Below are 226642 nucleotides of genomic sequence, written 5' to 3'. Positions count from 1 at the left end.
TGGACCTCGTTCCTGATCCGCATTTATGCCTGGATCGCGATCCTGAAGCCGGAAGGGTTTCTCACCATGTTCCTGATGAAGCTCGGCATCATCAGTGAGCCGCTGCAGATCATGAACACGACGACGGCGGTCTACATCGGCATCGTCTATTCGTATCTGCCGTTCATGATCCTGCCGCTCTATGCGAGCCTCGAAAAAATCAATCCGGCATTGCTCGAAGCGGCTCAGGATCTCGGCTCGCGACCGTGGCGCGCCTTCTGGCAAATCACCTTTCCGCTATCGCTGCCCGGCGTCTTCGCGGGCTGCCTTCTCGTTTTCATTCCAGCCGTCGGCGAGTTCGTGATCCCGGATCTGTTGGGCGGATCCGACACCTTGATGATCGGCAAGACGCTGTGGAACGAATTCTTCAACAACCGTGACTGGCCCCTTGCGTCGGCTGTGGCGGTCATCCTGTTGCTGGTGTTGACGATCCCGATTGTACTCTTCCAGCGCCAGCAGCAGATCGAGCGGGAGAGCGGGCGATGAATAAGAACTTCTCCTGGTTCAATCTGACGTCAATCACGTTCGGCTTCGCGTTCCTTTACATTCCGATCCTCCTCCTGGTGATATTCAGCTTCAACGAGTCGAAGCTCGTCACGGTATGGGCGGGCTGGTCGACGAAGTGGTATAGCGCGCTTCTCGAAAATCAGGCTTTGAAGGATGCCGCCTGGGTGACGATCCGCGTCGGGCTCGTGTCTGCGACCGTCTCGACGGTTCTTGGCACGCTCGCTGCGATCACTCTGGTGCGGATGGGGCGTTTCCCCGGCCGCACGCTTTTCTCGGGCATGATTTTCGCCCCTCTCGTCATGCCGGAAGTCATCATCGGTCTGTCGCTGCTTCTGTTGTTCGTCGCCATGGGATTCGACCGTGGTTTTTGGACCATTACGATGGCGCATATCACCTTCACGATGTGCTATGCGGCAGTCGTCGTGCAGGCGCGCCTTCAGGACTTCGACAAATCCGTCGAAGAGGCGGCGATGGATCTCGGCGCAACGCCGATCAACACCTTCTTCCAGGTGACGTTGCCGATCATCGCGCCCTCCGTGATCTCGGCATGGCTGCTGTCGTTCACGCTATCACTCGATGATCTCGTGATCTCGAGCTTCGCGACAGGGCCCGGCGCGACGACGCTGCCTATGAAGATCTACAGTCAGGTTCGACTGGGCGTGACGCCGGAAATCAACGCCATTTCGACAATCCTGATCGGCATTGTCACAATCGGCTTGCTGCTGGCAGCGTACGTTACGAAGCGGCAGACGGAACGCTCGGAACGAGAACGGCGCAAAGCCTTCGGAGCTGCGGGCTGAGGATGTCACGCGGGATTTGTGTTTCGCCGCCCGGCGCGCTAAGCAGCGGCTTATCGTGACCGATCCAGATTACATACGCTCGTACTATGCCGCGACGGCGAACGACCAGACGCGCTATCCGGCGCTCGAAGGTACGGTCAAGGCGGACGTGTGCGTTATCGGCGGCGGCTTCTCGGGCGTCGCCACGGCGCTGACGTTGGCTGAGCGCGGCCGGTCCGTGGTGCTGCTCGAAGCCAAGCGCATCGGCTGGGGCGCTTCTGGGCGCAACGGCGGCCAGATGATCGGCGGCATCAGCGGCGAAGCGACGATCAAGCAACAGCTTGGCGAAGCGGGTGCAAAACTCGTTCGCGACATTCGTTACCGCGGTCACGAGATCATCGAGGGCCGGATCGCGAAGTATGGCATCGCCTGTGATCTGAAGTACGGCTGGATGGAAGTTGCAGCGCGTCCCCGCCATATGAATCACATGCGGGACTACGTCGAGGATCGCATCAAGGACGGCGACGGCGGCGGACTCGAGATCGTCGAAGCGGACGCGATGCCGGGTGTGCTCGGGACGACGTCGTATTACGGCGGCTACATCGACCGGCGCAGCGGCCACTTGCATCCGCTCAATCTCTGCCGCGGCGAAGCGAACGCTGCCGCTTCGCTCGGGGTCAAAATTTTCGAGAACTCACCTGCCGTCAATCTTTCGGGCGGAGCGAAGCCCTGGGTTCAGACGGATCGCGGCCGGGTCGAAGCGCAGACGATCGTCATCGGCGGCGAGATTTTCAATCGTTTCGGGCAGCGGGGACTCAAAGGACTGATGCTGCCGGCGGGCAGCTATATCATCGCAACCGAGCCTTTGACGGGAGCCGAGACGGCGACGGTCGATCCGCAAAATCTCGCGGTCGCCGACAGTAACGTCGTGCTCGATTATTACCGGATGTCGGCCGACCGGCGCATGCTGTTCGGCGGCCGCTGCAACTATACCAATCGCGATCCGCCGGATATTGCCGCCGTCATGCGTCCGCGTATGGTCGAGGTTTTTCCGCAGTTGAAAGACGTGCGCGTCGAGTTCGCGTGGGGCGGAACGATTGCCATCGTCGTCAACCGCGTGCCGGCCATCGGGCGGCTTCAGCCGAACCTTTACTATCTTCAGGGATATTCGGGGCATGGCGTGAACGCGACGCACATTGCAGCGGAAATCGTTTCTGATGCAATTTGTGGGCAGACGGAGCAGTTCGATCTGTTCGAGCGGATCAGACACGTTCGGCTGCCGCTCAGCGAGGTCGCGGGCAATTACATGCTGGCGCTCGGTATGCTGTATTACCGCATTCGCGATCTGCTTTAGGCCGCGTGGGCTACCAGCGTAAAATGCGCGATCCGATCAGCGCGCCGATGGCGGTCATCAAAACGATGCCAATCGGGTACCAAGCTGCGAGAAACAGCGGGCTGTCGTCAGGGCGGTGGCTGGCATAAAGCGTCGCTCCAATGCCGGCCGAAAGCAATCCGCCCACGGCGCCTCCAATTGCCGGGTTCGACGGCGCGCCGCGGCGCAGCGCGTAAAGAACAGCGGCCAGCGGCGCCAACGACAGGAGCGGGATGACGATCATGCATGCCACGGAATTGTGGCCCATCATCCGCGCGTGCCATTCGTCCTGCGGCACCGAGAGAAGCTCGAGCCCAATGCCAATCAGAAGCAGCGCCGGAGCGAGCGCCAGAAACCACAGTTTCTTTCCGGGCTGGAAGTCCGGTCGCGACAATCCGCGAACGAGGACGTAGGCCGGAATCGCCAAGCTCAGCGTGAGCACGAACTTGAATACAAAGCGAAGCGAAGACACCATCGATTCCGCGAAATTGTCCCGTATGCCGATCGTCCAGAGAAAGAGAACGGCCGAGATCAATGCGCCCACGCCGACCGCTATCGCGACGGTCTGCGCAATTGGCGGCTCGACGCTTTTGGCGTCGGCGGCAATGGCATTGATGAGGTCGTCTGTCTTCATAATTTCTTCTCTTGATAGGTATCCGCCAGCGCCTTCAGACTTCGATGCAGGGCAACGCGAACGGCCACTTCACTCATCCCAAGGCGCTCCGCAACGTCCCGCGCCGATTGCCCGTCGATGCTGATCGACTGAACGATATCGCGGTTCTTGTCGGACAGGCGGCTGAGGACGCGCCCGACGTCATGGGCATCGATGGAGGCCTGCTGGTCTTCGCCTTCGAAGTCGAACTCGCTCAGATCCACGGGGACTTCGGGCCGCCGGCCGCGGCGACGCAGATCGTCGATCATCTTGTTGCGCGCGATGGCGATCACCCAAGGGCCGAGCGGCAACGTCTGGTCCCATGTATGTCTTTTTAAATGGATTGCCAGCAGTACGTCCTGCACCACGTCCTCCACCTCGCTCGCCGGCACGCCGACACCTGCGAAGCCCCGGCGGACGACTCCTCTTAACGCCTGCGAAAGCTCGGAGAGCAGGCGGCGATAGGCCACCTGATCGCCCGCGATCGCGGAGCGCATCAGTCCCGTCCACTCAGCGTCTCGAGCCTTTCGGTCCAAAATTACGCCTTCTCAATTGTCTTCGGTGGCGGATGGCGAAATGTTACGTCGGGTGTGGAATAATATTAACGCGGTGTGCGGATTGGTACGCCAGTCCGCGCGCCCTGCCGCATATGGCAGACCGGCGACATCCTGCGCAAGATGGGCAAGGAGCGCATAACGGCGCTGGTTAGGCGGGGGGGAGCCAAATCCAAAGGATGGCGACGTAGGTGAGGCCGTGCAGCAGCTGGTCAATGCCGAGAGCCCACCAGAAGTATTTGTCCTTCGGCGTCCAACCTTCGCGGCGGACGATCTGCTCTTTCGTCCAGTCGATATGATAGTGAAGGACGAATTCGCCAGCGAGCAGCACTGCGGCGAGGCCGGGACTACCGCCCGGGAAAAGCAAAAAAACCGGCGCCGTCAATAGGATATGGATGAGCGCGTGCCACAGCCCGCCCGGCGCACCGTAGGATCCCTTTTGGCGGAATATCTGGTCCGTCTGGAGGATGAAGTCGGCGATCGCGTGCTTGACGAGCAGATATGTGATCGCGGCGAGCGCCGCGTGAACGGGTGACATGAGCTTCCATCGCCTGCCTGGCGGACGACCGGAGCGCCCGGACGTTCCGGAGGCCCGTGTCAGATCGTCAACCTACTTCCCCGGGCTGGTTATAGCGCAATGTAGCCCCGCAGGATGTCTCCTAGGGAACAAGAGGTCTGCACAACCTTGGCCGTGCAGACCCCAGAGCTTCGTCGACGGCGGCGGTTGCGCCGCCTCAGTTCACGCGATGAACCTCGACCAGATTGTCCGAGAATGTCGGTGCCCGGCCGAGGCCGCTCCATGCGTCCGACGAGATGGAGTTGACGGAGCCGTCAGACCGGTTGAGGGACCGCCAATAGCCGAGCGTCGCGACGACGATGCCGGGCGTGACGTCGTCCGTCACACGCGCGACGCCTTCGAAGTCGCCGCGCTCGTTCTGCACGCGGACCGGATCGCCTTCGCGGATGTTCCGCTTGGCGGCGTCGAACGGAGAAATCATCACGAACTGCTCGCCTTGGATTTTGATCTTGTGCGGCTCGTTGGCGTAGCACGAGTTCAAGAAGGCGTGGCTCTTCGGTGAGATGATGTTGAGCGGATATCGCTTTGCCAGTTCCGGGTTGGTCTCAGGCGATTCACGAACCGGCACATAGCCAGGCAGCGGATCAATCGGCGTACCGTCTTGTTCGCCCTCGTACATGGCGCGGAACGGCCCGGCGACGAAGTTCTTCGCGTCGTGCACCAGCAGTTCGATTTTCCCCGATGGTGTCGGGAACTTGCCCTCGCTGTGCGGCGTGCGCGTATCCGCGGAGCCGACGTCAATTTTGTAGTACCCGTGCTTCTTGAAGTACTCCATGTCGACGCCGCCCATCTTGGGGTCGGTCCAGTTGATGTATTCGGCGCAAAGCTCGCTGTCGGTCATTTTGAAGACCGGGTCGTCGAAGCCCATCTCCTTGGCGAGCAATCGCCACAGGTCGCTCGTTGGCTTGCATTCGCCGGGCGGGTCGATCGCCTTCTCATTGTACGTGAAATAGAAGTGGCCCCATGACCACATCATGTCTTCAGCTTCGCCCGCCATCGCGGATGGCAGGATGATGTCGGCATATTTCGCTGTGTCGGTGATGAAGTGTTCGGCGACGACCGTGAACAGGTCTTCCCGCATCAATCCTTCGACGATCTTGTTGGTCTCGGGCGACTGACTGACGGGGTTGGTGCAGAAGACGAACATGCTCTTGATCGGCGGATCGAGCTTCATTTCCCCGTTCAGCGCCTGGCCGAGCCGGAGATTGTTGACGACGCGCGTGCCGGGCTTGATCCAGTCGGGCCGTGCGGCCTTCACCCAATCTACGGGGAAGTCCCACAGCGGCAATTGCAGCATGCCGCCGCCGACGTGACGCCACGCCCCGCAGACCGCCGGAATTGCGTAGACGGCACGGGCGGCCTGGGCGCCGCCGGCCGATCGCTCGATGGCGACGCCGATGCGAATGGCGGCTGGTTGCGAGGTCGCGAATTCGCGGGCGAACTTGGTGATATCGGCCGCTTTCACGCCGGTGACGCGCTCGACGTATTCGAGGGTGAAATCGGCGGCGCGAGCTTTGAGCTCAGGGAAGCCCTGCGTGTAATTGTCGACGTAGTCCTGGTCGATCAGTCCCTGCTCGACCATCGAATTGATGATGCCGAGAGCGAGCGCTCCGTCGGTGCCGGGCTTCGGGCAGATGTGCCAGTCGGCGGCCTTCGCCGTGCGGGATTTATAGGGGTCGACGACGACGATCTTGGCGCCGCGCTTCTGCGCTTCGAGCACGAATGGCCAATGATGCAGGTTGGTCGAGATCGAATTGCAGGCCCAGATGACGACGTACTTGCTGTGGACGAAGCTTTCCGGATCGACACCGCCCGTCGGACCATGCGTCAGAAGCCAGGCCGTCGACGAGCCCGACGTGCAGTAGGTCTTCTCGTTGACGGTGGAGCCGAGGCGGTTGAAGAATGGATCGCCTGAGTTGATGCCCTGCACGAGGCCCATGTTGCCGAGATAGCTTTGCGGCATGATCGCCTGCGCACCGTACGTCGCGATGATTTCGCGCCAGCGGGTGCCGATCTCGGAGATCGCTTCGTCCCAGGTTATGCGCTCGAAAACGTTGCCGCCATTCGGTCCCGAGCCCTTCGGGCCGACGCGGCGAAGCGGATACATCAGCCGATCCGGGTTGGCATGGTGATCGGCGAAGTCCTTGAGCTTTACGCACAGACCGCCGCGCGTGATGGGATGGTCCTTGTTGCCACGCACATCGACCAGCCGGCCATCCTGGACCTCGTAAATCATCGCGCAAGTGTCCGGGCAATCGTGCGGACATGCACCGAAAAACTTTTCGCGGGCCGGTTCGTCGTTCATTCAGTTCCTCCAGTCGATGCCAGCCGTTTTCCGGCCTGTTCTGATGCGGCAATCTGGCATCGAAACCGCGAGGCGTCCAATCGAAAGAACTGATTATGGCCGGGCATGGTGCCCGGCGATCTACGGAGATCAGGGCACGCCGGGGGCGGCGCAAGCATCCTCGTAACGGTGATTTCGGCCGTTGCGGTCGGTGAAAATGTCGACGCCGTCGTCCGCCATCGTCGCATGGCGTTCAATTGGGACTTTGCCGTGAGCGCCGGGGAGGTCGAGAACGTAGGTCGGAAGCGCGAGGCCGGAGATGCGCCGGCGCAATTCAGCCATCAAAGCGCGTCCTTCGGCGATGGTCGTTCGAAAGTGCGCGGTGCCTGGCGCGAGATCGCCGTGATGGAGATAGTACGGCTTCACGCGTAACTCGACGAGGCGGCGCATCAGGGCTTCCAGCGTGTCGGCGTTATCGTTGACGCCTTTCAGCAGGACAGTCTGGCTGACTAGCGGAATTCCGGCGTCGACAAGCCGGGCGATGGCGTCGCTCGCGCGGCCTTCGAGTTCGCGCGCGTGGTTCGTGTGAATTCCGACGAAGACGGTTTTGGTGGTCGCTTTCAGTGCAGCGATGAGGTCGTCCGTTATGCGGGTCGGGTCTACAACCGGGACACGCGTATGCCATCGCAAGATTTTGACGTGTGGGATCGCAGACAATGCTGCGGTGACGTCCTCGATGCGGCGGGGCGAGAGGATGAACGGATCACCGCCCGTCAGAATGACTTCCCAGATTTTGGGATTTGCAGCGATGTAGTCGAGAGCCGAAGCAAGGTCGGCTGATGAAAGCGCTTCGCCGTTGCTCGGTCCGACCATTTCGCGGCGGAAGCAGAAGCGGCAATAGACAGGGCAGACGCTCGCGATCTTCAGCAGCACGCGATCTGCATACCGGTGGACGATGCCGGGCGCCGGGCTCTTGAGGTTGTCGCCGATCGGATCGGCTTCTTCGCGCGGATGCGTTTCGAGTTCTTTGGCGCTGGGGATGAACTGGCGTGCAATCGGATCGTTGGGGTCGTTCGTATCGATCAGGTTTGCGATGAAGGGTGTCAGGGCGACGGCATAGCGGGCAGAGACTGTCGTCAGCGCATCGCGGTCGCTTCGCGAGACGAGTTCTGCCGCGATCAGATCGTCAATCGACGTCAGCTTCTTTTCGATGAGCGTCATTTCGGCGGCCAAACATCCGTATCGTGATCCGGGTGCTGATGCGACACGAGCGTCTTCAGGAACGGCGCCGCGTTCGTATCCGCAAGCGTATCGTGCTGCGGAAGGCCCGGAATGGTGTCCGTAAACGGGAGCTTGGCCTCGACGCCCCACTGCACTTTCGGCACGATACTCGCCGGATCATCGAAGGTTCCGATGGCGATCGCGACGCCGTCGGGCGCTTCATAGGTCAGCGGCGTGCCGCAGTTGGCGCAGAAGCCGCGCAACACGGCGTTCGACGACTGGAATTTTGCCGGTGTTCCGCGCGTCCAAACGAGTTTTGCGTCACGTACGCTCACGAGAGGAGCATAAAACGCGCCGAATGCCTTCTGGCACATTCGGCAGTGGCAGACGGACGCGTCGCCGAGTGTTCCTTCGACACGAAAGCGGACTGCTCCGCACTGGCATCCGCCGGTTTTCTCGTCGCTCGTGGTCATCGGTCACTTGCTCCTTTCCGCGTCGGCCATCGGCGTCCAGATCACTTGATCGACGCGCTCGGCACCGGTCGCCAGCATGGCCAAGCGGTCGAAGCCTAGCGCGCAGCCGGAAGCCGGGGGCATTTGGTCGAGAGCTGCGAGGAAATCCTCGTCCAGCGGATAGCGCTCGCCATATATGCGCTCTTTGTCGGCCATCCAGGTTTCGAAGCGGCGACGCTGTTCGGCGGCGTCCGTCAATTCGCCGAAGCCGTTCGCCAACTCGACGCCGCAGACGTACAGCTCGAAGCGCTCGGCAACCGCCGGATCCTCTGCGCTTGGCCGGGCCAGCGCGGCTTCCGTTATCGGATACTCGCACAGGATCTCCGGGCGGTAGAGTCCCAGTCCCGGCTCAATCTTTTCGACCAGTACGCGGCTGAAAATATCCGACCACGTGTCGTCCTCGCCGATGCGAATGCCTTGGGCTTTTGCGAAGTCCGCAAGCTTCGCACGATCAACCGAAGTTGCACTCATTGTCTCGTGCAGCGGAATTTCGGCGAATTGGAAGAACGCCTGATAAAGCGTCGTCCAGTCGTAGCGCTTGGTGATGTCGCACGGCTTGCCGCGATATGACCACTCTGTGCGCCCCGTTGCCTCCGCGGCGATATCGAGGATCGCCTGGCAATCCGCCCACAGCGTCTCGTAGGGCTCGTTCGCCCGGTACCATTCGAGCATGGTGAACTCAGGCGAATGCAGGTTGCCCCGCTCCCGGTTGCGAAAGACTGGCGAGAAAGCAAAAATCTTCGTCTCGCCTGCCGCCAGGAGTTTCTTCATCGCGAACTCGGGCGAGGTGTGGAGATAGAGGTCCCGGCGCGACAGATCGGTTCCGATAAGCTCCGTCCTGAACGCATGAAGGTGTGTCTCGTTGCCGGGGGAAACCTGCAACAGGCCCGGTTCGACTTCGAGGAACCCTTGCGAAAGAAACCAACTCCTTATCGCGGACTTGATCCGGCCCCGGCCAATGAGAAAAGGCCTGCGGTCGGCATGGCGATCAGGTCTCCACCAGGAGGAAAGTTGCGACATGCTGACAAATTGAGGGTTAAGCACAGGGTTGCCGCACTTGGCGGCAACTGACTAAGCGGGTATGAGACGCGACAGAATCCCTGAAGGCTTCCGCCGGCCGGCCGCCCATGTGGCGGCCGTAGCGCATGAATTGAGATCGGAGACGTTACGTGGTGAAGGTTATTGCAAGCTCGGTTCGTAAAGGCAACGTGCTCGATCTCGATGGCAGGCTTGCCGTCGTGATGCATGCTGAAAACATCCATCCGGGCAAGGGCACTCCCGTAACCCACCTCGAAATGCGGCGCATCGCTGACGGCGTGAAGCTCGTCGAGCGTTACCGCACGACCGACCAGGTCGAGCGCGCCTATCTCGATGAAAAGGACTACAATTTCCTCTATGAGGACGATATGGGCTACAACTTCATGCAGCCCGAGACCTTCGACCAGATCACGATCCCTAAGGACGTCGTCGGCGACCAGGGCCAGTGGCTGCAGGAAGGCATGACGTGCCTCGTATCGCTGCATGAAGGCAACCCGATTTCGATCGAGCTGCCGCAGCGCGTGACGTTTGAAATTGTCGAGGCCGACCCCGTCGTCAAGGGCCAGACAGCATCGTCGTCCTATAAGCCCGCGAAGCTTTCGAACGGCGCCCGCGTGATGGTGCCGCCGCACATCGGCGCCGGTACGCGCGTCGTCGTCATGACGGCTGATGGCTCGTACGTCGAACGCGCGAAGGACTAATTCGACGGGCTCGGCCTATAGATATTAGGCCGCGTGAGACGTCAGTTGCTCCGCGCGTTGTGGTGCAACTTCTTCACACACGACTTTGAACTCTCCCAGATAGTGCTGGCCGAACGACGTGATCATGGCCACGTCGGCGGCGTCGCGTCCGCGCGCAATGACCACGCGGCCGGTTCTGGGCGCATTGTGGCGGGCGTCGAACGTCACCCAGTGATGATCGATGTAGGCTTCGAACCAGGCGCTGAAGTCCATCGGTGCGGGGTCGGGTGGCACGCCGATGTCGCCGAGGAAGCCGTTGACGTATGCCGCCGGGATGTTGAGGCAGCGGCAGAAGGCGATGGCGAGATGCGCGAAGTCGCGGCAGACGCCCGTTCCCTCCTTATAGGCTTCGGCTGCCGTGCGTGTTGAGCGGGCGGCCTGATAATCGAACTTGATGTGGTTGTGAACGAATTCGCAGATCGCTTTGACGCGCGCGTATCCGGGGGGAACGTTGCCGAAGAGCTGCCACGCGATCGGCGTCAGTTCGTCGGTCTCACAATAGCGACTGCCGCCCAAATAGTGCATCGCGTAGTTCGGAAGGTCGGGTATCGGAATTTCGCGGGCATTGAGCGGCGTCTCTTCGAGTACGCCGGGATCGCGAACAACGGCACGATAACTGAGCTTCAAAGGACCTGCGGGCGCGACGAGCCGCTGCGTCCGGTTTCCATAGAGATCAAGTCCGCGCTCGATAGGAATGTCCGGAACGTTCAGCGCGTTTTCGTAGATGATATCGCGGCGACGGCTCGGATGAACGTCGAGAAGCAATAGAAGCGGCGTCGGCGCATCAAGCTGCAAACCGATATCGTAACCAACGTGAATAAGCATATACGGCGCCTCGGCCCAACGGATGAGCCCGAAAAACGCGACGCTCGGCTCGAATGTTCCCGAAAGAGATGAAATCGCCCGGATTCGCGGGAATGCAGGTGTCCGATTGGGACGTGTGCCTATTAAAGCATCAGATGTCGAGTTTCAGCACTTTTACCGGTGATCCGAGGGGCTGAGCCGATGCGTTTGCGGGAACCACGACGAGACAGTCCGCACGCTGCAGGGATTTGATCAATCCGCTGTCCTGGCTTTTAAACGGCGTCACCCGGGGCGGTGATTCGCTTACATCCAATAGTCCGCGCATGTAGTGCTCGCGGGGGCCGTTGGCGGGGAGCGGTTCGGCGAGTACGGCATTCACCGCTTGGAATGGGGTTTCTCGCCCGAGCAGCCTACCGACGAGCGGCACGAGAAATACGCGCGCGCAGATGAGAGCGGAAACCGGATTTCCCGGAAGGCCCAGGCAGTGTTGCGTCCTGCCGCCTTGAACGCGCGATCCGAAGAACAGCGGCTTTCCGGGACGCATCGCAATTTTATAGAAATCCAGCTTGGCGCCCGCTTTTTCGAGGGCCGGGCGGACGAGATCGTGATCGCCGACTGACGCGCCTCCGCTCGTCACCAGAATGTCGGCGCCATCGGACGCGGCAATACGTTCGTCGAGAGATGCGAAGGTATCGCGCGCAATTCCGAGAAAGCGGGCCTCGGCGCCTGCGGCTTCCACGACGGCTGCGAGGCCGTAGGCATTGGAAGCGGAGATCTGGCCCGGTCCGAGGGGACTTCCCGGGGGCACAAGTTCGTCACCCGTCGAGAGGATGGCGATGACGGGCTTCCGAACGACCGGAAGCTCGGCATGACCCGAAGACGCGCTGATCAGCACGTCGCGCGCGGTCAGGCATCGTCCTTGTTCAAGAAGAATATCGTTCTTCCTGAAATCTTCGCCTTTGGGTCTGATGTTCGCGCCGCGGGCTGCGGTCTCGCGCACGGTGACCGCCGTTCCCGATGCGCCGACATTCTCCTGAATGACGACCGCGTCGGCGCCTTCGGGCACACGGCCGCCGGTGAAAATGCGCACGGCTTCGCCTTTGCCGAGCGTGCGCGTAAAGGGCCGGCCAGCGCCGGCCTCGCCGATCACGGTGAGGGAAGCGGGAACGCTCGCAACGTCATCCGCACGCACGGCGTAGCCGTCCATCGCTGAAGCATCGAACGGCGGATTGTCGAGTTTCGAAATGATGGGCGACGCAAGCGTGCGCCCTCGCGCCTGGAGCAGACTGACGTTCTCACTCTCGAGAGTTGTCACGACATCCAAAATGCGCTTCAGCGCCTCGGCGACCGGCAGCAGTGACATGGCGTCAGGCGCCTCCGGAATGCGAGTCTTTATTCATCGCGTTTTCTTCACGCGAACCGGTCTTCACTTCGCTTGAAAACGCTTTAGCCGGCACGGTAGGCACCCGACTTGCCGCCGTCCTTCGCGATGAGGCGCACGCCTTCGATGGTCATCGATTTATCGGCAGCTTTGAGCATGTCGTAGAGCGTCAGGCAGGCGACCGATACGGCCGTCAATGCCTCCATCTCGACGCCCGTTTGGCCCGAGACCTTTACCTCCGCCGATACGTGGACACCGGCTGGCTCCTCCGAGAGTTCGAAGTCGACGGTTGCCTTGGTGATCGCGAGCGGATGACAGAGCGGGATGAGTTCATGGGTGCGCTTGGCCGCCATGATGCCGGCGATGCGCGCGGTGCCGATCACGTCGCCCTTCTTCGCCTCGCCCTTCTTGATGAGTTCCAACGTGGCGGGCTGCATCGTGACAAAGCCTTCGGCCACCGCGCGGCGCGCGGTCGTCGCCTTTTCGGACACATCGACCATCCGGGCTTCGCCCTTTTCGTTGATGTGGGAGAGTTTGCTCATGCCACGGCCGCCGGCTGAAGCAAGGCTTTCGTCGCGGCGGTTACATCGGCTTGCCGCATCAGGCTTTCGCCGACCAGGAACGTGCCGACGCCGACTTTGGAGAGGCGCACGATATCGGCGTTCGTGAAGATACCGCTTTCGCCGACGACAATCCTGCCCGCCGGAATTCGGGGCGCGAGCGCTTCGGTCGTCTCGAGCTTCACCTCGAAGGTCTTGAGGTTGCGATTGTTGATGCCGATGAGGCGGCAATCGAGCTTCAGCGCTCGTTCCAATTCCTCCGCGTCGTGGACTTCGGCGATGGCATCCATGCCCCAGTCCTGCGCGGCGGCTGCGAGATCGTGGGCCGTCGCGTCGTCGACCTCTGCGAGGATGATCAAGATGCAGTCCGCTCCCCAGGCGCGGGCCTCGGCAACCTGGTAGGTGTCGATCATGAAGTCCTTGCGCAATACGGGGAGCGACGTCGCTTCGCGCGCTGCCGTCAAAAATTCGGGTGCGCCTTGAAAGGACGGCCGGTCGGTCAGGACCGAAAGGCAAGCGGCGCCGCCTGCTTCATAGGCTTTGGCGAGGGCGGGGGGATCGAAGTCGGCGCGGATCAGGCCTTTCGAGGGCGATGCCTTTTTGATCTCGGCGATCAGTGCAGGCTGCTTATTTTGAAGCTTCGCTTCGATGGCGCCGGCGAACGAGCGCACTTTGGGTGCCGAGCGTGCGTACTCGGCAATGACGCGCAGCGGCTTGAGCGTCTTGGCGCGCGCGACCTCTTCGCGCTTATAGGCGGTGATTTTGTCGAGGATGTCGGCCATCTCTTAAACTCGTTCGTTGGTGACGGCGACCAGCCGGTCGAGCGCGCGTGCGGCGCGGCCGCTATCGATGGACAATTCGGCTTTCGCGATGCCATCCGGCAGCCCGTCGGCCTTGCCGGCGACGATGAGGGCCGCTGCCGCATTCAGAACGACGATGTCGCGATAGGGGCCGGTTTCGCCCTGGAGAAGCGCGTGAATGGCGGCCGCGTTGGTTGCCGCGTCGCCGCCCTTCAGTGCCTCGATATTGCTGCGTGCGAGGCCCGCATCTTCGGGCGTCAGATCGAAGGCAAAGATATCGCCGTCCTTCAATTCGGCGACGTGGGTCACGCCGGTCGTCGTCAGTTCGTCCATGCCGTCGGCGCCGTGGACAACCCACGCATGAGTCGAGCCGAGCTTGCGCAGAACTTCGGCGATCGGTTCGACGAGCTTCCGTTCATAGACGCCAAGGACCTGACGCGTGACACGCGCCGGACTGCAGAGAGGTCCGAGCAGATTGAAGATCGTCCGGAGGCCGAGGTCTGCGCGGATCGGCGCCCAAGTCTTGAATGTCGGATGATAGAGCGGCGCCCAGAGGAAGCCCACTCCGGCGTCGGCGATCGCGCGTGAGACGACGACGGGCGGCACGTCGAGCTTGACGCCGAGTGCCGAAAGAACGTCGGACGCGCCGGAGAGCGAGGTCACGGCCCGGTTGCCATGCTTGGCGACGATCGCCCCGGCTCCGGCCGCAACGAATGTTGCCGCGGTCGAAATATTATAGGTGCCGCTGCTGTCGCCGCCGGTGCCCACAATGTCGATGGCCCCCGGAGGGGCATCGACCGTCGTCATTCGGCCGCGCATGAACTTGGCGGCGCCCGTGATTTCTTCCGTCGTTTCGCCGCGAACGCGAACGCCCATCAGAAACGCGCCCATCGCGACGGGAGGGGCGATGCCGGACATCAGAAGATCGAGCGCCTGCTGCATGCCGTCGTCGCCGAGGGTTTCCCCATCGGCGATACGGTTCATGAGTTGCTTCAGTTCGCGGGCCGGATTGGCAACGGTTGTGGTGGTTGTCACGGTGCTTGTCACGGTTCAGGCCGCCTTACGGCTTTTCGGCGTGAAGCCCGCAAGCGAAAGGAAATTGGCGAGGAGCGCGTGACCCTGCTCGGAGGCGATGCTTTCAGGATGGAACTGAACGCCGTGGACGGGGTGCGTCTTGTGCTGCAGCCCCATGATAATTCCATCGTCGGTTTCGGCCGTGACTTCCAGGCAGTCGGGAAGCGTCGCGCGGTCGACGATGAGCGAATGATAGCGCGTGATCTCGAAGCGTTTCGGCAGGTCCTTGAAGATGCCTTTGCCGGTGTTGGAAATCGTCGACAGTTTGCCGTGCATCGGAGCTGGGGCGCGAACGACGTTGCCGCCGTAGGCTTGTCCGATCGCCTGATGGCCGAGGCAGACGCCAAGCAGCGGGATCGTGGGACCGGCCTTCTTGATGAGGTCGAGGCAGACGCCCGCTTCGTTTGGCGTGCACGGGCCCGGCGACAGGACGATCGCTTGCGGCTTCTTCGCGAGCACTTCGTCGGCTGAAACCTTGTCGTTGCGAATGACGACGCTTTCGGCGCCCAGTTCACCCAGATAATGGACGAGATTGTAGGTGAAGCTATCGTAGTTATCGATCAGGATCAGCATATTGGCCCTTAGTCTGCCGGCGCGTTCATAGCGGACAACGCCCTTCTAGCAGACCCCAGACGCACCGCGACACGGAAAATATGGCCCCCAGACGGCTTGTTTCAACGCGGGACGGCGTTTCGGCGTTTCAGCTGCGGTCGCGCGGGGTGATAAAGGCCTCGAGGTGACCCGAGGCCGGCGTCAAATCGCGCCAGGTGACTTGCGGGAAGGTAAAGGTCGCGAGCGCGGCGGTCGGAAACTTATCTTCCAGACGCGATATCGACTTGGCGTCGCCAGTGCCCGCCAGCATCAGGGCGAGGCCGTGCATTCCCGGGTTGTGACCGATCATCAATACGCGTTTGATGCCGACGGGGACGGTCTTCAGGCGGGCTAATAAAGTGTCCGGGCCCGTTAGATACAACTGATCGTCGAACGTGACTTCGGCGTCTTTGACGGATGAAGAGATCAGCGACAGCGTCTCGCGGGTCCGCTTGGCGGGGGAGCAAAGGATCTGCTCGGGGGCGAAATGGAGTTCTTTCAGAACGCCTCCCATGACCGGCGCGGCGGCGCGCCCCCGGTCATTCAAGGCGCGGTCGAAATCGTCGATGTCCTTCGCGTCCCAGCTTGATTTCGCGTGGCGGAGGAGGGCAAGAGAAAGCATTGCGGCCTTGGGCTGGCGTTGCGGGACAAGGGGACCTTACAGCAGGTCATCGATGCCGTTAAGCGATAGGCCATAGATTCGCGCTGGCGCGATGACAAGGTCCATCCGCAATGGATTATCTACTGGCGCCGTTTTTTTGGATTCTTGCCCTTCTCATCAGCATCGTCTGGTGGGTTTTCACGCAACTTCTTTGGATCGTGCTGTGGCTGCTGCTGCCGGTGGCGGTCGTGGCGTTCATTGCGCTGCGTGTCGCCGAGCGGGTTCTCGGTCAGGAGACGGTCCGAGCGTGGGTGAAGGCGCGCAGTCAGAAATACGGGGTCGCGGCATCGAAACGTATACAGCGCGCGGCGTTCGCGCTCGGTGTCTTGCCGATCCGTGTGCTCTTCTGGTTACCGATCTACGCAGTTTGGCACAGTGTCATCAGCCTTCTGTGGCGGCCGAAATGGTCGCCATGGCAGCGGGCATGGGCAAAGCGCTGGCGCGCCGAGACGACGAAGGTTCGCTGAGCGGCGCCCGCCGCTTTACGATCGAGGGACGTTGGATGAGCGTGAGGCGAAGCGAACGGCTTCTTCGGCGGCGCGCACCACGGCTTTCGCCTTATTGATGCATTCCTGCTGTTCGTTTTCGGGGATGCTGTCGTGCACGATGCCAGCTCCCGCCTGCACATGGATCATGCCGTCCTTCAGGATCGCCGTGCGCAGAACGATGCAGGTGTCCATCTCGCCATTCGCCGAGAAATAACCGACGCAGCCCGCATATGGGCCGCGTTTCGCCTTTTCGAATTCGGCGATGATCTCCATGGCGCGCACCTTCGGCGCACCCGACACTGTTCCCGCGGGGAAGCCCGCCATCAGTGCGTCGATTGCATCGTGATTCTTTTCATCGAGCTTGCCGATCACATTCGAAACGATGTGCATGACGTGGCTGTAGCGCTCGATGACGAATTTATCGGTGACCGTGACGCTGCCGGGTTCCGAGACGCGTCCGACGTCGTTGCGGCCGAGGTCGAGCAGCATCAGATGCTCGGAGCGCTCCTTGGGATCGGCGAGGAGCTTGGCGGCCAACGCCTTGTCTTCCGCGTCGGTTGCGCCGCGCGGCGCGGTACCGGCGATGGGTCGGATGGTGACGACGCCGTCGCGGGCGCGGACGAGAATCTCGGGCGACGATCCGACGAGCTGGAAGTTGCCGAAATCGAGGTGGAACAGAAACGGCGACGGATTGAGCCGCCGCAACGCGCGATAAAGCGCGAATGAGGGAAGCGCAAACGGCGCGGAGAAACGCTGCGAAAGGACGACCTGAAAGATGTCGCCGGCTTTGATGTACTCCTTCGCCTTCGTGACCATCGCCATGTAGTCGGCGGGCGTGGTGTTCGATTGCGGCTCGGGGAGTGCAAGGGTTGGCTGAGGCGCTGAAGAGGCGAGCGGCAGCGGCGTCTCGAGAGCCTGGATAGCCTTCTCGATGCGCGCGAGCGCTTCGCCGTAGGCGTCGGCGGCGGAGACGTTCTCTCGCGGCCGGACCGGCGTCACGAGCGTCATCTCATCCTTGACGTTGTCGAAGATGAGCATCAGCGTCGGCCGGATCAGGATGGCGTCCGGAACGCCGAGAGCGTCCGGTTTCATCTCGGGCAGTTTTTCGATCAGCCGAACCGTGTCGTAGCCCATATAGCCGAAGATGCCGGCCGCCATCGGCGGCAAGGCCTCGGGCAGAGAAATCGCGCTATCGGCCAGAAGCTTGCGCAGCGATTCCAGCGCCGGGCTGTCGTCGAGCGCGAACGCATCGGGACTGGCGTCCGGAGTTCGATTGATTTCCGCCGTGTTGCCGTTCGCTCTCCAGATCAGGTCCGGCGCGAAGCCGATGACGGAGTAGCGTCCGCGCGCGGACCCGCCTTCGACCGATTCCAACAGGAAGCTCATGGCGCGACGCTCGCCGAGCTTCAGGTAGGCGGACACCGGCGTTTCGAGATCTGCGATGAGGCGCGTCCAGACGACCTGGGCCGTGCCGTCACCGTAGACTTTTGCGAACTGATCGATCGCGGGGAAGATATCCGCTCGTGTCGTGTCAGAATTGGCCGATGCCGGCGCTGCCGTTGAGGCGGTCACGTTGCTCTCACTCTTCGCTGAGGCCGAGAGCGGCATTCATTTCCGCCGTATTCACCGTGGTGCCGAGGCGCTTTTTGAGGGCCTCCGCATATTCGATCAGCGTCTGGTTCGCGAGCTCGGCATTGAGCTGACGCATCAACTGATCCGTTTCGGTGAGAGAGGCTTCGGGCGCCGCGATGACATCGGCGACGCGGTAGACGACCGCCGTAGTCTGGTCGGGCGAAGGACCATGGCCTGCTTTGCCCTTAGGCAGTGCGAACGCCTGTGCGACGACCGCTTCCGAAAGACTCTGAGGAATGGTCTTGCGCGTCAGCGGGTCGGTCTTCTCGACCTTGTTTTTCGCTTCGGCTTCGAGCGCCGTCATCGGCTCACCGGCGTTGACGCGTTCAACGAGCTTCTTGGCCAGCTCTTCGAGCAGGCGGTGACGCTCAGACGCGATGTAGTTGTCCTTTACCTGAGCCTTGACCGCGTCGAACGGCTTCTGCTTCGGGGCATCGTTGGAAAGGACGTTGACCCAGGCATATCCACCGTCCGAAAGCTCGATCGCCGAGTCGTCGGTGCTGCTGTCGGGAGCGAATGCGCGGGTGACGATCTTGCGGAGGTCGGGCGTTTCCATCACGGGCTTGCCCTCCGGCGAGAGGCCGGTTGCGTCCGTTGCCGGGATTTCCTTGAAGGTGAGCTTCGACGCCTCCGCGATCTCGGTCAATGTTTTGCCTGCGATGCGGTTGTCCTCGACTTCGTCGTGTTTGTTCTGCAGTTCGGACTTGGCTTTTTCAGTCGCGAGCTTATCGCGCACCTGATCCTTGACGTCGGCCAGTGTGCGATTGATGCCCGGATCGATCTGCGTGACGCGCAGGATGACCGTCGCGAAGCGGCCTTCGACGACGTCGGAATATTTGTCCTTTTCGAGCGAGAAGGCGACGTCCGCGATCTTCGGGTCGATCAGGGATTTCTTCGTCACCAGTCCGAGATCGACGTCGGTATCCTTGGCGCCGGCTTCCTTGGCTACGTCGCCGAAGGACTTCTTGCCGTCGCGGAGATCTTTCAGGGCCGCTTCCGCCGTCGCCTTGTCCTTGAAGGCGATCTGCTGAATGCGCCGCTCCTCGGGCTTGTTGTAGGTGTCCTTCGTCGCTTCGTAGGACTTCGCAATCTCTTCGTCGGTGATCGTGACGTGGTTCTTCAAGTCATCGACGCTGAGCGTCAGCACCTGCACCTTGCGGTACTCAGGCGTCATGTATTTCGCCTGGTCCTTGTCGTAGAGCTCCTTGAGCTTCTCGTCCGACGCATCGGCGACCGTGATAGCGTCCGGATCGATCTTGACCCATTCGATGACGCGCTTCTCGTCATTGTATGCGTGCATGAGGTCGAAGAGCGGTTTCGGCACGGTCTGGCCCGTCACGAACGATCTTATGATCGCGGCTCTCAGTTCATCCTTGCGGCGAAGGTTCAGGAAGCCGCGTTCGGTCATGCCGATCTGGCGAAGCAGGGCGTCGAAATTCTGCTTCGAGAATTTGCCGTCGATCTGGAAGTCGGGATCGGACTGGATGCCTTCGACGAGCGTCTGGTCGGACAGGGCGAGACCTAGCTGCTCGCCATGCGCCTCGACCGCTGCGCCGCTGATGAGCTGGGCCAAAACCTGTTTGTCGAGACCGAACGCGCGGCCCTGCTCAGCGGTGATTCGCTGGCGAGCCTGCTGCGAAACGCGGTCGAGTTCGTTCTGGTAGGCGCGGCGAAACTCTTCATCCGAGATGGCGGTGTTGCCCACATGGGCCACGGCTCCACGGCCCCAGCCGCGGAACACGTCATGGACGCCCCAGATGCCGAAGCTCAGCACGAGCAATCCGAACAGCAGCTTGGCGACCCGCGTCTGGGCGCCGCGTCTTAGAGCTTCGAGCATAGATAAAGACGTCCCGTTGATGGAAGCGTGACGCTGCCGCGGGAGGGCGTAAGGTCAACGAGCTTCGGATGACGAACCACCCCGCGAACGGGGCGATGGCGTGATATGAAGCGCAGGCCGTTTCGGATTGCAAGGGCGACCGGGATGAGGTTACGGAGTGTTCACGACGGCGGGCGCCCGAAAAGCGTGTTCGCGTCCGCAAAAAGAGGGACGGGATGGTGAATCATCGGCGCGAAATTCGGCCTCTGGTTGCTGGAAACTGGAAGATGAACGGCCTGAAGGCGAGCTTCGGCGAGGTTCAGGCCGTCGGTGACGCCCTTCTCGGGCCGCTGGGGTCCATCGCCGCCGATGTGATGATTGCCCCTCCTGCAACGCTTATCGCCGGATTCGCGTCAGGCCTCGGGGCGCGTCCGGTATTGCTGGCTGGGCAGGATTGTCACGCAAAAGCGAGCGGCGCTCATACCGGCGACATTTCAGCCGAGATGCTGAAGGACGCGGGCGCGTCGGCCGTTATCGTCGGCCATTCGGAGCGGCGTGCTGATCATGGCGAAACGAGCGAGCAGGTGAGGGCGAAGGCGGAAGCTGCGCACCGCGCTGGGCTCCTTGCGATTGTATGTATCGGCGAAACTCAGGAAGAGCGCGCCGCCGGTGCGACGCTCGATGTGGTGTCGCGGCAACTCAAGGGCTCGGTGCCCAAGGCATCGACGGCGGTCAATACGATTGTCGCCTATGAACCGGTCTGGGCGATCGGCACGGGGCTTACGCCGACGACCGACGATGTTAAAATCGTACATGCTGCCATTCGGAGCGATCTCTTAGATCTGATCGGACCGGAAGGCGCGCACATGCGGATTCTCTATGGCGGTTCGGTTAAGCCCGACAACGCGGCGACGCTAATGTCTGTTGAAAACGTCAATGGAGCGCTCGTCGGCGGCGCGAGCCTCAAGGCGAGCGATTTTCTCGCCATAGTTCGCGCATACGAGAATCCGTGATGCCTCTACCTTTTCGCCACACTGTCTCTCTGGCACTCGCGCCGCTTTTTTGCGCGCTGATTGGTGCTTCATTCAGTGCATGGGCGACGCAGCCTAAGGTCGATCCCGAGACATGCACGGCGCTCAGGCTGGAGCAGATCAAATTCCGCGCGTCGGGTATTCTCGACGACATGAGCAAAGGCCCGCAATGGGCGAAGGCCAATCTGCCGGCGGACCGGCTGCGCGAGATCGAGCATTTCATTCAACTCGACGAGCAGGTGAAATTCGGCTGTCGCGACGCCAAGCTTTCGCCTGAGGCGGAACGGGCGAGCGAGGCGGCGGCGCGCATCGAGATCAATTCCGACGCCGATCCGACCGTGCCTGTCGCGCACGATCCTCCGAAACCAGGGTCGGAGAAGGCAGGCCCGCCGAAATCGGCTTCGCCAGCGAAAAAGGACGCGCTCCAAAAGGAAGGCGCCCAGAAGGACGGGCCGAAAAAGGCGACGCACAAGAAAGCAAAGCCGCCTGAGCCGAAGGCCGAGAACGACAATCCTTCCAAGTCTGGGTCAGGGTCGGGGCCTGCCAAGCCCGCGAAATCGAAGATTTCTCAGGAAACACCGGCTCCCGCGCCGCCCGTCATCGTCCATGACGCCTATCGCGGGGCCCCCCGGCCAGCCGAGACGGCGTCCGAGACTCATCCGTCTTTCGTGCCGGAAATGTCGTTGCCGTCGTTCGGCTTCGGGGAGACGGTGGTTTTGCCGCACTCAGGACCCTGAGAGCCTGGGCCTTGAACCCGCTGAAAACCCTCCCGAAGTAAACCGGGTTAACGTTCCTGCTGAACGACCATTGCGAAAGGCCGGTCATCGGGGCTGGTTCATCGCGACAGGCTAGTGTATAGGCCCACGCTTGCTGGGCTTGCTGCCCGCTCAATCCGGATCGAAAATTTCATGGCCACCGTACTGCTCGTTATCCATTTGATGATCGCCGCGGCGCTTGTCGCTGTTGTGCTTTTGCAGAAATCCGAGGGCGGTGCGCTCGGTATAGGCGGCGGCGGTGGCGGTGGCTTTCTGACGGGTCGCGGAACGGCCAACCTGCTGACGCGGACGACTGCGGGCCTTGCAGCGGCTTTCTTCGCAACGAGCATTTTGCTGACGATCCTCGCCAATCACTCCGCTCCGCGCGGGTCGGTGTTCGATGGCGTGAAGGCTCCGGCCGGCGGAGCGCAGGCTCCGGCAGCCGGTGGGGAAGCCCCGAAGACAGAACCCGGACGTGGCGGCATCCTGGACAAGCTCGACGCGCCCCGTGCGCCACTCGTCCCCCAGAATCAGTAGTCGATAGTCAGGATTCATGTGCGCTACCGGGGCGTCAGGCCCCGGGCAGCTAGACCCCCGGCCTATTCCCTGCAAAAAAGGGGATAAATGGGGGAAGTGAAATGGCTCACATCAGTTCGAACCGGCGTGCCTCGCGTTTATCAGCGCTTGTCGTGGGCGCCGGTGCGCTTCTTCAGCTCGGCGGTTGCGGCGCTACTCTCGGCGATCTGACGACGGGGTCGGTCACCAATTATCAGGCTGCGAATTTGTTCGCGCCTGCCGGATACAGCATTTCGGCCAATGCGGACGGCAGCATTCACGTGACGGCGGCGGGCTCTCCGGGAACTCCGTCGGACCGGCTCGAGAAGATCGCGTTGGCGGCCGCTGCAGACTACGGCGCCGTACAGCATCAGAAGACATTCACCTCGACGCCCGCGCAGACGTCTTTCAAGTGCGGAAAGACGAAGATGAGCGAGAAGGGTCAACAGGTCACCATCAAGCCGACCGATCTGCGTGTCGTCTCGATCGACGTTACCTACGGTCGTGACGGTATTGCTCCGGCGGCGCGTGGCACGCGTGAGACCGCTGACGCGCTGAAAGCGCAACTTGCTTCCGAGACAGTGCCTCCGGACGTGCAGGCTGCTGCAACGCAAGAAGTCTCTCAGCAGTGCGGCAGGCCCCTTTAAGGCGCCGACTTCCGTCACGGTCTGAGCCTTGCGACGTTTTCGTTTGGTGAAGGTGCAAAAAAGCCGCTTCCGAATCCGGGGTCGGCTGTGCCAGAACCAAGGCCCATGCAGCGGTATATCTTCATCACCGGCGGCGTGGTCTCCTCCCTCGGCAAAGGCCTCGCGTCCGCAGCCCTTGGCGCGCTTCTCCAGGCGCGCGGCTATTCAGTACGGCTCAAGAAACTTGACCCGTACCTGAATGTCGATCCCGGGACCATGAGCCCCTATCAACACGGCGAAGTTTTCGTCACCGACGACGGTGCGGAGACTGACCTCGACCTTGGTCATTACGAGCGCTTCACCGGCGTTCCGGCGAAACAGTCGGACAACGTCACGACGGGGCGCATCTATCAGGACATTCTCGCCAAGGAACGGCGAGGCGATTATCTCGGCGGCACGGTGCAGGTCATTCCGCACGTTACCGACGCGATCAAGAACTTCGTGCTGTCGGGGAACGAGGATGTCGACTTCGTGCTGGTCGAGATCGGGGGCACGGTCGGCGACATCGAAGGCCTGCCGTTCTTCGAAGCCATCCGCCAGCTCGGCAACGAGCTTCCGCGCGGGGCATCCGTATTCATCCATCTGACGTTGATGCCGTACATTCCGTCGGCGGGTGAGCTCAAGACCAAGCCGACGCAGCATTCCGTCAAGGAGCTGCGCTCCATCGGCATTCAACCCGACATTCTACTGTGCCGGTCGGATCGCGAAATCCCGGTCGGAGAGCGCAAGAAGATCGCGCTGTTCTGCAACGTGCGCCCCGAGGCCGTCATCCAGGCGCTCGACGTTGCGTCGATCTACGATGTACCGCTCGCCTATCACCGCGAGGGGCTCGATCGCGAGGTGCTCGCCGCGTTCGGGATCACCGGCGCGCCGAAGCCCGACCTCATCCGCTGGGAAACGATCTCGCGCGGTATCGCGCAGCCCGAAGGCCAGGTGACGATCGCGATCGTCGGCAAATATACCGGTCTCAAGGACGCGTATAAGTCGTTGAACGAAGCTCTCGTTCACGGCGGTCTCGCCAATCGCGTCAAGGTCAAGCTCGAATGGATCGAGAGCGAAATCTTCGAGCGCGAGGATCCGGCGCCTTATCTCGAAGGCCTCAACGGCATTCTGGTGCCTGGCGGCTTCGGCGAGCGCGGCTCGGAAGGCAAGATCTTGGCCGCGAAGTTCGCGCGTGAGCGTCGCGTTCCCTATTTCGGAATTTGCTTCGGCATGCAGATGGCGTGTCTCGAAGCGGCGCGGAATCTGGCGGGCATCAAGGATGCAAGCTCGACCGAATTCGGTGAAACGAGCGAGCCTGTCGTCGCGATGATGACGGAGTGGATGCGCGGCAACGAACTCGAGCAGCGCCGTCAGGACGGTCAGCTTGGCGGCACGATGCGGCTCGGGGCTTACGATGCGTCGCTCGCCGAAGGCAGCCACATCGCCAAGATCTATAACTCGACGCACATCTCGGAGCGCCACCGTCACCGCTACGAGGTCAACATGCGCTATCGCGCCGATCTCGAACGCGCTGGGCTGAGATTCGCGGGCGTATCGCCGGACGGTCTCTTGCCCGAGACGATCGAGTATCCCGACCATCCGTGGTTCATCGGCGTGCAGTATCACCCCGAGCTGAAGTCACGGCCGTTCGATCCGCATCCGCTTTTCGCGAGCTTCATCGCGGCTGCAGTGGAGCAGTCGCGGCTCGTTTAATTTTTGGGCAAGCCGAGGCGCGAAACGCCTCGGCTTGTTTCGTCAGCGGGTTTCGCTGAACACCTCGAACGCAGCTGCCAGCGCGCGCGCTCCATTCAGCTGGGCTTCCGATTGCATTTTGGCGTCGGTCGCCGCGATGAGCAGAGCCACCGTGTTATTCGTGATTGCAATCTGGTTGCGCTCATAGCCCCGCCGCTGGAAGAAATTCGATGTCGGGATGTTCTTCCGCATGTCATCCGGCATCGTGACCATGTCGAAGCCTGAGCCGTCTCCCGTCAGGTTCATCATCTCGAGTTCGGCTGCCTTCAGCGGCTTCGCATATCCGAGGCGCTTTGCGTAGCTGACGGACGTCAGCAGCTTTTCGACCTGCAATAGCGGGCTGATGTCGATATCCAGAATGATCGCATGAACTCCGAGGCCCTTGGGAGTCTCGGCGAGCTTGGCGTGCTCGCTCCATTGGTTCGGCACGGTATGGCTGAACGCGATCATTTTTTTCAGCGTCGCGATTTTCTTCTGCAGCTCAGTGCGGCGTTCACCGTCCGCCGCTTCAGCTTTCTCACGGAGCGCTGCAACGAATTTATCACCGACCTCTGCAAGGAGTGAGATGCTGTTGGTTGCGAGCAGCTGGTTATAGCCGAGCGCGGTCGAGATCGCGCGTTCGTGTGGCAGGCCGTACTCCAGGCCTGCTTGAATGTCGTATCCGCCGTTTCCGGTGGACTCGAACGCGTAGATCTTCACGCATTGTTCCGGCGTCAGGCCGGCGGCCAATGCGAGCTGCGCATATGCGTGCCTGTATTGATCATCGCTCGCGGGACGTTCCGGCACAAAGTCGAAGTGCTCTTCGGCTTGCTTCAGGAAGTCCGCGACGACGGGCATATATTCTTCGCCGATGCGTCGCTGTTCCGGATCCTCCGGTTTCGGCGGGCCTGAGTAGACGGGCGGTTGCTCAAGAACGTAATCGTCGAGCGTCGTGCGTTCTTTCTTGCGCCGTTTGGCGGCCCGCTCGGCGCGCTTTTCCGCGATCGCCGCCCAGTAGGGACCCGCGACTACTTCGTAGGCTGCGCGCGCCTTCGTGTATTCGGCGAGTTTCTCGCGATACTCGGCAATCTTTTGAGTGAGATCGGCCGGCTGTGCCTGGGCGATGCTGGCCTCAGGCAGCGCGATCATGGTGACCGCCGATAACGCGCAAATGGTTGCACGCAAATGGCGAGCTAGAGCTGGCATCGAACATTTCATCGGAGATTTCCCCCTTTGCTTTGTGGTGTGCCCTCGTAACGCTGCAATCGCATGTCCCTCATAGTTAAGCGGGACCGGCCTTTTCTTATGTTCAAAGTGATCAATCTCTGGGGGTTTTTATGTTCAGTCGAGATTCACGAGCAGAGACGCGCGCGGACACTGCAAAATCGGGCGCAATACCAACACCGCCACCGCGGTTCTCTGGGCCAATCGGTGTCGTGTCCAATGCCGCGGCGCCGAGCTATCAGCCCGCTTCACCCGACAGGCCGACATCCATTCTCGGGCCCGATATTTCAATCTACGGCGAGCAGCTTATCCTGAAAACCAAAGGTTCGCTGCTGATACAAGGTCACATCGAAGGCGACGTACACGGAGAAACGGTTACCGTCGATGATGGCGCCCACGTTAAGGGTGTGATCACTGCACGCACAATCGCCATACAGGGCGGCGTAAAGGGCGAGCTCAAGGGTTCGAACGTCATTCTGCACGAACATTCCGTCGTCGAAGCGGACATCGTTCAGGAGCGGCTTACGGTCGCTGACGGCGCTCACTTCGAAGGTAGCGTCAAGAAGGCGAAGAACGCGAGCGAAGTGACGCCCGACCTATCGTAAACGGCATCGCCGCTGAAAACAAAAATCCCGGCGTCATGCGCCGGGATTCTGATGGCCTGCAAACGCGGATCCGCGCTTGGGTCCTTATGGTGTGGGCGTTGCCGGTGCGGACGTCGTCGTGGTCTCAGTCCGCACGTCGAGCCGGAGAACGTTCGTGTAAAGCAATAGGCCGAACACGACTGCGAAGACGATCGCGGTCGCGAGCGCGTTCAGCACGCGGTTCGAAAACGAGATAAGATTGCCGATCAGGTCCAACACGAAAACGATCGCTGCGCCGATCAGAACCGGCTCAATCCAAGGGTAGGTTTCAAATATTTGCATCTGGGTAGTCTCCACGAGCTTTTGTTATGTCGCTTGTGCGCGCGCGCCCCGAGTCGCGACTTGCAAATTTGGCTTAGCACGCGCAAAGCCGAGGAAAGCGACAAGCCACTGCGGAGGAAAGCTCCGGTATCCGACTGAAGCTTTGAAGGCACAGTCGTCCGTGCCCGAATGCATGCACGCGGAGAACGCCACTCAAAAATCGCGAGCTATCGGGGGGTGTTTCCAATTGAAATGATATAACAATTCGTCGTTTCGATCACGAAAAGTTTGAACCGCGTTAGTGAAAAGAGATTGGTAATTGAGGGGTTGTTTCAGTAACTACGTATGCAACAGGAGAAACCTGTAGAAATCCGTGGAGGACGCACATGAAAGTCTGGATGAAGCCTGCAGTTCGCGAGCAAGAAGTTGGTCTCGAAGTCACCAGCTATCTGCCGGCTGAGATCGACCTCATCTAACGAATTCAAACCTCCGGGTTTCTGAACGGCGGCCATCGGCCGCCGTTTTTGTTTGGGTACGGCCTGCCCAGGGGGGTCGCGGCCAGAGCCCAGCGACGCTATAAATCGCCCATGACCCAGCATGAAATCCTTAAGCCCGCCGCCCACGTCCGTGTTCGTGACGTGCTTTTCGCCAACGACGCGCCAATCGCGATATTGGCCGGGCCCTGTCAGATGGAAAGTCGCGCCCACGCGCTCGAGATGGCCGCAGGCTTGAGCGAAATAGCCCAAAAGCTCGGTTTCGGTCTCGTCTACAAGTCGTCCTTCGATAAGGCCAATCGCACGTCATTGACCGGCCGTCGTGGCATAGGGCTCGATGCCGCTCTGCCCGTTCTTGCTGAAATTCGCGAAAAATATCGGGTTCCGGTCGTAACCGACATCCATGAGGCCGGGCAGTGCGCTGCGGTGGCCGAAGTCGTCGATGTTCTGCAGATCCCGGCTTTCCTCTGCCGCCAGACCGATCTTTTGATTGCGGCGGCGAAGACAGGCCGGGTGGTGAAGATCAAGAAGGGGCAGTTTCTCGCGCCCTGGGACATGAAGAACGTCGTCGCCAAGGTGACGGGCTCCGGCAATCCGAACGTGCTCGTCACGGAGCGCGGCTCGAGCTTTGGATACAACACGCTCGTCGTCGACATGCGGGGCCTGCCGCAGATGGCCGAGACGGGGGCGCCGGTTATTTTCGACGCCACCCATGCGGTCCAGCAGCCGGGCGGGCAGGGAACGTCGTCAGGCGGCGATCGCCGCTTCGTGCCGGTGCTTGCTCGTGCGGCCGTTGCCGTCGGCGTCGCCGGGCTTTTCATCGAGACGCATCAGGATCCGGATAGGGCGCCTTCGGACGGGCCGAACATGGTCGCGCTCAAAGATTTCGAGGGGCTCGTATCGGAGCTGCAGGCGATCGATCAAGTCGTCAAACAGCGAAAGAGCGCGAGCCAGGCCTGACTCGCGCTCTTGTCGATAGACTCGTTTCTCGATTGAAGCTTCCGGGTTTGGGTTGATCCTGGTTCAGGCCGGGAGCTTCGGCATTTCCGACTTGTAGAGCGTGTATTCGACAGTAGGCTTCGTGAATTCATTTCAGTCCGTGCGCACGGACGGCAGTGCGTGGTCGTAGATCGCTCGACTTCACTTCTTCACTTCACTTCACTTCACTTCGCTTCGCACTCGCCAAGGCGCAATTCCGCTACCCGCATAGACGGCATCGTCGCTTCGCCGAGTGTATTTTTTGAGATTTCGACTTCTTAGCTGACGCGCCAGAGCTTCGCCGCCAGCGAGGCGACATGGGCGCGGCTCGTCAGAGCACCGAATTGAGCTTCCGTACCAACGCGAATGCCGGCGACGCAGGCATTGGGTTGGCAGAAGGCCGGGTGCGCTCTTCCGACGTTGATGGCTGCGATCGCCATCGACGTCATAAGCAGGCTCATTGTCGAAATGCAGGAGGCATAGGCAAGGGCACGCGAAACAAGTTCGTAGTGCATGGTCAACCTCACAAACGCGAGACAGAGATGACGACACTTCCACTTGCAGTTTGGCTTCGGGCCGGGGAGAGGCCGGCGTCGAGAGCCGATGCGTTGAGAGTATGTCAACCTTGGTTAAGGACGCGTTAAGGCTAACGACGCGTAAAGATTATTTTTGCCGTTCCTGAGATTTTCCGCACGCCATGCGCTGCCGTTCCTTAGCTTTTCATCTCGGCTCGAATGGCTCGCGCGATGGCGCCAGCCCGCTCGTCGATCAGCTGAGGGATCTCGCAAGCGATCGGGATGTTCGCCTGCTTTTCCTGGAAGGTGCGGATCTCCCATTTGTATTTTTCTTCCTTAGGAGAAAGCTGAGAGATCTCGCCTGCAGGAGCGTCCGTCGCGCCGAAATCGCCCGCGGGAGGAAGATCGATGCCTTCCTTCTCGATTTCCTTGGCGCGCTCGAGCTGGCGCTTATGAAAGCGCTCGATGCCCGACATGACGAGCTTGCGATCCTCGTTCGTCCGCGTGAGCACGGCGGAGAAAAGCTCCGTCAGCTTGGCGTCGTGGGTATCGGCGGGCAGGCCGGCCGCGAACTTCTTCACGGCGGCTTCGGCCTCGGGCTCCTTCACGCGGCGAGAAACGAGATATTGCGAGAGCTTTCTGATGGTCTCGTCCTTGCGCCACGTCGATGTGTCGGTGATCGTTGGGCCATCCCAAATCGTTGCGGCGGTCAACACCGGGACCTTGCGGTAAACGCAGGGCCATTCGGTTTTCTGAGGCTCAGCCTCATCAGCGAAAGCGGGAGCGGCCACCAGGGTGAAAGGCACCAGAGCAAGAGCTGTTGCGATCTGCAAGCCGGCGCGACGAAGAACATGTCCGATCATTTTCATTTCCAATCTCAAGCTGAGCCGCCGGGGCCGCCGCGCCGAGCGATCAACCCCTTGGACGGATTGTAGGCAAAAACCGCTGCCGCAAGGAAGACAACCGTGCAGCCAAGGACAACGGCGAGCGAGACCGTATCGACCTGTCCGTAAAGCCCGAAGCGGATCATTTCCACCGCATAGGTAAACGGGTTGAGACGGCAGATTTCGAAAAGCGCGGGGCTTGCCTCGCGAATGCGCCAGAGCGGGTACAAGGCAGACGAGGCGAAGAACATCGGGAAGATGACGAAGTTCATCACGCCGGCGAAGTTTTCGAGCTGCTTGATGACGGACGACATGAAGAGCGCGAGCGAGCCAAGCATCAGGCCGGCGAGGATGATCGCGGGAATGACCGTAATGTAGCCTGCAAAGGGCTGAATGAACCCGGGAATGGAGAAGAGCTGGGTGACGATGGGGTCCGTCATCTTGGGGATGACATCGCCCGCCCAACTCGGCGGATCGTAGAATGTGAAGAGCTTCACTTCGGTGATGGGCGGCGGCTGAATGCCCCAAAACCACGCAACGAGCATGAAGGCGTAGGCTTGCAGCAACGCGACCGAGACGCCTCCGAGAAGCTTCGACAGCAACAGGAACGACCGCGGGAAGGGGCTGACGAGAAGCGTGCGCATCGTGCCGGTTTCGCGGTCGTAGACCATCGAAAGCGACGATTGCATCGCGTTGAAAAGCAGGATCATCGCGATCAGGCCGGGTGCGATGTATTCCTCGTAAAGGACGTATGTCTCATACGGCGGAATAATCGAGACGCCGAGCGTCTGCCGGAAGCCCGCTGCAAAAATGAAGAGCCAGATCAGCGGGCGCACGAGTGCGGAAAGAAATCGCTCACGTTGATGCAGGTAGCGAAGGATTTCGCGCCGGACGATGCCGTTGAAGCAGGCCCAGTATCCCGAAACGCCAAGGCGATGGCGGGCCGCGGCGTCGCTTTCGCGATAGCCAAGGTTTTCCGATCCGGTCGTGACCGCTTGCGCTGCCATCAGGCGGCCTCCTCGATCGTGCTTTTCGTGCCGGTGACGCTGCGGAAGGCCTCGCGTACGCTCGACGTGCCTGTGAGCTTCAAGAGCTGGGGAACGGGTCCACTATAGAGAACGACACCCTTGTGAAGAATGACGACCTGGTCGGTGGGTAAGACCTCGTCCATCAGATGGGTTGCCCAGAGGACACCGAGGCGTTCCCGCGCAACGAGATCGCGCACAATTTTCATGACGGTTTCGCGCGAGCCGAGATCGAGTCCGACTGTAGCTTCGTCGAGCAGCAGAAGGTCGGGATGGTGCATCATCGAGCGGGCAATCTCGACGCGGCGGAGCTGGCCGCCTGAGAGCGCGCGAACTTTCTCGGAAGCGCGATCGTCGAGGCCGACGAGTGCGAGCGCCTGATGCGCGCGCTCGGTTGCCGTGCGTCCTGCAAAGCCGTGCAGCGCGGCGTGGTATTTGAGATTCTGCATCAGGGTCAGATCGATATCGAGCGTCCGGCTTTGGAAGACGACGCCGAGGCGCTGGAGTGCCTGCGACGGCCGTCTCCGAACATCGAAACCACGAATGGTTATCTCGCCGGTGACGTTGTCGTAGAGGCGCGTGATCAGCGAAAAGAGGGTCGACTTTCCCGCGCCGTTGAGACCGAGGAGCACGACGAATGCTCCTTGATCGACCGTCAACGAAACGCGGTCGAGGACCTTCCGGTCGCCGAAACTATGGCTGACGCCGTTGACGACGAGGGCCGGCGTCCTTTCAGCTTCAGTCTCGGCTGTCGATGCCATCGTCGTCATTGCCTTTCGTTTGCGCCTAGCGTTCACGCCGGTCGTCAGATCTTCGCAGCGGTCAATCCGGCGAGACTACGACGCCCCAGGGATAACGCCCGACCTTTATCGATTTGATCGCCTTTTGATTTGCAACGTCGATAACGGTCACATCGTTCGATGCGCCATTGGTCGTCAGCAAAAGTTTATCGTCCGGCGTGAAGTACATCTGCCAGACGCGCTGGCCAACAAGAATGTACTTCAGGACTTTGAAAGTCGCCGTATCGACGACAGCCACGCGGTTTGCCGGCCCGAGGGCGATGAACGCGAACTTGCCGTCCTTAGTGATGCGGATACCGACGGGCTGGATCGCTTCCTTTTCCACGCCCGGGATTTCAAAATTGATCTTGGTGATCAGCTTGCGGTCGGCCGGGTTGATGACCGCCACGGTGCCCCCGACCTCGGAGGAAACCCAGAGCTGCGTCTGTGCGGAGTTGAACATCGCGACGCGGGGACGGCTGTCGACCAGGACGTTATCGAATGTCTTGTGGTTCTCGGTGTCGATGAAGTGGGCCATATTCGTCGTTTCGGACGTGTTGACGAGCACCTTCCCATCTGGGCTCATGCCCATTCCCTCGGGTTCGACGCCGACGGGGATTTCGGTCAAGACCTTGGACGTTTCGATATCGACGACCGTTACGAGGTTGTCGTCTTCGTTGGCGATGTAGAGCCTTTTGCCGTCAGGGTGGAGCGTCAGCAGCTCGGGATCTGGGCCAGACGGAAGCGATTTGACGAATTCCAGCGTCTTGGCGTCGTAGACTTTGACGTCGTTGTCGTCGCTCGTGCAGACGATGACCCACTTGCCGTCTTTCGACATCACGATACCGCGCGGCCGCTGACCGATCTTCACCGTCTTGGTGACTTCGAGCTTGTCCGTGTCGATGACGGAGAGGCTGTTGTCCTTCTCGTTCGTTATGTAGGCCGTATAGGCGTTGGCGGCAGTCGCGCCGAACGATGTCATCGCTGCGGCAGCGACGAACACAGGCAATGGTTGAGCAAATCGGGACATTCTCGTCTCCAGAAGGAAGCGTCTAAAAGGTGTGAAGGTTCGCCGGGCCGGCGGAGCGGATCGGATCATTGTGTGTAGGCTTTGCACTTTGTCTCCGGTTTATCGATGCCGAGCGTGTCGAGCACGCTGAACTGATGAAGGAAGCCCTGCTGCGGCGAGACGCTGACGAGGTGCTTCGGCGTCGAAACGAGCAACGGCTGGCGGAATTGACCGTTCCAGGCGCGGAAGCTCGTGGCGACGCCCTTGAAGGCGGCGACGTCGAAGTTCGGCGAATGCATGTAATCATGCAGCGTTTTGAAGTCGCTCGTCTGCTTTCTAGATGCTGCTTCTCCAACCGCGCGCGTCGCGACCCATGCGTCGTAATCGATCGGGCGCATGATGCGGCCTGAGAGTTTCTTGAAGCGGTTCTGGAACTGAGTTCCGCCCCACAACTCGAGCGCCGGGTGCCAGCTCGACGGCACGAGACCTGCCGAGCCGACGATGGGGCGGGGAACCCATGTGCGATAGGGGAAATAGTCGGCAAACACTTCGTCTTCGTCGACGACCAAGACGACGTCGTGATCTTTGGCGCCCTGCATGAACTGCGGGATCTGCTGTTGAATTTGCTCGTAACCGCCATCGGCGCGGCGGTTGCCGGTATCGATCTTGAACTGGCGTTCCTCGACGATCTTGGCGCCGAATTTCTTCGCGGACCGGCGATAGGCGTCTGCGAGGAGCTGATCCTTGGGGCTCGGTCCGACGACGAGCAGCCAATTCGGCCAGCGTTTCCAAACGAGGTATTGAGTGAGTGCGTCGGCCAGCATCGTGCGGGTCGGCGCCGTGTGCATCACGTTGGGCCGGCAGTCTTCCTCGCGCAGCCGGTCGTCGGGATTGCCGACGTTGAAAATCTGTGCGGGCTTGCCCGCCAACGCATCGGACAACTTCAGCAAGGAATCCGGTTCGACGTCGGCGATGATGAAGGAATCGCCGCCTGCGAGCTTCTCGGTGGCGCCCTTGATCAATTCGTCGATGTCGCCCTCGAGCACGTCCATCGTGAACGTCTGGTTGAGGAAGCGGCCGGTCGTGTTGTTGTCGGCAATGCCGAGCTTGGCGCCGGCGATGCCGTCATCCGGGTTTGGCTGGTCGAGGAGCGATAGCGGCAGCTCTTTGGAGCGGTTCTCCTTAACGTAAAGAATTTTAATGTTTACGCCTAGAGGTTGTGCTGTCGGAATCGGAATGGGTGCCGGCTTAGGCGCCTCTTGCGCGCTGGGGTTTTCGGCGCGGACGGGGAGCGCAAAGGCTGCTGTAAGGGCGAGGGCCAGGCACGCCGCCTTCCAGTTCCTCTGGGCCGGGGAAGCGGTGGCGGGGCCGGTATCTGCGAAGGCCAATGTTCCAACTCCGATCAGCGTTTAGCCCGCGCCCACGATACGCGCGGCGTAAGTGTTACTATGTTACTAAAAGGGGCTGGCCGCCTCAGTTGTCAAGCTGGCGGCTCCCGCCTCGCGCGTTTGTGACCGGGCGTGCGTGGCAAAGCGGGCCGGAACCTCTTGCAATCATTGGGGGGAAGCGGGCACCTAAGGTTATGCGCTTCGGCCGGGCGCAAAATCCACCTTGAAGTCTGAGTTCGCTCAATAACTTGGAAATGACAGTCCATGCGCATGCTTAAGCGGTTCTTATGCCTTTTGGCACCGTTCCTTATGGCCGCCGTTCCTGCCAACGCTACGACGACGAAAGCAGCTGTCTTTCCATTCGATTTCCACGATGCGCAGCAGGATGGTGAGATCGTTCCCCAGTACAACCCGGAAGACCAGAGGCGCCTCAAGCTCGTCGCCGATGAACTGAAAGCGTTAATGGAGAAGGACGGGAAGTACGCGGTCATCGACCTCGCGCCGCACGCGAAGGAGATCGAGGCGGCTTCGCCGTTTCAGCAATGCAACGGCTGCGAAGTTCCGATTGCCAAGGAAGCGGGCGCAGATATCGCCGTCACCGGGTATGTCGACAAAATCTCGGATGCGCTGCTCAGCCTGCAGATCGTAGCTCGCGACACCAAAACCGGCGAGCTGACCAAAACAATGTCGGCGGCGATCAACGGCAATACGGACGAGCTCTGGCTGCATGGCGTCCGTTATCTCTGGCGAAACAGGTTCAACGTTGAGGCTCAGCCGAAATGACGAAGCACACCCGCCGTAGTGTTCTCGCGACAGGCTCGGCATTCGTCGCCGCAACGCTGTTGCCGCGGCTCGCCGTCGCTTCCGCTTCGGTGCCGGTCCGGCTGACGTCGGTCAAGTTCGGCTCGGTGAGCTGGCTGATCGATACGATCCGGTGGGAAGGCATCGACAAGAAGCACGATCTCAATTTGCAGGTCGTCGAGGTTTCGAACAATCAGGCGGCGCCGGTCGCGCTCCTCTCGCGCGCCGCGGACGTCATCGTCAGCGATTGGACGTGGGCGCTACGGCAGCGGGCGAAGGGCGGCGATCTCAAGTTCGCACCTTATTCGTCGGCGCTCGGGAGCGTCATGGTCCGCAAGGACGGTCCGATCAAATCGCTCGCCGATCTCGAGGGAAAAAAGATAGGCGTCGCCGGGACAGGCATCGACAAGAGCTGGATCTTGCTGCGCGCTTACTCGCGCAAGACACTCGGCAAAGACATTGCCAGCATTGCCGAGCCCGTCTTCGGGGCGGCTCCGCTGGTAACGGAAGAATTCAGGAACGGCCGCCTCGATGCGGTATTGAACTTCTGGACGTACGCAGCACGGCTTCGGGCGGAAGGCGCACAGCAACTGCTGACGATGGCCGACGTCGTCAAAGGTCTGGACGTCGCGCCGACGCCGCCGCTCGTCGGTTTCATCTGGTCGGAGAAGCAGGTCCGCGACAACGGCGTTCCGGTCGATAAGCTGCTCGCAGCAGTTGCCGATGCCAACCGCGTGCTGGCTTCGTCCGATGATGCCTGGCAGCGGCTTCGGCCATTGATCAAGCCGGCGTCGGACGCGGAACTGATCGCGATCCGGGATTACTACAGGTCGGGCATCACGGGATCGTGGGGAGTAGCGGAAACGGCGGCAGCAAAGAAGCTGACGGACCTTCTCATTGAACTCGGCGATACGGAACTCGTTGGCGATGGCACCCATTTCGACCAGAATCTTTTCCACACCTAAGCCGATCGCCGCGCCTTTGGGCTTTACGGCTGTGCTGGAGCGGCTCGCTTGGATGGCGGGCTCGCTCTTGGCGCTGGCCGTGCTTTGGCAGCTCATCGCGGTCTACGTTCAAAACAAATACCTGCCGACGCCGATCACTGTTTTCGACGTTCTATGGCGCGAGAGCGCGAGCGGCGATCTCTGGATCAATACGTCGGCCACTCTTGCCCGCGTCGCCGTTGCGTTCGTGGTTTCGATGTTCATTGGAACCGCGATTGGGCTGGCGCTGGGCCGCTTCAAGACGGCGGACAAGTTCTTCGACGCGTGGCTGATCCTGTTCCTCAATCTGCCGGCGCTCGTAACGATCACGCTTTGCTATATCTGGTTCGGCCTGACCGACATCGCCGCGATCACCGCCGTTGCGCTCAATAAAATTCCGAACGTCGCGGTGAACATGCGGGAAGGTGCGCGCAGCCTTTCCAAAGATCTCGACGAGATGGCGAAGATCTACAAATTCGGTTGGTGGAAGACGCTGCGCCACGTGACGCTGCCGCAACTTGCGCCGTTCTTCGCGGCATCGGCGCGTTCCGGGCTCTCGCTTGTCTGGAAGATTGTGCTCGTCGTCGAAGCGTTCGGGCGGTCGAGCGGAGTCGGTTATCGCTTGAGCATCGCTTTCCAGGAATTCGATGTCAGCACGATCCTGGCTTATGCGCTGGCTTTCATCCTGATCGTGCAGGCCATCGAATTTCTGCTGTTGCAACCGTTGCAGGCACGGGTGAGCGCATGGCGTCGTTGAACGTGGCGAACCGCGAAATTGTTAGCGGCGCGGCGCCGATCAGTGTTTCGGTTCACCGCAAGGTCTTTCCGCCCGTCGGCGATCGCCCCGCGCAACTGGTGCTGAAGGACATTTCGTTCGAGGTCTCGCCCCGGTCGTTCCTGGTCATCACCGGACCATCCGGATGCGGGAAGTCGACGTTGCTCAACATCATGGCGGGTCTCGACCGGGATTACGACGGCAGCGTCGATCTCGGGCCTGCGAGGGACCGCCTGGCGTTCATCTTTCAGACGCCCCGGCTCTTGCCGTGGCGCACGGTTTACGAAAACATTTCGCTCGCTCTCCCTGACGGCGATCCGAGGCAATCGCGGATTGCAGCCATGCTCGAACGCGTGGGGCTCGGGCAGGCCATGAATGCCTATCCGGAGCGGCTATCGCTCGGAATGCAGCGCCGTGCAGCGCTGGCTCGCGGTTTCATCCTGGAGCCGGAAATCCTGCTGATGGACGAGCCGTTTGTATCGCTCGACGAGCAGACCGCTCAGAGCCTACGGGACCTGTTGCTGGAACTTTGGCATAGCCATCCGACGACCGTGATTTTCGTTACCCACGACCGGACCGAGGCAATTCAGCTCGGAACGCGGATCTTGCGCTTGGCGCCCGGAAAGGCGAGTGTCATGCAGGATGTGACCATTGACCTGACCGAGGCGCAGCGCCATGACCGTGCTGCCGTGCTTGCGGAGCAGAACCGCATCTTCGCCGCCTAGAATGGCCGAGGGCGGACCAATCTCGGAATGACGGAATGATCGAAGGTTTGAGACGAGGCCGACCCGCCTTTCTCGCCAGTGTGACGAACGCGGACGAGGCGGAAATCGCGCTAGTGGGCGGCGCGGACATCATCGACTGCAAGGACCCGGCATCGGGCGCGCTCGGTGCGCTGCCCGCGTCGACCGTTCGGGATATCGTCAGCCGCGTCGGCGGTCGGCTTCCGGTCAGCGCAACGGTCGGCGACCTTCCGTCCGATCCCCAGGTTATGAGCGCGGCGGCGATCGCGATGGCCGAGACCGGCGTCGACGTCGTGAAGATCGGCTTCTTCGGAGACGAGGACCCGCGCGAGGCGATTTTGGCGGCTGGGGCCGCATGTTCCCCCCGGGCGCAGCTCGTTGCCGTGCTGATGGCGGATCGCGCTCCGGACTTCGACGTTCTGCCGGTGCTTCGGCGCGCGGGGTTCTCGGGCGTGATGCTCGATACCGCCGATAAGGCGGCCGGCAGTTTGACAACGGTTCTTTCCGTTCGCCAGTTGAGCCAATTCCTTCGCGTGGCGCGCGCTAACGATTTGTTCGCCGGACTCGCGGGATCTCTCAGGGAAAGCGATATCGCGGGGCTCACGGAGCTCGTACCCGATATGCTGGGGTTCCGCGGCGCGCTATGTCGGGCGGGGCGCAAAGGCGCCGTCGAAGCGGATCGCGTCGTTCAGGTGCGGCGCGCAATCGATCAGGCTCGGCTCGCAAGGGTATCATCGGAGACGTCAGCAGCATGAAAGATAAGAAGCCTGCAAAGGCCGACGACACTGGTTCAGTGGCACTGAAGAAGGCAGCTGCAGACGTGCGTGAGCTTGGCGATTCCATCTTCGTTCGTGACTTCGTCGTCGATTGCAACGTCGGCGTCTATGCCGAAGAGCAGGGCGTGACGCAGAAGGTTCGCTTCACGGTCGAAGCGCGTTTGGACAAGGACGTCTTCAGCGTCGAAGACGAGATGGCGGAAGTTCCGTCCTATGCCGACATCATCGATATGATCGTTGCCCTCGCGCGCGGCGGCCACATCAATCTCGTCGAGACATTTGCAGAGCGCATTGCGGCGCAGGTGCTCGCGGACAGGCGTGTCGTTGCAGTTCGCGTCGTTCTCGAGAAGCTCGAGCGAGGGCCGTTGAGAGGCGTCGAGATCATTCGGCCGGCGACGAGGGCCGCCGCGCGCGAGTTCGGGCGTGGCTGAGAGCCGCAAAAACGGCATTCGCCCGCTCGTCATCAAAGTCGGCGGGAGCCTTGCCGAGACCGGACGTCTCGGCGGGACGCTGGCGATGCTCAGCGCGGCGCAGATACCGATCGTCATCGTGCCCGGCGGCGGCCCGTTTGCCGAAGCCGTGCGCAGTTTGCAGCGTGAGATCAGATTCAACGACGTGGTGGCTCATCGCCTTGCCATGCTCGCCATGGAGCAGATGGCGGAATGGATCGTTTCCGAGCGGTTCGGTTTGAAAGTCGCTCGCTCGATCGATGAAATCTCCGACTGCATCATGGATGGACAAATTCCCGTCTGGGCGCCGCTTCGCATGATCGGCGACGACGAGACGATCTCCGCCAACTGGTCGGTCACGTCGGATAGTCTTTCGGTGCGTCTCGCCGAACTTTTGGGTGCGCGGCTTATTCTTCTGAAGTCCGTCGACGTTGCGGATGATCTTTCTGCTGAGGACCTTGCCCGGCAAGGCGTGGTCGACGGGTTTTTTCCCGAGATCGTTGCGCGGGCGGGAGTTTCGTGGTCCATTTTCGGGCCGGCGGGCGATGCGGCGCTGGCCGCGATCCTTGCCGGCGAAGGAGCCGACTGATGCCGCGTATCGTCGAAACGATCGTGACGACCTTCAACGCCGAAGGCGAGGCGCATATCGCTCCTCTTGGACTGATCGATGACGGGACGTATTGGATCATTGCGCCGTTCCGGCCGTCGACTACGCTCGACAATCTCCGCATCAATCCAGTCGCGGCGGCGAGCCATACGGACGACGTTCGCGTTTTCGCGGGGGCGGTGACGGGACGCAAGATTTGGCCGCTGCTGCCGACGCGAACCATCAAAGGCGACAGGCTCGCAGATTGCGTCTCGCATTGGGAACTGAAGGTCGAGAAGATTATCGAGGATGAGCAGAGGCCGCGGTTTCTATGCTCCATCGTGGACGAGGAAACGCATAAGGCGTGGCAGGGCTTCAATCGCGCGCAGGCGGCGGTCATCGAACTCGCCGTGCTGACGACCCGGCTCAACATGCTGCCGCCGGAGAAGATCGAAAGCGAATTGAAATATCTCGAAATCGCAATTTCGAAGACCGCCGGCCCGCGCGAAGAAGAGGCATGGGAATGGCTGATGGAAAAGGTTTCGGCGTGGCGTCAGGCACGGTTCGACAAGTCGACCTCATGAAGCCCGACGGCGACGCCAAAGGCGCGTTCATAAAGGCTTTTGCCGACGCCATCGAGAACGCATCCTTCGTGAAGCTCACGCTCGGAAAATTTCGCGGCAAGGGCGAAGCGAGCAAAGCGATTGCGACGGTCGTGACGCTCAAGGATGTCCCGCATCTGAAGCTCGTCACGAGCTTTCAGCGCAAAGACGAAACGAAGACCTACAAGATCGACGAGGGCTTGCGCGCTATCGGTTCGTCGATCGGCGAAACGTATATGAGCGCCACGCTCTTTTCGACAGCGCGGGACGTTCGCCTCGACTACAGCCGCAAGGGTGTTCCGCATTTGGCGAGCGGAAAGGCAACGTTGAAAGCAGCCGAGCCCGCGTCGCACGATCGCAAGAAGGCATATCTTGTTCCGCCCGACCGGCCGTATCTCAAGGCTCTGCAGGTGGCGGACGGCGAGGGCCGTATCAAGCCGTCGATGCAGGGAAAGTATCGTCAGATCTGCCGGTTCATCGAGATTGCGGACGATCTGATCAAGGAAAGCGATCTTAAAAAAGATGCGCCTTTAAAGATTGTCGATATCGGTTCCGGCAAAGGATATCTGACCTTCGCGTTCTACGATTATTTGACGACGCAACTTGGCTACAGTTGCGAGATGGCCGGTATCGAGATGCGCGCCGAGCTCGTTGAATTCTGCAATGGGCTTACGCGGGAACTTGGTTTCGGCGGATTGAATTTTGTTGCTGAAGAAGCGTCGCGGATCTCGCGCGCCGGCATCGATATCATCATCGCACTGCATGCTTGCGATACGGCGACGGATGATGCGATGGCGCTCGGCGTTCACGCAAATGCCTCGCTCATTATGTCAGCACCCTGCTGCCAGCATGAAATTGCGCCGCAGATCAAAGACACTGGCGAAGGCTTGCTCGGGCTCATAAAATATCCGCTGCTGAAGCAACGCCAAGCGGATCTCGTGACGGATGCAGCGCGATCGCTGCTGCTTGAATCGTCAGGCTACAAAGTCAAGTTGATCGAGTTCGTTTCGACTGAACACACGTCAAAGAATATTCTGATTGCGGCAGTCAGATCTTCTCACGTGGATAGGGTATCGGCGCGCGAACAGTATCAGGCGTTGAAGAGTACTACCGGTTTTTCAACGCAACATCTCGAGTCACAACTCAAGGATGTCGAGTAGTCTCGCTGCGATTTTATTGCACGCCTCATTTGTTGCTCACTGACGTGGAAAGCGTATAGAGGGAACTCATCCGGGCTTCATATGTTTGATGCTCGGGACCCCCAGAGTGAATTCATGAAAAGAAGGCAGAACTCGATGATTGACGTCTCCCGTATCGTACGGCTCGCTTCGGCCGTTGCCGCTATCGGTGTGGCCATGGCACTTCCTGCAAGCGCGCGCGACGATATCCGCGAAGATCCGGCGGTCGTTGCGGAGAGGCTGCAGCACATGGGCTTCGTCGAATGGCGCAAGCTCCGCTGGTCGCATGGCTATTGGAAGGTCGATGACGCGAAGCGTGCGAACGGTCACGTTTACGATCTGGAACTCGAGAGCGGTTCCTTCGACCTCGTGCGGCTCCGTCGCGAACGCGGCTGAGACATTCGCCACTGAGTTTTTTCGGCCGCAACGGTATCCGTTGCGGCCGAATTTATTTGTGCAGAAGAAGTGCGACGGCGACGGCTGGTGCGCAGCGAGTCGCCCACTCTCGCTGATCGTCGCGGGCATCAATGAGCGTGCCGAATGCGTATGCGGGAAGCTGCAACCGGTCGGCAATTTTTTCAGCGTGCGATGCGCCGATGCCGGCGAGCACGACGGAGCGCACTTCGCCGCGAGGACGCGACAGGACCTGCAATACGCCGTCGTGAATCGATCGCAATTGGCGTTCGGAGACATAGGCGGCAGAAACCTGCCACGTCGGCAGGTGGCGCATTTCGACGTCGCGTCCGAATCCGCGGGCAAAGCGGACGAGACTTTCTTCCTGGGTTTTTCCGCGCCCATCGGCCGTTGGATGCTGGTCGACGTCATCGGGCAGATCACCGAGGATGCGGCGCACGTCGGCCATCGTCGCGAAGCCATCGCGGGCCAAGCCCTGCCACTGGCCCGCCAGTGGCGCGCGGTTCGTGATCGATGCAACGGAGGTTCGCGTCAGTCCCGTATAGACCAGCTCGCCTGTCTGCAGACGTTCGGCGTCGGTGAGGCCTAACGGGCGATCACACGCAATGATGTCGGTCGTCGTCGATCCCATGTCGATGAGCAGGGACTTCGGGCGGAGGCGGGCGACGAGTTCGGCGGTTGCGATGAAATTGGCCGACGCGACGGACAGCGGATCACCGATTGCCGCTTGCGGCGCGGCGAAGCCTTTGAGGCCCATGAAAAAGCGAAGCTCGCCCTCAAGGCGCTCGCGCAGTCTTTCAACGAGCGCCAGAACACCCGTCTCGCGGCTTTCGAAAATCTCGGTCAGCTCGCCCGTCATCGTGATGGCGCAGAGGCTATGGCCTTCAACGATCGTGGCGGCGTCCTGGAGGGCTTGGTCGAACCGATCCAAACCTTCCCAAAGCGGGCAGGGGATCTGGCGCACGGAGACGACGCGGCGGTCCTCCACGCGCGCGACCTTGAGGTGCGCGCCGCCAACATCCAAGCCGATTGTGACCTTCGTCATTTGGGCCTTCGCTTCAACATCGTTGCTCGTGATACACTGAGAGCCCGAGGAGGCAAGCAGTGGACGTAATTCCGGTTATCGATGTCGCGCACGGACAGGTCGTTCGTGCGGTCAAGGGGGAGCGTTCGGCTTATCGGCCCATCGAAACGCCGATTGCTGCGTCGTCGGACCCTGTAGATCTGGCGCGTGGCCTCGCCAAGCTTTTTACGTTCCGTAGGCTTTACTTAGCCGATCTCGACGGCATCGAGGGCCGGGGGCGCGACAAGCACCTCGTTCAGGCGCTTAGCCATGCTCTGCCCGGTGTCGAGATCTGGATCGACGCCGGAACGGGATCGCGAGGAGCTGCGCGCGCTGTGCTTGCCGCGCCTGTCTCAACACTTGTCGTCGGATCTGAAAGCGTCGAGACGGCGCGCGTCTGGAGCGACATCGCCGCCGAAGCGCCGGGGCGCACGATCCTGTCTCTCGATTTCAGGCACGATGAATTCATGGGGCCGGAAACGCTGCTGACCGATTCGTCGCTTTGGCCCTCGCGGGTCATCGTCATGACGCTCGACCGCGTTGGCGCGAACGCGGGACCGGATTTCCAAAAGCTCAAGGATATCGTGTCGCGCGCTGGCGCACGCCGCGTCTATGCGGCTGGGGGTGTTCGAAATCGCGAAGATCTCGACGCGCTCCGAAAGATCGGCGTCAAAGGTGCGCTCGTCTCTTCGGCGTTGCATTCGGGAAAAATTTCGGCCGGCGACCTCAAGGAAGTCGCCGGCCGGTGATGTCCAGTCCAGAATTGGCAGCAGCCGCTCAATCCGAGTTTGAAGCCAAGTTGCGGCCTTGGCTTCGGCTCAGTTGTCAACCGCTGTAACGGCCGGAGAGCAGTCTACCCAATCGCTGCAGCAGACCCCCCTTCATGGGAGGGGCAGTATTATTTTTGTTTTCTACCTGCTGAGGACGGTTTCCGCTTCAAGTCTTAGCGCCGAACGGATGCTGTGCCGAGTTACGCTGTGCGGTTGCTTCAGCAGCCGTCGGCTTGCCAGCAACTGCGCGTGCGATCGATTCCTTCACAGCGCGGTAGTTGTAGTCTTGGATCTTGGCGTCGTCGGCAGCTTCCCAGTGGATGAACACGCCAACGCAAACGAAAACGTCATCAGCTTCTGCAGCCGGGATAACGCCTTCAGCGACCGAGTCCTGAACAGCCTTTGCGACGCCGTACTGAGCGGGTCCGAACATCTGAACGGCCTGACGGGCGTCCTTGATCGTGACCTTGTTGTAAAGGATCGTGTTCGGCTTGCAGGGGAGGTTCGGCGCAATGACGGCGAGCAGCGTCGTGAAGCCGTCTTTGTTGTTCGTCAGGGCGTTGCAGAAAGCCGTCTCAGCAGCCGAACCGCGCGGTCCGATGATGAGGTCGATGTGAGCGACTTCGTTGCCGTCGCCGACGAGCGACTCGCCGACCATGACTTTGTTGATTTTGGCCATTAGGGGGGTTCCTCCCACGAAATAAACGATATGAGCACCAACGCACCCCCGTCAAAAGCCGGGAATTCGCTGTGTTGCTCTGGCGATGAATATCCAAGCACGTCGGCGCCCTGGTGTCATGAGTACCAGCGTCAGGCACAATGGATCGGCCCGCAGCGAGTGCGGACACGGCGCCTGTATTGCCCTAGGTCAACGAACGAGACAAGCCCTTAAAAGGGGGCGCGGCGGCATTCAGGAGTGTTTCCGCTCGATTAATGCGTCGGCGAAAAGGGTGGTGACTACAAAATCGGCAGTCGTACCCGGATTGAGACGGCTCTGTTTCAACTTTGCGTCAAAATCCAGAAGGGCGGACAGCGATTTCGCAGTTGCAACAGGAAACCAACTCGACTTCAGCGCGTGTGCTTCGCGCTGCACATCGACAGCGGTTTCGAGTCCGTATTTCCGCGTGATGTGTGTGTCGGGGAACTCGGCCAGCAAAGACATATGCAACGTTGTTATCGCGAGGGCCGGATCGGATCCAGGCGCGGCGCGCGCGGCGTGGAGGACGGGCAAAGCGAAATCGAAAACATCTGCGAAGACGTTCACGTAGGCGTTCGCGATGCGATCGCGTTCGGCGGCGAGGTGCATTGCAGCAATGAGCGTGAGCCGGTTTGCATCGGCGCGAACGTCGCCCTCACCGACTGCGCCGAGTCCAGCGGGATTGGCGATGCGGATTGCTTCGAACGCATCCTCTGCGTCCGCTACATCGAGGGCTGAAAGAATGTTGCCGAGGCGGCGGCGCAGACCGACATCGAACGTCGTCTCGCTCGCCGCTTTCGCGAGCGGTGCGCAGAGAAGCACGATGCCGAGGTTGGTATTCATGCCCGTCGCGGCAACGCTTGCTTCAGTTGCGCGGAGGATGCGTTTGCCGACGCTCAATGCGGGATCGGCAATCGGACCGGCCGCGGCTTTCGCGGCCTGCTCGAAGTGGAGCACCTCCATGCCGTGCCCGGCGGAATGGCGGTGAACATTGCCGGGCTTCAACGCACTGAGTTCGGCGTAGCAAGCGTCGAGGAAGGCCGCGGTTATTTCGGCCGGTTGACGCGCGCCCCTCATGATTCAAGAGCGACGGGAATACCCGAGGCCGCGCGGTGCGCGAGAACGGTTTTCAAGAAGTCTTCGGCGATGGCCCATGCGATGTTGACGTCGGCCACGCCTTGCAGGCCGCGCCATGCGGGATTGGAATTGACTTCCAACACCTGCAGTTCGCCATCCGCCGTTCGAATGAGATCGATGCCGGCGTAATCTGCATCGACGGCGCGCATTGCGGCCATCGAGACGTTGACCATCTCGGCGTCGGGAAGATGGACGCGGGCCTTGCCGCCCTGATGAATGTTCGTCACCCAATTGGTCCCTCGGCGGGTCATCGCCGCGACGACGCGATGCCTCGTCGCAAGAACGCGCCAGTCTTCGTAGAGGCCATCCTTCGGCGGGACGTAATCCTGCATGTAGTACATCTGATCGACGGTCTCGGGCGCAGGCAGCTCGCTCTGCTGTTCGATCCTGCCGATGCCCTTGCCCTGACTGCCGAAGAGCGGCTTCACGACCAGCGGCCGGTCGAGCCCTTCGGTATATTCGAGCGCATGAGGAAGCGTTTCGCAGACGCGCGTGCGCGGAGTCGGAATACCGTTCTTGTGCAGAAGAAACGTGGTTTGTGATTTATCAACGCAGCGCTCGATGGCGCGCGCATCGTTCCAGATGCGCACGCCGCTTTCGCGCAGCGCATGCAAGAGGCCCAACCGAAACGTAATTTGCTCGAGCGTTCCAGCAGAGATCGAGCGGACGAAAACGCCGTCCGGCAAGCGGCCTTTGAATCCCGGAATATCGATGCCGCTTTCGAGCCCGGTATCGAAGGCGCAATGGGGAAGCGAGGAAACCGTGACGCGCGCGCCCATGGCTTCGAGTGAGCGCACGATGCGGCGCGCGTGCCATTCGCCCCGCCCTTCCTCAATCAGAAGGGCGAGGTGAAGACCATTGCCTGGGCCTGGCAAAGGATCAGGCTTGATTTCAGCGGAAGCTCGCATCGACGATCTCCGGCGCCAGCTCGCCTGCGCGGAAGGAATTGCCGGTCTCGACGTTCGAGACGATCACCTGAGCGGGTGAGAACAGCATCGGGTCGATCTTATAGAAGTCGCCGTTAACGTCGGCGAAGATCTCGGCGAACGGTTTGCCATAGGCGCCGCACGTGCTGGACGGGAGATTCTCCGCAAGCCGCTTCGCATCGGTGTCGGGACCTTTGACGAAGAGATGGATGCGGCCGCCATAGATGATCGCGTCGTTGGTGCGCCCCATCGCCTTGACGAAATCGGGAACCGGCGGCGCGATCGGCGTCGTACCTGTGCCGTCGAGGATGTTTTCGAGAGGGAAGTGCAGGGCGTGGGCTTTGTGGATTGCGACCTCGAGCACGCGGGCTGCGATCTGGACAGTGCCAGCGAGGCTCCAGGTCGTCGCGTACATGATGGTCAAGCCGGCCGGATCGATGCCGCAGCTGGTCGACAGTTTCGCGATGACTGCCGACGGCGGCGCCTTATCGCCCTCGATGACGAGCGTCGCCTGCGGGTGGTGGTCGACGTAGCCGAGTTCTTTGTACAGGTCTTCGACGCGCGACAGCGCGCGTGCCGGTCCGGAGCCGAGCGCGAAGAAGCCCGAAGCTTCGTCGCTGATCGTCCAGCCGGCGTACTGGCTGGCGAGGCAGGCAATGACCGGATTGTTCGAGGAGACGACAACGCCGAGCGGCCAATTCTGAAGGCCGGACGATTGCGTGAATGCGACGGTGCCGAGCCCGCCCATGCAGACTTCGCCGAGACGGCGGCCGGCTTCGAGGCCTCCGACGACGTTCGCGCCCATGTCGATAAGGCGTTCGCCGAGGCTGCCTTTCGAGACGGAGATGCGGAGTGCGTCGGCGTCTGCCACGATGTCGTCGACGAGCTTCGCGGCGCGTGCCGAGACGCTAGGCTGCTTTAGCATTGGGAACTCCGGGTCAGGATTTGGCGTGTTCGTATATCAGGTCTTCGAGTTCCGCCAAGCGGGCGCGGGCGAGCGCTTCTGCCGCATCGGCCGTTGGGGCCTCGGCGAAGACGGTCGCTAGGGGTGCGCCAGCGGGGATGAACGTTCCCGGGGGGCCGCGGTCGGCGCTCCAGTCGGGCCACGGAATATCATTAAGAAGGATAGGCCCGCGGTCGGCGTGCAGGATGGCCATCGCGATTGCTGAACGGTTGACTTTAATATCGGGAAAACGGGGCATTATGCCTTCGCCAAGCCCCATGGCGATATGCGCGCGAAACAGGAAGCCGGCTTCGTCGTCCAGAACGTCGAGAGAGGCACCCGGCCGAGGATTGACTTCGAGAAGGTATGGGGTGCCATTTTTGACGACAAAATCCAGCGACGCCATACCTTTCAGTTGCAGGGCACTGCTCACGTCCGTGGCTGCGTCAACGATGCGGCGGCGCACATCTGGATCGATGGGCGGCAAGGACACGGCACCCCCAAAACGATAGGGCTGCTCAGGCGACGGCGAGGTCCATTGTCGTGTCAGAGCAAGCACAGAGTTTGGTGCGGAAAGGAATACTCCGGACACGGAAATCCGGTCGCCATCGAGCAATTTTTGGAAATAGCGGCGCGGTTTGGCTCGCTGAAGACCGACGCACGTGCGGATATGCCGGCCGCCGCTGCCGCCGACGCGCTTCGAGATCCAGCCGGTCGGATCGGCGGGGGGAGACGTTCGCGTTTCGGGATGCGCGATACCCAGCTTGTCGAGAACACCGAAGAAGCTCTGCGGGTCCTTGCAAACTTTATAAGTCGCGGCGTCGGAGCCGAGCAGCTTGAACCGGCTTGCGAGGGCGGCGACGAGGCGAGGCTTATCCTCGAATCCCGAACCCAGGACGAGGCCGATCGGGGTGGATCGCGCCGATTGCGAAAGATCCGTCAACGCCGCGATGATAGGCTTCGTGCGGAAGCCGGTTTGCATAACGCCGTCGAGAACGCGAAAGTCCTCGGCGGCGTGTTGTGTGTCGAGATCGCCGAAAGCATCGGCGACGAGCGGTCTATAGCCGGCACGCCGGGCGGATTGCGCGAGGCTCCGCCCGGAAAATGCGGCGATGAGAACCGTTTCGCCGCTCACCGTTTCTCTCCGGCTTCAGACCTCAAGCCAGTCCGACGAGTTTCTTCGCGAAGGTGTAGGCGTCGCGGAAATCGAGCACCAGCGGCTTGTCGGAATCGATCATCTGCTTGAAGAGGCCGGATTCGCACTTGTACTTGATGTCGCCGATAGCGAGCGGACCGACGCCGAGCGCGTCGCATCCGGGGAGCTTTTCGCCGTTCATGAAAAGCTCCATGCCTTCGACGCCTGCGGGCGGCACGGCGTTGACGTCGGCGATGACCTTCAGGTTCTTGGCGAGGGCTTTATGCTCCTTCGAGACGACCTGAACGCCGGCTGCAGCAGCTGCAAAGATCACGTCAGCGTTGGCGATGATCTCAGCCTTCTGCGCGTCGGTTTCGCCGGGGACGGCCTTCAGGTTGACGCCGAAGCGGGCCTTCGAAACTTCGGCGCTCTTGATGACGCGCTCAACGCCGCGGTGGGCGACGAGCTGGACGTCGGCGCCTTCGAGAGCCGAGATGATAGAGGAAGCAAATCCGACGACGCCGGTCGCGCCGAAGACTGCAACCTTCACACCCTTCCAGTCTTTATTGAACTTGTCCTTCAGGAGCTTCTCGACGCAGGCGACCATTGCGGCCGCGGTCGTGAACGAGCCTGCCGGGTCGGCGAAAACCGAGCATTCGAACGGCGGGACCATCGCCTTCTTCGCTGCATCGAGCATGTCGAGCGCGAGGATCGCATCCTTGCCGCCCATGAAGAATCCGGTGCGTACGCCGTAATTCGGGGGGCGCGAGAAAATCGCGTCCTGGATGAGGCCAGTTACCTCGCCCAGTTCCACGTTGATGTAGGGAACGATCACCTTGTAGCCAGCGTCAGCCGCCATGTTCACGTCGAAGGGGCTCATGTGCTTCTGCGGCGCGAGCATATGCAGAATAGGTGTTGCGTCGCTCATTTGATTTATTGCTCCGTTCGTTAGGAATTTCGCAGCGATTCTATGATGGCGCCGGAATTGCGGCCTTGTGCAATCTGGATTTCGAGCCCGACGCCTTTAGCCTCTTCGTATAAAGAATGATAGAGGCGTTCTGCCGCTTTCTGGCTCTCGACAAAGGCGAACCCGGTCGGCCCCCAGGAGCTCTGTCCGATGCCGGTTGCCCCCCATTCCCGCATGCGTGCCGCTAGTTGTCCGACGGCTCTGCTCGTCCAGGCGCTGCCGCCCTGCTTCGCCGCGAAATGCACGCCGACGATCTCCTGAATTTCCGTCAGCGCCGAGCCGAACGCGCCGAGGTCTTCCTCTTTCAACCCCGGCACGAGTTTCATCAGGACCAAGTGGCAGATATGCGCGGCGCTCGCTTCGGAAAAGGGGGGCAGCCCGGCAAATGCCGTCGTCTCGGCTTCTCCGGAAACGCCTGCATTGCGCGGGTCCAGGATGAGCATCACCCGCCATTCCTCGGGGAAGTCGGATCGCAGCGTCAGGGGCGGGGGCCTGTCCTCTTTGCCTTTGCCGCCGTCGATGATGAAGCCGCCCGACCGGAATGCTTCGAGCCCGATACCGGACCGTGCTCCGCGATCACCCAGGATCGCGAGGTCTGCCGCTGAAAGCTCGCGTCCCTCCATTCTCGCCACCGCCGCGCCGACGGCCAGGGCGAGTTGCGTTCCTGATCCGAGGCCCGCATGCGCTGGGATAGCCTCAGAAACGGTTATGGCGTAGCCGTTGTCCTGGTTCTTATCCGGGCGCTCGCCTGCGAATTTACGGAGAAGGGCAACGGCTCGCTGGCTTTCGGGCCCGGTGGCCGAATGCCGGTCGGCTTTCGCTAGCGTGAGCTCGGTGCTCGGTCGGTCGATGCTCAAGCCAATGCTTCCGTAGCGCCGGCCTAGCCCCCCGTTCAAATCGAGGAAGCCGAGGTGCAGTCGCGCGGGAGCCGTGACGCGGGTCGCGGCAGAGGTTGCCGGAAAAGGCCTCACGTAAGACGGTCCTTTCTGATAGCGGCCGGAGGCATCGGTTTGATTGTTGACCGGTTGCGGCGGCGGTAGGATTTAAAGAAGCGAGTTGTCCGATAATTGGAGGTCGAGGGCAAGATGAGTGCAGAACGCGAAAAACCGATGGCCGACGCCGATGTTAATGCTTGGCTGGCCGCCAACCTTCCGACCTGGAAGCTCGAGAACGGCTGGATACGCCGCACATACAAGACAGCGAGCTGGAAAGGCACGCTCATGGTCGTCAATACCGTCGGCCATCTCGCCGAAGCGGCGTGGCATCACCCGGATATGACGCTCTCCTACGCATGGGTCGAGGTTCGCCTGATGAACCATGCGGCCAAGGGCATCACCTCGAAGGATCTCGAGCTCGCGAAGAAGATCGAAGAGGTCGTGCATTGGCAGCCGGGCAAAGAGGGCAAAGGCCTCGAAGGCACGCCACACGGCGATATGCGGTTTGCGTACATCAAATACGACTGAACGTGGCGCCGGAGGCAAGTTCAATGGCGAACGCCGAGCGTGCGCGAGCGGAGCTGCAGGGAGCTGCCGGCGCGTCCGACGCCATTCTGGCGCTCGGTACGAACCTCGGCAATCGCATTGAAAATATCGAGGAAGCGATCCGCCGGCTCACTGCCGACGGATCGATCCGGCTCGTCTCGCGATCGAAGCTTTATAGATCGGCTCCGTGGGGCGTCACGGATCAGGATTGGTTCATCAATGCGTGCATTGCGATCCAAACGACCCTGTCGCCGCATGAACTCCTCAAGCGCTGCCAGGCGGTCGAAAACGATATGGGACGCGTGCGTACCATGCGATGGGGCCCGCGCATCATCGACGTCGATATTCTGACGTTCGGCGACCTCACCATTGCGGAGCCGGACCTCACTGTACCGCATCCGCTCATCGGCGAGCGCGCGTTCGTGCTGGTGCCGCTCAAGGATGTCGCGCCGGAGCTGAGGCTCAACGGCCGGTCCATCGATGCGATGCTGGAGAAGCTCGACGGTAGCGAGGTCGAAGCGGTTCAACCGTGACGAACCTTGGTGACGCTCCAGCGGCCAAAAGAAAAGCGCAGCGAAGAAACTGATCTTCGCTGCGCTTCCTATTAGATGGAACTCAGACGACGAGTTCTGATTACTTCAGCGTCTTGAGATATTCGATGAGGTTGGCGCGGTCGCCTTCATCCTTGATGCCGGCGAAGATCATCTTGGTGCCGGGGACGTCCTTGGCGGGACCCTGCAGCCACTTGTCGAGCGAGGCTTCATCCCAGGTGATGCCGGACTTCTTCAGCGCGTCCGAATAGTTGTAGTCCGGCAGGCTTCCAGCCGCACGGCCGACGACGCTGCCGAGGTGCGGGCCGACGCCGTTCTTGTCGACCTGATGGCAGGCCTTGCACTTATTGAAGACCGTCTTGCCGGCATCCGCATCGGCGGACATGGCAGCGGTCGGTACTGCTGCGACCAAAGCAATCGCCAGAACCCACTTGCGCATTTCGTTTTCCTTCCCGTTTCGCCTGAGCGGCATTTTTGGAAACGCTCCAACTCATAGCTGAGTGGCGGGAAGTTGCCATTTTTTTTCTGAACCGCGACCGAACAGAATGCCGCACCGGGCAAAAAAAAATCCCGTGCGATTTCGCTGCACTGCGAGCACCGGCTCAAGCTCGGTTAAATGAACATTGCTCCCTGGCAGCTACTGACCCGGTTCCTTACTCGGCAGCGGTCGCCTTGGCGGGACTCATGCGGCGATAGACGAACGGGGGAGGATTGGCGACGCCACTTTCGGCCTCGGCGGCGGCAACGAACGCCAGGTGGTGAGGCGAGAGCTTGCAGGCCGGATCGGTGTTCGTCGGATCTCCGGTAAATGCCATCGCCTGGCAGCGGCAGCCGCCAAAATCGATTTCGGCGCGCGGGCAGCCCCGGCAAGGTTCCTTCATCCAGCTGGTGCCGCGATATTTTTCGAACGCCTGGCCGTGCAGCCAGATGTCGGCCAGACGCCGGTCTTTGACGTTGTCGAACTCGAGACCCGGAACCGATTCTGCAGCGTGGCAGGGGAGGACACGGCCCTGTGGGGTCACGTTCATGACGCCACGGCCCCAGCCGCCCATGCAGGGCTTCGGCGTCTTGGCGTAGTAGTCCGGCACGACGAAATCGAAGACCATGATTCCCTTCAGGCGCTCTTTGGCTTCTTCGACGATTTCAGCGCTCTTCAAAACCTGCGCGCGCGTCGGCATGAGGCTGGCGCGGTTCTTCAACGCCCAGGCGTAGTACTGAATATTTGCCACTTCGATGCGGCCAGCGCCCATCTCGACGGCGAAATCGATGATGTTCGGCAGGTTCTCGATGTTGTGGCGATGGATTGGGGCGTTGATGGTGAGCGGCATCTCGAATTCGCGCACCCACTTGCCGACTTCGCGCTTCTTGGCCAGACCGTTTTTGTAAGCCGAGATTTTTTCGGCGTTCGCTTCGTCGACGTCCTGGATGGAGAGCTGGACGTGGTCGAGCCCCAGGTCCTTCAGACGTTTCAGGCGGTCGCGCGTGAGCGTCACGCCGGCAGTGATGAGGTTGGTGTAAAGACCTGCCTTCGCTGCAACCTCGACGATGTCTTCGAGATCTTTGCGAACGGTCGGTTCGCCGCCGGACAGATGGATCTGCAGGATGCCGAGGTCGGCAGCCTGGCGCATGACATCCTGCCACTCGGCGGTCGTCAGCTCGCTGTTGACCCGGTCGAGTTCAAGGGGGTTCGAGCAGTAAGGGCACTGTAACGGGCAGCGGTGCGTCAGCTCAGCAAGGAGGCCAACCGGCGCGCGGGCACAAGCCTCAACCAAGGGCTTCTCGGAGAACTGCTCCATCGGTGCTACTTCGTTCATTGACGTCAGCTCCGTTTGTCCCGAGTTCTTAAGCTCTGATCACGCCCTTATCCGAAAGCTCCTGGAGCATGGATATGGTGTCTGTGAGTATTTCCTGCAGCGGTGCGTTGTACTCTTTCGCAAGTTCCGACGCGATCTCCTCGACCGAATTCACGCCATCACAGCGCTTCAAGATTTCGATAGCGATGGGATCGGGCTCGAAGACGCGTTCCGGCGCGAGCACGTGCCAGCGGCCGCGGCCGGGATCGTGCCGTAACTTAATGTGGGGTGGCAGCGCCGGCTTTGAAGCCGGCACTATGATCACACGTGTGCGATGTCCTTCGCCACTCATCGATCAGCCTCTGGCCGGAATGCGCCGGGCGGAATGTGTCCATCAATGTAAGCGTGGTGGAGCGCGTCGAGCTGTACCCAAAGCACGTTGCACTTGAAGCGCACGGCCTCGACGCAGGCTTCCTGTTCGTCGCGCGTCTTGGCGTTTTTCAGGATGTACTGGAGCGCGAAGTCGGCGTCGCGCGGCGCCTGGGTCAGGCGGCGCTTGAAGTAGGCCATCACCTTGTCGTCGATGAAATCGTAGTTCTCAAGCATGCCGGCGATCCGCTCTTTATGGATCTTCGGCGCGAAGAGTTCCGTCAGCGAGGAAGCGACGGCGATCGTCAAAGGCTGCTCACGGACGAACGTGACGTAGGCCTCGACGGCGAAAATGGTGGCAGGCAGCGCACCGCGCCGCGAGATCACGTACTCACGATCGAGACCGAGGCCGTCCGTCAAAATAAGCCAGCGTTCGATGCCGCCCGGCTCGTCCGGCGGAAGGCCGTCGTGGTCGAGAATGCGATGCGTCCATTCCCGGCGCAGTTCGCGGTCGTAGGCACGGCTGATGAGGGCCGCATCCTTGCGCGGCACTGCGGACTGATAGCAGAAGCGGTTCAACGCCCAGGCTTGGACCTGGCCGCGATTGAGCTTGCCGCCGTGCAGCAGGTGATGGAAGGGGTGCAGGTCGTGATAGCGCTCGGGTCCCACGGCGCGGATCGCGGCTTCGAATTCCGCGGGCGACATCGGCGGCTCGTTTTCACGGCGTTCGGCGGTTTTCTTTTCGAGGCTGACAGGGTTCATAGGCGGACCTCCATGCCGTCGAAGCCAACTTCCCATCCGGCAGCGTCGACGACTTTACGGGCTTCTGAGTTCTCGTCCAGGATTGGGTTGGAATTGTTGATGTGCACGTAGATCCGGCGCTTCACATTGAGCTGGCGCAATGCCGAAATGGACCCGTCGGGACCAGAGACCGAGATATGGCCCATGCGTTTTCCGGTCTTATTCAGCAGGCCCTGGATCAGCATCTCGTCGTCAACGAAGAGCGTGCCGTCCAGGAAGATCAAATCGGCGCCCCGGATCTTATCGGCGAGCGGCGGGTCGATCTCGGCGACGCCCGGAATATAGAAGAACGATTTCCCGGTTTTGGCATCGGTGACTTTGAGGCCGATGGTGTCGCCGTCGCGGCTGCCGAAATTGTTGCCGGCGTCGCCTTTCTCCAGAAAGAGCGCGACTTTGCCGGGTACGGCGAAGGCTTCGACGACAAGGCCAAGGTCGACACCGGCACCTTCGAGGCGCGTCGGCTGGTCGAGTTTGAAGGTGTTGCGGGAAACCTTGTCCCGGGCAAGCACATCGAAAACGCTATTGGCGTCCAGCGTCGCCAGAACGCGGTCTGCGGCGTAGATCGAGAAGGGCTGGCCTTCGCGGAGGCTCAAGAGGCCGGTGATGTGGTCGACGTCGGCGTTCGTCAGGACGACAGCCTTGATCGGCGAATTGCGCAGCGGTCCGCCCTTCGCAGGCTGGAGTTCCGGTGTTTCGTTGATTTGCTGGCGGATATCGGGAGAGGCGTTGAGCAATACCCACTTCGAGCCATCAGCACTGACGGCGAGAGACGATTGCAGCCTTGCCTTATATCCCGCGACGCCGGCTCTCACGCTGGATGAGTGAAAGCCATTGCAATTCCATTGCGGGAATCCGCCCCCAGCGGCGGACCCGAGTACTTTGATGATCATATGCGCTGAATGTGCTTGCGCCGACGGGTCGCCGAAGCCGGCAGCGCTCTCAATTATTCGAGATGAAACGGCCGCGGCGGCCGATGATTGCATCGACCGCCGCGCCGGTGTCTCACAAACCTTGCGAGACCGAAGACGTCATCGGTTAGATGAGGTCGATCTCGGCCGGCAGGTAGCTCGTGACCTCAAGGCCAACTTCCTGCTCGCGCACTGCGGGTTTGGTCCAAATCTTCATAGTGTTTCCTCCAAAGCGGTAAACTGCTTACGTCCTTGCAGACCCCGCCGAGGGCCCACCAGATCGGTGCAGGCACTTTTGTTGTGCCGGCCCAATCTGCGGATCAGCTGACCAAAGTCAAGGCTGGTTGCCGCTGTCCACTGATGTAGATCATGTTCCGGGTCTTCTTTTCAAATCAACGCGCTTCACGTCTGCGTGTGAACGAATTGACCCGCCACTTGCCCATTATCCCTGGTTTGGAATTTCACCTTCGGGCCCGCCGGATTCGAGTCCATTTCAGTGAGCCATCTGCAAACCCAATTTCCTCCGGGCTAGATCTGGGATATTAGAAAAATATTCTTATCTTTGGGGTGGAATGACGCAGGTGCGTAGAAAATTGTTCTACAATATCGTATGCAATTGGCCTTGGCGGCGTGACGTAAGGCTTTCTCGGTCGGCTGTTAAGGTTTGACTTTTAGAATGCATGACCGGCTCCCGCGGGGCCGGCCGGCATGTTTGGGCTTTTCCGGAGCCCGGAGGCGCGCTACGCCCGCGCCTTGAACGCCGGGCTGATACCCTGACGAGGAGAGCATTTAGTGACCGCGACCCCACTGCTTCCGCGCAACGCGCCCTTTCTGCCGGAGGAAATCGAACTGTTGAATAAAGTGGTTGCGCGGACAACTCCGCAGCAGCGTTCGTGGCTCGCCGGCTTTTTCGCCGGTTTCGAGGCCGCGCAGGGCGGCGGCATGGCCCAGGTGGTGCCGGCATCCAAGCCGCGCGCGCCGCTTACCATTCTATATGCGAGCGAAAGCGGTAACTCCGAAGCCCTCGCAGCGAAGGCAAAAAAGGCCGCCCAGAAACACGGTCTCGACGCCAAGGTCTTCGATATGGCCGACGCCGATATGGCGCTGCTTGCGAAGGCGAAGAACATCGTGGTTTTCGCCGCGACCTGGGGCGAGGGCGATCCGCCCGCCCGGGCTGTCGACTTCTATCAAGCGCTGATGAGCGACGCCGCACCGCGTATCGACGGTGTGCGGTTCGCGGTTCTGGCGCTGGGCGATACGGCCTACGCACAGTTCTGCGCGATCGGAAAAGCCATCGATCAACGCCTCGAAGAATTGGGCGGCGTGCGGACGTTCGATCGCGTCGATCTCGATCTCGACTATGCCAAAAAGGCTGCCGAGTGGACGGAAGGTGCGCTTGCTAAGCTCGCGCCGGAAGACACGCAGGCTGCGGGTGGAACGGTCGTGCATGTCGATTTCGGCGGCGCCTTCCCGCAGTCCGACGATGACGAACCAAAATTCACCGCGGAGCACCCTCTCGAAGCCGAGATCTCGGCGCTCGTCAATTTGAACGGCAGCGGCTCGACGCGCGAGACGTGGCACACGGAATTTGCGTTCGACGATCCGGCTTTCAGCTATCAGCCGGGAGACGCTATCGGCCTTTTGGCGGAAAACGATCCGGCTCTCGTCGACGAACTTCTGCAGTCGGTTGGGCTCGGTTCGGATGCCGCGCTGCTCTTGAAGCTGCAGAAGTCATTGGACGTGACGACGCTGTCGCGAGCCGCCGTCGAGAACTACGCGAAGCTGACAGGGCGTGCCGACGTCAAGGCGCTGCTCGAAGGCGAGGCTTATCCGAAGTTTGCGTCTGACCGGCAGCTCATCGACCTTTTCCTGGCATACCCGGAGAAGCTCACTCCGGAACAGCTCACTGGTCTTTTGCGGCCGCTGCCCGGAAGGCTCTACTCGGTCGCGTCGAGCCTCAAAGCGCATCCTGGCGAAGCGCATCTCCTCGTCGGCTCGGTTCGCTGGCAATCGCATGGCCGCGAGCGCAAGGGCGTCGCTTCGACGTTCCTCGGCGAGCGCCGCAAGATCGGCCAGACGGGCCGCATCTACGTCAAGCCGAACCGGCATTTCCGTCTGCCTGCGGACGGGCATACCCCGATCATCATGATCGGCGCCGGAACCGGCGTTGCGCCCTATCGCGGCTTCGTCGAAGAGCGCATTGCGGACGGCGCCAAGGGCAAGAGCTGGCTTTTCTTCGGAGAGCGGAACTTCACCAATGATTTCCTCTATCAGCTCGAGTGGCAGGACTATCTGGCGTCGGGCGATCTCTCTCGGATCGATGTTGCATTCTCGCGCGATCAGCCGGAAAAGATCTATGTCCAGCATCGCATCTGGGAAAAGCGTGCGGACATCAATGCGTGGCTGCAGGAAGGGGCGCACATCTACGTCTGCGGCGACGAGAAGGGCATGGCGAAGGACGTCGATGCGATGCTCGTCAAGGCTCTTGCCGAACCGCTGAAGGGCGATGAAGAGGCAGGCCGCGCGAAGCTTAAGGAGCTGACGAAGGCCGGCCGCTATCAACGCGACATCTACTAATTCAATTGCACGAAATCCCTTCGTTGCCACCGAGGCCGAAGGGAGCCGGGGAATACGAAATGACCGACAAGCGTTCGAAGAACGAGAGCATCAAAGAGCAAAGTCATCAGCTGCGCGGTACGCTGGCCGAGGGGCTGCTCAAAGTCGAAACAGGCGCCATCGCGGAAGACGATCAGCAGCTGATCAAGTTCCACGGCTCCTACATCCAGGACGATCGCGACGTTCGCGGCGAGCGGGGAAAGAAGAAGCTCGAAAAGGCTTATTCCTTCATGATCCGCCTGCGCATTCCAGGCGGCGTCGTGACACCGAAGCAATGGATCGGGCTCGATACCATCGCGAGCACGTATGCGAACGGCACGATGCGGCTGACGACGCGCGAAACATTCCAGTTTCACGGCGTCATCAAGTCGAACCTCAAGCGCACGATGCAGTCGTTCAACAACATCTGCCTCGACACACTGGCTGCTTGCGGCGACGTCAATCGCAACGTGATGACGGCCGCCAATCCGCATCTGTCGAAGGCGCACCGGCAAGCCTACGATCTCGGCAAGGCGATCAGCGAGCACTTGCTGCCGCGAACGGGCGCCTACCACGAGATCTGGCTCGACGGCGAGAAGGTCGAGGATGCGTCGCGGGCCGCGAAGAAGGACGAGGAGCCGATCTACGGCGTGCATTACCTGCCGCGCAAGTTCAAGGTCGTCGTGGCGGTGCCGCCCGATAACGATGTCGATATTTATGCGCACGACCTCGGCTATATCGCCATTGTCGGGAAGGGCGAACTCGTCGGCTGGAACGTCACCGTAGGCGGCGGCATGGGCATGACGCACGGAGATACGAACACCTTCCCGCGCACGGCAGATCTTCTTGGCTTCTGCAAGCCCGAGCAAGCGATCGACCTTGCCGAAAAGGTCGTCACCGTTCAGCGGGACTGGGGCAATCGCGAAAACCGCGCGCGGGCGCGGTTGAAGTATACGATCGAAGATCGCGGTCTCGACAATTTCCGCGATGAAGTCGAGCGGCGTCTCGGGTTCAAGCTCGAGAAGCCGAAGCCGTTCAAGTTCACCGGCACGGGCGACAAGATCGGCTGGCGGCAAACGGTCGACGCGAAGAAGGGGGCGGAAAAGGCTTGGCATCTAACGCTCTTCGTCGAGAACGGGCGCATCAAGGATCGCCCCGGCTATGCCTTGCGGACGGCGCTCCGCGAGATCGCCGAACTCGGCGTCTGTGATTTCGTTTGCAGCGCGAACCAGAACGTCATTCTCGCGAACGTCACGGCTAAAGCTAAGTCCAAGATCGAGGCGGTCTTCAAATCGCATGGCGTTTCGCTCGACGTATCGTCGGGGCTCCGGCGCAATGCGATGTCGTGCGTGGCGCTGCCGACATGCGGTTTGGCATTGGCGGAAGCGGAACGCTTCCTTCCCGATCTCGTCACCGCGCTCGAAGAAAGTCTCGACAGGGCCGGTCTCAACGATGACGACATCGTCATCCGCATGACGGGATGCCCGAATGGCTGCGCACGGCCGTATCTTGCGGAGATCGGCCTCGTCGGCCGTAATCCGGGGCTTTACAACCTGTACCTCGGCGCGGCGTTCAACGGGTCGCGGCTCTCGAAGCTTTACGCGCAGGACGTCGACAAGCAGCGCATCGTTTCGCTGCTCGAACCGCTCTTCATCGCCTATGCAAAAGAGCGTGAGAAGGGCGAGCACTTCGGCGATTTTGCAATCCGGCATGGAGCCGTTGCGCTAACGCCGGCTGGCAATCAGTTCCACGCCGACGTGAAGTTGGTTTGAGCGGCCCTAAACCGTTTCTTTCGTCATCCCCGCCTGCGCGGGGATGACGTCTGCGGGGGCTTTCCGCGGCCAACTATAGTTTCAGTGAGAGCTGGTAGGCGGCGAAGCAGAGGATCATCGCCAGGAAGATGCGCAGCAACCAATCGGGCAGAATGCCGGTGAGGCGCGATCCGATGGCGATGCCTGGGATCGAGCCGACGAGCAGCAATCCTAACAGCTCGAAACTCGTGTTCCCGATCGACATGTGACCAAGTCCCGAGACGAGCGTCAGCGGCACTGCGTGCACGATGTCGGTGCCGATCAGGCGGCGCGTGCGGAGCATCGGATAGAGCAGCGTCAAGATAACCACGCCAATGGCGCCTGCGCCGACCGACGTCAGCGTAACGATAGAGCCCAGCGTCAAGCCGAGCAGCGTCGTCGGCAGGCGGCGGACTTTGATCTCGACCGGTTCGCCGACGTGGGCATGGCCGCGAACGACGAACGGATAGATCAGGATCGCGAGCGAACTCAGCACAAGTGCCGCGACAAGCGCCTGCTTGATGAAATGGGCAAGTGCTGCGGTGTCCGGATTGAGCAGGTGCAGAACGACAAGCATCGCGACGGAGCCGGGGACGCTGCCCAACGCGAGCCAGCCGACGAGGCGCCAATTGACGTTTCCGAAATTGTGATGAGGCCAGGCGGCCGATGCCTTGGTGATCGAGGCAAACAGCAAGTCCGTGCCGACGGCCAGCGCGGGCGCTACACCGATTTTCGTAATCAAGAACGGTGTCATCAGCGAGCCGGCTCCGACGCCCGTCATCCCGACGAGGAAGCCGACGACGAAGCCGCCCGTAATCACCATTGGCCACAGGGTGTGCAAATCGAATTCGGGCATGGGATTCCGTTGCGCGGTTGACGAATTGACCTACGCGAGATCAACCGGGTCCGCAATTGTGGATTTTACGTTTCGATAACGGAGGCTTTATCGCGCGCGCCTTCGCCCGGCATTGCGCCGCCGAAGATGCGGTCATGGATTTTGGAGCCGGAGCTTAGAGCCCCGGGTCCATCCCGTCATCGACTGGCGGCGGCGGTTCGATCGCCACGGAGACTCCGGCCGAGCGCAGAATGATCGCGACCTCGTTGGCGCGTCGCATGAACTCTTCGCGATCGCTCGAACTCATCGACAGGTCGCGATTGAGGCCGTTTGCGAGCATATCGCGCTTCAGTACGAAGTGACCCTCGGCGGGTTGTTCCGCCTTGGCGTTGACGGATGTCGCGATGCCGCCGGCCATCGTTGCGCCGGTGACGGAATCGACAAGCAGGAGCGTGCCGGTTTCCGGCGTTTCGGTGAAGACGTCGATGGAGGCTGCGCGGCCGAGCGAAATTTTCGCGATCGCGATGTCGTTCGCACTGCAACTGCGCGCCGGACGCGACGCCATCGTTTCGAGATCGAGGAGCGCTTTGATCTCGATATTGGAGATCGGGATGAGATCGGTCGATGTCCGCAAAAGATAGCCGGCAGTGGGGCTGAATGCGTCTTCGGAGAGCCACACGAAGCGGGCTTCGACCGTTTGTGCCGGAACCGGACGCATCTCGGGCGCCGACAGCACGGCGCCGCGCGATACGTCGATATCGACGTCGAGCTGCAAGGCGATGGCTTGACCGGCGGAGGCGCTTGGAAGGTCACCGTCCATCGTCGCGATGCGGATGACCTTGCCGCTGGCGTTGCTCAGAGCATCGACGACGATGTCGCCGACTTTCACCGAGCCTGACGTTACGGTGCCGGCGAGGCCGCGAAAATCCTGGCCGTCGCGCAGCACGGTCTGCACGGGAAAGCGGAAAACAGAACCGGCTTCGCTGGCACGGCTCGGTGCTTTCTCCAGGTGCTGGATCAACGTCGGGCCCGTGTACCAGGGCATATTGGCGGAGCCACCCGAGACGTTGTCGCCGAAGACGGCGGACAGCGGGATCGCGGTCGCGTCCCAGAAGTTGAATTTCCAGCACTGCGTGCGGAAGTCAGCCTCGATTTTGCGGAACACGTCTTCCGACCAGCCGACGAGGTCCATCTTATTGACGGCGAGCACGACGTGTTTGACGCCGACGAGATCGAGGATCGCGGTGTGGCGCTTGGTTTGCTTCTTCACGCCCGAGCGCGCGTCGACGAGCACGATTGCGACGTCAGCGTGGGACGCGCCGGATGCCATGTTGCGCGTGTACTGCTCGTGGCCCGGGGAATCGATGATGACGAAACGGCGCGTGTCGGTATCAAAATACTTCCAGGCGATGTCGATCGTGATGCCTTGCTCGCGCTCGGCAACGAGGCCGTCGAGCAGCATCGAGAAATCGGGGAGATCGGTGCCGGCGGCCTTGCGGCCGGAGCGGCGAACGTTTTCGCGCTGATCCTCGTAGAGATCGGACGCATCCCAGAGCAGCCGGCCGATCAGGGTCGATTTGCCATCGTCGACGGAGCCGCAAGTCAGAAGATGCGTAATGCCGCCAAGCTCGCGCACGAGATTGGGTACGACTTCGAGATGTGGAGCAGCCTTCTGCGTGGCTTCCGTTTTATGCAGTGCGTGCACCGACATCAAAAATAGCCTTCCTGCTTCTTCTTTTCCATTGCGCCGGCCTGATCGTGATCGATCAAGCGGCCTTGGCGTTCCGAAGTCTGCGCGTTGATGGTTTCGGCGACGACGGATTCGATCGTATCGGCGTCAGATTCGACGGCGGCGGTGAGGGGATAGTCACCGAGGGTGCGGAAGCGGATCTTTCGCATCTCGACTTTTTCACCGTCGCGCGGCTGGAGACGCTGGTCGTCCTGCATCAGGATTTGTCCGTTGCGGACGATCGTCGGTCTTTCGGCAGCGAAATAGAGCGGCACCACCTCGAGCTTCTCGCGGAGGATGTAGCGCCAGACGTCCTTTTCGGTCCAATTCGACATCGGGAAGACGCGGACGGTCTCGCCGGTGCCGAGGCGGCCGTTCAACAGGTGCCACATCTCGGGGCGCTGCTTGCGCGGGTCCCAGCGATGGCCCGATGCACGGAACGAGAAGACGCGCTCTTTCGCGCGGCTTGCTTCTTCGTCGCGGCGGGCGCCGCCGAACGCAGCATCGAAGCCATACTTGTCGAGCGCCTGCTTCAGAGCCTGCGTCTTCAGCACGTCGGTATGGATCGAGGGCGCGTGATCGATCGGATTGATCCCGCGCTTGATGCCTTCCTCGTTGGTGTGGACGATCAGATTCAATCCGAGCTCACGAGCCGTGCGATCGCGGAATGTGATCATGTCCCTGAACTTCCACGTCGTATCGACGTGAAGCAGCGGGAAGGGCACGGCCTGCGGGAAGAACGCCTTGCGCGCGAGGTGCAGGAGAACGGTCGAATCCTTGCCGATCGAATACATCAGCACGGGCTTGCGGAACTGCGCTGCCGCCTCGCGGAAGATGTGGATGCTCTCGGATTCGAGCAGATCAAGATGTGAAGGCGATGCCGTCATGCGGCGCGGTCCTTTGGTTCAAATCCGGGGTCTTCGGACTGCGTGTGAAGTCCGCATTCCTTGCCGTTCTCGTTTTCCCACCACCAGCGGCCGGCGCGAATGTCTTCGCCGGGCTTGATGGCGCGTGTGCACGGCTGGCAGCCGATCGACGGGAAGCCTTGGGCATGGAGTGCGTTGACGGGAATTTTGTTCCCCGCCACGTAGTCTTCGAGCTGAGCCAGCGTCCAATCGGCGATGGGGTTCAGCTTGATGAGTTTGGCGCCCGCGTCGTAGCTCGCGAACGGTACATGCGAGCGGCCTTGCGATTGTTCGCGGCGGAGACCGGTGAGCCAAGCAGATGCGCCTTCGAGTGCGCGATTGAGCGGGCGGACCTTGCGTATTTCGCAGCAGGCCTTCCGCGCTTCTATAGAATAGCGAAAACCGTAGATCCCGTCGTTTGACACGAGCTCCTCGACTTCGGCGGAGTCCGGAAACATCACGCGGATCTTGACGCCATACTTGCCTTCGGTTTCGAACAGCGTATCGAGCGTCTCGGGGAAATGCCGGCCGGTATCGAGGGTGAAGATGTCGATGTTCGTCGCCGTCGTCGCGACGGCGTGCGTGATCGCCTGATCCTCGATGCCGAGACTGGTCGAGAATGCGATGGTGCCGTCGATAGCGGCACGGATGGCGGCGAGACGCTCCTCGAGCGTCGTCAAGCTCGCGAGCTTCGCGTCAAGGTCAGCTGCAACCGCATGCTGCGGCGCGGAATGGTCATTGCCCGCCGATCCGCCAGGAGCGGACGCGGGTGCTTCGAACAGCGTCATGGAAGGCCTCCAGTGCTCCGATACATAGGGGTAAATCATTCCTCTGAGAAGCCATTTTCGCAAATAAGAATAGGATATTATTCCGGGATGTAAGGCTGGAAGGCGTTTTTGTCGCCGTCAAGGTCCGTAGAACCCGGATGCGTTGAGCCCTGCGACAGACCGTTCCGGGCGCCATTTTATGGGGGAGGCCTCGGACCCAGCCGTCGCAATGGCGTCCGGCCCCGGCGGGGGTCTGACAGCCCCACGGGGCAGCCTGCAAAGAAATGGGACGGCCGAGTTCTCCCAGCACCCATTCGGGTTCCCTCCCACCACAGACAGCCTTCGCGATGTCCCTACAATTTGTGGCGTTCCCCGACACCGGAACCCGAAGCCATTTTTTAAAGCGATGATCAAGGAGGACGCCCGATGGAGGCACATTTCAAACGATCGCATTTCCCGACTGCTGCGCTTGTCGCCGGGACGCTCAGTCTCGCGTGCAGCTTTGGCGCATGGGCGAACGGCAATAAGAATAACGACGATCTCGGCCCCTTCATCGTCGGCGAGCAGGGCGTTCTCTATATGGGCGGCGTGTACGACACCGCGCCGTCTGCCGGAACGCCGACGACGATGTCAGGCCAGATGCATGTCTTCTATCAGCTGCCGACTTCGCCGAAGAACCATTCGTGGAGCTGGAAGCCGACGAGCCGGCTGCCCATCATCATGATCCACGGCAGCCAGCAAACGGGCGCAAACTATCTCGGTACGCCCGATCAGCGACCGGGTTGGGCCGCCTACTTCGTTGCACATGGCTGGCCCGTCTATGTCATCGATCAGCCGGGACGCGGCAAATCGGGTTACTTCCCGAATGCCTATGGCGCCCAGGCGGCGAACCCAAATCCGACGACTGTGAAGCAGATGTTCACGGCTCCGGAATTGACGAGCCCGCTCGCATGGCCGCAGGCGGCGCTTCATACGCAGTGGCCGGGCGGACCGGGGAGCGGCGTTCCTGGCCAATACGCCTATGATCAGTTCTTCGCATCGCAGGTCGCGAATATGCCGGACAACAATCAGGCGCTGGCGCTGACCACCGCGGCAGTGACGGCACTGATCAACAAGATCGGTCCTGCGATCATTATTACGCATTCGATGACGGGACCGGAAAGCTGGTTCATTCCCCAGGCCAATCCCGGCAAGGTGAAAGCCATCATCGCTGTCGAGCCGACGGGCAATTCGAGTCTCAATGGTGATAATGCCCCGGGCACGACATGCGGCCTGAGTAACGTCTGCTTGAATTTCAGTCCGCCTGTCGCAAGTGCAGCCGATCTCGGTCTCACCAAGACACCGCCGCCGGCGGGCGGTTTCCAAGGTCAGCCCGCGTCGAATCTCAAGAGCTGCTGGCTGCAATCGGGGCCTGTCATCCATCAGCCGACCGGCCTCAAGGGAACGCCGATTTTGATTCAGACGGGCCAAGCATCGTATCACTCGACATACGACTACTGCACGTCGTTGTTCCTCAATCAGGCGGGCATTCCGCACTCGTATGTCTACCTGCCGACGGTCAAGATCTTCGGCAACGGGCATATGCAGATGCTCGAGTCGAATAATCTTCAGATCGCGGCGTTCGATGAGCAGTGGCTTTCGAAGGCGCTGCACGTCCACGACAACGATATGGCTTGGGATCACTGATCCGCGTTAGAGGGCCGACGACGGGAGAGGGACGCTACCTGAAAGGGACCGCGTTTCTCTCCTCCTGATTTTTTAGCCTCCCGATTTTCGAGATGCCGCATTAGTGACCGCGTTCTCGTGCGAGCCAAGCCACCAATCCGTTTGCCGCTCGCGCCGCGGTCGCGAATGTCGCCTGCAGCAGATAGCCCCCAGTCGGCGCTTCCCAGTCGAGCATCTCGCCGGCTGCGAAAACTCCAGGGCGCGCCTTGATCATTATGTCATGATCGAGGGCGGACCAGTCGATGCCGCCGGCGGTGGAGATGGCGCGCTCTATGCCGGCAACGCCGACGATCGAGAGCGGAACAGACTTGATGCGGGCCGCAAGAGCGTTGCTTCCATGGGGAAGGCTTGCGCCCGCTTCGCGGAGGAGGGCGAGCGCGGCCGGATCCAGATGTGTCGCCTTTCGCAGAAAGTTCGTCAGCGTTTCCTTGCCGCGCGGTTTCGCGAGCCGTTCGGCCAAAGCGGGCTGCTCGACGTCGGGCTTCAGGTCGATGGAGAGCGTTACACCCTCCTTCGTGCGTAGCGCCGAACGTATGTGCGGTATGAGCGCGTAAATTGCTCCGCCTTCGAGGCCGTCGCGGGTTACGATTGCTTCGCCTCGTGTCGTGGCACCCGCGCAGGTAAGCGCGATGCGCTTCAACGCTGCGCCTTCAAAGCGTGATTTGAAGATCTCAGACCACGTGATGCGCACGCCGCAGTTGGCGGGAGCAAGCGGCGTTACCGGAATGCCGGCGGCGCTGAATGTCCCGGTCCAGTGTGCGTCGGAGCCGAGCTTCGGCCAGCTTCCACCACCGAGCGCGAAGAGCGTTGCGTCCGGCATCGCAGTGACGGTCCCTTCGGGTGTTTCAAAAAGGAGACCGCGTTCCGGCGCGAAGCCGGTCCAGCGGTGCCTCGTTTTGATCACGACGCCGAGGCCGCCCAGACGGCGCAGCCACGCGCGCAGGAGAGGGGAGGCTTTCATCGCTCGCGGGAAGACGCGGCCGCTCGAACCGATGAATGTGTCAGCGCCGAGCCCGTTCGCCCATTCAACAAGCGTTGCGGGCGGAAAGCTTTCGACCATGGCACGAACGTTGTCTGCGTCCGTCCTGTATCGCGTCAAGAAGTTTTCGAGGGGTTCGCTGTGCGTGAGGTTCAGGCCGCCGCGCCCGGCGAGCAGGAACTTGCGGGCGGGCGAGGGCATGCGCTCGTAAACGGTGACGCGATGTCCGGCATTCGCGATGATCTCGGCGGCATAGAGACCGGCGGGTCCCGCACCGATGACAGCGACGTCGCGAGGGGCGGCCGCGGTGCTCACCATGTCCCGGTATTCGGCATGGAGACCCAAGGTTCCGCTGGGGGCAACGGTGCGCCCTTCTGCAAAAGCTCGATCGAGACGAGGTCGGGCGAGCGCACGAACGCCATGTGTCCGTCGCGCGGCGGCCTGTTGATCGTGACGCCGGCCGCCTGGAGCCGAGCGCATGTTGCGTAGATGTCATCCACCTGAAAAGCGATGTGGCCGAAGTGCCGGCTCGAGCCGTAGTCTTCGGGGTCCCAATTGTAGGTGAGTTCGAGCATCGGCGCCTTTTCGCTCTGGGCGCGCGCTTCGTCGTCCGGCGCCGCGAGGAAGATCAACGTGAAGCGGCCCTTCTCACTCTCCATGCGACGGATTTCTTTCAGCCCGAGAGCGTCACAGTAGAACTTCAGGCTCGGCGCGATCTCCTTGATGCGAACCATCGTGTGCAAGTAGCGCATCGCTTCCCTTCCTTCGAAATTCCGAGGTTGCTGCACCTCGTCAGCGGCAAAATTCGGCTGCCGGAATCTATGCGCTGCAGCTGTGCCACACTGCGGCTCTAAACGTCTCGCGGCACCGGGTCGCCTTATCTCGTGTTTTTGCGTAACTGTGGATGAGCATTGAAGACTTTCGCTTCTTCATTTGCGACGGCAACTCGAAAGCTCATGGGAAACAAGACGAGATGAGCGAATCACGTCGCGATGATTCGCAGTGCAAAACTTATGCACGCATGTGGAGGAATTCTGCACCGAACTACGCGCACAATCGAAACTGGGGATGAATCACGACCACGTTTTTTTACTGCTTATCATTGGCTTAGTGTGTGACATGCGATGTGGATTGAGGCACCACAACTCGCGGTCAAGGGGGAGTGGCCAAAATATTGCCCCTAGTTCCGGGCAGAGCCAGTGTTATGGTTTACGCCGTTGCGCAGTTGCGTTTCAGCGTTCGCTTCTGAAGAGGGCTCTTCCAGAACGGACGCGAGGACGACAACCGCGGAATGCTCGTTATCGTTTGACGCACAGTACACGCGGGGTAAGCAAGTATGGGGGATAATAAACGTCCCGGGCTTTCAGAATATTTTGAACCGGGTCCGATTGGTCCCGAAGCGCTCGACGACGCGGCGGCCGAAGTTTTCGAGGTTGCCGGAACAATCAAATGGTTCGATGCTTCGAAAGGCTACGGCTTCATTGTTCCTGACAATGGCCTGCCGGACATACTTCTGCACGTCACCTGCCTCCGAGCCGGTGGATTTCAAACTGCTTACGAAGGGGCACGCCTTCACTGCGAAGTTCTACGCAGGCCAAAAGGCATGCAGGCATTTCGCATTCTCAGCATGGACGAAAGTTCGGCTATTCATCCGTCGCAGCTTCCGCAACGCACCCACGTCATCGTGCAGCCGGAAAGCGATTGGTGCCGGGCTTACGTAAAATGGTTCAATCGGGTACGCGGTTTTGGCTTCCTGACCCGCGGCGAAGGCACGCCCGATATCTTCTGCCACATGGAAACGTTGCGCCGCTTCGGCTTCACTGAGCTACGGCCGGGCCAGATCGTCCAAGTCCGTTGGGGCTATGGATCTAAGGGCTGCATGGCTGCGGAACTCAGGCCGGACGGTGTGCCGACGGGGCTGCCGTCCCGTAACTGACGCGGGAACGATGGCGACAGTCATGTCGAGTTCAACGAAGGGGGCCGCGATTTGCGTGGCCCTTTTTATTTTTCTGCCCGTGTTCGCGGCGAGCTTCCCGGTTCTCAACCGGTTGATCGATCTCGTTCCGGCCGCATACGCCAAAATGCGCCAGGACAAGTTGACGATCGTTTCCGCTCAAGGCGGGGCCGAGCATCCGTTTACGGTTGAGGTCGCGGCGACGGAAAAGGAGAAGGCGCTGGGGCTCATGTTCCGCACGTCGCTCGGAGCGGGCGAGGGCATGCTTTTCCCCTATCCGGCCGAGCGCGGTTTGCAGATGTGGATGCGCAACACGTATATCCCGCTCGATATGCTTTTCATTCGTGCCGACGGTACGATTGCGCGGATCGAGGAGGGGGCGGAGCCGCTGTCGGATCGCGTAATCTCGTCGGGTGCGACCGTGCTCGCCGTCCTGGAAATTCCGGGAGGTACGGCGTCGCGGCTCGGCATTAAAGCCGGCGACAAAGTGCGTTATCCGATTTTTTCCGGCGCGGCCGGGCCGTGAAAGCGGGATGCCGCACCGCTTTCGTTAGCCGCGACTTGACCTTAGCGGGCGAAAGCGGCAGATGATGGCCCAAGTCGGGGCGTAGCTCAGCCTGGTAGAGCATCTGCTTTGGGAGCAGAGGGTCGCGTGTTCGAATCATGTCGCCCCGACCAATTTTCAGAGAGTTATGATCGACGCTGTTCGTTCTTCCTTCCATGGTGTTCGCGACGAGGCATAAATTGCCGAGTGAGGATGAGATCGACTTCAGTCGCCGTTCCAATTTTGCGTTCGACCCGATTGTCCGGCTATTTTTCTCAGCAGACTTTCAATGAGCGTATCCGCTGACTCGTTCTCAGTCCCGTCGATTGTTTCGGTGAGTGCTTGTCCACGGTTCTGCGCAGTTCGATACGATGCGCGTTCCGGGATGAACCCGGGCAATAATTCATAGCCCGCAGCAGCAATGTAGTTCCTCGCGACTTTCTCCTCGCTTGCTTCCAATACACGGCAGAGGGCGATTGCCAGTCGACTTTGAGGAATTCCTATTTCCTCAAGGGCGCGGAGGAGCAGAACAGTCGGATACAAATCATCTATGGTGGCGCTCGTCGGCACCACGACGAGATGCGAGGCGCGGGCGACTGTGCCTGTCGATGGACTCGTGTGGCCCGGTGTATCGACGATGATGAGATCGAAGGCTTCACTTTTTGCGAGTGCTTCTTCGAACGATCGGAAGGCACCGACGTCGATGTGAGACGCTGTCCCTCTCTGCTTACGCGCCTTTCCCCATCGGACCGAAGTCTGCTGTTGGATATCAAGGTCTGCGAGCTTGACCTTCAACTTGCCCGTCGCGCCGACTGCGGCGAGGGCCCGGGCAAGCGTACTTTTGCCGACCCCGCCTTTTTGACTGACGAATGACACGATCAAAGGCATTCGTGTTCCCTGGGTGCGCTCTTTTTGATCCGTCTTCTTTCCTGCGCCACGTGTGATGGACCGTTACCTGAAGAGACGCAAGGACGTGTGAGGGAAGGCGTTCCGCGCGCCGGTCCTGAAACTTCCTGGCTTACGGTCGCCAAATGGACCATCGGGCCGCGTTTCTCGTCTCAGGCAATTGAAGCTGAAACTGACTTTGACATACAGGCGCGGGTTCGCGGTCTTGAAATCGCTTCCTGCCGCAAAACTGTGATGTATCAAATGGATGCGCCGGACTCTTCAGGTCACAAGCGAACCTGCGCTATCCGCTGGAGGCACGCTTCAGAGTGACTTGGTCCGATTTGGTCCGGGAGCGGACCCTGGCTGAAAACTACCCTGGTAGGGTCACAACCAGAGGTCCGTTACGCGTCGCGACGACGGTGTGCTCGTATTGGACGGTCGGCGCTCTGGGACTGCTGAAGAGGGTCCACGCATCTCCAGCTTCGCCACCATCTTGCGCCCACACGGCGCCCAGCGAAAGAAACGGCTCCACGGTGAAGACGAGGCCTTCATTCATGATCCGCCGGTCGGATCGAACCGGCCAGGTTGCGATGTCTGTCGGCTCCTCATGCAACGAATGTCCGACGCCGTGGCTGGCAAGATTTTGAACGAGCGTGTAGCGGTTTCGGCGAGCGAATGCGCCGATGGCCGTTCCGATCCCACTGAGCGGCTTGTTCGCGCCGATCTGCCTGATACCGGTCCACATAGCTCGTCGCCCATCACGGCAAAGGCGTTCGATCGCTTTGGTGACCGGCGGCACGGCGAAAGATGCGCCCGTGTCGGCAAACACCCCATTCTTTTGCGCGGAAACGTCGATATTGACTAGGTCACCGGCAGCAATCCGGCGGTTCCCCGGAATGCCGTGAGCGATCTCTTCGTTGACGCTGATGCAGGTCGCGCCCGGGAAGCCGTAGCAAAGCTCGGGAGCGGACGTGGCCCCCGCTCTTTCCAAAAGAGTTCGACCGAGCTCATCCAGTTCGCTCGTCGTCATTCCGGGCTCGATGGCCGTTCCCATGGCTGCCAGTGTGTTGGCGACAATGCGGCCGATCTCCTTCAGCCTGTCGAGCTCGTCATCGCTTGAAATCGTCATTCGCTATCCCGTGGAGTTGTGGGACTTCATAACTCACGGGATGCGCTTTTCGCAAACACCTCGATGGCGGGTGATTGCCTGCCTTCGGATTGCGGCTGACCGACTATTCGCTGTCGATGCCGAGTTCGCGTGCCGCGGAGGTCAGACGGGTCTTTGCTCCGGCGTCGCTTGCAAAGACTGCGAGTGCTTTCGTCAGTGCTGCTTTTGCAGCATCCTTCTCGCCAAGGGTCATGCGCGAACTCATAAGACGCAGCCAGCCGTTTTCGTCGTTTGGAGAGACTTCGAGCCGGGCTGCGAGCTTGTCGACCATGCCGTGGATCATGTCGTTACGCTGAGAAGCGGCGTCCCCTGCGGCAGGCTCTGATGCTGAAGCAGATGGCGCATTGCCTGCCGCGATCTGTGCCGACTTTGCCTGCTCGAGGGCCTTCTTGATTTCAATGTTGCCGGGGTCGAGCCTCAGGGCCGTTTCGTAGGCTTTGGCCGCATCGTCTGGCTTATCCGTATTGAGATATGACCATCCGAGCATTTTCCAGCCATTCACATCGTTTGGATCTTGTTCGAGCCTCGTCACGAGCTTCACGATCATCGTATCGACGTCGGGCAGATCGGCCGCGTTTGGGGCGGGTGATTGAGTTCCCGCCCGATCCGGATGTGTCTCTATCGAATTCGCGTAGGCGCGTAGAGACTCCAATGCATTCGAGTCATCGTCGGAGGCGAATGCCGAATGCGGTGCGGACGGCGTATCACTCAGGGCTGCTTCGGTGTTGGACGCGCTCAACTCGTTCTGAGCGACGCCTGCAAAGCAAAGGGCGGCGATCGCAGCGAGCGGAAGCAATACGAGACCGGATGAGGGAAGGCCTGTTGCGATCCACCGTCTGACGAGCGTCACGGCCGGCCGGTGACCGTGCAATTTGAATCGAAAGAGAAGTAGCGCCGTCGCCAACAGCGTGGCGGCTGTTCCCGTGGCGACCATCATATATTGCTGTGTCATGTCCCATCCTCGTGACATTTTTTTTCGCTGAGGAATGGGTTGCAAAATGAGGCATCAGCACATCGGCATCGCGCGACAAAAGATGATGAGGCGCCGTGGCGATGTCTCGTCTTCATCGGCTTGATTTGAGTAGAACGCGTCGCATTACTGCATCGGGATTTTCGTCTGCATGATCGGCGTGATCACGCCGTTCACGTGATACTTGTGGCAGGTGAGGCAGTCTTGGCGCACTTTCTTGGTGGCGTGACAGCTCTGGCAAAGGTCCTTGTTCACGGCTCCAAAATTGGAGGCAAAGTTGTGGGGATTGCCCTGCTCGTAGCTCTTCAGATAGGGGCGATTTTTTTCAAGGCTATGGCAGGTTAAGCATCCGCGGTTTTGCATCACGCCGAGATGCGGCTCATGGATGAAAGTCGTAAAGCGTCCGAGTTTCGTTTCGGCCGATGACGGGGAGAAGTTGACGATGCGTCCTTTGCCTTGAATGTCGTCGACGCTGTGGCATTTCGTGCATGACCCTTGAGCGTCCTTGCTCGTCAGAAAATCAAAGACAGCTGCTGCGGGGCTGCGGTCACCCTTGGGCGCCTGCGGCCCGGTCAGGAAGAGCCATGAGTAGATGAATTTGTCCTTGTGGCCTGCTGGGCGATAGAAAATTGCATAATCCTGCCGGTACCAGCCGCCGTATTCGGCCCAGCTCTCCGGGTCGATATTGCTTTCTATGCCGATCACAGGCGCGGTCTTCGCCGGAGACGTGGAGGCTGTGTCCGGCTGCGATGGAATTGCACGCGGTTCCGGTGCTCTGCCGCGGTCATTGGAGCGCGCCTTCATCTCGCGAAGCTCTTCCTCCGTGGGGCGGAGGAGTTCGTCAGATTGGCTCGTGGCTTTTTCGCCGGCGACTTGAGCAGTCTCCGCCGGACGTGCGTCCCGCAGTCCAGCCCTCATCGGTTCGGGCAGGCTGCCGGCGGCGCGTTTTTCGTTGCCGCCGTTAGACGTCGCGTTTGCGCTATCGTCCTTTCCGGCGGCTCCTTCGGGATTGGCGCCTTCAGCCTTGTTCTCCTGTCCCGAGGGCATGAGGCACTGACCGAGAACGCGCATGAGGCATGCTGGCGGATCGTATTTGGTGCCGCTGGCATTTTCACTCGGCGCCTCTTTCTTCTCATCAGTCTCGGCCGATGACTGAGGTTCGTCCGAGGCGGCGGGCGTATCTGCGGCAGCTGGCTCCTCGGTGGTCGCTGCGTTTGAATTGCTTGGTTCGGGATCATTGGCGACTGGTTGCGGATCGGCGGTCATCGCGCCGCCGGTGATTTCGCTGGCGAGATTGGGCAGCCACTGCTGCTGAGCACCAACGACCACATCGCGCGGTATGCTCGCGGTCAGATCGGCGACGAGAGACGCACTCAGCTTTCCGCCGCTGCCGATGTTGAGGTCGCCGAGAACGTCCGAAGCCTTACCCGAGATCAGGGCATACAGCAGCCGCTTGATCTCCCAGGTTAGATCCTTAACCGCCGTGATTTGGTCGTCGCTTGCATTGCTCAGATCCTGGAGGTTCAATTTGTCCACGGTCTTGATAAGCGCGCGGCCCTTCTCGGTCCGGCTGATCATCACCTTCATGAAGGGTGTCAGCCCCGCTTCCGACGCCTCGGGCCATTCGCCGATCGCTGCGTTTTTGTTTTTCAGCGTTTGCAGGTCGAGGCCAGGGAGCGCAAGGAAGGCGATGCCTTTCGGGCCAGTCGCCCGCTCCTTGCCTGTGATCTGATCGAGATGGCAGCCGGTACAGGTCTTCTCAAATGGCGCGACGGCCATGACACGCCTGTCCTTCGGGCTGTCGTGACAGGTCGAGCAGGTGTCCGGAATGCGCTTTGCTGCATCCTTTTTCGCAACTTCGGGAAAGTGCTTCTCGAAATGGCTGGCGTGATCGTAGATGATCCGTGTGCGCCGATCGAAGGGATAGTTTTCGAATTGGGGATGATGGCCGTCGAAGCTGTCGAACTTCACGACATGGCACGAGCGACACTGCTCGTTGGAAATCTTGCCCAGTTTGAAATTGGCGCCTTTATGCTCCTGGTGGCAGGTTGCGCAAGTGAGGCCGCGCGAGACGACATCATGGGCCGGGAAGGCGCCGTTTTGGGCGCGAGCTGATAGCGGCTCAGGTGTGGATGCTGCAACCTTGGTTAGCCGCTTGGTGCTTGCTAACAGGACTTCGGCCGAAGCGCCGTGCGGGAAGAAAGCTGTTGCCGGCATCTTGTGGCAGGTGATGCAGGCCTTGCTATCATCAATCGGATTGCCGGCGACAAGGCCGTGAATCCAACTCAACTTACCGTCGCCGCTTTTGCTGTGACACGAAGAGCAATTTTCAATCGACGCATGAGCGCTCGTCAACGGCCCGGGCATGAGGAACTGCGTGCTCTTCGAGAGAAAGAAAGCAGTAAGCGTGGAGGCAGCCGTGACGAGCGCCACGAGCAGCGCAAGGCGGTCGCGCCGAAAACTCGGAGGTTTCGGACTGTCGCTCTCTTGCGGCCAGAAAAAGCGCCACATCACATAGCCCCCGACGCGTAAGAGTAGACGACGAGGACGTGCAGCACCGAGAGCACGAGCAGTCCGTAGGTGACGGGCACATGAACAAATAGCCAAGCCCTGGTGAGCCCGAAATGGACGCGCGCGAAATCGAGCGCATCCTTTTCGGCGACGAGGTTCCAGATTCGGGACAGCTTTTCCTGGCCCTGAGCGTCAACGTAGGGTGCGAGATGATTGATTTCGTCGATGAGCCGCTTGAGCGGGCGTTGCGAAGCGACCAGATGGGATGAGAAATTCCGCAGACCCTCGAAAAAGTCCTGCAGGTGGTTGGTGTAGAGATCGATGATCCAGGCGTCATAGGGCGCCGGGGGCAGCGCGATCGCGTCGGGCGACGGATCGGGCATTGCGACGATTGCTTTCATATCTTGCGCGAGTTCAGCGACGCGAAGGGGAATGCGGTCATAGCCGATGCGGTCGTCGACGCGGCCCTTGGTTTTCAGCGACCAAGCCAGGTAAGTGCCGAAGAGGCCGCTTAGAGTTACGAGCACGAAGCCCGTCCATAGCGCCCAATCGAACGCCGAGTTCGGAAGGGCGAAATTCGAATGAGAAAGGAACGCAGCGACGAGCAGGTAGCCCACGAAAATATGAAAAGTCCGCCATCGCATGATGGACTTCGGCGATAGCCGGCCCGTTTTGGTGGCGACGTGAAAGAAGAGCTGCAGGCTCATTCCACCAGCCAGCAGCCAGCCGTCGAGATAGCGTGGGTCGCGAAGTGCTGAGGTGTAGATTTGGACAAGCCAGAATAGGCCGCCGGAGATGGCAACGATCAGTATCGCAGTGATTGTCTGGCCGCTGACCCCTCGCATCGAGCTGGAAGTGCCTGCTCCCATCGACCCGTTGGCCGCGCGCCGTGCCAGCAATTTCACGGCGGCCCGCCAGAATCATTCATCGTCGTTCCCCCATCGTGCGTGTCAGGCTGCTGCTGTCGACATCGTGCCCTGATCAGTTCGTTGCACTCGGTTGTCTCACCGTCCCCACGTACTTTTCCGGTCCCGGAATGAGCGCATCGAGCCCGGGCATCGTGCTGCCGTCGTATTTTTCGGTGAGGCCCGTGAGCAGCTTGGAAACGCTATCGGCAGCAGCGGTCAGCAGGCGCTCATTGTTGAGCTTCAGCGATGCCGAATGTGCATATTCGACCAACTTGGCGATTTCTGGCACGTTCGGCGCAGCTTTCGCCGCAGCGGCAAGTTGCTTTCGTACGCGGTCAACGCGCTGAGCCATGAAGAATGCGTAAGGCTTTCTCACCGTCGCCTTTGCAACGGCGCGCAATGACGTCTCGAGCTCGACGCCAAGACCGATAAGATAAAGCATCCGCCTGCGCGTAGCGCTCGCGGCGGCGTTCTCCTTCCCTTTGGAATACCAAGTATTGTGGCGCACCTCGCCCTGCGACCAGGACACCAGATCGAAGGCGCTGCCGGCGCGATGGCCGCCTTTGTTCACGAGTTCTTCTTGCGGCACGACGTGGCAGCCGTAGCAGTTCTTCGCCAACTGATAGATTGCGTTGGTCCTTATCATCCCTTTGGAATCGGCAAGTTTCCAGCGGGCTGCAGCCTCGGCTTTCGTCTCTGTCTTTGCGGTCTTGCCGCTGTAGCTGCTGTGAACTTTGATCCAGTCTTTGCCGGCGCTGTGACAAGATTCGCAGGAAATGCCTGCGACCGGTTCTTTGCCGTCGTCCTTCTGCTGCACCGTGAAATGACAGGTGACGCACAACCCTTCCGATTTGATGCGTCTTACTCCCATCTTGTCGGCGATTTTCTTCGCCTCGCCGTTGCGCGGAAGATCTCGAAACGTTTTGAAATGATGCGATGTCTTCCAGGCTTCGGTCTCCTGCTTGTGGCACTCGGCGCAGGCATTAGGTCCGACGACCTGGGCGGGATCGGATGCTGCCGCGCCGCACGCGGCAAAACACATGATCAGCGAGCCGAAGAGAAAGTAGCCGAGGCGAGAGAGGCGCCGTGTGCCGGAATACAAGGAACTGAAACTCAAACGATCTAAAACCACAGTGCTGTCGAGCCTTGCTTCGGCGAGCCTACGCGCTTGTATCGAATGAGATTGCGAGGTCGCGGGAGCGATCGAAGTCGGGTTTGCGCATCGGGCGACCGAGGGGCATGGCAAGCTTTTTCATTGCGCGGGTCAGAACGCCGCCTTCGCTCGTGCTATCGCCGTTTGGCAGGAAAGGATCTGCATGGCAGGTCGCACCAACATGCGCGGCGATGTTTTTGACTGACTCGACCATCCCCGGCGCGCCGCAGGCGTAGAGAACATCGGTCGGCAACAGCCGCGGCAGATAGTCGGTCGGCCGGCCAGGCATGATGGCGTTGGGCAAAGCCTGCGGCGAACTACAGACAGGCACGACGAGGACATTGGGGAAGCGTGCGAGCTTCACTAGGGCTTGGCCCATATATAAAGACTCAACAGTACGGCCGCCGGCGATGATCATCATCCTGCGCTCCGGCCGCTCTCGCAGAGCGGCGACGGCGATGGACCAGATCGGCGCGAAGCCGGTATTGGTGGCGACAAGAATGAGGCGGCCTTCCAGATTGGGCCGCAAATGCGCCGAGCCGTACGGCCCCGTCACAGTCACCCGATGGCCCGGCGTGATGCGATGGCCGAGCGATGAACTGACGCGGCCGCCCTTCATGCGACGGACATGAAACCAGATAGAACTGCTGGTCGGATCGCCGCGCAGCGGATGAGTAATGCTGAAGGGACGGCGCGGATATCCGCTGAAACACACCTGCGCATATTGACCAGCATGATGCGGCAGCGCGCGGTCGGTCTTGATGCCGACCTCAATCACCTCGGACGAAAGGGGACGCAGCGAACTCAGCACGCCTTCGATGGCTCGGATATTTGTCTGGCGGTTGCTCTCCAGGACCGCGTTACTGGCGATGCGGCACTGGCACGCATGAACGATGCCGGGCTCGGTGCCTTCTCCGCCCTCCACATCGCCCGAAACCAGCCGAACGCAGCATGTGCCGCAGTGTCCGGCGCGACAATCGTAAGGCAGGTCGATGCCGTTATTCAGGGCCGCGTCGAGCAGTAACTCACCAGGGCGCGCCTCAAAGCTTTTCCCGTCGATCGTAATTTTATGGCGACTTGCCATCACGTGCTCAATTCTTGCCGTTTCAAGGAATTCGGAATTGGGAGCTATCCAGCTATTATGGTTAGACAATGGCCCGCGGCGGATTGAATAAAATGAAACATGGATTGAAGGCGAAATATTAGGGGCCATAAGCTCGAATTATGCATTAGGCCCTGCATGGGGTTGCCATTCCAGTTTTGCTCGCGAAGGTAAGAACCCTACGTTCTGGGATTGCGTTGATAAAACAGAGCCTTGCAAGCGTCTCTCGCAATCATTTGGAAGAGCATAATTCTTTTTGTATCCACATTGAGTGGAATGGAAAAGTTTTTTCGATTCTGAATTAACTATATTCAATTTCGACCGCCATTATATCCGGCCATATCGCTGCCCCGTTTCCCATATTGATTTAATTCCGACGGGGGATCGCATAAATCGGACTGCATTTCGCGCGATCAAGCAATTTCGAGTTCTGCCCAGGGGTATGGGCAGTCTGGACTGGGGGCGATGGTACAAGTTTCGCGTGTTTCACTGCTTGCCTGCGCATGGGCAGGCACGATGCTGGTCTGCGTCATGTTCTCTCGGCAAGATGCCGTCGCAGGATCTCGGTTATTCGCCGAGGCACCAAGTCAAACTCAACAGAGCCGTTCCGAACTGAAACTCGCGCAGAATGGCGAAGCTGCCGGCGGAGGCGCGGCAGCCAAAGGGACGAGCATCGAGATCATGAAGCCCAAGTCCGATCCGCACAGCGGCCAGGGCGTGGACGAGTCTCTATATCCCACTGCCGCGCAATGCGGGGGCTGTCACAAGCAAATTTATGAAGAGTGGTCGTCGTCGCAGCATGCCTATGCGTCGATATCTCCGATGTTCCACAAGTTCGAGCAGAAGTTCCAATCGCTCACGCAAGGAACGGTCGGCACTTTTTGCGTGCGATGCCATCAACAGGTAGGCACGCAGATTGGGGAAGCCCGCGAAGCGCCACTCTGGAAGCGCAGTCAGATCTCGCGTGAGGGCGTAACCTGCATCACCTGCCACCGGGTCAAGGAGCAGTACGGCAAGGTCAACGGCGAGCGCCGGATCGAGCCCGGAAAAATCTACGAGCCTGTCTATGGCAGCGGCGAAAAGAGCGTCATCAAAGACGTGCTCGCCAACAAGGATACTTACTCGGTCAAAACGGGTGCCGATGGGCGCGGCAACGACATTCACGCGGGCATGATCACCAACGATCAGATCACCAAGTCGGAGTTCTGCGTGAGCTGCCATCAGGTTGCAGTCAACCTCGGCATCAAGTTGGAAATCGTCTGGGATCAATATCGCGACAGCCCGGCGCGCAAAGCCGGCGTCAGCTGTCAGGATTGCCATATGGGCAAAAATCCGGGGAAGCCGGATGGATATGCGACCGCGCCTTCCGCGATCGTCGGCGGCAAAGAGGTCAACCCCGGGCGCAAGCATGCGAACCACCGCTTTATCGGTCCGGGTTATTCGATCGCGCACCCTGGTATCTTCCCGCACAACACGAAGGGGCAGGCCATGAGTATCGAGGACTGGCTGCTGTTCGACTGGCGCGCCGGCTGGGGTAGCCGCAAGTTCGAAGACAAGGTTGCCGCTGGAAAGATCAAGGTCGATTTTCCGAAGCGATGGGCCGATGCAAGCGATCGCGAAGATGCCCGTGAGATCATCGATGAAAATCTGAAGAAGCTCGACGAGCGTGACAAGCTCAGGCGCGAGGTGATGGAAAACAGCAGCAAGGTCGACGGTCCCTACATCCAGGGCACGCCGCGGACCGGCGCAGAGCTGGCGTTCTCCTACAAGATCAAGAACGTCAATACAGGGCATAACCTGCCGTCCGGCTCGCTCGGTGCGCAACCGCAGCTTTGGGTGAACGTCGCCCTCGTCGATCCCGATGGGAAGAACATCTGGGAGTCGGGCTACGTCGACAGCAACGGGGACATGGCGGATCTACATAGTCTGGACGTCGCGGCTGGGCGCATCGACACGGACCAGATGCTGGTGAGTTTCCAAACCAAGTTCCTGACGACCAACGTCAAGGGCACGGACCGGGAGATGTACCTGCCGGTAAACTTCGACATCGATCCGCTGCCGCAGCTTCGGCCGCCGCAAATCCCGACCACGGTTCTCAACCATCCGCCGCTCGTGCGCATGGAGAACCACTCTCTGGCGCCGCTAGGGGAGAGGGTGGCGAAATATTCGGTGCCGGGAAAGTTGATCAAAAAGCCCGGCAAGTATCGCCTTGCCTTCCGCATGCGTAGCCGTGCCGAGCCTGTCTATTTCATGCGCTTCGTCGGTGCCACCAAGGCAATGGAGCAGAGCATGAACGAGCGGATCATGAACTTTCATGACTTCGCCGTCGATGTCGACGTGAAAGGATAAAAATCAAAGAGCCGAGTGTTTCGGATTTGGTCCCGCCATGGGGCCAAAATAGCGGGTCCGAAGCCTCTCTGAAGCCTCCTGAAACTCGAACGCACGAGCCAGGGGTATGAAGTGGGAGCTTCCTTATGACTTGCGATGCGAAGGGCAACCTTCGATACCGAACGACTGTGACGATCGCTGCAATTGTTCTGATGGCCGGAAGCTATCTGACGATGTCCGGCACGACCGCGAAGACTGAACCCCGTGAAATCGGCGGCGAGTCCGCCAAAGACGAGAGTTGGATTACGACACTGTCCACCGAGTCTCGAGCCGCTTCACAGCCTCCAGGGAAACGCGAAAACGAGACAATCGTTCCAAAGCAGTACCTTGGCGCGGATGTCGGCGACGCCGACAAATCGAACGCAAAACCAGAAGAGGGCAAGAAGGCTCGCAAAAAAGAAAAATCGACCGGGGGCGCGTTCCGCTCCGATCCGCAGTACGCGCACAAGTACGATGCTAAAGAGCAATCCGACATATATGGCGGGAAGACCGCCGTCGAGCCGCCACGTCCGCTGCTCGAGATTGGTCGCGAGCAATACACCTCCGGAATATACGATGAGAGCAGCACAATCTTCGGGAAATTGAACCCGCTTCTTCCGGGACTCTCCGTCTACGGGGATTGGAGGACGGCCGTCGCCTACAATCGCAATAACGGCAAGGATATCGCGCAGGTCGCGACGCGGCTCAATCTCGATGTCGATTTGAAGCTCACCGCAACGGAACGCATACATGCCTTCTTCACGCCGTTTCAGGACGGCAACGCAAAATTCACTCGCTTCGAATTCGGCGGACGCGATGGCGATCAGAAATTCAACGGTGAGTTCGATTTCAATCCGCAGATTCTGTACTTCGAGGGTGACGCGGGTTCCATTTATTCAGGCATGACCGGACAGCATGCCAGTTTCGACCTGCCCTTCACCGTCGGTCTCTTCCCGCTGTTCCTTCAGAACGGGATCTGGGCGAACGATGCAATCCTCGGCGGCGCGTTCACGCTGCCCGCGCGGAATTCGGCGGCGCTTGGTCTCTCCAACTTCGACGTTACGTTCTTCGCCGGCTTCGATAACATCGACAATGCCAGCTTCGTCAAAGCAAATGGCAAAGTGGACAACAACAATGCCAACCTCTTCGGCGTCACGACCTTCGCCGACGCTTTCAATGGCTATGTCGAAGCGGGTTATGGTTTTCTGCAAGGCACGGGTGTTCAAGAGGGTGTCGAGCAACATTTCCTGACGGCCGCATATACCCGGCGCTATGCCAACACGATCTCGAACTCGACCCGGTTGTTCGCGAACTTCGGGGAGGATGGCCACGGAAATGGCGACGGCTTTGCCTTCATTTCAGAGAACAGCTTGATCACGCCTTTGCCGAGCACGCTTCTTCCATATGCGAACTTCTTTGTCGGCGTCGGGAATCCCGAGCCGCTGGTCGATGGCAACAACGCGGGCATACTGAAAAACGTCGGCATCAACTTCGAGACAGACGCCCTGACGGGTTACCCGAAACTCGACGACACCGCTTCCAATACCTTCGGAGGCGCACTCGGCTTGCAGTATCTCTTCAATCTGGATCAGCAGCTCGTCTTCGAAGTGGCGACGGTGCAGCCCTTCGAGAATGACAATATCGGTGCCAAGGGCGCACAGTACGGCTTCGGCGCTCGCTATCAAATCCCGCTCACCCGGTCGTGGCTGTTCCGTGCCGATGCGACCTATCAGATCCAAGAAGGTGCTGAAGATAATTTCGGATTCCGTACGGAGCTGCGCAGCAAGTTCTGAGCCATCACAAAAAGCTTCGCCGTCGGTGACGACGGCGAAGCTGTTCGGATTATTGGTGAACTGGTTGGGGGCAGAATGCCTGGCGTCTCATCTCGGCCTGGCGATGGCGTCGATCTCGATATCGACGTCATCGTCGACCATCGATTGGTAGTTCGTCATGTTGAAAGCACTGCGCTGAATGCGTGTCTTGGCGACAAATCTGCGTGCCCCGGCGTCGTGCTTCAGCGCCGGATCGTCGTGCGACTCGATGCTAACCTGGAGCGTCACGGGCTTGGTGATGCCGTTGACCGTGATCTCGCCCAAAACCTCCGCCGCGGTTTGGGAGCCTGTTCGAACTCCGACGCTCTTGAAGGCAATGACGGGCGAGCCCGCAACGTTGAAGAAATCCGCGCCTTTCAACTCGTTGTCGATGAAGTCTTCGCCGGTTGTAAGGCTCGCGGCAGAGATCGAGGCGCTGACCTTGCTCTTTCCGGGAGCGGCTTCGTCATAGTCGAGCGTACCGCTGACCTTTGTGAAGCGGCCTCGCTGCGTCGCGTAGGCCATCTTATAAGCGAAGCGCACCTCTGTTCGGCGCTGGTCGAATTCAAAGCGACGGGCGTGGGCGGCCGATGCACCCGCCATGGTCAGTTCTGCGGCAAGGAGTGCGAGACATGCCAATCGCAATGAGGACGGCGCTTTGGATGGCGACGCGGACTCCGAGAGTTTGTCGTCGCCCAATATGTCTGATATTTTAGCATTACTTTCGTGGCGGCCATTGCCGAGACGCGATTTTTTCATTGATTGGCCTTTCGCCGTTTGTATTTTGGGGTGAGCCCGTGGCGCGCTTTGCGCGTTCGCTAAGCCCATTCGCATGAATCAAGGCTTCAACGACTTCAGAAATGCCGTCTTTGCCGGTGATTGCGGCTTTGAAAATAATCCAGGCAATAGCCGACAAAACGAGTGGGTATAGAAACACGACGATCAATTCGGTAATCGTTGTCGCCATCGTGCTTTCTTCCGGTCTCGTATGCGGGCCGGGCGGCATCGTGAAGTCACCGCGGGGCAATATGGGGCGCATTTGGCCCAATTATCCCAAACGGCAAATTCAGATATGAGATGCGCCGAGTCCCGTCCATCGATTTCCCCAATTGCATAATTCAATTGCGGGATGGCGAAAATGGGTTCGAGAAATACTCGGTTTATTTGAATCGCGACTTCAATGCGGCTATTGCCTGTCTGCAAATGCCGAGTTTATTGGGTCTGCAGAATGAATCCGGATCGCGACGGGTGCGAAAGTGGGCGACGATCACATTTCATTTCATGATTTCAGCGGTCGTTCTCACGGATTATGCTTCTTGCGCGAGGCGCCGCTTCCTCGCCGCCAAACGAATGCGTGCTGAACCTAGCCGAGCAGTGATCGACGACTGCAATTCGGCTAAGCGGGAATTTTTTTCGTCGGATGATATCGGCCAGAGTTGGCCACCATCGTATCCGCAGGCAATGCGCCCGAGAGCGCCACGCATCCGATCTGTTTCAAGATCGATGGCGAGTTGCTCGACCTCGTCCGGATCTGTGATCCCACGGTGGCGGGCGAGCAGCGACGCAAGGTGGCGCTTATCAATCGAAGGCAAACTGGCCCAGAATCCGCGGGTAAGTTCGCTAGCCAGATCGTAGTCGGGATGGCCCGCACACTCAGGAGCGCGGCCGATTTGATAGAGGTGCGGCACGGCATCCCATTTCGCGCGCTCGCGGGGTGCAGCGGCGAGTGTGTCCTTCGCCTCTTGCGCGACGTAGAAGCGATTTAGAGTGTCGAAAAGGGTGAGCACGTAGCCTTGCGCCAGGAGATGGGGCTCCCATTCCAGCCATGAGGGTGCGCCGCTTGCGGGGGAAACCGCCTCGGCTACGATCACCTTGGGACGAAAGCGGTTCCAATCATTGCCCGCTAGAATGCTGGCCTCGGCGCCTTCGACGTCGATCTTGAGAAAATCGATCTCTGTAACGCCGTAACGCTCGCATAGCTGAGCCAGAGTTATGACGGGCATCGACACGGTGCGATGGCTCGCGCCATATTTTGCTGCAGCTTCCGCATGAGATTTCACCGTCGTCGAGAGAGCGTGGAGCCGGTTCACGACGTAGAAATCCATCACGCCGGTGTGGCTGCCGACGAGACCCTGCAGGACTTCGTCGCGGGGGCGGATCTGAGCGTAGAGCGCAGCAAGATGCGGCTGAGGCTCAACGCAGATGCCCCGCCATCCGCGCTCATAAAACCAGAACGAAACACTGTCGGCGACGGGGTGTCCCGCTCCGATGTCGATATAGAATCCCGAAGTCCTATGCCCTAGCGCCTGCCAAAGATGGTAGTCCTCCATGTTTTGAGCATAACTCAGTTCCATTTGTCCCCCGGTGTGCGTCGGCTGGCGGCGGCTTAGCTTTTAGACCGGCATCATGCACCTTTGCTTCGCCAGCACCAGCTTCGCTCGTCGAACGCGAGCATCCTGCAATTAAGCGGGTGGGGCGCGGGCAATATAGCGCTGCCCGAATTCGCGCGACGCGGCACCAGCCGAGTTGCGCAGTGTGCGGAATAAATCATCCAGTTCGAGACGTCTTGTCGGCGTTTTCGAGAGCTTCCGTCAACGAACGGCGGCTAGAAGGATCGTTCGATCCTGACAGAACGTCGACCGGATCGCTTTGGGCGTCCAAAGGGATGCTCGTTTTTGATGTCGCGGAATCCCCCAGAAGATAATTGATTTTCGGAGTCACATTTCATGACGATCATCAGCAAGCATTCGGTGTTGGCGATGTTAGTCGCCGTGGCGCTACTTGGCGTCTCACCGGCGTACGCGCAGTCCATTGAGCAGCAGGAGAAGAACCAGATAAATAATTCGGCGGCTCCTGATGTGTTGCCGGATTCATCGCAGACAGGGCCCAGTCAGTCGATTACCCAACAGGAAAAGAACCAGCTGAACAATTCGGCGGCTCCTGATGTTCTGCCGGATTCATCGCAGACCGGGCCTAGTCAGTCGATCACCACCGAGGAAAAGAACCAGTTGAAATAAGCGGGCGCCAAGCCCCCGAGCCGCATCGGCATTTACCGCTCCTGGGGGCCTGGAGCGGCAGGGTGTCGTCGTCCGAAATTGGGGTCGAAAAGCTCAATTCAAGATGCTAAATGGCTCACCTGACGTTTGCCAGGCCTTGACCATCCAGGGTGGGTTCGGCGGGCAAGCGGCGGTCTGGGCGTTTCTTACGTGTTCGTTCGAGGTTGCCCGGTCAGTCGTCGATTTCTAAGCGGAGCCACCATGACGGCACGGATCTTCAAACCCGCCAAGACTGCCATGCAGTCCGGGGAAGCGCGCACGAAAGATTGGGTGCTCGAGTTCGGACCGGCGAGCCCTCGTGATATCGATCCGCTGATGGGTTGGACGAGTTCTCGCGATATGCAATCGCAGGTACGGCTGGAGTTCGATACCAAGGAAGAGGCGGTTGCGTATGCGACGCGCGCCGGTCTTGCCTATACGTTGACGGAGCCGAAGCCGCGCAAGCCGATCCGCAAGGCGTACGCCGATAACTTCCGCTACGGCCGGACGACCAACTGGACGCATTAAGTTGGCCCCGGCGACGTATCGTCGTTTGGCGCCGGCGACTCCGCTGCGCGGAGCCGGCCGCCGGCGCGGCCTTGTGGCGGGGTTCTTGAACCAATCAAATTTGATGGCGCATGCAACCCGCCTTAGGAGGCGGGCCGCATGCGCCAGCAGACCTTCTAGCCAAACAGCGCAACAGTTTTCTGCACCGTGGTCCAGATGCCCCAGCAGAGCGGGATCAGGACGAGGAGCCAGAACGGCACGGCCTTCGCATCGAGGCCGCCCTTGCCGATGCCGAACGAGCCTGAGGTTTTGGTGCCGCCCTTCTCATGCAGTTTGGCGCGTTCTTCGGCGATTTCGGCGTCCGGCATGTTCCATTTCGGATTAACGGGACGCACGAGCAGGTTGGCGAGGAAGCCGACGACCAACAGACCCGCCAGCACGTAAAATATGGGTCCGTAGATCTGATCGGCAGGAATGCCTTCAGCTTGCCGGGTGTCGTGCAAGTAGTTCACGATCACCGGACCGACGATGCCGGCTGTCGACCACGCGGTGAGGAGACGGCCGTGGATGGCGCCGACGAACTGAGTGCCGAACATGTCGGCGAGGTAGGCAGGTATCGTCGCAAAGCCGCCGCCGTACATCGATGCAATGATGCAGAAGCAGGCGACGAAGAGCGCCAGCGACTTCCATTCGGCCGCTTGCGTCGCGAGCGCGTAGAGGCTCGCTCCGAGCACGAAGAAGATGAAGTAGGTTTGCTTTCGGCCGAGCGCGTCTGAGGACGAGGCCCACGCAATCCGGCCGAAGATGTTGAAGAGCGAGATGAGGCCGACGAACCCGGCCGCGACGCCCGCGGCTTGAGCTGCGAGAGCGGCGTCCTTTTTGACATCGGCGAATGAAAGTTCGGGGTGACCGATCAAGGCGCCGCCGAACGTCTCCTGCAACATTGGCGAAGCGGCTCCGATGATGCCGATACCAGCCGAAACGTTGAGGCAGAGCACCAGCCACAAGAGCCAGAACTGGGGCGTCTTGTGCGCGTTGGCGAGATGCACCTGGTTCGACGTGATCATTGCGTTCGTCGACGCCGGCGGTGTCCAGCCCTCGGGCTTCCATCCGGCTGGCGGCAGGCGATAGGCAAACGCACCGATCAGCATGAATACGGCGTAGATCGCCGCCATGACGAGGAAGGTCTGCCAGACGCCGGGATCAGCTTCCGTCTTGAAGTGGCTCATGAGGAGCGTGGCGAGCGGCGAACCGATCATCGCGCCGCCGCCGAAACCCATGATGGCCAAGCCGGTCGCCATGCCGCGACGGTCGGGGAACCACTTGATCAGAGTCGATACCGGCGAGATGTAGCCTAGTCCGAGACCAACACCTCCGATGACGCCGGCGCCCAGCCACATGAGCCAAAGGTGATGCTGGTGGACGCCGAGGGCGGAAATGACGAGGCCGCCGCACCAGCAGATTGCGGCGACCACGCCGGCTTTGCGCGGGCCCGCACGTTCAAGCCAACCGCCCCAAATCGCGGCGGAGACGCCGAGCAGGACGAAGAAGAATGTGAACATCCAGCCGAGATCGAACTGGCTCCAATTGCAGTCGGTCGCGGACAGGGCTTTGAGCGTGCCTGCGGCCTTTTCGCTGAAGGTTACTGCACCCGCGGAGCATTCAGGCAGAGGTTTGCCGTCGGCGCCGAGGAGAGCGGCTTGCAGCGGTTTCCAAAAAACGGAGAAGCCGTATGCCATGCCGATGCAGAGATGGATGGCGAGAGCCGCCGGCGGGACGAGCCAGCGATTGAAGCCAGCCTTCGCGACGATACGTTCTCGATCAAGCAAACCGGGAGCGGACGTGTCCGCCGGGCTCGTTGCACTCATTGTTCTTCCCCCAAAATTAAGTTGCAGTTCGTCGCTGCTTTTTTTTTTTTTGCCTTTTCTGCATCGGGGGCGCGACACAATCAACACGCGCCGGGTGCTATTGTGCAGGCAGGATGCTGAATCTTGTCCGTTATGACGGCGTTTTGGCGTGGTGCTGATGGAAACGCGTGGTTGGGTAAGGTGTGGTCAACGGCGCGATGGCAGTCAAAGGCCGTTGCGGATCGAAAAAAATTCGCTACAAAACGCGGAATTCGCCGCGGCGCGGGTGTAGCTCAATGGTAGAGCAGCAGCCTTCCAAGCTGAATACGTGGGTTCGATTCCCATCACCCGCTCCAACTTCTCCATAATTCTTCCATAAAATCAAAGGCCTATAGGGAGCTCGGCTGTTTCGCGGGGCGTCGCGCAAGTGACTACCAAGCTGTTGAAACGCAGGGTACAAGACTTAGGGTACGTCTTTCAGAGGGTGACATGGCCAAGTGGCGTCGTCGCATTCAATCCGTCGGTTCGGCCGAGCGGCGTCCCGTTGCTCTCGACATTTCCCGCTTCATGAAGCTCTGCGCGATGCTCGCCTCTCCGAATGAAGGCGAGCGGGCGTCGGCGGCGTTGAAGGCTTCGGAAATGTTGCAGGCTGCCGACCTGACCTGGGAAGACGTCATCAAGGATTCGAAAGCGCTCGCAGAACATTTGTCGCTGACGAAGAGCGACAACGAGGAAGCGCGCGCTCACCGGTTCTGGAAGACGAAAGGTTCGCCCGAACACGCACGCGCGCAATCCGACGCGACGTGATCGCGCCGGCGTCCGGTCAATTTCATAATTCCTTCGTTGCCGCACGGCGCCGATGGGCGCCGCGGTTTTTTATCTCTCGACTTCGAATCCACGAATGGCCCAGGCCGCGGCCAAGCCGAATAGCCAAAGCGCAATCGGTGGAGCGAAGAGCAATATCGGGACCTCGATGAAATCGCCTCTCGTGCTCAGGCTGCCTTGGACGCCTTCGAGTATAAGGTAGATCGTCCATCCCATGATCCAGCCTGCCGAGATCAGCATCCAGACTCGAAACAGGCCGCGTCTCCAGTTGACGGACACAGATTCGGCCTTGAAATCCGACGCGACCCGGCGAGGAATTCCAAAGTTCGGCATACCACCCTCCTGGTTTCGAAAGGACGAGCCAGCGGCTTGTTCTTTCGAAGCAATCCGGCCCATTTCAGGCGCCTGATGTTGTCGTCATGTGCGAGAGAACCCGGCCGCCCATCCGAGGCTAGCATGGCAGAGAAATGGGCGCACGCTCCTTCGGGAGCGGGGAGGTATGTGGCGGCAGGGGGTGCCCATGCCGCCACTCTTGGCCGCTACCCTTGTAATCAAGCCGGGCAATGAAGTCGTGCTTTTCTCGACGGCGTGTGTGAGCGTGCGGTGATCCTGAGGGATTTCGATCCGATCGTGGCGATCGGAGAGCTCAGGTCGTTCTTGAACACGCATTTGAAGCGGAAGAAGTGGGCGGGCCGTGCATCGGTGTTCGCTGTTGCATGATGGAGAGGGCCCGATGGGGACAGAGCTAGAGACGCTGAGGGCGCTGCAACTCGGGAAGAATCTGGTCGGCTTCTATGATGGCCGCGTGCCGGGCAAGCGGTATCATTCCTCGGAGCCGAATTGGCTTGATGACGGCGGTTATGCGCTGGGTATTTGCAGCTATGCGGTTGTCGATGGTGCGTCGGCGGTTGTCTACGACACGCATTTGTCGCTCGCGCATGCTGGGGCCATCAGGCGGGAGCTCGAAGCGCGCGGTGTTCGTGATATCCGCGTTGTGTTGAGCCATTGGCATCTGGATCACGTTGCGGGCAACGCGGTTTTTGATGACTGTGAAATCATCGCGTGTGAGGAAACCGCGCGGTTGCTGTCGGATAAGAAGAAAGCAATCGAGGCCGGAACGCTCGATGGGTTGCCGGGAATTTCGCCGCTTGTTCTGCCGACGACGACGTTCTCCGGCGGACTTGAGTTGAGCTGCGGCGATGTTGGGATCGAGTTGCGGCCGCTCGATATTCACAGTCGTGACGGCGTCGCGATGCACCTGCCGGGAGACGGAACATTGCTCGCCGGCGATACGCTCGAAGATACGGTCACATATGTCGACGAGCCTGACCGTCTGGTGCAGCATCTTGACGGGCTAGGACAGCTTGCGACTTGGGATTTTTCGCGCATTCTTCCGAACCACGGCGCGCCTGAGCGCATAGCGGGGCCGGGCTATGATGCCGGTTTGATCGACGCGACGCGTATTTACGTCGAACGTCTGATCGGGGTCGCGGAAGACGACCATCTTGCGGCACAACCTCTCAAAGCTTTTCTCGCCGAGCCGCTGGCAGGCGGTGCAATCAGCTATTTCGAGCCTTATGAGGCCGTTCATAAAATGAACATTGCGAAGGTTCGGGCGTTAAAGCGGGGAAGCGGCTGACGCCGTTAGCAATGTTTGCCGTCTGCTTATATTTCGCGTGGGGATGATCGCCGTGTACGGAGTAAAAAGTGCGAGCTTTTGCGGATTCGCAGTAGCATTGTCATTGTAGAGCCTATTGAAGAAATTCTCGGCCGGTCGTGCGCCATGCCGTAGTTGAGGATCGCAAATGGAGAATCGCGCCGATCCCTTCGACCTCGAACGGTTTGTCAATGCTCAGGCGGATAGCTTCGCGCGTGCGGCGAGGGAACTCGCAGCTGGCAAAAAGCAGTCGCACTGGATGTGGTACGTTTTTCCGCAGCTGCGCGGGCTCGGCTCAAGCGCTATGTCGGAGAAATTCGGCATCGGGAGCTATGAGGAGGCTCTGGCCTATGTAGGTCATCCGATCCTCGGCCCCCGCCTTGCTCAGGTGACGGCCCTCATGCTCGATCACAGAGACAAATCCCTCATCGATATTCTGGGCACGCCCGACAATCTGAAATTCCACTCGTCGATGACGCTGTTCGCGTCGGTGACGGGGCACGAAAGCATCTACGCGCGTGCGCTCTATACGTTTTGCAACGGCCCCGACCGAAAGACGCTCGCGCTTCTGGGTAAAATCAGCAAAGACGCATGACGATGAGCAGCCTGAGTGGCGCGTTATAGCTCAGTCTCTTGGGCCGGATTATTTCCAACCTCGACAAAATCTCCCGTACCGTCTGCGACAAAGACCTTGAGATCGGGTCGCTCTCTTGCGATGCGAAGAGCGAGCGGCCGCGCCTCGGCCTGGTGGGCTCGATGCTGCTCGTTCGACCATAGGCTGTTGGCTGGATCATCGCCGTCCAATGACGAAGTGAAGGCAACCGCCCACGCGTTGAGGTCGGCCGACAACTCTGGCGAGAGTCCGAGCCGTTCCGGGGGAAAATCTCCGTAAAGGTGCTCGTCCATCGCCCAGAGCGGATACGTGTGGTAGTCGGCCATCACCTTGATCGACCGGGATTGCGAAGGATCGCTCTCGAGGGTCGAGGGATTGTCATCGTCAGACGACGCGGCATCGTCGGACCACGCGAGCGGGGACTCGCTCGTCGATGCGCGCATGCTGCCGGGGCCGACGACCATCCAGAGAACATAGCCGAAATGGGCGGTGACGGCCGTGCAGGCAGCAGCGAGGAGCGGGCCTGGCACCTCTTGCCAGCTCATCAGCGCGTCCCGGCTTGCCGCCCAAACGACAAACGCGGTGGCGGCCAAATAGAGCACGAAGGCGTTGCGCGTCTGTGCGCGACCGGTGGCGTCAGGCGGCTCTTCGAGGTCGAAGATGCGCGGGGCGAGGTAATACAAATAGAATGCCTGGCCAATCGCGGAGAGCAGGAACAGCCACATTGCCACGTCAGCGCGGATGACGAGGGCAACGCCACCGGCGAGAATGAGACTTGCAGCCGCGAGGAGCCAGTAGCTCTGCGCCATTTCGGCGGCTTTCGGCTTCTGTCCAGAGATGCCGGCGATGGCCTGGTCCATGAAGAGGGACGTCAGAGCTGCTCGCGTCGCCACCCATCCCGCGAACGCATAGAATGCGCCGACCAATCCCAAGGCTATTTCAGTCACGCTCGTTTGATCCTCACGTTGAAGTTTGGAGATCCGAGACGGTAGCGATCCACCACTCGACCCCCGTTCCCCTCACTGGCGCACGCTAGGGCGCTCCAGTGATCAATAGCGAAGCAGGCTTTTAGATTATCTTTATTATCGCCTGTGTTGAATCTGTGAAGAGTGGCAAACGCCGGAGGCCGCAATGCGCCGGACACACCAGCCAGGATAGGGCGAATTCGAGACGATCGAGATTGATCAACTGCGCGGTCGAATTCCGACCGGCGGCGGCGAGGGGCCTGCGGTGGAATTTGTGTGTGTCGTGTCAAAGGTGGATCAATCCGTCATGCCGCGGATCATCGAGAGGTGGCGTCAATTCCGGCCATCTTGGGGCGGCGTGAGCGGGACGGGATTAGCGGTGAAATATTTAGACTAGGGGAATCGACCAATGCGAGAGGTTGTTTCGCTGAAGCTTTCAGGTAAGCCAAAAGGGGGATATCTAAAAAGATACCCCCTGTCTGAAATATAGACACGTGCTGAAATATCAATACAGTATGCTGATTATTGTCCTCCCTTGCGCCATCAAATTCAACTGACCAACTCTCAAGTTCTGTGGATAACTTGCTGAGCTGAATCCTGATGCTGCAAGGACGCACCACCGATTCGCAATTGAAAAACTCCCACCAAGCAGCGAGGCGCACTCGATAGTGCGACGCTCGCCGAGCCTGGTCGCACCCGATCGCGATCAGAGGCTCTGAGATGGAAGCCGGCCGCTATCGGGAGTTCGTAGCTTGATGTCTAGTTTGTGCAGGGCGAAGCGTAGACCAACGGCACATTCAGAGACCGCACGGCTTCACAGAAATTGACGGTGGCTGTGTCGCGAGCGAATTGAATCACAACGGTGTCGATTTTCTTCCGTCGTAGCAGCGTCAATGCAGCGGCATAGGTGTTGAAAACGTGGGCTCTGGCTCCGTTATCGAGAAGCGCGTTCCTGATGTGCGGAACGCAGGCAGGCGTAGACACGATGATTACGGAGGCGGTTGGGAAGGACATTGATTGGGCTACCTTTAAACAATTAAACACTAAATATTCGTGCCCCGGACTATCCCCCTTACGCCAACCAGCAAACGATATTTTCTTGAAGCATTTGCGACAAGCGGCGTCGTGGTGATGATGCGTCGCACGCGGAGGAAATTCTTATCCCTGGGATGGCGGAGCGGAGTGAACATCCAAGCGCCGGATAACAGCACGCTACCCCCACGGCTTGAAACAATCGCGCGGCCTATGGCGGGAGTGGTCGGGTTTCAACATGCGGCTAAGATTTTCGGAGATGGCATCTCGAGCCTAGCGTTTTGAACAGCCGGATGCGAGATCTGCTATAGCCGCTGAAGCATTTGAGCGCCGGGGAGCGATGGATTGAAAATTCTGATTTTGAGCATTGTGATCCTGTTGGCGCTAGGCGCGGCTCTTGCGGTGAGAGCCGCGCGTCTCAGGAAACGCAGTTTCGATGAGCGGAGCGACGTTACAAAACTCGTTTCGTCGGCCGGCCGGCGACGCAGTGCGCAAAAAGCCAATGCTCGATTTATGCGAGAGCGCTAGCCGATAATGTCGGGCATAATGCGGGATAAGCAATGCAGATGGTTATTCGACTGATCTTCCAGCTAACACTGTTCGTTGCTCTCAACGGCTGCGCTGCATCACCTGATCCCGGATGCGCTAAACACCACTGCGACCCTTCGATTGATGAGCAATTCAAGCGTAACGCGAGTTGGGATGCGAGAACACCCGACGAGTACGCCAAGCTTCCTGCAAAGAACTGAGGGTGCGCGGTTGCTGGCGGGGACCGGCGCTTGTCCGCTCCATTCTCCCGGCGTGGACTTAATCGTCGCTTCCGAGCCTCCTCAAATCACAAATCGTTATGTCGCTTTTGAATGAGTCTCGACACATCCGCCGAGGCTCTTAATCTGAAGACCAGTGATAGGATCGGCAAAGCAATGCTCGCTTCCATGGCCCGCTGGGCTCTCATTTTAGGGATCGTGGGGTTCTTGGGCGGCTTCGTCGGTCCGATCGTTTTCACCCCCGAAGCCAACCAAGGGCCGCTGCTGGGTATATTCATCACGGGGCCGCTTGGAGTTGTGCTTGGCGCGGTGGTCGGCTTGGTGATTGCAGTTCGAGATCGATAGCGATGTGCAATCTCTGAAGAGCGGCGACAACCCGGACATACCGTCGTCTAGGGTTGGATCGTTTGATCCTGCGCCGCGCGATCTTGCGGGCGGTTCAGTTTGACGGACTAGACGACTGTTCCACGCGCTATGCCGCAACGCATGATGTTGCATGAGCAGCACGCTGATTAATAAAGTTGTGCTCACATCGATTTGTGAACAGCGCGATCGCCGGTCCTGTGTCAGATAGTGCGAAGTTGTTTTGTTGCGTCTGAGTGGGGGCATGTATGTTGTGCGGTCGCCTTTTGGCGCATGGATCATGCGCGCTTTTTCTCCTTGCTTCAGCATCGGCTGCATCGGCGGGAGACGTTGACGGAATCATTGCGGACGATGGGAAATGGAGCGGGGCCTACGTCGGCTTGAATGCGGGCTATGGGTGGTCCGATCTGCGCTCCACCAACGACTTTGGCTCGGCTCCCGCCAATTTTTTTGCGTTTGACGTTATCGGCTTAGCGCAGCATCAGAACGATCGCCTCGATGGCTACGTTGTTGGCGGGCAGGTTGGCTTCCAACGCCAATTCGGTCGGTGGGTCCTCGGCGTTGAAGGAACCCTCGATGCCACTGGGATGGACGATAGTGCGAAGACCGATTGGCAATTCGACAATATAGGTTGCTTCGGATTTTTCTGTATTGGCGCAGCGGGTGCCGGCGCACAGACACTCGATGCAAAAATCGATCAGCTCTACATGGTGAGCGGCAAAATAGGCTACGCGTTTGACGATTGGCTGGCTTACGTCCGCGGAGGCTATGCGGGTGCTAATGTGACAGCACAAAGCAGCATCGGCGGCGACGTTATCGGCTGCTTCGGCGGCTGCATTATGGTTCCAGTCAGTACGTCGTCGAAAGACCAGAAGCGCATGAACGGCTGGAGCGTCGGAGGCGGCTTGGAGCGGATGGTCCTGCCGAATCTCACCATCGGCGTCGAATACAACTATATCAGCCTCGGAGCAGAGACATTTGCCTTCAACGGTGATCTGAATATCGACGGGGTGTCGCTGCCAAACAGCTATAAGGCTCGAATTGATCCGGACAGCATCCAGACCGTTACCTTCCGGATGAACTTCCTCTTGAACTCTCCGGAGCATGTGGCGGCAGCGCCACTGAAGTAAGTGTTGGGACTTGGTTTTTCCTGGAACGTCTTAAACTGAATTGCCGCTCCGAGCAGGGATACAGTGCGTGACGTTCCAGATAACCCGCTATTAAAGTACACGGAAACTGTCGCGAATGGCGGCCATTCGTCTTTTGTTGGTACCGCCTTCTCTTTGCTAGTCTCGCCTTCTCTCGATACATAAAGTCTCGAGGCAAAGCTCATTCAAGTCCGCTTAGTCGCCATGGTGATGCTCGTGACTGGTGCTTTGTGAAGCTGCCAGCTCTTGCTTCATCTCTTGGTATTTTTGTGCCGGGATCGCGGGAAGTTCCTTCAAGAACGCAACGATGTTCCAGATGGCCTGATCGTTATGGGTTGCACCAAACGACGGCATGCCAGTCATCGCGATTCCGTTTTTGACGATCCAGAAGAGTTCTCGCGGATCTTTCCCTTTTGACAGGCGGCTGAGATCGGGCGGCTTTGGGTTCAGTCCTTTGCCAACTTCGCCGCGTTCGGCGCCGGGAGCCCCGTGGCACGTGACGCACATTTCATCGAAGTGCTCGAAACCCTCTTTTATCGAGCTTGAGTTTGGCGGCGGTGGCGAACCGACCTGATCGAGGCGAGCCGCAATGGACTGATCTCTTGCAGTCACTAGGACCCAGCGGAGAATTGAACTATGCGGAACGGATGCGGCCACATCGTAAGCGCCGCTATAAACATAGATCAGGCCGCCGACGGCCAGCACTGCCAGTGCAGCTATAAACCCAGTGATGAACTTCAACGCTTCCTCCTCCGCCGGGATGTCGGCCGAGCGCGAAGAGATATCTTGAGCCGAACGGCATCGTCGGAATGCGATTATGACGGAGACGTTTCTGCGATCAGACGGCCGCTCGTGTCGGGCGTATGATGTTCAGAGGCCCATCGCCTGGTGGGCTTGTTCCATATGCTTGACGCATCCTGCCATGTCCTTGGCCTTCATGGCGGCCTTAGACATGGCGAGATGGGATTTGGCTTCTTTTTTCTTCGCCGCGTCAGTCATCTTGCCGATCTGCGATGTCATCTGCTGCATGTGTGCGTTCGTACACCACTCCTTCGCTTTGTCCTGCGCAGACGCCGGGAGACAGCCGATTGCGATCATAAAAGCCGCTAAGACAGTCAATCTAAACATGGATTTTGATCCTTCTGTTCAGGATCTCCTCTCAACATCGCCACCATCTCGGGAGTTGCAGGCGCTTGCCGATTTAATTGCTCCGCCGCGCATGTGGACTTTTAATTTGTGTAGATTTGCGGACAGACGCGCGGGCTCAGCTCCGGTTCAACCGCCCCAGGCGGACGATGTCGAGAGGTCCGGATTTACTCTGGCCGCTGGGAGTGCCGAGCCGACATGGACAAGGAGCGGTGCCGGCTCACCGACGCGATGGCGCGCGTATGCAGTTTCGGCCATTCAGCCAACGGTGTGTGTGCCGATAGTCAGTGTTCGGCAAGGGCGCGAGATGCAGCGTAGCGACCGAGCTGCGGTTCATCATGCGGTCCAGACCGTTGCAACGCGAGCAACGCCGAAGTCATCGGCTCCAGGACCTCTGCAAGCTGTTCTGGCGTGAAGCCATGGTGTTCGACAAGTTCGTTGCAAGCCAGCTCATACGCATCAGCAAGCTTTGCGAGGTCATCGAGCGACAAGTTTTCAGATTGGGGAAATAGCAGAGATTTTGCCATTGCAATGCTCCAGCTTTTTGGGGGCGGGAGCAATTCTTGAAAGCACTCTCGGCCGGTGACGCCCATATGCTGGCCACCGATGAAAGTACCTTAGTGTAAATTCAATAGGGTGTCGAATCTGGGCCCGCATCACTTTTGCGTCGGCCGCCCATACGCCTATGAGAGCGCAGAGCCAATCAGTGTTGGCAGGCGTCGTAGCAGGCGATGACTGCGACGCCTTTGTCACGACACACGTTATCTTCTCATCTGTATGAAACGGTTTGGCTGACGGCCGGTCACTGCATTGTCCGATACACAGAGCCCTTGATCGCTGCTTGGCTGAAGCGCAGGGGAGCGGGAAGCCATCCGGTGTCAACTAGGCGGCACCATGTATCGCCCAGGTCCGACACGAGGATTGGGGGCGAGACCTGCCGCCGGTCCGAGTTAATGCGGAAACGTTAGGGGGCGGGGTTCCCGGCGTGGAAACTTTTAAGTGTGTGGCGCGTTGTTTGGGGTCAGTTCCGAGGATCTCCGGCCAAAACGACCGCTTTTCTCTCCAGCGAAGTTTTCGTTTTATCCTTTGCGTCCGCGGCGAGGAGGAAGATTTGATCAGCTCCGAGGCGTATCCGACGGGGGCCCGGGGAGAGTCAGCTCGTCCACAGCAAGGGCAGGAGTATGAGTGAATCGATCGCAAGTTGCGTCCGAGATGGATGGCCCACCGCTGGCGGCGAAATGGCCGAGCGTATTCGCTCATTAGACTGGTCTGGCACGCCACTCGGTCCAACTGACACTTGGTCCTCCAATCTCATCCACACGGTAGAGGTGATGCTCACTGCGGGGGTGCAGATCGTCCTTTTCTGGGGACCTCAGTATGTCGCCCTCTACAATGATGCCTACGCGCCCACGATTGGAAAAAAGCATCCGACAGCTCTCGGCCGTCCCGCAATCGAGAATTGGCGGGAGCTGTGGGATGATCTTGAGCCGTTGCTCAGCTCAGTGCGATCAACCGGTCAAACCGTGGTGGCTAAAGACAGACCCTTCTACATCGAGCGAAATGGTTACGGTGAGCAGGTCTTTTTCGACATCTCGTACTCAGCCGTCCCCGACGAGGCGGACAAGGTCGCGGGAGTGATGTGCATCGTCAATGAAACGACCGCACGCGTCTCTGCTGAACGTGCTCAACGCGAGGCGGAAGCTGCCGCTGCAAGGCTAGCTGCGATTGTCCAGTCGTCCGATGACGCCATCGTCAGCAAGGATCTGAACGGAATCATCACGAGCTGGAACGACGGTGCGCATCACCTTTTCGGTTACACCGCCGATGAAGTGATTGGTAAGCCAATCACGATGCTCATTCCGTCGGACCGACAGGACGAGGAGGTCAACATCCTTGCCATGATCCGGCGCGGCGAGCGCACCAGGCACTTCGAGACGAAGCGAAGACGCAAGGATGGTTCCGTCTTTGATATTTCTCTGACGATTTCACCTGTGAAGGACCGGGACGGCCGCATCATCGGTGCTTCGAAAATCGGCCGCGACATCACCGAGCGCAAGCGTGCACAAGAAACGCAGGCGTTGTTGATCGGTGAGCTGAATCATCGGGTCAAAAATACGCTCGCCAGTGTTCAGGCTATCGCCCAGCAAACCTTGCGACGCGCGCGCAGCTCAGACGAATTTGTCAGCAGCTTCTCCGGACGGATTCAATCGCTCGCTCGTGTTCACACGCTCCTGGGCGCCACATCCTGGCGCGGCGCCGAGCTTGGAGAACTCGTGCGCGATCAGCTGCGATACGGTGCGATCGATGAAGCGCGGGTAACTGCTTCGGGCCCTGAGGTTCAACTTGGCCCGCAGACCGCGTTGCACCTTGCGATGATGCTCCACGAGCTTGCCACGAATGCCATCAAATATGGAGCGCTGTCTGTCCAAGCGGGTCGTGTCTTTGTGGAATGGACAGTGGACGATACTACGCTTCGTCTCCGCTGGCGGGAAAGCGGAAGCGTACCTGTCCGTGTGAGCGGAAAGCGAGGATTCGGCTCCACGCTGATCGAGCAAAGCGCGAGAGGGGAGGGGGGCAGCGCGCGTATGCGGACTTCGGCAGAAGGGATCAGCTGGGAAATCGATATTCCATTGCCGCGTTTTGCAGGCCGTGCGACCGACACAAGTCCGGCGCCACAGCCGGCTGCGTCGCCCGCGATTCCTGCCCGCGAGTCATCCTTCGAGGGAAAAAGAATTCTGATCATCGAAGACGAGCCGCTCGTGGCTCTCGATCTGCAGGATACTCTTGAGTCGGCTGGCGCCGTCATCGTGGCCGTGATCGCATCTGCTGCCGATGCGCTTAATGTCGTCAAGAGCGAACGCCTCGATGCGGCTGTTCTCGACGGCAACCTCCACGGAAAGCCAGTTGATGAGATCGCAGCTGCTTTGACGAGGAGCAATGTACCTTTCGTCTTCATATCGGGCTACGGCAGAGAAAGCCTGCCTCGTGGGTTTGGTGACGTTCCCTTGCTGAACAAGCCCTTCAGCTCTTCCGGGCTTTTGGACGCGATCCGCCGCCTCTTGTCGCCGAGGGAAGACACCATCGCCATCCGGAAAATCGGTCCAGCGGCCTAAGCCGTTGCGTTGAGCTTCGAAGTCAGGAAGGCGGGAGGCCCCAATGAAAAGCTCGTTGAAGTGCTGCTGATGCAGCACCAGCGCGGCCGGGAGATTACGGGCTACCTCCTGCGCATCGGTGTGCGCGGGCAAATCGGCGGTGATGCGGCTCCCCTCGGGAACGCCCTTGATGCCATGTCCCGCATGTATGAGGCGCACGCTGCCTGGGAAGATACAGTTCTGTTCCCAGCGTGGAAAAAGCTGCAATCCAAGTCGCGCCTGAACGAACTCGCGGACAAGTTCGAGGACATCGAGCACCAGACCTTCGGCAAGGACGGTTTTGACGATGCCGTGACCCGGATCTCGCAGGTAGAGAAGCAACTCGGGCTCAACGATCTGGCCGTATATACGGCCCCCTCCGTCGCCGTGAGCTTGTCGCAGACCTTCACTATCGATATGCGATAGCGTCATCCGATGTTGAGCGGGAAGATGTCTGCAGTGAGCGATGACGAAAAAACCGGCGCGGCCGGTTCACTCTTTGAAGTCTTCCGCGTCTTCCTCAAGCTCGGCCTGACATCGTTCGGCGGACCCATCGCGCATCTGGGATATTTCCATAATGAACTGGTCCTGCGTCGGCGCTGGGTCGACGAGGAAACCTACGTCCAGCTGGTTGCCCTGTGCCAGTTTCTGCCGGGACCGGCGTCGAGCCAGGTTGGCTTTTCGCTCGGGCTGTTGCGCGGCAACGGTCTATTGGGGGGCTTGGCCGCATGGGCCGCCTTCACGTTACCCTCGGCCCTTATTCTCTTAGCATTCGCGCTTGGGGCCAATACCTTCACGGGGACGGTCGCGGAAGGTATTATTCACGGATTGAAACTCGTGGCGGTCGCCGTGGTGGCGCAGGCAGTTTGGGGCATGGCCCAGAGTCTGACGCCTGACCGCCCCCGTGCCGCCATCGCACTATGCGCGCTTTTTCTCGTCGTTCTTCTCAACAATTCCTTTGCGCAGATCGCCGCGATCGCGCTTGGCGCAGTCGGTGGTCTTTCGCTTTGCAGAGGCGACAGCAAGACGGTTCAAGGCGCGCTCCGTTTTCCAGTATCGCGCCGCAGTGGCGCGATCGGGCTTGCACTCTTCGCCGGCCTTCTCTTCGTGCCACCGGTCATCGCGGCTGCAACCGGTGAACCTACTGTCCGCTTCTTCGATGCGTTCTTCCGCTCCGGCGCTTTGGTGTTCGGCGGCGGCCACGTGGTCCTGCCGTTACTGCAGAACGCGCTCGTCGCGCCCGGGCTGGTGCATAATCAAGATTTTCTTGCCGGATATGGCCTCGCGCAGGCGGTGCCGGGACCGCTCTTCACCTTTGCGGCGTATCTCGGTGGGGTGGCTGTCCAATGGCCTAATGGAATTGTCGGAGCCTTCCTGGCGCTCGTCGCCATTTTCCTTCCCGGTCTCCTGCTGGTCTACGGAACGCTTCCCTATTGGGACGACCTTCGCTCCAAGCCCGGCGCGCAGGCCGCCATGAAAGGGGCCAATGCCGCCGTCGTCGGCATTCTTGCCGCCGCGCTCTACAATCCGGTGTGGACCAGCGCAGTGCTTTCGCCGCGCGATTTCGCGATAACCGCAGCGGGATTCCTGTTGTTAACGGTTTGGAAGCTACCAAGTTGGAGCGTCGTCGGTCTTCTTGCCGTTGCAGGTCTCATTGCGACGGTTCTTTAGAAGGTGATGTTTGCTACGGATCAATTGAGCCGCCACGCTAGTGGCTATTGTGCACGCGCAAAGAGCGCTGGATGGAGCAAGGGGCGTGAGGCACAAGCGATTACGTCAGGGCAATCAAGAGGACGATCGGCCGAGATTTTGGACATCTCTCAACGATGAAGTCTTCCTTGCGCTTGGAGCCCGACCTGAAGGGCTAACTTCAGTAGAAGCCGGAGCCCGGCTCGCGCGCTACGGCCCAAACATTGCGGTTGCCAGCGTACGGCGGAGCCTAGTCCTCAAGCTCATGAGGCGGCTCACTGAGCCACTGATCGCAATCCTCCTCATCGCAGGGGCGATTTCGGGGGCGCTAGGAGACTGGCAAAGCTTCGTCATCATCGTCGTCATCGTCTTATTTTCCGTTGCTCTGGACATGGTACAAGAGCAGAAGGCGGAATCCGCCGTCGATGCATTGAAACGCTCGGTTGCCGTCCGGGCCTCCGTCCGTCGCGACGGACAAACGGTTGAACTACCCGTCGCTGATATCGTCCCTGGCGACGTGGTCGAGCTTCATGCCGGCGATCTCGTGCCTGCCGATGGTATCATTATCGGAACCCGGGCAGCGCTCGCCAACGAGGCAATTCTGACAGGGGAACCTTATCCAGTCGAAAAGCGGCTTGGACCATGTGAGGGCCTTTCGCCCGCGGACGCCTTCAATGCGCTGTTTGGAGGAACCAGCCTCGTCGGTGGCGAAGCCGTGATGCTCGTGGTGGCGACGGGCGGAGCTACGCGCTTCGGCGCTATTGCGGCTTCGATCCAAGAAATGGCACCGCCGACGGCCTTCGAGCAGGGCGTTCATTCGCTCGGCATGCTGATCTTGCGTCTGACGGGCTTTCTTGTCCTCTTTGTGCTGCTGACCCAGCTGGTCAAGCACGGTCTCTCTCTCGAAAGCTTTTTGTTCGCGGTGGCGCTGGCCGTTGGTCTGACGCCCGAACTTCTTCCTATGGTTATCACTGTCACGCTCTCGCGCGGAGCGATGCGGATGGCCGATCGTAAGGTCGTCGTCAAGCGGCTGTCGGCTATTCACGATCTCGGCGCGATGGATATTCTCTGTACCGACAAGACCGGCACGCTGACTGAGGCGAAAATCGCGCACGCCGGCAGCTTTGGCATCAACGGTGCGGAAAGCAATCGTGTCACCGAGCTGGCACGGCTTAACAGTCACTTCGCGAGTGGAATGCGCAGCGCTTTGGACGATGCTCTCATGGCTGGCGCGTGCGCATCCGCCCAGGACTGGCGCCACGTCGACGATCTACCGTTCGACTTCAATCGGCGCCGATGCTCGGTATTGATCGTGCGCGGAAACGAACAGGAGATGATCACAAAGGGCGCCCCGGAATCTCTCCTCTCGCTCTGCACCCAGGCGGAGACTGCAGAAGGCGCCATCGTTCCGCTCGATGCCGCGTTGAGGGCGAAACTCATCGACCTCATGGAGGCCAAGGGCAGGGAGGGTGTCCGTCTGCTTGGCGTGGCGCGGCAGCCGATAGTGGCGGATCGCCATCATATTGAACTCACTGATGAGGCCGATCTTATATTCGTCGGATGCGCCACTTTCCTCGATCCGCCTAAGTTGTCGGCGACGAACACTGTTGCCCGTCTCGCAGAGGCGGGCGTACGCGTAAAGGTCGTCTCGGGCGATGCTGCACCGGTCGTCCAGCATCTCGTCGAAACGCTGAAGCTTCCGGCTCGCGGCATGATCGCGGGCGAGGAGATAACGAGCCTGAGCCAAGCTGCGCTGATTTCCAAGGTGAATGAAGTCGACTTATTCGTTCGGGTTTCGCCGGATCAGAAGAGCCGTATCGTTCAGGCCTTACGTTCCAGCGGCCATACGGTTGGTTTCCTCGGCGATGGAATAAATGATGCGCCCGCCATTCATGCAGCCGACGTCGGTCTGTCAGTCGAAGGCGGAACGGAAGTAGCGCGCGAAGCTGCCGATATCATCCTGCTTGCGCCCGACCTTGGCGTGCTTGCGGACGGGGTCGCCGAGGGCCGGCGCACATACGCCAACATCATGAAATACGTCCGGATGGGAACGAGTTCGAACTTTGGCAACATGCTGTCGATGGCATTCGCTTCGCTGTTCTTGCCATTCCTCCCGCTGACGTCAGTGCAGATTCTTCTCAACAATCTCATCTATGACTTTTCCGAAATTGGTATCCCCTTCGATTCCGCTGATGCAGAGGATCTCGCTCGGCCGAAGACCTGGGATATGAATGCTGTGCTCCGCTTCACTCTGATCATGGGCCTTCTATCATCCGTGTTCGATGCGGCGACTTTTGCGCTGTTGCGAATTGGCTTTAACGTGGACGTCAGCGAATTTCGGACGGCATGGTTTGTCGAGTCCATCGCGACGCAGATCCTTGTCATCTTCATCATCCGTACGGCGCACCCGTTTTGGGCGAGTCGACCTCATCCAGTCCTCGTCAGCACGTCGCTTGGGGCGCTGGCCGTTGCGCTCATCGTGGCGTTGACGCCGCTCGGGGGGATCGTCGGCTTCGTGCCCCTCCCGGCTTCAATTCTTGCCGCGGTTACCGGCGTGACCCTGCTCTATCTTGCGAGCGCCGAAGCGCTGAAGCACGTGGCCGTCACGCCGCCACGCCAGAAGAAAGCTTAAGGTTATCGGGGACCGAGCCAATAAACACGGATCAAGGCTCTAGTGTCCCAGTGGCCCATCTTTTAAAGAGATGGGAGCGCGTGCGGTGTTTATTTCCAAAATCGAAGGTCTTTGACCCGTGAACCTGCAAAGTATCACTCAGGATATCGATAAACTGTCGGCTGCTGACGCTGTCATTGTAAACAGTTATGCGCGTTATATTTTGAAAAAGTCTGCGCTCTGCGCGATCTCCGCTTTTATCGCGATTTGCGGCCTCGGATTGTTAGAGCTCGCATCGTTTTGGCTTCTTGAGCCGTCTTTGGGTCCGGCTGGAGCCGTGGCCGTTCTCGGCGCCGTCAACGTGTTCGTGGCACTTTTGGTTTTTGCGGCTGCGGTATTGCTCAAACCTGGCCACGAACTTTCATTCGCGCTCACCGTGCGAAAATCGGCAATACAGGCACTGGAGCAGGACGTTTCGCCGATGGCCGGCAGAGCTGATGCCGCGGCATTTACAATGGGCGAGGCGTTAGTATCGGCGGTCGTCTTTCCGCTACTGGCGACGCTGCTTCGAAATTTCAAGGGTGCACAGCCTGCGAAGACTGAATTAGCCGAAACGGAGAAATGAATATCGATTTCTCGACCGCCTAAGACAGGCTTGCGTGAGCCGTGACGTCTTGGGGATGCCAGACGACTTCGCGAACAGTCGGATCGTCCGGGACTATGCGCAACTTGAACCCAAGTTCGTCCGCCATCGCAAGCATCTGCCGGTTCTCGACGTGCACAAGCCCGAACACCTCCGTCACCCCTTCGGACCGCGCGTAGCTCATCAGCGCGTTCATGAGCTGCCGGCCAAGGCCGTGGCTATGCAGGTCGGATCTTACGATCACACCGAACTCACCTCGGGTCCGGTCGGGTTCAAGAATGAGGCGTGACACACCAAGCAGTTCGCCGGAATCTTTCTTTATCGCGACAAATGCCATTTCTCTCGCATAGTCGACCTGTGTCAGTTTGGCTAAGAACGCATGGGGCAACTCGCGCCGGCCCGTAAAGAAACGCAGCCGGATATCCTCTGGCGATATGCGCGCGAAGAATGGTCCGTAGCGCGGTTCGTCATCTGGCCGGACCGGCCGGAGCGTAATCTCGCCAATACGGTCGACGGTGATCGTCCTCTGCAACCCTGAAGGATAGGGCCGGATAGCGAGTTCCCGTCTTGGGTTGACCTGCTCATCAGCGAGCTTCAGACGCGCGTCGATCGCGATCACGCCGTTCTCGTCGACCAACAGCGGATTGATATCCAGTTCGCGGATTTCGGGGTGACGGATAATGAGATCACTCACGCGTACCAGCACATCAGCGACGGCGTTGACGTCGGCTGCGGGCCGGTCCCGGTATCCGGCCAGCAGGCGAGAGATGCGGGTCTTCGCGATCATCTGGCGGGCGAGAAGCATATCGAGCGGTGGCAAGGCGAGGGCACTATCGCCGATGACTTCAACAGCGACGCCGCCGGCGCCGAACAGCATCATAGGGCCGAATGTCTCGTCGACGTTCATCCCGACGATGATTTCGAGCGCGTTTGGCCTGCTGATCATGGGTTCAACGGTAAATCCATCGATGCGCGCATCCGGTAGCTTGGTCCTTATGCGCGTCAGCATTTCCACTGCCGCCTGTTCCGACGATGCCGCGCTTTCCAGTCCGAGGCGTACTCCTCCCACGTCGGATTTATGAGAGATATCGGGCGAGGCGATCTTGATCACACATGCCTGCGCCTGCTTCAGCACGTCAGAAGCAATGATTCGAACGTCCATTGGCGTCTTGGCGAGCACGGCCCTGTTGGTTGGGATCCCATAGGCTGCCAGTATGGTCTTCGTCTCGAGTGCTGAGGCCACCGTGCGGCCGGCTCTGAGGATACGTTGAATTTCCCCAGCCGCGTCTTCCGCGTGGTACGTCCGCTCGCCCGCGGCGACGGGGGGCGTCTGCATCAGCTCGGTTTGTGCTCGTGCATAGTCGACCAACTGCATGAAACCGGTAACTGCTTCCGACGTCGTCGCGAATGTCGGGATATTATTTGCTCTGAATAGCTCGCGCGCTTCCTTCGCTACCGCCTCTCCAAGCCAGCACGTGATGACGGGCTTTGACGGGCTTCTGTCGCGCCGATCGAGATTGGTTTCGTTGATCACGGCAGCCGCTGCATCTCGCGCGGGTGTGATCGCGGTTGGACAGTTCAGGACAAGGACGGCATCGGACTGCGGATCCTGGAGGAGCTCGTGAAGCGCATCGGTGTATCGCTTCGCAGTGGCGTCGCCGATGATATCGACAGGATTGCCGTGCGACCAGGTTACCGGAAGCACCTTGTCGAGCGCCGCCGTCGTTTTCATATCGAGCTTCGCCAGAACGCCCTTGGCATCCTGCAATTCGTCTGCTGCGAGGACGCCGGCGCCACCGCCGTTCGTCAGGATTGCCAGTCTTTCGCCGCCGAGTTTTGGTGCGTGGGCGAGGATTTCGGCGGCCGCGAAGAGTTCATCGAGCGTCTTGACCCGGAGCAAGCCCGAACGGCGGAACGCCGCATCATAGGCAGCATCGGAGCCAGCCAACGCGCCCGTGTGCGAAAGCGCGGCGCGGGCTCCTCCAGCGTGGCGTCCGCTCTTTACGACGACAACGGGCTTCAACCTTGCAGCATGACGTGCGGCAGAGAGAAACTTTGGGGCGTGCGTAACGGCCTCGATGTAGAGGAGAATGGCGCGGCTAGACCGGTCGGTGGCGAGATAATCGAGCATGTCGCCAAGGTCGATATCCGCCATTTCTCCAAGTGACACCACGTGCGAGAAGCCGATGTTACGAGCTGCCGCCCAGTCGATAATCGCCGTTACCAGCGCACCAGATTGCGATACGAAAGCCAGATCTCCCGCTAGCGGAGCGCGATGTGCGAAGCTCGCATTGAGGCCGATCTGTGGAACCATAAGGCCAATGCAGTTCGGTCCGAGGATGCGCAGACAATAGGGACGGGCAGCTTCAAGCATCTCTTTCGATCTTGGACCGACACCTGCGGTCAAAACGATAGCAGCTCGTGTTCCTTTCCGGCCGAGGTCGGCAATTATGCCCGGCACTGCTGCGGGTGGTGCAGCGATCACCGCCAGATCTGCGGGAGCGGGGAGATCATTCACCGAGCCGTAGCATTGGCGCCCCGCGACCTCGGAGTGATTTGGGTTAACCAGGCTGATGCCGCCGGCAAAGCCTGCTGCCGAGAGATTGTGCAACACCGTGAGCCCCACGGAGCCTGGCTTCGGACTGGCGCCGATCAATACGACCGATTTTGGAGCCATCATGTGAGTGAGATTGCGTATCGTCATCCTGTTTCTTTGCTCATTGCGCGTTTGCCGACGACGCTTTAACCGATATGATCGGTCAGCAGCTGATTTGGATCAATCCTGCCGCCTCGTTTGGGTTTTTTGACCTGGGTCAATTCTGTTGGCGCTGGGCTTTCATATTTTATATTCTGGTAATGGTCAGTCTGGAGAAGAGGCCGTGTTGACCAAGGTTGAGGATGGCAAGCCCGAGCTGAAGAGTGCTCCCGCACGCGCGTGCACGACCGAATCCGAGAGCGGCGCCGTGGAGCCATTGCGCACGCATAATCAGGATGCATTTTATCATAACCTTGACCGCCACTTGCACTACCTTCTTGCGCGGACCACGGCGGGTGTGTCGCCTGCAGCATGCGCCAATGCTTACTTCGATTGGGCCATTCATTTGGCATCGTCGCCGGGACGTCAACTCGAGCTTCTCGGCGAGGCAATTCATCAGTGGACCCGGCTCGCGGACTTCACAAAAGCTGCGGCGTCGGCGGGCGCCGATGCAACTCCATGCATTCTGCCGCGGCCAAATGACAAGCGCTTTCGCTCCGAGCACTGGAAGGAATTTCCCTTCAACGTCTATGGCCAGTCGTTTCTACTCTGGGAGGAGTGGTGGCATTCCGCGGTTACCGGAGTGCGCGGCGTGGAAAGGCAGAACGCCGAGCGTCTCGATTTTATTTTGAGGCAGGTGCTCGACGTCTTTGCACCGACGAATTCTCTACTCACCAATCCGGATGTCCTGCTCCGTACCCAGGCAGAAGCGGGGTTCAATCTCGTTCGTGGTCTATGGAATTATCTCGAAGATCTGAAGCGACTTCGTGACCGAGAGGGGCCCGATGGCTCAGAAAATTACAGGGTCGGTGAAGCCGTCGCTGTGACGCCCGGAAAAGTGATCTTTCGAAATCACCTAATCGAACTCATCCAATACTCGCCGACAACGTCTGAAGTGCATCCAGAGCCCATTCTCATCATTCCCGCCTGGATCATGAAATTTTACATTCTGGATCTCCGTCCGGAAAACTCGCTGGTCAAGTATCTCACGGGCCAAGGCTTCACCGTGTTCATGGTTTCCTGGCACAACCCAGGAGAGGAGGATCGCGATACGAACTTCGAAGATTATCGCCGTCTTGGCGTGATGGCCGCGATCGATGCGGTCAGCAAAGTTGTGGGAGGACAGAAAATTCATGCCGCCGGCTACTGCCTCGGCGGGACGCTGCTGGCAACGGCCGCGGCGGCCATGGCGCTCGACAATGATGATCGTTTGAAAACGGTGACGTTCCTTGCTGCCCAAGCGGATTTCCGGGAAGCCGGCGAATTGACGTTGTTCATCGACGAGAGCCAGATCTCATTCCTCGAAGACATGATGCAGGAGCAGGGGTTCCTCGATAGCACGCAGATGGCAGGAGCATTCCAGCTTCTACGCTCGAATGATCTCATCTGGTCTCATGTCATCAATCGTTATCTCCTGGGCGAACGTAAGCCCGCATTCGATCTATTGGCTTGGAACGCGGACGCGACACGCATGCCCTACCGCATGCATTCAGATTATCTGCGTTCCCTTTTTCTCAACAATGATCTCGCTGAAGGGCGCTACACGGTCAATGGACGGGCGATAGCGCTCACTGATCTGCGCATGCCGGTATTCGCGCTCGGAACCGAGACCGACCACGTGGCGCCATGGAGATCAGTCTACAAGTTCAACATCCTTTGCGACACGGATGTTACATTTGTGCTGACCAGCGGAGGGCACAATGCTGGCGTCGTGTCGCCTCCGGGATCGCCAGGCCGCAGCTATCGGATGGCGACGAAGTTTGAAACCGATAGCTTCGAAAGTCCCGACGCGTGGCACGCGAATGCGCCTAAATTCGAAGGTTCTTGGTGGTCGGCGTGGACGGGTTGGCTCAGCGAGCGTTCGTCTAGAATGACCAAGCCCCCATCAATGGGCGCATCGGGCGACGGACTTGAACCGCTCGAAAATGCTCCCGGAACGTACGTTTATCAGCGCTAATATCTTCGGGTTGATCGTGCGTGATTTCGATCGAGCGGAAACGACAGGCGGGGCGAAGCTAATGATTTGAGAGGGTTCATTTTTTGCGTAGGAGATATTGATATGTCTGATCGTCAACAATATTCAGAACCCGGGGCGACGCCGGATGCGGCCTTTGGGGTTGGCATTTTTCCGCTGCTGCCAGTGTGGAACCCAATGGCTGGGAGAGTCGGAGACTGGAATTCAGACGCCCAGCACGCTAGCGAAGAAATCGCGCACAGCTGGCTCCGGTTCGTCGGCGACCGCATTGCAAAGGACGCCGCTTTCCCGGGGCAGCTCGCAAGCTGCAGGACAGCCGGCGACGTCTATCAAGTCTATGCGCAATTCTGGCAGCAGGCGACCAACGACTATGGCAAGGGCTTCACCGCCATCGCCGATACAGTCTGGCAAGCGGCGCGCGGGCCACTGGCGCCGTTCGGCCGAGGCAAGGACCAATAGTGAGGAAGGTGTACTGCACACCAAGTCACTGCAAGGAGTTGATCAAGGAGTTGATCATGAAAGCGCGTGACATCATGACCAAGAATGTGGTGTCGGTCACACCAGAGTGTTCGATTGTGGACATGGCGGCGACGATGCAGAAGTTCCGCGTCAGCGGCTTGCCCGTGATCAACGCCGGCGGGGCGCTTGTTGGCCTCGTCACTGAAGGAGATTGCCTGCGCCGCGCTGAGACAGGCACGGCGGCCAAGAGATCGGGCTGGCGTTCGTTTCTGGCAGCGCCGGCAACGCTTGCTGAAGAGTACATTCGTTCTCATGGTCGCAAGGTCGCCGACGTAATGACGCGAGATCCGATCACTATCGGCGAAGACACGGATGTCGAAGAGATTGTTCATCTCATGGAGAAGCATCAGATCAAGCGCCTGCCTGTCGTGACGGCGGGCGAAGTCGTCGGGATTGTAAGCCGCGCCAATATCGTGCAGGCGCTGGCAGGCTTGGCTCGCGGCAGTAGTCCTGTTCGCGAGGACGATGCCGCCATCCGAGAACAGGTGCGCGCGGAGCTACGCAAACTACCGTGGATGGCCATTGAGTTCATCACCCCCACAGTGAAGGATGGGATCGTCGACCTTTGGGGCTCGTTTACGGCCTATGAGCAAGACCGGGCGGCCGTGGTAGCCGCGGAAAATGTTCCGGGCGTCAAAGAGGTTCGAAACCATCTCGCGTGGGTCGATCCGGTCTCTGGACTGGTCGTGTATTCGCCTGACGACAAGGAGCAATCTCAGCCGGCAGAACCTGTGTCTTGAGCGGAGAATCCACGTCTCTGCTGACGTCCGTTAGGGATGCGAATTCGTCGCTGATTACCGCGGCGAACGAATGGACCGCGGAGCGTGCAAAGACGCTCGATCAAATTGTCAGCTCGTTGTTGGCGGAAGCCGATCACCAGAATGCTACGTCTATAGATATGAGCGGTGTCCGTGCCTTCGATACGTTCGGAGCGTGGCAGCTTGCGCGTCTAGCTCGCGAGTTGAAATCGCGAGGACGCGAAGTGAAGATCATCGGGCTTCAAAGCCAATTCGCCGCCTTGTTCGATGCCGTGCAAAAGTCGAGCGAAGAAGCCGATCGTGTGCATCCAAAAGCGCGTTTGGAATATTCAGGGCTTGCAGCAGTCGGCGAGGCGTTAACGAGCGCTTGGCAAAATTTCTTGTTGCTCCTCAATATGCTTGGCGCGGTCTCCGTCGCGACGCTGCGAGCGCTGCTCAGGCCCTCGGAATTTCGGCTCACATCCACGGTACATCATCTCGATCGGGTCGCTTGGCAGGCCGTACCGATCATCCTGCTGATAACGTTTTTGATAGGCGCGATCATTGCCCAGCAGGGATTTTTCCATTTCCGGAAATTCGGCGCGGACGACTACGTGGTCGATATGGTCGGTATTCTCGTCCTCCGCGAAATCGGCGTGCTCATCGTGGCCATCATGGTGGCGGGGCGTTCGGGAAGCTCCTACACGGCCGAGCTCGGCTCGATGAAAATGCGGGAAGAAATCGACGCTCTGAGGACTATGGGCTTCAATCCCGTAGACGTTCTCATTCTGCCTCGCGTGATTGCCCTGGTGATCGCGTTACCGATCCTGACGTTCCTCGGGTCGATGTCGGCGCTTTACGGAGCCGAATTGGTCGCTTGGTTGTACGGGGGGATGAGTCCTGAAATTTTCGTCGCCCGGCTGAAGGAGGCAATCTCGATCACGCAGTTCAAAGTGGGAATGATCAAGGCACCCTTCATGGCGCTCGTCATAGGCATCGTAGCATGCACAGAGGGTCTCAAAGTCAAAGGCAGCGCAGAATCTCTCGGACTTCAGACGACGGCTTCCGTGGTGACATCCATCTTTCTCGTCATTGTTCTCGACGGACTATTCGCAATCTTTTTTGCGTCGATTGGTATGTGAGACATGCAAGCTGCCGCAGTCCAGCCTGTAATCCGTGTCCGCGATTTGGTCGTCGGCTTCCATGATCGGATCGTGCTTGATCATATTTCCTTGGACGTTCGGCGCGGCGAGATTCTTGGGCTCGTAGGCGGTTCGGGCAGCGGCAAATCCGTTCTCCTGCGCACAATCATCGGACTGCTGCCGAAGCGCTCCGGTACGATCGAGGTGCTGGGGCAGGATTTGAATGCTCTCGACGACGATGCTCGTCGTGCGTTCCAGCGGCGCTGGGGTGTCCTATTTCAGAATGGCGCGTTGTTCTCGTCGTTGACGGTCATTCAGAATGTACAATTTCCGATGCGTGAATTCTTGCGTCTCCCGGAAGACATGCTCGAAGAGCTGGCGGCGACGAAGCTCGCCATGGTCGGGATATCCAGGAAGGACGAGAATAAGTTCCCTTCCGAGCTCTCCGGTGGCATGACGAAGCGCGTGGCGCTGGCCCGCGCGCTGGCACTCGATCCGGAACTGGTGTTTCTCGACGAACCGACCTCCGGCCTCGATCCCATATCGGCCGGCGAATTTGATGCTTTGATTCGAACGCTCCAAAAGACGCTCGGTCTGACAGTCTTCATGATCACCCACGATTTAAACACCCTGCACGCGGTCTGCGATCGCATCGCCGTACTGGCAGACGGTAAAATCGTGGCGGATGGTCCGATGTCCGCAATGCTTTCCAGTGAGCACCCCTGGGTCATGTCCTATTTTCGTGGGCAGCGAGGGCGGCTGCTCGAACACGAATCCGCACGATTGTCTGTTTGAGGGGGCCTGGATGGAAATCCGCGCGCGCTATACGTTGATAGGCATTTTTACGCTTTTCGCTGTCGCAGCAGCTTTTGCGTTTGTCTACTGGCTGAACCATGCCGGTGGCCTGACAAAGCAAGCGCTCTACCGCGTACGATTTGAAAATACGGTTTCCGGGCTTCTGAAGGGTTCTGGTGTGCAGTTCAACGGCATCCGCGTCGGAGAAGTCGTTGCGCTGCACTTGAACCCAGAAAATCCGAAACAGGTGACGGCGCTCATCTCCATTGACCACGATACGCCGGTTCGCGCCGACACGAAGGTCGCAATTGCATTTCAGGGACTCACGGGTTCACCGGTTCTCTCATTAGACGGTGGAGCGGCGAACGCTTCGCCGGTGACATCGACCGACAATCAGCCGCCGCTTCTTTCCGCGGATCCTGATGCAGGTCAAAACATGACGGAGTCAGCGCGAAGCGTTCTTCGCCACATCGACGCTGTCGTAACTGATAATGCCGAGCCGTTGCGTTCGCTGATTGCAAATATCAATACCTTCTCTGGCGCGCTTGCCCGCAACTCGGATCGCGTTGACGGAATACTTTCGGGGCTCGAGCGAATGACAGGTGGAGGAACTCAGAAAGCATCAGCCCATGTATTTGACCTAAAAGCCGCGGACGCGTTTCCATCTCTGGCGAAAATTCCCCAAGGACAGCTCGTCGTTCCTGAACCGGACGTGGTCGGCAGCGTCTTCAACGATCAGGTTGCCGTCGTAACGCCGTCCGGCGACCGGGCGACAGCGTTCCAAGCAAAATGGCCGGATACATTAAGCCGGCTCGTGCAATCACGTGTGGTTCAAAGTTTCGAGAACGCCGGCTATCTGAAGACGCTTGGCCGCCAGCCCGACGGGCTCAAAATCGATTACCAGCTCTTGATAGATTTGCGCAGCTTCCAAGTCGTTATGTCAGAAACGCCCACTGCGGAAATTGCTTTTTCGGCAAAGATCATCGGCGAAAATGGTAACATCCTCGGTGCGAAGTTGTTTGAGGCTCGTATCCCTTCTTCGAGCGTCGTGGACGAGGCGAGCGCCGTGGCGGCTCTTAATCAAGTGTTCGAAAAGGTCGTCACCGATCTCGTCGTTTGGACATGCAAAACCGCTTAAGGCCCATTCCCAGGAAAGGTCGGCCGACAATCATCGGCCGACTGTGCGTAATGCGCTGTTTCAGGCTTCGATCACGACCTTGAGTGCGCGCGTCTCCGCTGCGCGGCTGAAAGTGTCGTAGGCATCGAGGATTTTGTCGAACTTGAAACGATGCGTGATCAGCTTGGTCGGATCTATTTTATGGGCCTGAACTACTTTAAGCAGCATCGGTGTGGTGACAGTATCGACAAGCCGTGTCGTAATGCTGATGTTCTGGCTCCAGAGTCGCTCAAGGTGCAGATCGACTTTGACGCCATGCACACCGACATTGGCGATCGTTCCGCCTGGGGCAACGATGTCCTCGCAGGTTAGAAATGAAGCGGGTACACCAACAGCCTCGATCGCCGTATCGACGCCGCGCCCGCCGGTCATTTTCATGACGGTCTTTGCCGCTTCGACGCCTGTCGCGTTGACAGTTGCCGTTGCCCCAAAACGTTTGGTCACTTCGAGGCGATTTTTGTCGGGATCGATCATGATGATTTCGGCTGGCGAATAGAACTGCGCCGTTAGCAGGGCGGCCAGTCCAATCGGACCCGCGCCGACGATTGCGACTGTGCTGCCTGGCGCAACCTTGCCGTTGAGGACGCCGCACTCGAATCCTGTTGGCAGGATATCGCTGAGCATCACGAGCGCTTCCTCGTCAGCTCCTTCCGGGATCCGATAGAGGCTTGTGTCAGCATGCGGAATCCGCACGTACTCCGCCTGCGTTCCGTCAATCTCGTTGCCGAGAATCCAACCGCCCGTCGTGCAATGTGAATACATGCCCCGCCGGCAATATTCGCAACGGCCACAGGCTGAGATGCACGAGATGAGCACGCGGTCGCCGGGTCGAAAGGCAGTGACGCCTGCGCCGATCTTTTCGACAGTTCCCGTTCCCTCGTGACCAAGTATCCGGCCGGGGCTGCAAGTTGGAACATCACCCTTCAGGATATGAAGATCCGTTCCGCAAATCGTCGTCTTAGAAATTTTGACGATGGCATCGTTCGGTTCTTTAACTTCAGGGATGGGCCGATCTTCAACGATCTTCTGACCGGGGCCTTTATAGACAAGTGCCTTCATCGCGCATCACTCACCTGGGTTGATCGTGCAGTGTCCTCTCGCCCGCCTTCTAGACGCCAAACGGATAAGTTTCGGGCATTCCCTCTAGTTCGATACTAGCGAGAGGCTTAACGGCGCTTGTTCGGTCGATCCATATGTATTCGTCAAATTGGAGGGGCAGGGTTGCCTCGAAGTAGTGGCTCGCGAGTTCGCTATCGGGACGATAGATGACGCCGATCGCGCGTTCGAGGAGTGGTCGCATCAACTTTGCGCGAAGCTCGGTCTCTTCCTGAAGCGAAAGCATCAATCCCGGAGCGTTCGTCAGATGGAAGAGCCGCTCATAGCTTTGGGCGTGCGCCGGCCGGACATTCATGACCTCCATGGCCCCGTCCCAGTTCGAAGCGGCTGCAACCGTGCCGTCGTTCGTGCCGAAGCCTATGCTGAAGCAATCGGTCCCGAAGTTTCGTCTGCAGAGTTGTCCGATATTGTATTCGCCACGCCGGCTCATCTCCGTCGCCGATGCATCGCCTATATGAGAGTTATGGGCCCAAATGATCGCCTTCGAATTTGCGCCATGATGAGTGAGCAGCTGGTTCAGGGTTTCGAACATGTGGCTATCGCGCAAGTTCCACGATGCGCGCGAGCCATAATACATCGTGCGATAGTAGCGCTCGGCATTCGAAATCAAACGCGCATTTTGAGCAGCGTCGAAGAAGCGTTCGCCGTCAGTCATCGTATAGGCTTGTTGTTTCTCGAGTAAGTCCACCAAGACGTGCGAGACATCTTCCTCGCACTTTCGATAAGCCCCGGTCAGCGCGGCGCGACCGTAAGCAGATGGGTCGGCCTCCCAAGGGCTAAGGCACCCATAACGTTCCCGAGCAATCGCTGCGAGGTCTGGATCGACAGTATCGAGATAAGTAAGGACCACCCGCACCGAGTTATATAAACTGTAGAGATCCAGCCCGTAGAAAGCCGCTCGCAGATCATATGCGCGCGTCGCGTTGTGCTTATGGAGCCAGTCGACGAAGTTGCGGGTTTCTGCGTTCCGCCACATCCACGTCGGGAATCTTGCAAACGCCGTCCATTCTGACGGCGGCACGTCTCGATGTCGCGCATAGTGATCGATGCGCGCCGCATCGGGCCAGTCCGCCTCGGCGGCGACAAAGTTGAATCCCTTCTCTTCGATCAAGCGCTGCGTAATGCGCGCTCGCATTCGGTAGAACTCGGAAGTGCCATGACTTGCTTCGCCGATCAGGACGATCCGTGAATTACCGATGCGATCGAGAAGCGGTTCGAATTTCGCGTCTCGTATCTGCGTGAAGATCTCCGCGTTCTTGGCGATCAGGGATGGCACCGAGATGCTCACGGCGGGTCGCGCACGAACGAGTCGCGGTGGCTTCACCTCCCATTCGTCCTCCGCAGTTTCCCATCCCTCCTTTCCGATCAACGGCACGAAGCGTACGTCGGCTATGTCTTCCTGCTCGAAATCTTCATCGCCGGTTCTCGTAATGCGCACTAATTCTTGGGAGCGGAAATTGTCCCCGATGGGTACGATCATCCGACCGCCGACCTTTAGTTGATGAAGCAGCGTGGTCGGTACATCGGGCGCGCCAGCCGAGACCAGAATGGCATCGAATGGCGCTTCCTGCTGCCAGCCTTGCGTGCCATCGGCGTGCCGCACGTGCACATCGTCGTAGCCAGCGTTTGCCAGATTCTCGTTGGCCCGTGCCGCCAGTTCGCCGATGCGTTCGATCGTGTAAACCTCGCCCGCAATTTGCGCCAACACGGCCGCGGCATAACCAGATCCGGCACCGATCTCCAAGACCTTTTCGCCACCGCGCAGACATAGCGCTTCGATCATGAAGGCGACGATATAAGGCTGGGAGATCGTTTGTCTGGAACCGATCGGCAGGGGCGTATCATCATAGGCCTCTGCTGCGAGTTCATGTGGAACGAAGATTTCGCGCGGCACTGTTCGCATCGCATCGAGGACGAGAGGGTCACGAACCCCGCGGCCTTCGATTTGCGTTTCAACGAACCTGTGCCGTTTTTCGCTCGATCCATCCATTTTGGATACGTCATCCTGGGGAATGACACTGGCGCCCAACCATCTCGAGTAAAAGAAATGGACACCTTGCGCGGAAGTTCAACGTCACTGACGCATTTTTGCCTTGACGCATGTCAACGGACCGAGGTGATCGATGGTGGCCTTACTCGGCGCTTCGCCAGTGAAGCCGAGGCTCAAGGCGGCGGATCGAAAGATCCATTAAGATTACCCCGGAAACAGGCCTTTGTTCGTCTTCGCGACGTCGCCTGCGCGACAGCAAAAAGCGGAAGGAGCCACGATGTTCGAAAGGGCGAGCGAGAACGCTCGCGATCCGAAAACACGCGGCGTCCTTAGGTTGCAAGACTGCATAAATCATCTGTGTGCGACATATGTCACGGCTTGATCGAGATCAAATGGTGCATGGCCGGACGATTTAAATTCCGGACAGTGAACGGTCGGTCGACGGCAATGTTTTTGCAAAATTCCTTTCAACGGACGCCGATCTGATCGTTCACGTGCGGCCCCTGAAAAAAGTCGAATGTATCTCTGGAGTAATCACCAATGGACGGCGAGCGTTCAATCTGGCAGCCCGTCAGCATCTCTAAGCAGTATGCCCGTTTGCTGGCGCGTATGATGGAATTTGGTGCCGAACCCATCACGGTCTCGGGTCGGAGGGAAATCGTCGGAATGGGACACAACGGCAGATTGTTTGCCTATCTGCACGAGGGGCAATTGGCCCTTAAGCTACCCTCGCGTCGCAGTGCATTCCTTTTCAATGCAGGAATGGTTCAGCGGTTCAAGTATAGACGCGTCGAGCGATCCTTCGAATGGGTTCTCGTTCATCGAGGTTCCGAATGGATTTGGGACCACCTTGTCGATGAGGTCTTCCAGTATGCGTGAACACTGCCCGCAGATGAACTCGTGGACTTGCCAATCGAGCAAATTGTAAAGCGTTTGCTCGTTTTGGCGACGGCAAACCACGCCGAGGATCGCTCGGTTCGCTCCGCCCTCGTAGGTGTCGCGCCCCGTCCGACACTTATGATTTCGAAGCTTCTGCACGAATACAATTTCTCGGCTCGAATTTCCGCAGGGGAGCAGCGGGGAATGGTGCGAGCCTTTAAGGTCTTTTCAGTGTGATTGGAGGCGATCGGCCACTTTCGAATTTGATGAGGCGCGATATCGTTGCTTGCCGAGCTTATTGGCAACGTCAGATCGAACAAGGGCGAGCAACTGCTACCCGGGCCAATAGCCATATCGGTCACATTAAAAGGATTTTCCAAGAGATCCGCGAATGCCGGCCTTTGAAATTTGAAGAGCTATTTGTTCCCTTAATGTAGAGCTATTTCTCCTGCTCGGAGTGAACGTGGAAATAAGTGTGCTCCGGAAGATCGCCGCTGAATTGTAGGGAAATCCCAAAAACGGACTTCGAAGCCGCTATCGGCGTGAGTTGCCCGAAGAAGGATCGTCGTGTCCGCTCCCAGGTGAACTGCTGCCTTTCACCAGCTGGCGCAAACAGTGGTCGATGCCCCTAAGCGGGCTCGGCGCAATCAGCTAAGACGACCGGCCGTCCGTCGCTTTCGGAAGATTGACCCGTCGTGACAGCTCTTCTGCGCTTTCCTTCCGCTCGCTATAGCGGTCTACGAGATATGCCGCGCGGTCGCGGGTAAGCAGCGTGAACTTCACCAGCTCCTCCATCACGTCCACGACACGGTCGTAGTAGGCCGACGGCTTCATGCGGCCATCCTCGTCGAATTCGTTGAAGGCCTTGGCCACCGAGGACTGGTTTGGAATGGTGATCATCCTCATCCATCGGCCAAGAACGCGCATCTGGTTCACCGCGTTGAACGACTGCGAGCCGCCGCTGACCTGCATTACCGCCAGCGTCTTGCCTTGTGTCGGCCGGATGGCGCCGGAGGACAAGGGTATCCAGTCGATCTGCGATTTCATCACCCCGCTCATTGCGCCGTGACGCTCCGGCGAGCACCACACCTGCCCCTCGGACCAAGCGGCGAGTTCGCGAAGCTCCTGCACTTTGGGGTGCGATTCCGGTGCATCGTCCGGCAGCGGAAGCTCGTGCGGATCGTAAATTTTTGTCTCGGCACCGTAGTGCTCCAGCAGGCGCGCCGCTTCCATCGTGAGGAAGCGGCTGTACGACCGCGCGCGTAGGGAACCGTAAAGAAGAAGGATGCGCGGCTTGTGAATTGCTGTGGCGGCGAGCTTCTCGGCGGCCGGAATGTGCAGATGATCATGGACGACGTTGTGCAGGTCGCCCGGTCCGTTCTTGGGCATTACGCTATCTTCCTTACAGGTGTGGTGTTGGTCTGTGTTCGAGACATCGGCTGGAAGAGCCAGCCAGCTACGAGCATGGCGAGCAGCGCGCCCACGAACTGTGCGACGATGAAGGGTGGCACATCCGCTAAGCGGATGCCCGCGAAGGTGTCGGAGAAGGCGCGGGCGATCGTCACCGCCGGATTAGCAAACGAAGTCGAGGCGGTGAACCAATACGCGGCAGTAATGTAAAGGCCGACGTTGACCGCCACGGCCTTGCGTCTTGCCTGCAGCGTACCGAGAATGGTCAGCAGCAAGCCGAACGTGGCGACGCCTTCCGCGAACCACTGACCGGTTCCGGTTCTCGCCTTAGTCGCCAGCTGCACCAACGGAAGGTCGAACATCGCGTGCGCCGCCGCCACGCCAACAAGACCTCCGCAGACCTGCGCCAGAATGTAAAGGAGCGCGAGGCGGAAGCTGATCCCGCCGCGCAGGCAAAACACGCCTGAAACGGCGGGATTGAAATGTGCACCGGAAACAGGCCCGAAGACGGTGATCAACACGACGAGAATGGCGCCGGTCGGAAGCGTATTGCCCAACAGCGCGAGAGCGTCGTTCCCGGCCGAGAGCTTGGCGCCCATGATGCCGGAGCCGATCACGGTGGTGAGGAGTATCGCGGTACCAAGGAACTCCGCGCCAAGACGCTGGCCAAGCGTATACGGTCCCACACCTCAGGCCCTCTCAGGCGTGACGTCGGCTTTGGTGCGGCCGATGTCATCAAGCCGCTTTTGCAGCGAGAGGCCGTCGAGGGATTTCAATGGCAGGCTAGTGAAGATGCCGATGCGGTTGTTGAGCATCCGATAGGTGTCGGCGAAGGCCAACGCCTTTTGAGCAGCGTCGCCTTCGGCCTCAGCCGGATCGGGCACGCCCCAATGCGCGCTCATCGGCTGTCCAGGCCAAATTGGGCAGACTTCGTTGGCGGCGTTGTCGCAAACCGTGAAGACGAAATCCATGACCGGAGCGCCAGGAGCCGCGAACTCCTCCCATGACTTGGAACGCAGCGCGCTAGTGTCGTAGTTGAGTTTGTTCAGCAGATTGATGGCCAGCGGATTCACTTGCCCCTTGGGCATGCTACCGGCGCTGTAGCCCTTGAACTTGCCAGCACCGACGCGGTTGATGATTGCCTCGGCGATGATCGAGCGGGCGGAGTTACCCGTGCAGAGAAAGAGGACGTTGAGGGGTCGGTCTTCAGTCATTTCGCTTCTCCCTTACACAACTTGCGCGCTTTTTTGATTGTTGAGCCACAAAGCTCCGGCTGCCCCTGGCAGCAGTCTTCGGTCAGGAACGTCAGCAGCTGGCGAACCTTGTCGAAATGCACCGCGTAGCGGATGTAGCGGCCGACCCGCGTGGCGTGGATCAGGCCTGCGCGGTCCAGCTCCTTCAAATGAAAGGACGCGCCCGTTGGCGTTGCGCCGACGGCGTCGGCAATCTCACCTGCGGGGAGGCCGGAGGGGCCTTCCCTCACCAGGAGGCGGAAGATCGCCAGCCGCTGGTCATGCGCCAGCGCGGCGAGGCAGGTGACGGCGTTTTTGTCGATCATAGGTGCATACTACAAGGATTCTTGAAGTATGCAATAACCCCGTTACCGCATTCCCTTCACTTCATCGCGCACGGCCTCGGCATAGGAGAGATAGAGGCAAATCTCGAGAGCCAGCTTGAAGAACTCATCGGATGCGCGGTGCTTATCAAGGCCATGGTCGCGAACCAATTTCCGCGCACACTTGCACATGGGCGTGACGTCGCCGGACGAAACCCAATCGGGATTGCCGACCTGATCGACGAAGGCCTCAATAACTCTGTCGGGGAGGTAGGGTCCAAAAAGGGAAATACTGCAAGTACGGGATGAAACTCGGGCTAGTGTAGATCTCATCACCGTGCCTGCCATCTCGCTCGAAGATGCCTCTATGGGAGATCTTCCGCCGACCGGAATGATAGTCTGGATCGGCCCAGTAGCGGAGGCGATGGGCGGGTACGGCCTCGCGCTTCCTTAGCGAGGCAATGAGGGACAGGATCGGCCGTTGGTTCGCCAGGTAAATGGTGTGGTCCATCTTGTGCAGCTCGATTTGCGCAAGGGTCGCACGCCTCCGTGGCTGATTAGAACACCACCTGTATGTCTGTGCCCTTCGTCGTCTCTGTGGCTGTGATCGTGGCCAATCGCCTGCTTTCGTGAGAGCCTCCAAGACAACCGCATAAGAACACCAAAACCAATTTACGATTTGATGGCGACGGCTTTAGTGCGCACCTATTCCGCAGGCGCTGGTGCAGCCAACCCGGGCTCTGCAATATCTGCTCTTTCCGCGAGAAGCCAGCGAGCAGCAGCAAGGGCAGCGACGGCACCGAGAAGCTGTGCGGCAATGAACGGCGGAACGTCCGCAAGTCTGATCCCCGCGAATGTATTGGAGAAGGCCCGCGCGAAAGTCACGGCAGGGTTCGCAAAGGAGGTCGACGCAGTAAACCAGTAGGCGGCTGTAATGTAGAGGCCCACGGACACGGGAATTGCGGCGGGCCTTGCCTTCAAGGTCGCAAGGATCGTCAAAACGAGGCCAAAGGTCGCCACCCACTCCGCGAACCATTGGCTACTTCCGCTTCTGACCTTCTCGGACAACTGTAGAACCGGAAGATCGAACATTAGGTGGGCAGCGAAAACACCGGCGACGGCTCCTGCTATCTGGGCAACAACGTAGAGTACGCTGAGGCGTACAGTGATTTCGCCGCGAAGCCAAAATACTCCCGTAACCGCAGGATTGAAGTGCGCGCCGGAGATCGGTCCGAGCATGGTGATGAGCACCACAAGTATCGCGCCGGTAGGGATCGTATTCCCGAGCAACGCCAGTGCATCATTTCCGCCAGCCAACTGCGCGCCCATGACGCCGGATCCTATCACCGTAGCAAGCAAAAAGGCGCTCCCGAGGAACTCGGACCCCGCGCGCCTATAATCCGAATATTGTGCCATCGCGCCTATCCCCCAACTTTCATTCGGCCTCTGCCTAGCTCACATCTGCGATCCTGCGAACTGCGTTTATCAGGAATGCAAAGCAGCATTCCTGGAATAGTTGATCGTTGAAATGAGATCGTATTCACGGGCCTTCTCGATGGCGCGATGCGTGTAGGATGGCCCAATTTGAAAATCGTCCCATGGCATCGGCATCATCGATGTCGTCCAGAGGCGAAAGCCTGCCGACCGAGTGCCCCCGCAGATTTGCCAAGGTGTCGTCGAGGGCATTTGGCGAAGACCATCTGACAGCTCGAAAGGGATTTATTAGATGGGGACGGCGACGAAGCCCGACGGCCCAATAGCCTCCATCTGCGGACGGACCAACAACGGCGTCGTGCGCACCGAGCAGATGAAACGCCTCGGCCACCAGCTCTTTGGTGATACCCGGGACATCACTGCCGATAATGAGCACCGGCCCGCGTGGGAGCCGGGAGGAGACTCGAGCCAGGCGTTGCCCCAAATCGCCCCTTCCCTGCGGCACGACATCAAACTGACCCGGCCAAGGTCCGGAACGGTCCGGAGTGATCGCGAGCCATGTTCTCCATCTTGGGTCGCCGCCCAGTCGTCGCAGTGTGTGGGAAAGACTGACACGCTGAAAGCGTAGTGCTGTCGTATTCCCGACGCCAGCAGCGAGACGGCGCTTCCCCGTGCCGAAGCTCGGGTAACGCGTAAACAGAACAAGATGGCGGTCCAAGGACATTGCTCAATGATAAACGCGAGAGATGAGCCGCGCCGGCACGCCGACGAAATAGAGGACCAGACAGAAGATGTTCTGTGCACTTCGCAGCGTCCATCCCTGTTCCATCCAGCGCTTTGCCGAGGTCCGCGCCGCGATTGGAAGAATTTCCAAACGACTCCGGCCAATTCGAAGAACAAGATCGACGTCCTCCATTATTGGAATGGGGCGAAAGCCGCCGATGCTGTGATAGAAATCCCGATGGATCAGCAAACCTTGATCTCCGTACGGTAACCCGAGCCGACGCACACGCCAGTCGACCATTGCCTCCAATCGTCGCGCTTCAGCGGACCCATGATCCAACTGGAAGCGAAATACTGCAGCTCTCGCCGTGTTGGTGGGATCTTCGATAAATGACGTGACCGCAGCTTGCCAGTCACGTTCTAGGCAGGTATCCGCATGCAGAAAGAGAAGCCAGTCTCCGCGAGCGTTCGCTGCCCCCTCCGCGAGCTGGCATCCGCGCCCCTTTTGCGCGTGAAGTACACGAACTCTAGCACGCTCCGCTATCAGAACGGTGTCATCATGTGAGCCGCCATCGACAACCAGAACTTCGCGAACGTCCCCCAGCGACACCAACGTCTGCGCCAGGGTCGCTCCAGCATCGAGCGTTGGTATTACGATCGACAACGTCAATGTTCTTGTCTCGCCCTCGATTTCAGCAGGATGGGAAGCAACGACAAGAAGCCAAGGACGACTAGGCCGGCTATCAGCGTCGGGCTCAGCACGTCCTTCAGATGCACCTCGCGCCCCGCGTCAAACACCGTTCCGAGACTTGCTCCAAAAGCCGAGAAGACAAACGTTCCGGGAATGATGCCGATGCCTGTGGCGACGATATACGGCAAAAGCCGCATGCCAAGGATGGCTGGCGCAAGATTGACGACCCAAAAGGGAAACGCCGGAACCAAGCGAAGGAAAAGCAAGTAGTTGAACGCGTTTCGGCTGAATCCTTCTGACAAGCGCGCGAGGAAAGGGCCGGCCTGGCGGCGCAAAATGTCACCGGCAGCAGACCTGGCAATCAAGAATAAGATCGTTGCGCCCGCCGTGGCGCCGATCACGGTCAAGGATGCTCCCACAGCTGCGCCGAAGAGGAGACCGCCAGCGAGAGTGAGAATGGTTGCGCCGGGAAACGACAGAGCCACCGCGACGATGTAGACCAGAATGTAGATGAGCCCCGACAATATCGAGTGGTTCTGGACCAGATCTGAGAGTGCCGCTCTGTTGTCGCGCAATGCATCGAGGGTGACATAGCGATCGAGCCGGAGCGCGAAGGCGCCGATCAAAAGCGCAACAAGCACGAGGAGCGGCAAAAGGCGCTTCAGGGTCATCCGAATACTCCGAGGAAACGGACCAATCGCCGGATCCGAGGTGAAAAAAGTGCTGGCGTGAAGTAGCTGCCAGCCGCACGTTTGGTGATCTCGCTCAAGGTTGGGTAGGGCACCGTCAGACCAGCCAACGCGCCGATTTTATTTCCTTGCGCAATGGCGAGGGTCCACGGCAGAAGCAGCTCTCCAGCGTGCGGACCAACGATAGTTGCGCCGAGAATACTTCCTCTCTTCGAAACAACAGCCTTCAGAAACCCATCGGAGATTCCCTCGGCCCGAGCGCGATCGTTTTGCGCAAAATCTGCGCGTAGGACACGAACGGAATCGCCATGAAGCTGCTTGGCCGAACTTTCCGTAAGGCCAACCTGCGCCAGCTCGGGGTCCGTATACGTCACCCAGGGAAGATCGCTCGCCGATTTCTTGGCCGGGATGCGAAACAACGCGTTCTTGAGTACGATTGACGCGTGATAACCAGCGGCGTGCGTGAGCAGTTGGCCGCCAATGACGTCGCCCGCCGCGAAGATCCGCTTGTTCGCCGTACGAAGTCGCGCGTCAACATTGATGCGCTTCTCGTCGTATTTTACCCCTGCCGCTTCCAGACCGAGGTCCGCGACGTTCGGGCGTCTTCCTGCCGCAACGAGCAAGTGAGATCCGCGAAGCGTTCGTTCGCGGCTGTTGTCGTTGATCGTGATGTCGATTTCCGAACCGGACAAGGCGACACGAACGATTTCGACAGATTCGATAATTTCCACGCCTTCAGATGAAAGTCTCTGGCGGAGAACCTCGACCGCTTCCGGATCATCTCTCGGCAGCAACCGTGCAGCGTCCAGCAAGGTCACGCGCGCACCGAGCCTCCGGTGCGCCTGCGCCATCTCGGCCCCCATTGGGCCCGCGCCGATGATGATGATGTGCTCCGGCAGCACCGTGTTTTCGAAGATCGTTTCATTGGTGAAGTAAGGCGTGTTCTCGAGACCTTCGATGGGGGGGACGTAAGGTCGGCTTCCCGACGCGATGACAAAGCGGCGGGCGCGAACCTGGAAATCTCCGGCCGCCACAGTTTTGCGATCGACGAAACGAGCTGACGCCTCGATCACTTGGCAGCCGAGACCTTTGAATCGATCGACCGAGTCGTGGGGTGCTATCGCTTGAATGACGTCATGAACGTAACGTCGTGTTTGCGCGAATTCGATGCGCGGCTCCTGGAAAGCTATTCCGGTCTTGGCGCTACTGCGAACAACGTGAGCAACTTTGGCCGCGGCGAGTAGCGACTTCGAGGGAACGCAGCCTGAGTTGAGGCAATCACCGCCCATCCGGTGAGCTTCAATCAGGACCGTCCGGGCGCCCATTTGCGCGGAACCGGCCGCGATTGACAACCCGGCGGAGCCGGCGCCGATGATGCACAAATCGGCTTTAAGGAGCTCTGCCATCGACGCTCCTCGACGGCTCGATCTTAGTGAAGACATCGATGGGGTGCTCTTCATCCCCGGCGACGGCTATCTTGAAGAGAGCAAGAAACTTTCGATCGATGCGGTCCTTCCAAAGCCAAAGCAACCGACCGAGGAGGGCGCCGTGCGCAGACCACCGCCCGCGCGATGCAATCGCGTTACCATCGCCGGTGGCCAATAGGACAAGAAAATTCCTTTGGGGCCTAAAGTGCCCCAGACCATCGGCTAGACCACTTAGCGCAGCTCTTACGTTCTGGACCAATGCTGGTCCCATCCGGACGGCATACACGCCGGCCTTTGGGAGCGGCTCGGCCCATTCGGCGCAGTCACCGACGGCAAACACTTGGGGATGAGAGATGGAACGCAAATGCGCATCGACCCGGATAAATCCCCTTTCGCTTACAGCAAGGCCGCAATCGCGCTGCCAAGCATGCGCTTCCGCGCCAGTGGCCCACAGTATTAGATCGCTGGACCCTGCAATCTCGTCGTTGATTTGCGTCGCAAGATGGATCGTGACACCGGCCCGCTCGAGAACGCGCCGCGCGCCCTCAACCGCCCCAGCCGCGAGGTCAGGCAGAAGGGATGCGCCACGGGTCACAAGCTGACCTCGAATGACGCGTCCCGGTTGCTTGGCGCGCAGGCGCGCAAGACAAGCCAGCAGGGCCTCAACGCCCGCCGCGCCGCCTCCCACTGCTGTCACCACGAATGGCGCCGTTCCCGCGTCACGCTCGATGGTGGACAGCAAAGTTTCCCACGCCGATCGAAGTCGCCCAAGTGGCCGCAGAGGCAACAGGAGGGTATCAGAAACGGCCGGTGGATTAAGAGTCGATCCGACGTTGAGGCAGAGGATATCGTAGCCGAGCTCTTTGCCGCTGGCCAAGCGGACAATGCGACGATCGGGATCGAGCGAAGCCAATTCATCGACGATGAACTTGGCGCCGGCCGCCCGTGCCAGGGCAAAAAAATCGATGCAGATTTCCTCGAACGCGTAGACGCCGCTGAGCCATCCCGGCACCATTCCGGAATATGGTGCCTGCGTCGAAGGCGCGACGACGACAACCTCGACATCAGGCAGCGGTTCGTCGATCCAGGCGCGCAACACCTGGGCATTGGTGTGCCCTGCGCCGATGAGCAAAAGCTTCTTCATGTCTGGTTCTTCGAGGGTAGGGCGTTCGACGCCCGGCGGAGATGAAACTCCTGCCGGACCTGAGAGATCACAACCGTGGGTCTTTGTTCGATCGTGCTCAACAGCAACCGCCGGCGCTTGCGCCTGATGCACCCGCGCTCTCAAACGGAATTGTCGTGCCGCACCCAGCAAACACGCCGAAGTGCGTCGAGAAATTTCCATGGAACGAGAAGTAAGGCTCGAACCTGCTTTGCTGTAGAATGTTCCAAGTGTTGCCGCAGACCGGGAAGAACCGGCCTTTCTCGATCACATGGTGTCCGTCCAGCGTGAGGGCATGTTCTGCGTCGGGCACCCCGCCGTTGTAGACGACGACTTGACCGTAATCCTCGCAGACCGGCTCCAGGCCGGCGATTTTGAAAAGACGATAGGTCGCCGAGAAAAATTGCGCGGAGCCGACCTTCTTCTGGACGTAAGGATCGTCAATTTCGATTTTGCGACTCGTCGCGAGGCGGGGATCGCCGAAACCAGCTCCCTTCGCGAGCGCCTGGAAATCACCCCAATACAAAGCGCCGCCGAGGCATTCTCCATAGACGACGGGATCATCCCGCACCTCTGACGGCAACCGGCGATCGGCGTAGACGTCGGCAAAATAGAATTCACCACCCGGCTTCAAGAGATCGAATACGCCTTTGAGAACTGCCGGCTTGTCGATGGAAAGATTCACAACGCAGTTGGAGACGATGACGTCAAAGCTCTCAGGCTCCAGCCCCAGACTGGGAAGCGCCTCGATGAATCCTTGCAGGAATCGGACGTTGGTCTTTTCATGCCCGAACTTTTGCATGTGCCAATCGATATGCTGGCGTGCCGTGAACAGCTGTTCGGGTGTCATATCGACGCCAACGACTTCGCCCTTCGGGCCGACGAGCTGTGCCAATGCATAGACGTCTCGGCCCGACCCGCAGCCGAGATCGAGCACGCGTTTTCCTTCGAGAAGTTCGGGCACGACCAAACCACAGCCGTAGTATTTCGCAATGACCTCTTCGTGGACGTTCTTCAAGAGCTCCTTGACGCGCTCCGGCATCGAGTCCGGTGTACAGCAAGCCTTCGTCTTCAGATCGCCCGAAGTTTTCAGGATCTTCCCGTAATACTCCTTCACGAGGTCGATGTGCATTTGGTGTCTCCAGAATAAGATGGGTGAGGTTTCGGGCTGCGACCCAGTGCTTAGAAGGCCCGGTGCTCGGGTTTTAGATAGCGGCCCCAATATTTGTCGTAGGGGTGAACGGCTTTGGTGGCGCCCCCGCTCGACTCCAAGGGTTGGTCTGCATTCGCCCAGGCAAAAATCGATCCGGCGTAGTTGACGACGTTCGTGCGTCCTGCCGCCTGCAGGCGCTCGGCCATTTCGGACGAGCGCCATCCCACCGAGCAATAGACTACCGTGGGATGGTCCGGCTTGATTTTCGCGAGGATGTCATCGTCCGATGATCCTGGAGGAACATTGATGGCACCTGGAAGATGACTCACCTTGAACTCCTCTGGTTCGCGGACGTCGATGACCTGAACGGCATCGTTACTCTTCAGAAGCTGCTCTACAGCCCCCGTGTCCACGTGTTTGATGTCGGGGAATTTGCGATGAACAGTTTCGATCATCTCGTTCAGGTCGAGCATTTCGTTCGCATGCGACCCAAATCCGAAGACGTACGCCGACGCAGCAGCGGCGATCGCAAGAGCGGCGATAATGATAGGTGTCCGAGCCACTACAGAGTTCTCCTGAGAGAAGCGATTTTAAGATCCGCACCGCGCGGCCAAAGCGCGTGGTACGCGATCGTTGAGAGAATTGTCGTCCCAGCCATGATCACGCCTCGTACAGTTCCGGATATTTTGGAACGTCCGTGCCGCCGCGATTGATAGGTGACGGGTATTTCCGTAAAGCGGGCAAAGAGCTGAGCCGCTCGAATTTGCATTTCGACAGTCCAGCCGAACCCGCGATCCTTCATGTCAATCTCATCAAGCAATAGCCGATTGACGAGGCGCATCGGACCAAGATCATTAAACCTTGCTCCCCAGACCAGCCGGATAAGAACCACAGCCAAGCGATTTCCGAAACGTTGTGGTAACGTCAGTTTCTCCGCTGAATTGGACAAGCTCAGACGATCTGCGAGGACGAGGTCCGCACCCTCTCTCGCGGCCGCGATGAAGCGTGGGAGAGCCTCGAGCTCATCGCAGCCATCGGCATCGCAGAACAGAACCCACCGGGCGTGCTCCGGGAGATCTTGCAATCCACGCCAACACGCCATGCCATAGCCGGCAACCGGCTCATCGATGACGACAGCGCCTGCACCACGCGCGATTGCAGCCGTATCATCCGTCGAACCGTTGTTGACCACTCGGATATGGTAGCATCCCAAAGCCCGCAGACGACCTATCACGGAGGCAATCGACTCGGCTTCATTGAGCGCGGGGATCAATACGAAGATATCCTCGACGCTCAATCCTTGCGGGTTCATCGGGAATGATCCTAATTTTTTGATCAGCTGATTTAGTGCCCGGCTTCGTCGAGTGCAGAGATCAGAAAGTCACTGCTTCAACGAAGCCGGATACCATCCGCTGTCGGGTCCAGCTGTCAGTTCCGATGGAAAAGTTGGTTCGGAACCGTCACATTAAGCTGCCATGTCGAGCGATCGGCCGTATTCCGGCCATCGAACACGTCGGTGTAGGAGGCAAAAATCACTGTGCCGCCTTCCGTCACATAGCCTGCGCCTAACTGCCAGCTCTGCCAATTTTCCTTCCGGCCCACCGCGTTCAGCATGCGATTGTAGTCGCGGCTGTCCGGCGGCCCGACCAAGTCAGCTGGCAGGTTGTCTGGGTTGGCGGGAAACGGTCCTTTGCCCGTATCCCAGCCGCTCTGGCTGTGCTGAAACTGATAGCCACTCGAAACGAAGTATTGTCCCAAGAATTTGTAAATGCCGACACTTCCATTCAAATTGTTAGGCACAACATCTTGTGGGCCTTTCAGATACTGGTACTCAAGGCCGGCGTTGACGCCGAAACTGATCTCCTGCCAGTACCGCCCGAGGGCCACCCCGGTTTTGAATCCGTTTGCACCGTTACCGAGCGCCTGTGGCGTCGGCTCGTAGTCGCCTTTTATGATCGCAGCGCCGTAAATCGCAATTGAGGGCAAGCTATTCCACCGCTCAGAGTCCTCTCTGATCGCGCGGTAGCGGAGGCCTACGGTTGAATCGAGGCGACCGTCCCGGCTTCCTTGCGGGATAGGATCCTGGCACTGCCGTCCAGCAAATGTGTTGAGCGGTTGGTTCCAGCAGCCGTTCGGATTAGGACGGGAGGCTCTCGAAAGACCACCGGTGAGTGTTCCGTAGCCAGTGCTGGCATCCAGCGATAGGTCATCGGTAATGCCGTAGGAGATGGACACCAGGTATTCCTGGATCGTAGTCGTCCGCGGATACTCCCCGAAGGTCTTCCCTTGCCATGCGCTATTATAGTCTTGGTAGACCGTTCCAAACGACGTTTGGAGTTCCCCTTTGTTGGGCACATAGGCAGACTGCTGCGCCATGGCCTGGGATGTTCCGATGATCGCCATCACAGCTGTAGAGCACGCCACAGCTCGCGCTAGCCGCAGCCTTGAATGGCGTGCGGCTCGAACTATAGTCTTCATTTTATGCAACCCCCAATACTCGACTTTGTAGACGCCCTCCCCCACGGACGGGCATTCCGAGTTCTCTACGAATTCCGGCTATAGTCCCCGGGCGCGCTGAGCCCGCTGGACTTCTTCTTCTTCTCTTTCTTCGGCTCCGAACCTTTCTTCGGTTCGGAAGCTTCCGCGGGTTTTGATTCTTTTTTTATCTTCGGCGGAGTGAATCCGCTGGCGCCGCCATAGCTGCCGGACGCGTTTGCGGCATTCGTCGCCACAAGCCCGGCGAGAACGCACACTGCTATCCCTACAATACCAATTCGCATTTATTTCCCCATTTTGGTCATGGCGTCGCCACAACTCGACATCAGTTCGCTATATGGACAGCGCCAACAGGGGAAATAATCTTATCTGCTGAGTATTGTTCAATTTGGAATAATGCGGCGGAAATATGGGAGCGGCGCGCCGGAATACGACCGAGAAATTGAGCCGCGCAAACCTTCGACTACAAAGTCATCCATTTTGCTGACTAAAGCGGAATGCCGCATCAGCCGCCCAGAACTCCGCGATATCACCTCTAGGCCTAAGCATATTTTGTTTTCTTCGTTGGATTGCTGAAGCTCGCTCTTTAAACGATGAGCCCGGGGCGGAGTTCGCATGGAGCGGCGACGGGACTCACAGCGACTGGCTGGGGTTCCAAACATCCGTCACCTCCCGCTGCGAGATGTGATGACGATCGCTGTATTTGAATCGACTGAGACTGCGCCGACTGCGGCTCCGCGCAAGTTCTCAGATCCCCACGTCACCATCTCCGGAGAACCTAGGGCGCAGGTTCCGTTTCAGGGCTACCAAACGGTGTGGTTCAACACTGGCACGCTCTGCAACATCGCGTGCCAAAACTGCTATATCGACTCTTCTCCCAAGAACGACCAGCTCGCTTATCTCACGCGAACGGAGGTCGGCCGGTTTCTTGATGAAGCGTGTCAGATCCCAAAAAAGCCAAGCATGATCGGCTTCACGGGAGGCGAGCCCTTCATGAACCCCGACATCATCGGCATGCTCGATGATAGCCTGTCCCAAGGTTTTTCAGTACTCGTGCTGACAAACGCAATGCGCCCGATGCAGAGGCATCGCGGGCCATTGCAGGATTTGCAAACCCGCTTTCCCGGTCGATTATCGTTGCGTGTTTCGCTCGACCATTACGAGCAGGAAGGTCATGAGGAAATTCGTGGCGCTCGGACTTGGGGGGCTGCCTTGGAGGGTTTGGCCTGGCTCGCAAAGCACGGCTTTGACGTATCGATAGCGGGCAGGCTTCTCTGGAATATCGACGAGGGGGAGATGCGCCGTGGCTATCAGCAGCTTTTCTCCAACGTTGGCCTCGACATCGATGCAACCGACAGTGCGCGTCTCATCCTCTTCCCCGAGATGCTGGATGACGACAATACGCCCGAGGTCAGCGAGGGATGTTGGAAGAAGCTGAACCTTAGTCCCCGCCAAGTGATGTGTGCCTCATCGCGAATGGTCCTCAAACGCAAGGGCGAAGTAAGCGCGGCTGTCGTCGCGTGTACATTGATTCCCTATGCGAAGGACTTCGAACTGGGCGGCACGCTCGAGGAGGCCCGGTCGACAGTGAGCCTCAATCATCGCCATTGCTCTCGTTTCTGCGTCCTCGGAAAGGCGTCGTGCCGGGTCGACGGATGACGTTCACAACACCGGGCAACCGATCCGAGGCACCGTTCGCCTCATAACAATTAGCAAAGACCCAAACATTGGGGAGCGGGGGCTCATGTTTACAACAAGCCAGACCATGCGTCGGATCGGCGCTTTTTTCGCGCCGCTCCTGCGCCGAAGCTTGCTTTGTATCGCGTTTCTTTTTGCGAGCCATCAGGCTCGGGCTGACGTCCCTGCCGACCTCTTTGCCAGCGCAGCGAACGGTTCGCAGGTAGTGATCGACCACTCTACTTGGGATGGCATTCTCGGCAAATACGTCAAGCGACACGGAGGCACGACCAGCTTCGACTACAAGTCTGTCCTACCAGAAGATCGCCAGCGCTTGAAACATTACATCTCTCAGCTGGAGAGCGTGGATCCCGCAACACTTGACCGGCCGGAGCAGTTTGCCCTTCTCGCCAATCTTTATAATGCCAAAACGATCGACATCATTCTTGATCATTATCCGGTCGCATCCATCAAAGATATTTCGCTCGGCGGCGGATTGGTGGCGACCTTCACCGGCGGCCCGTGGAAAAAAAAGGTTACGAAGCTTCGGGGGGTTGAACTAAGCCTCGATGACATTGAGCACGGCATTCTACGGCCGGTTTTCCACGATCCGCGCGTCCACTACGCGCTGAACTGTGCCTCCATAGGCTGCCCGAATCTTCAGACGGAAGCATTCACCGGTGCCAAGCTCGAGAAACAGCTTGATGGTGCCGCGCGCGACTTCATCAATGACCCGAACGGCGTCGATGCATCAGAGAAGGCACTGCGAGTTTCGGAGATCTACAGGTGGTTCAAAGAGGATTTTGGAGGTGCCGACAAGGCCGTCATAACGCATCTCCGCTCCTATGCGTCTGATCCGCTTTCAAAGCAGCTCAGCCACTTCGAGAGCATTGATGGCTTCTTCTACAATTGGAGGCTCAATGATGCGGATCATTGATCCACTCGAAGTATGAAGCTCTTTGCCATCTGGCGCAGTGCGGCCGGTTCAACACTTATCTTGACCGCATTTGTGACGCTCGCGTGGCTAGCGCAATCGCCTCCCGTGCACGCGTTATCGTTCGTCATGTCGATGGGGGTAGCGTGGCTTGCCTATGCTCTCTTCTTCACCAGTCAGGAGTTCTCGCTGTTTGCTCTGAGATGGGCAACTGTGTGCGCCATCGCGGTCCGCGTTGTGGGGATTTGGAGCCACCCTATCTACGAGGATGACTGGGCGCGGTATCTTTGGGACGGGTTCAGGTTCTTGACTGATGGTACTCCCTACGGAGCACCTCCACTCTCGTATTTCGACGACGCAAGCATTGCCCCCACCTGGCGTGTGGTCCTAGCCCAGATCAACAATCCTGAAATTCCGACCATTTATGCGCCGTCCCTTCAATACGTCTTCGCGGCGTCGGCCTGGATCGCCCCGACGAGCTTAACCGCCCTCAAGTTGCTATTCGTCATTTTTGATTTGGGCCTCTGGGCGCTCGTCGCACGGCTGGGTGGATATCGCGCCGGACTGCGATACGCGCTCTGCCCGCTCGTCATCTTCGAGATATCCTTCAATGCGCATGCGGATGTGGTTGGTGCTTTTCTAACGGTGGCGAGCTTTGCGCTGCTTAGGAAGGGACGTTCTATAGAAGGCGGCTTGGCGTTTGGTCTGGCGTTGGCCTGCAAACCATTCGCGATCATCATTGCTCCAAGCTTCGTGCGCAGCCGCTGGTGCTTGGTTTCTCTCGGCGCTGGAGCCGCACTCGTTGCTCTCTATGCGCCGTTTATACTGACCGGCGCGACCGAGCAGGCAGGGCTGCAACATTTCGCACAATGGTTTGAATTCAATTCTCTGGGTTTTGCTGTGCTGAAGGAATTGGCAGGGGACGCTACTGCCCGGATACTCGGCCTCGCGTTAGGATGCGCGTTAAGCGGCGCTCTGATGCTTCGTTGGCTGCTTCGGGAACGGGATACTTTCCCACCTGCGGACATCTGGCTGATTGTACTTCTGCTATTCGCGCCCGTCATCAATCCATGGTACCTTCTCTGGGCGGTTACTTGGGCGAGCTTGCGTCCTAATCCGATATCTTGGTCCATCTTTCCAGCAGTTTCGCTCGCCTATCTTACTGCCGGCATCATCGGTATTGCTGATCGCGGTTTCTATGATCATCCCGTATGGGTTCGGCCTCTCGAAGTTTTCACTGCTTCCGCTTTATATTTGGGCGCGGTTTGGGTCGTGCCACTGGCGCGGACGATACGATTGGGGAAGACAGAGACCTAAGAGACGTGGCAGGTCGCGGCTGAGCTCGTTCTTCGCAATTCGTTCTACACTGGAAGCAGGGGATGGTCGGAACCTCGCGCCGGATCTGTCGGTGGCCGATAGTTCAACGTTACGACGGGGCGGATATCAGCAACGCGCTGAGCTATAACCTGTTGCTGAGGATGCCTCGGGTCCGGCCCGCGAGTGTTCGGTTTATGAGTTGGAATATGCGATGTTTCTTTGTGCGCATGAGATTGTCCGACATGCCGACGAGCACTTTGCCAATCTTGGAAAGATTGGAGAACGAGATCCAGGCGCGAGAGCGTAAATACCCACTCTCGAAAGCCAGACGGATTGTCGAAAGATATCGCGCCGGTCGAAGCTAGAACGTCCAAGTCCGGCCCAACAGCGAACGTAGCCGTTCTTGTCGCAGAATTCGCGAGCCAGAAATGCAAATGGCTCAATGCCAAAGCACTTGCGCTCAAATGTTTCTGCTCGTCAGTCTCGCGGACTAATCCATCGAGCAATTGATGAAGAGAGCAACGCTGGGCTCTTCGTGCACCAAGCGCTTGATTAGCGCCTGGCGGTGAAGACCTTCACGGGCATGCGGGCGGCTACGCGGCCAGGGAGATTCTCGGCAACATCAAGTGGTGCAAATTTCGTCGACCGGTGGTTTAAGCTTTCAGAGCAAGTGACTTTGCACACAGCGCTAGTACATCTGGAGACACGAGATGACGGACATCATATTCAAGGCGGGCGAAGCTACGGTCCTCGCCGCACCTGGTCAGTACACCGATGCCATGCCCGAGGTGTTGATAGGCTCGGTCAAAGGACCCGTCGGCCAAGCCTTCGCGAATATGATGGGGCAATCGGTTGGTCACACCCGTTTCTTCGCCATTCGTGATCTCAACCAGCTTGCACGCCCCGTCACGATGATGACCACCAAAGTGACAATTGCCTCGGGCGAGTATGTCGAGCTTTTGGGCGGTGTCGTGCAGGCCGCGATCGCCGACGCCGTCGTTGATTCCGTTTCGGAAGGCATCATCCCGAAGGCCATCGTCGATGAGATCTGCATTATTGTGACCATCTGGTTGGACCCACGTTGCGCCGATCACGCCGAGCTCGACAAGAAGGACCTGTACAATACGAACTACAAGGCGATGAAGCTGGCGATTGAGCGCGCACTCAAGAACGAGCCGTCGATCGACGAATTGATCAAGAACCGAAAGACCATCAAGCACTACGCCCTTGACGGCGTGATCGACTACTGACGGGGCAGGGATTTGGGTTCTCGGTTCCTTCCCCCCCTAGTATCCCTCTCAGCTCAACTCTGTCGGGCCGTTCGACCTTTTCCGGAGCGGTCCGACTGCCTTTCTCGATCCTTCTTCGAATCCCCGCGTGAAAATCGCAACAGCAACGTACGGGGAGTGCACGAAGACTGGCTTGGCGACGCTGATCTTCCACATTCCGTGGGCATACGCGACCCATGCTGTTACGAGGGGCAGCCAAAAAATCTTTTATTTATAGGCGAACAGGAGAGGGGTGGGCTGCTCCTTGGAAATCAAGGCCAAGAAAGTCACAGCGATTGAAAGCAGAAGCACGTAAAAAATTGCGAACCAACCCAATTGAAGCGGCCTGACCGAACGGCCCATCGCGAGCCGGTGAGCGATGATCAAAGTAATGCCGACCGGAATACTGGAGCAGAAAAGTTATAGTCGAAGCACCAACATAATCACGGACATCGCGAGGAGGCATTAAATCCGTTCGCTGTCACCTACTTGCATTTCCCCAGACATATCCGGACGTGCCCGGACATCGCCTCGGACACGGACACCCCCCTAAAGGGGTGTCCGTGTCCGAATGTCCGCGCTGGGGCTGCAGAGATCTAGTTCGGTAGCGTGAGTAACGGACTTTCGAGTCCGGGCGACCAGCCAATCTCAAACATCTCAAATCGAAGTAAGAGACCCATGTCCAGCGCACCCGCTGAGCATTCGCCCGTTGGTGCCTAATTTGCTTTGAATGGCACCAGCGTCCAGAGAACGTGCTCGGTGGACATATCAGTTGGACCGATTATCGCCCGGCTGAACGCCCCGACGCAGTGCGCATCGTTCATCACAAAACCGGCGAGCTGGTTTGGCTCTCGCTGAGTGACGAAGACGGTCCGCTCTCCAGGCAGAACCGGGAACAGGTCAGCGACGAAAGTCAGAACGGCGTCGCTGCGGCAAAGTCAGAATGAAAATGAGAGCGCGCTAAGGCGCTGGATTAATTGGTGCCGGCTGTAGGATTTGAACCTACGACCCCCTGATTACAAATCAGGTGCACTACCACTGTGCTAAGCCGGCTTGCCGATGTTACGGCGTCGCCCAGGCGGGCGCGTCATTTTGGCTGCGACCTGTCAGGAGAGGCCTGACGTCGTGCAGGCGCTTGATACTCGACGGGGCGGGTGGTGTGCAAGCGCCCTGCGCGTCTCCGGTGACGCGGATAGAAAAAGAAGCAGAGATTGCTCTCTGCTTCTTGTGCTTCCCGTTAGAAGCGAGTCGTCACGGGCACCACCAGACCGGTCCGATTGCCATGCAACCACGACGGCTCCAGTCGCCAGGCCGCTTGTGGTAGCGGTGCCAGCCCTTGGGCGGGTGCCTGTCGTGCCGCTTATGGTAGTACTTCTTCCTGTAACTGTTTCTGTGATCGTTCCTGTAGTCGACTTGCTGGATCGCTGTTGACGCTGCGACAGGTGCGGGCGCGCCTAGTGTGATTGCCGATGCGGATGTCGCCGAAAGGATCGACGCAGCCACAGCGCACAACGCGATGCTTTTGATACCCAAAGTTGTTTCTCCCAATTTCGAAATTGCGAACCTGCGTCAACGCGCTAGATTCTGTTTGGTTCCGTTATGAACCTGACTGACGCCATACGGGATACGTGCGCGGAACATCAACTCATTCGAGAATCGCGATCGCTCGCGCGGCCTCGCGGAGAAACATGCTTTGTGGGCGTGGGGTGTATGTCGCGACGTCGTCAGGGCGAGGTGTCGACGTTCAAGCTTCGAACGGTGCCGGGCGATCGGGCTGCTTCGCTGAAGTCCTGCGCGGAACGGGTTCGCCACCGAGGAAGAACTTCGTCGCGATACCGAGTTCGATCCGTTCGGCGAAATCGGCAAAGCCGCGCTTTGAGTGCGCCAAGGAGGCGCATAGCGATTGCGGACGGCCGGCTTGCCGAAGAAAATCAAGCTGTTGCTTGATGCTTCGCTTCTTGTGCAGACCGACAGTGCGAAGCCTCCTCGGGACGTGGTACAGTGACGTCGATGACAGGAGGTCAGGGCATGCAGTTCACCGTGGGTTTCAAGTCAGACGGAAAGCTGGGGCATGTTCTCATCGACGGTGACGATGCCCTCGTGGCCGCGCTCAAACTGAAGGCCAAGTGTCCAGCGGCGACCATCATGTATGTTCGGCCGCGAAACCGTCGTGGGGATAATCGTCATCCGCCGTTGCCGGCTCTTTCGCCGAACTGATTTAGATCAGATCACGCCCGGGCAAATCACACGCGGGATCTCGGCTGCTCTATGCGCCGTCCCGCCAATTCGGCGATGACGAGGCCGCCGAGCACGACTGCGCATTCAACGTATCGCTTTGCAAGCCGGCGGGGGTTCGTCGCCAGCCTCCACATCCATTCGAAGCCGAGTTTGCGGAAAAGTTTTGGCGCCCGTACTTGAGCGCCGGCAATGAAATCGAGGGATGCTCCCGCGCAGACCATGCCGCACGCCAATCCTTTGGCGCGGGCGCGCTGGGCAAAGATTTCCTGCTTCGGCGCGCCGAGGGCGACAATGCAGATGCGCGCGCCTGACCTTCTGATGGTTTCGATGGCACGGTCGGCCTCTGCGCCCTCCGGATCGAATGTGCGAGAGGGAGAGAGCATTCCCGCGATTTTCAGAAGACCGTCGGTGTGGTTGGCGATTTCATGCGCGGCCTTTTCGAGGACGTCCTCAGTGGAGCCGAAAAGAAATACGGGAAGATGTGCGTCTGCAGCCGCATCGAGCAACGGCATAAGCATGTCGGATCCGGTGGCGCGAACGATGCTGCGGTCTTGCAAGCGCGCGAGCCAAGCGACCGGCGCTCCGTCCGCCGTGACAATGTCGGCCTCGCGATAGGCCAGGCGAAATCGTTCGTCACCGCGAAGCTTTACGAGGTGATCGAGATTCAAAGTGAAGACGGTAAAGGCTTCTCTCGCTCGCGCTCGCTTGATGACCGCGGCGATCGCCGTGTCCATGTCCGGCGTGTTGATCGGCCAGCCGCCCACGTGTGCGAGGGGCGGGCTTGGCGGTTCTGCGATACTCTCTGATTGCAGATCCACCAATGCGCGTGCGGCGGTATTCTTCTGTTGCACTTTGTATCTCTGATCCGGCTGCCATGTCCTTGAGGGACAGTGCCGGAGCAAGTCCCGTGCCTCGCGATAACGGGGCGCGGGCGGCGGGGATCGCGCAGCCGATCTGTTCCATTTTGTGGCCGGTCGTCCCGATATTGCACGGCACGCGCGGTGCGCTTCGAAACGTTCCGCCCAAGGATCGATCGGTCAGAGGGCAGCGCGCCGCGATACTTTTTGGAACGCCTGAGCAAACCGGTTAAGGGCCGCTGAATTCTCTCGTAACACGCGGATTTTGCGGGGTTTTATCGGTGCATGACGTTGCTGCAACCTTTGTCGTGATGCGGGTTCCGTCCGGCATTGTCCGAAGGGATATGGCATGCCGCGCCGCAACGGCCCGGCAAATGCATTGTCGTCGTGCGGCGGGACGTTGGGCTTTGCCCGCCGGTGTGACAGGACGCTTATCGGTGCTTGGAACTGTTCGACAACTTGCTTCGCCGAACCTTGTGAGGTTCTCGCGATTTGCTCTGACCCAATCGAGTTTCCGTGCGGCAGCTTTCTTAACCGAGCTGGCCGGCATTGTGCTGATCGCCATCGCGACCGGCATGTCCTACGACTGGGTGGTCAACGGCGAAGCCGGCTTCAACCAAACCTACGCGGCTGTCGGGATCCTCGCGGGGCTCGGTTATAGTCTGGCGTTTCTCATTCGCGACGAATACGCCATCGAGGTGCTGCTGGCGGGACGACGCAGCCCTGGCCGCGTTTTTCTGACGTGGAGCCTCGTGTTCATTGGTCTCGCGGTCATCGGTTTGCTGACGAACAGCACAAATGAGTTTTCGCACGGCTGGCTGGCCGTCTTTTTCGTATTGGGGCTTGCGAGTGTTCTGTTGTTCAATTCCGCGCTCAGCCGCGCGGCGGTTCACATCATGTCGCGCGGCTGGATTCGCTGGCGGAAGGTGATGATCGTGGCGACGGACGGAGATGTTTCCGCGCTCGAAAGAGAGATCAACGGCGCTGCGGCGGGATTCTGGGTCATCGCTCGAACGACAGTCCCCAATCTTGCGCAAGAGCCCAATGAGATCGACGCCGTTCTGGATGCGGCTATCGCAAAGGCGCGGATGCTCGGCGTCGAAGACGTCATCATTTCGCACGCGCTCGTGCGCAGCCAGTTCCTGGAGCGGGCCGTCAATGCTTTCAGTGTTCTACCCGTCGCTCTCCACTTGAGCACGAGCGGCTTTGTGCGCGGGTTCAAGGACGCACGTATCGCGCGCTTCGGCGAAACCACGACCATCTCTTTGACAAGGCCACCGCTCGGACCGCTGGAAGCTGCGGTGAAGCGCTGGTTCGATATGGTGGCTGCGGGTGTCGCTCTCACTCTTCTCAGCCCGCTGTTCGCGGTGATCGCAGTCCTGATAAAGCTAGATAGTCGCGGACCGGTGTTCTTCAAACAACGGCGGCGTGGATACAACACCGCGGAATTTCAGATCTGGAAGTTTCGCACGATGACGTCTCTCGACGACGGGGACGTAATCGTCCAGGCGACGGAGAACGATGGTCGCGTAACGGCTTTCGGGAATATCCTGCGGCGGACGTCACTCGACGAGCTTCCTCAGCTCATCAATGTTCTCAAGGGCGAAATGTCGCTCGTCGGTCCGCGCCCGCATGCCGTCGCGCATGACCGCTATTTCGAGAGGCATATCGAGCGCTACCCCAGACGGTTGAACGTGAAGCCCGGCATCACGGGATGGGCGCAGGTCAATGGCTTCCGGGGCGAGACCCGCACTGACGAGGCGATGCGGCAGCGCGTCGACCACGACCTCTATTACATCGACAATTGCTCGGTCGGTTTCGATCTCTATATTCTCCTGCTCACGTTGATTTCACCCAAGGCCAAACGCAACGCGCGGTAGTTTCAACGCGCGGTAGATTGGGGGCTCTTGCAGAGATGTAACGGGGCCGGCGGATTCCGCACCGGCGGAGACTTCGACGGATGGTCTTCAAACGATCTTAAGGTACTCTGGGCAACGATTCTCGGACGTTTTGCGTATGTTCCGCGAAGGCAGCTGGAACCAACAGGGGGGAGTTCACCCAATGCGCGTTAAATCCTTGACGGCGCTCGCCGCGCTGGTCGCGGCTTCTGCAGTGCCGAGCGGCGAGGTGGCGGCCTGGGGTCTCGACCGCCCTGATCTTCGGCCGCGCGTCTACCGTCCCGATCCGGCGCTCGAGAACTATTACTCGTATTACTACGATCCGCGCGGCTATTATCCCTATTACAATTCCGGCGAGTGGGGACGTCCCATCATCAGCCGCTACAAGGGGCCGCTGCCGCCCTACTACGCGTCTTGGGGCGCGCCGAACCGGCGATATTATCATGTCGAATGGCATCGGCGGCACTACGGCGGCCATCGTCGCGGCGACTGGTGATTCGGCTCGCATAGTCTTTTTATCTTGCAGCGCCCGGTCCGGCCTCGGACCGGGCGTTCTTGTTTGGGCGCGTGTCCGGATTCTTATTTTGTGACGTAACGCGCTCTTTGATTTACCGCGAACGCCAGGAGCCATGCTCGTGTCGAGCATCTGTTTTGGTCGTTCAGGACATGTTCATAGGTTTGTTGAGAATATCCCCTCGCTAGCGGGACATGCAGGCGTACGAGTAATTTGGTGAGGGGGATACAACCCATGATGAAGCGATTTGGCAACGCGATGATGGCGCTCGCGGTTGCGTTTTCAATGATGTTGGCCGTCGCTCCAGAGGCGCAGGCTCGGCACGGCCGCGGTGTCGGCGTTGGTGTCGGTGTTGCGGCGGGCATCATTGGTCTTGGCATCCTGGGTGCGGCTGCTGCCCATGACTACGACCGCCCGCGCTACTATTCCCGCTATGACGATGGCGGCTGCTACCGCGGCCCCCGGGAGTGCCGCTGGTCCGGTCGCCGGTGCTTTGAAAACGAATTCGGCGATACGGTCTGCCGCGGCGGACGGTACTTCTGCGAGCGTCCGCTTATCTGCGATTAATTGATATCGCCCGATACGGAAAATCCGGCTGGCGCGGGAACGCGCCGGCCGTTTTCGTTTTTGAGCCTTCACTTTTTCCGGGCGAGCAGTGCGGTGTGAAGTGCGATCGCGGCCGCGTTCGAGACGTTGAGGCTTGCGAGCGTGTCGTCGGTCGTGATGTGGGCAAGGCTGTCGCAGGTCTTGCGGGTCAACTCGCGCAGCCCCTTGCCTTCAGACCCCATTACCAGCGCTGTCGGCTGTGACCAGTCGAGGGTCTCGATGCTTTGCTCGCCGCCGCTGTCCAGGCCGATGACCGCGAAGCCGGCCTCCTTCAGCTCGGCGAGAGCCTGCGAGAGATTGGCGACGAGGGCGACGGGAACGAGTTCGAGGGCGCCGGACGCGGACTTGGCGAGCACGCCATTGAGGGGAGGGCTGTGCCGGCGGGTCATGACGAGGCCGCTGGCACCGAAGACAGCCGACGATCTCAAGATTGCGCCGACGTTGTGCGGGTCCGTCACCTGATCGAGAACGATGAGGGGGCGTCCGCCCGCGGCTTCGGCGAGATCGTGCCAGTCGGGTTCGGGCAGGGGCTCGACGTCGATGGCGGCCCCCTGGTGGACCGTATCGGCGCCCAGAAGCTTATCGAGGTCACGGGGCGAGACACGCTCAATCGGCAGTTTGATCGTGCCGACGGCCTCTAGGAGGCGGCGTTCGGCGTTTTCGGTCAAAAGCGCGCGCAGGACCTTGCGGGCCGGGTTCTTCAGCGCGGCTTCGACCGCGTGGAGCCCGAACAGCCGAATCGGGCCGTCCTCGCTCTCAGAGTGGCCGCGAGTGGGCCCTCGGTCGTTTCTCCGGTCGTTTCCGGGGCGTCCGCCGGGGCGAGATGAAAAGTCGCTCGAGCGCTTCTTATCGCGCCACGGCTTGTTGAATCGTGGTTTCTGCAGGGCTTGCCTCGAAAAATTAATCGCTATCAGCCCGCTCAGGATACCCTGTTCGGCAACGGGATGGGGGCCGAAGCGCACATTGCCGCTTTTCCGATTGACATGAAAGGCCCCCGTGAAGATAACGCGGGCGGAGGCCCTGCCCGGTTGGCAGGGCACTTTCATTTCTACGGCCGCGAAATAACGGCCTGGGGAGAGATGCCCGAGTGGCTAAAGGGGACGGACTGTAAATCCGTTGGCTTCGCCTACGCTGGTTCGAATCCAGCTCTCTCCACCAACCCGCCTTCGATCAGTGTCCGCTCGAACGCCAGCACCATCGCCGGTGTAGCGCGTAGGTTTGCTTCGCTCGCGAATGCCTGTGGCCTCGGCAAGCGCTGTCGAGGCGGAGTGCCGAGGTCGGCCGTCGCCTGATAGAGGCCGAGTTTGCGTCCGACATTGACCAGCACGCCGGAGAAAGCGGACGCCAAGGACGCTCGAATAGGCGCGTCGTATCAAAAGGGCTTGCGGACGCCAGCGCTTAATTTTTCTTCGCGCGTTTCAAGTTTGCCCAGCCCAAAGAAAGCCGTTCGGCGTTCGCCGTGTGTACTTGCTTGAGAGCCGATCAAGTCCTTCCAGGAAACGTACCCGACAAGTCGGCCATCTTGTTTGTCGACAACCGACAGATGGGCGACGTTCGCGGAGTTCATTCGCTCGACGACAACGCTTAGATGCTCGTCGGGATGCGCGATCGTTGGCTTGGTTCCATCGAGAAGCTGAGCAAGTGTGACCGTGCGCGAACGTCCTTGACGGCGCCAACGGATGATCGCTGGGGGATCGATTGTTCCGAGTACGCACATTTGTCTGTCGACAACCGGAAATGTGGGATGTGTCGTTGACGGATCGACCAGGAGTGCCGCGGCCTCGCGCAATGTCATTGAGCCCGGCACCATCTGAACGCTTTGGGTCATCACGTCCGCGACGCGAGTCATGGCAAACGGGCTAACGTGATATTCGCAAACAATATGGTGTCCCCGCCGTGCCAGCCGTTCCGTCAAGATGGAGCGGCGCGTCGTGAGGATCGCGACGCAGTAGGCTGCAACGCAGGCAGCCATGGCAGGCAGGAAGCAGTTCATTGCGCCAGTCAGTTCGACTGCAAAGAACGTTGCAGTGAGCGGAACGCGCATCGTTCCGCTCATTGTCGCCGCCATGACCAGAAATGGCCAAAAGCCCGCGCTCGCCGTGGGCATGACGGCTGTCAGAACCATACCTGTGGCGCCACCAATAATGAGCAGCGGCGCAAGGACTCCACCGGACGTGCCGGAGCCGAGCGCAATACCCCAAATGGCCATTTTGACGAGCATCAGCGACAGGGCGCTGATGGCGGTGAGATCGCCTTTGAGAAGATGTTCGATGTTATCGTAGCCGACACTCAGGGCGCGCGGGTCGATAATGCCGCCGAGGCCGACAAATAGCCCACCGATCATCGGCCACCACATCCAGTGGATTGGCAGTTTGGAGAATAAATCTTCTGTCGTGTAGACGAGCTTCGTAAGGCATCCTGAGAGCAGGCCCGCGATTACACCCGCAGCTGTCCAGCCCAACAATCCCGTGATCGACACCTGCACGTCAGCGGAGAAGGGAAACAAAGTCGGCGGCATGTGGAGATACGTGCGCTCGACCGCGGCCACCGCCGCAGCCACGACGACAGGAATGAAACTGCGCGGCGCCCACTCGAAAAGAAGAAGCTCGACCGCAAGCGTTACGGCCGCAATAGGCGTGCCGAAGACCGTTGTCATCCCAGCAGCCGCGCCCGCGACGAGAAGCGTCTTTCGCTCGTTGTCGCTGACTGGAAGCATCTGGGCGATGAGCGAGCCAAGCGCGCCGCCGGTCATGATGATTGGTCCTTCGGCGCCGAACGGGCCGCCGGTGCCAATCGAGATCGCCGACGAAATGGGCTTCAGAACAGCAACCTTCGGACTGAGGCGTGAGCGGCCCAAAAGAATGGCCTCCAGCGCCTCAGGAATTCCGTGACCGCGAATTTTATCGCTGCCGTAGCGCGCCATGAAGCCGATGATCAGCGCGCCAGTCATAGGGATCAAGATCGAGCTCCAACCGAGCGGGTTCTGCCCAATCGTGTGAGGCGCGAAGGAAAACTCGCCGAAATAAGCGACATTTGTGCATAGGCGAATGAGGGCGAGCAAAGCGACGCCAGCGGCAACGCTGAGCGATGCGATGAAGACGGCGATGACAGCGATGAAAAGCACGCGCGGGCTAGTGGTAAAATCGCCGAGGGTGCGATCGACTTCTACGTGCTTCATTTCATCTTTGTCTTGATGGGTGCCGCAACTCAGGAAGCTGAATGGCGGATGTAAATATCGTATAACGATATAATTGCAAGTATGGCCTCTGGCTGTGACAAGCGACGCGGCGCCGCGCGCAAGGCTTCTCCTTCGCGTCGTCAATGAGATGTGCGATCTATGTTGGGGCGAGCGGGAAAATAAGAAGGGGTGTGGCAGTGAATATACACCGTCCGAAGACCGGTGCTTCTCCGACGCGTAGAGCGAAGCAGAGGGCTGTCACCAAAGCGAACTACGAGGCGCTCGCGGAATTTCGCTATGCGCTTCGCAAGTTTCAAGCTTTCAGCGAGGATGCGGCGGCTCAATCGGGTCTCACGCCGCAACAGCATCAAGCGCTCCTTGCGATCAAAGGCGCACCCGAGACGGATTGGCTCAGCATCCGCCAAATCGCGGAGCGCTTGCTCGTTCGGCATCATACGGCTGTCGGGCTCGTCGACCGGTTGGTGAGCCTCGGGCTCGTGCTCAGGAAAACCGATCCGGCCGACGGTCGCCGGATACAGGTTCACGTGACGGAAAAGGGCGAAAAAACGCTGGCGGCGCTTTCCGTCAATCACCTCGAAGAATTGAAAAGCATACGTCCGACTCTCCGCAAATTGCTCGCGCAGTTCGAACGCGAGTACGGGTCATAGCAATTCGGGCGCCACCCCGAACCATGTTTCTTTGCGTAGTTGACCGGCCGCAGAAATAATGTAGGCGGATTGGTTTCGCACATGGATAAAGATATGCCGGCGGTGCAGAAGCCACTTTCCATTCTGGTCATCGACGAGAACCATCTCCGTGCTTCCGTGATTGAAGCGGGGCTGCGCGAAGCTGGCTACGATGACCTGACGATCGTCCACGATGTCGTCGGTATTGCCCGGCGCATTGAGGATGTTCAGCCGGACGTCATCATGATCAATCTCGAAAATCCGAACCGCGACATGCTCGAGAACATGTTCCAGCTTTCGCGTGCCGTGAAGCGCCCGATCGCAATGTTCGTCGACCGTTCGGACAGCGCTTCGATCGAGGCGGCCGTGGAAGCCGGCGTCTCGGCCTATGTCGTCGACGGCCTCAAGCGAGAGCGTGTGAAGCCAGTTCTCGACATGGCGATCAGCCGTTTCAATGCTTTTTCGCGCATGTCGCGAGAGCTCGATGAGGCGCGGTCCGAACTCGAAAAGCGCAAGCTCGTAGAGCGCGCCAAAGGCATCCTGATGTCGACGCGTGGGTTGTCGGAGCAGCAGGCTTACGTGCTGTTGCGTAAGACCGCCATGAGCCAGAACCGAAAGATTTCGGAAATTGCCGAAAGCCTGATCACAGCGGCGGGGCTCCTCGCACCACCAGACGAGGAGAAGTGAAGTTGGCTAAGACACACCAGATCACCGCGGGTTTCATGCCGCTCATGGACAGTGCGGTACTCGTCACGGCGAAGGAGATGGGGTTCGCCGAGGCCGAGGGCATCGACCTTACGCTCGTACGCGAGATGTCATGGGCCAATATCCGTGATCGCTTGGCCGTTGGACACTTCCAGGTCGCGCACATGCTAGCGCCAATGCCGATTGCCTGCAATCTTGGCCTGACGCCACTTGCCGTTCCGACGATCGTTCCGATGGCGCTTGGCCTAGGCGGAAACGCTGTCACAGTTTCGAACACGGTTTGGGCCGCGATGTCGGCGTATGGAGCAGAAGCGAACTTCGACCCCTCGATGGCGGGACACGCCTTGAAAAAGGTCGTTTCCGAACGCGTAGCGGAACGCAAGGCAGTGTTGCGCTTCGCCGTTGTCCATCCGTACTCGGGTCACAACTATGAGCTTCGCTATTGGCTGGCCGCCTGCGGTATTGATCCCTCGCGCGATATCGAGATCGTCATCGTTCCGCCGCCGCTGATGGTCGACGCATTGGCGAGTGGAACCATCGATGGCTATTGCGTTGGTGAGCCTTGGAACACCGCCGCCGCTCTTCTTGGCCGCGGGCACATCGCGACCATAAAAGCCGCGATATGGCGATCGAGTCCCGAGAAGGTTCTCGGTGTGGGTGCGCTCTGGGCACAGGAAAATCCAGAAGCACTATCCGCATTGTTGCGAGCGCTTAGCAATGCCGCCAAATGGTGCGGAGATGCGCGGAATCATGACGACCTTACGCGGATCCTAGCCGAGAAACTGTATGTTGGTCAGCCGGAGGGATGGATGTTGCCGGCGCTTCGCGGCCAGTTGCCAATCGGCGGGGAGCGCACCGTCGCCGTTTCTGATTTCTTCGTGCCGTTCGCGAAGGCCGCGACCTTTCCGTGGAAGAGCCACGCGCTCTGGTTCTATTCGCAGATGGTCCGTTGGGGGCAGGTTCAGCATACGGCCGAAAATGCGCAAATCGCGCGCGAAACATATCGGCCTGACATTTATCGTGCTGCGTTGAAGCCCTTGGGCATCGCGCTTCCCGTTGCAAATGCAAAGGTCGAAGGTGCGTTGACGGCTGCAACTCCAGTTGGCTCATCCGGCGCAAGCCTCGTTCTTGGACCCGACGGATTCTTCGATGGTGGCCTGTTCGATCCCGACAAGCTCGACGCCTATATCGCGAGCCAGAAGCAGTGAGCATCGCGATCTGCGTCAAACCGTGCGCTGCACAAAATTTGCACTGACGCTGCGCTAAACTGCTGAATGTTTGGACTTGCGAAGCATCTCCCGACGCCAGTATGCCTAGTTTCATGAACCGAGTTGAAGGTTTGCAACTCGCCTAAGCTGCGGAATTCCCGCTCTTAGGAATTCATCAGCGTCCAATGGCGGGCGCTCCAGGCAAAGCTGCCGATCAAGCATTCTCTCCCAGTTTCGACGGGTGCGAGCGCTTGGCCGGCAGCTTTTTTGTTTTCCGAACTACGACCGGGAGCAATTCATGCGCACACAGAAAAATTCCGTCTTGACGGTGTCCACAGCCGAGGGGCGCGCCCTTTGGGTGTCGACCGTTGCCTTCACAGTCTGTTTCGCGGTCTGGACGATCTTTGCGATCATCGGCATTCGCATCAAGGCGCAGCTTGGCTTGAGCGAAACCGAGTTCGGTCTGCTTGCGGGAACGCCGATTTTAACAGGCTCCCTCGCTCGCGTTTTCCTCGGAATCTGGACGGATCGCTACGGCGGCCGGATGGTCTTTACGCTCAACATGCTGGCAGCGAGCGTTGCCACGGCGCTTCTCGTCTTTGCTCAGACCTATCCTGAGATGCTGCTAGCGGCGCTCGGCGTCGGATTGGCGGGCGGCTCGTTTGCCGTCGGCATCGCCTATGTTTCGCGGTTCTATCAGAAAGCACAGCAAGGCACCGTCCTCGGCATTTTCGGAGCAGGGAACGTTGGTGCTGCCGTCACGAAATTTGTCGCGCCGTTCGCGCTCGTCGCATGGGGATGGCACGCCGTCGCGCTGATCTGGGCCGCCGTGTTGGCGGTCATGGCGATCATCTTTTGGTTCACGACGACCGATGATCCGGTCATCGTCGAGCGCCGCCGCACTGGCGACGCGCCCAAGGCTTATGCACTGGAACTCGCGCCGCTGAAGGACATTCGCGTCTGGCGCTTTTCTCTCTACTATTTTTTCACGTTCGGCGCCTTCGTTGCGCTTGCGCTGTGGCTGCCGCGGTATCTGATCGGCGTCTACGGTTTCGACATCGAAACGGCCGGCATGATCGCTGCCGCCTATTCAATTCCGGCAAGTATCTTTCGCGCCTATGGAGGCGTCCTGTCGGATCGTATCGGCGCACGCACCGTCATGTATTGGTGTTTCGGTGTCTCCGCCATCGCGACGCTCGCCCTGTCGTTGCCGCCAACCGATTACGTAATGCACGGAACGAACGGCCCGATCGCCCGGCATTTCGAAATCAGCCCACTGGTGTTCGTCGGCGTTGCATTTGTGCTCGGCTTCTTCATGAGCATCGGCAAAGCCGCCGTCTATAAGCACGTCGCGACGTACTACCCGGACAACGTCGGTTCCGTCGGTGGTCTCGTCGGCATGATCGGCGGTTTGGGGGGCTTTGTTCTGCCGATCGCGTTCGGCTTCCTCAATCAGGTGACTGGACTCTGGACGAGCTGCTTCATGCTGCTGTTCGTAATCGTCGCCTCTCTCTCTTCGTCTGGATGCACGTTTCCATCCGGCGCATGGAGAAAAGCAATGCGAAGTCGTCCGGCGCTCGCAAATCTCTCATCCCGATGGGAGGTCAGGCATGAAACTCGTCATCATCGGCAATGGCATGGCGCCGGGGCGCATGCTCGAGCATTTATTCGAGAGCGCGCCTGGCCGCTACGACGTCACGATCTTCAACGCCGAGCCGCGCGTCAATTACGATCGCATCATGCTCTCTCCCGTTCTCTCCGGAGAGAAAAACTACGAACAAATCATCATTCACGGCGACGGCTGGTACATCAAGAACGGCATCACGCTCTACAAGGGCCATAAAATCGTAGCGATCGATCGCAACGCGAAGACCGTGACGTCCGATCACGGCGTCGTCGAGCCCTACGACAAGCTCGTTATTGCCACGGGTTCGATGCCGTTCATCCTGCCGGTGCCGGGCAACACGCTCGCGGGTGTCTTGAGCTACCGTGATCTCGACGACGTCAATGCGATGCTGCTTGCGGCGCAATCACGCGCCAAAGCCGTTGTGATCGGTGGTGGCCTGCTCGGTCTCGAAGCGGCTGCCGGTCTCGAAGCCCAGGGCATGGACGTCACCGTCCTTCACCTCATGCCCACGCTAATGGAGCGACAGCTCGATCCTGCGGCCGGATACCTGCTGCAACGGGCCATCGAAGACCGCGGCATCAAAGTCATTTGCAAGGCCAATACGAAAGCCATTATTGGCGACAAGAAAGTCGAAGGCGTTGAGCTCGCCGATGGCCGCATCATTCCGGCGACGCTCGTCGTTATGGCGGCCGGCATAAAGCCGAATGCAGGCCTCGCCAAAGAAGCGGGCCTCGTGACGAGCAGGGGCATCGTCGTGGACAACGGGATGCATACCTCGGATCCGGATATTTACGCACTTGGCGAGTGCGCGGAAGTCGGAGGGCATGTCTACGGCCTCGTCGCGCCGCTTTACGAAATGGCGCGCGTCGCGGCGGCGCACCTAGTCGACGAGGCGAGCACGGCAGCGTTCGTGCACTACGATACGCCGACGAAGCTGAAGGTCACCGGCATCGAGCTCTTCTCGCTCGGCGACTTTGCCGACGGCGTGGATCGCCACGAGATCGTTCTTCGCGACGCTTCGGCGGGCATCTACAAGCGCGTTGTTCTGAAGGATAACCGCATCATCGGTACGGTCCTCTACGGGGAGACGGCCGATGGAGCGTGGTTCAACGACCTGAAGAAGAAGCAGGTCGATATCACCGACATGCGCGACACCTTGATCTTCGGCCAAGCCTATCAAGGAGGTGCTCCCCTCGACCCTATGGCGGCCGTTGCAGCCTTGCCCGATGACGCAGAGATCTGCGGCTGCAACGGCGTTTGCAAGGGGAAGATCGTCGGTGCGATCCAAGAGAAAAACCTGACGTCACTCGATGATGTTCGTGCCCACACCAAGGCCTCCGCGTCTTGCGGATCGTGCACGGGCCTCGTCGAGCAGCTGATGTCTGTAACGCTCGGAGATGCCTACAACCCGGCGGCCGTACAGCCGATGTGTGGATGCTCAACGCTCGGTCATGATGACGTGCGTCGCTTGATCAAAGCCAAAGGCCTCAAGAACATCTACGCCGTCATGCAGGAGCTTGAATGGACCACCTCGTGCGGGTGCGCCAAATGCCGTCCGGCATTGAATTACTATCTCATCTGTGATTGGCCCGGCGAATACGCCGACGATTATCAATCGCGCTTCATCAACGAACGTGTTCACGCCAACATCCAGAAGAACGGCACATATTCCGTCGTGCCGCGCATGTGGGGAGGCGTGACGAGTGCCAAAGAACTGCGCGCCATCGCCGATGTCGTCGACAAGTTCAACATTCCGACCGTGAAGGTGACGGGTGGCCAGCGCATCGACATGCTCGGCGTCAAAAAGGAAGACCTGCCTGCCGTCTGGGCCGACCTCGGCAACGCCGGATTCGTCTCCGGTCATGCTTACGCCAAGGGGCTTCGCACCGTGAAAACATGCGTCGGGACCGACTGGTGCCGCTTCGGCACGCAGGACTCGACCGGCCTCGGAATCCGCATCGAGCAATTCATGTGGGGCTCGTGGACACCCGCCAAGGTCAAGATGGCGGTCTCAGGATGTCCACGAAACTGTGCCGAAGCAACATGCAAAGACGTCGGCGTCATCTGCGTCGATTCCGGCTATGAGATACATTTTGCGGGCGCCGCCGGTCTCGACATCAAGGGCACCGAGGTGCTCGGCCTCGTCAAGACAGAGGATGAAGCGCTCGAAGTCATCGTCGCTCTCGTCCAGATGTATCGCGAGCAAGCGCGCTATCTCGAACGCATCTACAAATGGGCGAAGCGCGTGACCATCGAAGAAGTCCGCCGCCAGATTCTCGACGATCTCGACAGGCGCCACGGTTACTACGAGCGCTTCGTCCATTCGCAGAAATTCGCGCAAGTCGATCCCTGGTCCGAGCGCGTTTCCGGCCTTCACAAGCATGAATTCAAGCCGATGGCGACGATCGGCGTGGCAGATGCTGCGGAGTGACGACATGAGCTGGGTATCGATCGGCAGCATGACCGACATTCCGCGGCGCGGCGCGCGTTGTGTCGAAACACCACTAGGCAAAATCGCGGTGTTCCGCACGGCGGAGGATCGCGTCTTCGCGATCGAGGACCACTGTCCACACAAAGGCGGCCCGCTGAGCCAGGGCATCGTCCATGGCACCGCCGTCACGTGCCCTCTGCACAATTGGGTCATCTCGTTCGAAACCGGAAAGGCCCTCGGCGCTGACGAAGGCAGCGTGCGAACGATCCCAATCAAAGTCGAAGGCGAAATGCTCTTCATCGGTTTGGCCCTCAAGGCCGATCGGGCAGCCTGAGGCAGAAAGAGTAATGACCGCGCCGCAGCCCACAAAAACGACATGCCCATACTGCGGGGTCGGTTGTGGCATCGTGGCGGAGGTCGCTGGCGGTGGTAGGGTCACGGTGCGCGGCGACATCGATCATCCGGCGAACCTCGGCCGGCTCTGCTCAAAAGGATCGGCGCTTGGCGAGACGGTCGACCTAGAAGACCGGTTGCTCTACCCGGAGGTCGACGGACAACGTGCGACTTGGGACGCGGCGCTCGATCTCGTCGCGTCGCGTTTTTCGAAGACGATCGCGGAATATGGCCCGGATTCAGTCGCGCTATATGTTTCGGGCCAGCTCCTGACCGAAGACTATTACGTCGCCAACAAACTGATGAAGGGCTTCATCGGCTCCGCGACTATCGACACCAATTCGCGGCTCTGCATGGCATCGTCGGTTGCGGGACACAGACGTGCGTTCGGCTCAGATACGGTGCCGGGGTGCTACGAGGATCTGGAAATTGCAGACCTCATCGTGCTTGTCGGCTCCAATCTAGCCTGGTGCCATCCGGTCCTTTATCAGCGTATCGTCGCCGCGAAAGAGCGACGGCCGCACATGAAGATTGTGCTGATCGATCCGCGCCGTACGGTGACAGCCGATATCGCCGACCTGCACCTGCCGATCAAACCTGATGGCGACGTCGCGCTTTTCGTCGGGCTCCTCAAGCATCTGTTCGAAACGGGTTCATTCGATCGGGACTTTGTCGCGTCTCACACTTTGGGATGCGCAGAAGCCATAAGCGCCGCGCAAGCGCTGGACGCTCTGACGACTGTCGAACGAACAGGCCTGAGCCACGCGATGGTTCAAAGCTTTTTCGATCTTTTCGCGCAGACCGAGAAGACGGTCACGGTCTTCAGCCAAGGCGTCAACCAGTCCTCATGCGGGAGCGACAAGGTCAACGCCATCATCAATTGCCATCTCGCGACAGGTCGGATCGGCAAGCCTGGAGCTTCGCCGTTCTCCGTCACCGGTCAACCGAACGCTATGGGTGGCCGAGAAGTCGGCGGCCTCGCAAACATGCTTGCGGCGCACATGGACATCGGACAGCCGGCGGATCGCGAGCGTGTCCAACGTTTCTGGCAATCGCCCACGGTGGCGACGAGGCCCGGCCTCAAGGCGGTCGATATGTTTCGTGCCGTCGCCGACGGCCGCATCAAGGCGCTTTGGATTGTCGCGACAAATCCGGTGGTCTCGATGCCGGACGCGGGCAATGTCGAGGAGGCTCTTCGCAATTGTCCGTTCGTCGTTGTGTCTGACGTCAGCGCGAACACCGACACCATACGTCACGCGCATGTTCGATTGCCGGCGGCTGCATGGGGCGAGAAGACCGGTACGGTAACCAACTCGGAGCGGAGAATCTCCCGGCAGCGGAGCTTCCTTCCTCTTCCTGGTGAAGCGCAGCCGGACTGGCGGATCATTTGCAACGTGGCCAAGCGCATGGGCTTCGGTGCCGCATTCGATTTTCAATCGCCTGCGGAGATCTTTGCAGAGCACGCAGCGCTTTCCGCTTTCGAGAATGATGGAACCCGCGATTTCGATATCGGCGAATTCCAAAATATCTCGGAAGATGGTTTCGATCGTCTCGAGCCATTTCAATGGCCCCGCCGTGCGGGCTCAGTTTCATTTCCGCGGATGTTCGGCGACGGCAGGTTCTTCTCATCTGACAAAATGGCCCGCTTCGTCGCAATCGGCGTGCAGGACTCCCCGCGGACAAGCGATGCCTTCCCGATAACGCTCAATTCGGGGCGCATCCGCGATCACTGGCATACGTTGACGCGGACTGGAAAAAGCCAGCGGCTCTCTCAGCATTACGGTGAGCCGTTTGTGGAAATTCACCCGGAGGATGGTGCGCGCCACAACATCGAGGACGCCGATCTCGTTCGGGTGTCGACCGGGACCGCATTCATCCTCGTGCGCGCTCTCATCTCGACGCGCCAGCAACCTGGCTCGATTTTTGTTCCGATGCACTGGAGCGATCAGTTCGCGTCGAAAGCTCGCGTCGATACCCTCGTACCCCCCGTCGTGGATCCTGTGTCGGGTCAACCGGCTTCCAAAAATATCGCCGTCCGCATCGAACGGTTCGTCGTTGAGGCGCACGGTTTTGCGGTTCTTGCTCGTAAGCCCAAGCACATCGACGCCGAGTATTGGGCAATTGCGAAGTGTAACGGAGGCTGGCGCGTCGAGCTTGGCTTTGCCACGTCCCGCGAAAATTGGGCCGCACTCGCCGCCGATCTGTTTGGTGCGCTGCCGAATGCCGAGATCATCGCCTTCTACGATCGCCAGAGTGGTCGCTATCGCTTCGCCTGCTATCGCGATGAAGCGTTACTGGGCGCGCTCTTTCTCGCGCCGGAGCCCGTGGCCGTTTCACGAGATTGGGCTGTGGGGCAACTTGCGGTTCCGCATCCCCGAGCGGCCGCGCGCTTCAGATTGATTGCCGGGCGTCCCGACGCGGGTGCCGACGACAAGGGCGCGACCGTCTGCTCGTGCTTTGGCGTCGGCGTCAATGAGATCGTGGCTGCCGCACAGCGCGGCTGCAGCACCGTCGCGGCGGTCGGGGAGACATTGCAGGCCGGCACGAACTGCGGCTCTTGCCGCTCCGAAATCCGAACCATCATCGACGCGCAAAAGGCGCCGCGATTAAACAATCTTCCCCCGACTTCGACCAAGGCCTTCGAGTAGCTCCTGAACCGCGACGTGAGTTCTGGGGGCCATCCAAGTGGTCTGGTGGTTACGGCAAAAGTGGATGGAAAAACACGCCATTGCCGGGCTATCAATCCCGTCCATTGAGATTATGGACGGATACCCTACCATGGATACAGCGACCCACGCGCCCGATTCAGACCGCACCCGATTGCGCCGCTACCATTGGCTCGCGAAGTACGATCGTGACGCCATAAATGCGATCATCGATGCCGGGATTATCTGTCAGGTCGCTTATGTCTTTGATGGGGCGCCTTATGTGACTCCGACAAGTCACTGGCGCATTGGCGACCACGTATATTGGCATGGTTCGTCGGCGAGCCGTATGCTCAAAGCCCAAGAGAAACGAATCCCAGTGTGTTTCAGCGTCACTCACTTGGACGGGATCGTCTTCGCCCGCGCGGCCATGAACCACAATGTTCTCTATCGCTCGGTGATGGCGTTTGGCGAAGCGTCAACAACGAGCGAAGAGGAAAAACGACATGTGCTGTCGGTTTTCACAGACCGACTGGCTCCAGGGCTTTGGGATTACGCGAGACCGCCAAGCGAGCAGGAATGGAAAGCGACGAAGGTCATCAAGCTCAAACTGGATGAAGTGGCTGCCAAAGTGAATGACGCGCTTCCAGGCGATGAGGATATCGATCTTGCGACCGACCGTTGGGCTGGGATGGTGTCGTTGGAACTTGCTCAGAAGCCTCCTGTTGCCGATCCGCGCCTGACGGCCGACATACCGATGCCAGAGTTCGTAAAAAAATTCCGTTACGCAGGCCAGCCCGGTAATAGGTCGATGTGGGTAGAGAATCTAGCTGAGGATGAGAAGTAAGCCTTGAACGCGCCGCATCAAGAGATCGTACTCAGTGTCCACCATTGGACCGACCGACTTTTCAGCTTCACCACCACTCGCGACGCGGGCTTTCGGTTTAGCAACGGGCAATTCACAATGCTCGGGCTCTTGGTCAACGAGCGGCCTCTGCTACGCGCCTACAGCATCGCTAGCGCCAATCATGCGGAGCACCTTGAGTTTCTAAGCATCAAAGTCGATGGCGGCCCGCTCACGTCGCGACTTAAATCCATTGTCCCCGGCGAGCGGATTGTCCTCGGACGCAAACCGACCGGAACCCTCCTGCTCGATTACGTTTTGCCGGGAAAGCGTCTCTATCTTTTGGCGACGGGAACTGGGTTGGCTCCGTTTATGTCGATTATTCGAGATCCATTCACTTACGAACACTTCGAAAAGGTCATTTTAGTCCACGGCGTCCGCCACATCGCCGAACTTGCGTACCGCGATTACATCACCCAAGAGCTTCCGAATGACGAGTATCTCGGCGAGTATGTAAGGGGACAGCTTGCTTATTATCCGACAGTGACGCGCGAAGCCTTCCATCATGAGGGACGCATTACAACTGCGCTCGAAACCGGTGCCCTGCAAGAGGCGCTGCAGCTGCCTCAGCTTGATCCGTCCACCGATAGGGTGATGATCTGCGGGAGCGCCCCGATGCTTGAGGACCTCTCGGCACTTTTGGAAGAGCGAGGGTTCTTCGAGGGTAACACAAGCACTCCTGGCACCTACGTGGTCGAGAAAGCGTTCGCGCAGAGATAGTCCTGCGGAGCTGTGCAAGGCTTTCTGGCTCATTGATCTAAGACGCGACGCTACCGTGTCTGGAAACTCTTCAGGATGCGCGCCAATCGCTGGACAGCAATCTCGCATTCAGATGGCGTGATGGCCGCATAGCCCAAGACGAAACCAGGTGTGCTTCTCTTTCCGAGGAACAGGCCTCCGAGGGAAGGCAAGAGCAGGCCGTGCCGCTCTGCTTTTGCCCGAACCTCAGCCTCTGAATACCGATCGTGCAGATACCAAGCCGCCTGGAATCCGCCTGCCGGTATACGAAGCGTTCCATACGGTGAGAGATGACGATCGATAGATTCAACGAAGGCATCGCGGCGCGCTTTGAAAATATGGCGCATGTGCCGGATGTGTGCTGTGAACTCGCCTGCTTCCATGAACTCGGCGAGCACGGCCTGATTGAGAATAGCTGAATGCCCGTCAACAAGCGTGCGCATGGTAACAAACGCCTGCACGAGGTGGCTGGGCACGGCGAGATAGGCGAGGCGAACGCCAGGAAAAAGCGTCTTGGTGAAAGTGCCGACATAAAGGACGTTGCCGGAGGAATCCAATCCTTGGATGCAGGAAATTGGCTGCGCGTCGTACCGATACTCGCTGTCGTAGTCGTCCTCGATAATGAAACTTCGATTAGCCTTGGCCCAGTCGATGAGCGCCATGCGCCGCTCAAGGCTCAAGGTGGCGGTGGTGGGATATTGGTGCGAAGGCGTCACATACACTCCGCGTGGTGCTGGCGACCTTCGCACGAGCGTTTCAACCATCATGCCGTTGTGATCGACCTCTATGGGGAGTGGGTGCGCGCCCGAAACGGCGAGTGCCGACCGAATTCCGGGATAGCAGGGATCTTCGACCGCGAGGGTGTCTCCGACGTCCAGCATCATCGTAGCGATCAGGAGCAGGGCCTCCTGGGAACTCGTAAGCACGATGATATTGTCGGCTTCGCATTTTACGCCGCGTTGCGCGCCGATGTAGCGGCTAATCTGTTCTCGTAAGGGGCGGAAGCCCTGCGGATCGCAGTATGTGAGTGCCTTGGTCTCCAGCCGCCGCGAAATGCGCGACGCGGTTTTGTTCCAGAGCGCAAGCGGAAACGAGCGAACATCGGGAAACGCAGCCGCAAAAGCTTGCGCCACAGGATCTTGGACACCGCCGAATCTCGTGATTTTTTTTCCGCGATCGGAAAGATGCAGGCTGCGCGATCTTCCGCCCGAAGGAGATTGAAATTGCGCCAATTGGGCCCCGGATTCCGAAACGAAAGACCCGCTCCCGCGCTCGCGGATGAGGTAGCCCTCCGATTCAAGATGCTGGTAGGCGAGTTCGACCGTCTCGCGCGACACGCCCAGTTCGCTGGCTAAAGCGCGTGTCGACGGAAGGCGATCGAAGGCCTTCAGGCTGCCATTGCCGAGCTGGCGGCGGATAGCGTTTTGAATGCGCCTGCCGATCGGAAGATCGTAGGCTGCCTGAGCTTCCAGCAAGGCAATGAGTGTGCCTGCAAACTTGCTTCGCATCTCTAAGTGGCCTGTATACTGATGACGAAATCGTGGCTTCCAGCAGTCCACTTGCCTTTTACAGTCGGAGCGCAGCGAAAGAAACGGAATTCGGAGGGTCGGCCGATGCGCGGACACCCGCCAGACTGTGCGTGAGGGTCGTGATCCCGCTGTCGCCGACATCAAAAATATTTGAGAAAGGGTTCGTCGGGGTGATAGCGGCGCCGGCACCTGGATGGATCACGCCAATTGTTCGAGAAGGATCTCCACGTCAGCGAGCTGTTTGTGAAGTGAAGCGAAGCGAGGCGAGGCGGAGCCCATCCCCCAAGCCGAGCTTCACGCGTACGCGCTGAACGCGCAGTTTTCCGTCCTCGGCATTCTGACTGCGCGAAATTCCATTTCGCAAAAGAAACTCAGGGTACTCATCAGCAACGATCGATCGTTCGTGGACAGGATCTGCCGTGTTCGCGGAGACTCCTCCGCTGCGAGCGAGGCGACTAGGCCATTCAGCTAGTTCAACTGGTGACACCGAATTGACCCGCGAGTAGGGACATCATCGCTCGTCTGGGCCGTTGTATATTTGATAGCTGCGCGATCTCGAGCGACGACCTCCGCCCACAAATGGGGAATGAGGCCTGCATCGGGATTGATCCTCTAACGGATTATCGCAGGGACGCATCCTTTCTCGCAGGATTGAGAGGTCCAGCCCATGGCATCGAATACCACTCGCGCCTTGAGACCCGCTTTTGGTTTCCAAAAAGCTCAGAGGTTCGGCCATCGAGAGGCCGCAGCATTTTCCGATACGTCGCGATTTCGGTCGATCCGGCAATATCAAATGTTGGCGCAGTCCTGGGGGATAGAAAATCCTTTCTTCAAAATTCAGGAAAGCCGTTCGAAGAGGTCGGTGATCATCGATGGGCAGCAACGCGTAAACTTCGGGTGGTGCGATTATCTCGGCCTGAGCGATCATCCGGAAGTTCTGGCGGCAGCGAGGAGCGCAATCGACGCGTTTGGTTCCTGTATATCGGCAAGCCGCATGATTTCGGGAAACCTGGACCTGCATCAGCAGCTTGAAACGGAGCTTGCAGAGTTTTTCGGCTTCGAAAACTCGCTTACGTTTGTGAGCGGGCATGCCGCCAACGTGTCAACGATAGCCACACTTGTGAACAAGGGTGACCTCGTTGTTCACGATGAGTTCGTGCACAACAGTGCCATCGTCGGCGCACGGCTATCCGGCGCTGAAATAAAGACGTTCAAACACAACGATTTGGAATCCCTTGTCCGGCTGCTTCTCCGAAATCGCGACAGCTTCAGAAACGTATTGATTGTCATTGAGGGGCTTTATTCGACCGAGGGTGATTGTGTCGATCTTTCCAGCCTCACCGAGATCAAAGAGAAATTCGGCTGTTGGTTGATGGTGGATGATGCCCACGGCGTCGGGGTTTTGGGCGAAAGCGGCCGTGGCGTCGCGGAATACACCGGAGTTGACCCAAGGAAAATCGACGTTTTCATGGGCACTCTGAGTAAGTCGCTCGCATCCTGCGGCGGGTTTATTGCCGGCAATGCGGATCTGATCGAAATTCTCAAATATTCTTCGCCGAGTTTCGTCTACTCGGTGGGCCTTGCCCCGGCGATGACTGCCGCAGCGCTCGCAAGCCTGCGCATTCTCAAAAGTGAGCCGGAGCGCGTCCATCGCCTCCATGATAATTGCCAGCTGTTTTTCAGAGACTGCCGCGCGCGTGGGTTCGATACGGGGACGAGCATCGGACTTGGAATGGTTCCCATTATTGTCGGTTCAGTGAAGAATACAGGCAAGCTGCTGGAGCGCATGTATGAGCAGGGCTTCAACCCGTCGCCAATCATCTATCCCGGCGTGCGGATCAACTCCGGCCGGTTGAGATTTTTCATTTCGTCGGAACACTCCGTCGATGAACTTCGATCCTGCGCGGCAGCTTTGAGCCGATAATCAGCGGCGTTTATTTCCCTCCGACGGCGTAGGGCGAGCCGGCGCCGGTGTCCTTCAGCAGGAGCACGAAGGGGATCAGAATGAGGAAGCTCAGCGTGATGAAGCCAAAGGCTTCAACAAAGCCGATCATCATCGACTGGCGCATGAGTTCGGCGCCGAGCATCTGCTGTGCAACGGGACTGGACGGCCCCACGCCGGTCGCTTCGAGCCACGTCTGCATCGCGGGATTGTAGGGGTCCATTGCGGCGCCGAGCGTTTGCCAGTTCTGATGCGCCGTGCGGGTCAAAATGGTTGCAGCGATTGCAATCCCGACGGAACCGCCGATCGTCCGTGCGATGTTGAAAATGCTCGCCGCCTGATCCGAGGCGCTCTTCGGCAAGGTCTGGTAGGCGAGCGTCGAAAGGGGCACGAATATCATGCCCATGCCGATGCCCTGAAAGATGGTCGGCGCGATGATCCAGAATTTGTCGATCTCGAGATTGTACGTCCTCGTCGTCACGTATGTGCCGGCGGCCGCCAACACGAGGCCGAAGAACACGAGCCAGCGTGAATCGATATGCGAGATCAACGCGGCGACAATGACCATGCCAGCCATGACGGCGATGCCGCGCGGGGCCATGACGAGCCCTGCCGTGCTTGCGGGATAGCCGAGCAGATGTTCCAGAAAGAGCGGCTGCAGCGCTATCGTGCTCAGCATTCCGACGCCGAACGCCATGATGAGGAACGTGGCCGTCGCGAGATTTCGATCCTTCAGCAGACTGAGCTGGAGGATTGCATCCGGCCGATTGAAGCTTCTGTAAACGAACGCCGCGATGCAGACGATCGATATCAGGCCCAAACTTATGATCAGGCTCGATTGCAGCCAGTCTTCGACGTTGCCGCGATCGAGAAGCATCTGAAGGCTGCCGACGCCGATTGCCAAAAGGGCGGCTCCCAGCCAATCGATCGGTACGGCGATCGGTTTCGTCGGTCTGATGTAAGCGATGAGTAGCGCGAGGTTGACGATCCCGATCGGCAGATTGATGTAGAATACCCACTGCCAGCCAAGGTGATCGGTGATGAAGCCGCCGACCGTCGGACCCATGATGGGCCCGAGAAGAACGCCTATTCCCCAAACGGCCATGGCTTTGCCGCGGCTCGCCGCATCGTAGCTGTCGACCATCGTTGCTTGGGAAAGCGGAATGACGCTCGCACCGAAGGCGCCCTGGAGGAGGCGAAACAACACCATCTGAAAGAGTGTGTGGGACTGGCCGCAGAGCATCGACGCGACGACGAAGCCCCCGACGCTCGCGACGAGAACGCGCTTTCTTCCGAACCGCTCGGCGAGAAAGCCGCTCATCGGAATGACGATCGCCTCAGCGACAATGTAGGACGTCAAAACCCACGTAATCTGATCGGGTGTAGCACCGAGCGCGCCCATCATGTCGGGCAGTGCGACATTCACCACGGTCATGTCGAGAATGACCATGAGCACGGCTAGAAGAACGGCGAGCGAGGTCATCAGCCTATCGGCGGTTGGCATGCTCGCTTGATCAGCTACTCGATCACTTGCCGCCACTGTTGCCTTCTCCGGCGGTGTCGATCGTCACGGTCGCGGAGGCACCGACGCCGATCGGGGGATCGTCCGGGCCGAGCGTCAGTCCGATGCGCACGGGGAACCGCTGGACGACTTTTACCCAGCTGCCCGTGGCATTCTCTGCCGGCATCAGCGAAAACGCGGCACTGCTGGCCCGGCTGATGGCTTCGACCTTGCCGGTCAAGGCCAGCGACGGGAACGCATCGACCGTGATGTGGGCGGTTTGGCCGGCCTTGATGCGGGCGAGATCAGTTTCCTTGAAATTCGCGTCGACCCACCAATGCGCCGTATCGACGAGCGGGAAGAGGGGCATGCCGGCTTTGGCGAGTTCTCCCGGCTGAACGCGGACCCTGCCGACTGTTCCGTCGACCGGCGCTTTGATGGTGGCATGATCGAGATCGAGCTGGGCCTGATCGACGGCCAATTGCGCTTGCTCAACGTTCGCCTTCGCGGCGGCGGCCTGCGGCCCTGTTCCTGTCGGCTGCTGCTGTGCGACGGTGAGGCGCGACTGCGCCAGCTTCAGCGCCGACTCGTAGGGTGCGGGGTCGAGCTGCACCAGGATGTCGCCGGACTTCACGGATGCGAAGGGTTGGACTTTGACCTCTGTTACGCGCCCGCTCACGAACGGAGTTATCTGGACAATGTTGGCCTGGACCTGCGCATTATCCGTTGAGGGAAAAAGTGTCGAATGTTGCCAATAAAAATATCCGGCAACGATCAGACCGATGAGTGCGAGCGTGCCGATAACGGAAAGGGCGCGCTTGGAGAGAAGCGGCTGACGCGCGGATGGCGGGGCGCTGTTGGGGACAGCACTGGCCAACGGCTTCTTCTCTTGCAATCGATCTTGCATGGATTTTTTCCGCTTATTCGTAGGCTGCAACTTTCATGACCCCTTAAAGTTGCCATCACGGCTGGATGGAACGAACGGCTGCAGGCTCTATACTTGCAGCGTGCCGCGCGGGCGACCGAAATATCACAATGACACCCTCGGCCCGATAGCAATTCTCCCGGATGCTTACCGGTTGAACTCCCGGTCCGGAATGCGGCGCATGCGCAGCATAAACCCCGGGTTTTCCGTTATCGGATTAATAAATGCGGTGTGCTCCACATTTGGGCCGTTTGGCACGGGGCAGAATTGGCCGCTTGTTAACTCCTTCTGCCGAATTCTTACCGGGACGTATCCGACAGCTGACGCAAAGCCTAGGTGGTGGTCGTGTCTGAGCGATTGCAGAAAGCCGAAGCCTCTTACTCGAGACTGATGGCGCAGCACGCCAAGTCGGACTTCGATCCGATGGAGGCGGAGACGCGTTTACGGGCCTTGGTGCTCGATAAGCCGCTCGTTCCGCTAACCACCAAAAATGGACGCGTGTTTTTCTTGCGGCGGGCTCTGACGGACGCCGGCATGTTGTATCGCATTTTCCGCACGGAACTGTCGGCTGTGATCGGTGAGGAAGCCGTTGGATCCTGCGAGGTGGGCCACATGGTCAACGGGATCGCGCTCATCACAAAAGCGGAAGTCCAGAGATCGTTTCAGCGGAAGGGCATTGCGACCGCTGTTTACGATTTGATTTCGGCGGACATGGTTCATGCCGGAGGCTTGCTGTGGCCCGTGTCGCCGCGGCAAATGTCAGACGCCGAGTTCAAGGTCTGGTGGCGGCGTTCGCCGGTGCTGGTGTTTTATTATCCGCACAGACATCGGCTTGGTCTCACGCCACGCTTCGAATTCGATGAGCTGTTCGACGGCGCCACGTCCAGGCGCACCTTCAGGGAGACGGCACGCGCCTGTTTCCATGCGCTTGTTTCCCGATTCAAGTGGGTTCGTGGGCAGCAGTTTGATTGAGCTTCGGGCCGGATCGCGGCGCTTCAGGGTCCGGCTTTGGCGAGAAAGCGCTCGGCGACGGTCAGGGCTTCGCGAACTTTGCTCGAGATGACGCAGCGGCGCTGAAGTTCGCTGTCGGCGTATTTCAGCGCGTCGCGCAGTTGCTCGATCACTCCGAGTGTGGAGATGTCGCTTGCAAGGCGTGGTTGGGCATTCATGAGGGATCCTCCGAATTCGATTGTTCGGAGGCAATAACGTCCTCGCGGCATTTTCAAGGAAGCGGGGGCTTCCTGCGCATTTTTGGTGTCAACAAGGCGGCAGGGAGGGGGCCGTCCGCGCGTCACCACCAGCCGAAGTAGGACTTCTGTCGTGGGTATCCCCGCCGTCCGTAACGGTCGTAGCCGTAATAGAAATCGTCGGAGCTATCGCGATAGAAGTTATCGGACGGGAAGAACTGCTTCGGCCGCTTTTTGATGCCGCCTTGAGGTTCGGTACTAACAAGCACGATGAAGTCCGTTGCCTTGTTGGTTTCTTTGCTCATCGGTTCATCGGAAATAATCAGCGATGAGCCGGGCCAGGCGACCTCGGAAAAGCGCGCGATGACTTCCGGCGAAATTGTGATCCGGTCGAGCGCAGCAGTGGCTTTGGCGAGGTCGGTCTGGGGCGTGTTGTTGACGGCATCGCTCGTTTTCTGGAGGCGGTCGTCGTCGTTGTAGGCGTAATCGGCTTCCTTGTGTTCCAAGGTTACGGCGTGCCAGCGCAGATCCTTGCCGTCGTTCGTGTATTCGACGGCGGTATAGATGTGCGTGCCGATCGGTCTATCGGGCTCGCTGATTGTGACAGGGGCTTCGAATACGGGCTCGTAGCCTTGGCGCACATAGAGCCGTTGCGTCTTGAGGCTGATGAATATCGAAACCGGTTGCGTCTTGTGCTTGGCGTCGTCTGCCGCGGCGACAGCGATGGCTCTTGCGGCTTCAGAGGGCGCCGCTTGTTTCACGGCAGCCTGAAATTCATCTTCGGCCGCTTTCAGAGTTGCGGTCGCGACAGCCAATTTTGCTGCGGCTTCTTCAGCGCTTTTCGTCGCTTTCGCCTTCGTGTCTTCCCAATTCTTGGCGGCTTTGGGGGACTTTGCGGCCGCCAGTCCTTTCTCAGCCTTTGCAACTCGATCGTCGGCGGACTTTTTTGCGGCCTCGGCTTTGCGGACAATCTTGGCGGCCTTGTCGCGAGGCTCTTTCTTTTCGTCGACGATCTGCTTCATCTCGTCGGCCTGGGAATTTGCGGAATCGGCTTCAATCCGCTTGCCGGCCGCAATGGTTTTCAGGGCTTCGAGTTGGGCCTTGCGCGCCGGCCAACGCTTCACGTTGGGTTCAAACGGACTCGCGCTATCGTCGCTGTCCTGGCCGTCGTACGACATAGGGATCGCGACAGCAGACTCGACTGCAGGCGGCGGCGTCGGCTTCAGCAGCATCGGGTGGGAAATCTCGACGGGCGCGACGTCGTCGTAGGCGACGATCACGCGCATGCCGATCTTGGTCAGCGGAAACAGGCGCTGGGCGAAGCCGTCGGGCATCCGGACGCATCCATGCGATGCCGGGTAGCCCGGAAGGGCGCCCGCATGGAGCGCTACGCCGGACCATGTGATGCGTTGCATGAAGTGCATCGACGCATCATCGTAGACGTTCGAATAGTGTTCCTCTTCCTTTTGAAGAACGCTGTAGGTGCCGACTGGGGTCTCGTAACCGGTTCGTCCACTTGAAACCGGCGCGCGCATGACACCGCCGGCCGCGTCGTAAATGCTGACCCGCTGATCCTTGAGAGACACGATCGCCATCATGGGCTGGCCGGTCAAAGTATCCTGCGAAATGTCGTCGAGATTGCGCGACCGGCGGCTTGCGGCTTCGGCGCTATCGATCGTCGAACTCGTTGCCAGTGCAATCAGCGCCATCATGGCAAGGCCTGTCAGGGGGCGCTGTCGCTGGGGAAGCAGGCGGTACATTTTACAGACCTTGGGTATGCTGGCGGGCGGAAATGAGACGGGGCAGCCTAGTCTGAAGATGGTTGAGCATTGATTAGCGCATGCTCCAGGATTGATGTCATCGTGGACGTTTCGTTTCAATAGCCCTCCGAATTGCTCGGACGCCCGCGCTCGCGCATAAAAAACATGCAAAGACCCTCAACAAACGTCGGTGCTGAGGGTCTATCGTGATGACTTGATTACGTGTTTCAGCCCTTAGTCGCTGCAGATCCAGCGCCGATGCGAGCGGCTCCACCAGCAGCTTGAATCGTAATCGTCGTAATAGCCGTCATCGTAGTAATAGTAGGGGTAACCGGCAAAGAAGAAGCGGTTATGGTGATGGTGGTGGTGGCCGGCCATGTATGTCCGGCCCAGCTGTCGATGGACCAAAGGGCCCGCGAAGTGTGGCCCGCCCATCATGTGGCCGCCAGAACCCGCATGCATCCCGCCTCCGCCGGAGCGGACCGGGATCTGCAGGCTGCCCGTTGAATGGAACGTCAAGCCGCCCGGGTTGATCGACGCAGCTGCCGCGCCGGTGGCCGCCGTCGCGAGCACAAGCGCTCCGCCGGCAAATAGAGAAAGCAGCTTTCTAGACATAATGCTCTCCTTGATGTGAGCGAGGGCATCCGGCCTAAGTGCCGTACATCGACGGGGAATGCGGGCTCGATCAGGGTCGTGACCTGAGACGTCACGAGGGGTCGCGTCGCATTTGCGGACCGGAAGAACGGGACATCGCCGCCGTTAATCCTATTTTAACCGTGCAGGCATGGCGCGACGTGTTCCGCCGGGAACAGCGCGAGCAGAGCAAAATATGCTGACAGCGGGCAGGCAGAGGGTGGGCGGCTCTCGCCATTCTGGGACGGTGCACAACCCCGAGTTCACCTTACAGCAGCTTGAACGCCTCATTATCAGGCCCGACTGGACGATGTTTACCATCGCCTCATCTCAGGGCCCGTATGGGATTGAATGCAATTCCAAGGTGCCCGTTCGCAGATGCCCGAGAAGTCCAATTCCTCTTCCCACATCATCCTCGAAAACGTCGATCCCCGATGGGAGCGTGTGACCGCTTGGATCAAGTCGCTCTTTTTCGACAGGCTCGGCAGCGCCTCGCGGCCTAAACTCCTTCTGGCGGTAACGATTGCCGATCTCGTGTCGATCGTCGTCGCGTGGCCGCTGGCGAATGTCCTCCTTGGAAACCCGTTCGAGCCATCGTGGCGGAGCTTCGCGGCGACGACATTGGTTGCGATGCTGGCGGTCTATGTGCTGCGCCGTCAATGGTCGTATTCCATTCCGGCGCTTCGCGGGTTCACGTCGCAAGCTCTGAAGGTGTTGACGTCGCTCGGCGTCGTCGCGCTCGGAATTTCAGGCTTTGCGTTTCTGTTCGATCACGATGAGGTCGCGCCTCCCGAGATTGCTGCGTGGATGGAATTGTCGGCCGTGTTTCTTTGCTTCGTTCGCTCGCTCGCCGCGTGGACGATAGACAGGCTGACGCGCGCCGGCAGTCTGGTCCGGCGGACAGTCATCGTCGGGGGCGGGCAGGAGGCGGAAGATCTCATCCGCGAGCTTTCCGCAGATCCGACAAATCACATGCGCATCCTCGGCGTGTTTGACGACCGGCAGGATGGGCGCGCCGCGGGAAGTTATGGCGGCATCGCGCGGCTCGGGACATTCGAGACCCTCACCGATTTTTGCCGCGACGCGGGCGTCGACTTGCTCATTGTCACCGTTCCGACGCGGGCTGAAGAACGGCTGATGGAGATCCTATACAAGCTTTTCACGCTGCAGGTCGATGTGCGGATTTCCGCGCTGAACTCGAAGCTCCGTCTCAATTCCCGCGCCTACAGTTTCATCGGGCGGGTGCCGATGCTTGCGGTGATGGACAAGCCGCTGAGCGACTGGGACAGGGTTCTCAAGAACGTCGAGGATCGTCTGCTCGGAGCGCTATTGCTGCTGCTCGTTTCGCCGATCATGGCACTCGTTGCGCTTGCCGTGCGGCTCGACAGCAAGGGCCCGATCTTCTTTCGTCAGAAGCGCTATGGCTTCAACAGCGAGCTGATCGAAGTGTTGAAGTTCCGCTCGATGTACGTCGAGATGGAGGATGCGACAGCCAGCAAACAAGTGACGCGGGGCGATCCGCGCGTGACGCCGGTCGGCCGTTTCATCCGGCGCACGAGCCTCGACGAACTCCCACAGCTCATCAACGTGCTAAAGGGCGAGATGTCGCTCGTTGGGCCTCGTCCGCATGCGACGGGCGCCAAGGCCGAGCGCGATCTCTATGAAAACGTCGTGCAGGGTTATTTCGCCCGTCATCGGATGAAGCCGGGGGTCACGGGCTGGGCTCAAATCAACGGCTGGCGTGGTGAGACGGATACGCACGAGAAGCTTGTCCGCCGTGTCGAGCACGATCTCTACTACATCGACAACTGGTCGGTTCTATTCGATCTCTACATCATTGCGGCGACGCCGGTCTCGCTGCTCACGGGGAAGAATGCCTACTAGCGCCGAGGCAGCCGAGACAGCGCCGCGCCTTGCGCCTGCTGCTCCGATATCGCCGAGCATTCGGGCCAGCACGCTCGCGGGCATGCTCGTTGCGATTGCGACGATGCTCAGCACGATCGTCTTCTCGGAGCCTGCGATCGCAGACGGCTTGATGGTGATAGTCATCGGCGTTCTGCCGGTTCTGCACGTGCTGAAATTCGGCAAAGCAGCGTTCGTCAACTATTCGGCATGGATCGCGCTCTTCGCGCTGGGCTTTGCCGGGACCATGCTTTCCACGAACTTCCAGACCGCTTTCGTTCATCAGCTCGTCACGCTGTTTCTGGCGACAGGTGCGTTCGTGATCGCGGGCTACGTCGCGAAGGACCCGGAGCCGCGGGCGAAGCTCGTGCTCATCTGCTACGTCGCCGCTTGTCTCATCGCCACAGCGGCAGCGTTCGCCGGGTACTTTCGCCTCCTCCCTTCGACGTACGACCTCTTCACCAACTACGATCGCGCGCGCGGCACCTTCAAAGATCCGAACGTCTATGGCGCGGCGGTAGCGCCTGCGATCGTCAGTGTCGTTTGGGTCATGCTGCGGGGCCGGCCGACGCAGGCGCTCATGGCGGCGGCCGTTGCATTGCCGCTCGTGATCGGGTTGCTCATCAGTTTTTCGCGCGGCGCGTGGCTGTCGACGATATTTTCCGTTTTCATTTTGATCGGCATCGTTCTTTTCCGGTCGCGGCGCAGCTCGGATTTCAATCGCTTCGGGAAAGTCACCATCATCGGCATCGTCGGCCTGATGAGCGCGCTTGCGGTTGCAACACAGATCGACCAGGTGCGCGACCTGCTCGGTCAGCGTGCCAACCTCGATCAGAGTTATGACGAGGGTCCGAACGGGCGTTTCGGGGGGCAGCAAAAGGCGCGTGCGCTGATCGTCGAGCATCCCTTCGGGATCGGGACGCATACGTTCCGCGATACCTATCATCACGAGGAACCGCATAACGTCTATCTCACCCAGTTCCTGAATGCCGGGTGGCTTGGCGGCTTGATCTACATCATGACTGTGGTGGCGACGCTCTATCTCGGCTTTCGAACGGCACTGCAAAGGACGCGTCTTCAGGGACCGGCTGTGATCGCCTTCGCGTCGTTTGCGGGATTGGCGTTCGAAGGCTTCGTGATCGACAGCGATCACTGGCGGCACTTCTTCCTTATGGCCGGATTGATTTGGGGGCTGGCGGATGCAACTCCTGCCGCGAGTGACCCGCGTCGGCGGTCGGATGATCTAGAGGCTTGACCGTGTGGACGCTCGGTCCGCCGGCTCGCGGTAATCGCTGGCTTGGCGGGAAAAAATCCGTTTGCTACGTATTGCCTATAGGTTCGGCATCTGGTGCTGCGCCCGTCGACCAGGAGTTCTCTCCATTTTGAGCATTCTCAAACAGCGGCGTGCGGCGATTGCCGCATTCATGGCCGCCGGTGCCTTCCTGCTTGGCTGTTTCGCCGTGGCGGGGCAGGAGGGGCCACCTGTCGATACGGCGCTGGTCGTCTCGGTCGACGTCTCGAATTCCGTCGACGACGCCCGTTACCGGCTCCAGATGGAAGGTATCGCCAAGGCGCTTGAAGACCCTGGCGTCATCGAGGCGATTACCGGGGGATCGGCAGGCGGGATCCTGTTCTCGATGGTCACGTGGGCGGATACGCCGTCCTTCGTCATTCCCTGGATCAGGATCGCGAATAAAGCCGATGCGTTAGCGGCTGCTAAGCGGGTTCGTTCGCTGCAGCGGCAAGGCGGCGAGTTCACCTGCATGACCCGCATGCTGCGGTCGGCAAACGACAAGATCGTTCCGCAAGTTCCGGCGAAGGCTGCCCGCATCATCATCGACGTGTCGGGAGACGGTCCCGACAACTGTAACGCCGAGGAGCCCATCGAGACCGTGCGCGACGAACTCGTGGCCAACGGTGTCACGATCAACGGTTTGCCGATCCTGCTCGATACACCGGAAGATTCGGCGTTGTTGCCGAAAGCCGTTCCAGGCGGGCCGCCTCCGCTCGAGCAGTGGTATCGCGAGCATGTCATGGGCGGACCCGGCAGCTTCGTGCTGCCGGCCCAGGGCTATGGCGATTTCGAACGGGCCATCCGGCAAAAATTCGTCATCGAGGTGAGCGGTCTCGCATCACCCAGCTATTCGATGATGAACCTGGACCGGGTAGCCCGTTAAGCCGTCCGGAAAATCAGATGTCGTTTTCAGTGGTGGGAGCGCAGCGCCAGCGTGTCACCTGCCAGCCGGGGTGCTCCTCGCTCCATTTCGCGAAGTGCGGCGGTGCTTCGGCCATGCACGTCATCGCATCGATGTTGGCATCGATCGGTATCTTGTAGTCGCGGCAAACATTCGGATCGTTCGTAAGGCAGGCGGATAGAACGATTGCAAGCATAGCTAATTCCCGGATTGCGCGTCAGCGATACTCAACAATACGCTGACGCTAGGTGCCGGGGATTTGTTTCAGGCGTGGTTCCTTGCAAAATAGTTTGCAAATCGCCGCGTCAGGCGGCCGGCAATAGGATTTCGCCCCGCCCGATCGTCGCGGTGTCGCCGCCAATTTTCCGTACAAACAATGGCATAGGCTTCGGTGCGAGCTGACCGAGGGCAGATTTCAGGTAGCGCGCTAAAACCCGCACGATCACGAGATCGTGTTTGCCGGTATCGACGAATGTCGGAAGCAGGCTGTCGACCGTCGGGGCGATCAGCGTGCCACGGCGCATCATCAGACCAGGCTCCGGACCAAGGCCGCCCTCGGCCCAGATGGTGCCGCCGATCATTCGCGTGCCCGTGCCGGCACCCGTCTTGCCGCGGACGACAACGGTGCCTCTGCGCATCTTTTCTCCGGCGCGAGCCCCGATATTGCCCTCGACGACGATGATGCCGCCCATCAGGCCGAAGCGGTCTCCGGAGACGATGCTGCCGAGATTATCGCCGGCGTTGCCCAGGACGTGGATCATGCCGCCGGTGGCGCCGGATGCCAGATGCGAGCCTGCGCTGCCCTGGATTTCGAGCTTGCCGCCCGTCATCTTGCGGCCGGCATAGTGGCCGACGTCGCCGATCACGCGGATCGTGCCGCTGTCGAGACCGAAGGCGACGAAATCGAGCGTGGGCGCTGCGCCCTCGATGGTGAGGACGTCGCCCGGGGTTCCCGAAATATCGAACGCGTCGCCGAGGGCGACGCCGCCCTTTTCGATGCCCACATTCAGCCGTGCGATCTCGTGCGACGACAGAGCGGCGAGCTTCGCGGGCGTGATGTCCTTGAGCGTCAACCGCTCGTTCGCGGGCGCCTTGAGGCGCAGCGTGAGGCCGCTCATCAGATCAGATCCTTCAGATGATAGTGATGCTGGCCGAGCTTGCCGCCGTAGTTGCCGGCGGTAATGCGCGTGACGCCGCGTTTCGCCCCGACGTCGGTGACGGCTTTGAGTCCTGCGCGCATGGCGTCGGCAACCGCTTTCGACGTCAGACCGTCGATGACGATTTCAAGCACTGCGAGCGTGTCGGGCGCCAGTTCGGTCTTCTTCACCGTGCCGCGAAGCGTCGGACAGAAAGCGTCGTTCGTCGACGCAAACATGCCCGCATATTTCGCGCCGACCTTCGAGCCCGAGCGCACGATGCCGCCGGGAAAGGGCGTAATGACGTCATCGACCTTGGCGATCGCGTCGACCGCAGCTTCAGCCGTTTCGAGAAGTCCGGCGCGGTCCGTGCCGAGGATGAGCATGTTGCCGCCGCCGACGGCGTCGGTCGTCAGGCCGGTTTCCTCTTCGATCACGAACTCGCCGTCCATGACGGGCACGCGCCAGTAGCGAGTGCCGCCGAGTTTCTTGGCCGTCTGGAAGCCGTCGCCGAAGAGACGAGGGCCTTTGCCGAGGCCGATCGTCTTGTCAGCCTTGAAGCCGGCGTAGCAGGCGGAGCCGGGGCTCGTCAGCACGCACTGGCCGATGCGGTTGCGGATTTGCGGAACGAGCGCGTCGGGCGAAAATCCGAAGATGAGGATGCGGACGCCGGGGCGGCCGTCAGGCGTTTCGTCAGGCGACAATTCCTTGTCGATACCGCATTCAGCGCCGCAGCCGATGACCGACGTGCCGAAGCCGGTCGCGACGGTTGCTGCGATGCGTGCCCATTTCAGCGTATCGGCCGTGATGATGATGCCGGTTCCGCTCATGCCAAAGGCTTCGGCGAAGGTATCGTCGATGGCGACGCCGTTGACCGTCTTGCTCATGCTGCGCGTGCCCTGGTGGGTTGGATGATCAGCGAGCCGCGGCCGCCGTTGACGATTTCATCATCGGATAAGCGGAAATTGTCCATGCGTATCGTATGGTAATCTTCGAAGTAGCCCTTCAAAGATTTTTCGATGCTTGGATCGTAGGATGGGCGCGCGACGTGCGTTCCGCCGTTGACGACCTTGATGATCTTGCCGTTGCGCACGATCAGTTCGCCGTTCTTGAAGAGAAGCTCCGGTGTCGTGAACATCGCTTCGCGATCGGGATTGTCGTCGTAGACGGTGATGTCCGCCCAGGCGCCGACGCCCAGATGACCTCGATCGACGAGACCGAGGCTGCGGGCAGGACCGGCGCGGGTCATGATCGCAATTTCGTAAAGCGAATATTCGCGGTCGAGCGAGGCGAGTGTCGAATACTTCAGCGCGTCCTGATTGATCGTCTGCATCCGGTCGCGGCGGAACTCCTTGTCCATCAGGAGCCGGATGAGATGCGGGTACCATGTGAACGGTCCGCCGTTCGGGTGGTCCGTCGTCAGGAACAGGCGCCACGGATCGTTGACGAGCAGGAACAGCTCGAGGCCGATGGCCCACTGCAGCGCGTTGACGAAGCTCTTGTCGCGATACTTGAAGGGAACGACGCCGCAGCCGGCGTCGCATTCGATATCCATCACGACCCATTTCTTCGGATCGGCGGAACGGGTGTTCACGAACTGGCGCATCGAGTCGCCGGAAGCCGTGCATGTCTGACCGAACATGACTTGGCCGACGTCGCACGACACGTTCTTGTTGGCGTTGACGGCTTCGGCGATCGGAGCGGCGGCGGATGAAAACTTCAGGTCGCCTTCAGTGCCGTAGCTGTGGAACTGGATGTGCGTGAGATGGATCGGCAGGCCTTCTGCGCCCTTGATCGTATCAAGCGTCGTCTCGTAGCCGCCGGGTATTCCGAGATTGCAGCCGTGAATGTGCAGGGGATGCACGACGCCGAGTTCGTGCAGACCGCGGGCCAGCGTCACGATGATGTCGCGAGGAGTGACGCCGTAATAGACGTGCTTCTCATCGAGATCGAGCTTGCGCTGATTGAACTTGAAGGCGCTGATGCCGCCCGGATTGACGACCTTGACGGCGATCGCTTGCGCGGCGTGCATCGTCCAGGCGATGTAGTCCTTGATGGCCGAGAAATCGGCTTTGCCGGCGAGCTGGCGCAGGAAGTAGTCGTCGGAGCCCAGCATCACGAAGGCGCCTTTGTCGATGATCGACGTATCGCCCATCTCCATGTGCGCTTGCCGCGCGTTCGCGGGCAACATCGCGGGCTCGAAAGCAGCCGTGTATCCCATCTCGGCGTAGCGATAGCCCGTAGTCATCGTCGATGGGACGGCATGGCCGACGCCCGCGCGCGTCAATTCCGTGCGTGCCACTTCATTGCCGATGTGATCCTCGGGAAGCAGCATGCGGGCGATCGTCATCTTGCCGCCGCCGATGTGGGAATGCGGATCGATGCCGCCAGCCATGATGACCCGGCCGTGCAGAGGGTATTCCTGATCGACCTTCGCATTCGGCTCAGGAGAGACGATGCGGCCGTTCTCAATGAAGATGTCGCGAACTTCGCCGTCGACGCCGTTTGCCGGGTCGTAGACTTTGCCGCCAGTGAGCTTGATCAGCATTCTCGGTCTCGTATTGGGCCTAGAGGGCAGCTTCAATTTTTTCGAGTACGTCGGCGGCGCAAGGCAGTGTCGATTGCCGGAGCTTCCGCAATGGCAGCGATACGACGTTGTCGACGCGCACCATAATGCCCGCATGATCGATGCCGGGTGTGCCGACGGGAATATAAACCTTCGGGGTCCGCGCCGGCTTGATCGACGGCGTGCCGAGAAGGATCATCGGAATATCCGTATCCGGCGGAGACAAATCAGGCGTGAACGACGCGAGCCACAGGAGCAGATCGCCTTCTTTGGCGTAGAGCATGCGGCTCATCGCATAGCGCTCTGAATCGTAGTCGGGCTTGCCGCTCGCGAACGAGACGCGCAGCGGAAAACCGGACTGCCAGCCGCAAACGGCACCCGCCGAGACGGCGCCTTCGTTGCCGCCGAGGGCGAGACCCGCGAAGCGCGATGTCAGGTTGATGTCCTTGACGAACTCGGAGACCGCCTGGACCGTCAAGTCGGCGTTGGCGAAGCCGAGGCTCGGGGGCGCCCATACGACGACGCCGTAGCTCGCGGCCTTGCAACGCTCGAGAAGATCTTCGACGGCTGCTCGCGGCAGACCACCAATGGTGTCGCCTGTGATGGTCGCGCCTTTGTTCAGCGCACGCATGGCATCGAGAACTTCGCCGATGCGGTCGGCCTTCACCGGCAGCGTCAGGACTTCGCCGATGCGATTGCCTTTGACGGCAGACTGATCGAGGCCCTCGCCGAGGAACACGACCGTTCGCTTCGGCGGATTATCAGAGAACATCGAGGCTTCGTTGCAAACGATGCGTTCGAAGAAGCGCGGATGAAGTTTGTGGACGTCGCTGCCGGCGATAATGAAGAGGTCGGCGCGGTTGCGCGCCTCGGTGAGCGTCGTCATCACCCAGCCGGAGGTCTGCAGCACTTTGAAGTTGCGATACTGGGCGTCGCTCAGCGCATGGTCGACGATACCGCCGCCCTTTTCCGCAAGGGCCATGATCGCGCGCACGCCTTCGACGTCGGTCGCGAGGCCGCCAAAGATTGGCAGGCGGCTTTCACGGATGAGACGGGCCGCGGCGGCTATGGCCTCGTCCAGCGACACATCTTTTCCGTCGACTTGCGGAGACGGTTCGACGAGCTTCCGTTCGAAGCCCGCTACCGATTTCACGCAGCCGTTTTTTAGAACTTTAAGCCCTTCACTCGAAGGGCCGATCTCAAGATCGTCGCAAAGAATGCCGCAAAAAGGACAGGCGACATTCTTATAGTGGTTTGCGCCGTGACTCGACTTTTCGGATTCCAAATCCTGCTCCTCATGGTCCCTGGTCTCGCGACCGGCGGGATTCGACCAAAGCACGCGGCCGCAGGTAAAACAACGTTACCGGGCCGGTCAAGCGTGCCGAACGATCAGATTGAATGCGACACATTTTGCCGTCTTTCCGTTGACGATGAACCTGCCTATTGTCCCGCCGCTCGATCCCGGGCCAAGGACATGCCCAACGCACCAATAATTTCCGGAGGAAATGTATGCTCAAACGGTTGCTGATCGCCGCCACGATCTTCGGCGTCGTGCCGCTGGCTCTGACCGGCGCAGCCTGGGCGCACGGCCCGTCGCGCCAGAAAGTCGTTCAGTCCATCGAAATCAACGCGCCGGCAGCCAAGGTCTGGGCCGTGATCGGCAATTTCCAGGATGCGAGCTGGATCCCCGCCGTCGCCAAGACGGAAGGCAAGGGGGGGAATGACGTTGGCGCGACCCGTACCCTGACGCTCCAGAACGGCGGCGTGATCGAAGAACAGCTCAATAAGTATGACGCCGAGGGCATGTCCTACGGGTACGAAATTACCAAGGTCGACGTGAAGGTTCTGCCGATCAACGATTACTCGTCCCACATCTCGGTGACGGCGGACGGCGATAAGTCGACGGTCGAATGGAAGGGCGCCTTCTACCGCGGCTATATGCTTAACGACCCGCCGCCGGAGCTCTCGGACGAAGTTGCAAACAAGGCGATCACAGACCTCTACACCTCGACCCTCGCCGCGTTGAAGAAGAAGATCGAAGGCGGAAGCTGAGGGACGATTGAACGCCTCGCTGGTTCGACGGAAGCTCGGTCTTTGCCTGCCAGCACTCGGCTTGCTCGCGCTGGCCGGGCCGTGCTGGTCGGCCGCCGCGCATGAGGCGATCGTAACGTCTCAGCCTTCCGATAGCGTCTCGTTCGTCGATCTCACGGCGATGAAAGAGACCGGGCGCATTCATGCCAGCGGCAAACCTGCCGGCATCGCTCTTTCCCCTGACAAGTCGACGGCTTACGTCACCGCACCCGATGGAAAAGAGCTGATCGAGATCGACGCCGTTTCGCGCGCGATCAAGCGGCGTCTCGTTCTCGGCGGAGCGCCCCTTGGGATCGCGGCGCATCCGACCCGGCCCGAAGTCTATGTGGCTGACTGGTATGCGCATAAGGTGATCGTCGTCGATGCCGGAACGCTCACGGTCTCGGGCGAGATTGCCGTCGGTCAATCTCCGTCGGGACTTGCCGTGACGCCGGACGGGCGTTTGCTCTTATCTGCCGATCGCGATAGCGACGCCGTTTCCATTGTCGATATCGGGACGCGCACGCGGCTGGCGTCGGTCGACGTCGGTAACCGTCCCTTCGGCATCACGATCGACGCTGCCGGCGAGAGGGCCTTCACCGCCAACGTTAAGAGTGACGACGTCACCGTGATTGAGATCGCCACGAAGAAGGTGGTTGGGCGCGTGGCGGCTGGGCGGCGTCCTTACGCTGTCGCCTTGGCCCAAGGGAGGGGGTTCGTCACGGACCAGTACGGCGGGACCGTCACCGTGTTCGACCAGTCGACGCTTCAGCCCATCAAGCGGATCGAGGCTTGTGATCATCCCGAAGGCATAGAGGCGGACGCGGACGGAGCGAATGTCTATGTGGCGTGCTGGGGTGACGACGTTCTTTTGCGCATCGATCCCCGAAGTCTTGCCGTAACGGGCAAGGCCGCGGTCGGCACCGGGCCTCGGGCTTTCGGCAAATTCATACGTTGAAGACGGGCTTCGGTTGCTGAGGCGTGCGCTGGGGCCCGTGTTACTGCCTTGTAAGTTGAGACTTTCTGATCTTCCGGCATCCTATGCCAGCCTTGCATTCCGGATGCCGGACTATTGGCACGGCCGTTGACTGAATTTGGCAAGTCATCTGGTCAAGCCTTCCTGGTCACGCTACACAGCCGGAAAAAATTCTGAATAGACGGTCTGGAGGATCGCCCCACATGTCGAAATTTCTCTTCCGCAAAGCCGGTCTTGCGGCGTTCGCGGTCACTTGCCTGAGTGCCGCAAGCGTTGCTGCCGAGGCGCCGAAGCCGGCCGAAATCCTGTTCGACCGGCCGCACATTGCTGCGGTCGCTCCGGGTACTGACCTCGTCTACAAGTTCGAGCGCAAGCCTTCCAATCCGAAGGCGCTCGGCGAGGGCTACACCGATGACATTATCGTGAAGGTCGAAAGCGACGGCGCGCCGGGGAAGAAGAACGTTCTGGTCAAGATGTACTCCGGGGATAGAGCCCGCGAGCCGCAACGGATCACCGACATGGACGGCAATCCGATGCTCATCATCTATCTCGACAATGCAGTTGCGCATTTCCGCGAACTGGCCGGTGGGGACAGCGCTTATCTCAAGGGCATGTTCAGCCGTTATCTCGGCAACGGCGCAACGATTGTCTCGGCAACGATCGTCTATAAGGGCCAGACGGTCGAAGGCTATCGCGTAACCGCGACGCCATTCGCCAACGACCCGGCGCGCGCAAAGATGAGGGGTTTCGAGGGCGCGACGTTTACGATCGCGCTGTCGGACAAGATCCCGGGTTACCTCGCGAAGATGACCGCGGAGTACAACAATACGGACAAGAACTCGCCAACGCTCGAAGAGACGACAACGCTTGAAGGTGTAGGAGAGGTGAAATGACAAAGGGCTTCTCGAGCCTTGCATTCAGCGGGCTTTTCGTGGCGGCTTTGTTGATTTCCGCCGCGGTGTCACGTGTCGCGGCTCAGGAATTGCCGCCCAACGATTATCCAACAACGGCGCGCGCCGATTACGTTTACGCGTGCATGGCGGTCAACGGCCAGAACCGCACCAACCTCGACAAGTGCTCTTGCTCCATCGACGAAATCGCGGCCATCTTGCCGTACGCCGAATATGAGGAGGCGGAAACGCTGTTGTCCGTCGGTCTGAAAGGCGGAGAAAACGTTGCCTGGACGCACGCGCCGGAATTCCAGGAAAAGGTGAAAAATCTGCGGCGCGCGCAAGTCGAAGGCGAGTTGCGCTGCTTCTAATGTTTGCGCCCGGCGACTCCCCTGCGGGGAGCCGGCCGCCGGGCACAGTTTACACGTTTGCGCTCGGCGACTCGCGTTCCGCGAGCCGGCCGCCGAGCGCGGAAGAGATCATTCCCATTCGAGTTCGGTGAAAGCGGCGGTGACGTTGCGCGGGTGATGCTCGTCGAATAGAGCCCAGTTGCCCCGCTCCGACTGCCCGGCCGTCGCGACGGCTTGCTCGATCGTTTTGCGGTCCTTGATCATCTTGCGAACGTCGGTCGCCAGAACTTTCAGATAGCGTTCTACGGGCTTGATCGCATCGGGCCAGGGCATCGTGTTCGGTCCGTGTCCGGGAACCGCGCGATCGGCTTTTTCCTGCGTCAGCACTCCGATGAGATTGATCCACCCGACGAGCGAGCCGTCGAGCGTCGGTACATGGTTTGAGAAAAGAAGATCGCCGAGAAAAAATGTGCTGGTCGCTAAATCAAAGATCGTCAGGTCGTTGTCGGTGTGCGCGGTGGGGCGCGCTCTGAGCGTCAGCGTCCGGCCACCGAGATCGAGGTCGAGCGTGTCGGTCACGAGCAAAGTCGGTGGAATGATTTCGGTGCCGGCAAAAGCCTCGTCGCCAATGCGCTGACGTGCGTTCGCCAGGTAGCTGTCCTTGCGCGCATAGAGAGCTGCGGGAAGCTTGTGGTGGCCGACGAACTCGCACCCTGCCGATTTGAAGGCGGCGTTCCCCAGTACATGGTCAGGATGCATGTGGGTGTTGATGACATAGCGAATGGGCTTCTCGGTGATCTTCGAGATGGCCTCATGAAGAGCCTTACCGGCCGCGTAGGAGCCGCTCGTATCGATTACGGCGACGGCTGAACTGCCGACAATGCAGACGGCATTTGAAATATTTCCGCGGTTTTCCTTGTTAACCAATTCGTATTGGCCGACGTGAACGAAAACGCCCGGCGCGATCTCGATCACGCCGATCTGCTGCGCTTCGGCCTGGGAAACGCGCGGCAGCAGCGGCAGGAGCGCCGCCAAGGTCACACCGCGTAGGAACTCTTTCCGGGAAGTTTTTGCATTCAAAGGCGAAATTTCAGCCATTCAATCCAGCTCTGACAAATCGTGCGATAATGATGGTCTTCAAGCGTGTTCAGCTCGCGACTTTTCACGAAAGTGCGCAAATTCCTAATCACGACGCCTAAAATTCACCCTTCAGAAACAACTAGACGTGCGGCGCAGCATTTTTTGTGCGTTGCAATTTCTTCCCGTGAATAAAGGGATAATTTGGGTCAGAGGTATTGTCCTAATTTGCCGCAGCGGAATGATCGTCGCACTACGTGTTGCGGGCTGAAAAAAAAAGTGTCTACATGCGCCTCGTTCACGAGGACTACCGGTTTCTACACGGTTTCGTGAAGCACTCCTTCTCCGACGGGGCAAAGACGGGAGATAATCCCGCAATTCCTGAGATCGGAGCCAGGAGATATCGACAGTCCTCGGGTTCGACTTGCAAGCGTGGCAAGACTTTTCTCAAAACGGAGGAAGCGCGATGCGCAAAAGTGCATTCGCCTACGGTTTGCTCGCAACAGCCGCGTTCTCGGCGCCCGTCTGGGCGAACGATGACGTTGCCAAGTTGTCGAGCGATCCGAATAACTGGGCCCAGCAGTCCGGCGACTATGCCGGTACGCGGTATTCCGCCCTGGACCAGATCAACACTGAAAACGTTGGTCAGCTGAAAGTGGCATGGACGTTCTCGACGGGCGTTCTTCGTGGTCACGAAGGCGGTCCGCTCGTTGTCGGTGACACGATGTACCTTCACTCGGCGTTCCCGAACATTGTGTTCGCTCTGAACCTCGCCGACGAACAGAAGATCATCTGGAAGTATACGCCGAAGCAGGACCCCTCGGTCATCCCCGTGATGTGCTGTGACACGGTTAACCGTGGCGTGCAGTATGCCGAAGGCAAGATCTTCCTCCATCAGGCCGACACCGCTCTCGTCGCTCTCGACGCGAAGACGGGTAAGGAACTGTGGAAGGTGATCGACGGCGATCCTAAGAAGGGCGAAACGGGCACCGGTGCTCCGCTCGTCACGAAGGACAAGGTGATCATCGGTATTTCGGGCGCTGAGTTCGGCGTTCGTTGCCACGTCACCGCCTACGACATCAACAGCGGCAAGAAGGTCTGGCGCGCCTACTCGATGGGCCCGGATTCTGACATCCTCGTTGACCCTGAGAAGACCACGTCGCTCGGCAAGCCGGTCGGCAAGGACTCCTCGCTCAAGACCTGGAACGGCGATCAGTGGAAGATCGGTGGCGGTTCGACCTGGGGCTACATGGCCTTCGATCCTGAACTCAACCTGATCTACTACGGAACGGGCAACCCATCTACCTGGAACCCTGCACAGCGTGCGGGACCGGATGGCAAGCCGATCGACCAGAAGTGGTCGATGACCATGTTCGCTCGTGACGTCGACACCGGTGTTGCCAAGTGGGCATACCAGATGACGCCGTTCGACGAGTGGGACTATGACGGCATCAACGAGCCGATCCTCGCTGAGCTCGATTTCGATGGAACGAAGCGCAAAACGGCAACTCACTTTGACCGTAACGGCTTCGGCTACACCTGGGATCGCGCAACGGGCGAGCTTCTCGTCGCTGAGAAGTATGATCCGGTCGTGAACTGGGCAACTGGCATCGACATGGACAAGTCCTCTAAGGACTACGGCCGTCCGATCCGCGTTGCGAAGTACTCGACGTTCAAGAACGGCGCAGACTTCAACACGAAGGGCATCTGCCCTGCAGCTCTCGGCTCTAAGGACCAGCAGCCTGCTTCGTACTCGAAGCTGACCGGCTTGTTCTATGTTCCGACGAACCACGTGTGCATGGACTACGAACCCTTCAAGGTTTCGTACACGGCTGGTCAGCCCTACGTTGGCGCCACGCTCTCCATGTTCCCGGGTCCGGATGAACCGAAGCGTATGGGTAACTTCATCGCTTGGGACGGCGCAAAGGGCAAGATCGTTTGGTCGAAGCCTGAGCAGTTCTCGGTATGGTCGGGCGCTCTGACCACCGCTGGCGGCGTTGCCTTCTACGGCACGCTCGAGGGCTACTTCAAAGCCGTCGACCAGAAGGATGGCAAGGAGCTCTTCAAGTTCAAGACGCCGTCGGGCATCATCGGCAACGCTATGACTTACAGCCACGGCGGTAAGCAGTACGTTGGCATCTTCTCGGGCGTTGGTGGTTGGGCCGGTATCGGTCTTGCTGCTGGCTTGACGAACCCGACCGATGGTCTCGGTGCTGTCGGTGGCTACGCTGGCCTCTCGGAGTACACGAACCTCGGTGGCTCGCTCACCGTGTTCGCTCTCCCATAGGACACGCGCCTAGTAATACGGGAGCCGGTGCGGGGAAACCTGCGCCGGCTCTTTGACGTTCGGCCCACGCATCAGCCAACCAACACGAAACCCTGTCTTTTCACAAGAACGGCGCGACAAGTGGCGATATTCATTCGCCCTGGAACGCGGCGCAAAAAGCGGGAAGCGTTCGGCGAACGGCGGCTCACCATCCACGATCTCACTACAATGGATTTCGGAACGGTCAGTGCGGTGGTGACCCACGCAATTCAAACGACAGGATGAAGAGGAACATCGTGAACAAGTTCAGTAAGAGATTGGCCTTCGCGCTGATGGCCTGTGCCGCCGCCGGAGCTGCCGCATGCCAGGAGCAGAACAAGCCCGAAGAGAAGGCCGCCGCTTCGACACCCGCGCCGGCTCCTGCAACGGAAGCCGCTCCTGCGCCAGAAGCTAAGCCTGAAGCTGCCGCGGCGCCTGCCGCCGAACCGGCAAAGCCCGCTGAGAAGGAAGCAGCTGCGCCTGCCCCGGCGCCCGCAGCAGAGCCCGAAAAGAAGGCTGAAGCACCTGCCGCAGCGGCTCAGCCCGAGCAGGTCGCGCAAGCCGAACCCGCCGCAGCACCTGCTGCTCCCGCCGCGGCTGCGGAGGAAGCTCCTCCCGGATCGCGCAATCCTGATGGCACTGCTGTCTTTCCGAACCCGGTCAGCGATCTCGCAAAGAGCGAGGGCATCAAGTTCGAAGATGGCCGTTATCGCAACAAGGACGGCGACCCGGTGCCCGTCGTTACGAAGGACTACATGGTTGACTGGGGCACGTGGAACGGCTTCCGCCGCTATCACGACGCTTGCCACGTTTGCCACGGCCCGAACGCCCTCGGCAGCACCTTCGCTCCGGCGCTCGCTGAAAGTCTGAAGACGATGGATTACAATACGTTCATCGCGACGGTTTCCAGCGGCCGCGTTGTGAACCGTGCGGGTACGGAATACGTCATGCCGGCCTTCGGCGAAGACAAGAACATCATGTGCTACATCGACGATATCTACACGTACATTAAGGCACGTTCGCATAACGCGACCGACCCCAAGACGGGTATGCCTGCCGGCCGTCCGAATGGCCGTGAAGATATCTCGCCGGAAGCCAAAAAGGCTGCGGAAGATTGCACGGGCTGAGGATCTGGAATTTCTTCCGGTCCTCATCATATGATTGTTAATCCGGAGCGCGTCGGCGTCGCTCCGGGTTGGCAGTAAATTCGGTCATTGAAGGTTCAAGGGGGCGGGTCGCAATTGCGGCGTGCCCCCACTCCATATCAGGAGCCGCGACGTTCACGCCGCTATAACAAAAAGGTTATCAACGTGAGGAAACAAGCGCTCAACGTTTCATTCTTGTCAGTGCCTGCATTGGCTCTGGGAATTACCGCTGCCGTTTCGATAATTGCTTTTCCCGTTCGTTCAAACGCCGCCGACGTGCCAAAGGCAGATTTGGTCAACAGGCAACAGCTTCGCGTTTGCGCCGATCCGGCCGATCTTCCGTTCTCGAACGAGAAGGGGGAGGGCTTTGAAAACAAGATCGCGAACATCATCGGTGAGGAGCTGAAGCTTCCGGTCGTCTATACGTGGTTTCCCAAGGCGACGGGCTTCGTTCGCATGACACTTGGCGCCAAACGATGCGATCTCGTCATCGGATGGGGGCAGGGCGATGACATGGTGCTGAACACGAACGCGATCTATCGTTCGACGTCGGCCCTCATCTACAAGAAAGGCACCGGCCTCGACGGCGTCGACTCGCTCTCGGATCCTCGCCTCAAGGGTAAGAAAATCGGCGCCCAGCAGGGCTCTGCCGGCGCAACGCTCGCTGCAAAGTACGGTCTCATGGCGAATGTGCACGGCTACCCGTTGATGGTTGATCGCCGCTACGCAAATCCCGCCGCAGACATGATCAACGACATTCGCAAGGGCGAAGTCGACGCCGGAATCTTGTGGGGGCCGATCGCTTCGTACTGGGCGTCGCGTGACGGCGAACCGCTCGTTGTCGTTCCTCTCGTCAAAGACGCCGGCGCCGCCAGGATCGCATTCCGAATTACGATGGGCGTGCGCAACGGCGACGATGCCTGGAAGCGTCAGCTCAACGACGTCATTCGCAAACGGCAGGGCGATATCGACAAGGTGCTGCTCGATTACGGCGTGCCGCTGTTGGTCGACGATGATACGTCGACGGAGATGATCACAAAGCCGCGCACGTCGGCCGCTGCAGAGCCTGCTCCGGCGGGCGGTGCGGCGACGGCGTCGTCACCGGCTCCTGCGCCGGCTACGCCTTAAAAGAGGCGAGACGCGAATTCGGAAGCGGCGAAGTAAACCCGCCGCTTCCCGACTGTCCTACTTCTCACTCTGTTGCTTCGAGCAATTTGAAAGTTTCCCTCCAAAGATGCTTCTGCCCCGCGCGCTGATGATTGTCGTTGCAGCGCTTTGGATGCCGATTGCAGGCACCCTTGCCGTGTCAGCGGAAGAGGATGTTTCCGGTCCCGCACCCATCGGCGAGGCGCCGCCTGAGCCTCAGTCCTACCGGACGGATAATTATCGCAAGCCTGTTCCACTGACGCTCAAAGGCGCGACGGTGCTGTCCGATGGCGAGGCAATGAAAATCTGGACTGCGAAGAGAGCTGTTTTCATCGACGTCTATCCGCATGCGCCGAAACCGGAGGGCCTCCCTGCTGGTACGATCTGGCGGGAGACGTCGCACATGACAATCGAAGACGCCGTATGGCTTCCGAATGTCGGCTACGGTGTTCTGTCGGCAGATGCGGCTCGCTATTTTCAACGTAACCTCGAGATGCTGACGAAGGGCGATAAGACGAAGCCGCTCGTCTTTTTCTGTCTCAAGAATTGCTGGATGAGCTGGAACGCCGCAAAGCGCGCTTTGAGCTACGGATATACGAACGTCGATTGGTACCGTGACGGCACCGACGGCTGGCAGGAAGCCGGCGGCCTCGTCGTCGACGCTCATCCGTTGCCTTGAACTTCGACCAGCGCTAAGGCGTCCTCTTGCTGCGGCGGCCTGCGCCGCGAAGTTCAATTTGATCGCAATGTGTCGCACTCGTCGCCACCTCGGCGCCACCGTTTCGAGGTGGATCGGGTGTTAACGGCTTCGGGTGCGATCCGCTTGTGGGTTGCTATACAAGTTGGCGGGCTGGTGTATTGCGCAGCGCGGTGTAGATTTCGCGCAGAACGCAATCTCTCAGCCAGAGAAGCGGGGATAGAGTGACACTTAACGAACTTGCGATCCTTTTGGCCGCCTTGGCGCTAGCCGCGCCGCTCGCACGATTTTTCGGTATCGCAGCGGTTCTTGGCTATCTGGTCGCGGGTGTCGTCCTCGGGCCCTATGGCGTCGGACGTCTCTTCTCCGAGCATGATGCGCAGCAAGTTTTGCACTTTGCGGAATTCGGCGTCGTTCTGCTGCTGTTTTTGATCGGATTGGAGCTGCGCCCCAAGCGACTTTGGGCCATGCGCCAGGCCATCTTCGGCATCGGCACACTGCAGGTGGCGATTACCTCGCTCGCGCTCGCGTTCGTCGGCATTCTGTTTTTCGGAACCCAGTGGCAGCCGTCGCTGTTTGCGGGCGCTGCTCTGGCGCTCTCTTCGACGGCTTTCGCTTTGCAGGTGCTCGAAGAGAACAACGAACTTTCGACCCGGCATGGCCGGCTCGGATTTTCAGTGCTGCTGTTCCAGGACCTCGCCGCCATTCCGCTGATTGCGCTCGCACCGTATTTCGCGGTGACGGCCGCCAAGTCTGCGCCGGTTATCGATTACTTCGCTTTCGCCAAGGGCCTCGGGACAATCGTTCTTGTCGTCGTCATCGGACGTTATGTGCTCGATGCGTTTCTGCGTCTCGTGGCGCTCTCGCGCGTGAAAGAGGCAATGACGGCGGCCGCGCTTCTGACGGTCGTCGGCGTCACGCTGATCATGGAAGCGGTCGGATTGTCGGCGTCGCTCGGAGCCTTCATCGCAGGCGCTCTTCTTGCCGAAAGCAGCTATCGCCACGAACTCGAGGCGGACATCGGGCCTTTCGAAGGACTGCTGCTCGGGATCTTCTTTACCGCCATCGGTATGTCGCTGAATCTCGGACTTCTGCTCGCGGAGCCGGGGCTGATCATATCGCTCACGCTGGCGCTGATCGTCGTGAAAGCGACTATCCTGTTTCTGTTGGGGCGCTGGCAGGGGCTCGAGGCCGGACCGGCGCGCCGGCTGGCTTTTGCTTTGTCGCAGGGCGGCGAGTTTGCCTTCGTTCTGCTGTCGGTCGGTCAGGCTGCCGGTGTCCTCGGCAGTAACCCGTCGCAAATTCTTGCGGTCGTCATCACCCTGTCCATGGCGATGACGCCGGTGCTTCTGCTGCTCGACCGCAGGCTTTCGGCAAAGGCGAAGGCGCCCACGCGTCCATTCGATAAGTTGCCGGACAACGACGGACACGTCGTGATTGCGGGGTTCGGACGGTTCGGACAGATCACGGCCCGCGTGCTGCGCGCGAAGGGTATCCCGTTCACGGCGCTCGACATCAGCGTGGAGCAGGTCGACTTCGTCAGACGCTTCGGCAACAAGGCCTTCTTCGGTGACGCCAGCCGGCCTGAGGTGCTGGAGGCTGCGCAAACGGACAAGGCGCGGGCATTCGTGCTCGCGATCGATGACGTCGAAGCGTCGATGCGCGCGGCGGAATATGTCAAAAAGCAGTATCCGCACGTTCCAATCTACGCGCGTGCGCGTGACCGCATGCACGCTTACCGGCTGCTCGACCTCGGCGTTGCGGCGATACGGCGCGAGACCTTTTTGGCCTCTCTCGATCTGACGCGATCGTTGATGCTTGGTCTCGGGTACTCCGAGCGGGTCGCGGGCCGCATCGTCAAGACCTTCCGGGATCACGATGAGCGGCGCCTCAACGAAGACTACAAGCTGTCGTCAGACGTCGAGAAGCTTCTGGAGCGGGCGCGCACGTCGCAGGACATGCTCGAGAAGCTGTTCCGCGAGGACGAAGCAGAAGAAGCAAAGCTCGCGCACGCCGAGAAAGGTCTGCGCGAGGGCAAGACTTCGCGTGACGCCAAGGTCAAGGCAGACAGCATCGACCCTTAAGCGTGACACTTCGTCCCCTACGGGAATGGGTCCAGAGGGGCGGTTTTTGCCGTGCACCACGGGGCTCGCTGCGGTAGACGGGGCCGTAATCCCCCGGTAAATGTCCCTCGACCTTACGGTGGCGCCAGCGGCGCTCATGGAAAACGGATCCACGAAAAGAATGAGTAAAGCCCAGATCAAGGCCGACACGGTGCCAGCAGCAAGCCGCGGGGAAATGGCCAACGCCATCCGCGCCCTGGCGATGGATGCCGTTCAGGCGGCCAATTCCGGTCATCCCGGGATGCCCATGGGCATGGCCGATGTCGCGACCGTTTTGTTCACCGAAGCACTCAAGTTCGATGCGAGTGCGCCTGAATGGGCGAACCGCGATCGATTTGTCCTTTCGGCCGGTCACGGGTCGATGCTTCTTTATTCACTCCTCTATCTGACCGGTTATCCCGGCATGACGATCGAGGAGATCAAGAACTTCCGCCAATTCGGTTCGAAGACGGCCGGTCATCCCGAATATGGCCACGCCCCCGGAATTGAGACGACGACGGGTCCGCTCGGGCAGGGTCTCGCCAATGCCGTCGGCATGGCGCTATCGGAACGTTTGCTCGCGGCGCGCGTCGGCTCCGAACTCATCGACTATCATACGTACGTCATCGCCGGTGACGGATGTCTGATGGAGGGCATCAGCCAGGAAGCCATTTCGCTCGCGGGGCATCTGAAGCTCGGCAAGCTGATTGTGCTCTGGGACGATAACTCGATCACCATCGACGGGGCGACGAGCCTCTCGGTCTCGGACAGTGAAGTGAAGCGCTTCGAAGCGTCGGGCTGGAACACGACGAAGGTAGACGGCCACGATGCGGCGGCCGTTTCGGCGGCAATCAAAGCGGCCAAGGCCGATCCGTCGAAGCCGTGGCTCATCGCCTGCAAGACGCAGATCGGATATGGCTCGCCGAACAAAGCCGGTAAATCTTCTGCTCACGGCGAACCGCTTGGCGCCGAGGAGATCAAGAATACGCGCGAGAAGCTCGGTTGGCCGTATGGTCCGTTCGAGGTTCCCGATCACATCCTCTCTGCTTGGCGCGGTGTCGGCAGCGCGCACGAGAAGCTTCGCGCCGAGTGGGCAAAGCGCTTGTCGGCTGCGAGCCCGGAAGCGAACGCATTGATCGCGGGGCGCGATACGAAAGCCATCGTTGCGAAGGCAATCACCGAAGCGAAGACCGCTTTCACGAGCGATACCGCAAAGCGCGCGACGCGGGTCTGGTCGCAGTTGACGATTGAGCGGCTCGTGCCGGTTCTGCCGGAACTGATCGGCGGATCCGCCGACCTCTCGGGATCGAACGGCACGCGGACCAAGCACCACAACTCCGTGACGCCCGAGAACTTCTCAGGCAATTACATTCATTATGGCGTCCGCGAGCACGGTATGGCCGCGGCCATGAACGGCATCGCACTCTCGGGCTCGTTCATTCCCTACGGCGGCACGTTCCTCGTCTTTGCCGACTACTGCCGTCCGTCCATTCGTCTCTCGGCTCTGATGCAGCAGCGCGTTCTTTACGTGCTGACGCACGACTCGATCGGCCTTGGCGAAGACGGGCCGACGCATCAGCCCGTGGAGACACTGAGTTCGCTCCGTGCGATCCCGAACTTGAATGTGTTTCGTCCGGCTGACGGCGTCGAAACGGCAGAGTGCTGGGAGCTTGCGATTGCGGCCACCGAGACACCGTCAGTTCTGGCCCTGTCGCGGCAAGCGGTTCCCAATCTGCGCGGGGATGGCGCTGAAAACCTCAGCGCAAAGGGTGCCTATGTTTTGAAGGCCCCGGAGGGCAAGCGCGACGTGACGTTGCTCGCGACTGGTTCCGAGGTCGGCCTCGCGGTCGAGGCGGCCGCTCAGCTGGCGAAGGATGGCATCAAGGCCTCCGTCGTCTCGATGCCGTCGTTCGAGCTCTTCCGCGCTCAGTCCGAGGCCTACCAACGCGAAGTCCTCGGCGACGTGCCGCGGATTGCGGTCGAGGCGGCCACGGCACAGTGCTGGTATGAATGGCTGCGCAATAAATCCGATGTCTTCATCGGCATGCACGGTTTCGGCGCGTCTGCGCCCGCCGGCAAGCTCTATGAGCATTTCGGCATCACGGCTTCGCACGTAGCAGACGCAGCGCGGGGCGCGATTTCGAAATCCGCATGACGAGCTGACAACCACGCATTTGATACCGGAATGGACGCGGAATGAACCTCGACAAGCTGAAGACGACGGATGGGATCGACGTCGAAGGTAAACGGGTTATCGTTCGAGCCGATCTCAACGTTCCGGTGAGAGACGGGAAAGTCACCGACGCGACGCGTCTCGAGCGGCTGCTGCCCGGCATCAACGCGCTGGCCAATCGCGGCGCCAAGGTCATCGTGATCTCGCACTTCGGACGGCCGAAGAATGGTCCTGAAGCCGACCTGTCGTTGAAGCCCGTCGCCGAGATGATGCAACGGCTGCTCGGTCGCCCGGTTGCATTCGGCGGCGATAGCATCGGTGCCGAAGCGGCGAGTGCCGTCGGCCAGCTGAAGAATGGCGATGTAGCGCTTCTCGAGAACCTGCGCTTTCACAAGGGTGAAGAGAAGAACGATCCGGCCTTCGCGGGAGAGCTTGCCAAGCTTGGCGACATCTTCGTGGGAGATGCGTTTTCGTGTGCGCACCGCGCGCATGCGTCGACCGAGGGATTGACGCATTTTCTTCCATCGTACGCCGGGCCACTTCTGATGGAAGAGATCAACGCCCTCAGAACCGCGCTCGAAAAGCCTCAGCGGCCGACCGCTGCTGTCGTCGGCGGAGCCAAGGTTTCGACGAAAATTCCGGTTTTGACGAACCTCGTCGCGAAGGTCGATAGCCTGATTATCGGCGGAGGCATGGCGAACACGTTTCTCCAAGCTCTCGGTGTGGCCGTCGGCAAATCTCTTGCTGAGCCGGAATTCCATGCTACCGCGCGAGACATCATGGCTGCTGCGAAGCAGAAGGGCTGCGAAATCGTTCTGCCGGTCGATGCGGTGGTGGCGCGCGAATTCAAGGAAGGCGCCGCTAGTGAGGTCGTTGCGATCGATAGCGTGCCGGCGGACGCGATGATCCTCGACGTCGGTCCGAAATCCGTTGCGCACACCAGTGAACTCCTCGATCGTACCAAAACGCTGCTTTGGAACGGCCCGCTCGGAGCGTTCGAAATTGCGCCTTTCGGCGAGGGTACGTTTGCGCTGGCCCGTGCGGCCGCTCAATTGACGAAAGCAGGAAAGCTTGTTTCGGTCGCGGGCGGCGGAGATACGGTTGCGGCTTTGAACGCGGCCGGCGTGGCGGACGATTTCACCTATGTCTCGACCGCTGGCGGCGCTTTCCTGGAATGGCTCGAGGGCCGTGAATTGCCAGGCGTCGCGGCGCTCGCGCGCTGAAGACGCCATTACCGGCGAGCCAAGCATTAGGAAGTAGGCCGTAATGCTCGCAGATGCTCATATCTATCTCGGCGTCGCTCTTGCTGGGCTCGCGAGCTTCCTGTCGCCGTGCGTGCTGCCGCTCGTGCCGCCGTATCTCGGTTACATCGGCGGAACGACGCTCGATCAGCTTACGGGTGATGAAAAGGTAGACCGCGCCGTCTGGTTGCGCGTCGTCATTTCCGCGGTGTTCTTCGTCTTGGGGTTCACGACGATATTCGTCAGCCTCGGGGCCGGAGCGAGTTCGATCGGTCAGGTGCTGCTCTCTTATCGCGCTTCGCTCGGAACGCTTGCCGGCATCGTCATCATTCTGTTCGGTCTGCACTTCCTCGGAATTTTCCGCATCCATCTTTTCTACAATGAAGCGCGGTATTCGACCGCCGCAAAGGAATCGAGCTTCCTCAGCGCATACGTCATGGGGCTTGCGTTCGCGTTCGGCTGGACGCCATGCATCGGGCCGGTGCTTGCAACGGTGTTGACGCTTGCCGCGAGCGAGTCGAGCCTCTCAGCTGGCGTCAGTCTGCTCCTCGTCTATTCGCTCGGTCTCGGCATCCCGTTCATCCTTGCCGCTATCGCGATACGGCCGTTTCTCGGGTTCATGAAGCGGTTCAAGCGCCATTTCGCGACGCTTGAGAAAATCATGGGGCTGCTGCTGGTCGTGACAGGCCTGCTATTCGTGTTTGGTGCGCAGAACTGGTTCAGCCAATGGATGATCGAGAACTTCCCGGCGCTGGGCAGGATTGAATCCCTCGTCACGCCCTCCGATCTCAGCTCGGACATCCTGAGAAAGGGGACGCCCTGAGGCGGGGGGCTCCAGCTATTCAAATGAAGCCATTGGAATGAAAATAATGGCCGCCGAGACTGTTCCGATCGCTCTTACAATCGCTGGGTCCGATCCTTCGGGGGGCGCCGGCATTCAGGCGGATCTGAAAACGTTTTCCGCTTTCGGAGTCTACGGTGCGACTGTCATCACGGCGTTGACGGCGCAGAATACGCTCGGGGTGACGGGCGTTTTTCCGATATCGCTCGACTTCATCGCCGCACAATTTCGTTCGGTCGTTTCCGATCTCGACGTTTCGGCCATGAAAACCGGGATGCTCGGCGACGCTGCGACCGTCGAGACGGTCGCGCGCCTTCTCGCGGAAGCTCCAGCTGTGCCCGTGATCGTCGACCCAGTGATGGTCGCGACGAGCGGGGACGTCCTTCTCGCGCCCGACGCCATCGATGCGGTGCGCGGCGCTTTGCTTCCGAGGGCTCGCCTTATTACGCCGAACATTCCGGAGGCCAGCCGATTACTCGATGGCCCGCTGGCGGAGACCGAAGCGGATATGCGCGTGCAAGCCGAATCGTTGATGAAATTCGGTTGCGCCGCGGTGCTTCTCAAAGGCGGTCATGGAGCAGGCGAAGAAGCCGTCGATGTTTTCTTCGACGGACAAGAGCATCATGTTCTTCGCCGGCCGCGCGTTGCAACGCGGAATTCGCACGGCACGGGTTGCACGTTGTCGGCGGCAATTGCGGCCGGGCTCGCGCAGGGGCAGCCGATGCGCGAGGCTGTGGAGTACGCAAAGGGTTTCGTCTGGCACGCGTTGTTTGCGGGTGCGCAGATGCAGATCGGCAAAGGCAACGGACCTGTCGACCATAATTTTGCGCTGAGGAAAGCGTAGCTTCGCCATTTCGGGCGCGTGCTTCCTAGTCGTACGTGCAGGGCCTGTTGCGAGAGAGCATCTAAGCTCTTCGACTCGCACGTCAGGGGAAGCGTCAAGGCTTGCGCCCCATCTAGGACTTTGGCAGCTTGCGCGCGACTTCGGCATAACGCCGTTCACAGACTCCGGGGGGAGCGCCAAGCTAAGTTTCGAGGGATTGAAACGGGGCTTGGCAAGAACCGGTCCGCTTACGGCGGGCCGGTTTTTTGTTGCCGCTGTTCTTGTTGCTCAAGTGGCACAGGATAGATGTTTTGGCCCCGTTGAGCGTTCCCCTGCGTGGAGCTAGGTCAAAGATACACGTATTGTGAGAACTAGGGTAAACGCCGTCGCAGGCGTGGGGGCAAGGGATGCGGCACTCAAATATAAAAGAGAATTCGATGCGGCTGGCGGCCATCGGCGCAGTCGCGCTTGCGACTTGGTCGAGCGCTGCGTCGGCGGGCGGGTTCGACATTCGCGAGCAGTCGACTGTCTTCATGGGCTCGGCTTCGGCAGGCACGGCGGCTGGCGGCAGCCTCGGGTCGATGTTCTGGAACTCGGCGGCCACGGCGCAGTTCTCGGGGCTAAATTCAGAATCGGCCTACATGCTTGTTCTGCCGTACGCCAATATCGACTTTTCGAGCCCGGCGCAGGGCAGCAGCGGCAACATCGGCATCGACGCCACGACGAGTGCGAGTTACGGCGCGTATCAGGTTGCGAAAGATCTTTGGGTCGGCATCGCGATCAACTCGCCGTTCGGACTGGCGACGAAGCCGGACAACACGTCTTACATCGGGTCGTACTTGGGCGTGACGTCCAAGCTTCTCACGATCAACGCCAATCCCACGATCGCCTACCGTATCGCACCGGGCATCACGATCGGCGCGGGCGTGCAGATCGAATGGGCGCAGACGAAGCTGCAGTTTCGCGATCCTACAGGCAACATAGCTCAGTTCGGCGGCACCGACTGGGCGTTCGGCGGCACGGCGGGTATCACACTCGAGCCGGCGCCGGGGACGACCATCGGTCTCGGCTATCGCTCGCAGATGACGCACGATATGGAAGGCACCTTCCATTCAGTGGCTCTGACGGCTGGCACGAATGTGCCTGGCGTCGCGACCGTCAATCTGCCGGATATCGTGACGTTGAGCGGACGTCAGGTCATCACGCCGACGACGCGACTTCTCGGAACCGTCCAATGGACGAACTGGAGCCGGTTCAAAGATCTTCCGCTCGATATACCCGGCCATACGCTGGCGGTTGAGGCGAACTGGAACGACGGCTGGTTCTTCTCGGTTGGCGGCGAGTACGACTATTCTCCGCTGCTCACGCTTCGCAGCGGTGTCGCCTATGAGATTTCGCCTATAGATAGTGCGACGGGAAGACTCGTTCAGATCCCGGATAACAACCGGATCTGGCTGAGCGTCGGTGCGAGCTACAAGTGGAGCGAGTCGATAACGCTCGACGTGGGATATTCGCACCTCTTCATCCAGGATGGCGGTGTAGAGCTGTCTCCACCGAGCGTCGATGGCGTTCCCAATCCGACAACGTTCTCCGGTACGTCCCAGGCAGCGGTCGACCTCTTCTCGGTCGGCATGCGTACGAAGTGGTAGGCAACCTTATCTAAGAGCAAAAAAAACCGGGCCAACGTGCCCGGTTTTTTTTGTGTCTGCGGATCGAAGAAAGGCTTACGCCGCGTCGTCGACTTTCAGCTCGTGCATGATGCTTTCGAGAATGCCTTCGAGCTTGTTCGCGGATGTTTCGAGCGCACTCGCCGCTGAGACGACGCGGTTGGACTGCGCTGCCTGAGATTGGCTCATCGCGTAAAGCCGGCCGGCGTTGCGCGCGATTTCCTCGCAACCCTTTGGATCGAATGGGTTGGCCTGAAGCGACCAGGCAATGTCGTGGATATCTTCGGCAGCTTTCAGGATCGCGTGCGACGGCAGTATGCTTTCGTCGACTGTAGGTCTCGCGAGCAGAGCGGCGCGCGTTTCAGCCATTTTCGCCTTGATCGCTTCGATTTCCGCCTTGAGCTGACCGAGGAGGGCAGGCGGCTCGCGTAGTGAGCTTTGCAGACGCTTGATTGCATCCTCGAGAAGCGCGCTATCGAGCCGGCGCGCACGACGCCCGTGCTCCGCCAAAAACCAGCGTCCGCGGGCGGTTTCCAGCAGCGTCGTTTCGATGGCCCGGTATTCGGTTTCGGTGTCGCTTGGGATGATCGAGGGAAGAGCCTGCATGGCCGTATTGTGCTCCGCAAAAATCAGCTTAATGGGTTACGCGATTCTCGCGCGGCGTAGACACAACCTCCGGATGAACCGAACGGAAGTTGAAGTTCATTCTGAGCAGTTCGGCCTTATACGGTGACGTGAGCATTTGAGCATAAGGGACCGAGGTATGGGCGCGGTCAGAGACGCGAGGTGGAGCTTCGCGGTGCCGGTCGCGTTGTTCTACGCGGCGTTGTTCGTCGTTTACGGAACGCACGTCCCGTTCATGCCTGTCTGGCTGAATTGGCGCGGGCTATCACCCGCCGAGATTAGCATCATCGTCGCGACGCCTCTCTTCCTTCGCCTGTTCGTCAGTCCGGTGATCGCCATGGCGGCCGATCGGGAGTGGGCTCATCGAAGATACCTGATCATTCTCGCCTGGCTTGCGTTGGGTTTCGTCCTGGCGCTTGCGGCATCTCAATCTTTCGCCAGCATTCTACTCTTCGCGACGCTCCTCATGCTGTGCAATTCGACGATCATGCCGTTGATCGAGACGATTGCGGTAAACGGCATGCGCCATCGCGGGCTTCATTATGGGCGTGTGCGTCTCTGGGGTTCGTTGTCGTTCGTCGCGGCCTCTTTTGCCGGTGGCGTCGTCATCAATGCGTTTGGTGGGGGCGCCGGGGTTTGGCTTGTCGCTTTCGGCTGCGGGTTGACCGTCCTTGCGGGTCACTTCTTGCCGGCGGAAGAGAGGCCGCACGCACCGGCGAAGCCCTCGGTGCCGCTTTGGCAAGGTGCGGCGCTTCGCGATTTGCTGAGGCAGAAGAAGTTTCTGGTCTTCCTCGTCGCGGCGGGGCTTGCGATCGCCTCCCATGCAGCGTTCTACACATTCGGCATTTTGATATGGGAACGGCAGGGGCTTTCGGCCGCGTGGAGCGGAAGTCTCTGGGCCATCGGCGTCTTTGCAGAGGTTTTGCTGTTTTCGGTTTCCGGTTCCGTCATTCAGCGGTTCGGAGCAGCGCAATTGATCGCCGCCGGTGCGGCCGCCGCGATCCTGCGTTGGCTTGTGATGGCGTTCGACCCGCCTCTCGCCGTGCTGCTGCCGCTGCAGGTCCTGCATGGCCTGACGTACGGTGCGACGCACATCGGAGCAATCCATTTCATCCACGATACCGTCGACCGGGAGAAGCAGGGCACGGCGCAGGCACTTTACGCGACGATGTCGTCCGGGGTCGTGATGGGATGTTCGACGCTGATCGCGGGCTGGGCTTACGCGCGTGGCGGATCGATGTCGTATCTCGCGATGGTGGCCATTTCGATTGTGTCGCTTGGCGCGGGACTATGGCTCGTCCGGTCGCGCAAGAGCGCGGTGTTTGGCGAGGCCAGAGCGGAAGATAGAGAACTCAGCCCCAAAGTTCCGGCACCGGCGGATACATAATTCCGTTTTCTACCCGCATTCCGAATTCGCGATCGTGCGCCAGAAGCAGAGGCCCGTCGAGATCGATCCAATTGGCTTCCGGGGCGAGCAGCATGGCGGGGGCGACCGCTAGCGAGGTCGCGACCATTGAGCCGATCATGATCTTGAAGTTCTGCCGTTGCGCTGCCCGCACGAGGCTGATCGCGCCGGTCAAGCCGCCGGCCTTATCGAGCTTCACGTTGACCGCATCGTAAGAGCCGACGAGGCGTGGAATGTCGGCGGCCGTATGCACGCTCTCATCGGCACAGATCGGAACGGCGCGCTCGATGTGGCGCAAGGCTTCGTCATTGCCGGCGGGAAGCGGCTGTTCGATCAGCTCAATCCCGCACTCGGCGGCGACGGATACGAGATGCTGCACCGTCTCGATGGTCCATGCTTCATTCGCGTCGACGAGTAGCCGCGCATCTGGACGGGCGGCACGAACCGCTCGCATGCGGGCCTCGTCTCCCGCGCCTCCGAGTTTGAGTTTCAGAAGCGAATGGCTCGGCACGCGCGCTGCCTTGTCGGCCATCGTCTCCGGCGCGTCGAGGCTGATTGTATATGCGGTGACTTTCGACGTTGGCGGTGTGAGGCCCGCGAGCTCGACGACGCGCTTGCCGGTGCGCTTGCTTTCAAGATCCCAGAAGGCGCAATCGAGTGCGTTGAGCGCCGCGCCCGGTTTGAGGTGCTGCGCAAGATCGGCGCGTGTTGAAACGCGACCGGTCAATGCACGAATGTCTTCGAGTACGCCGGTGACGCTTTCGCCATACCGAGTATACGGCACCGCTTCGCCGCGGCCCTTATGTTCGCCGTCGGAGACTTCGACGACGACGACCTCGGCGGCCGTTCTGGCGCCGCGTGAAATGACGAAAGCTTCTCTAAGCGGCCAGACTTCGGCTCGGGCTTCAATGGTCAGCGCGGTCATCGGTCATCGCCCATCGCGAGATTGGCATCGATCGTACCGACATCGGGTGACCGAAGGAGAACGGCAAGCCCGCTACCGGATGCGGCCGGCGGCGTGGGCGAGGAACAGATATACCCGGCCGGTTTCCGAAACGAGATGTGTGTGCGCCGTGCGGCCGGATGTGTCGCGCGCTTCCGCTTCCTTGATGATGCGTTCAAAGTCGGACAGATAGCGGAAAATCGACTGGGCAAGATCGTTATCGGTTTTGACGCGCGTCGAGATCTCGTCAAAGAGCGTCCGTGCTTCCGGCGCATAGATGCTGCGTACGAGGACGTTGCGCTGGCCCGCGCGGATGCGATTCCAAATGGCGCCTGCCGTTGCCTGGTCGAGCGCGCGTGCGATCATGCCGACGTCGAGACGAACGGGAGCAGGTGCGGGCGGCGGCTCCGGGGCCTGCGCGGGGGCCTCGTCCTCGTGAGAGGCGCGGGCCAATAGATCGCCCAGCGACCATCCTTCGCGTGCTTCCTGCTGCGACGCGCCTCTGCCGCGGCTCGGTGCGCTTTCCTGCTGAACGAGGGAGGAGGTCAAGGAGCCGCCGAGGCGCGCCGGAGCCGGGTCGGGGCGAGCCAGATCCGGCCGGATGATTTCGCGCGGCGCGTTGGCGCGCTGGGAAATCTGCGTCAGCTGTTCGATCGCGCGCAACTGATCCTGCAGCGCGCGGCGCATGGACTCCGCGGTTTCGCGCGTGCTTGCGGGAAGCCGTGCGGATTCCTCGCGGATGCGGGCCTGCTCGCGGGCAAGGGTCGCTGCCGCTTCCGCTGCGCGCATGCGCGTCTCGTCGGATGCCGACGACAAGCGGGTGGTCAGGTGTTCGAATTCCCGAGAGAGTTCGCCCGATACGTTCTGGAAGCGGTTTCTCAAGTCGGAAAGCGCCCGGTCCCCCTGGGCTTCGGTCTCGTGCTTGACGCGGTCGAGTTCGGCCATGAGTGCGCGCGAGCGGTTCTCGGCGCTGTCGCGCAGCTCTTCTGCGATCGCTCTCGCCTTGAGCTCGATATTCGAGAACGAGCCTTCGAGGTTCGTCGAGTAGCCGGCGATCGTCCGTCCGAATTCGTCGGCCTTGCCGGAGAGGCGGTCGAGCGTGTGGGAGAGTTCGGCGTGCCGCGACTGCAGCGTCGTTTCGATCTTGCTGTTTGCGGTGTCGAGCACGTTGGCGGCTTTGAGAATCTGCTGGCCTTGGTTCTCGAAGCGATCGGTGACGCCGTGAATCTGCGAGAACAGATTTTCGGCGACGTTCTGCAGGACACCCGACTGTTTGGAGAGGCCGTCGATGGCCTTCATCGTCTGACGCGTGATGTTCTCGCTGGTGCGGCGTACGGCGTTGATGCCGTTCATCACGGAATCGTCAAGCTCGGCTGCCTGGTGCGCAATCGTATCGCGGAACGTGCGGGAATGCAGTTCGAGCGCATTGGTGAGGAGGGATGCCTTTTCGCTGACCGCGTGATCGATCGCCGTCGTCGAGCGCATGATCTGATCGTCGAACAGCTCGAGCCGCCGCTGGAAGGCTTCGTCGAGAGACCGTGTGCGTTCGACGAGCTGCCCGTCGAGCGCCTGGGCGCGGTTTGAAAGGGTCGTATCGAGCGCGCGGGCGTATTCCTCGAACACGGTCTGCAAATTCTCGGTGCGATTGCCGAGCGTGGTATCGAGCGTCTGCATATAGCCGTCGAACGTCACGCGCATCTGTTCGGTGCGGGCGCCGAGAGCAGTAGAGAACGCGGACGTGTAGTCTTCGAGGACGGACTGCAGTTGCAGCGTGCGCGATCCGACGGCGTTTTCGAAGCGGCCTGTCGCGGTCGCCAAGGACCCTTCAAGGTTGGCAAGATTTTCGCCTGCGTTCGAAATGATACCGCGCAGCGTCAACTGCTGCTGCGAAAGCTTTTCGATGAGCGTCGGGATTTCGGTTCCGAGCGTTTTCAGCGTTTCGGTGACGTTGGTCGACGTGTCGAGAAGCGCATGGCGTTCGCCGCCGAGCTCGTTGATCAGCTCGCGGATGCGGCGCTCGTTGTGCTCGTAGGAGCGCTCGAGTTCTGCGACGTGATTATGGACGAGGGCTTCGAGTTCGCCCGCGCGGCCGAGCGCTCGCGACACGGCGTCGTTCATGAACGAGACTTGCCGGCGGACTGCTTGGCCGAGGCTCGCGATCGATTGTTCGGCGGTCCTATCGGGTTCCGCGAGGCGGATCGCGACTTCGCTCATCGTTGCGGATTTGAGCGCAAGCGATGCGATGTGCCAGTTAAGCAGTGCCAGGAGCCAGATAATTCCGATCGGCGCGACGATGGCCGTTATCGTGTAGAACGTCGCCGGCTGCAGCAGCAGCGACGAGAAGGTTTCGCCTGCCTGCCAACCGGGCGCCATCGTCAGTGCGCCGACGGTCAATCCGACAACAGCCCAAACGGCGCTGCCAATGGCGGCGAAGCGGAAAACTTTGCTCGAGGGCTTTTGCTCGAGGGCGTAGATCAGGCCGCCGATGCTTGGGACGTCGTCATTGGCGGCGATCTTTCCGCGTACGGGACCTGCGGGGCGGCGGCGTGCAACGCGGCGGGTCGGCGCGTCATCGCTCGCGGTTTCATTGTCGGGCTTCAGCGGCGGCGTTGGCGCGGCGTCGCCGAGGAGCGGCGGCGGAAGGGCGAGCGGCGTGTCGATCGAGCCCTTTTGGATCGATGTTTGGCCGGCCGGTTGGGTGGTCGCTTGGCCGGTTGTTGGGCCCGTCACTTGACCTGTTGCTTGGCGCAAACCATCGGGAGCGCTCAAGGTAGGCTCCGTCGATGCCGGCTGCGTTCTGCCGCCGATAGCCATGAGCTTCGCAATCTGATCCTGCGACATTGCGCAATGCCCCCCACTCGATCCGGTACGCGACACAAGCCCGTGCGCTTCAGGCCCACCGGAACTCCCATTTCGCACCCTATAAGATTTTTACTTGGTTACAAAATGGAAACACATGGGTAACCATACGGAATGTCTATGCATCTAAGAGACTTAGCGAGTTTGGGGCGCGCATTGCGGCCGGATTGCGGCCGAGGGGTCGCTCGGGATACCCCTGCGGCCTCACGCCTGTAGGTTAAGTAGCGGTTTACGACGATGGCTGAAACACCGCGGCCCGCTTTACCCAGAGTTATCGCGCATTTGCGACCATGATTATTCAAAGGTCAGGCATGGCGAAGCTATGCCCACAGCAGCGCTAAGTGCATCGGAATGCGTATCATGGATGTCCGACCGGCTCGCTCGTTCGAACTTCAGGCCCCGGAAAACCAAGGCTGTTCAAACGAATTGCCCGTCGATCTCGACCATTTGCGGCGTTACACGCTTGGGGATAAAGCGCTGGAAGACGAGGTTATCGGGCTTTTCCTCGCACAACTCCCCGAGACGATCGCGGCTCTCAGGTCGGCCGCCACTGAGCGCGACTGGAAAATTGCGGCCCATACCCTCAAGGGATCGAGCCGGGCCGTCGGGGCATGGCCGATGGCGCGATTGGCCCAACAAGCTGAAGCACTTGTTTGCAGCGCGGAGCCCGAAGCGTGCTCGGACGCGATCATCAAACTGGAAGCTGCGGCATCCGAGGCCCGCACGTTTTTCCACCAATCCAGCAAATTGGCTTAAGCATCAGGGCAACAGCATTTGCGCGGCGCAGGGACGCGCGCCCGTTCGGCTTGAAATAGAAGCTCTGTCCATCTAAGTGTGCGCGCTAGCTAATCAATCCAATTCGCTCGAAGCTGCCTATTGGCAGCCTTTTCAAGCCACAAGGACGCGCACGCAACCATGACTAAGATAACGTTCATCCAACCCGACGGCGAGAGTCAAACGGTGGAGGCGGAAAACGGTCTGACCGTCATGGAAGCTGCTAAGCTTAACGACATTGCCGGGATCGAGGCCGAGTGTGGCGGCGCCTGCGCGTGTGCAACGTGTCACGTCTACGTGGACGAAGCTTGGCGGGACAAAACCGGCAAAGCTGCCGACATGGAAGAGGACATGCTGGATTTCGCGTTCGATGTCCGCGAAGGCAGCCGGCTCTGCTGCCAGATCAAGATCACGGACGCTCTCGACGGTCTCGTCGTCCGCGTACCCGCGAAGCAGTTCTGACGTATCCTCATTTTCAAACGGACGATCGCAATGATCGAGACTACTCCCGCCGCGCTCGAAGTTTCCGACATTTCCGAAGCGTCTGAAACATCCGGCCCGATTGAAACCGATGCCGTCGTTATCGGTGCGGGTCCGTGCGGACTCTTCGCCGTTTTCGAATTGGGTCTTCTCGATATCAAGGCGCACGTCATCGATATCCTGGACCGGCCCGGCGGGCAGTGCGCGGAGCTTTATCCCGAGAAGCCGATCTACGACGTTCCGGCGCTTCCGGTCGTTACAGGTCAGGAATTGACCGACCGGCTGATGGAGCAGATCAAGCCTTTCGGTCCGCAGTTCCATTTCAGCGAGCGCATCGACGGTCTGGTTCGCGAGGCGGACGGCCGCTTCCGCCTTACGACCGACGCGGGAACCGAGTTTCTCGCTAAAGTGGTCGTCGTCGCTGCGGGTGGCGGGTCCTTTACGCCGAAACGGCCGCCGCTCAATGGCATCGAAGAATACGAAGGCAAATCGGTCTTCTATTCGGTGCGCAAAATTGAATCGATGCGCGGGCACGACATCGTCATCGTCGGCGGTGGCGATAGCGCTCTCGACTGGACGCTCAATCTCGCGCCGGTTGCCAAGAGCTTGACGCTGATCCATCGCCGCGACGAGTTCCGCGCTGCGCCGCATTCGGTCGAGAAAATGCGCAAGCTCGTCGAGGAAGCGACCGTGCGTCTGATGATCGGCCAGGTGACGGGGCTAGAAGGGGCGAACGGGCAATTGACGGCGGTCGACGTCAAGACCGCGTCCGGCACGGAACGCATTGCCTGTTCGGCCATGCTTCCCTTCTTCGGGCTGACGATGAAGCTCGGGCCGGTTGCCAATTGGGGGCTCAATCTTCACGAGAACCTCGTTCCCGTCGACACAGAGCGTTTCGAGACGAGCGAACACGGCATCTTCGCTATCGGCGACATCAACACGTATCCGGGTAAGCTGAAGCTCATTCTGTCGGGCTTCCATGAGGGCGCGCTGATGGCGCAGGCCGCTCACAAGATCGTCTATCCGGACAAGAAGCTGCTGTTCCAGTACACGACGTCGTCATCGAGCCTGCAGAAGAAGCTCGGCGTAAAATAATACGCTATTTCTCGGCGGCGGCCGCGATTTTCGCGCCGTCGCGCATGAGCCGCCGCAGCGGTTTCGGCAGGTTTTTAAGCGCGGACTTGATGCGTGTGCGGAGAAATCCAAGGTAGACCCTTGCGTAGATTTCGCCCTTCAGCGTGAGCGGCATCACCCAATCGACGACGGAATCTGCCTTCTCGCACCAGTCGAATTTGTAATCGTCGCCGGGGGCGAGCATATCGCAGGCTTCGAGGCGGTCAGCGTATCCGTCCTTCAGACTTTGCTCCAAGAGCAAAACGCCGGCGCCCGACTTTTCGTACTCGAGATTGAAGGCGATCAAATGCATCGCGATGCGTGCTTTGCAGGCGAAGGATACTTCGAGTGCCGCGATCTCGCCGTTCGATTTCAAAGCCGAGACGATGCAGCCAGCCGGCTTCGTTTTGCCCTCGGCCAGATCGGCGAACAGATCGGTCATGCGCCGATCGGCGATTGCGTTCGACAGCAGGCCGCGAGATTTGAGCCATTCGGATTTGAGCGCGAGCGCCTCGACCGCAAGTTGACGGGCTTCTTCGCCGCCATGGAGGCGAAGAAATTGCATCGGGCCTTTTTCTTCGAGCCTGCGTAAGAGGCGGCGGCGGTTCTTTCGAGTCTTGCTCGAATAGCGTTGTTCGAAGGCGGGGAAATTCTCAGCCGACGTCAGATCCATATAGGGCGCGACGAGCCGTTCGGCGGCCGTGGCGCCGAGGTCATTCATCAGTCGAGTGATGTTCGCGTCTTCGCGGACGCGGCGCAGGCGGAGGATGTCGGCAGCCGATTGCGTGCGCAGTAAATCGAACGCGGCGCGCAGGATCGCATCTTTATCCGGAACATTCTCGATGAGGGCGTCGCCGTATTGGCCGGCAGATCCGCCCATCCAGAAGACTTGCGTAATACCCCGCACGCGCTCGGCGACGAGGGGGAACACCATGATGAGGCGATCATCGCGGCGCGCCGTGATGAGCAGCAGTTTCAGTGTGCTCGGCCGGCCGTCGCGCTCGTGCAGATAATGATTGGCCCAGTGCCAGCAGAAATTGAAGGTTTGAAATACGTTCGTTGGTTTGCCGGCTCTCGCGAAAAGATCATTCCATTCTGTTTCGAGAGCATCGAACGCTGCGCGATCAGTGATGAGATCAAATTCGCAATACGTCGGATGCACGGCCGCGACGGCGCGGGATTTCTCTATGGCTGGCCGCTCGAAAGACGTCAGCGTGCGGGCGGCAGTGGTCATCATTGGCCAGCGCAATCTCGGTGGCGGGGCATGCCCGCTGTTTCAGGATTTCCTTCTGATGCTGTAGCGGGCAAACGTTAGATGAGCGTTAGCGGCGCACAATTCTGACCAATGTCCTTACGCGTGTGCGATTTCGAGAAATGCCAGGACAGTCAATAAAATAGCGCTTGCAGCGATGAGGACTTTGCCGCGCTGTGTGGGGGCGGCGGTTCCCATCACGAGCGCTGCGACCAATACAGCTGCAGATAAAAGATTGATCGGAACGAGCGCCGCCGGGCCAATCGATCCCCGGCTCGCCGGATACTCAAGCCCGATCCAGATGCTGGCCGCGATAGCGAGCGAAAGCGCGCCCACGAGGCGAGGCCATAGTCCGGTCGGAGGTCGTGCAAGTCCCGCAATTGCGAGCGCCGCGAGCGGAACGATCAAAAGCCCGAGACCGGCGATGCCTTTGATGATGATTTCGGCCCAGAGAATTTGCTGCACGCGAACATCCGGCTAGCTCGATTTTCGAGGCCCGAGAGCCGTCCGTCTCAATTCTGGAAGACTTCCTTCATGCGGGCGCCGCCCTCTTCAGAACTGTTCGATCCGCCGCCGCCCCAGCCACTGAGAAGTCCGCCGCCGTCTTCGGTTGGTTCCGGAGGCGAGGGCGTGTAGTCGCCATTGAGATGGCGGGTCAGTGCGAGCTTGATCCTCGCGACTTTCAGTTCCGAGCAATAATCAGCGCCCTTTTCTTTCAGCGCTTTGGAGACACCGTTGAATGCCGTGTCATAAACCTGCGAAAGCTTCGCGCCATCCGCAGGATTGGCGGCGGTCTCGGCCGACAAGAACTGGTTTTTAAGTTTCGCCGGATCGAAATTGTAACCGCATTTAATAGCGCGTGCGGATGTCGCTGCGACGTCCATCGCGCGCGCGAGCGGATCGTTCGCATTGGCGTTTTCTGTAGCCGCTTTCGAACCGCCGCCCAAAAGGGAACCGGTCGAGAGGCTCGGCAGCGACGCGCCGCAGCCGCCAAGGGCTGCTGTCGAGACAGCTACCAGAAAAATTCTGACGTGTTTCATTGGGATGTTTCCCCCCACCCCGGATTTCTAAGCTATTGTCCCCAGGCCAAGCCGAAGGTCAATCATTAGAATCGAGTTAGCCACATTCGGAGCCTAAATGTTTGTGGCACAACTCGGTAGGCCTGATGGGATTTTACCCACCAAAGTACGTCCGAACGACGTTCTTAACGCATCAATGCACGCATTCCGGCATCGAGACCGTCGAGTGTCAGGGGAAACATTCGGCCGTCGAGGAGCTGACGAACGATGCCGATGGATGGCGTCCAGTCCCAATGCCGTTCGTCGACGGGATTCAACCAAATGGTGTGCTTGTAGATATCGGCGACTCGTTTCAGCCAGACGGCGCCGGGCTCCTCGTTCATATGTTCCACCGAGCCGCCGGGGACGGTGATTTCGTAAGGGCTCATCGAGGCATCGCCGATGAAGATGACCTTGTAGTCGGCGTGGTAGGTGTGGAGCACCTGCCATGTATCGATCTTGTTGGTGTAACGGCGAGCATTGTCTTTCCAGACACCTTCGTAGAGGCAATTGTGGAAGTAATAATATTCGAGATGCTTGAACTCGGCGCGCGCTGCGGAGAAGAGATCTTCGACTTCGCGGATGTGGTCGTCCATCGAACCGCCGATGTCGAAGAACATCAGAAGCTTTACGGTGTTGTGCCGCTCGGGGCGCAGGCGAACGTCGAGATAGCCCTTCTCGGCAGTGCCGCGGATCGTGCTGTCGAGATCGAGTTCGGAGGCAGCTCCGGAACGTGCGAATTGGCGTAGGCGGCGAAGCGCGACCTTGATGGTGCGCGTGCCGATTTCAGCCGTGCCGGCCAGATCCTTGAATTCCCGCTTGTCCCAAACCTTGATGGCGCGCCGATGCCGGCTCTCGTGCTGTCCAATGCGAATGCCAGCAGGGTTATATCCGTATGCGCCGTAGGGCGAGGTTCCGCCGGTGCCGATCCACTTGTTGCCGCCCTGGTGACGCTCTTTCTGTTCGGCAAGGCGCTTCTTCAGCTCCTCCATGATTTTGTCCCAGCCGCCGAGCTCCTCGATCTTCTTCTTGTCCTCTTCGGAGAGGTGCAGTGTGCTGATACGGCGGAGCCATTCTTCGGGAATTTCGGCTTCGATTGCTTCGGGCAGAAGGTCGATGCCCTTGAAGACGTGCGCGAAGATCTGGTCGAAGCGATCGAGGTTGCGCTCATCCTTCACCAGGGTTGCGCGGGCGAGATAGTAGAAGTCCTCGACTCGGCCGCCCGCGATTCCGGTGCCGACGGCCTCGAGCAGCGTGAGGTATTCCTTGAGCGTTACGGGCAGTTTGGCTGAGCGGAGCTCAGTGAAGAAAGTCTCGAACATGTGAGAAAAATAAGCGCTTTGGCGCGCCGGGACAATGCGCCAAGGGGGCCCACAACGCGAAGAAGCCGCCCAATTGGGCGGCTTCTCGTATTGGGGCATTTACGGCGGGAGATCAGTAGTTGATCAGAGCACCGAAGGATACGTACTGGAAGTCGTCGAACCGAATGTTGCTATTGTCATCATATTCGAGATGGCGATACTTGATCCACATCGACATTGCTGCAGCGTCGATCTCTTGGACAACACCGAGGCCCCATAATTTGGTGGTGTCCTTGTTCGCAGCACTGAAGTCCCCGAGAGCCGTGAAGCCATCGACACCCGACGCTGCGAAGATGCCTTCACCGTGTGCGTGCTCATACTCGCCGTAGAGGACGGTGTGGCCCAGCGGGTTCCAGCGTTGACGGATACCTCCCTTGAGATACCACACCTCAGACTGGCCTCTGCTGCCGGTCAAGTTGGTCGGATCGTCGTAGTCATCGTGGCCGTAGGCGCCGTAGATCCACAAGCCGGTCGGAACGTGCTCGGCGTACGCACCCGCCTGGAAGTACTGTTGGGTGTTGTTCAGAACTACGAAGCCGCTGGATGTGTTGCAGCACAACTCGTCAGTGCTTTCAGTATAGGACGCGACGGCTGCAACCTTGATGCTGTTCCATTCGCCCGCATAGCGAGTCGTGATGGCCCAGAGGTCATCCTCACCCCACGATGCCGATACCGAGAAGCCGCCGAATGTCGGCGAGTCGTAGCGAACGACGTTACGCGGGACGCCTGCGCAGTCGCCCAAGGCGCCACCCCAGCTCTGGCAATAATTGCCGCCCCAGACCGCGGGTGACAGACTGCCCGAACCCTTTTCACGGATGAAAAAGCTATTGTAGTCGAAGGCCACCCAGTTAGCCGGGATGAGCGTGCCCGAACCGTCAACGAGGATCGCCGCGTTATCGGCCGCGTCTGACTGTTTACCGACTGAAACCTTGCCCAGCTGATCGCTCTTCACGAACCAGAACGACTGCAGCGTGCTTACGCCATTGACTGTGGCGGGCTTGAGCAAAGCGTTTGGACCGTCGACGACGTTCTGGCTTGTCGTCAAGCTATCCGAGCCGACAGCTTCGAGATGCAGAACGTAACCGGCGTACCAACCCGGCAAGATCGTTGCCTGGCCTGTGAACTTCACATGGCTGGCGATCGTCGAACCGAGGTCTGTGACGTAGGCGTTCGATTCACGGCCGTCGTCCCACCACATGACCTGCTGGCCAACCCAGCCGGAAATTGTGAGCGAGACCTTGCGGTTGCCCTTCCGTGCCGTGGTTGCTTCCAGTTCTGCGATTCGCTCCTCGAGATCTGCGCAGCAGTTACCGCCAAGGTCCGCAGCAGAGGCGCTCGTGGCGAGTCCGCCAGCGAGGACGCCTGCAGCGACCAGAGCGCCTACCCGAAATTTCCTCATTTCACCCTTCTCCCGTCTTCAGCACTTCTAGTCCTGGACGCGGTACTTCGGCGTTCGCCGCAGTCGGCCACTGATGGAGGAGCCCGTTGCGGGACACCGGCAAGTGACATCGCCGCTTGACGGGGAGATTAGCGATTCGCGACTGCGCAACAATTCAGGTTTGCAATTTGCAGGTTTATTCTTGGCAGGTGCAAGAAAACCTCATTTAATTCAATTGTCCGAGCGCGGACGAAAATCCGATATTTTAAACAGTGCGTTGTCGAATTCGGCAATGATCGGATCGCAACATGTGTTTGTTGCGTCTACGCCACAGCGGCGAAATTGTGAAACACAAAAAAAGGCCGCCCAATTTGGGCGGCCTTCTTATTTTGGTTCAGGTACGGTCAGATCAGTAGTTGATCAGAGCGCCCATGCCAACGTACTGGAAGCTGTCCGTCGGGATCGAGCCTGCCTCGATATCGGTGAGATCTGAGTTGATATGGCGGTACTTAACCCAGATCGACATCGCAGCAGCGTCGATTTCCTGGACCACACCAAGACCCCACACTTTGACATTGGTCTTACCAGTGAAGGTTGGGTCAATGTGGTCGCCGTCGAGTACACCTGCGACCAACGAATTGTTCTCTGCTCGCTCGTACTCACCGTAAAGGATGGTGTGACCCAGCGGGTTCCAACGCTGACGGATACCACCCTTGACGTAGAACGTTTCGTTCGAAGGAGCGTTCGAGTTGTCCTGATTCAGGTGGCCGTATGCGCCATAGGCGAACAGACCAGTGGGGACGTGCTCAGCATACAAACCAACCTGCAGATATTGGCTGCCTGCGGGTTGCACCATGTTCACTGAGTTGAAGTTGGACTTCGAGCTTTCGCTATATGCAACAGCGCCGGCAACCTTGAAGTCTGCCCATTCGCCAGCATAGCGAGCGGCTATGTCCCAGAAGTCGTCTTCACCCCAAGATGCAGACACTGAGAAGCCACCGAACGTCGGCGAGTCGTAACGGACGCTGTTGGTCGGCAGGCCGTTGCAGTCACCCCAGACGCAGCCGCCGGCTGCACCCAATGTCACATCAGTCAAAGATCCGGTATCCGAGCGGCGGACAAAGAAGCTGTTGACGTCGTACGAGACCCAGTTAGCCGGAACCAGCGAGCCCGAACCGTCGACCAGGATGGCCGTGTTGTCCGAAGCCTGAGACTGCTTACCGACCGAGACCTTACCAAGCTGGTCGCTCTTGATGAACCAGAACGACTGCAGGGTGCCCACACCGTTGGACTTGCCTGTCAGAACTGACGGGCCGTCGGGCGTGAACTGGTTGGTCGTGAGGCTGTCCGAACCGACAGCTTCGAGATGCAGAACGTAACCTGCCGTCCAACCCGGAAGGATCGTTGCCTGGCCCGTGAACTTCACGTGGCTGGCGAGCGTCGAGCCGAGGTCGGTGACGTAGACGTTCGATTCACCGCCGTCATCCCACCACATGACCTGCTGACCGACCCAACCGGATACGGTGAGCGAGACCTTGCGGTTACCTTTGCGTGCCGTCGTAGCTTCTAATTCCGCGATCCGTTCCTCGAGGTCTGCGCAGCAGTTCCCCCCGAGATCAGCCGCAGATGCACTGCCAGCGGACAGGCCACCTGCAACCAGGCCTGCTGCTACCAGCGCACTCAGACGATATTTGTTCATGAATTTAGCTCCCGTCTGCTTCGACTTGAGGAATGACGGACGGAACAGACTGTTCAGCCCAACACTCTTCTTTACGTAGTGCTTATTGTTAACCGTCCTCAAACCCGTCTTCAGCGGTGTACGGGCTTCCCCCCGAATGACCGCTCAGGCCGTATCTATAAGCAGATCCGTTTCCGTCCGTGAACAGGATTAGACGTATGAGCGGTGGAATGGCGTGGGATTGTGACTGAAAGGCCACGAGCGCTGAAGTTGCCACACGATGGTCACTCCCCAACCGAATTTCAGACGAATTGATTTTGTTGAGCGGGCAAGCGGTTGCAATTTTAAATCGCTGCAACGTGTGCGCCGAGCACAAGCATTATTATAAAGACGATCCGATCTTCGGCGATTGATTAGTGGAGCACTTTGGGTACGCCTAGAGTATTCCGAAAAGAGATTTTGACTGTGTGGAGATTGCATCACCGAATCAGGGGTGATTCGGGCTAAATTCGGTGTCAAAAGTCTAGTTAGTGCATTAAAGATAAAAGGGAAATTCCGTTTCGGAAATAACTATTCTGGGCTGTGTATGGGCAGTTGAAAAAGTGGTGTCGACCTAATTATCCTCAACGTGAAAGTCACACGCTTCCGGGGTTCCCGTGGAAAATCTGCCACAATCATCCGCTAGCCATTTCGGGACCGGCCGCCGGGGGCGCTTGTGGACAGCGAGAGGGCGGTACGTACGCACCGCAGGGGTTGGCTGATATCGGAAATGACAGGTAATTTTGTTGATCGCCGCACATTGCTCGAAAGGGCAGTGGCGGGAAGTTTTGCTCTTGGGCTCGCTAAGTTGGCCCTGGCAGTCACAGAATCTCACGCCGAGGGAGAATCCACGCCAGCGCCGGCACAGGCACAGCCAAGTCCGCAAGGCATGGCGTTCGGTCAGACCACGTTGAAGGCCGAAGCGAAGAGGTTGGCAGACCAGCCGTTTTCGAAGCCGACCATGGATGCTCTACCGGCGCCCTTCAACAAGCTCTCGTACGATCAATATAGAGACATCCGGTTTCGTTCGGAGAAAGCGATCTGGAAGGGCGAGCATCTCGGCTTTCAGGTTCAGCCGTTCGCGATGGGGTGGCTGTATGATGTTCCGGTCGATCTCTGGATCGTCGAGAACGGAAAGGCGACTCGTCTCGTCGCCGACAGCAACTTGTTTTCCTTCGGTCCGCTCATCGGCCCGGGGCCAGATGCAGCGCCATTCGGATTTTCAGGATTTCGGATTCACGGGCCGATCAACCGTGCCGACGCCTTCGAAGAATATACGGTTTTCCAAGGTGCGAGCTATCTGCGGGCCGTTGGACGGGGAGAGAATTATGGCGCCTCCGCAAGAGGGTTAGCTCTCAACACCGCGCAACCGGGAGGCGAGGAGTTTCCATTCTTTCGGAGCTTTTGGATCGAAAGACCGAAACCGCTCGCAACCGAAATCGTCGTCCATGCGTTGCTCGACAGTCAATCTACGACCGGCGCTTACCGGTTTGCGATCGCACCCGGAGAGACGACGGTAATGGATGTCGAAGCGACTTTGTATCCGCGAGTGGCGCTCAGTCATGTCGGCATCGCTCCTTTGACGAGCATGTTTTTCCACGGACAAGCGAGCCAACGGCGGACCGAAGACTTCCGTCCCGCTGTCCACGACAGTGAGGGTCTGGCGCTGGTGAATGGCAGCGGCGAGCGTCTTTGGCGTCCTCTCAATAACCCTAAGACGCTACAACTCAGCGCTTTCATGGACAAAGATCCGCAAGGATTCGGGCTTTGGCAGCGCGATCGTTCGTTCCGCAACTACGAAGACCTCGAGAGCCGTTACGAACGGCGCCCGACGGTTTGGGTGGAACCTCAGGGTCCGTGGGGCGACGGTTCCGTGGAACTCATAGAGATTCCTATCGAGGATGAGATCCACGACAACATCGCGGTCTACTGGAAACCATCGAAGGGTCTCGCCGCCGGTGGCCCGCATGTCTTCAACTACAAACTCTATTGGGGTCCCGATGTGCCGACGTCGTGGTCGGGCGCCCGCGTCGTCAAGACGCGGGTTGGAGGCGGGAAAAAGCCAGGCAGCATCATCTTCGTCATCGATTTGACAGGACCTTTGGTCAAAGATGCGAAGGACTTGCCCGCTGTCGACCTATCGGCGAGCGCGGGTAAGGTTTCCAACGTTTCTGTCCAGCGGAACCTCGAAATCTCTGGTGTTCGAGTGACGTTTGAACTGGCGCCCGGCGACAGCCAACTCGTCGAGCTGCGTTGTGTGTTGAAGGCAGGCGATCAGGCGGTTTCGGAGACTTGGCTCTATCGATGGACGAAGCCGTAAACGAGAACTTCATTGGCGAGGTGCTTCCCGCATCGCCCTATTCCAGTCATCGTCGCGACGCCGGTCCGTGGCGGCACTTGCCGCATTCGGCGCCGCTCGACATGCCTGTCCAGGATTTCGCTAAGCCGGTTGAGGTTGTCGCCGAAATCAGGCGGCGGGGATATTGGGTGCCTCGTACGGCGATCTTCGCCGGCGCCGCGGTGCTGACGGCAGCTTTCGCCCAGGAACTCTTCAGCATCCTGTCGTTCGTCGTCATTACGCCAGTGCAGTTCCTCTTTCTTATTCTATCGACGATCGCATTCGGCTGGATTGCGATCGGCAGCTTGAGTGCCGCTCTCGGTTTTCTTCCGCTCTTCACGGGTGAGCGGCCCGACACCATCGAGCCGCCGCTCCCGACGTCGCCTTTGACGTCGCGCACCGCGCTGCTCTTTCCTGTCTATCATGAGGACCCGGCGCGTATTGCGGGCGCCGTCGAAGCGATGGTGCGTGAGCTCGAGCACCTCGGGCGGAATCAAAATTTCGATGTGTTCATCCTCTCCGATACGCGCGGAGAAGAGGACGGCGCAAAGGAAGCAGCTGTCTATCGCGCTCTCAGCGGGCAGCTCGATGATATCGCATCGGTCTATTACCGGCGGCGCATCAAAAACACCGGGCGGAAGTCCGGCAACATCGCAGACTGGGTCGAGCGGTTCGGCGCGGCGTACGAGTCGTTCATCATTCTCGACGGCGACAGCGTGATGTCGGGCGGCACGCTTGTTTCGCTGGCCGCCGCCATGGAAGCTGATCCCAAGGCCGGTCTCATCCAGACGGTGCCGCGCCTCGTCGGCGGCGAGACGCTGCTACAGCGCCTTCAGCAATTCGCCTCCAATACCTATGGTCCAGCGGTCGCCGCGGGTCTCGCATTCTGGCATCGCGACCAGGGCAACTATTGGGGCCACAACGCCATCATTCGTACGGCCGCGTTCGCCGAGGCTGCCGGGCTTCCCGAGCTTGCCGGCCGCAAGCCGTTCGGCGGCCATATCATGAGCCACGATTTCGTCGAGGCCGTGCTGCTTCAGCGCGCGGGTTACGGCGTGCATATGATGCCGTCGCTGGAGGGCTCCTACGAGGGGATGCCGCCCAACATCATCGACGTCGTCGTGCGGGACCGGCGCTGGGCGCAGGGCAATCTGCAACATCTGGCCATCGTCTCGCAGCCGGGTCTGACGCCGATGGGACGGCTGCACCTCGGCATGGGCGCTGCCTCCTACCTGATTTCGGGCGTATGGGCGATGTCGCTCGTCGTCGGCGTCGTGCTGGCGCTGCAGGGCCAGCAGATGATCCCGAGCTATTTCCGGGACGATAAGACTCTGTTCCCGATTTGGCCGACCATCGATCCAGGCGCCGCCTTGCGTCTCTTCCTGGCAACCATGATCGTCGTGCTGCTGCCGAAAGCGCTCGGTCTCTTGCTCGCGTGGCAGCAGGCGCGGAGAGAAGGGACTTTCTTCGGGGCGGTCCGAGTGACGATCGGCGTTTTGGTCGAGACGGTCTACTCGATGCTGATCGCGCCGATCTTCATGGTGACGCAGACGGTCGGCGCAGCTGAAATTCTGGCCGGTCGCGATTCGGGCTGGAACGCGCAGAAGCGTGGCGACGGCGCGCTGACTTTCGACGATGCGATGTGGTTCGCGCGCTGGCATACCGCGATCGGCGGCATCGTCGGCGCGATTGCCTGGACCGTATCGCCCGCATTGCTCGCCTGGATGTCACCGGTGATTCTGGGTCTCGTACTGGCGGGTCCCGTCAGCTGGCTGACATCGTTGAAGGCGGGAGCGTTCGAACGATGGGCGCTCGCGACGAATGAAGACCGGAAGCCGCCTGCGGTTCTCGTCGACGCCGGGCACCGGTCGCGCGATTGGGCGCGTAAGATCGCGACGCCGGGTGGCCTGACGCAGCAGCCGGATGCGGCCGCGGCATAGCCGGGCGCGTCTTCTTCTTCAGACTTGTTTCTCAGACTTGTCGGAGCCGCGCAGCGACCGCACGAGTTCATTGAAGATTTCGCGGACCCGCAGCGGTTCGGCGTCGAGGTAGGGAAGAGGACGGATCACCTCGACGGCGACGACGCCGAGACGGGAGGTCAAAGCGCCGTTGAACGCGCCTTCTCCAAGCCGCCGCGATAGCCTCCGCAAGACGTCCTGGCCGACAAACTGGCCGAGAAGATCGTCGGTCATCGCGATGCCGCCGGTTGCGATGATGTGGCCGACCACGAGCCGGGCGAGGCGAAGCGCGCCGAGGACTCCGGGCCTGCCGCCGTAGAGCCCCGCGATCGCGCGAAACATCCGCACGTTCTCTACAAGGACGAAGCCCATGGCGATCCACATGATCGGGGAGAGCGCGGTGACGGTCGCGACGCGTTTCGCCGATTTCAGGATGACACGCCGGCTTTCGGCATCGATGGGGCGGAGAAGTTCGCGGTCTGCCAGACGCAGCAACTCGCCCGGTTCGAGCACATCGCCAGTATGGTCCTTCACGCGCGCGAGGCCCCACGCCAGATCCGGGCGGCCGCGGTAGTGAGCGAGAAGTGCTGTGACGGCCTTCCGTTCGCCGGGGAGATTGGGTTGCGCGATGGTGTCCCGGACGAGCGCGCGGAGTTTCGCAAGCCGTCTAAGTCGCCTGAAACCGATGAGTTCGCGCAACACTATGCCGAGCAGCGCCAGGGCGATGATCGTCATCAAACCGAAAGCGACCCAGCCGACCCAGTCCTGGCGTTCGAGCGCGATCGAGACGAACCGCGTGAACCACACGCCTGCGGCTAACGACGCGAGGGCCGCCATCGCGGAAAAGAGAATGCTGCCGAAACGGAAGCCGCGGTTGATATCGCTCACCGTCAGGCGCCCTGCTGGAACGGAGGCGCGTCTCGAGGTGACCGCGCCGCCGCCCGCGATGTCGTCGTCGAGCTCCGGTTCGTCGGCGATGTCGTCGGGCGTAAAGACGCGAGGTTTTCTCGGCGGCGGCTGATCGTTCTCGAATGTCATGCGAGATAATCCGAAATCAGGAAGTCGAGCGCGCGGTCCAATCTGATATGCGGAAATGCGGCCGGCTTGCCATCGGAAAGCGTGTCGACGAGCTTCGGCGGGGCAAAGCGGACGAGTTCGAGGGACGCAGACTTGGCGTGTCGCGCCGCGTTGAGGGCAGCTGCCGGATCGGCCGGAAGGTCGCCGGGGAAAATTGCGGCTTCCTTGACGCCGTCGAAGGTGATGTTGCCGATCCGCTCGCCTTTGATCGGCGTGCCGCGAAGGCAGGGCAGAATTTCCCCGCCTTGTTTGGCCGTCGCCTCGCGCGTTGCACGCAGCGCCGAGAGGGCCAACGCGTGAACGCCGGCGCCTTCGGTTTGCGCGCGGGTGACGGCTTCGTCGACGATCGCTTTCAGGAGGGCTTCGAGGCGGTCGTGGCTTGAAGCGGGAAGATGATCGGCCTTCGTCGCTGCGAAGAGGACGCGATCGATCTTGCGCCCGAGAAACATCGAGAGCCACGAATTGGCGCCGGGCCGGAAGGCCTTCAGGATATCGGTCATGGCGTGTTCGAGATCGCCCACCGCTTCGGCGCCGCGATGAAGGGCAGTCAGGACGTCGATCAGCACGATCTGGCGGTCGAGGCGCGCGAAGTGATCGTTGAAGAACGGTTTGACGACGGACGACTTATAGCTTTCGAAGCGGCGCGTCATCATCGCCGCGAGAGATCCGCGCGGCAGGCGCTCGTCCGACGCGAGCGGCATCGGAAAGAATGTAAGCAGTGGAGAGCCTTCCAGTTCGCCAGGCAGCAGGAAGCGGCCGGGGGCGAGCGTCGATTGTGCGCCGCTGTCGCGCGTCGCGCGCAAGTAGGAGGTGAAGAGCTTGGCGCCCGTCATGGCGATCTGCTCGTCCTCCGCTGCGGCGGGGTCGGTGCCGGCGAGAAAGGCGAGAAAGGGTTTGGCGAATTCGGCGCGGGACGGCGCGTTGGCGAATTCCAGTGCTTCATTCGAAAACGCCCGGTAATCCTGGTCGAGGAGGGGCAAGTCGATCAGCCATTCGCCGGGATAATCGACAATGTCGACGTGAAGCTTCGAAAGGCCGATGGCCCGCTTCAGGGCGTAAGCCGAGCGATATTCGATGGTGACGCGCAATTCCGAAATGCGCTTCGTGCTCTCGGGCCATGATGGCGGAGTGGACAGCAGATCCGCGAGGTGGGCTTCGTAGTCGAAGCGGGGAACGCTATCGTCGGGCTGCGGCTCGAGGTAGGCGCGGACGATGCGGCGCTCGGCGTCGGGCGCAAAGAACGGCAGGCGTCCTCCCGCAACGAGATTGCGAACGAGAGCGGTGATGAAAACCGTCTTGCCGGCGCGCGACAGTCCGGTCACGCCCAGACGCACCGACGGCGTCAGGTAATCGGTGAAACGCGCCTGGGCGTCTTTCAGAAGTTCGGAATAGGAGATCTCTGCCAAGTGGTGCCGCGCATGAGCCAAAAGAAAAGGGAGCGGAAAGCCCCCTTTAAGTGGCGTAACTTGCGGGCGTCGACAAGGCGCTTCCGGAGGTGTGCACGGCGGCCTAGAGCGGCTAATCCGTGAAAGCCGCTCAATCTGCAGCGACTCAACCGTAGAAAACGACGGCGACGCCGGCCGCCAGAACAACGACGGCCATCAACATGATGGCGCTCGATCGAAGAAACTCAGCCACGGCCCACTCTCCCTTAGTCCGGTTCACAACTCGTGTTGGGACCTAGAATAGACTTAGGGATTGAATAGGCCGTGAAGCAGGAGTTCAGCCAACGTTCATTCGTCGCGCGATGATCTGACCGACGGTGGAGATAACGCCCGAGACTTAGGCGTCGTGGGCTTTCCGGACTTCGAAAATTTCCATGATGCGGCAGCCGCGATGCGGGCCGTCGACGACGAACGTCCATTTGCCCTCGGTGAAGGTGTCGCACATCTTAACGCCCTTCACGAGGATCCAGTGCCCTTCTTTGCCCTTATGGATGGCCAGAATGTAATACGCCCAGGCGTTCCGCGGCTTTTGCATCCAGGTCCAGAGCGTCGGGCGTTCCTTGCGGGCGCGATGCATGTGGCTTTCTTTGAGCTCCATGCGGTACCCGAAATAGGAAAGGGCAGCTTCGACCTCGTCGGCGTAGGTTCCTTTGACGACAGGCTTGCGGTGTGGCGGCAACTCGCGGCCTTCGCGAATGACGTCCTCGATCTTGGAGATGCCGAAGCCCGTAATCGCGGAAAGGACATATGGCCCGCAAAATGCGACTCGCCCGGTGTCGTTCTTTGCCGAATCGAGGCTCGACGCCGGCCAGGCGGATGAAAAGCGATCAGCCATAATGAAAATGCCCTATACAAGTAACGACGGGATGCTCGTTCGATACGGTTAAGCAAACGTTAACGATCCAGGAGCCCGGGCCTCATGGCAGAACGCGTGAACGTTTCTTTCTTTCAGGAATTGATGGCGGCGATTGCCGAGCAGGGACGTTCGCTGCTTCCCAAGGCGCTGTTCGGCGAGGCCGGCGGAGAATCGATCGAGGTTCTGTCGCGGGCGCTGATGTCGGGTCGAGGAGAGGCATCCGGTGTGGCGATCGCTCGCCAGCTGCTCAATCAGCTTAAGAAAGCAACGAGCGAAGAACGGCTCCAGTTCTTCCGGTTTCTAGCCGACGATCTACAACCCAATCCTGTGCAGGTGGCGGATGCCGCCAGAGCCTATCTCGATTCCCCGTCGGAAAAGACCCTCGCAAAGCTGCAGAAGGCTTCATATAGCCCGCGGCTCGAATTCTTCCGCCGTTTGAATCTGGCGGCTGGAGCGACCGCGGAAATCGTCGCGCTGCGCAGTGATCTCGTTCGCCACATCAAATCGGACGAAGCGCTCGCGGCCGTCGACGCCGACCTCGAGAGGCTTTTGACGTCGTGGTTCAACCGCGGCTTCCTCGTTCTTCGCCGCATCGACTGGCAGACGCCGGCGGCTATTCTCGAGAAGATCATTGAATACGAAGCGGTGCACGAGATCCGCGGCTGGGATGATTTGCGCCGCCGTCTCGATCCAAAGGATCGGCGCTGCTTTGCCTTTTTCCATCCGGCGCTCGTCGACGAACCGTTGATCTTCGTCGAGGTCGCATTGATGCGCGAGATGCCGGACGCCATTGCGACCGTGCTCGATGGACGCCGCTCGGAGGACGATGCGCCGCCGACGACCGCGGTCTTCTATTCGATTTCGAACTGCCAGGATGGCCTCAAAGGCATTTCGTTCGGCAACTTTCTCTTGAAACAGGTGGTCGAGGATCTCGCGCGGGATGTGGCGAGCCTCAAGACGTTCGTCACGCTTTCTCCGGTTCCAAGCTTCGCGCGCTGGGTTGACCGGGCCCTCGCGAGCGGAAGCGACGTGCCGATCTCGGCCGCCGATCGACAGGCCCTGTCGCGGTTGCGGGACCCGCGTTGGGTCGAGGAGGCGGCGAAGGATGCGCCGGGAACGGAAGAGCTCAAGTCGGCGCTGATGGGCCTTGCGGCTCATTATTTCCTCGTCGTTCGCTCGAGCGACGATCGGCCGGTCGATCAGGTCGCGCGCTTTCACCTTGGCAACGGCGCGCGGCTCGAGCGTTTGAACTGGCTGGCGGACCCGTCCGAGAAGGGGCTTCGCGAGGCGCATGGTCTGATGGTCAACTACCGGTACGATCTGGGCGAGATCGAGCGCAATCACGAGGCGTACGCTTATGACGGCTCCGTGGCGGCATCCCGCGCCGTTCGTTCCCAATTGAAACCGGTGGCCAAGCCGAAGGGGCTTTCGACGATGCCGGATCTTCTCGCGTTACCGGGTGCGGGGAAGGCAAAAAAAGGCCGTCCGGAGGAAACCAAGCCGTAGCGGATATCGTTTCGGATCGGCTCTACACGAACCTTGTAAAGGCCTCTCGCGCGTGCAGTATGCGGCATGGGATTGCGGCCGGCGCACCCGTTGAGGCTGTGCGCCTCGAGCCGCAATGCTTCGTCATTTTTTTGAGGCTGACATGCGCTACGATCAGGACGACCGGGAAAGCAGCAACGTAGAGGATCGACGCGGTCAAGGCGGCGGCGGGGGTTTTCAATTTCCCGGTGGCGGTATTCAAATCCCTCTCGGCGGCAAGGGTGGGTTCAGCCTCACGACGCTGCTGATCATCGGTGCCGTGATGCTGATGTTCGGCATCAACCCGCTCGACGTTTTGTTTGGCACCAACGGCCAGATCAGCATGCCGCAGATGCCGCATTCGGATCGGCCGTCTCGTTCGCCTTCCGACATTCCGGGGCTTCCCGGCTCGCCGCAGAAGCAGGCAGCGGGCGACGACTCAGAAGCGGTCTTCGTCAAACGCGTGCTCGCCGATACCGAGGATGTGTGGAATTCGGTCTTCAAGGGCTTCGGGCGGGATTATCCGGATCCGCCGCTTGTTCTTTATACGGGAATTACCCGCACCGCCTGCGGTGCAGGGCAAGCGGCAATGGGGCCGTTTTATTGCCCGCTCGATCAGAAGGTCTACATCGATCTCGCGTTCTATGACGAGCTGAAGCGGAAGTTCAACGTCAGCGGGGATTTTGCGCAAGCCTACGTGATTGCGCACGAGGTCGGCCATCACGTGCAAAAGCAGCTCGGGATTCTTGACCAGGTTCAAAAGCTCAAAGAGCGGGCCGACGACGAAGCGACAGCCAACCAGATTCAGGTTCGGACCGAGCTACAGGCAGATTGCCTCGCGGGCGTCTGGGCCAATCTCAACGATCAGATGAAGAAGCGCCTGCAACCGGGCGATGTCGAAGACGCGCTCAACGCGGCATCGCAGATCGGCGACGACATGATTCAAAAGAAGATGACGGGCCGTGTGGTGCCGGATGCGTTTACGCATGGATCGGCAGCACAACGCGTTCGCTGGTTCAAAGCAGGTTTGGAGTCCGGCAAGATGGATGCCTGCGACACGTTCAATACGTCCAGTCCGTGAGGGCTAGCGAGCGGCGGTCCCGCTAGACGAGTAATCCGACTGGCGTGTGCACGAATTAAATGAGCAGGAGGACGGGATTGACCCAATGCAATCCCGTCCGTCATCGAGCGGCTCTTATAGCGCGGCGCCCTTGAAGTCGCTGATCTTGCAGCTGACCGATTGGGCCGCGAGCTCCTTGCAAAGTTTCTTCGCATCGGCCTTCGATTTGATCGGGCCCGCAATCAGTCCGAAGCTCGGGTTTGCTGCGGTTCCGAGGTCGGCATAGCGCGGGCTCAGAGTTCCGAGCTGCTCGGCGTGTACCTGGGCAAGCGCGCTCCAGGTAATCCGCAGGCCGTCCACTGAGGAATCCGTGGCGATCTGAATTCCGACCGGTTTCGGCGCCGGCTTTACGACGGCTGGGCCGAAGCTGATCGCGTCACCCGCGTTTGCCGTCTGCGTGCCCTTCGAGATGCTGCCCGTCACGATCGGCGCGCCGACTGGCGGACCAACTTGCGGGCCGACCTGGGGAGCGGCGTTGATGACTTTTGTGGGCGGAGGTCCGTCGGGTGCAGCTTGCGCTTGTGACGCGCCCGAGGCGAAGTCCGGCACGTCGGGCGTCGGCGGCGGCAGCGGAGCGGCTGACGCCGTCTTCGCCGTTTCTTGGCCGCGAACCTTCTCGTCGAGCGCGGCGAGGTGCGCGCTCAGCTGATCCGTTTGCGTCTGATGAGCGACGGCGTTCGCCTTCACGCTGTCGACCTCGATCTGGAGTCTTTCCAGCGATGATTTGAGGCCTTCGACATCGGCCGACACCTTCATCATTTGCGTTTCGCCCAGCATGCGCTCCGCGACGCGGCCACCCGAAAAGTCGGGGAGGATGTGGGGAGCCAGAAACGCTATGCAGAGATAGCCGAGGCCGGCAGCCCCCAGGGTGAACCATATCGCTGCATATGGCGTGGCACCGGTGTTCCTGCGCATCGGCTTTTCGCTTGCAGTCTTGGTCATTGGTCTGTCGTCCTGATGCCTTAGGGGCCGGTCCGCGTGCCGGTCCGTTCGCCCCGAATCGTTTCCACCGTGTGGATGAGGTTGGGTCCGGTGGGCGATTGCCGCAATGCCAGCGAGTGCGTTCGGCGTTAGAACCTGTGGACGAATGCAGACTTGTCGCGAGCCAGCTATCCTTCGGGAACTCTTGGGCAAAGGGCTATCCGCAAAGATGCTTGAGGCGCCCTGTCGCGGGCGAGCAAATCGACACTTCGAGCAGTACTTGCTCCCGATGGATCGCTGGCGGTATGGCATGATGGGCAATCGGGGGAACGCACGGCGTCGGCGCTCGCCCTTCGGCTCACTGCAATGACAAAGCAAGGTTTTCCATGAGTGTCCGGCCCTGTCTCTTCGTCGTGTTAGCCGCGGGCAAGGGCACGCGCATGAAGTCGTCCCTGCCGAAGGTGCTTCACAAAATTGCCGGGCAGTCGATGCTCGCGCACGTCTTGACGACGGCATCGCGCATCGAGGGCGGCAAGATCGCTGTTGTCGTTGGACCGGGAATGGATGCCGTCGGGACGGAAGCGGTGCGAGTGGTTCCCGGGGCGCGGATGTTCGAGCAATCGGCCCAGCTCGGGACAGCGGATGCCGTGCTCGCCGCGAAGCCCGCTCTCGATGAGCAGGGAGCCGATAGCCAGGCTGGGGGCGACGTCGTCGTTCTTTTCGCCGATACGCCGCTCGTCCGGGGTGAGGTCATCGAGCGGCTCCGCGCTGCCCTCGATTCGGGTGCGAACATTGCCGTTCTCGGTTTCAGGCCAAAAGATCCAACGGGTTACGGACGGCTTTTGATCGATGATCGTGGTGGGCTAACGGGGATACGCGAGGAGCAGGATGCGACCGATGCCGAGCGGGACATCGGGCTCTGCAATTCGGGCGTCATGGCATTCCGGGTGCCGCGTCTCTCCGAACTTCTGTCGCGGATCGGCAGCGCCAATGCGAAGGGCGAGTACTATCTGACCGACGCTATCGAGATTGCGCGTCAACAGGGGCTCAAAGCGACAGTCGTCGAGTGTGACGAGAGCGATGTTCTGGGCGTCAACACGCGGGAACAGCTTGCCGTCGCTGAAGGCATTTGGCAGGCGCGCGCCCGTTCGGCGTTCATGCGCGACGGCGTCACGATGGTCGCGCCGGAGACTGTCTGGTTGAATTTCGACACGCGAATCGCGTCCGATGTCTCGATCGAGCCCAACGTGATCTTTGCTGCGGGCGTGACGGTGGAAGAGGGCGTTCAGATCCTTGGTTTTTGTCACATCGAAGGCGCGACGATCGGGAAGGGCGCGCGAATCGGACCGTTCGCCCGCTTCCGGCCCGGAGCGCGGATCGGGGCGAACGTCCACATCGGCAATTTCGTCGAGGTCAAGAATGTGACCCTTGGCGAGGGCGCGAAAGCCAACCACCTCTCCTATTTGGGTGATGGGAGCGTGGGGGCTGGTGCAAACATCGGCGCGGGCACGATCTTCTGCAATTATGATGGATACAACAAAGAGAAAACCGAGATCGGCGAAGGGGCCTTCATCGGTTCGAATACATCGCTCGTTGCGCCCCTGAAAATCGGCGCGGGCGCGTATATCGGTTCGGGGAGCGTCATCACCAAGGACGTCAGTCCGGGGGCTCTGGCGATCGAACGGAGCGCGCAAGAGGAAAGGCCGGGGTGGGCCGAGAAATTCCGGGCGGTGATGTCTCGTCGAAAAGCCGCTCAAAAAAGATGATTATTAACCACGTGCGGATTTTGCAGAAAGCGACAGGGCAAAGAGACAGCGTTCGTCTGAAACATTCTGTGACTTGAGATGATTGTTAACCGCCTCCATCGTTCGCTTTGGGGGAACCTTCTTTGGGGGAGCCGATCCAATGTGCGGGATCGTAGGAATTCTCGGAAAATCGTCGGTTTCGACCAATCTGGTCGACGCGCTCCGGAGGCTCGAATACCGGGGCTATGATTCGGCGGGCATAGCGACGGTCGAGGGCGGCGCGATCGATCGACGCCGTGCCGAGGGCAAGCTACGGAACTTGGAAAAGCGGTTGATCTCGGAGCCGCTCGCGGGCCGTACCGGCATCGGCCATACGCGCTGGGCGACGCACGGCCGTCCGACGGAGCGCAATGCGCATCCGCATATGACGGCGAAGGTCTCGGTCGTGCACAACGGCATCATCGAGAATTTCCGCGAACTCAGGGCGCGTCTCGAAGCCAAGGGGCACAAATTCGAGACCGATACGGACACCGAAGCCGTCGTCCACCTGATCACGGACGAAATGGATCAGGGAGCGGAGCCCGTCGCCGCGGTTCGCAATGCGCTGCATCATCTGGAGGGCGCTTTCGCGCTCGGCATTATTTTCGCGGGCCAGGACGATTTGATGATCGCGGCCCGCAAAGGTTCGCCTCTCGCCATCGGCCACGGCTCGGGCGAGATGTACCTCGGTTCCGACGCCATTGCGCTTGCGCCTTTCACGGACGCTATCACTTATCTTGAAGAGGGCGATTGGGCGGTTCTGCACCGCTCGGGCGCCGAGATCTTCAATCTGGACGGTGAGCGCGTGGAGCGCCCCATCGTCAAAGCAGTAGCGAGCGCTCTTTTGATCGATAAGGGCAACTATCGCCACTTCATGGCGAAGGAAATTCACGAGCAGCCGGAAGTCATTTCGCACACGCTCGCGAATTACCTCGATATGACGACCGCGCGCGTTCGTTTTCCGGATTTGGGCGTCGATCTCGCGAAAATCAGCCGTGTTACGATATCGGCATGCGGTACGGCTTATTATGCCGGGCTCGTCGCCAAATACTGGATCGAGCGTTACGCGCGTTTGCCGGTCGACATCGATGTCGCGTCGGAGATGCGTTATCGCGAAACGCCGTTGCCCGAGCACGGTCTCGCGGTGTTCGTCTCGCAGTCAGGGGAAACGGCCGATACGCTGGCGACCCTTCGTTATGCGAAGGACAACGGCCAACGTATTGCCTCCATCGTCAACGTTCGCACCTCGACGATTGCGCGTGAATCGCACGCGGCGTTGCCAACGCTGGCGGGGCCCGAAATAGGCGTGGCTTCGACGAAGGCTTTCACGTGCCAGCTTGCGGTTCTTGCCTGCTTGGCGATCGCAATCGCCCGGGCGCGTGACAAGATCACGGTCGAACAGGAAATGGCGCTGGTCAAATCGTTGATGGAGGTGCCACGGCACATCGCATCGATTTTGAAGAACGACGAGCCTTTCATCGCGGTTGCCCATGAGCTCGCCAAGGCCCGTGACGTTCTTTATCTCGGCCGCGGTTCGAGTTTCCCGATTGCCCTCGAGGGCGCGCTCAAGCTCAAAGAGATCTCGTATATACATGCCGAGGGCTATGCGGCCGGCGAGCTGAAGCACGGTCCGATCGCGCTGATCGACGAAACCGTACCGGTCGTCGTGGTCGCTCCCGAGGATGATCTCTTCGAGAAGACGGTGTCCAATTTGCAGGAAGTTGCGGCCCGCGGTGGCCAGGTGATCCTCATTTCGGACGCGGCGCCTGAAAAAGCTGGTTGTAAACTCGCTGCCCACATCCAAATGCCGAGCGTCGACACTTTTGTTGCGCCTATGATTTATGCTGTACCGACTCAGCTCATCGCCTACCAGACGGCGGTGCTGATGGGGACGGACGTCGATCAGCCTAGAAATCTGGCGAAGTCAGTCACGGTAGAATAGCTGGCACGGTAGAATAGCTGGCACGTTGGAATAACCGGCTAAAAAAGCCGGAAACGAGGGCGGGGGCCCACAATTTGCCTCGTTCAAATGGTTGCAATACCTTGGTTGCGCGATCTAGAACGTGACCATTGGGGAAGGTACGTACAATGACGCAGTTCCAGGTGTTGGCGCGCCCCATGGCGCTCGCTGCCATCGTGACGTGCGTATATGCCGGCGGCCTCGCAGGCTGGCCATCTGCGGGCGAAGCTGCCAAGGCAAAGCCCGCAAGCCAGGCGGCGCAGGGGCCGAAAGCTGGACAAAGCGCTGGCGGCGACGGTGATGCCGAACAGAAAGCCATTGCTATCGCGGCTGCGAAAAAGGCTTACGACGCCGGGCTGAAGGAATATGCCGCCGGCCGTCACCAAAATGCGATTGGTCAGCTGACGATTGCCGTCAAGGCGGGTGTGCTTTCGGCCTCGGAAATGGCGAAAGCCCTTTATACCCGCGGCCTTGCCTACAAACGAGATAACAAACCCGGCCTCGCTATTTCGGACCTCACAAGCGCGATCTGGTTGAAGAACGGGCTCAGCCCGAGCGACCAGAAATCGGCGATTGCGGAGCGCTCGGAAGCCTATCGAATGGCGGGCCTCGAAGACACGGGCAGTACGCCGGATCAGCGCGTCATCGCCGCCGCAAAACCGGCAGCCGGCGCTACAGGCGCCAAGGTCGTTGCAAATCCAGCGCCGGGGCCCAATGCCGGCTCGGCCGGGCTTTCAGCGGCGGCTATTGCCGAGGCGGCCGGCAGCCAGAGTGGCGCGAGTTCCGGAGATGGGACGTCGGCGACGATTACGCGACAGGATGCCAACAGCGAGGCCGCTCAGGATGCGGCGCGCGCTCGTGCTACCGCAGCGGGTGAGAGTTCGGGCGTTCAATCGATTGCTTCGCCGTCCGGATACGGCGGAGACGCTAGCCCGGTTGCGGCGCCGTCGGGCGGGTCGTCGTTCGGGCAGACGGTCAGCGCCATACCCGGCAACGTCACGGGCTTTTTCTCAAACATGTTCGGGGGCGGATCGTCATCCTCCGCCGCGCCGCCTGCGGGTAGTGAAACGGTGACGACAGCCTCCACATCGGGTGCTCCCGAAACATCGAGTTGGAGCAACGCGACCGTTGTTGCGCCGGGTGCTACCGCAAAGCCCACGAAAGTCGCGCTCGCCGCCGAGACAAAACCAAAGCCGGTTGCGGCCAACGGCAAGTATAAGATTCATATTGCGGCTCTCAGGTCGCGCGCTGACGCCGAGGCATTGGCGCAGAACCTCATCGCCCAGCATGGCTCCGATCTTTCCGATCACGTGCCGACCGTCGATGAGGCCGTCATCGGCAGCATGGGGACGTTTTATCGCGTCCGGATCGGGGGCTATGCTTCGCAGGAAGAGCCTCGCGGTCTCTGCAATAAACTTCGAAGCAGTGGTCTTGATTGTCTTGTCGTGACAAACTGAGGCTCGCCCGGTCTCCATCGGGCTACCAGCTCGAGTAGGAGAGAATGGCCCCACCGTCTGCTCACGACCCCGGCCCTCGCAGTTCTTTGGGCGCCGACGCGAAGACGGATGCACAGCTGACAGCTGGGCTCAAGCGCCTCGTCAGCGATGATGGCAAAACGGGATGGCGGCTCGGGTCGCGGATCCGAAACGCTTTTCTGACCGGTCTCGTCATCGTCGGCCCAGTCACGATCACGCTTTGGATCATGTGGGGCGTCATCCATTGGATCGACGCCTGGATCAAGCCGCTTCTGCCGACGACGTTCAATCCCGATACGTATCTGCCGTTTCCGTTGCCGGGGCTTGGTCTCGTCATCGCCATCGTCGGGCTGACGCTGATCGGCGCGCTCGCCGCCAACCTGCTCGGGCGGACGCTCGTCTCCTCGGGCGAACTCATGATGTCGCGTACGCCGATCGTTCGCAACGTCTACGGGGCACTGAAACAGATTTTCGAGAGCGTGATCTCGACGACGGGCCCGAACTCGAGTTTCCAAAAGGTCGGGATGATCGAATTCCCGTCGAAGGAAATCTGGAGCCTCGTATTCGTGACGGGCGAGACGACGGGCGAGATCAAGGACGCGAAGCCGGGCGGTGCGGAGGATCTTCTGACCGTATTCATGCCGACCGGTATCGTGCCTCCCACCGGGTTCATCTGCTTCGTGCCGCGGGCGAACGTGGTGTTCCTATCGATGACCGTCGAGGAAGCCGCGAAGATCGTTCTCTCGGGCGGCATCGTCATGCCGGACGTAGCTGAGAAGATGAAACGGCTCGCGGCGGCGGAGAAGAAGGCGTCGCGTTTCCGTTTGGGCGGCGACGAGCCCGCCGCGTAATCCCCGGAGCGAACGATAAATTGGATGTCTGTTGTTGACGGGGCTTGGCTGACATGACTGAACCCAAGCTTTTGCCGCACGCGTTCGTGCTCGCCGTACACGACCTCAAGGGTTCGACAGCCTATTTCATCGATGTGCTCGGCTTTGCGAAGGACTGGAACGACGGCGACAACTGGCAGGCGCTCGTGCGCGGCGGCGTGAGGGTGATGCTCGGCCGCTGTCCGAATACCCTCGCTCCGTCCGAACTTGGCGATCACAACTATTTCGGCTTCTTCTCGACGGACGATGTGGACGCCCTGCACGCGGAATTCAAAGCCCGCGGCGCGCGCATTCTCTCGGGTCCTGCCGACAAGCCGTGGGGCTGGCGGGAAATGGCCGTCGCGACGCCTGAAGGGCACCGGATGATGTTTGCGCAGGCGATCTAGGCGGCACGAAACAGGCGAACTGCTTCATCGCATTCGAAGAGATAGAGCAGTGTTCTGAGCGCCTGACCGCGGGCCGACACGAGGTTCGGATCTTTCTGAAGAATGAGTTCGGCGTCGTCATGCGCGGCTTCGAGCAGCGCTTCACGGCCGGGGACCTCTGCGATCCGGAAGCCCGGTGCACCGCTTTGTCGGGCGCCCAGGATTTCGCCGCCGCCGCGAAGTTCGAGATCTTTCTCGGCGATGCGAAATCCGTCCTCAGTCTCTTCCATCATCTTCAGCCGGGCTTCGGCGGTTTCACCGAGCGGCGCTTTGTAGAGCAGCATGCAGAACGATTCACGCGTGCCGCGGCCGACGCGGCCTCGCAGCTGATGAAGCTGGGCCAAACCGAAACGCTCGGCGTGCTCTATGACCATGATGTTGGCGTTCGGAACGTTGACGCCGACTTCGATGACGGTGGTTGCGACGAGAATTTTCAGATGGCCGGCGGCGAATGCCGACATCGTCTCGTCCTTCTCCTTGCCCGACAGTGCTCCGTGCAAAAGGCCGACGCTTTCGCCGAAGATCTGGCGGAGATATGCGAACCGTTCTTCGGCGGCGGCGAGATCGGAAATCTCCGACGTTTCGATCAGCGGGCACACCCAGTAGACCTGCGCACCTTCTTCGAGCTGAACGCGGACGCGATCGATCAGGCGTTCCAGCAATTCCAGCGGCACGGCTTTGGTGACCACGGGTTTGCGTCCGGCCGGTTTTTCGGTGAGCTTCGAGACGTCGAGATCGCCGTAGTGCGTCATCAGAAGCGTGCGCGGAATGGGTGTCGCGGTCATCACAAGGACGTTGGTGTCGCCATTCGATCCTTTCGCTTGCAGCGCCATGCGCTGGTGAACGCCGAAGCGGTGCTGCTCGTCGATCACGGCGACGGCGAGGTCCTTGAACTGCACATCGGATTGAAAGAGCGCGTGCGTTCCGACCAGGATATCGATCTCGCCTGTCGCGAGACGCGATATCACGGCGTCGCGGGCTTTGCCTTTTTCGCGCCCCGTGAGCAGGGCGATCCGGAGGCCTGCCGCGTCGGCAAGCGGCGCGATCGTCTCGATATGCTGGCGGGCGAGCACTTCCGTCGGAGCCATCAACGCGGCTTGTGCTCCGGCCTCAACGGCGACGGCCATCGTCATCAACGCGACCACGGTTTTGCCGGAGCCGACGTCGCCCTGGAGCAGACGCAGCATCCGGTGGGGCGCGGCAAGGTCTTCGGCAATTTCGGCGAGCGCGTTTGTTTGCGATCCGGTGAGCGAAAACGGGAGGGCGGCCGCGATCTTCTCGCGGATTTTCCCGTTGCCGGAGAGGCGCCGTCCGCGTTCCGTCTTCAGGTTTCGCCGTACGAGTGCGAACGCCAGCTGACCGGCGAGGAGTTCGTCATAGGCGAGGCGTTGCCAGAACATGGCGCCGTTCGAGACGTCTTGCGCATCGCCCGGCCGATGGACGCGCACGACCGCTTCGTTGAATTTCGGCCAGTAGCGCGCTTCGAGCCAGCTCTGCTCCTGCCATTCGGGAAGTTCCGGAACGCGTTCGACGGCCTGGCGTGCAGCTTTGAGCGCGATCTTTCCGGAGAGGCCTGCAGTCAACGGATAGACTGGCTCTAGCAACGGCATTTCGTGACGGGCTTCGGGCGAGACGATGTAATCGGGATGCGACATCTGAAGTTTATCGCCGTAGAGTTCGATGCGGCCTGAGACGTAGCGGATTTCGCCTTCGGGCAGCTGACGCTCAATGAATTTATGCTCGGCGTGGAAGAAGACGAGGTCGATGCGGCCCGTGTCGTCTTCGCAGGTGACCTTGTACGGGGCCTTGGTGTTGCCCCGCGGCGAGGGCTTGTGCTTCAGCACTCTCAGTTCGAGCGTGACGATGGTTCCGGGCACGGCGGCTGCGAGTTGGGGCTGGCTGCGCCGGTCGATTACGCCGGTCGGC

Annotated in this window: 211 protein-coding genes, 4 tRNA genes and 1 pseudogene (1 of these 216 cut by a window edge); 104 read left to right on the top strand and 112 right to left on the bottom strand. The window is 59.8% G+C overall.

Translation table 11 applies throughout. From position 1 onward, the window contains the following. The 3 genes in view from K2Q04_RS12100 to K2Q04_RS12090 are tightly spaced (at most 55 nt apart) and all read left to right on the top strand, a layout consistent with a single transcriptional unit that may run on beyond the window. A protein-coding gene (locus tag K2Q04_RS12100; protein WP_291163867.1) for an ABC transporter permease subunit crosses the window boundary here: on the top strand, window positions 1-525 show its 3' portion. Its footprint begins 378 nt before the window's first position; the window shows 525 of its 903 coding nt (coding positions 379-903); its start codon lies beyond the left edge, outside the window; it ends in the stop codon at window positions 523-525. Continuing rightward, window positions 522-1346 (top strand): ABC transporter permease, encoded by an 825-nt coding sequence (locus K2Q04_RS12095; protein WP_291163864.1) that lies wholly within the window; start codon window positions 522-524, stop codon window positions 1344-1346. Before K2Q04_RS12100 ends, K2Q04_RS12095 begins: the two co-directional genes overlap by 4 nt. A 55-nt stretch (window positions 1347-1401) precedes the next feature. After that, window positions 1402-2679, top strand: coding sequence for an FAD-binding oxidoreductase (locus K2Q04_RS12090; RefSeq protein WP_291163861.1), 1278 nt, complete (start codon window positions 1402-1404; stop codon window positions 2677-2679). A 10-nt stretch (window positions 2680-2689) separates the two neighbouring features. Here the strand turns inward: K2Q04_RS12090 and K2Q04_RS12085 are convergent, their stop codons facing one another. From K2Q04_RS12085 to epmA, 7 genes are all read right to left on the bottom strand, one after another. Beyond that, window positions 2690-3331 carry a DUF1109 domain-containing protein gene (locus tag K2Q04_RS12085; RefSeq protein ID WP_291163858.1) on the bottom strand — a complete coding sequence of 214 codons (642 nt, stop codon included), beginning with the start codon at window positions 3329-3331 and terminating at the stop codon, window positions 2690-2692. Continuing rightward, window positions 3328-3885, bottom strand: a complete 558-nt coding sequence (locus tag K2Q04_RS12080; RefSeq protein WP_291163855.1) for a sigma-70 family RNA polymerase sigma factor — start codon at window positions 3883-3885, stop codon at window positions 3328-3330. Before K2Q04_RS12080 ends, K2Q04_RS12085 begins: the two co-directional genes overlap by 4 nt. 169 nt (window positions 3886-4054) lie before the next feature. Next, on the bottom strand, window positions 4055-4441 hold the full coding sequence (locus K2Q04_RS12075) for a DUF3307 domain-containing protein (protein ID WP_291163852.1): 387 nt from the start codon (window positions 4439-4441) through the stop codon (window positions 4055-4057). Between the two features lie 196 nt (window positions 4442-4637). Next, window positions 4638-6785 (bottom strand): molybdopterin oxidoreductase family protein, encoded by a 2148-nt coding sequence (locus K2Q04_RS12070; protein WP_291163850.1) that lies wholly within the window; start codon window positions 6783-6785, stop codon window positions 4638-4640. 129 nt (window positions 6786-6914) lie between these two features. Then, on the bottom strand, window positions 6915-7985 hold the full coding sequence (locus K2Q04_RS12065) for a lysine-2,3-aminomutase-like protein (protein ID WP_291163847.1): 1071 nt from the start codon (window positions 7983-7985) through the stop codon (window positions 6915-6917). Then, window positions 7982-8458, bottom strand: a complete 477-nt coding sequence (locus K2Q04_RS12060; RefSeq protein ID WP_291163845.1) for a GFA family protein — start codon at window positions 8456-8458, stop codon at window positions 7982-7984. The genes K2Q04_RS12065 and K2Q04_RS12060 overlap by 4 nt, the downstream gene beginning before the upstream one ends. A gap of 3 nt (window positions 8459-8461) precedes the next feature. Beyond that, window positions 8462-9517 (bottom strand): EF-P lysine aminoacylase EpmA, encoded by a 1056-nt coding sequence (gene epmA, locus K2Q04_RS12055; protein ID WP_291163842.1) that lies wholly within the window; start codon window positions 9515-9517, stop codon window positions 8462-8464. Window positions 9518-9666: 149 nt separating this feature from the next. On the opposite strand from epmA, the gene efp reads away from it, so the two are divergent. Next, window positions 9667-10236: an elongation factor P gene (gene efp / locus K2Q04_RS12050; protein ID WP_291163839.1), complete on the top strand. Its 570-nt coding sequence runs from the start codon at window positions 9667-9669 to the stop codon at window positions 10234-10236. A 24-nt stretch (window positions 10237-10260) separates the two neighbouring features. Here the strand turns inward: efp and K2Q04_RS12045 are convergent, their stop codons facing one another. The 7 genes from K2Q04_RS12045 to K2Q04_RS12015 form a co-directional block, all read right to left on the bottom strand. Beyond that, window positions 10261-11100: a transglutaminase family protein gene (locus K2Q04_RS12045; protein WP_291163836.1), complete on the bottom strand. Its 840-nt coding sequence runs from the start codon at window positions 11098-11100 to the stop codon at window positions 10261-10263. A 130-nt stretch (window positions 11101-11230) separates the two neighbouring features. Then, on the bottom strand, window positions 11231-12442 hold the full coding sequence (gene glp / locus K2Q04_RS12040) for a gephyrin-like molybdotransferase Glp (protein ID WP_291163833.1): 1212 nt from the start codon (window positions 12440-12442) through the stop codon (window positions 11231-11233). Window positions 12443-12525: 83 nt separating this feature from the next. Next, a complete protein-coding gene (moaC, locus tag K2Q04_RS12035; RefSeq protein WP_291163830.1) occupies window positions 12526-13002 on the bottom strand; it encodes a cyclic pyranopterin monophosphate synthase MoaC in 477 nt (158 codons plus the stop codon). Then, window positions 12999-13802 carry an indole-3-glycerol phosphate synthase TrpC gene (gene trpC, locus K2Q04_RS12030; protein ID WP_291163827.1) on the bottom strand — a complete coding sequence of 268 codons (804 nt, stop codon included), beginning with the start codon at window positions 13800-13802 and terminating at the stop codon, window positions 12999-13001. The genes moaC and trpC overlap by 4 nt, the downstream gene beginning before the upstream one ends. A 3-nt stretch (window positions 13803-13805) precedes the next feature. Then, the gene (trpD, locus tag K2Q04_RS12025) at window positions 13806-14804 is read right to left on the bottom strand and encodes an anthranilate phosphoribosyltransferase (RefSeq protein ID WP_291163955.1); all 999 of its coding nucleotides are present in this window, start codon (window positions 14802-14804) and stop codon (window positions 13806-13808) included. A 66-nt stretch (window positions 14805-14870) separates the two neighbouring features. Further along, entirely contained in the window at window positions 14871-15467 is a 597-nt protein-coding gene (locus K2Q04_RS12020; protein ID WP_291163824.1) for an aminodeoxychorismate/anthranilate synthase component II, read from the bottom strand. A 127-nt stretch (window positions 15468-15594) separates the two neighbouring features. Then, window positions 15595-16107 carry a histidine phosphatase family protein gene (locus K2Q04_RS12015; RefSeq protein WP_291163821.1) on the bottom strand — a complete coding sequence of 171 codons (513 nt, stop codon included), beginning with the start codon at window positions 16105-16107 and terminating at the stop codon, window positions 15595-15597. Between the two features lie 110 nt (window positions 16108-16217). Here K2Q04_RS12015 and K2Q04_RS12010 point away from each other — a divergent pair, with 110 nt between their 5' ends. Further along, window positions 16218-16613, top strand: a complete 396-nt coding sequence (locus tag K2Q04_RS12010) for a hypothetical protein (protein ID WP_291163819.1) — start codon at window positions 16218-16220, stop codon at window positions 16611-16613. Between the two features lie 15 nt (window positions 16614-16628). Here the strand turns inward: K2Q04_RS12010 and trpE are convergent, their stop codons facing one another. Next, window positions 16629-18206, bottom strand: coding sequence for an anthranilate synthase component I (gene trpE / locus K2Q04_RS12005; protein ID WP_291163816.1), 1578 nt, complete (start codon window positions 18204-18206; stop codon window positions 16629-16631). Between the two features lie 7 nt (window positions 18207-18213). Beyond that, a complete protein-coding gene (locus K2Q04_RS12000; RefSeq protein WP_291163813.1) occupies window positions 18214-20103 on the bottom strand; it encodes a SurA N-terminal domain-containing protein in 1890 nt (629 codons plus the stop codon). Between the two features lie 215 nt (window positions 20104-20318). Here K2Q04_RS12000 and tpiA point away from each other — a divergent pair, with 215 nt between their 5' ends. The 5 genes from tpiA (at window position 20319) to K2Q04_RS11975 (ending at window position 24804) form a co-directional block, all read left to right on the top strand. Then, on the top strand, window positions 20319-21095 hold the full coding sequence (tpiA, locus tag K2Q04_RS11995; protein ID WP_291163810.1) for a triose-phosphate isomerase: 777 nt from the start codon (window positions 20319-20321) through the stop codon (window positions 21093-21095). Continuing rightward, on the top strand, window positions 21095-21850 hold the full coding sequence (locus tag K2Q04_RS11990) for a hypothetical protein (RefSeq protein ID WP_291163807.1): 756 nt from the start codon (window positions 21095-21097) through the stop codon (window positions 21848-21850). The genes tpiA and K2Q04_RS11990 overlap by 1 nt, the downstream gene beginning before the upstream one ends. A 171-nt stretch (window positions 21851-22021) precedes the next feature. Next, entirely contained in the window at window positions 22022-22405 is a 384-nt protein-coding gene (gene secG / locus K2Q04_RS11985) for a preprotein translocase subunit SecG (protein WP_291163804.1), read from the top strand. Window positions 22406-22506: 101 nt separating this feature from the next. After that, entirely contained in the window at window positions 22507-23070 is a 564-nt protein-coding gene (locus tag K2Q04_RS11980; RefSeq protein WP_291163801.1) for a hypothetical protein, read from the top strand. Between the two features lie 105 nt (window positions 23071-23175). Then, a complete protein-coding gene (locus K2Q04_RS11975) occupies window positions 23176-24804 on the top strand; it encodes a CTP synthase (protein ID WP_291163799.1) in 1629 nt (542 codons plus the stop codon). 42 nt (window positions 24805-24846) lie between these two features. Here the strand turns inward: K2Q04_RS11975 and K2Q04_RS11970 are convergent, their stop codons facing one another. After that, window positions 24847-25971 (bottom strand): hypothetical protein, encoded by a 1125-nt coding sequence (locus K2Q04_RS11970; RefSeq protein ID WP_291163795.1) that lies wholly within the window; start codon window positions 25969-25971, stop codon window positions 24847-24849. Window positions 25972-26258: 287 nt separating this feature from the next. On the opposite strand from K2Q04_RS11970, the gene K2Q04_RS11965 reads away from it, so the two are divergent. Further along, the gene (locus K2Q04_RS11965; RefSeq protein WP_291163792.1) at window positions 26259-26651 is read left to right on the top strand and encodes a polymer-forming cytoskeletal protein; all 393 of its coding nucleotides are present in this window, start codon (window positions 26259-26261) and stop codon (window positions 26649-26651) included. A gap of 84 nt (window positions 26652-26735) precedes the next feature. Here K2Q04_RS11965 and K2Q04_RS11960 read toward each other — a convergent pair whose 3' ends face one another. After that, window positions 26736-26972, bottom strand: a complete 237-nt coding sequence (locus K2Q04_RS11960; protein WP_291163789.1) for a hypothetical protein — start codon at window positions 26970-26972, stop codon at window positions 26736-26738. A 365-nt stretch (window positions 26973-27337) separates the two neighbouring features. On the opposite strand from K2Q04_RS11960, the gene pqqA (K2Q04_RS11955) reads away from it, so the two are divergent. Both pqqA (K2Q04_RS11955) and kdsA read left to right on the top strand, forming a co-directional pair. Beyond that, window positions 27338-27427, top strand: coding sequence for a pyrroloquinoline quinone precursor peptide PqqA (pqqA, locus tag K2Q04_RS11955; protein WP_045836478.1), 90 nt, complete (start codon window positions 27338-27340; stop codon window positions 27425-27427). 111 nt (window positions 27428-27538) lie between these two features. Continuing rightward, complete coding sequence (gene kdsA / locus K2Q04_RS11950; RefSeq protein ID WP_291163782.1) at window positions 27539-28405, top strand: 3-deoxy-8-phosphooctulonate synthase; 867 nt, start codon at window positions 27539-27541, stop codon at window positions 28403-28405. Window positions 28406-28701: 296 nt separating this feature from the next. Here kdsA and K2Q04_RS11945 read toward each other — a convergent pair whose 3' ends face one another. The 6 genes from K2Q04_RS11945 to K2Q04_RS11920 form a co-directional block, all read right to left on the bottom strand. Then, window positions 28702-28938, bottom strand: coding sequence for a hypothetical protein (locus K2Q04_RS11945; RefSeq protein WP_291163779.1), 237 nt, complete (start codon window positions 28936-28938; stop codon window positions 28702-28704). Window positions 28939-29135: 197 nt separating this feature from the next. Continuing rightward, window positions 29136-29807 carry a hypothetical protein gene (locus tag K2Q04_RS11940; protein ID WP_291163777.1) on the bottom strand — a complete coding sequence of 224 codons (672 nt, stop codon included), beginning with the start codon at window positions 29805-29807 and terminating at the stop codon, window positions 29136-29138. Between the two features lie 8 nt (window positions 29808-29815). Then, complete coding sequence (locus K2Q04_RS11935) at window positions 29816-30829, bottom strand: ABC transporter permease (RefSeq protein WP_291163774.1); 1014 nt, start codon at window positions 30827-30829, stop codon at window positions 29816-29818. Further along, window positions 30829-31608 carry an ABC transporter ATP-binding protein gene (locus tag K2Q04_RS11930; protein WP_291163952.1) on the bottom strand — a complete coding sequence of 260 codons (780 nt, stop codon included), beginning with the start codon at window positions 31606-31608 and terminating at the stop codon, window positions 30829-30831. Before K2Q04_RS11930 ends, K2Q04_RS11935 begins: the two co-directional genes overlap by 1 nt. Before the next feature lie 61 nt (window positions 31609-31669). Next, window positions 31670-32608: a PQQ-dependent catabolism-associated beta-propeller protein gene (locus K2Q04_RS11925; RefSeq protein ID WP_291163949.1), complete on the bottom strand. Its 939-nt coding sequence runs from the start codon at window positions 32606-32608 to the stop codon at window positions 31670-31672. Between the two features lie 113 nt (window positions 32609-32721). Then, on the bottom strand, window positions 32722-34023 hold the full coding sequence (locus K2Q04_RS11920; protein ID WP_291163771.1) for an ABC transporter substrate-binding protein: 1302 nt from the start codon (window positions 34021-34023) through the stop codon (window positions 32722-32724). A 264-nt stretch (window positions 34024-34287) separates the two neighbouring features. On the opposite strand from K2Q04_RS11920, the gene K2Q04_RS11915 reads away from it, so the two are divergent. The 10 genes from K2Q04_RS11915 to K2Q04_RS11870 all read left to right on the top strand — a co-directional run bounded on the left by K2Q04_RS11915 (window position 34288) and on the right by K2Q04_RS11870 (window position 41312). Next, window positions 34288-34806 (top strand): DUF3280 domain-containing protein, encoded by a 519-nt coding sequence (locus K2Q04_RS11915; RefSeq protein ID WP_291163768.1) that lies wholly within the window; start codon window positions 34288-34290, stop codon window positions 34804-34806. Then, on the top strand, window positions 34803-35789 hold the full coding sequence (locus tag K2Q04_RS11910; protein WP_291163765.1) for an ABC transporter substrate-binding protein: 987 nt from the start codon (window positions 34803-34805) through the stop codon (window positions 35787-35789). Before K2Q04_RS11915 ends, K2Q04_RS11910 begins: the two co-directional genes overlap by 4 nt. Further along, on the top strand, window positions 35752-36564 hold the full coding sequence (locus K2Q04_RS11905; RefSeq protein ID WP_291163762.1) for an ABC transporter permease: 813 nt from the start codon (window positions 35752-35754) through the stop codon (window positions 36562-36564). Before K2Q04_RS11910 ends, K2Q04_RS11905 begins: the two co-directional genes overlap by 38 nt. After that, window positions 36552-37307, top strand: a complete 756-nt coding sequence (locus tag K2Q04_RS11900; protein WP_291163759.1) for an ATP-binding cassette domain-containing protein — start codon at window positions 36552-36554, stop codon at window positions 37305-37307. Before K2Q04_RS11905 ends, K2Q04_RS11900 begins: the two co-directional genes overlap by 13 nt. Window positions 37308-37342: 35 nt before the next feature. After that, entirely contained in the window at window positions 37343-38080 is a 738-nt protein-coding gene (locus K2Q04_RS11895; protein WP_291163756.1) for a (5-formylfuran-3-yl)methyl phosphate synthase, read from the top strand. Next, window positions 38077-38532, top strand: coding sequence for a dihydroneopterin aldolase (locus K2Q04_RS11890; protein WP_291163754.1), 456 nt, complete (start codon window positions 38077-38079; stop codon window positions 38530-38532). Before K2Q04_RS11895 ends, K2Q04_RS11890 begins: the two co-directional genes overlap by 4 nt. Further along, on the top strand, window positions 38525-39139 hold the full coding sequence (locus K2Q04_RS11885) for a uridylate kinase (protein ID WP_291163751.1): 615 nt from the start codon (window positions 38525-38527) through the stop codon (window positions 39137-39139). The genes K2Q04_RS11890 and K2Q04_RS11885 overlap by 8 nt, the downstream gene beginning before the upstream one ends. Then, window positions 39139-39720 (top strand): DUF447 domain-containing protein, encoded by a 582-nt coding sequence (locus K2Q04_RS11880; RefSeq protein WP_291163749.1) that lies wholly within the window; start codon window positions 39139-39141, stop codon window positions 39718-39720. Before K2Q04_RS11885 ends, K2Q04_RS11880 begins: the two co-directional genes overlap by 1 nt. Beyond that, window positions 39660-40898 (top strand): SAM-dependent methyltransferase, encoded by a 1239-nt coding sequence (locus K2Q04_RS11875; RefSeq protein ID WP_291163747.1) that lies wholly within the window; start codon window positions 39660-39662, stop codon window positions 40896-40898. The genes K2Q04_RS11880 and K2Q04_RS11875 overlap by 61 nt, the downstream gene beginning before the upstream one ends. 114 nt (window positions 40899-41012) lie before the next feature. Continuing rightward, the gene (locus tag K2Q04_RS11870; RefSeq protein WP_291163745.1) at window positions 41013-41312 is read left to right on the top strand and encodes a hypothetical protein; all 300 of its coding nucleotides are present in this window, start codon (window positions 41013-41015) and stop codon (window positions 41310-41312) included. Window positions 41313-41364: 52 nt separating this feature from the next. On the opposite strand, the gene K2Q04_RS11865 is transcribed toward K2Q04_RS11870, so the two are convergent. Next, window positions 41365-42375, bottom strand: a complete 1011-nt coding sequence (locus K2Q04_RS11865; protein WP_291163743.1) for a hydantoinase/oxoprolinase family protein — start codon at window positions 42373-42375, stop codon at window positions 41365-41367. Between the two features lie 59 nt (window positions 42376-42434). Here K2Q04_RS11865 and K2Q04_RS11860 point away from each other — a divergent pair, with 59 nt between their 5' ends. Further along, window positions 42435-43142 (top strand): HisA/HisF-related TIM barrel protein, encoded by a 708-nt coding sequence (locus tag K2Q04_RS11860; protein WP_291163741.1) that lies wholly within the window; start codon window positions 42435-42437, stop codon window positions 43140-43142. 187 nt (window positions 43143-43329) lie between these two features. Here the strand turns inward: K2Q04_RS11860 and fae (K2Q04_RS11855) are convergent, their stop codons facing one another. From fae (K2Q04_RS11855) to K2Q04_RS11825, 7 genes are all read right to left on the bottom strand, one after another. Continuing rightward, window positions 43330-43842, bottom strand: coding sequence for a formaldehyde-activating enzyme (gene fae / locus K2Q04_RS11855; protein WP_291163738.1), 513 nt, complete (start codon window positions 43840-43842; stop codon window positions 43330-43332). Window positions 43843-44073: 231 nt separating this feature from the next. Further along, window positions 44074-44937, bottom strand: coding sequence for a triphosphoribosyl-dephospho-CoA synthase (locus K2Q04_RS11850; protein ID WP_291163736.1), 864 nt, complete (start codon window positions 44935-44937; stop codon window positions 44074-44076). After that, window positions 44934-45905 (bottom strand): RimK family alpha-L-glutamate ligase, encoded by a 972-nt coding sequence (locus K2Q04_RS11845; RefSeq protein WP_291163733.1) that lies wholly within the window; start codon window positions 45903-45905, stop codon window positions 44934-44936. Before K2Q04_RS11845 ends, K2Q04_RS11850 begins: the two co-directional genes overlap by 4 nt. Next, window positions 45889-46848: a methenyltetrahydromethanopterin cyclohydrolase gene (mch, locus tag K2Q04_RS11840; RefSeq protein WP_291163728.1), complete on the bottom strand. Its 960-nt coding sequence runs from the start codon at window positions 46846-46848 to the stop codon at window positions 45889-45891. The genes K2Q04_RS11845 and mch overlap by 17 nt, the downstream gene beginning before the upstream one ends. A gap of 13 nt (window positions 46849-46861) precedes the next feature. After that, complete coding sequence (locus K2Q04_RS11835) at window positions 46862-48001, bottom strand: ATP-grasp domain-containing protein (protein ID WP_291163726.1); 1140 nt, start codon at window positions 47999-48001, stop codon at window positions 46862-46864. 22 nt (window positions 48002-48023) lie between these two features. Then, window positions 48024-48929 (bottom strand): methylenetetrahydromethanopterin dehydrogenase, encoded by a 906-nt coding sequence (locus tag K2Q04_RS11830; RefSeq protein WP_291163723.1) that lies wholly within the window; start codon window positions 48927-48929, stop codon window positions 48024-48026. A gap of 20 nt (window positions 48930-48949) precedes the next feature. Next, window positions 48950-49939, bottom strand: a complete 990-nt coding sequence (locus tag K2Q04_RS11825; protein WP_291163720.1) for a beta-ribofuranosylaminobenzene 5'-phosphate synthase family protein — start codon at window positions 49937-49939, stop codon at window positions 48950-48952. A 114-nt stretch (window positions 49940-50053) separates the two neighbouring features. Here K2Q04_RS11825 and K2Q04_RS11820 point away from each other — a divergent pair, with 114 nt between their 5' ends. Then, the gene (locus K2Q04_RS11820; protein ID WP_291163718.1) at window positions 50054-50431 is read left to right on the top strand and encodes a 4a-hydroxytetrahydrobiopterin dehydratase; all 378 of its coding nucleotides are present in this window, start codon (window positions 50054-50056) and stop codon (window positions 50429-50431) included. Window positions 50432-50454: 23 nt separating this feature from the next. Next, window positions 50455-50982: a 2-amino-4-hydroxy-6-hydroxymethyldihydropteridine diphosphokinase gene (folK, locus tag K2Q04_RS11815; RefSeq protein ID WP_291163716.1), complete on the top strand. Its 528-nt coding sequence runs from the start codon at window positions 50455-50457 to the stop codon at window positions 50980-50982. Between the two features lie 100 nt (window positions 50983-51082). On the opposite strand, the gene K2Q04_RS11810 is transcribed toward folK, so the two are convergent. The 6 genes from K2Q04_RS11810 to pqqA (K2Q04_RS11785) all read right to left on the bottom strand — a co-directional run bounded on the left by K2Q04_RS11810 (window position 51083) and on the right by pqqA (K2Q04_RS11785) (window position 55088). Then, the gene (locus K2Q04_RS11810; protein ID WP_291163714.1) at window positions 51083-51439 is read right to left on the bottom strand and encodes a cytochrome c family protein; all 357 of its coding nucleotides are present in this window, start codon (window positions 51437-51439) and stop codon (window positions 51083-51085) included. Window positions 51440-51653: 214 nt separating this feature from the next. Further along, window positions 51654-52814: a pyrroloquinoline quinone biosynthesis protein PqqE gene (pqqE, locus tag K2Q04_RS11805; RefSeq protein ID WP_291163712.1), complete on the bottom strand. Its 1161-nt coding sequence runs from the start codon at window positions 52812-52814 to the stop codon at window positions 51654-51656. 28 nt (window positions 52815-52842) lie between these two features. Beyond that, window positions 52843-53145, bottom strand: coding sequence for a pyrroloquinoline quinone biosynthesis peptide chaperone PqqD (gene pqqD / locus K2Q04_RS11800; protein WP_291163710.1), 303 nt, complete (start codon window positions 53143-53145; stop codon window positions 52843-52845). Beyond that, window positions 53142-53924, bottom strand: a complete 783-nt coding sequence (pqqC, locus tag K2Q04_RS11795; RefSeq protein WP_291163708.1) for a pyrroloquinoline-quinone synthase PqqC — start codon at window positions 53922-53924, stop codon at window positions 53142-53144. The genes pqqD and pqqC overlap by 4 nt, the downstream gene beginning before the upstream one ends. After that, complete coding sequence (gene pqqB, locus K2Q04_RS11790) at window positions 53921-54853, bottom strand: pyrroloquinoline quinone biosynthesis protein PqqB (protein ID WP_291163706.1); 933 nt, start codon at window positions 54851-54853, stop codon at window positions 53921-53923. The genes pqqC and pqqB overlap by 4 nt, the downstream gene beginning before the upstream one ends. A 145-nt stretch (window positions 54854-54998) precedes the next feature. Further along, window positions 54999-55088, bottom strand: coding sequence for a pyrroloquinoline quinone precursor peptide PqqA (gene pqqA, locus K2Q04_RS11785; RefSeq protein WP_041921595.1), 90 nt, complete (start codon window positions 55086-55088; stop codon window positions 54999-55001). A gap of 575 nt (window positions 55089-55663) precedes the next feature. On the opposite strand from pqqA (K2Q04_RS11785), the gene K2Q04_RS11780 reads away from it, so the two are divergent. Then, window positions 55664-57448: a flavodoxin domain-containing protein gene (locus tag K2Q04_RS11780; protein ID WP_291163704.1), complete on the top strand. Its 1785-nt coding sequence runs from the start codon at window positions 55664-55666 to the stop codon at window positions 57446-57448. 59 nt (window positions 57449-57507) lie between these two features. Continuing rightward, complete coding sequence (locus K2Q04_RS11775; protein ID WP_291163701.1) at window positions 57508-59238, top strand: NADPH-dependent assimilatory sulfite reductase hemoprotein subunit; 1731 nt, start codon at window positions 57508-57510, stop codon at window positions 59236-59238. Window positions 59239-59311: 73 nt separating this feature from the next. Here K2Q04_RS11775 and K2Q04_RS11770 read toward each other — a convergent pair whose 3' ends face one another. The 4 genes from K2Q04_RS11770 to K2Q04_RS11755 form a co-directional block, all read right to left on the bottom strand. After that, window positions 59312-60112, bottom strand: a complete 801-nt coding sequence (locus K2Q04_RS11770) for a sulfite exporter TauE/SafE family protein (protein WP_291163698.1) — start codon at window positions 60110-60112, stop codon at window positions 59312-59314. Window positions 60113-60266: 154 nt separating this feature from the next. Continuing rightward, window positions 60267-61802, bottom strand: coding sequence for a GTP-binding protein (locus tag K2Q04_RS11765; RefSeq protein WP_291163695.1), 1536 nt, complete (start codon window positions 61800-61802; stop codon window positions 60267-60269). Beyond that, window positions 61802-62707 (bottom strand): sulfate adenylyltransferase subunit CysD, encoded by a 906-nt coding sequence (gene cysD / locus K2Q04_RS11760; RefSeq protein ID WP_291163692.1) that lies wholly within the window; start codon window positions 62705-62707, stop codon window positions 61802-61804. Before cysD ends, K2Q04_RS11765 begins: the two co-directional genes overlap by 1 nt. Further along, the gene (locus tag K2Q04_RS11755) at window positions 62704-63513 is read right to left on the bottom strand and encodes a phosphoadenylyl-sulfate reductase (RefSeq protein WP_291163689.1); all 810 of its coding nucleotides are present in this window, start codon (window positions 63511-63513) and stop codon (window positions 62704-62706) included. The genes cysD and K2Q04_RS11755 overlap by 4 nt, the downstream gene beginning before the upstream one ends. A 405-nt stretch (window positions 63514-63918) precedes the next feature. Here K2Q04_RS11755 and K2Q04_RS11750 point away from each other — a divergent pair, with 405 nt between their 5' ends. Beyond that, window positions 63919-65178, top strand: coding sequence for an alpha/beta hydrolase (locus K2Q04_RS11750; RefSeq protein WP_291163686.1), 1260 nt, complete (start codon window positions 63919-63921; stop codon window positions 65176-65178). A gap of 100 nt (window positions 65179-65278) precedes the next feature. Here the strand turns inward: K2Q04_RS11750 and K2Q04_RS11745 are convergent, their stop codons facing one another. Then, window positions 65279-66514, bottom strand: coding sequence for a TIGR03862 family flavoprotein (locus K2Q04_RS11745; RefSeq protein WP_291163683.1), 1236 nt, complete (start codon window positions 66512-66514; stop codon window positions 65279-65281). Then, window positions 66508-66948: a VOC family protein gene (locus K2Q04_RS11740; RefSeq protein WP_291163680.1), complete on the bottom strand. Its 441-nt coding sequence runs from the start codon at window positions 66946-66948 to the stop codon at window positions 66508-66510. Before K2Q04_RS11740 ends, K2Q04_RS11745 begins: the two co-directional genes overlap by 7 nt. A 584-nt stretch (window positions 66949-67532) precedes the next feature. On the opposite strand from K2Q04_RS11740, the gene K2Q04_RS11735 reads away from it, so the two are divergent. From K2Q04_RS11735 to K2Q04_RS11725, 3 genes are all read left to right on the top strand, one after another. Then, window positions 67533-68132, top strand: coding sequence for a cold-shock protein (locus K2Q04_RS11735; protein ID WP_092869362.1), 600 nt, complete (start codon window positions 67533-67535; stop codon window positions 68130-68132). 22 nt (window positions 68133-68154) lie between these two features. Beyond that, window positions 68155-68676, top strand: coding sequence for a DUF192 domain-containing protein (locus K2Q04_RS11730; RefSeq protein WP_291163674.1), 522 nt, complete (start codon window positions 68155-68157; stop codon window positions 68674-68676). A 75-nt stretch (window positions 68677-68751) separates the two neighbouring features. Further along, a tRNA-Pro gene (locus K2Q04_RS11725) sits at window positions 68752-68828 on the top strand. A 91-nt stretch (window positions 68829-68919) separates the two neighbouring features. Here K2Q04_RS11725 and K2Q04_RS11720 read toward each other — a convergent pair. From K2Q04_RS11720 to K2Q04_RS11690, 7 genes are all read right to left on the bottom strand, one after another. Beyond that, window positions 68920-69582: a ParA family protein gene (locus K2Q04_RS11720; RefSeq protein ID WP_291163673.1), complete on the bottom strand. Its 663-nt coding sequence runs from the start codon at window positions 69580-69582 to the stop codon at window positions 68920-68922. 370 nt (window positions 69583-69952) lie between these two features. After that, window positions 69953-70711, bottom strand: coding sequence for a type I methionyl aminopeptidase (gene map, locus K2Q04_RS11715; RefSeq protein WP_291163671.1), 759 nt, complete (start codon window positions 70709-70711; stop codon window positions 69953-69955). Between the two features lie 103 nt (window positions 70712-70814). After that, window positions 70815-71702: a tetratricopeptide repeat protein gene (locus K2Q04_RS11710; RefSeq protein WP_291163668.1), complete on the bottom strand. Its 888-nt coding sequence runs from the start codon at window positions 71700-71702 to the stop codon at window positions 70815-70817. 144 nt (window positions 71703-71846) lie between these two features. Beyond that, window positions 71847-74231, bottom strand: a complete 2385-nt coding sequence (locus K2Q04_RS11705) for a cytochrome c3 family protein (RefSeq protein WP_291163665.1) — start codon at window positions 74229-74231, stop codon at window positions 71847-71849. Next, window positions 74231-75136, bottom strand: a complete 906-nt coding sequence (locus tag K2Q04_RS11700) for a hypothetical protein (protein ID WP_291163662.1) — start codon at window positions 75134-75136, stop codon at window positions 74231-74233. Before K2Q04_RS11700 ends, K2Q04_RS11705 begins: the two co-directional genes overlap by 1 nt. A 76-nt stretch (window positions 75137-75212) precedes the next feature. Beyond that, the gene (locus K2Q04_RS11695; protein WP_291163659.1) at window positions 75213-76241 is read right to left on the bottom strand and encodes a cytochrome c family protein; all 1029 of its coding nucleotides are present in this window, start codon (window positions 76239-76241) and stop codon (window positions 75213-75215) included. A gap of 58 nt (window positions 76242-76299) precedes the next feature. Beyond that, the gene (locus K2Q04_RS11690) at window positions 76300-77376 is read right to left on the bottom strand and encodes a 2Fe-2S iron-sulfur cluster-binding protein (RefSeq protein WP_291163656.1); all 1077 of its coding nucleotides are present in this window, start codon (window positions 77374-77376) and stop codon (window positions 76300-76302) included. 483 nt (window positions 77377-77859) lie between these two features. Between K2Q04_RS11690 and K2Q04_RS11685 the strand changes: the two genes are divergently transcribed. Together K2Q04_RS11685 and K2Q04_RS11680 are read left to right on the top strand one after the other, a co-directional pair. Continuing rightward, window positions 77860-79743: a multiheme c-type cytochrome gene (locus tag K2Q04_RS11685; RefSeq protein WP_291163653.1), complete on the top strand. Its 1884-nt coding sequence runs from the start codon at window positions 77860-77862 to the stop codon at window positions 79741-79743. A gap of 125 nt (window positions 79744-79868) precedes the next feature. Continuing rightward, a complete protein-coding gene (locus K2Q04_RS11680) occupies window positions 79869-81554 on the top strand; it encodes a hypothetical protein (protein ID WP_291163650.1) in 1686 nt (561 codons plus the stop codon). A gap of 87 nt (window positions 81555-81641) precedes the next feature. Here K2Q04_RS11680 and K2Q04_RS11675 read toward each other — a convergent pair whose 3' ends face one another. The 3 genes from K2Q04_RS11675 to K2Q04_RS11665 all read right to left on the bottom strand — a co-directional run bounded on the left by K2Q04_RS11675 (window position 81642) and on the right by K2Q04_RS11665 (window position 83926). Further along, a complete protein-coding gene (locus tag K2Q04_RS11675) occupies window positions 81642-82175 on the bottom strand; it encodes a YceI family protein (protein ID WP_291163647.1) in 534 nt (177 codons plus the stop codon). Between the two features lie 115 nt (window positions 82176-82290). Next, complete coding sequence (locus tag K2Q04_RS11670) at window positions 82291-82539, bottom strand: hypothetical protein (RefSeq protein WP_291163644.1); 249 nt, start codon at window positions 82537-82539, stop codon at window positions 82291-82293. A gap of 340 nt (window positions 82540-82879) precedes the next feature. Next, complete coding sequence (locus K2Q04_RS11665) at window positions 82880-83926, bottom strand: FkbM family methyltransferase (RefSeq protein ID WP_291163641.1); 1047 nt, start codon at window positions 83924-83926, stop codon at window positions 82880-82882. A 372-nt stretch (window positions 83927-84298) separates the two neighbouring features. On the opposite strand from K2Q04_RS11665, the gene K2Q04_RS11660 reads away from it, so the two are divergent. Beyond that, entirely contained in the window at window positions 84299-84589 is a 291-nt protein-coding gene (locus K2Q04_RS11660) for a hypothetical protein (protein WP_291163638.1), read from the top strand. Window positions 84590-84829: 240 nt separating this feature from the next. Continuing rightward, complete coding sequence (locus tag K2Q04_RS11655) at window positions 84830-85135, top strand: ETC complex I subunit (protein WP_291163635.1); 306 nt, start codon at window positions 84830-84832, stop codon at window positions 85133-85135. A gap of 155 nt (window positions 85136-85290) precedes the next feature. On the opposite strand, the gene K2Q04_RS11650 is transcribed toward K2Q04_RS11655, so the two are convergent. Then, complete coding sequence (locus K2Q04_RS11650) at window positions 85291-86982, bottom strand: OFA family MFS transporter (protein ID WP_291163632.1); 1692 nt, start codon at window positions 86980-86982, stop codon at window positions 85291-85293. Between the two features lie 261 nt (window positions 86983-87243). Here K2Q04_RS11650 and K2Q04_RS11645 point away from each other — a divergent pair. Together K2Q04_RS11645 and K2Q04_RS11640 are read left to right on the top strand one after the other, a co-directional pair. Continuing rightward, window positions 87244-87317 (top strand) — tRNA-Gly (locus tag K2Q04_RS11645). Between the two features lie 133 nt (window positions 87318-87450). Then, a complete protein-coding gene (locus tag K2Q04_RS11640) occupies window positions 87451-87768 on the top strand; it encodes a hypothetical protein (RefSeq protein WP_291163629.1) in 318 nt (105 codons plus the stop codon). Window positions 87769-87837: 69 nt separating this feature from the next. Here the strand turns inward: K2Q04_RS11640 and K2Q04_RS11635 are convergent, their stop codons facing one another. Beyond that, window positions 87838-88119 (bottom strand): hypothetical protein, encoded by a 282-nt coding sequence (locus tag K2Q04_RS11635; protein WP_092869337.1) that lies wholly within the window; start codon window positions 88117-88119, stop codon window positions 87838-87840. Between the two features lie 400 nt (window positions 88120-88519). Here K2Q04_RS11635 and K2Q04_RS11630 point away from each other — a divergent pair, with 400 nt between their 5' ends. Together K2Q04_RS11630 and K2Q04_RS11625 are read left to right on the top strand one after the other, a co-directional pair. Then, window positions 88520-89425, top strand: a complete 906-nt coding sequence (locus tag K2Q04_RS11630; protein WP_291163624.1) for an MBL fold metallo-hydrolase — start codon at window positions 88520-88522, stop codon at window positions 89423-89425. Between the two features lie 166 nt (window positions 89426-89591). Continuing rightward, on the top strand, window positions 89592-90038 hold the full coding sequence (locus K2Q04_RS11625; RefSeq protein ID WP_291163622.1) for a DUF1810 domain-containing protein: 447 nt from the start codon (window positions 89592-89594) through the stop codon (window positions 90036-90038). Between the two features lie 23 nt (window positions 90039-90061). Here the strand turns inward: K2Q04_RS11625 and K2Q04_RS11620 are convergent, their stop codons facing one another. Then, on the bottom strand, window positions 90062-91003 hold the full coding sequence (locus K2Q04_RS11620) for a hypothetical protein (protein WP_291163619.1): 942 nt from the start codon (window positions 91001-91003) through the stop codon (window positions 90062-90064). A gap of 1910 nt (window positions 91004-92913) precedes the next feature. Between K2Q04_RS11620 and K2Q04_RS11615 the strand changes: the two genes are divergently transcribed. Both K2Q04_RS11615 and K2Q04_RS11610 read left to right on the top strand, forming a co-directional pair. Next, window positions 92914-93165: a hypothetical protein gene (locus K2Q04_RS11615; protein WP_291163616.1), complete on the top strand. Its 252-nt coding sequence runs from the start codon at window positions 92914-92916 to the stop codon at window positions 93163-93165. Between the two features lie 266 nt (window positions 93166-93431). Next, window positions 93432-94313 carry an outer membrane beta-barrel protein gene (locus K2Q04_RS11610; RefSeq protein WP_291163613.1) on the top strand — a complete coding sequence of 294 codons (882 nt, stop codon included), beginning with the start codon at window positions 93432-93434 and terminating at the stop codon, window positions 94311-94313. Window positions 94314-94526: 213 nt separating this feature from the next. Here the strand turns inward: K2Q04_RS11610 and K2Q04_RS11605 are convergent, their stop codons facing one another. From K2Q04_RS11605 to K2Q04_RS11595, 3 genes are all read right to left on the bottom strand, one after another. After that, window positions 94527-95072, bottom strand: coding sequence for a cytochrome c (locus K2Q04_RS11605; RefSeq protein ID WP_291163610.1), 546 nt, complete (start codon window positions 95070-95072; stop codon window positions 94527-94529). 129 nt (window positions 95073-95201) lie between these two features. Continuing rightward, window positions 95202-95459, bottom strand: a complete 258-nt coding sequence (locus tag K2Q04_RS11600; protein ID WP_291163607.1) for a hypothetical protein — start codon at window positions 95457-95459, stop codon at window positions 95202-95204. 302 nt (window positions 95460-95761) lie between these two features. Next, window positions 95762-96004, bottom strand: a complete 243-nt coding sequence (locus K2Q04_RS11595; protein WP_291163604.1) for a hypothetical protein — start codon at window positions 96002-96004, stop codon at window positions 95762-95764. Between the two features lie 711 nt (window positions 96005-96715). Here K2Q04_RS11595 and K2Q04_RS11590 point away from each other — a divergent pair. From K2Q04_RS11590 to K2Q04_RS11570, 5 genes are all read left to right on the top strand, one after another. Further along, the gene (locus K2Q04_RS11590; RefSeq protein ID WP_291163601.1) at window positions 96716-98590 is read left to right on the top strand and encodes a PAS domain S-box protein; all 1875 of its coding nucleotides are present in this window, start codon (window positions 96716-96718) and stop codon (window positions 98588-98590) included. A 9-nt stretch (window positions 98591-98599) separates the two neighbouring features. Continuing rightward, on the top strand, window positions 98600-99034 hold the full coding sequence (locus K2Q04_RS11585; RefSeq protein ID WP_291163598.1) for a hypothetical protein: 435 nt from the start codon (window positions 98600-98602) through the stop codon (window positions 99032-99034). Between the two features lie 33 nt (window positions 99035-99067). Beyond that, window positions 99068-100279 (top strand): chromate efflux transporter, encoded by a 1212-nt coding sequence (chrA, locus tag K2Q04_RS11580; RefSeq protein ID WP_291163596.1) that lies wholly within the window; start codon window positions 99068-99070, stop codon window positions 100277-100279. An 85-nt stretch (window positions 100280-100364) separates the two neighbouring features. After that, complete coding sequence (mgtA, locus tag K2Q04_RS11575; protein WP_291163592.1) at window positions 100365-102929, top strand: magnesium-translocating P-type ATPase; 2565 nt, start codon at window positions 100365-100367, stop codon at window positions 102927-102929. 118 nt (window positions 102930-103047) lie between these two features. Further along, the gene (locus K2Q04_RS11570; RefSeq protein WP_291163589.1) at window positions 103048-103533 is read left to right on the top strand and encodes a hypothetical protein; all 486 of its coding nucleotides are present in this window, start codon (window positions 103048-103050) and stop codon (window positions 103531-103533) included. Between the two features lie 19 nt (window positions 103534-103552). On the opposite strand, the gene K2Q04_RS11565 is transcribed toward K2Q04_RS11570, so the two are convergent. Then, a complete protein-coding gene (locus K2Q04_RS11565) occupies window positions 103553-106255 on the bottom strand; it encodes a bifunctional acetate--CoA ligase family protein/GNAT family N-acetyltransferase (RefSeq protein ID WP_291163586.1) in 2703 nt (900 codons plus the stop codon). A gap of 175 nt (window positions 106256-106430) precedes the next feature. On the opposite strand from K2Q04_RS11565, the gene K2Q04_RS11560 reads away from it, so the two are divergent. From K2Q04_RS11560 to K2Q04_RS11535, 6 genes are all read left to right on the top strand, one after another. Beyond that, a complete protein-coding gene (locus K2Q04_RS11560; RefSeq protein WP_291163583.1) occupies window positions 106431-108263 on the top strand; it encodes an alpha/beta fold hydrolase in 1833 nt (610 codons plus the stop codon). A gap of 102 nt (window positions 108264-108365) precedes the next feature. Next, on the top strand, window positions 108366-108740 hold the full coding sequence (locus K2Q04_RS11555) for a hypothetical protein (RefSeq protein WP_291163580.1): 375 nt from the start codon (window positions 108366-108368) through the stop codon (window positions 108738-108740). Between the two features lie 56 nt (window positions 108741-108796). Then, on the top strand, window positions 108797-109540 hold the full coding sequence (locus K2Q04_RS11550; protein WP_291163577.1) for a CBS domain-containing protein: 744 nt from the start codon (window positions 108797-108799) through the stop codon (window positions 109538-109540). Then, entirely contained in the window at window positions 109537-110679 is a 1143-nt protein-coding gene (locus K2Q04_RS11545) for an MlaE family lipid ABC transporter permease subunit (RefSeq protein ID WP_291163574.1), read from the top strand. The genes K2Q04_RS11550 and K2Q04_RS11545 overlap by 4 nt, the downstream gene beginning before the upstream one ends. 3 nt (window positions 110680-110682) lie before the next feature. Then, window positions 110683-111474: an ATP-binding cassette domain-containing protein gene (locus tag K2Q04_RS11540; protein ID WP_291163570.1), complete on the top strand. Its 792-nt coding sequence runs from the start codon at window positions 110683-110685 to the stop codon at window positions 111472-111474. Between the two features lie 10 nt (window positions 111475-111484). Beyond that, on the top strand, window positions 111485-112612 hold the full coding sequence (locus K2Q04_RS11535; protein WP_291163567.1) for an MlaD family protein: 1128 nt from the start codon (window positions 111485-111487) through the stop codon (window positions 112610-112612). A gap of 60 nt (window positions 112613-112672) precedes the next feature. Here the strand turns inward: K2Q04_RS11535 and K2Q04_RS11530 are convergent, their stop codons facing one another. Then, window positions 112673-113710, bottom strand: coding sequence for a zinc-dependent alcohol dehydrogenase family protein (locus K2Q04_RS11530; protein ID WP_291163564.1), 1038 nt, complete (start codon window positions 113708-113710; stop codon window positions 112673-112675). A 49-nt stretch (window positions 113711-113759) separates the two neighbouring features. Then, complete coding sequence (locus K2Q04_RS11525) at window positions 113760-115757, bottom strand: protein-L-isoaspartate(D-aspartate) O-methyltransferase (protein ID WP_291163561.1); 1998 nt, start codon at window positions 115755-115757, stop codon at window positions 113760-113762. A gap of 540 nt (window positions 115758-116297) precedes the next feature. On the opposite strand from K2Q04_RS11525, the gene K2Q04_RS11520 reads away from it, so the two are divergent. Further along, window positions 116298-116636: a hypothetical protein gene (locus K2Q04_RS11520; protein WP_291163558.1), complete on the top strand. Its 339-nt coding sequence runs from the start codon at window positions 116298-116300 to the stop codon at window positions 116634-116636. A 651-nt stretch (window positions 116637-117287) separates the two neighbouring features. Here K2Q04_RS11520 and arsH read toward each other — a convergent pair. The 16 genes from arsH to K2Q04_RS11440 all read right to left on the bottom strand — a co-directional run bounded on the left by arsH (window position 117288) and on the right by K2Q04_RS11440 (window position 129660). Then, on the bottom strand, window positions 117288-118025 hold the full coding sequence (arsH, locus tag K2Q04_RS11515) for an arsenical resistance protein ArsH (protein ID WP_291163555.1): 738 nt from the start codon (window positions 118023-118025) through the stop codon (window positions 117288-117290). Then, entirely contained in the window at window positions 118025-118732 is a 708-nt protein-coding gene (locus tag K2Q04_RS11510) for an MIP/aquaporin family protein (protein ID WP_291163552.1), read from the bottom strand. Before K2Q04_RS11510 ends, arsH begins: the two co-directional genes overlap by 1 nt. A 3-nt stretch (window positions 118733-118735) precedes the next feature. Then, a complete protein-coding gene (locus K2Q04_RS11505) occupies window positions 118736-119260 on the bottom strand; it encodes an arsenate reductase ArsC (protein WP_291163549.1) in 525 nt (174 codons plus the stop codon). Next, on the bottom strand, window positions 119257-119604 hold the full coding sequence (locus K2Q04_RS11500; protein ID WP_291163546.1) for a metalloregulator ArsR/SmtB family transcription factor: 348 nt from the start codon (window positions 119602-119604) through the stop codon (window positions 119257-119259). The genes K2Q04_RS11505 and K2Q04_RS11500 overlap by 4 nt, the downstream gene beginning before the upstream one ends. A gap of 42 nt (window positions 119605-119646) precedes the next feature. Beyond that, window positions 119647-119934, bottom strand: a complete 288-nt coding sequence (locus K2Q04_RS11495; protein ID WP_291163544.1) for a hypothetical protein — start codon at window positions 119932-119934, stop codon at window positions 119647-119649. 372 nt (window positions 119935-120306) lie between these two features. After that, window positions 120307-121017, bottom strand: a complete 711-nt coding sequence (locus K2Q04_RS11490; RefSeq protein WP_291163542.1) for an MIP/aquaporin family protein — start codon at window positions 121015-121017, stop codon at window positions 120307-120309. A 124-nt stretch (window positions 121018-121141) separates the two neighbouring features. Beyond that, entirely contained in the window at window positions 121142-121759 is a 618-nt protein-coding gene (locus K2Q04_RS11485; RefSeq protein WP_291163540.1) for a glycosyltransferase, read from the bottom strand. A gap of 3 nt (window positions 121760-121762) precedes the next feature. Next, window positions 121763-122428, bottom strand: coding sequence for a TIGR04283 family arsenosugar biosynthesis glycosyltransferase (locus K2Q04_RS11480; RefSeq protein WP_291163537.1), 666 nt, complete (start codon window positions 122426-122428; stop codon window positions 121763-121765). Further along, window positions 122425-123120 (bottom strand): TVP38/TMEM64 family protein, encoded by a 696-nt coding sequence (locus K2Q04_RS11475; RefSeq protein WP_291163534.1) that lies wholly within the window; start codon window positions 123118-123120, stop codon window positions 122425-122427. The genes K2Q04_RS11480 and K2Q04_RS11475 overlap by 4 nt, the downstream gene beginning before the upstream one ends. Further along, a complete protein-coding gene (locus K2Q04_RS11470; protein ID WP_291163531.1) occupies window positions 123117-124544 on the bottom strand; it encodes an FAD-dependent oxidoreductase in 1428 nt (475 codons plus the stop codon). The genes K2Q04_RS11475 and K2Q04_RS11470 overlap by 4 nt, the downstream gene beginning before the upstream one ends. Further along, window positions 124528-125709: an FAD-dependent oxidoreductase gene (locus tag K2Q04_RS11465; protein ID WP_291163529.1), complete on the bottom strand. Its 1182-nt coding sequence runs from the start codon at window positions 125707-125709 to the stop codon at window positions 124528-124530. Before K2Q04_RS11465 ends, K2Q04_RS11470 begins: the two co-directional genes overlap by 17 nt. Before the next feature lie 97 nt (window positions 125710-125806). Then, complete coding sequence (locus K2Q04_RS11460) at window positions 125807-126859, bottom strand: methyltransferase domain-containing protein (protein ID WP_291163527.1); 1053 nt, start codon at window positions 126857-126859, stop codon at window positions 125807-125809. Between the two features lie 50 nt (window positions 126860-126909). Beyond that, window positions 126910-127443: a rhodanese-like domain-containing protein gene (locus K2Q04_RS11455; RefSeq protein ID WP_291163524.1), complete on the bottom strand. Its 534-nt coding sequence runs from the start codon at window positions 127441-127443 to the stop codon at window positions 126910-126912. Continuing rightward, entirely contained in the window at window positions 127443-128192 is a 750-nt protein-coding gene (locus K2Q04_RS11450; protein WP_291163521.1) for a glycosyltransferase family 2 protein, read from the bottom strand. The genes K2Q04_RS11455 and K2Q04_RS11450 overlap by 1 nt, the downstream gene beginning before the upstream one ends. A gap of 116 nt (window positions 128193-128308) precedes the next feature. Next, window positions 128309-129283, bottom strand: coding sequence for a hypothetical protein (locus tag K2Q04_RS11445; RefSeq protein WP_291163518.1), 975 nt, complete (start codon window positions 129281-129283; stop codon window positions 128309-128311). A 140-nt stretch (window positions 129284-129423) separates the two neighbouring features. Further along, window positions 129424-129660, bottom strand: coding sequence for a hypothetical protein (locus K2Q04_RS11440; RefSeq protein WP_291163515.1), 237 nt, complete (start codon window positions 129658-129660; stop codon window positions 129424-129426). A 403-nt stretch (window positions 129661-130063) separates the two neighbouring features. On the opposite strand from K2Q04_RS11440, the gene K2Q04_RS11435 reads away from it, so the two are divergent. The 4 genes from K2Q04_RS11435 to fae (K2Q04_RS11420) all read left to right on the top strand — a co-directional run bounded on the left by K2Q04_RS11435 (window position 130064) and on the right by fae (K2Q04_RS11420) (window position 134554). Then, window positions 130064-131035, top strand: coding sequence for a radical SAM protein (locus K2Q04_RS11435; protein ID WP_291163512.1), 972 nt, complete (start codon window positions 130064-130066; stop codon window positions 131033-131035). Window positions 131036-131120: 85 nt separating this feature from the next. Beyond that, window positions 131121-131990, top strand: coding sequence for a DUF547 domain-containing protein (locus tag K2Q04_RS11430; protein WP_291163510.1), 870 nt, complete (start codon window positions 131121-131123; stop codon window positions 131988-131990). Window positions 131991-132002: 12 nt separating this feature from the next. Beyond that, window positions 132003-133304 (top strand): hypothetical protein, encoded by a 1302-nt coding sequence (locus K2Q04_RS11425; protein ID WP_291163507.1) that lies wholly within the window; start codon window positions 132003-132005, stop codon window positions 133302-133304. 710 nt (window positions 133305-134014) lie between these two features. Next, entirely contained in the window at window positions 134015-134554 is a 540-nt protein-coding gene (gene fae, locus K2Q04_RS11420; protein ID WP_291163504.1) for a formaldehyde-activating enzyme, read from the top strand. Between the two features lie 996 nt (window positions 134555-135550). Here fae (K2Q04_RS11420) and K2Q04_RS11415 read toward each other — a convergent pair. From K2Q04_RS11415 to K2Q04_RS11405, 3 genes are all read right to left on the bottom strand, one after another. After that, window positions 135551-135625: transfer RNA gene (locus K2Q04_RS11415), tRNA-Thr, on the bottom strand. 198 nt (window positions 135626-135823) lie between these two features. After that, window positions 135824-136105 (bottom strand): hypothetical protein, encoded by a 282-nt coding sequence (locus K2Q04_RS11410; RefSeq protein ID WP_291163501.1) that lies wholly within the window; start codon window positions 136103-136105, stop codon window positions 135824-135826. 211 nt (window positions 136106-136316) lie between these two features. After that, a complete protein-coding gene (locus K2Q04_RS11405; RefSeq protein ID WP_291163498.1) occupies window positions 136317-136460 on the bottom strand; it encodes a hypothetical protein in 144 nt (47 codons plus the stop codon). Between the two features lie 140 nt (window positions 136461-136600). Between K2Q04_RS11405 and K2Q04_RS11400 the strand changes: the two genes are divergently transcribed. Continuing rightward, on the top strand, window positions 136601-136789 hold the full coding sequence (locus K2Q04_RS11400; protein ID WP_092869323.1) for a hypothetical protein: 189 nt from the start codon (window positions 136601-136603) through the stop codon (window positions 136787-136789). Between the two features lie 26 nt (window positions 136790-136815). Here the strand turns inward: K2Q04_RS11400 and K2Q04_RS11395 are convergent, their stop codons facing one another. Beyond that, window positions 136816-137661 (bottom strand): WecB/TagA/CpsF family glycosyltransferase, encoded by an 846-nt coding sequence (locus tag K2Q04_RS11395; protein WP_291163494.1) that lies wholly within the window; start codon window positions 137659-137661, stop codon window positions 136816-136818. Between the two features lie 557 nt (window positions 137662-138218). On the opposite strand from K2Q04_RS11395, the gene K2Q04_RS11390 reads away from it, so the two are divergent. The 3 genes from K2Q04_RS11390 to K2Q04_RS11380 all read left to right on the top strand — a co-directional run bounded on the left by K2Q04_RS11390 (window position 138219) and on the right by K2Q04_RS11380 (window position 140646). Next, entirely contained in the window at window positions 138219-139547 is a 1329-nt protein-coding gene (locus tag K2Q04_RS11390; RefSeq protein ID WP_291163491.1) for an exopolysaccharide biosynthesis polyprenyl glycosylphosphotransferase, read from the top strand. A gap of 181 nt (window positions 139548-139728) precedes the next feature. Then, window positions 139729-140061 carry a hypothetical protein gene (locus K2Q04_RS11385; RefSeq protein ID WP_291163488.1) on the top strand — a complete coding sequence of 111 codons (333 nt, stop codon included), beginning with the start codon at window positions 139729-139731 and terminating at the stop codon, window positions 140059-140061. Between the two features lie 252 nt (window positions 140062-140313). Continuing rightward, window positions 140314-140646, top strand: coding sequence for a hypothetical protein (locus K2Q04_RS11380; protein ID WP_291163486.1), 333 nt, complete (start codon window positions 140314-140316; stop codon window positions 140644-140646). A 68-nt stretch (window positions 140647-140714) separates the two neighbouring features. Here K2Q04_RS11380 and rlmB read toward each other — a convergent pair whose 3' ends face one another. Next, on the bottom strand, window positions 140715-141647 hold the full coding sequence (rlmB, locus tag K2Q04_RS11375; RefSeq protein WP_291163483.1) for a 23S rRNA (guanosine(2251)-2'-O)-methyltransferase RlmB: 933 nt from the start codon (window positions 141645-141647) through the stop codon (window positions 140715-140717). 111 nt (window positions 141648-141758) lie between these two features. Here rlmB and K2Q04_RS11370 point away from each other — a divergent pair. Then, window positions 141759-141843: transfer RNA gene (locus K2Q04_RS11370), tRNA-Tyr, on the top strand. Here K2Q04_RS11370 and K2Q04_RS11365 read toward each other — a convergent pair. Both K2Q04_RS11365 and K2Q04_RS11360 read right to left on the bottom strand, forming a co-directional pair. After that, on the bottom strand, window positions 141812-142033 hold the full coding sequence (locus K2Q04_RS11365) for a hypothetical protein (RefSeq protein ID WP_291163480.1): 222 nt from the start codon (window positions 142031-142033) through the stop codon (window positions 141812-141814). The two genes, K2Q04_RS11370 and K2Q04_RS11365, sit on opposite strands and share 32 nt — an antisense overlap. 24 nt (window positions 142034-142057) lie before the next feature. Continuing rightward, on the bottom strand, window positions 142058-143863 hold the full coding sequence (locus K2Q04_RS11360; RefSeq protein ID WP_291163477.1) for a chloride channel protein: 1806 nt from the start codon (window positions 143861-143863) through the stop codon (window positions 142058-142060). Between the two features lie 191 nt (window positions 143864-144054). On the opposite strand from K2Q04_RS11360, the gene K2Q04_RS11355 reads away from it, so the two are divergent. The 9 genes and pseudogenes from K2Q04_RS11355 to K2Q04_RS11315 all read left to right on the top strand — a co-directional run bounded on the left by K2Q04_RS11355 (window position 144055) and on the right by K2Q04_RS11315 (window position 155182). Next, window positions 144055-144531, top strand: a complete 477-nt coding sequence (locus tag K2Q04_RS11355) for a helix-turn-helix domain-containing protein (protein WP_366935752.1) — start codon at window positions 144055-144057, stop codon at window positions 144529-144531. An 81-nt stretch (window positions 144532-144612) separates the two neighbouring features. Beyond that, entirely contained in the window at window positions 144613-145236 is a 624-nt protein-coding gene (locus tag K2Q04_RS11350) for an ANTAR domain-containing response regulator (protein WP_291163475.1), read from the top strand. Between the two features lie 2 nt (window positions 145237-145238). After that, window positions 145239-146462 (top strand): CmpA/NrtA family ABC transporter substrate-binding protein, encoded by a 1224-nt coding sequence (locus K2Q04_RS11345; protein WP_291163472.1) that lies wholly within the window; start codon window positions 145239-145241, stop codon window positions 146460-146462. Between the two features lie 298 nt (window positions 146463-146760). Continuing rightward, window positions 146761-148076: pseudogene (locus K2Q04_RS11340) on the top strand (nitrate/nitrite transporter). After that, window positions 148073-150520 (top strand): nitrite reductase large subunit NirB, encoded by a 2448-nt coding sequence (gene nirB, locus K2Q04_RS11335; protein WP_291163469.1) that lies wholly within the window; start codon window positions 148073-148075, stop codon window positions 150518-150520. Before K2Q04_RS11340 ends, nirB begins: the two are co-directional and overlap by 4 nt. A 4-nt stretch (window positions 150521-150524) precedes the next feature. After that, window positions 150525-150854: a nitrite reductase small subunit NirD gene (gene nirD, locus K2Q04_RS11330; protein ID WP_291163466.1), complete on the top strand. Its 330-nt coding sequence runs from the start codon at window positions 150525-150527 to the stop codon at window positions 150852-150854. A gap of 13 nt (window positions 150855-150867) precedes the next feature. After that, window positions 150868-153561 (top strand): nitrate reductase, encoded by a 2694-nt coding sequence (locus K2Q04_RS11325; protein ID WP_291163463.1) that lies wholly within the window; start codon window positions 150868-150870, stop codon window positions 153559-153561. Window positions 153562-153625: 64 nt separating this feature from the next. Further along, a complete protein-coding gene (locus K2Q04_RS11320) occupies window positions 153626-154405 on the top strand; it encodes a pyridoxamine 5'-phosphate oxidase family protein (protein ID WP_291163459.1) in 780 nt (259 codons plus the stop codon). Window positions 154406-154408: 3 nt separating this feature from the next. After that, the gene (locus K2Q04_RS11315; protein WP_291163456.1) at window positions 154409-155182 is read left to right on the top strand and encodes a ferredoxin--NADP reductase; all 774 of its coding nucleotides are present in this window, start codon (window positions 154409-154411) and stop codon (window positions 155180-155182) included. Between the two features lie 50 nt (window positions 155183-155232). On the opposite strand, the gene K2Q04_RS11310 is transcribed toward K2Q04_RS11315, so the two are convergent. Further along, complete coding sequence (locus K2Q04_RS11310) at window positions 155233-156708, bottom strand: PLP-dependent aminotransferase family protein (protein ID WP_291163455.1); 1476 nt, start codon at window positions 156706-156708, stop codon at window positions 155233-155235. 688 nt (window positions 156709-157396) lie between these two features. Here K2Q04_RS11310 and K2Q04_RS11305 point away from each other — a divergent pair. Continuing rightward, the gene (locus K2Q04_RS11305) at window positions 157397-158653 is read left to right on the top strand and encodes an aminotransferase class I/II-fold pyridoxal phosphate-dependent enzyme (protein ID WP_291163453.1); all 1257 of its coding nucleotides are present in this window, start codon (window positions 157397-157399) and stop codon (window positions 158651-158653) included. Window positions 158654-158663: 10 nt separating this feature from the next. Here the strand turns inward: K2Q04_RS11305 and K2Q04_RS11300 are convergent, their stop codons facing one another. Both K2Q04_RS11300 and K2Q04_RS11295 read right to left on the bottom strand, forming a co-directional pair. Next, window positions 158664-160154 carry a DHA2 family efflux MFS transporter permease subunit gene (locus K2Q04_RS11300; protein ID WP_291163451.1) on the bottom strand — a complete coding sequence of 497 codons (1491 nt, stop codon included), beginning with the start codon at window positions 160152-160154 and terminating at the stop codon, window positions 158664-158666. Between the two features lie 43 nt (window positions 160155-160197). Continuing rightward, window positions 160198-161079 carry an HlyD family secretion protein gene (locus K2Q04_RS11295; protein ID WP_291163448.1) on the bottom strand — a complete coding sequence of 294 codons (882 nt, stop codon included), beginning with the start codon at window positions 161077-161079 and terminating at the stop codon, window positions 160198-160200. A 363-nt stretch (window positions 161080-161442) separates the two neighbouring features. Between K2Q04_RS11295 and K2Q04_RS11290 the strand changes: the two genes are divergently transcribed. Further along, window positions 161443-162069, top strand: coding sequence for an N-acetyltransferase (locus K2Q04_RS11290; RefSeq protein ID WP_291163446.1), 627 nt, complete (start codon window positions 161443-161445; stop codon window positions 162067-162069). A gap of 23 nt (window positions 162070-162092) precedes the next feature. Here K2Q04_RS11290 and K2Q04_RS11285 read toward each other — a convergent pair whose 3' ends face one another. The 3 genes from K2Q04_RS11285 to K2Q04_RS11275 all read right to left on the bottom strand — a co-directional run bounded on the left by K2Q04_RS11285 (window position 162093) and on the right by K2Q04_RS11275 (window position 164659). Next, complete coding sequence (locus K2Q04_RS11285) at window positions 162093-162266, bottom strand: hypothetical protein (protein WP_291163443.1); 174 nt, start codon at window positions 162264-162266, stop codon at window positions 162093-162095. 122 nt (window positions 162267-162388) lie between these two features. Continuing rightward, window positions 162389-164044 (bottom strand): L,D-transpeptidase family protein, encoded by a 1656-nt coding sequence (locus K2Q04_RS11280; RefSeq protein WP_291163440.1) that lies wholly within the window; start codon window positions 164042-164044, stop codon window positions 162389-162391. A gap of 234 nt (window positions 164045-164278) precedes the next feature. After that, entirely contained in the window at window positions 164279-164659 is a 381-nt protein-coding gene (locus tag K2Q04_RS11275; RefSeq protein ID WP_291163437.1) for a hypothetical protein, read from the bottom strand. Between the two features lie 369 nt (window positions 164660-165028). Here K2Q04_RS11275 and K2Q04_RS11270 point away from each other — a divergent pair, with 369 nt between their 5' ends. The 3 genes from K2Q04_RS11270 to K2Q04_RS11260 all read left to right on the top strand — a co-directional run bounded on the left by K2Q04_RS11270 (window position 165029) and on the right by K2Q04_RS11260 (window position 168756). Further along, window positions 165029-166561: an undecaprenyl-phosphate glucose phosphotransferase gene (locus tag K2Q04_RS11270; RefSeq protein ID WP_291163434.1), complete on the top strand. Its 1533-nt coding sequence runs from the start codon at window positions 165029-165031 to the stop codon at window positions 166559-166561. Further along, the gene (locus K2Q04_RS11265) at window positions 166551-167834 is read left to right on the top strand and encodes an O-antigen ligase family protein (protein ID WP_291163431.1); all 1284 of its coding nucleotides are present in this window, start codon (window positions 166551-166553) and stop codon (window positions 167832-167834) included. The genes K2Q04_RS11270 and K2Q04_RS11265 overlap by 11 nt, the downstream gene beginning before the upstream one ends. A gap of 127 nt (window positions 167835-167961) precedes the next feature. Then, window positions 167962-168756, top strand: a complete 795-nt coding sequence (locus K2Q04_RS11260; protein ID WP_291163428.1) for a DUF1194 domain-containing protein — start codon at window positions 167962-167964, stop codon at window positions 168754-168756. A 13-nt stretch (window positions 168757-168769) separates the two neighbouring features. On the opposite strand, the gene K2Q04_RS11255 is transcribed toward K2Q04_RS11260, so the two are convergent. The 5 genes from K2Q04_RS11255 to K2Q04_RS11235 all read right to left on the bottom strand — a co-directional run bounded on the left by K2Q04_RS11255 (window position 168770) and on the right by K2Q04_RS11235 (window position 173629). After that, window positions 168770-168970, bottom strand: a complete 201-nt coding sequence (locus K2Q04_RS11255; RefSeq protein WP_291163425.1) for a hypothetical protein — start codon at window positions 168968-168970, stop codon at window positions 168770-168772. A gap of 109 nt (window positions 168971-169079) precedes the next feature. Beyond that, window positions 169080-169892, bottom strand: a complete 813-nt coding sequence (locus tag K2Q04_RS11250) for a formylmethanofuran dehydrogenase subunit C (RefSeq protein WP_291163422.1) — start codon at window positions 169890-169892, stop codon at window positions 169080-169082. Then, window positions 169892-170797 carry a formylmethanofuran--tetrahydromethanopterin N-formyltransferase gene (fhcD, locus tag K2Q04_RS11245; RefSeq protein ID WP_291163420.1) on the bottom strand — a complete coding sequence of 302 codons (906 nt, stop codon included), beginning with the start codon at window positions 170795-170797 and terminating at the stop codon, window positions 169892-169894. The genes K2Q04_RS11250 and fhcD overlap by 1 nt, the downstream gene beginning before the upstream one ends. Next, complete coding sequence (locus K2Q04_RS11240; RefSeq protein ID WP_291163417.1) at window positions 170794-172458, bottom strand: formylmethanofuran dehydrogenase subunit A; 1665 nt, start codon at window positions 172456-172458, stop codon at window positions 170794-170796. Before K2Q04_RS11240 ends, fhcD begins: the two co-directional genes overlap by 4 nt. 19 nt (window positions 172459-172477) lie before the next feature. Next, on the bottom strand, window positions 172478-173629 hold the full coding sequence (locus K2Q04_RS11235; protein ID WP_291163415.1) for a formylmethanofuran dehydrogenase: 1152 nt from the start codon (window positions 173627-173629) through the stop codon (window positions 172478-172480). A 356-nt stretch (window positions 173630-173985) separates the two neighbouring features. Between K2Q04_RS11235 and K2Q04_RS11230 the strand changes: the two genes are divergently transcribed. The 4 genes from K2Q04_RS11230 to K2Q04_RS11215 all read left to right on the top strand — a co-directional run bounded on the left by K2Q04_RS11230 (window position 173986) and on the right by K2Q04_RS11215 (window position 176783). Then, on the top strand, window positions 173986-174528 hold the full coding sequence (locus K2Q04_RS11230) for an SRPBCC family protein (RefSeq protein ID WP_291163412.1): 543 nt from the start codon (window positions 173986-173988) through the stop codon (window positions 174526-174528). Between the two features lie 46 nt (window positions 174529-174574). After that, window positions 174575-175504, top strand: a complete 930-nt coding sequence (locus K2Q04_RS11225) for a YncE family protein (protein ID WP_291163943.1) — start codon at window positions 174575-174577, stop codon at window positions 175502-175504. Window positions 175505-175725: 221 nt separating this feature from the next. Further along, window positions 175726-176415, top strand: coding sequence for a hypothetical protein (locus K2Q04_RS11220; RefSeq protein WP_291163409.1), 690 nt, complete (start codon window positions 175726-175728; stop codon window positions 176413-176415). Then, complete coding sequence (locus tag K2Q04_RS11215) at window positions 176412-176783, top strand: hypothetical protein (RefSeq protein WP_291163406.1); 372 nt, start codon at window positions 176412-176414, stop codon at window positions 176781-176783. The genes K2Q04_RS11220 and K2Q04_RS11215 overlap by 4 nt, the downstream gene beginning before the upstream one ends. A 108-nt stretch (window positions 176784-176891) precedes the next feature. Here the strand turns inward: K2Q04_RS11215 and K2Q04_RS11210 are convergent, their stop codons facing one another. Beyond that, window positions 176892-177860, bottom strand: a complete 969-nt coding sequence (locus K2Q04_RS11210) for a quinoprotein relay system zinc metallohydrolase 2 (protein WP_291163403.1) — start codon at window positions 177858-177860, stop codon at window positions 176892-176894. 445 nt (window positions 177861-178305) lie between these two features. On the opposite strand from K2Q04_RS11210, the gene K2Q04_RS11205 reads away from it, so the two are divergent. The 10 genes from K2Q04_RS11205 to K2Q04_RS11160 all read left to right on the top strand — a co-directional run bounded on the left by K2Q04_RS11205 (window position 178306) and on the right by K2Q04_RS11160 (window position 191961). Beyond that, window positions 178306-180126, top strand: coding sequence for a methanol/ethanol family PQQ-dependent dehydrogenase (locus K2Q04_RS11205; protein WP_291163399.1), 1821 nt, complete (start codon window positions 178306-178308; stop codon window positions 180124-180126). A gap of 275 nt (window positions 180127-180401) precedes the next feature. Then, window positions 180402-181271, top strand: a complete 870-nt coding sequence (locus tag K2Q04_RS11200; RefSeq protein WP_291163396.1) for a c-type cytochrome — start codon at window positions 180402-180404, stop codon at window positions 181269-181271. A gap of 309 nt (window positions 181272-181580) precedes the next feature. Beyond that, on the top strand, window positions 181581-182417 hold the full coding sequence (locus K2Q04_RS11195) for a substrate-binding domain-containing protein (RefSeq protein WP_291163393.1): 837 nt from the start codon (window positions 181581-181583) through the stop codon (window positions 182415-182417). A 106-nt stretch (window positions 182418-182523) separates the two neighbouring features. Continuing rightward, the gene (locus K2Q04_RS11190) at window positions 182524-183114 is read left to right on the top strand and encodes a PQQ-dependent catabolism-associated CXXCW motif protein (RefSeq protein WP_291163390.1); all 591 of its coding nucleotides are present in this window, start codon (window positions 182524-182526) and stop codon (window positions 183112-183114) included. A 242-nt stretch (window positions 183115-183356) separates the two neighbouring features. Continuing rightward, entirely contained in the window at window positions 183357-185216 is a 1860-nt protein-coding gene (locus tag K2Q04_RS11185; protein ID WP_291163387.1) for a monovalent cation:proton antiporter-2 (CPA2) family protein, read from the top strand. Window positions 185217-185376: 160 nt separating this feature from the next. Further along, a complete protein-coding gene (gene tkt / locus K2Q04_RS11180) occupies window positions 185377-187389 on the top strand; it encodes a transketolase (RefSeq protein ID WP_291163385.1) in 2013 nt (670 codons plus the stop codon). A gap of 41 nt (window positions 187390-187430) precedes the next feature. Next, the gene (locus K2Q04_RS11175; protein WP_291163382.1) at window positions 187431-188630 is read left to right on the top strand and encodes a phosphoglycerate kinase; all 1200 of its coding nucleotides are present in this window, start codon (window positions 187431-187433) and stop codon (window positions 188628-188630) included. A 43-nt stretch (window positions 188631-188673) separates the two neighbouring features. Beyond that, window positions 188674-189471, top strand: a complete 798-nt coding sequence (locus K2Q04_RS11170; protein WP_291163379.1) for a cytochrome c biogenesis protein CcdA — start codon at window positions 188674-188676, stop codon at window positions 189469-189471. 46 nt (window positions 189472-189517) lie between these two features. After that, complete coding sequence (gene thiD / locus K2Q04_RS11165) at window positions 189518-190333, top strand: bifunctional hydroxymethylpyrimidine kinase/phosphomethylpyrimidine kinase (protein ID WP_291163941.1); 816 nt, start codon at window positions 189518-189520, stop codon at window positions 190331-190333. A gap of 416 nt (window positions 190334-190749) precedes the next feature. After that, window positions 190750-191961 carry an OmpP1/FadL family transporter gene (locus K2Q04_RS11160; RefSeq protein WP_291163376.1) on the top strand — a complete coding sequence of 404 codons (1212 nt, stop codon included), beginning with the start codon at window positions 190750-190752 and terminating at the stop codon, window positions 191959-191961. 75 nt (window positions 191962-192036) lie between these two features. Here the strand turns inward: K2Q04_RS11160 and K2Q04_RS11155 are convergent, their stop codons facing one another. Then, window positions 192037-192585 carry a hypothetical protein gene (locus K2Q04_RS11155; protein ID WP_291163373.1) on the bottom strand — a complete coding sequence of 183 codons (549 nt, stop codon included), beginning with the start codon at window positions 192583-192585 and terminating at the stop codon, window positions 192037-192039. Window positions 192586-192742: 157 nt separating this feature from the next. On the opposite strand from K2Q04_RS11155, the gene K2Q04_RS11150 reads away from it, so the two are divergent. Continuing rightward, entirely contained in the window at window positions 192743-193990 is a 1248-nt protein-coding gene (locus tag K2Q04_RS11150; protein ID WP_291163371.1) for an MFS transporter, read from the top strand. Here the strand turns inward: K2Q04_RS11150 and dgcA are convergent. Then, complete coding sequence (dgcA, locus tag K2Q04_RS11145) at window positions 193956-194933, bottom strand: N-acetyl-D-Glu racemase DgcA (RefSeq protein ID WP_291163368.1); 978 nt, start codon at window positions 194931-194933, stop codon at window positions 193956-193958. The two genes, K2Q04_RS11150 and dgcA, sit on opposite strands and share 35 nt — an antisense overlap. Window positions 194934-195005: 72 nt before the next feature. After that, window positions 195006-197792 (bottom strand): hypothetical protein, encoded by a 2787-nt coding sequence (locus tag K2Q04_RS11140; RefSeq protein WP_291163364.1) that lies wholly within the window; start codon window positions 197790-197792, stop codon window positions 195006-195008. A 378-nt stretch (window positions 197793-198170) separates the two neighbouring features. Between K2Q04_RS11140 and K2Q04_RS11135 the strand changes: the two genes are divergently transcribed. The 3 genes from K2Q04_RS11135 (at window position 198171) to K2Q04_RS11125 (ending at window position 200159) form a co-directional block, all read left to right on the top strand. Beyond that, on the top strand, window positions 198171-198566 hold the full coding sequence (locus K2Q04_RS11135) for an Hpt domain-containing protein (RefSeq protein ID WP_291163361.1): 396 nt from the start codon (window positions 198171-198173) through the stop codon (window positions 198564-198566). Window positions 198567-198725: 159 nt separating this feature from the next. Continuing rightward, window positions 198726-199046 (top strand): 2Fe-2S iron-sulfur cluster-binding protein, encoded by a 321-nt coding sequence (locus K2Q04_RS11130; protein WP_045837936.1) that lies wholly within the window; start codon window positions 198726-198728, stop codon window positions 199044-199046. 30 nt (window positions 199047-199076) lie between these two features. Next, window positions 199077-200159 carry an NAD(P)/FAD-dependent oxidoreductase gene (locus K2Q04_RS11125; RefSeq protein ID WP_291163358.1) on the top strand — a complete coding sequence of 361 codons (1083 nt, stop codon included), beginning with the start codon at window positions 199077-199079 and terminating at the stop codon, window positions 200157-200159. Window positions 200160-200163: 4 nt separating this feature from the next. On the opposite strand, the gene K2Q04_RS11120 is transcribed toward K2Q04_RS11125, so the two are convergent. From K2Q04_RS11120 to K2Q04_RS11095, 6 genes are all read right to left on the bottom strand, one after another. Then, window positions 200164-201414, bottom strand: coding sequence for a GNAT family N-acetyltransferase (locus K2Q04_RS11120; RefSeq protein ID WP_291163355.1), 1251 nt, complete (start codon window positions 201412-201414; stop codon window positions 200164-200166). 114 nt (window positions 201415-201528) lie between these two features. Further along, a complete protein-coding gene (locus K2Q04_RS11115; RefSeq protein WP_291163353.1) occupies window positions 201529-201894 on the bottom strand; it encodes an ABC transporter permease in 366 nt (121 codons plus the stop codon). A 47-nt stretch (window positions 201895-201941) separates the two neighbouring features. Then, window positions 201942-202469, bottom strand: coding sequence for a hypothetical protein (locus K2Q04_RS11110; RefSeq protein ID WP_291163351.1), 528 nt, complete (start codon window positions 202467-202469; stop codon window positions 201942-201944). 164 nt (window positions 202470-202633) lie between these two features. After that, window positions 202634-203809 (bottom strand): VWA domain-containing protein, encoded by a 1176-nt coding sequence (locus tag K2Q04_RS11105; protein ID WP_291163350.1) that lies wholly within the window; start codon window positions 203807-203809, stop codon window positions 202634-202636. 112 nt (window positions 203810-203921) lie between these two features. Then, entirely contained in the window at window positions 203922-205247 is a 1326-nt protein-coding gene (locus tag K2Q04_RS11100) for a porin (RefSeq protein WP_291163348.1), read from the bottom strand. A gap of 388 nt (window positions 205248-205635) precedes the next feature. Continuing rightward, window positions 205636-206925, bottom strand: a complete 1290-nt coding sequence (locus tag K2Q04_RS11095; RefSeq protein WP_291163345.1) for a porin — start codon at window positions 206923-206925, stop codon at window positions 205636-205638. A gap of 748 nt (window positions 206926-207673) precedes the next feature. Here K2Q04_RS11095 and K2Q04_RS11090 point away from each other — a divergent pair. Both K2Q04_RS11090 and mdoH read left to right on the top strand, forming a co-directional pair. Continuing rightward, window positions 207674-209263 carry a glucan biosynthesis protein G gene (locus tag K2Q04_RS11090; protein ID WP_291163342.1) on the top strand — a complete coding sequence of 530 codons (1590 nt, stop codon included), beginning with the start codon at window positions 207674-207676 and terminating at the stop codon, window positions 209261-209263. Next, complete coding sequence (gene mdoH, locus K2Q04_RS11085) at window positions 209248-211221, top strand: glucans biosynthesis glucosyltransferase MdoH (RefSeq protein WP_291163339.1); 1974 nt, start codon at window positions 209248-209250, stop codon at window positions 211219-211221. Before K2Q04_RS11090 ends, mdoH begins: the two co-directional genes overlap by 16 nt. A gap of 18 nt (window positions 211222-211239) precedes the next feature. On the opposite strand, the gene K2Q04_RS11080 is transcribed toward mdoH, so the two are convergent. The 3 genes from K2Q04_RS11080 to K2Q04_RS11070 form a co-directional block, all read right to left on the bottom strand. After that, window positions 211240-212277 (bottom strand): TIGR01620 family protein, encoded by a 1038-nt coding sequence (locus K2Q04_RS11080; protein ID WP_291163336.1) that lies wholly within the window; start codon window positions 212275-212277, stop codon window positions 211240-211242. Then, window positions 212274-213722: a YcjX family protein gene (locus K2Q04_RS11075; RefSeq protein ID WP_291163334.1), complete on the bottom strand. Its 1449-nt coding sequence runs from the start codon at window positions 213720-213722 to the stop codon at window positions 212274-212276. Before K2Q04_RS11075 ends, K2Q04_RS11080 begins: the two co-directional genes overlap by 4 nt. A 376-nt stretch (window positions 213723-214098) precedes the next feature. Further along, window positions 214099-214596, bottom strand: a complete 498-nt coding sequence (locus tag K2Q04_RS11070) for a hypothetical protein (RefSeq protein WP_291163331.1) — start codon at window positions 214594-214596, stop codon at window positions 214099-214101. 84 nt (window positions 214597-214680) lie between these two features. On the opposite strand from K2Q04_RS11070, the gene K2Q04_RS11065 reads away from it, so the two are divergent. Continuing rightward, on the top strand, window positions 214681-216123 hold the full coding sequence (locus tag K2Q04_RS11065; RefSeq protein WP_291163328.1) for a malonyl-CoA decarboxylase: 1443 nt from the start codon (window positions 214681-214683) through the stop codon (window positions 216121-216123). A gap of 142 nt (window positions 216124-216265) precedes the next feature. Further along, a complete protein-coding gene (locus tag K2Q04_RS11060) occupies window positions 216266-217222 on the top strand; it encodes a neutral zinc metallopeptidase (RefSeq protein WP_291163938.1) in 957 nt (318 codons plus the stop codon). Between the two features lie 114 nt (window positions 217223-217336). On the opposite strand, the gene K2Q04_RS11055 is transcribed toward K2Q04_RS11060, so the two are convergent. Further along, entirely contained in the window at window positions 217337-218203 is an 867-nt protein-coding gene (locus tag K2Q04_RS11055) for an SPOR domain-containing protein (protein WP_291163325.1), read from the bottom strand. 365 nt (window positions 218204-218568) lie between these two features. Between K2Q04_RS11055 and glmU the strand changes: the two genes are divergently transcribed. From glmU to K2Q04_RS11030, 5 genes are all read left to right on the top strand, one after another. Continuing rightward, window positions 218569-219948 carry a bifunctional UDP-N-acetylglucosamine diphosphorylase/glucosamine-1-phosphate N-acetyltransferase GlmU gene (glmU, locus tag K2Q04_RS11050; protein ID WP_291163322.1) on the top strand — a complete coding sequence of 460 codons (1380 nt, stop codon included), beginning with the start codon at window positions 218569-218571 and terminating at the stop codon, window positions 219946-219948. Between the two features lie 139 nt (window positions 219949-220087). Beyond that, on the top strand, window positions 220088-221908 hold the full coding sequence (gene glmS, locus K2Q04_RS11045; RefSeq protein ID WP_291163319.1) for a glutamine--fructose-6-phosphate transaminase (isomerizing): 1821 nt from the start codon (window positions 220088-220090) through the stop codon (window positions 221906-221908). Between the two features lie 146 nt (window positions 221909-222054). Next, a complete protein-coding gene (locus K2Q04_RS11040; RefSeq protein WP_291163316.1) occupies window positions 222055-223383 on the top strand; it encodes an SPOR domain-containing protein in 1329 nt (442 codons plus the stop codon). 44 nt (window positions 223384-223427) lie between these two features. Further along, the gene (locus tag K2Q04_RS11035) at window positions 223428-224252 is read left to right on the top strand and encodes a DUF502 domain-containing protein (protein ID WP_291163314.1); all 825 of its coding nucleotides are present in this window, start codon (window positions 223428-223430) and stop codon (window positions 224250-224252) included. Between the two features lie 53 nt (window positions 224253-224305). Continuing rightward, a complete protein-coding gene (locus tag K2Q04_RS11030; protein WP_291163312.1) occupies window positions 224306-224677 on the top strand; it encodes a VOC family protein in 372 nt (123 codons plus the stop codon). Here the strand turns inward: K2Q04_RS11030 and recG are convergent. Then, window positions 224674-226642: ATP-dependent DNA helicase RecG (recG, locus tag K2Q04_RS11025; protein WP_291163309.1), on the bottom strand; the 1969-nt coding region annotated here is incomplete at its 5' end. The genes K2Q04_RS11030 and recG overlap by 4 nt on opposite strands.

The sequence above is a fragment of the Hyphomicrobium sp. genome (assembly GCF_019753045.1).
Taxonomy (GTDB): Bacteria; Pseudomonadota; Alphaproteobacteria; order Rhizobiales; family Hyphomicrobiaceae; genus Hyphomicrobium_B.
Note: the sequence above shows the minus strand (reverse complement) of the source record. Positions and strands in the feature narration are given on the sequence as shown.

Excerpts from the sequence above, each read along its gene's own strand:
- folK (WP_291163716.1), top strand. The coding sequence starts at position 50,455 with ATGGCGAACGCCGAGCGTGCGCGAGCGGAGCTGCAGGGAGCTGCCGGC.
- K2Q04_RS11590 (WP_291163601.1), top strand. The coding sequence starts at position 96,716 with ATGGCCGAGCGTATTCGCTCATTAGACTGGTCTGGCACGCCACTCGGT.
- K2Q04_RS12015 (WP_291163821.1), bottom strand. The coding sequence starts at position 16,107 with ATGCTTTCTCTTGCCCTCCTCCGCCACGCGAAATCAAGCTGGGACGCG.
- K2Q04_RS12010 (WP_291163819.1), top strand. The coding sequence starts at position 16,218 with ATGGATTATCTACTGGCGCCGTTTTTTTGGATTCTTGCCCTTCTCATC.
- K2Q04_RS11255 (WP_291163425.1), bottom strand. The coding sequence starts at position 168,970 with ATGCTTGCAATCGTTCTATCCGCCTGCCTTACGAACGATCCGAATGTT.
- K2Q04_RS11445 (WP_291163518.1), bottom strand. The coding sequence starts at position 129,283 with ATGGCGATCATCGGAACATCCCAGGCCATGGCGCAGCAGTCTGCCTAT.
- K2Q04_RS11280 (WP_291163440.1), bottom strand. The coding sequence starts at position 164,044 with ATGTACCGCCTGCTTCCCCAGCGACAGCGCCCCCTGACAGGCCTTGCC.
- K2Q04_RS11870 (WP_291163745.1), top strand. The coding sequence starts at position 41,013 with ATGAAAAGAAGGCAGAACTCGATGATTGACGTCTCCCGTATCGTACGG.
- K2Q04_RS11735 (WP_092869362.1), top strand. The coding sequence starts at position 67,533 with ATGGGGGATAATAAACGTCCCGGGCTTTCAGAATATTTTGAACCGGGT.
- K2Q04_RS11450 (WP_291163521.1), bottom strand. The coding sequence starts at position 128,192 with ATGAACCCGCAAGGATTGAGCGTCGAGGATATCTTCGTATTGATCCCC.
- tkt (WP_291163385.1), top strand. The coding sequence starts at position 185,377 with ATGAGTAAAGCCCAGATCAAGGCCGACACGGTGCCAGCAGCAAGCCGC.
- pqqC (WP_291163708.1), bottom strand. The coding sequence starts at position 53,924 with ATGAACCCTGTCAGCCTCGAAAAGAAAACCGCCGAACGCCGTGAAAAC.
- pqqA (WP_041921595.1), bottom strand. The coding sequence starts at position 55,088 with ATGAAGATTTGGACCAAACCCGCAGTGCGCGAGCAGGAAGTTGGCCTT.
- K2Q04_RS11970 (WP_291163795.1), bottom strand. The coding sequence starts at position 25,971 with ATGATCGCGCTGCCTGAGGCCAGCATCGCCCAGGCACAGCCGGCCGAT.
- K2Q04_RS11305 (WP_291163453.1), top strand. The coding sequence starts at position 157,397 with ATGGCATCGAATACCACTCGCGCCTTGAGACCCGCTTTTGGTTTCCAA.
- K2Q04_RS11130 (WP_045837936.1), top strand. The coding sequence starts at position 198,726 with ATGACTAAGATAACGTTCATCCAACCCGACGGCGAGAGTCAAACGGTG.
- K2Q04_RS11850 (WP_291163736.1), bottom strand. The coding sequence starts at position 44,937 with ATGAGGGGCGCGCGTCAACCGGCCGAAATAACCGCGGCCTTCCTCGAC.
- K2Q04_RS11665 (WP_291163641.1), bottom strand. The coding sequence starts at position 83,926 with ATGGAACTGAGTTATGCTCAAAACATGGAGGACTACCATCTTTGGCAG.
- kdsA (WP_291163782.1), top strand. The coding sequence starts at position 27,539 with ATGACCCAGCATGAAATCCTTAAGCCCGCCGCCCACGTCCGTGTTCGT.
- K2Q04_RS11565 (WP_291163586.1), bottom strand. The coding sequence starts at position 106,255 with ATGACGATACGCAATCTCACTCACATGATGGCTCCAAAATCGGTCGTA.
- K2Q04_RS11640 (WP_291163629.1), top strand. The coding sequence starts at position 87,451 with ATGGCCAAGTGGCGTCGTCGCATTCAATCCGTCGGTTCGGCCGAGCGG.
- K2Q04_RS11470 (WP_291163531.1), bottom strand. The coding sequence starts at position 124,544 with ATGGCAGAGCTCCTTAAAGCCGATTTGTGCATCATCGGCGCCGGCTCC.
- K2Q04_RS11070 (WP_291163331.1), bottom strand. The coding sequence starts at position 214,596 with ATGGCTGATCGCTTTTCATCCGCCTGGCCGGCGTCGAGCCTCGATTCG.
- K2Q04_RS11060 (WP_291163938.1), top strand. The coding sequence starts at position 216,266 with ATGCGCTACGATCAGGACGACCGGGAAAGCAGCAACGTAGAGGATCGA.
- pqqB (WP_291163706.1), bottom strand. The coding sequence starts at position 54,853 with ATGATCATCAAAGTACTCGGGTCCGCCGCTGGGGGCGGATTCCCGCAA.
- moaC (WP_291163830.1), bottom strand. The coding sequence starts at position 13,002 with ATGAGCAAACTCTCCCACATCAACGAAAAGGGCGAAGCCCGGATGGTC.
- thiD (WP_291163941.1), top strand. The coding sequence starts at position 189,518 with ATGGCCGCCGAGACTGTTCCGATCGCTCTTACAATCGCTGGGTCCGAT.
- K2Q04_RS11055 (WP_291163325.1), bottom strand. The coding sequence starts at position 218,203 with ATGACCAAGACTGCAAGCGAAAAGCCGATGCGCAGGAACACCGGTGCC.
- K2Q04_RS11865 (WP_291163743.1), bottom strand. The coding sequence starts at position 42,375 with ATGACGAAGGTCACAATCGGCTTGGATGTTGGCGGCGCGCACCTCAAG.
- K2Q04_RS11670 (WP_291163644.1), bottom strand. The coding sequence starts at position 82,539 with ATGGCGACAACGATTACCGAATTGATCGTCGTGTTTCTATACCCACTC.
- K2Q04_RS12045 (WP_291163836.1), bottom strand. The coding sequence starts at position 11,100 with ATGCTTATTCACGTTGGTTACGATATCGGTTTGCAGCTTGATGCGCCG.
- K2Q04_RS11325 (WP_291163463.1), top strand. The coding sequence starts at position 150,868 with ATGACCGCGCCGCAGCCCACAAAAACGACATGCCCATACTGCGGGGTC.
- K2Q04_RS11425 (WP_291163507.1), top strand. The coding sequence starts at position 132,003 with ATGAAGCTCTTTGCCATCTGGCGCAGTGCGGCCGGTTCAACACTTATC.
- pqqD (WP_291163710.1), bottom strand. The coding sequence starts at position 53,145 with ATGAGTGGCGAAGGACATCGCACACGTGTGATCATAGTGCCGGCTTCA.
- K2Q04_RS11730 (WP_291163674.1), top strand. The coding sequence starts at position 68,155 with ATGTCGAGTTCAACGAAGGGGGCCGCGATTTGCGTGGCCCTTTTTATT.
- K2Q04_RS11660 (WP_291163638.1), top strand. The coding sequence starts at position 84,299 with ATGACGATCATCAGCAAGCATTCGGTGTTGGCGATGTTAGTCGCCGTG.
- K2Q04_RS11625 (WP_291163622.1), top strand. The coding sequence starts at position 89,592 with ATGGAGAATCGCGCCGATCCCTTCGACCTCGAACGGTTTGTCAATGCT.
- K2Q04_RS12000 (WP_291163813.1), bottom strand. The coding sequence starts at position 20,103 with ATGCTCGAAGCTCTAAGACGCGGCGCCCAGACGCGGGTCGCCAAGCTG.
- K2Q04_RS11980 (WP_291163801.1), top strand. The coding sequence starts at position 22,507 with ATGGCTCACATCAGTTCGAACCGGCGTGCCTCGCGTTTATCAGCGCTT.
- trpD (WP_291163955.1), bottom strand. The coding sequence starts at position 14,804 with ATGAACCGTATCGCCGATGGGGAAACCCTCGGCGACGACGGCATGCAG.
- K2Q04_RS11080 (WP_291163336.1), bottom strand. The coding sequence starts at position 212,277 with ATGACATTCGAGAACGATCAGCCGCCGCCGAGAAAACCTCGCGTCTTT.
- K2Q04_RS11525 (WP_291163561.1), bottom strand. The coding sequence starts at position 115,757 with ATGGATGGATCGAGCGAAAAACGGCACAGGTTCGTTGAAACGCAAATC.
- K2Q04_RS11890 (WP_291163754.1), top strand. The coding sequence starts at position 38,077 with ATGAAAGATAAGAAGCCTGCAAAGGCCGACGACACTGGTTCAGTGGCA.
- nirB (WP_291163469.1), top strand. The coding sequence starts at position 148,073 with ATGAAACTCGTCATCATCGGCAATGGCATGGCGCCGGGGCGCATGCTC.
- K2Q04_RS11175 (WP_291163382.1), top strand. The coding sequence starts at position 187,431 with ATGAACCTCGACAAGCTGAAGACGACGGATGGGATCGACGTCGAAGGT.
- K2Q04_RS11380 (WP_291163486.1), top strand. The coding sequence starts at position 140,314 with ATGATGAAGCGATTTGGCAACGCGATGATGGCGCTCGCGGTTGCGTTT.
- K2Q04_RS11250 (WP_291163422.1), bottom strand. The coding sequence starts at position 169,892 with ATGAGCGGCCTCACGCTGCGCCTCAAGGCGCCCGCGAACGAGCGGTTG.
- K2Q04_RS11300 (WP_291163451.1), bottom strand. The coding sequence starts at position 160,154 with ATGACCTCGCTCGCCGTTCTTCTAGCCGTGCTCATGGTCATTCTCGAC.
- K2Q04_RS11655 (WP_291163635.1), top strand. The coding sequence starts at position 84,830 with ATGACGGCACGGATCTTCAAACCCGCCAAGACTGCCATGCAGTCCGGG.
- K2Q04_RS11465 (WP_291163529.1), bottom strand. The coding sequence starts at position 125,709 with ATGAAGAAGCTTTTGCTCATCGGCGCAGGGCACACCAATGCCCAGGTG.
- K2Q04_RS11650 (WP_291163632.1), bottom strand. The coding sequence starts at position 86,982 with ATGAGTGCAACGAGCCCGGCGGACACGTCCGCTCCCGGTTTGCTTGAT.
- K2Q04_RS11930 (WP_291163952.1), bottom strand. The coding sequence starts at position 31,608 with ATGGCATCGACAGCCGAGACTGAAGCTGAAAGGACGCCGGCCCTCGTC.
- K2Q04_RS11535 (WP_291163567.1), top strand. The coding sequence starts at position 111,485 with ATGGAAATCCGCGCGCGCTATACGTTGATAGGCATTTTTACGCTTTTC.
- K2Q04_RS11485 (WP_291163540.1), bottom strand. The coding sequence starts at position 121,759 with ATGTCCTTGGACCGCCATCTTGTTCTGTTTACGCGTTACCCGAGCTTC.
- K2Q04_RS12095 (WP_291163864.1), top strand. The coding sequence starts at position 522 with ATGAATAAGAACTTCTCCTGGTTCAATCTGACGTCAATCACGTTCGGC.
- K2Q04_RS12070 (WP_291163850.1), bottom strand. The coding sequence starts at position 6,785 with ATGAACGACGAACCGGCCCGCGAAAAGTTTTTCGGTGCATGTCCGCAC.
- K2Q04_RS11905 (WP_291163762.1), top strand. The coding sequence starts at position 35,752 with ATGGCACCCATTTCGACCAGAATCTTTTCCACACCTAAGCCGATCGCC.
- K2Q04_RS11610 (WP_291163613.1), top strand. The coding sequence starts at position 93,432 with ATGTTGTGCGGTCGCCTTTTGGCGCATGGATCATGCGCGCTTTTTCTC.
- K2Q04_RS11990 (WP_291163807.1), top strand. The coding sequence starts at position 21,095 with ATGCCTCTACCTTTTCGCCACACTGTCTCTCTGGCACTCGCGCCGCTT.
- K2Q04_RS12075 (WP_291163852.1), bottom strand. The coding sequence starts at position 4,441 with ATGTCACCCGTTCACGCGGCGCTCGCCGCGATCACATATCTGCTCGTC.
- K2Q04_RS11435 (WP_291163512.1), top strand. The coding sequence starts at position 130,064 with ATGACGATCGCTGTATTTGAATCGACTGAGACTGCGCCGACTGCGGCT.
- K2Q04_RS11555 (WP_291163580.1), top strand. The coding sequence starts at position 108,366 with ATGTCTGATCGTCAACAATATTCAGAACCCGGGGCGACGCCGGATGCG.
- K2Q04_RS11090 (WP_291163342.1), top strand. The coding sequence starts at position 207,674 with ATGACAGGTAATTTTGTTGATCGCCGCACATTGCTCGAAAGGGCAGTG.
- arsH (WP_291163555.1), bottom strand. The coding sequence starts at position 118,025 with ATGCCCAAGAACGGACCGGGCGACCTGCACAACGTCGTCCATGATCAT.
- K2Q04_RS11285 (WP_291163443.1), bottom strand. The coding sequence starts at position 162,266 with ATGAATGCCCAACCACGCCTTGCAAGCGACATCTCCACACTCGGAGTG.
- fhcD (WP_291163420.1), bottom strand. The coding sequence starts at position 170,797 with ATGAGCAAGACGGTCAACGGCGTCGCCATCGACGATACCTTCGCCGAA.
- K2Q04_RS11830 (WP_291163723.1), bottom strand. The coding sequence starts at position 48,929 with ATGAGCGACGCAACACCTATTCTGCATATGCTCGCGCCGCAGAAGCAC.
- K2Q04_RS11230 (WP_291163412.1), top strand. The coding sequence starts at position 173,986 with ATGCTCAAACGGTTGCTGATCGCCGCCACGATCTTCGGCGTCGTGCCG.
- K2Q04_RS11630 (WP_291163624.1), top strand. The coding sequence starts at position 88,520 with ATGGGGACAGAGCTAGAGACGCTGAGGGCGCTGCAACTCGGGAAGAAT.
- K2Q04_RS11490 (WP_291163542.1), bottom strand. The coding sequence starts at position 121,017 with ATGGCACAATATTCGGATTATAGGCGCGCGGGGTCCGAGTTCCTCGGG.
- K2Q04_RS11400 (WP_092869323.1), top strand. The coding sequence starts at position 136,601 with ATGCAGTTCACCGTGGGTTTCAAGTCAGACGGAAAGCTGGGGCATGTT.
- K2Q04_RS11595 (WP_291163604.1), bottom strand. The coding sequence starts at position 96,004 with ATGGCAAAATCTCTGCTATTTCCCCAATCTGAAAACTTGTCGCTCGAT.
- K2Q04_RS11440 (WP_291163515.1), bottom strand. The coding sequence starts at position 129,660 with ATGCGAATTGGTATTGTAGGGATAGCAGTGTGCGTTCTCGCCGGGCTT.
- K2Q04_RS11960 (WP_291163789.1), bottom strand. The coding sequence starts at position 26,972 with ATGCAAATATTTGAAACCTACCCTTGGATTGAGCCGGTTCTGATCGGC.
- K2Q04_RS11635 (WP_092869337.1), bottom strand. The coding sequence starts at position 88,119 with ATGCCGAACTTTGGAATTCCTCGCCGGGTCGCGTCGGATTTCAAGGCC.
- K2Q04_RS11845 (WP_291163733.1), bottom strand. The coding sequence starts at position 45,905 with ATGCGAGCTTCCGCTGAAATCAAGCCTGATCCTTTGCCAGGCCCAGGC.
- glp (WP_291163833.1), bottom strand. The coding sequence starts at position 12,442 with ATGTCACTGCTGCCGGTCGCCGAGGCGCTGAAGCGCATTTTGGATGTC.
- K2Q04_RS11475 (WP_291163534.1), bottom strand. The coding sequence starts at position 123,120 with ATGACCCTGAAGCGCCTTTTGCCGCTCCTCGTGCTTGTTGCGCTTTTG.
- trpC (WP_291163827.1), bottom strand. The coding sequence starts at position 13,802 with ATGGCCGACATCCTCGACAAAATCACCGCCTATAAGCGCGAAGAGGTC.
- K2Q04_RS11120 (WP_291163355.1), bottom strand. The coding sequence starts at position 201,414 with ATGATGACCACTGCCGCCCGCACGCTGACGTCTTTCGAGCGGCCAGCC.
- K2Q04_RS11100 (WP_291163348.1), bottom strand. The coding sequence starts at position 205,247 with ATGAGGAAATTTCGGGTAGGCGCTCTGGTCGCTGCAGGCGTCCTCGCT.
- K2Q04_RS11615 (WP_291163616.1), top strand. The coding sequence starts at position 92,914 with ATGAGTCTCGACACATCCGCCGAGGCTCTTAATCTGAAGACCAGTGAT.
- K2Q04_RS11170 (WP_291163379.1), top strand. The coding sequence starts at position 188,674 with ATGCTCGCAGATGCTCATATCTATCTCGGCGTCGCTCTTGCTGGGCTC.
- K2Q04_RS11065 (WP_291163328.1), top strand. The coding sequence starts at position 214,681 with ATGGCAGAACGCGTGAACGTTTCTTTCTTTCAGGAATTGATGGCGGCG.
- K2Q04_RS11705 (WP_291163665.1), bottom strand. The coding sequence starts at position 74,231 with ATGTGGCGCTTTTTCTGGCCGCAAGAGAGCGACAGTCCGAAACCTCCG.
- K2Q04_RS11690 (WP_291163656.1), bottom strand. The coding sequence starts at position 77,376 with ATGGCAAGTCGCCATAAAATTACGATCGACGGGAAAAGCTTTGAGGCG.
- pqqA (WP_045836478.1), top strand. The coding sequence starts at position 27,338 with ATGAAAGTCTGGATGAAGCCTGCAGTTCGCGAGCAAGAAGTTGGTCTC.
- fae (WP_291163738.1), bottom strand. The coding sequence starts at position 43,842 with ATGGCCAAAATCAACAAAGTCATGGTCGGCGAGTCGCTCGTCGGCGAC.
- glmU (WP_291163322.1), top strand. The coding sequence starts at position 218,569 with ATGAGTGTCCGGCCCTGTCTCTTCGTCGTGTTAGCCGCGGGCAAGGGC.
- K2Q04_RS11035 (WP_291163314.1), top strand. The coding sequence starts at position 223,428 with ATGGCCCCACCGTCTGCTCACGACCCCGGCCCTCGCAGTTCTTTGGGC.
- K2Q04_RS11150 (WP_291163371.1), top strand. The coding sequence starts at position 192,743 with ATGGGCGCGGTCAGAGACGCGAGGTGGAGCTTCGCGGTGCCGGTCGCG.
- K2Q04_RS11945 (WP_291163779.1), bottom strand. The coding sequence starts at position 28,938 with ATGCACTACGAACTTGTTTCGCGTGCCCTTGCCTATGCCTCCTGCATT.
- K2Q04_RS11935 (WP_291163774.1), bottom strand. The coding sequence starts at position 30,829 with ATGGCAGCGCAAGCGGTCACGACCGGATCGGAAAACCTTGGCTATCGC.
- dgcA (WP_291163368.1), bottom strand. The coding sequence starts at position 194,933 with ATGACCGCGCTGACCATTGAAGCCCGAGCCGAAGTCTGGCCGCTTAGA.
- K2Q04_RS11940 (WP_291163777.1), bottom strand. The coding sequence starts at position 29,807 with ATGAAAATGATCGGACATGTTCTTCGTCGCGCCGGCTTGCAGATCGCA.
- K2Q04_RS11740 (WP_291163680.1), bottom strand. The coding sequence starts at position 66,948 with ATGCGCTACTTGCACACGATGGTTCGCATCAAGGAGATCGCGCCGAGC.
- K2Q04_RS11310 (WP_291163455.1), bottom strand. The coding sequence starts at position 156,708 with ATGCGAAGCAAGTTTGCAGGCACACTCATTGCCTTGCTGGAAGCTCAG.
- K2Q04_RS11460 (WP_291163527.1), bottom strand. The coding sequence starts at position 126,859 with ATGCACATCGACCTCGTGAAGGAGTATTACGGGAAGATCCTGAAAACT.
- K2Q04_RS11880 (WP_291163749.1), top strand. The coding sequence starts at position 39,139 with ATGCCGCGTATCGTCGAAACGATCGTGACGACCTTCAACGCCGAAGGC.
- K2Q04_RS11910 (WP_291163765.1), top strand. The coding sequence starts at position 34,803 with ATGACGAAGCACACCCGCCGTAGTGTTCTCGCGACAGGCTCGGCATTC.
- nirD (WP_291163466.1), top strand. The coding sequence starts at position 150,525 with ATGAGCTGGGTATCGATCGGCAGCATGACCGACATTCCGCGGCGCGGC.
- K2Q04_RS11530 (WP_291163564.1), bottom strand. The coding sequence starts at position 113,710 with ATGAAGGCACTTGTCTATAAAGGCCCCGGTCAGAAGATCGTTGAAGAT.
- K2Q04_RS11810 (WP_291163714.1), bottom strand. The coding sequence starts at position 51,439 with ATGCGCAAGTGGGTTCTGGCGATTGCTTTGGTCGCAGCAGTACCGACC.
- K2Q04_RS11675 (WP_291163647.1), bottom strand. The coding sequence starts at position 82,175 with ATGGCGGGTGCATCGGCCGCCCACGCCCGTCGCTTTGAATTCGACCAG.
- K2Q04_RS11680 (WP_291163650.1), top strand. The coding sequence starts at position 79,869 with ATGACTTGCGATGCGAAGGGCAACCTTCGATACCGAACGACTGTGACG.
- glmS (WP_291163319.1), top strand. The coding sequence starts at position 220,088 with ATGTGCGGGATCGTAGGAATTCTCGGAAAATCGTCGGTTTCGACCAAT.
- K2Q04_RS11210 (WP_291163403.1), bottom strand. The coding sequence starts at position 177,860 with ATGGCTGAAATTTCGCCTTTGAATGCAAAAACTTCCCGGAAAGAGTTC.
- K2Q04_RS11550 (WP_291163577.1), top strand. The coding sequence starts at position 108,797 with ATGAAAGCGCGTGACATCATGACCAAGAATGTGGTGTCGGTCACACCA.
- K2Q04_RS11820 (WP_291163718.1), top strand. The coding sequence starts at position 50,054 with ATGAGTGCAGAACGCGAAAAACCGATGGCCGACGCCGATGTTAATGCT.
- K2Q04_RS11040 (WP_291163316.1), top strand. The coding sequence starts at position 222,055 with ATGACGCAGTTCCAGGTGTTGGCGCGCCCCATGGCGCTCGCTGCCATC.
- K2Q04_RS11220 (WP_291163409.1), top strand. The coding sequence starts at position 175,726 with ATGTCGAAATTTCTCTTCCGCAAAGCCGGTCTTGCGGCGTTCGCGGTC.
- K2Q04_RS11320 (WP_291163459.1), top strand. The coding sequence starts at position 153,626 with ATGGAAAAACACGCCATTGCCGGGCTATCAATCCCGTCCATTGAGATT.
- K2Q04_RS11360 (WP_291163477.1), bottom strand. The coding sequence starts at position 143,863 with ATGAAGCACGTAGAAGTCGATCGCACCCTCGGCGATTTTACCACTAGC.
- K2Q04_RS11105 (WP_291163350.1), bottom strand. The coding sequence starts at position 203,809 with ATGTTCGAGACTTTCTTCACTGAGCTCCGCTCAGCCAAACTGCCCGTA.
- K2Q04_RS11110 (WP_291163351.1), bottom strand. The coding sequence starts at position 202,469 with ATGAAACACGTCAGAATTTTTCTGGTAGCTGTCTCGACAGCAGCCCTT.
- K2Q04_RS11495 (WP_291163544.1), bottom strand. The coding sequence starts at position 119,934 with ATGAGATCTACACTAGCCCGAGTTTCATCCCGTACTTGCAGTATTTCC.
- K2Q04_RS11755 (WP_291163689.1), bottom strand. The coding sequence starts at position 63,513 with ATGACGCTGTTCGAAGCACCCGCGTCCGCTCCTGGCGGATCGGCGGGC.
- K2Q04_RS11265 (WP_291163431.1), top strand. The coding sequence starts at position 166,551 with ATGCCTACTAGCGCCGAGGCAGCCGAGACAGCGCCGCGCCTTGCGCCT.
- epmA (WP_291163842.1), bottom strand. The coding sequence starts at position 9,517 with ATGTCGCAACTTTCCTCCTGGTGGAGACCTGATCGCCATGCCGACCGC.
- K2Q04_RS11600 (WP_291163607.1), bottom strand. The coding sequence starts at position 95,459 with ATGTTTAGATTGACTGTCTTAGCGGCTTTTATGATCGCAATCGGCTGT.
- K2Q04_RS11270 (WP_291163434.1), top strand. The coding sequence starts at position 165,029 with ATGCAATTCCAAGGTGCCCGTTCGCAGATGCCCGAGAAGTCCAATTCC.
- K2Q04_RS11500 (WP_291163546.1), bottom strand. The coding sequence starts at position 119,604 with ATGATCGACAAAAACGCCGTCACCTGCCTCGCCGCGCTGGCGCATGAC.
- K2Q04_RS11925 (WP_291163949.1), bottom strand. The coding sequence starts at position 32,608 with ATGACATCGTTCGGCGCGACTGCCGCCAACGCCTATACGGCCTACATA.
- pqqE (WP_291163712.1), bottom strand. The coding sequence starts at position 52,814 with ATGAACGAAGTAGCACCGATGGAGCAGTTCTCCGAGAAGCCCTTGGTT.
- K2Q04_RS11750 (WP_291163686.1), top strand. The coding sequence starts at position 63,919 with ATGGAGGCACATTTCAAACGATCGCATTTCCCGACTGCTGCGCTTGTC.
- K2Q04_RS11190 (WP_291163390.1), top strand. The coding sequence starts at position 182,524 with ATGCTTCTGCCCCGCGCGCTGATGATTGTCGTTGCAGCGCTTTGGATG.
- secG (WP_291163804.1), top strand. The coding sequence starts at position 22,022 with ATGGCCACCGTACTGCTCGTTATCCATTTGATGATCGCCGCGGCGCTT.
- K2Q04_RS11505 (WP_291163549.1), bottom strand. The coding sequence starts at position 119,260 with ATGACTGAAGACCGACCCCTCAACGTCCTCTTTCTCTGCACGGGTAAC.
- mdoH (WP_291163339.1), top strand. The coding sequence starts at position 209,248 with ATGGACGAAGCCGTAAACGAGAACTTCATTGGCGAGGTGCTTCCCGCA.
- K2Q04_RS11140 (WP_291163364.1), bottom strand. The coding sequence starts at position 197,792 with ATGTCGCAGGATCAGATTGCGAAGCTCATGGCTATCGGCGGCAGAACG.
- K2Q04_RS11915 (WP_291163768.1), top strand. The coding sequence starts at position 34,288 with ATGCGCATGCTTAAGCGGTTCTTATGCCTTTTGGCACCGTTCCTTATG.
- K2Q04_RS11135 (WP_291163361.1), top strand. The coding sequence starts at position 198,171 with ATGGATGTCCGACCGGCTCGCTCGTTCGAACTTCAGGCCCCGGAAAAC.
- K2Q04_RS11520 (WP_291163558.1), top strand. The coding sequence starts at position 116,298 with ATGGACGGCGAGCGTTCAATCTGGCAGCCCGTCAGCATCTCTAAGCAG.
- tpiA (WP_291163810.1), top strand. The coding sequence starts at position 20,319 with ATGGTGAATCATCGGCGCGAAATTCGGCCTCTGGTTGCTGGAAACTGG.
- K2Q04_RS11385 (WP_291163488.1), top strand. The coding sequence starts at position 139,729 with ATGCGCGTTAAATCCTTGACGGCGCTCGCCGCGCTGGTCGCGGCTTCT.
- K2Q04_RS11155 (WP_291163373.1), bottom strand. The coding sequence starts at position 192,585 with ATGCAGGCTCTTCCCTCGATCATCCCAAGCGACACCGAAACCGAATAC.
- K2Q04_RS11160 (WP_291163376.1), top strand. The coding sequence starts at position 190,750 with ATGCGGCTGGCGGCCATCGGCGCAGTCGCGCTTGCGACTTGGTCGAGC.
- K2Q04_RS11975 (WP_291163799.1), top strand. The coding sequence starts at position 23,176 with ATGCAGCGGTATATCTTCATCACCGGCGGCGTGGTCTCCTCCCTCGGC.
- K2Q04_RS12020 (WP_291163824.1), bottom strand. The coding sequence starts at position 15,467 with ATGCTGATCCTGATCGATAACTACGATAGCTTCACCTACAATCTCGTC.
- K2Q04_RS11095 (WP_291163345.1), bottom strand. The coding sequence starts at position 206,925 with ATGAACAAATATCGTCTGAGTGCGCTGGTAGCAGCAGGCCTGGTTGCA.
- K2Q04_RS12060 (WP_291163845.1), bottom strand. The coding sequence starts at position 8,458 with ATGACCACGAGCGACGAGAAAACCGGCGGATGCCAGTGCGGAGCAGTC.
- K2Q04_RS11720 (WP_291163673.1), bottom strand. The coding sequence starts at position 69,582 with ATGCCTTTGATCGTGTCATTCGTCAGTCAAAAAGGCGGGGTCGGCAAA.
- K2Q04_RS11685 (WP_291163653.1), top strand. The coding sequence starts at position 77,860 with ATGGTACAAGTTTCGCGTGTTTCACTGCTTGCCTGCGCATGGGCAGGC.
- K2Q04_RS12065 (WP_291163847.1), bottom strand. The coding sequence starts at position 7,985 with ATGACGCTCATCGAAAAGAAGCTGACGTCGATTGACGATCTGATCGCG.
- K2Q04_RS11215 (WP_291163406.1), top strand. The coding sequence starts at position 176,412 with ATGACAAAGGGCTTCTCGAGCCTTGCATTCAGCGGGCTTTTCGTGGCG.
- cysD (WP_291163692.1), bottom strand. The coding sequence starts at position 62,707 with ATGACGGCATCGCCTTCACATCTTGATCTGCTCGAATCCGAGAGCATC.
- K2Q04_RS11895 (WP_291163756.1), top strand. The coding sequence starts at position 37,343 with ATGATCGAAGGTTTGAGACGAGGCCGACCCGCCTTTCTCGCCAGTGTG.
- K2Q04_RS11745 (WP_291163683.1), bottom strand. The coding sequence starts at position 66,514 with ATGGTGAGCACCGCGGCCGCCCCTCGCGACGTCGCTGTCATCGGTGCG.
- mch (WP_291163728.1), bottom strand. The coding sequence starts at position 46,848 with ATGCTAAAGCAGCCTAGCGTCTCGGCACGCGCCGCGAAGCTCGTCGAC.
- K2Q04_RS11125 (WP_291163358.1), top strand. The coding sequence starts at position 199,077 with ATGATCGAGACTACTCCCGCCGCGCTCGAAGTTTCCGACATTTCCGAA.
- fae (WP_291163504.1), top strand. The coding sequence starts at position 134,015 with ATGACGGACATCATATTCAAGGCGGGCGAAGCTACGGTCCTCGCCGCA.
- K2Q04_RS11770 (WP_291163698.1), bottom strand. The coding sequence starts at position 60,112 with ATGCCCGAATTCGATTTGCACACCCTGTGGCCAATGGTGATTACGGGC.
- map (WP_291163671.1), bottom strand. The coding sequence starts at position 70,711 with ATGACGATTTCAAGCGATGACGAGCTCGACAGGCTGAAGGAGATCGGC.
- K2Q04_RS11775 (WP_291163701.1), top strand. The coding sequence starts at position 57,508 with ATGACCGACAAGCGTTCGAAGAACGAGAGCATCAAAGAGCAAAGTCAT.
- K2Q04_RS11295 (WP_291163448.1), bottom strand. The coding sequence starts at position 161,079 with ATGCAAGATCGATTGCAAGAGAAGAAGCCGTTGGCCAGTGCTGTCCCC.
- K2Q04_RS11765 (WP_291163695.1), bottom strand. The coding sequence starts at position 61,802 with ATGTCGGTGCACGCACTGCATAAAACGGAAGCCACGCAGAAGGCTGCT.
- K2Q04_RS11030 (WP_291163312.1), top strand. The coding sequence starts at position 224,306 with ATGACTGAACCCAAGCTTTTGCCGCACGCGTTCGTGCTCGCCGTACAC.
- K2Q04_RS11350 (WP_291163475.1), top strand. The coding sequence starts at position 144,613 with ATGGATAAAGATATGCCGGCGGTGCAGAAGCCACTTTCCATTCTGGTC.
- K2Q04_RS11710 (WP_291163668.1), bottom strand. The coding sequence starts at position 71,702 with ATGACACAGCAATATATGATGGTCGCCACGGGAACAGCCGCCACGCTG.
- K2Q04_RS11540 (WP_291163570.1), top strand. The coding sequence starts at position 110,683 with ATGCAAGCTGCCGCAGTCCAGCCTGTAATCCGTGTCCGCGATTTGGTC.
- K2Q04_RS11430 (WP_291163510.1), top strand. The coding sequence starts at position 131,121 with ATGTTTACAACAAGCCAGACCATGCGTCGGATCGGCGCTTTTTTCGCG.
- K2Q04_RS11875 (WP_291163747.1), top strand. The coding sequence starts at position 39,660 with ATGGCTGATGGAAAAGGTTTCGGCGTGGCGTCAGGCACGGTTCGACAA.
- K2Q04_RS11275 (WP_291163437.1), bottom strand. The coding sequence starts at position 164,659 with ATGTCTAGAAAGCTGCTTTCTCTATTTGCCGGCGGAGCGCTTGTGCTC.
- K2Q04_RS11205 (WP_291163399.1), top strand. The coding sequence starts at position 178,306 with ATGCGCAAAAGTGCATTCGCCTACGGTTTGCTCGCAACAGCCGCGTTC.
- K2Q04_RS11900 (WP_291163759.1), top strand. The coding sequence starts at position 36,552 with ATGGCGTCGTTGAACGTGGCGAACCGCGAAATTGTTAGCGGCGCGGCG.
- K2Q04_RS12085 (WP_291163858.1), bottom strand. The coding sequence starts at position 3,331 with ATGAAGACAGACGACCTCATCAATGCCATTGCCGCCGACGCCAAAAGC.
- K2Q04_RS11240 (WP_291163417.1), bottom strand. The coding sequence starts at position 172,458 with ATGCTGATCAAGCTCACTGGCGGCAAAGTCTACGACCCGGCAAACGGC.